The 220,964-nt window shown below is 65.4% G+C and carries 224 protein-coding genes, 1 pseudogene and 2 riboswitches (2 of these 227 only partly in view); of the genes and pseudogenes, 108 read left to right on the top strand and 117 right to left on the bottom strand.

The window, feature by feature from the left end:
* The 6 genes from ACSQ27_RS12585 to cynS form a co-directional block, all read left to right on the top strand.
* Window positions 1-390, top strand: partial view of a response regulator gene (locus ACSQ27_RS12585; protein WP_436155834.1) — the 3' portion only. 270 nt of this gene lie to the left of the window's left edge; the window shows 390 of its 660 coding nt (coding positions 271-660); its start codon lies beyond the left edge, outside the window; the stop codon is at window positions 388-390.
* Between the two features lie 135 nt (window positions 391-525).
* Entirely contained in the window at window positions 526-945 is a 420-nt protein-coding gene (locus ACSQ27_RS12580) for a CBS domain-containing protein (protein ID WP_436155833.1), read from the top strand.
* 309 nt (window positions 946-1,254) lie between these two features.
* Entirely contained in the window at window positions 1,255-2,658 is a 1,404-nt protein-coding gene (locus ACSQ27_RS12575; protein WP_436155832.1) for a CmpA/NrtA family ABC transporter substrate-binding protein, read from the top strand.
* A 36-nt stretch (window positions 2,659-2,694) separates the two neighbouring features.
* Complete coding sequence (ntrB, locus tag ACSQ27_RS12570; protein ID WP_436155831.1) at window positions 2,695-3,564, top strand: nitrate ABC transporter permease; 870 nt, start codon at window positions 2,695-2,697, stop codon at window positions 3,562-3,564.
* Between the two features lie 46 nt (window positions 3,565-3,610).
* On the top strand, window positions 3,611-4,405 hold the full coding sequence (locus tag ACSQ27_RS12565; RefSeq protein WP_436155830.1) for an ABC transporter ATP-binding protein: 795 nt from the start codon (window positions 3,611-3,613) through the stop codon (window positions 4,403-4,405).
* A 49-nt stretch (window positions 4,406-4,454) separates the two neighbouring features.
* Window positions 4,455-4,898 (top strand): cyanase, encoded by a 444-nt coding sequence (gene cynS, locus ACSQ27_RS12560; RefSeq protein ID WP_436155829.1) that lies wholly within the window; start codon window positions 4,455-4,457, stop codon window positions 4,896-4,898.
* A gap of 51 nt (window positions 4,899-4,949) precedes the next feature.
* Here the strand turns inward: cynS and ACSQ27_RS12555 are convergent, their stop codons facing one another.
* The 6 genes from ACSQ27_RS12555 to ACSQ27_RS12530 form a co-directional block, all read right to left on the bottom strand.
* Window positions 4,950-5,414, bottom strand: coding sequence for a hypothetical protein (locus ACSQ27_RS12555; RefSeq protein WP_436155828.1), 465 nt, complete (start codon window positions 5,412-5,414; stop codon window positions 4,950-4,952).
* 2 nt (window positions 5,415-5,416) lie between these two features.
* Entirely contained in the window at window positions 5,417-5,800 is a 384-nt protein-coding gene (locus ACSQ27_RS12550) for a DUF1801 domain-containing protein (protein ID WP_436155827.1), read from the bottom strand.
* A gap of 23 nt (window positions 5,801-5,823) precedes the next feature.
* Window positions 5,824-6,204, bottom strand: coding sequence for a hypothetical protein (locus tag ACSQ27_RS12545; protein ID WP_436155826.1), 381 nt, complete (start codon window positions 6,202-6,204; stop codon window positions 5,824-5,826).
* A 105-nt stretch (window positions 6,205-6,309) separates the two neighbouring features.
* Complete coding sequence (locus tag ACSQ27_RS12540; protein ID WP_436155825.1) at window positions 6,310-6,606, bottom strand: hypothetical protein; 297 nt, start codon at window positions 6,604-6,606, stop codon at window positions 6,310-6,312.
* A 102-nt stretch (window positions 6,607-6,708) separates the two neighbouring features.
* Complete coding sequence (locus ACSQ27_RS12535; RefSeq protein ID WP_436155824.1) at window positions 6,709-7,128, bottom strand: hypothetical protein; 420 nt, start codon at window positions 7,126-7,128, stop codon at window positions 6,709-6,711.
* 43 nt (window positions 7,129-7,171) lie between these two features.
* On the bottom strand, window positions 7,172-7,672 hold the full coding sequence (locus ACSQ27_RS12530) for a hypothetical protein (protein WP_436155823.1): 501 nt from the start codon (window positions 7,670-7,672) through the stop codon (window positions 7,172-7,174).
* A gap of 159 nt (window positions 7,673-7,831) precedes the next feature.
* Between ACSQ27_RS12530 and ACSQ27_RS12525 the strand changes: the two genes are divergently transcribed.
* The 7 genes from ACSQ27_RS12525 (at window position 7,832) to ACSQ27_RS12495 (ending at window position 13,424) form a co-directional block, all read left to right on the top strand.
* Window positions 7,832-9,064, top strand: a complete 1,233-nt coding sequence (locus tag ACSQ27_RS12525; protein WP_436155822.1) for a CaiB/BaiF CoA transferase family protein — start codon at window positions 7,832-7,834, stop codon at window positions 9,062-9,064.
* Window positions 9,065-9,120: 56 nt separating this feature from the next.
* Window positions 9,121-9,855 carry an alpha/beta fold hydrolase gene (locus ACSQ27_RS12520; protein ID WP_436155821.1) on the top strand — a complete coding sequence of 245 codons (735 nt, stop codon included), beginning with the start codon at window positions 9,121-9,123 and terminating at the stop codon, window positions 9,853-9,855.
* Window positions 9,852-10,349 (top strand): hypothetical protein, encoded by a 498-nt coding sequence (locus tag ACSQ27_RS12515; RefSeq protein WP_436155820.1) that lies wholly within the window; start codon window positions 9,852-9,854, stop codon window positions 10,347-10,349. Before ACSQ27_RS12520 ends, ACSQ27_RS12515 begins: the two co-directional genes overlap by 4 nt.
* 14 nt (window positions 10,350-10,363) lie before the next feature.
* A complete protein-coding gene (locus ACSQ27_RS12510) occupies window positions 10,364-10,897 on the top strand; it encodes a GrpB family protein (RefSeq protein WP_436155819.1) in 534 nt (177 codons plus the stop codon).
* Window positions 10,898-11,091: 194 nt separating this feature from the next.
* Window positions 11,092-11,200: riboswitch (glycine riboswitch) on the top strand.
* Between the two features lie 101 nt (window positions 11,201-11,301).
* The gene (locus ACSQ27_RS12505; protein ID WP_436156235.1) at window positions 11,302-12,621 is read left to right on the top strand and encodes a D-amino acid dehydrogenase; all 1,320 of its coding nucleotides are present in this window, start codon (window positions 11,302-11,304) and stop codon (window positions 12,619-12,621) included.
* Between the two features lie 69 nt (window positions 12,622-12,690).
* Window positions 12,691-12,900 carry a DUF1737 domain-containing protein gene (locus ACSQ27_RS12500; RefSeq protein WP_436155818.1) on the top strand — a complete coding sequence of 70 codons (210 nt, stop codon included), beginning with the start codon at window positions 12,691-12,693 and terminating at the stop codon, window positions 12,898-12,900.
* On the top strand, window positions 12,897-13,424 hold the full coding sequence (locus ACSQ27_RS12495; protein ID WP_436155817.1) for a DinB family protein: 528 nt from the start codon (window positions 12,897-12,899) through the stop codon (window positions 13,422-13,424). Before ACSQ27_RS12500 ends, ACSQ27_RS12495 begins: the two co-directional genes overlap by 4 nt.
* Before the next feature lie 38 nt (window positions 13,425-13,462).
* Here the strand turns inward: ACSQ27_RS12495 and ACSQ27_RS12490 are convergent, their stop codons facing one another.
* On the bottom strand, window positions 13,463-14,062 hold the full coding sequence (locus tag ACSQ27_RS12490; RefSeq protein WP_436155816.1) for an OmpW/AlkL family protein: 600 nt from the start codon (window positions 14,060-14,062) through the stop codon (window positions 13,463-13,465).
* A 419-nt stretch (window positions 14,063-14,481) separates the two neighbouring features.
* On the opposite strand from ACSQ27_RS12490, the gene phnD reads away from it, so the two are divergent.
* A complete protein-coding gene (gene phnD, locus ACSQ27_RS12485; RefSeq protein WP_436155815.1) occupies window positions 14,482-15,453 on the top strand; it encodes a phosphate/phosphite/phosphonate ABC transporter substrate-binding protein in 972 nt (323 codons plus the stop codon).
* Window positions 15,454-15,747: 294 nt separating this feature from the next.
* On the opposite strand, the gene ACSQ27_RS12480 is transcribed toward phnD, so the two are convergent.
* The 5 genes from ACSQ27_RS12480 to ACSQ27_RS12460 all read right to left on the bottom strand — a co-directional run bounded on the left by ACSQ27_RS12480 (window position 15,748) and on the right by ACSQ27_RS12460 (window position 24,771).
* Complete coding sequence (locus ACSQ27_RS12480) at window positions 15,748-18,513, bottom strand: DUF6493 family protein (RefSeq protein WP_436155814.1); 2,766 nt, start codon at window positions 18,511-18,513, stop codon at window positions 15,748-15,750.
* 4 nt (window positions 18,514-18,517) lie between these two features.
* A complete protein-coding gene (locus ACSQ27_RS12475) occupies window positions 18,518-19,879 on the bottom strand; it encodes an SWIM zinc finger family protein (RefSeq protein WP_436155813.1) in 1,362 nt (453 codons plus the stop codon).
* A gap of 121 nt (window positions 19,880-20,000) precedes the next feature.
* Window positions 20,001-22,832, bottom strand: a complete 2,832-nt coding sequence (locus ACSQ27_RS12470) for a DAHL domain-containing protein (RefSeq protein WP_436155812.1) — start codon at window positions 22,830-22,832, stop codon at window positions 20,001-20,003.
* Window positions 22,829-23,779, bottom strand: coding sequence for a cytochrome-c peroxidase (locus ACSQ27_RS12465; RefSeq protein WP_436155811.1), 951 nt, complete (start codon window positions 23,777-23,779; stop codon window positions 22,829-22,831). The genes ACSQ27_RS12470 and ACSQ27_RS12465 overlap by 4 nt, the downstream gene beginning before the upstream one ends.
* A gap of 278 nt (window positions 23,780-24,057) precedes the next feature.
* Window positions 24,058-24,771 (bottom strand): DUF4197 domain-containing protein, encoded by a 714-nt coding sequence (locus ACSQ27_RS12460; RefSeq protein ID WP_436155810.1) that lies wholly within the window; start codon window positions 24,769-24,771, stop codon window positions 24,058-24,060.
* A gap of 13 nt (window positions 24,772-24,784) precedes the next feature.
* Between ACSQ27_RS12460 and ACSQ27_RS12455 the strand changes: the two genes are divergently transcribed.
* The gene (locus ACSQ27_RS12455) at window positions 24,785-25,300 is read left to right on the top strand and encodes a TlpA disulfide reductase family protein (RefSeq protein ID WP_436155809.1); all 516 of its coding nucleotides are present in this window, start codon (window positions 24,785-24,787) and stop codon (window positions 25,298-25,300) included.
* A gap of 155 nt (window positions 25,301-25,455) precedes the next feature.
* Here the strand turns inward: ACSQ27_RS12455 and ACSQ27_RS12450 are convergent, their stop codons facing one another.
* The gene (locus ACSQ27_RS12450) at window positions 25,456-25,911 is read right to left on the bottom strand and encodes a c-type cytochrome (RefSeq protein ID WP_436155808.1); all 456 of its coding nucleotides are present in this window, start codon (window positions 25,909-25,911) and stop codon (window positions 25,456-25,458) included.
* A gap of 192 nt (window positions 25,912-26,103) precedes the next feature.
* Between ACSQ27_RS12450 and ACSQ27_RS12445 the strand changes: the two genes are divergently transcribed.
* Together ACSQ27_RS12445 and ACSQ27_RS12440 are read left to right on the top strand one after the other, a co-directional pair.
* A complete protein-coding gene (locus ACSQ27_RS12445; protein WP_436155807.1) occupies window positions 26,104-26,790 on the top strand; it encodes a cytochrome b/b6 domain-containing protein in 687 nt (228 codons plus the stop codon).
* 91 nt (window positions 26,791-26,881) lie between these two features.
* Entirely contained in the window at window positions 26,882-27,370 is a 489-nt protein-coding gene (locus ACSQ27_RS12440) for a GNAT family N-acetyltransferase (RefSeq protein WP_436155806.1), read from the top strand.
* Between the two features lie 81 nt (window positions 27,371-27,451).
* Here ACSQ27_RS12440 and ACSQ27_RS12435 read toward each other — a convergent pair whose 3' ends face one another.
* The 21 genes from ACSQ27_RS12435 to ACSQ27_RS12335 all read right to left on the bottom strand — a co-directional run bounded on the left by ACSQ27_RS12435 (window position 27,452) and on the right by ACSQ27_RS12335 (window position 42,648).
* Window positions 27,452-27,958 carry a peroxiredoxin gene (locus tag ACSQ27_RS12435; RefSeq protein ID WP_436155805.1) on the bottom strand — a complete coding sequence of 169 codons (507 nt, stop codon included), beginning with the start codon at window positions 27,956-27,958 and terminating at the stop codon, window positions 27,452-27,454.
* A gap of 217 nt (window positions 27,959-28,175) precedes the next feature.
* A complete protein-coding gene (gene rpsQ, locus ACSQ27_RS12430) occupies window positions 28,176-28,445 on the bottom strand; it encodes a 30S ribosomal protein S17 (RefSeq protein WP_092130381.1) in 270 nt (89 codons plus the stop codon).
* Entirely contained in the window at window positions 28,442-28,651 is a 210-nt protein-coding gene (gene rpmC / locus ACSQ27_RS12425) for a 50S ribosomal protein L29 (RefSeq protein ID WP_431098894.1), read from the bottom strand. Before rpmC ends, rpsQ begins: the two co-directional genes overlap by 4 nt.
* Window positions 28,652-28,663: 12 nt before the next feature.
* Window positions 28,664-29,080, bottom strand: coding sequence for a 50S ribosomal protein L16 (gene rplP, locus ACSQ27_RS12420; RefSeq protein WP_007866520.1), 417 nt, complete (start codon window positions 29,078-29,080; stop codon window positions 28,664-28,666).
* A 24-nt stretch (window positions 29,081-29,104) separates the two neighbouring features.
* Window positions 29,105-30,010: a 30S ribosomal protein S3 gene (gene rpsC / locus ACSQ27_RS12415; protein WP_007866518.1), complete on the bottom strand. Its 906-nt coding sequence runs from the start codon at window positions 30,008-30,010 to the stop codon at window positions 29,105-29,107.
* A 12-nt stretch (window positions 30,011-30,022) separates the two neighbouring features.
* Complete coding sequence (gene rplV / locus ACSQ27_RS12410) at window positions 30,023-30,352, bottom strand: 50S ribosomal protein L22 (RefSeq protein WP_007866508.1); 330 nt, start codon at window positions 30,350-30,352, stop codon at window positions 30,023-30,025.
* Window positions 30,353-30,361: 9 nt separating this feature from the next.
* Window positions 30,362-30,640 (bottom strand): 30S ribosomal protein S19, encoded by a 279-nt coding sequence (rpsS, locus tag ACSQ27_RS12405; protein ID WP_007866503.1) that lies wholly within the window; start codon window positions 30,638-30,640, stop codon window positions 30,362-30,364.
* Window positions 30,641-30,649: 9 nt separating this feature from the next.
* Window positions 30,650-31,474, bottom strand: a complete 825-nt coding sequence (gene rplB, locus ACSQ27_RS12400) for a 50S ribosomal protein L2 (protein WP_092130383.1) — start codon at window positions 31,472-31,474, stop codon at window positions 30,650-30,652.
* Complete coding sequence (rplW, locus tag ACSQ27_RS12395; RefSeq protein WP_411881975.1) at window positions 31,474-31,809, bottom strand: 50S ribosomal protein L23; 336 nt, start codon at window positions 31,807-31,809, stop codon at window positions 31,474-31,476. Before rplW ends, rplB begins: the two co-directional genes overlap by 1 nt.
* Entirely contained in the window at window positions 31,806-32,426 is a 621-nt protein-coding gene (rplD, locus tag ACSQ27_RS12390) for a 50S ribosomal protein L4 (RefSeq protein WP_436155804.1), read from the bottom strand. The genes rplW and rplD overlap by 4 nt, the downstream gene beginning before the upstream one ends.
* The gene (gene rplC / locus ACSQ27_RS12385) at window positions 32,426-33,109 is read right to left on the bottom strand and encodes a 50S ribosomal protein L3 (RefSeq protein ID WP_436155803.1); all 684 of its coding nucleotides are present in this window, start codon (window positions 33,107-33,109) and stop codon (window positions 32,426-32,428) included. The genes rplD and rplC overlap by 1 nt, the downstream gene beginning before the upstream one ends.
* 215 nt (window positions 33,110-33,324) lie before the next feature.
* The gene (gene rpsJ, locus ACSQ27_RS12380) at window positions 33,325-33,639 is read right to left on the bottom strand and encodes a 30S ribosomal protein S10 (protein WP_007838118.1); all 315 of its coding nucleotides are present in this window, start codon (window positions 33,637-33,639) and stop codon (window positions 33,325-33,327) included.
* Between the two features lie 25 nt (window positions 33,640-33,664).
* Window positions 33,665-34,855 (bottom strand): elongation factor Tu, encoded by a 1,191-nt coding sequence (gene tuf, locus ACSQ27_RS12375; RefSeq protein ID WP_436155802.1) that lies wholly within the window; start codon window positions 34,853-34,855, stop codon window positions 33,665-33,667.
* A gap of 145 nt (window positions 34,856-35,000) precedes the next feature.
* Window positions 35,001-37,103 (bottom strand): elongation factor G, encoded by a 2,103-nt coding sequence (gene fusA, locus ACSQ27_RS12370; RefSeq protein WP_436155801.1) that lies wholly within the window; start codon window positions 37,101-37,103, stop codon window positions 35,001-35,003.
* 221 nt (window positions 37,104-37,324) lie between these two features.
* Window positions 37,325-37,798, bottom strand: coding sequence for a 30S ribosomal protein S7 (rpsG, locus tag ACSQ27_RS12365; protein WP_011481226.1), 474 nt, complete (start codon window positions 37,796-37,798; stop codon window positions 37,325-37,327).
* A 225-nt stretch (window positions 37,799-38,023) separates the two neighbouring features.
* Entirely contained in the window at window positions 38,024-38,401 is a 378-nt protein-coding gene (rpsL, locus tag ACSQ27_RS12360) for a 30S ribosomal protein S12 (protein WP_092130055.1), read from the bottom strand.
* Window positions 38,402-38,658: 257 nt separating this feature from the next.
* A complete protein-coding gene (locus tag ACSQ27_RS12355) occupies window positions 38,659-39,876 on the bottom strand; it encodes a D-alanyl-D-alanine carboxypeptidase family protein (RefSeq protein ID WP_436155800.1) in 1,218 nt (405 codons plus the stop codon).
* Between the two features lie 51 nt (window positions 39,877-39,927).
* Window positions 39,928-40,569, bottom strand: a complete 642-nt coding sequence (locus ACSQ27_RS12350; RefSeq protein WP_436155799.1) for an alpha/beta hydrolase — start codon at window positions 40,567-40,569, stop codon at window positions 39,928-39,930.
* A gap of 28 nt (window positions 40,570-40,597) precedes the next feature.
* Window positions 40,598-40,936: a (2Fe-2S) ferredoxin domain-containing protein gene (locus ACSQ27_RS12345; protein WP_436155798.1), complete on the bottom strand. Its 339-nt coding sequence runs from the start codon at window positions 40,934-40,936 to the stop codon at window positions 40,598-40,600.
* A gap of 44 nt (window positions 40,937-40,980) precedes the next feature.
* A complete protein-coding gene (locus ACSQ27_RS12340) occupies window positions 40,981-42,075 on the bottom strand; it encodes a VanZ family protein (protein WP_436155797.1) in 1,095 nt (364 codons plus the stop codon).
* 144 nt (window positions 42,076-42,219) lie between these two features.
* Window positions 42,220-42,648 (bottom strand): CopD family protein, encoded by a 429-nt coding sequence (locus tag ACSQ27_RS12335; protein WP_436155796.1) that lies wholly within the window; start codon window positions 42,646-42,648, stop codon window positions 42,220-42,222.
* Window positions 42,649-43,167: 519 nt separating this feature from the next.
* Between ACSQ27_RS12335 and hemB the strand changes: the two genes are divergently transcribed.
* The 5 genes from hemB to ACSQ27_RS12310 are packed head-to-tail and all read left to right on the top strand — an operon-like array spanning window position 43,168 to window position 47,337.
* The gene (gene hemB, locus ACSQ27_RS12330) at window positions 43,168-44,184 is read left to right on the top strand and encodes a porphobilinogen synthase (protein WP_436155795.1); all 1,017 of its coding nucleotides are present in this window, start codon (window positions 43,168-43,170) and stop codon (window positions 44,182-44,184) included.
* A gap of 3 nt (window positions 44,185-44,187) precedes the next feature.
* The gene (locus ACSQ27_RS12325; protein ID WP_436155794.1) at window positions 44,188-45,306 is read left to right on the top strand and encodes a magnesium transporter CorA family protein; all 1,119 of its coding nucleotides are present in this window, start codon (window positions 44,188-44,190) and stop codon (window positions 45,304-45,306) included.
* A gap of 42 nt (window positions 45,307-45,348) precedes the next feature.
* Window positions 45,349-45,966: a DUF2799 domain-containing protein gene (locus tag ACSQ27_RS12320; protein ID WP_436155793.1), complete on the top strand. Its 618-nt coding sequence runs from the start codon at window positions 45,349-45,351 to the stop codon at window positions 45,964-45,966.
* 14 nt (window positions 45,967-45,980) lie between these two features.
* On the top strand, window positions 45,981-46,739 hold the full coding sequence (locus ACSQ27_RS12315) for a DUF72 domain-containing protein (protein WP_436155792.1): 759 nt from the start codon (window positions 45,981-45,983) through the stop codon (window positions 46,737-46,739).
* Between the two features lie 34 nt (window positions 46,740-46,773).
* A complete protein-coding gene (locus ACSQ27_RS12310; RefSeq protein ID WP_436155791.1) occupies window positions 46,774-47,337 on the top strand; it encodes a DUF1003 domain-containing protein in 564 nt (187 codons plus the stop codon).
* A 4-nt stretch (window positions 47,338-47,341) separates the two neighbouring features.
* On the opposite strand, the gene ACSQ27_RS12305 is transcribed toward ACSQ27_RS12310, so the two are convergent.
* The 4 genes from ACSQ27_RS12305 to ACSQ27_RS12290 all read right to left on the bottom strand — a co-directional run bounded on the left by ACSQ27_RS12305 (window position 47,342) and on the right by ACSQ27_RS12290 (window position 50,255).
* Window positions 47,342-48,004, bottom strand: a complete 663-nt coding sequence (locus ACSQ27_RS12305) for a glutathione S-transferase family protein (protein WP_436155790.1) — start codon at window positions 48,002-48,004, stop codon at window positions 47,342-47,344.
* 5 nt (window positions 48,005-48,009) lie between these two features.
* Window positions 48,010-48,891: an amidohydrolase family protein gene (locus ACSQ27_RS12300; RefSeq protein ID WP_436155789.1), complete on the bottom strand. Its 882-nt coding sequence runs from the start codon at window positions 48,889-48,891 to the stop codon at window positions 48,010-48,012.
* Window positions 48,892-48,893: 2 nt separating this feature from the next.
* Window positions 48,894-49,583, bottom strand: coding sequence for a dienelactone hydrolase family protein (locus ACSQ27_RS12295; RefSeq protein WP_436155788.1), 690 nt, complete (start codon window positions 49,581-49,583; stop codon window positions 48,894-48,896).
* Window positions 49,584-49,646: 63 nt separating this feature from the next.
* Window positions 49,647-50,255 (bottom strand): 2-hydroxychromene-2-carboxylate isomerase, encoded by a 609-nt coding sequence (locus ACSQ27_RS12290; protein WP_436155787.1) that lies wholly within the window; start codon window positions 50,253-50,255, stop codon window positions 49,647-49,649.
* A gap of 139 nt (window positions 50,256-50,394) precedes the next feature.
* Here ACSQ27_RS12290 and ACSQ27_RS12285 point away from each other — a divergent pair, with 139 nt between their 5' ends.
* From ACSQ27_RS12285 to creC, 4 genes are read left to right on the top strand one after another with little or no spacing between them, the layout of a single operon-like run.
* The gene (locus ACSQ27_RS12285) at window positions 50,395-51,141 is read left to right on the top strand and encodes an SDR family oxidoreductase (protein ID WP_436155786.1); all 747 of its coding nucleotides are present in this window, start codon (window positions 50,395-50,397) and stop codon (window positions 51,139-51,141) included.
* Complete coding sequence (locus ACSQ27_RS12280; protein ID WP_436155785.1) at window positions 51,142-51,774, top strand: MarC family protein; 633 nt, start codon at window positions 51,142-51,144, stop codon at window positions 51,772-51,774. It begins immediately after the preceding gene.
* A 13-nt stretch (window positions 51,775-51,787) separates the two neighbouring features.
* Entirely contained in the window at window positions 51,788-52,486 is a 699-nt protein-coding gene (gene creB, locus ACSQ27_RS12275; RefSeq protein ID WP_436155784.1) for a two-component system response regulator CreB, read from the top strand.
* Between the two features lies 1 nt (window position 52,487).
* On the top strand, window positions 52,488-53,882 hold the full coding sequence (creC, locus tag ACSQ27_RS12270; protein ID WP_436155783.1) for a two-component system sensor histidine kinase CreC: 1,395 nt from the start codon (window positions 52,488-52,490) through the stop codon (window positions 53,880-53,882).
* A gap of 14 nt (window positions 53,883-53,896) precedes the next feature.
* Here creC and creD read toward each other — a convergent pair whose 3' ends face one another.
* The 6 genes from creD to ACSQ27_RS12240 all read right to left on the bottom strand — a co-directional run bounded on the left by creD (window position 53,897) and on the right by ACSQ27_RS12240 (window position 59,558).
* Window positions 53,897-55,273 carry a cell envelope integrity protein CreD gene (creD, locus tag ACSQ27_RS12265; protein WP_436155782.1) on the bottom strand — a complete coding sequence of 459 codons (1,377 nt, stop codon included), beginning with the start codon at window positions 55,271-55,273 and terminating at the stop codon, window positions 53,897-53,899.
* Between the two features lie 107 nt (window positions 55,274-55,380).
* Window positions 55,381-56,001 carry a Crp/Fnr family transcriptional regulator gene (locus tag ACSQ27_RS12260; protein WP_436155781.1) on the bottom strand — a complete coding sequence of 207 codons (621 nt, stop codon included), beginning with the start codon at window positions 55,999-56,001 and terminating at the stop codon, window positions 55,381-55,383.
* A gap of 13 nt (window positions 56,002-56,014) precedes the next feature.
* Window positions 56,015-56,698, bottom strand: coding sequence for an ABC-type transport auxiliary lipoprotein family protein (locus ACSQ27_RS12255; protein ID WP_436156234.1), 684 nt, complete (start codon window positions 56,696-56,698; stop codon window positions 56,015-56,017).
* Window positions 56,698-57,630 (bottom strand): MlaD family protein, encoded by a 933-nt coding sequence (locus ACSQ27_RS12250; protein WP_436155780.1) that lies wholly within the window; start codon window positions 57,628-57,630, stop codon window positions 56,698-56,700. Before ACSQ27_RS12250 ends, ACSQ27_RS12255 begins: the two co-directional genes overlap by 1 nt.
* Before the next feature lie 12 nt (window positions 57,631-57,642).
* On the bottom strand, window positions 57,643-58,431 hold the full coding sequence (locus ACSQ27_RS12245) for an ABC transporter ATP-binding protein (RefSeq protein WP_436155779.1): 789 nt from the start codon (window positions 58,429-58,431) through the stop codon (window positions 57,643-57,645).
* Entirely contained in the window at window positions 58,428-59,558 is a 1,131-nt protein-coding gene (locus ACSQ27_RS12240) for an MlaE family ABC transporter permease (protein ID WP_436155778.1), read from the bottom strand. The genes ACSQ27_RS12245 and ACSQ27_RS12240 overlap by 4 nt, the downstream gene beginning before the upstream one ends.
* Window positions 59,559-59,898: 340 nt before the next feature.
* On the opposite strand from ACSQ27_RS12240, the gene ACSQ27_RS12235 reads away from it, so the two are divergent.
* Window positions 59,899-61,644: a GMC family oxidoreductase gene (locus tag ACSQ27_RS12235; RefSeq protein ID WP_436155777.1), complete on the top strand. Its 1,746-nt coding sequence runs from the start codon at window positions 59,899-59,901 to the stop codon at window positions 61,642-61,644.
* 27 nt (window positions 61,645-61,671) lie between these two features.
* Here ACSQ27_RS12235 and ACSQ27_RS12230 read toward each other — a convergent pair whose 3' ends face one another.
* The 8 genes from ACSQ27_RS12230 to ACSQ27_RS12195 all read right to left on the bottom strand — a co-directional run bounded on the left by ACSQ27_RS12230 (window position 61,672) and on the right by ACSQ27_RS12195 (window position 69,676).
* Window positions 61,672-62,130, bottom strand: a complete 459-nt coding sequence (locus ACSQ27_RS12230; RefSeq protein ID WP_436155776.1) for a MarR family winged helix-turn-helix transcriptional regulator — start codon at window positions 62,128-62,130, stop codon at window positions 61,672-61,674.
* 132 nt (window positions 62,131-62,262) lie between these two features.
* Entirely contained in the window at window positions 62,263-63,252 is a 990-nt protein-coding gene (locus ACSQ27_RS12225; protein WP_436155775.1) for a Bug family tripartite tricarboxylate transporter substrate binding protein, read from the bottom strand.
* Window positions 63,253-63,341: 89 nt separating this feature from the next.
* Window positions 63,342-63,761 (bottom strand): acyl-CoA thioesterase, encoded by a 420-nt coding sequence (locus ACSQ27_RS12220; protein ID WP_436155774.1) that lies wholly within the window; start codon window positions 63,759-63,761, stop codon window positions 63,342-63,344.
* 5 nt (window positions 63,762-63,766) lie between these two features.
* Complete coding sequence (locus tag ACSQ27_RS12215; RefSeq protein ID WP_436155773.1) at window positions 63,767-64,552, bottom strand: SDR family NAD(P)-dependent oxidoreductase; 786 nt, start codon at window positions 64,550-64,552, stop codon at window positions 63,767-63,769.
* Between the two features lie 30 nt (window positions 64,553-64,582).
* On the bottom strand, window positions 64,583-65,833 hold the full coding sequence (locus ACSQ27_RS12210) for a thiolase family protein (protein ID WP_436155772.1): 1,251 nt from the start codon (window positions 65,831-65,833) through the stop codon (window positions 64,583-64,585).
* Between the two features lie 50 nt (window positions 65,834-65,883).
* Window positions 65,884-67,743 carry a feruloyl-CoA synthase gene (locus ACSQ27_RS12205; protein ID WP_436155771.1) on the bottom strand — a complete coding sequence of 620 codons (1,860 nt, stop codon included), beginning with the start codon at window positions 67,741-67,743 and terminating at the stop codon, window positions 65,884-65,886.
* Window positions 67,744-67,836: 93 nt separating this feature from the next.
* Window positions 67,837-68,610, bottom strand: coding sequence for a crotonase/enoyl-CoA hydratase family protein (locus tag ACSQ27_RS12200; protein WP_436155770.1), 774 nt, complete (start codon window positions 68,608-68,610; stop codon window positions 67,837-67,839).
* A gap of 229 nt (window positions 68,611-68,839) precedes the next feature.
* Window positions 68,840-69,676 carry a phosphate/phosphite/phosphonate ABC transporter substrate-binding protein gene (locus tag ACSQ27_RS12195; protein ID WP_436155769.1) on the bottom strand — a complete coding sequence of 279 codons (837 nt, stop codon included), beginning with the start codon at window positions 69,674-69,676 and terminating at the stop codon, window positions 68,840-68,842.
* Window positions 69,677-69,821: 145 nt separating this feature from the next.
* Between ACSQ27_RS12195 and ACSQ27_RS12190 the strand changes: the two genes are divergently transcribed.
* Window positions 69,822-70,208 carry a hypothetical protein gene (locus tag ACSQ27_RS12190; RefSeq protein WP_436155768.1) on the top strand — a complete coding sequence of 129 codons (387 nt, stop codon included), beginning with the start codon at window positions 69,822-69,824 and terminating at the stop codon, window positions 70,206-70,208.
* Between the two features lie 10 nt (window positions 70,209-70,218).
* On the opposite strand, the gene ACSQ27_RS12185 is transcribed toward ACSQ27_RS12190, so the two are convergent.
* The 6 genes from ACSQ27_RS12185 to ACSQ27_RS12160 all read right to left on the bottom strand — a co-directional run bounded on the left by ACSQ27_RS12185 (window position 70,219) and on the right by ACSQ27_RS12160 (window position 77,430).
* Window positions 70,219-70,677 carry a hypothetical protein gene (locus ACSQ27_RS12185; protein ID WP_436155767.1) on the bottom strand — a complete coding sequence of 153 codons (459 nt, stop codon included), beginning with the start codon at window positions 70,675-70,677 and terminating at the stop codon, window positions 70,219-70,221.
* A gap of 32 nt (window positions 70,678-70,709) precedes the next feature.
* The gene (locus tag ACSQ27_RS12180; protein WP_436155766.1) at window positions 70,710-72,203 is read right to left on the bottom strand and encodes an ammonium transporter; all 1,494 of its coding nucleotides are present in this window, start codon (window positions 72,201-72,203) and stop codon (window positions 70,710-70,712) included.
* Window positions 72,204-72,620: 417 nt separating this feature from the next.
* Window positions 72,621-74,693 (bottom strand): penicillin-binding protein 2, encoded by a 2,073-nt coding sequence (mrdA, locus tag ACSQ27_RS12175; protein WP_436155765.1) that lies wholly within the window; start codon window positions 74,691-74,693, stop codon window positions 72,621-72,623.
* Between the two features lie 190 nt (window positions 74,694-74,883).
* Window positions 74,884-75,402, bottom strand: coding sequence for a rod shape-determining protein MreD (mreD, locus tag ACSQ27_RS12170; RefSeq protein WP_436155764.1), 519 nt, complete (start codon window positions 75,400-75,402; stop codon window positions 74,884-74,886).
* A complete protein-coding gene (mreC, locus tag ACSQ27_RS12165) occupies window positions 75,399-76,322 on the bottom strand; it encodes a rod shape-determining protein MreC (protein WP_436155763.1) in 924 nt (307 codons plus the stop codon). The genes mreD and mreC overlap by 4 nt, the downstream gene beginning before the upstream one ends.
* 64 nt (window positions 76,323-76,386) lie before the next feature.
* The gene (locus ACSQ27_RS12160) at window positions 76,387-77,430 is read right to left on the bottom strand and encodes a rod shape-determining protein (RefSeq protein ID WP_007872262.1); all 1,044 of its coding nucleotides are present in this window, start codon (window positions 77,428-77,430) and stop codon (window positions 76,387-76,389) included.
* Window positions 77,431-77,712: 282 nt separating this feature from the next.
* Between ACSQ27_RS12160 and gatC the strand changes: the two genes are divergently transcribed.
* From gatC to gatB, 3 genes are read left to right on the top strand one after another with little or no spacing between them, the layout of a single operon-like run.
* Window positions 77,713-78,012, top strand: a complete 300-nt coding sequence (gene gatC, locus ACSQ27_RS12155; RefSeq protein ID WP_436155762.1) for an Asp-tRNA(Asn)/Glu-tRNA(Gln) amidotransferase subunit GatC — start codon at window positions 77,713-77,715, stop codon at window positions 78,010-78,012.
* Window positions 78,009-79,520, top strand: a complete 1,512-nt coding sequence (gene gatA, locus ACSQ27_RS12150) for an Asp-tRNA(Asn)/Glu-tRNA(Gln) amidotransferase subunit GatA (protein WP_436155761.1) — start codon at window positions 78,009-78,011, stop codon at window positions 79,518-79,520. Before gatC ends, gatA begins: the two co-directional genes overlap by 4 nt.
* Before the next feature lie 49 nt (window positions 79,521-79,569).
* On the top strand, window positions 79,570-81,030 hold the full coding sequence (gene gatB / locus ACSQ27_RS12145; RefSeq protein ID WP_436156233.1) for an Asp-tRNA(Asn)/Glu-tRNA(Gln) amidotransferase subunit GatB: 1,461 nt from the start codon (window positions 79,570-79,572) through the stop codon (window positions 81,028-81,030).
* A gap of 36 nt (window positions 81,031-81,066) precedes the next feature.
* Here gatB and ACSQ27_RS12140 read toward each other — a convergent pair whose 3' ends face one another.
* The gene (locus ACSQ27_RS12140; protein ID WP_436155760.1) at window positions 81,067-81,723 is read right to left on the bottom strand and encodes a DUF4124 domain-containing protein; all 657 of its coding nucleotides are present in this window, start codon (window positions 81,721-81,723) and stop codon (window positions 81,067-81,069) included.
* A 9-nt stretch (window positions 81,724-81,732) separates the two neighbouring features.
* On the bottom strand, window positions 81,733-82,485 hold the full coding sequence (gene pyrE / locus ACSQ27_RS12135; protein ID WP_436155759.1) for an orotate phosphoribosyltransferase: 753 nt from the start codon (window positions 82,483-82,485) through the stop codon (window positions 81,733-81,735).
* Between the two features lie 10 nt (window positions 82,486-82,495).
* On the opposite strand from pyrE, the gene ACSQ27_RS12130 reads away from it, so the two are divergent.
* The gene (locus ACSQ27_RS12130; protein WP_436155758.1) at window positions 82,496-83,362 is read left to right on the top strand and encodes an exodeoxyribonuclease III; all 867 of its coding nucleotides are present in this window, start codon (window positions 82,496-82,498) and stop codon (window positions 83,360-83,362) included.
* Between the two features lie 285 nt (window positions 83,363-83,647).
* Here the strand turns inward: ACSQ27_RS12130 and ACSQ27_RS12125 are convergent, their stop codons facing one another.
* From ACSQ27_RS12125 to ACSQ27_RS12105, 5 genes are all read right to left on the bottom strand, one after another.
* Complete coding sequence (locus ACSQ27_RS12125; protein WP_436155757.1) at window positions 83,648-84,031, bottom strand: response regulator; 384 nt, start codon at window positions 84,029-84,031, stop codon at window positions 83,648-83,650.
* Window positions 84,032-84,037: 6 nt separating this feature from the next.
* The gene (locus ACSQ27_RS12120; RefSeq protein WP_436155756.1) at window positions 84,038-86,935 is read right to left on the bottom strand and encodes a PAS domain S-box protein; all 2,898 of its coding nucleotides are present in this window, start codon (window positions 86,933-86,935) and stop codon (window positions 84,038-84,040) included.
* Window positions 86,936-86,956: 21 nt separating this feature from the next.
* Complete coding sequence (locus ACSQ27_RS12115; RefSeq protein WP_436155755.1) at window positions 86,957-87,298, bottom strand: Hpt domain-containing protein; 342 nt, start codon at window positions 87,296-87,298, stop codon at window positions 86,957-86,959.
* Window positions 87,299-87,600: 302 nt separating this feature from the next.
* Complete coding sequence (locus ACSQ27_RS12110; protein WP_436155754.1) at window positions 87,601-88,758, bottom strand: HPP family protein; 1,158 nt, start codon at window positions 88,756-88,758, stop codon at window positions 87,601-87,603.
* Between the two features lie 27 nt (window positions 88,759-88,785).
* A complete protein-coding gene (locus tag ACSQ27_RS12105; protein ID WP_436155753.1) occupies window positions 88,786-89,628 on the bottom strand; it encodes a M48 family metallopeptidase in 843 nt (280 codons plus the stop codon).
* A gap of 31 nt (window positions 89,629-89,659) precedes the next feature.
* On the opposite strand from ACSQ27_RS12105, the gene ACSQ27_RS12100 reads away from it, so the two are divergent.
* The 4 genes from ACSQ27_RS12100 (at window position 89,660) to ACSQ27_RS12085 (ending at window position 94,085) form a co-directional block, all read left to right on the top strand.
* Window positions 89,660-91,006 carry an AmpG family muropeptide MFS transporter gene (locus ACSQ27_RS12100; protein ID WP_436155752.1) on the top strand — a complete coding sequence of 449 codons (1,347 nt, stop codon included), beginning with the start codon at window positions 89,660-89,662 and terminating at the stop codon, window positions 91,004-91,006.
* Window positions 91,007-91,203: 197 nt separating this feature from the next.
* A complete protein-coding gene (locus tag ACSQ27_RS12095) occupies window positions 91,204-91,920 on the top strand; it encodes a response regulator (protein ID WP_436155751.1) in 717 nt (238 codons plus the stop codon).
* Between the two features lie 6 nt (window positions 91,921-91,926).
* Window positions 91,927-93,168, top strand: coding sequence for an ATP-binding protein (locus tag ACSQ27_RS12090; protein ID WP_436155750.1), 1,242 nt, complete (start codon window positions 91,927-91,929; stop codon window positions 93,166-93,168).
* A gap of 299 nt (window positions 93,169-93,467) precedes the next feature.
* Window positions 93,468-94,085: a carboxymuconolactone decarboxylase family protein gene (locus ACSQ27_RS12085; RefSeq protein ID WP_436155749.1), complete on the top strand. Its 618-nt coding sequence runs from the start codon at window positions 93,468-93,470 to the stop codon at window positions 94,083-94,085.
* Here the strand turns inward: ACSQ27_RS12085 and waaF are convergent.
* From waaF to radA, 7 genes are all read right to left on the bottom strand, one after another.
* Window positions 94,082-95,092 carry a lipopolysaccharide heptosyltransferase II gene (waaF, locus tag ACSQ27_RS12080; RefSeq protein ID WP_436156232.1) on the bottom strand — a complete coding sequence of 337 codons (1,011 nt, stop codon included), beginning with the start codon at window positions 95,090-95,092 and terminating at the stop codon, window positions 94,082-94,084. The genes ACSQ27_RS12085 and waaF overlap by 4 nt on opposite strands.
* A gap of 91 nt (window positions 95,093-95,183) precedes the next feature.
* Window positions 95,184-95,393, bottom strand: a complete 210-nt coding sequence (locus ACSQ27_RS12075) for a zinc-finger domain-containing protein (RefSeq protein WP_436155748.1) — start codon at window positions 95,391-95,393, stop codon at window positions 95,184-95,186.
* A gap of 9 nt (window positions 95,394-95,402) precedes the next feature.
* Entirely contained in the window at window positions 95,403-96,341 is a 939-nt protein-coding gene (locus tag ACSQ27_RS12070; RefSeq protein WP_436155747.1) for a branched-chain amino acid transaminase, read from the bottom strand.
* An 82-nt stretch (window positions 96,342-96,423) separates the two neighbouring features.
* Window positions 96,424-96,837, bottom strand: a complete 414-nt coding sequence (locus ACSQ27_RS12065; RefSeq protein WP_436155746.1) for a glycerate kinase — start codon at window positions 96,835-96,837, stop codon at window positions 96,424-96,426.
* An 80-nt stretch (window positions 96,838-96,917) separates the two neighbouring features.
* Window positions 96,918-97,532: a YbhB/YbcL family Raf kinase inhibitor-like protein gene (locus ACSQ27_RS12060; RefSeq protein WP_436155745.1), complete on the bottom strand. Its 615-nt coding sequence runs from the start codon at window positions 97,530-97,532 to the stop codon at window positions 96,918-96,920.
* Between the two features lie 94 nt (window positions 97,533-97,626).
* Window positions 97,627-98,430, bottom strand: coding sequence for a metallophosphoesterase family protein (locus tag ACSQ27_RS12055; RefSeq protein WP_436155744.1), 804 nt, complete (start codon window positions 98,428-98,430; stop codon window positions 97,627-97,629).
* A 17-nt stretch (window positions 98,431-98,447) separates the two neighbouring features.
* Complete coding sequence (gene radA / locus ACSQ27_RS12050) at window positions 98,448-99,827, bottom strand: DNA repair protein RadA (protein WP_436155743.1); 1,380 nt, start codon at window positions 99,825-99,827, stop codon at window positions 98,448-98,450.
* A gap of 88 nt (window positions 99,828-99,915) precedes the next feature.
* Between radA and ACSQ27_RS12045 the strand changes: the two genes are divergently transcribed.
* The 4 genes from ACSQ27_RS12045 to ACSQ27_RS12030 all read left to right on the top strand — a co-directional run bounded on the left by ACSQ27_RS12045 (window position 99,916) and on the right by ACSQ27_RS12030 (window position 103,404).
* Entirely contained in the window at window positions 99,916-100,317 is a 402-nt protein-coding gene (locus ACSQ27_RS12045; protein ID WP_436155742.1) for a 5-carboxymethyl-2-hydroxymuconate isomerase, read from the top strand.
* A gap of 90 nt (window positions 100,318-100,407) precedes the next feature.
* On the top strand, window positions 100,408-101,394 hold the full coding sequence (locus ACSQ27_RS12040) for a Bug family tripartite tricarboxylate transporter substrate binding protein (RefSeq protein WP_436155741.1): 987 nt from the start codon (window positions 100,408-100,410) through the stop codon (window positions 101,392-101,394).
* 80 nt (window positions 101,395-101,474) lie between these two features.
* Complete coding sequence (locus ACSQ27_RS12035; protein WP_436156231.1) at window positions 101,475-102,449, top strand: 2-dehydropantoate 2-reductase; 975 nt, start codon at window positions 101,475-101,477, stop codon at window positions 102,447-102,449.
* A 61-nt stretch (window positions 102,450-102,510) separates the two neighbouring features.
* The gene (locus tag ACSQ27_RS12030) at window positions 102,511-103,404 is read left to right on the top strand and encodes an NAD(P)-dependent oxidoreductase (protein ID WP_436155740.1); all 894 of its coding nucleotides are present in this window, start codon (window positions 102,511-102,513) and stop codon (window positions 103,402-103,404) included.
* A gap of 6 nt (window positions 103,405-103,410) precedes the next feature.
* Here the strand turns inward: ACSQ27_RS12030 and ACSQ27_RS12025 are convergent, their stop codons facing one another.
* The 5 genes from ACSQ27_RS12025 to alr all read right to left on the bottom strand — a co-directional run bounded on the left by ACSQ27_RS12025 (window position 103,411) and on the right by alr (window position 106,892).
* Window positions 103,411-103,824 carry a hypothetical protein gene (locus ACSQ27_RS12025; protein ID WP_436155739.1) on the bottom strand — a complete coding sequence of 138 codons (414 nt, stop codon included), beginning with the start codon at window positions 103,822-103,824 and terminating at the stop codon, window positions 103,411-103,413.
* Between the two features lie 180 nt (window positions 103,825-104,004).
* A complete protein-coding gene (locus tag ACSQ27_RS12020) occupies window positions 104,005-104,472 on the bottom strand; it encodes an N-acetyltransferase family protein (protein WP_436155738.1) in 468 nt (155 codons plus the stop codon).
* Between the two features lie 12 nt (window positions 104,473-104,484).
* Window positions 104,485-104,946 (bottom strand): RDD family protein, encoded by a 462-nt coding sequence (locus ACSQ27_RS12015; protein WP_436155737.1) that lies wholly within the window; start codon window positions 104,944-104,946, stop codon window positions 104,485-104,487.
* A 45-nt stretch (window positions 104,947-104,991) separates the two neighbouring features.
* Window positions 104,992-105,801 (bottom strand): hypothetical protein, encoded by an 810-nt coding sequence (locus ACSQ27_RS12010; RefSeq protein ID WP_436155736.1) that lies wholly within the window; start codon window positions 105,799-105,801, stop codon window positions 104,992-104,994.
* On the bottom strand, window positions 105,798-106,892 hold the full coding sequence (gene alr, locus ACSQ27_RS12005) for an alanine racemase (RefSeq protein WP_436155735.1): 1,095 nt from the start codon (window positions 106,890-106,892) through the stop codon (window positions 105,798-105,800). The genes ACSQ27_RS12010 and alr overlap by 4 nt, the downstream gene beginning before the upstream one ends.
* Window positions 106,893-107,060: 168 nt before the next feature.
* On the opposite strand from alr, the gene lplT reads away from it, so the two are divergent.
* From lplT to ACSQ27_RS11990, 3 genes are read left to right on the top strand one after another with little or no spacing between them, the layout of a single operon-like run.
* Entirely contained in the window at window positions 107,061-108,341 is a 1,281-nt protein-coding gene (gene lplT / locus ACSQ27_RS12000) for a lysophospholipid transporter LplT (RefSeq protein ID WP_436155734.1), read from the top strand.
* Window positions 108,341-109,276, top strand: coding sequence for a DMT family transporter (locus ACSQ27_RS11995; protein ID WP_436155733.1), 936 nt, complete (start codon window positions 108,341-108,343; stop codon window positions 109,274-109,276). Before lplT ends, ACSQ27_RS11995 begins: the two co-directional genes overlap by 1 nt.
* Window positions 109,277-109,305: 29 nt before the next feature.
* A complete protein-coding gene (locus tag ACSQ27_RS11990) occupies window positions 109,306-109,800 on the top strand; it encodes a glutathione peroxidase (RefSeq protein WP_436155732.1) in 495 nt (164 codons plus the stop codon).
* Between the two features lie 121 nt (window positions 109,801-109,921).
* Here ACSQ27_RS11990 and ACSQ27_RS11985 read toward each other — a convergent pair whose 3' ends face one another.
* Entirely contained in the window at window positions 109,922-110,614 is a 693-nt protein-coding gene (locus tag ACSQ27_RS11985) for a helix-turn-helix transcriptional regulator (RefSeq protein ID WP_436155731.1), read from the bottom strand.
* A 110-nt stretch (window positions 110,615-110,724) separates the two neighbouring features.
* Here ACSQ27_RS11985 and ACSQ27_RS11980 point away from each other — a divergent pair, with 110 nt between their 5' ends.
* From ACSQ27_RS11980 to ACSQ27_RS11955, 6 genes are all read left to right on the top strand, one after another.
* Window positions 110,725-111,021, top strand: coding sequence for a hypothetical protein (locus ACSQ27_RS11980; protein ID WP_436155730.1), 297 nt, complete (start codon window positions 110,725-110,727; stop codon window positions 111,019-111,021).
* Between the two features lie 71 nt (window positions 111,022-111,092).
* On the top strand, window positions 111,093-111,776 hold the full coding sequence (locus tag ACSQ27_RS11975) for a penicillin-insensitive murein endopeptidase (protein ID WP_436155729.1): 684 nt from the start codon (window positions 111,093-111,095) through the stop codon (window positions 111,774-111,776).
* A 60-nt stretch (window positions 111,777-111,836) separates the two neighbouring features.
* Complete coding sequence (locus ACSQ27_RS11970) at window positions 111,837-112,415, top strand: GNAT family N-acetyltransferase (protein ID WP_436155728.1); 579 nt, start codon at window positions 111,837-111,839, stop codon at window positions 112,413-112,415.
* A gap of 7 nt (window positions 112,416-112,422) precedes the next feature.
* Window positions 112,423-112,773 carry a hypothetical protein gene (locus ACSQ27_RS11965; protein ID WP_436155727.1) on the top strand — a complete coding sequence of 117 codons (351 nt, stop codon included), beginning with the start codon at window positions 112,423-112,425 and terminating at the stop codon, window positions 112,771-112,773.
* Between the two features lie 51 nt (window positions 112,774-112,824).
* A complete protein-coding gene (locus tag ACSQ27_RS11960) occupies window positions 112,825-113,409 on the top strand; it encodes a helix-turn-helix domain-containing protein (protein WP_436155726.1) in 585 nt (194 codons plus the stop codon).
* Between the two features lie 6 nt (window positions 113,410-113,415).
* Window positions 113,416-113,946 carry an N-acetyltransferase family protein gene (locus ACSQ27_RS11955; RefSeq protein ID WP_436155725.1) on the top strand — a complete coding sequence of 177 codons (531 nt, stop codon included), beginning with the start codon at window positions 113,416-113,418 and terminating at the stop codon, window positions 113,944-113,946.
* Window positions 113,947-113,961: 15 nt separating this feature from the next.
* Here ACSQ27_RS11955 and ACSQ27_RS11950 read toward each other — a convergent pair whose 3' ends face one another.
* Window positions 113,962-114,201: a DUF6356 family protein gene (locus ACSQ27_RS11950; RefSeq protein ID WP_436155724.1), complete on the bottom strand. Its 240-nt coding sequence runs from the start codon at window positions 114,199-114,201 to the stop codon at window positions 113,962-113,964.
* Between the two features lie 146 nt (window positions 114,202-114,347).
* Here ACSQ27_RS11950 and ACSQ27_RS11945 point away from each other — a divergent pair, with 146 nt between their 5' ends.
* Window positions 114,348-114,815: an Lrp/AsnC family transcriptional regulator gene (locus ACSQ27_RS11945; protein ID WP_436155723.1), complete on the top strand. Its 468-nt coding sequence runs from the start codon at window positions 114,348-114,350 to the stop codon at window positions 114,813-114,815.
* Here the strand turns inward: ACSQ27_RS11945 and ACSQ27_RS11940 are convergent.
* Entirely contained in the window at window positions 114,812-115,312 is a 501-nt protein-coding gene (locus ACSQ27_RS11940) for an EVE domain-containing protein (protein WP_436155722.1), read from the bottom strand. The two genes, ACSQ27_RS11945 and ACSQ27_RS11940, sit on opposite strands and share 4 nt — an antisense overlap.
* A gap of 6 nt (window positions 115,313-115,318) precedes the next feature.
* Window positions 115,319-115,693: a VOC family protein gene (locus ACSQ27_RS11935; RefSeq protein WP_436155721.1), complete on the bottom strand. Its 375-nt coding sequence runs from the start codon at window positions 115,691-115,693 to the stop codon at window positions 115,319-115,321.
* Window positions 115,694-115,793: 100 nt separating this feature from the next.
* Between ACSQ27_RS11935 and ACSQ27_RS11930 the strand changes: the two genes are divergently transcribed.
* Window positions 115,794-116,123 carry a hypothetical protein gene (locus ACSQ27_RS11930; protein ID WP_436155720.1) on the top strand — a complete coding sequence of 110 codons (330 nt, stop codon included), beginning with the start codon at window positions 115,794-115,796 and terminating at the stop codon, window positions 116,121-116,123.
* Between the two features lie 27 nt (window positions 116,124-116,150).
* Here the strand turns inward: ACSQ27_RS11930 and glcF are convergent, their stop codons facing one another.
* The 6 genes from glcF to glnK form a co-directional block, all read right to left on the bottom strand.
* Window positions 116,151-117,392, bottom strand: coding sequence for a glycolate oxidase subunit GlcF (gene glcF, locus ACSQ27_RS11925; RefSeq protein WP_436155719.1), 1,242 nt, complete (start codon window positions 117,390-117,392; stop codon window positions 116,151-116,153).
* A gap of 4 nt (window positions 117,393-117,396) precedes the next feature.
* Window positions 117,397-118,173, bottom strand: a complete 777-nt coding sequence (locus ACSQ27_RS11920; protein ID WP_436155718.1) for a YoaK family protein — start codon at window positions 118,171-118,173, stop codon at window positions 117,397-117,399.
* An 8-nt stretch (window positions 118,174-118,181) separates the two neighbouring features.
* Window positions 118,182-119,267: a glycolate oxidase subunit GlcE gene (glcE, locus tag ACSQ27_RS11915; RefSeq protein WP_436155717.1), complete on the bottom strand. Its 1,086-nt coding sequence runs from the start codon at window positions 119,265-119,267 to the stop codon at window positions 118,182-118,184.
* A gap of 88 nt (window positions 119,268-119,355) precedes the next feature.
* Window positions 119,356-120,282: an SMP-30/gluconolactonase/LRE family protein gene (locus ACSQ27_RS11910; RefSeq protein ID WP_436155716.1), complete on the bottom strand. Its 927-nt coding sequence runs from the start codon at window positions 120,280-120,282 to the stop codon at window positions 119,356-119,358.
* 159 nt (window positions 120,283-120,441) lie between these two features.
* Window positions 120,442-121,992: an ammonium transporter gene (gene amt / locus ACSQ27_RS11905; RefSeq protein WP_436155715.1), complete on the bottom strand. Its 1,551-nt coding sequence runs from the start codon at window positions 121,990-121,992 to the stop codon at window positions 120,442-120,444.
* 30 nt (window positions 121,993-122,022) lie between these two features.
* Entirely contained in the window at window positions 122,023-122,361 is a 339-nt protein-coding gene (gene glnK, locus ACSQ27_RS11900; protein ID WP_007873831.1) for a P-II family nitrogen regulator, read from the bottom strand.
* Between the two features lie 307 nt (window positions 122,362-122,668).
* Here glnK and ACSQ27_RS11895 point away from each other — a divergent pair, with 307 nt between their 5' ends.
* From ACSQ27_RS11895 to ACSQ27_RS11845, 11 genes are all read left to right on the top strand, one after another.
* Complete coding sequence (locus ACSQ27_RS11895) at window positions 122,669-124,228, top strand: YifB family Mg chelatase-like AAA ATPase (protein WP_436155714.1); 1,560 nt, start codon at window positions 122,669-122,671, stop codon at window positions 124,226-124,228.
* A 340-nt stretch (window positions 124,229-124,568) separates the two neighbouring features.
* Window positions 124,569-125,552, top strand: coding sequence for a 3-oxoacyl-[acyl-carrier-protein] synthase III C-terminal domain-containing protein (locus tag ACSQ27_RS11890; protein ID WP_436155713.1), 984 nt, complete (start codon window positions 124,569-124,571; stop codon window positions 125,550-125,552).
* Window positions 125,549-126,562: an NAD-dependent epimerase/dehydratase family protein gene (locus ACSQ27_RS11885; RefSeq protein ID WP_436155712.1), complete on the top strand. Its 1,014-nt coding sequence runs from the start codon at window positions 125,549-125,551 to the stop codon at window positions 126,560-126,562. The genes ACSQ27_RS11890 and ACSQ27_RS11885 overlap by 4 nt, the downstream gene beginning before the upstream one ends.
* Complete coding sequence (locus ACSQ27_RS11880; RefSeq protein ID WP_436155711.1) at window positions 126,555-127,388, top strand: MBL fold metallo-hydrolase; 834 nt, start codon at window positions 126,555-126,557, stop codon at window positions 127,386-127,388. The genes ACSQ27_RS11885 and ACSQ27_RS11880 overlap by 8 nt, the downstream gene beginning before the upstream one ends.
* Window positions 127,385-128,692, top strand: coding sequence for a F390 synthetase-related protein (locus ACSQ27_RS11875; protein ID WP_436155710.1), 1,308 nt, complete (start codon window positions 127,385-127,387; stop codon window positions 128,690-128,692). Before ACSQ27_RS11880 ends, ACSQ27_RS11875 begins: the two co-directional genes overlap by 4 nt.
* Window positions 128,685-129,347 carry a phosphatase PAP2 family protein gene (locus ACSQ27_RS11870; RefSeq protein ID WP_436155709.1) on the top strand — a complete coding sequence of 221 codons (663 nt, stop codon included), beginning with the start codon at window positions 128,685-128,687 and terminating at the stop codon, window positions 129,345-129,347. Before ACSQ27_RS11875 ends, ACSQ27_RS11870 begins: the two co-directional genes overlap by 8 nt.
* A complete protein-coding gene (locus ACSQ27_RS11865; protein ID WP_436155708.1) occupies window positions 129,344-130,477 on the top strand; it encodes a sterol desaturase family protein in 1,134 nt (377 codons plus the stop codon). Before ACSQ27_RS11870 ends, ACSQ27_RS11865 begins: the two co-directional genes overlap by 4 nt.
* Entirely contained in the window at window positions 130,474-131,583 is a 1,110-nt protein-coding gene (locus tag ACSQ27_RS11860) for an acyl-CoA desaturase (RefSeq protein WP_436155707.1), read from the top strand. Before ACSQ27_RS11865 ends, ACSQ27_RS11860 begins: the two co-directional genes overlap by 4 nt.
* Before the next feature lie 15 nt (window positions 131,584-131,598).
* A complete protein-coding gene (locus ACSQ27_RS11855) occupies window positions 131,599-132,777 on the top strand; it encodes an ATP-grasp domain-containing protein (protein WP_436155706.1) in 1,179 nt (392 codons plus the stop codon).
* A complete protein-coding gene (locus ACSQ27_RS11850) occupies window positions 132,774-133,889 on the top strand; it encodes a hypothetical protein (RefSeq protein ID WP_436155705.1) in 1,116 nt (371 codons plus the stop codon). Before ACSQ27_RS11855 ends, ACSQ27_RS11850 begins: the two co-directional genes overlap by 4 nt.
* Window positions 133,890-133,906: 17 nt before the next feature.
* A complete protein-coding gene (locus ACSQ27_RS11845) occupies window positions 133,907-134,899 on the top strand; it encodes a Rieske 2Fe-2S domain-containing protein (protein ID WP_436155704.1) in 993 nt (330 codons plus the stop codon).
* Between the two features lie 219 nt (window positions 134,900-135,118).
* Here ACSQ27_RS11845 and ACSQ27_RS11840 read toward each other — a convergent pair whose 3' ends face one another.
* From ACSQ27_RS11840 to ACSQ27_RS11815, 6 genes are all read right to left on the bottom strand, one after another.
* Window positions 135,119-136,438 carry an HdeD family acid-resistance protein gene (locus tag ACSQ27_RS11840; RefSeq protein WP_436155703.1) on the bottom strand — a complete coding sequence of 440 codons (1,320 nt, stop codon included), beginning with the start codon at window positions 136,436-136,438 and terminating at the stop codon, window positions 135,119-135,121.
* A gap of 51 nt (window positions 136,439-136,489) precedes the next feature.
* Window positions 136,490-137,707, bottom strand: a complete 1,218-nt coding sequence (locus ACSQ27_RS11835; protein WP_436155702.1) for a M23 family metallopeptidase — start codon at window positions 137,705-137,707, stop codon at window positions 136,490-136,492.
* 131 nt (window positions 137,708-137,838) lie between these two features.
* A complete protein-coding gene (locus tag ACSQ27_RS11830; protein WP_436155701.1) occupies window positions 137,839-138,651 on the bottom strand; it encodes a glycine zipper 2TM domain-containing protein in 813 nt (270 codons plus the stop codon).
* Between the two features lie 286 nt (window positions 138,652-138,937).
* Entirely contained in the window at window positions 138,938-141,691 is a 2,754-nt protein-coding gene (gene metH / locus ACSQ27_RS11825; protein WP_436155700.1) for a methionine synthase, read from the bottom strand.
* Window positions 141,692-141,974: 283 nt separating this feature from the next.
* Window positions 141,975-142,069, bottom strand: a riboswitch (S-adenosyl-L-homocysteine riboswitch).
* A gap of 71 nt (window positions 142,070-142,140) precedes the next feature.
* Window positions 142,141-143,124 carry a Bug family tripartite tricarboxylate transporter substrate binding protein gene (locus ACSQ27_RS11820; protein WP_436155699.1) on the bottom strand — a complete coding sequence of 328 codons (984 nt, stop codon included), beginning with the start codon at window positions 143,122-143,124 and terminating at the stop codon, window positions 142,141-142,143.
* Window positions 143,125-143,325: 201 nt separating this feature from the next.
* Window positions 143,326-144,372 (bottom strand): homocysteine S-methyltransferase family protein, encoded by a 1,047-nt coding sequence (locus ACSQ27_RS11815; protein WP_436155698.1) that lies wholly within the window; start codon window positions 144,370-144,372, stop codon window positions 143,326-143,328.
* Window positions 144,373-144,440: 68 nt separating this feature from the next.
* Between ACSQ27_RS11815 and ACSQ27_RS11810 the strand changes: the two genes are divergently transcribed.
* Both ACSQ27_RS11810 and recQ read left to right on the top strand, forming a co-directional pair.
* On the top strand, window positions 144,441-144,833 hold the full coding sequence (locus ACSQ27_RS11810; RefSeq protein ID WP_436155697.1) for a rhodanese-like domain-containing protein: 393 nt from the start codon (window positions 144,441-144,443) through the stop codon (window positions 144,831-144,833).
* A 66-nt stretch (window positions 144,834-144,899) separates the two neighbouring features.
* Entirely contained in the window at window positions 144,900-146,783 is a 1,884-nt protein-coding gene (gene recQ, locus ACSQ27_RS11805; protein WP_436155696.1) for a DNA helicase RecQ, read from the top strand.
* 52 nt (window positions 146,784-146,835) lie between these two features.
* Here the strand turns inward: recQ and ACSQ27_RS11800 are convergent, their stop codons facing one another.
* Together ACSQ27_RS11800 and ACSQ27_RS11795 are read right to left on the bottom strand one after the other, a co-directional pair.
* Window positions 146,836-147,837 (bottom strand): glycosyltransferase family 2 protein, encoded by a 1,002-nt coding sequence (locus ACSQ27_RS11800; protein ID WP_436155695.1) that lies wholly within the window; start codon window positions 147,835-147,837, stop codon window positions 146,836-146,838.
* A 22-nt stretch (window positions 147,838-147,859) separates the two neighbouring features.
* Entirely contained in the window at window positions 147,860-148,375 is a 516-nt protein-coding gene (locus ACSQ27_RS11795) for a serine O-acetyltransferase (protein ID WP_436155694.1), read from the bottom strand.
* Between the two features lie 568 nt (window positions 148,376-148,943).
* Between ACSQ27_RS11795 and ACSQ27_RS11790 the strand changes: the two genes are divergently transcribed.
* The 5 genes and pseudogenes from ACSQ27_RS11790 to ACSQ27_RS11770 form a co-directional block, all read left to right on the top strand.
* Window positions 148,944-149,918, top strand: a complete 975-nt coding sequence (locus ACSQ27_RS11790; RefSeq protein ID WP_436156230.1) for an amino acid ABC transporter substrate-binding protein — start codon at window positions 148,944-148,946, stop codon at window positions 149,916-149,918.
* Window positions 149,919-150,005: 87 nt separating this feature from the next.
* Window positions 150,006-151,208 (top strand): amino acid ABC transporter permease, encoded by a 1,203-nt coding sequence (locus ACSQ27_RS11785; RefSeq protein WP_436155693.1) that lies wholly within the window; start codon window positions 150,006-150,008, stop codon window positions 151,206-151,208.
* A 3-nt stretch (window positions 151,209-151,211) separates the two neighbouring features.
* On the top strand, window positions 151,212-152,315 hold the full coding sequence (locus ACSQ27_RS11780; RefSeq protein WP_436155692.1) for an amino acid ABC transporter permease: 1,104 nt from the start codon (window positions 151,212-151,214) through the stop codon (window positions 152,313-152,315).
* Between the two features lie 15 nt (window positions 152,316-152,330).
* The gene (locus ACSQ27_RS11775; protein WP_436155691.1) at window positions 152,331-153,074 is read left to right on the top strand and encodes an amino acid ABC transporter ATP-binding protein; all 744 of its coding nucleotides are present in this window, start codon (window positions 152,331-152,333) and stop codon (window positions 153,072-153,074) included.
* A gap of 25 nt (window positions 153,075-153,099) precedes the next feature.
* Window positions 153,100-153,862 (top strand): annotated as a pseudogene (locus tag ACSQ27_RS11770) (class II glutamine amidotransferase); the annotation flags it as partial.
* 85 nt (window positions 153,863-153,947) lie between these two features.
* On the opposite strand, the gene ACSQ27_RS11765 reads toward ACSQ27_RS11770, so the two are convergent.
* Window positions 153,948-156,311 (bottom strand): ATP-binding protein, encoded by a 2,364-nt coding sequence (locus tag ACSQ27_RS11765; RefSeq protein ID WP_436155690.1) that lies wholly within the window; start codon window positions 156,309-156,311, stop codon window positions 153,948-153,950.
* 251 nt (window positions 156,312-156,562) lie between these two features.
* Between ACSQ27_RS11765 and ACSQ27_RS11760 the strand changes: the two genes are divergently transcribed.
* Window positions 156,563-157,765, top strand: coding sequence for a threonine ammonia-lyase (locus ACSQ27_RS11760; protein WP_436155689.1), 1,203 nt, complete (start codon window positions 156,563-156,565; stop codon window positions 157,763-157,765).
* A gap of 24 nt (window positions 157,766-157,789) precedes the next feature.
* Here the strand turns inward: ACSQ27_RS11760 and ACSQ27_RS11755 are convergent, their stop codons facing one another.
* Window positions 157,790-158,272 carry a glycine zipper family protein gene (locus ACSQ27_RS11755; RefSeq protein ID WP_436155688.1) on the bottom strand — a complete coding sequence of 161 codons (483 nt, stop codon included), beginning with the start codon at window positions 158,270-158,272 and terminating at the stop codon, window positions 157,790-157,792.
* A gap of 122 nt (window positions 158,273-158,394) precedes the next feature.
* On the opposite strand from ACSQ27_RS11755, the gene ACSQ27_RS11750 reads away from it, so the two are divergent.
* Together ACSQ27_RS11750 and ACSQ27_RS11745 are read left to right on the top strand one after the other, a co-directional pair.
* Window positions 158,395-158,562 carry a hypothetical protein gene (locus ACSQ27_RS11750; RefSeq protein ID WP_436155687.1) on the top strand — a complete coding sequence of 56 codons (168 nt, stop codon included), beginning with the start codon at window positions 158,395-158,397 and terminating at the stop codon, window positions 158,560-158,562.
* Between the two features lie 429 nt (window positions 158,563-158,991).
* A complete protein-coding gene (locus ACSQ27_RS11745; protein WP_436155686.1) occupies window positions 158,992-160,854 on the top strand; it encodes a phosphoenolpyruvate carboxykinase (GTP) in 1,863 nt (620 codons plus the stop codon).
* A gap of 148 nt (window positions 160,855-161,002) precedes the next feature.
* Here ACSQ27_RS11745 and ACSQ27_RS11740 read toward each other — a convergent pair whose 3' ends face one another.
* Entirely contained in the window at window positions 161,003-161,518 is a 516-nt protein-coding gene (locus ACSQ27_RS11740; RefSeq protein ID WP_436155685.1) for a hypothetical protein, read from the bottom strand.
* 154 nt (window positions 161,519-161,672) lie between these two features.
* Here ACSQ27_RS11740 and ACSQ27_RS11735 point away from each other — a divergent pair, with 154 nt between their 5' ends.
* The gene (locus ACSQ27_RS11735) at window positions 161,673-162,629 is read left to right on the top strand and encodes a LysR family transcriptional regulator (protein ID WP_436155684.1); all 957 of its coding nucleotides are present in this window, start codon (window positions 161,673-161,675) and stop codon (window positions 162,627-162,629) included.
* 23 nt (window positions 162,630-162,652) lie between these two features.
* Here the strand turns inward: ACSQ27_RS11735 and ACSQ27_RS11730 are convergent, their stop codons facing one another.
* Complete coding sequence (locus ACSQ27_RS11730) at window positions 162,653-163,288, bottom strand: response regulator transcription factor (RefSeq protein WP_436155683.1); 636 nt, start codon at window positions 163,286-163,288, stop codon at window positions 162,653-162,655.
* Window positions 163,289-163,399: 111 nt separating this feature from the next.
* On the opposite strand from ACSQ27_RS11730, the gene ACSQ27_RS11725 reads away from it, so the two are divergent.
* From ACSQ27_RS11725 to ACSQ27_RS11710, 4 genes are all read left to right on the top strand, one after another.
* The gene (locus ACSQ27_RS11725) at window positions 163,400-165,220 is read left to right on the top strand and encodes a hybrid sensor histidine kinase/response regulator (RefSeq protein ID WP_436155682.1); all 1,821 of its coding nucleotides are present in this window, start codon (window positions 163,400-163,402) and stop codon (window positions 165,218-165,220) included.
* 219 nt (window positions 165,221-165,439) lie between these two features.
* Window positions 165,440-165,883 (top strand): hypothetical protein, encoded by a 444-nt coding sequence (locus ACSQ27_RS11720; RefSeq protein ID WP_436155681.1) that lies wholly within the window; start codon window positions 165,440-165,442, stop codon window positions 165,881-165,883.
* A 115-nt stretch (window positions 165,884-165,998) separates the two neighbouring features.
* Window positions 165,999-169,916 (top strand): autotransporter domain-containing protein, encoded by a 3,918-nt coding sequence (locus tag ACSQ27_RS11715; RefSeq protein WP_436155680.1) that lies wholly within the window; start codon window positions 165,999-166,001, stop codon window positions 169,914-169,916.
* Window positions 169,917-169,992: 76 nt separating this feature from the next.
* Window positions 169,993-170,982 carry a Bug family tripartite tricarboxylate transporter substrate binding protein gene (locus ACSQ27_RS11710; RefSeq protein WP_436155679.1) on the top strand — a complete coding sequence of 330 codons (990 nt, stop codon included), beginning with the start codon at window positions 169,993-169,995 and terminating at the stop codon, window positions 170,980-170,982.
* Between the two features lie 42 nt (window positions 170,983-171,024).
* Here ACSQ27_RS11710 and ACSQ27_RS11705 read toward each other — a convergent pair whose 3' ends face one another.
* Window positions 171,025-171,213 carry a hypothetical protein gene (locus tag ACSQ27_RS11705; RefSeq protein WP_436155678.1) on the bottom strand — a complete coding sequence of 63 codons (189 nt, stop codon included), beginning with the start codon at window positions 171,211-171,213 and terminating at the stop codon, window positions 171,025-171,027.
* Between the two features lie 171 nt (window positions 171,214-171,384).
* Here ACSQ27_RS11705 and ACSQ27_RS11700 point away from each other — a divergent pair, with 171 nt between their 5' ends.
* Window positions 171,385-172,914 (top strand): PAS domain-containing sensor histidine kinase, encoded by a 1,530-nt coding sequence (locus ACSQ27_RS11700; protein ID WP_436155677.1) that lies wholly within the window; start codon window positions 171,385-171,387, stop codon window positions 172,912-172,914.
* 16 nt (window positions 172,915-172,930) lie between these two features.
* Here the strand turns inward: ACSQ27_RS11700 and ACSQ27_RS11695 are convergent, their stop codons facing one another.
* Entirely contained in the window at window positions 172,931-173,353 is a 423-nt protein-coding gene (locus tag ACSQ27_RS11695) for a VOC family protein (protein WP_436155676.1), read from the bottom strand.
* The gene (locus ACSQ27_RS11690; protein WP_436155675.1) at window positions 173,350-173,769 is read right to left on the bottom strand and encodes a DUF1801 domain-containing protein; all 420 of its coding nucleotides are present in this window, start codon (window positions 173,767-173,769) and stop codon (window positions 173,350-173,352) included. Before ACSQ27_RS11690 ends, ACSQ27_RS11695 begins: the two co-directional genes overlap by 4 nt.
* Window positions 173,770-173,894: 125 nt before the next feature.
* Here ACSQ27_RS11690 and ACSQ27_RS11685 point away from each other — a divergent pair, with 125 nt between their 5' ends.
* A complete protein-coding gene (locus ACSQ27_RS11685; RefSeq protein WP_436155674.1) occupies window positions 173,895-174,746 on the top strand; it encodes a metallophosphoesterase in 852 nt (283 codons plus the stop codon).
* Window positions 174,747-174,994: 248 nt separating this feature from the next.
* Window positions 174,995-175,540 carry a hypothetical protein gene (locus tag ACSQ27_RS11680; RefSeq protein WP_436155673.1) on the top strand — a complete coding sequence of 182 codons (546 nt, stop codon included), beginning with the start codon at window positions 174,995-174,997 and terminating at the stop codon, window positions 175,538-175,540.
* 116 nt (window positions 175,541-175,656) lie between these two features.
* Here the strand turns inward: ACSQ27_RS11680 and ACSQ27_RS11675 are convergent, their stop codons facing one another.
* Together ACSQ27_RS11675 and ACSQ27_RS11670 are read right to left on the bottom strand one after the other, a co-directional pair.
* Complete coding sequence (locus tag ACSQ27_RS11675) at window positions 175,657-179,721, bottom strand: PAS domain S-box protein (protein WP_436155672.1); 4,065 nt, start codon at window positions 179,719-179,721, stop codon at window positions 175,657-175,659.
* A gap of 222 nt (window positions 179,722-179,943) precedes the next feature.
* Window positions 179,944-180,888, bottom strand: a complete 945-nt coding sequence (locus ACSQ27_RS11670) for a LysR family transcriptional regulator ArgP (protein ID WP_436155671.1) — start codon at window positions 180,886-180,888, stop codon at window positions 179,944-179,946.
* Window positions 180,889-180,996: 108 nt separating this feature from the next.
* Here ACSQ27_RS11670 and ACSQ27_RS11665 point away from each other — a divergent pair, with 108 nt between their 5' ends.
* The gene (locus tag ACSQ27_RS11665) at window positions 180,997-182,346 is read left to right on the top strand and encodes a D-amino acid dehydrogenase (RefSeq protein ID WP_436155670.1); all 1,350 of its coding nucleotides are present in this window, start codon (window positions 180,997-180,999) and stop codon (window positions 182,344-182,346) included.
* 12 nt (window positions 182,347-182,358) lie between these two features.
* On the opposite strand, the gene ACSQ27_RS11660 is transcribed toward ACSQ27_RS11665, so the two are convergent.
* Entirely contained in the window at window positions 182,359-183,309 is a 951-nt protein-coding gene (locus ACSQ27_RS11660; RefSeq protein ID WP_436155669.1) for a helix-turn-helix transcriptional regulator, read from the bottom strand.
* A gap of 122 nt (window positions 183,310-183,431) precedes the next feature.
* Here ACSQ27_RS11660 and ACSQ27_RS11655 point away from each other — a divergent pair, with 122 nt between their 5' ends.
* Window positions 183,432-183,950: a hypothetical protein gene (locus ACSQ27_RS11655; protein ID WP_436155668.1), complete on the top strand. Its 519-nt coding sequence runs from the start codon at window positions 183,432-183,434 to the stop codon at window positions 183,948-183,950.
* Window positions 183,951-183,953: 3 nt separating this feature from the next.
* Window positions 183,954-184,589, top strand: a complete 636-nt coding sequence (locus ACSQ27_RS11650; RefSeq protein WP_436155667.1) for a LysE family translocator — start codon at window positions 183,954-183,956, stop codon at window positions 184,587-184,589.
* On the opposite strand, the gene ACSQ27_RS11645 is transcribed toward ACSQ27_RS11650, so the two are convergent.
* Window positions 184,586-185,011: a VOC family protein gene (locus ACSQ27_RS11645; RefSeq protein WP_436155666.1), complete on the bottom strand. Its 426-nt coding sequence runs from the start codon at window positions 185,009-185,011 to the stop codon at window positions 184,586-184,588. The genes ACSQ27_RS11650 and ACSQ27_RS11645 overlap by 4 nt on opposite strands.
* Window positions 185,012-185,097: 86 nt before the next feature.
* On the opposite strand from ACSQ27_RS11645, the gene ACSQ27_RS11640 reads away from it, so the two are divergent.
* The 10 genes from ACSQ27_RS11640 to ACSQ27_RS11595 all read left to right on the top strand — a co-directional run bounded on the left by ACSQ27_RS11640 (window position 185,098) and on the right by ACSQ27_RS11595 (window position 195,467).
* Window positions 185,098-185,664, top strand: coding sequence for a flavodoxin family protein (locus tag ACSQ27_RS11640; RefSeq protein ID WP_436155665.1), 567 nt, complete (start codon window positions 185,098-185,100; stop codon window positions 185,662-185,664).
* Between the two features lie 98 nt (window positions 185,665-185,762).
* The gene (locus tag ACSQ27_RS11635; protein ID WP_436155664.1) at window positions 185,763-186,065 is read left to right on the top strand and encodes a hypothetical protein; all 303 of its coding nucleotides are present in this window, start codon (window positions 185,763-185,765) and stop codon (window positions 186,063-186,065) included.
* Between the two features lie 157 nt (window positions 186,066-186,222).
* Window positions 186,223-187,182, top strand: a complete 960-nt coding sequence (locus tag ACSQ27_RS11630) for a MurR/RpiR family transcriptional regulator (protein WP_436155663.1) — start codon at window positions 186,223-186,225, stop codon at window positions 187,180-187,182.
* A gap of 44 nt (window positions 187,183-187,226) precedes the next feature.
* The gene (locus ACSQ27_RS11625) at window positions 187,227-188,192 is read left to right on the top strand and encodes an isoaspartyl peptidase/L-asparaginase family protein (protein ID WP_436156229.1); all 966 of its coding nucleotides are present in this window, start codon (window positions 187,227-187,229) and stop codon (window positions 188,190-188,192) included.
* Window positions 188,189-190,057 (top strand): dipeptide ABC transporter ATP-binding protein, encoded by a 1,869-nt coding sequence (locus ACSQ27_RS11620; protein ID WP_436155662.1) that lies wholly within the window; start codon window positions 188,189-188,191, stop codon window positions 190,055-190,057. The genes ACSQ27_RS11625 and ACSQ27_RS11620 overlap by 4 nt, the downstream gene beginning before the upstream one ends.
* Window positions 190,058-190,143: 86 nt before the next feature.
* Complete coding sequence (gene gsiB / locus ACSQ27_RS11615) at window positions 190,144-191,694, top strand: glutathione ABC transporter substrate-binding protein GsiB (protein ID WP_436155661.1); 1,551 nt, start codon at window positions 190,144-190,146, stop codon at window positions 191,692-191,694.
* Window positions 191,695-191,734: 40 nt separating this feature from the next.
* A complete protein-coding gene (gsiC, locus tag ACSQ27_RS11610; protein WP_436155660.1) occupies window positions 191,735-192,655 on the top strand; it encodes a glutathione ABC transporter permease GsiC in 921 nt (306 codons plus the stop codon).
* Entirely contained in the window at window positions 192,652-193,560 is a 909-nt protein-coding gene (gene gsiD / locus ACSQ27_RS11605) for a glutathione ABC transporter permease GsiD (RefSeq protein WP_436155659.1), read from the top strand. Before gsiC ends, gsiD begins: the two co-directional genes overlap by 4 nt.
* Window positions 193,561-193,575: 15 nt before the next feature.
* The gene (locus ACSQ27_RS11600; RefSeq protein ID WP_436155658.1) at window positions 193,576-194,652 is read left to right on the top strand and encodes a P1 family peptidase; all 1,077 of its coding nucleotides are present in this window, start codon (window positions 193,576-193,578) and stop codon (window positions 194,650-194,652) included.
* Window positions 194,649-195,467: a M55 family metallopeptidase gene (locus tag ACSQ27_RS11595; protein WP_436155657.1), complete on the top strand. Its 819-nt coding sequence runs from the start codon at window positions 194,649-194,651 to the stop codon at window positions 195,465-195,467. Before ACSQ27_RS11600 ends, ACSQ27_RS11595 begins: the two co-directional genes overlap by 4 nt.
* 27 nt (window positions 195,468-195,494) lie before the next feature.
* On the opposite strand, the gene ACSQ27_RS11590 is transcribed toward ACSQ27_RS11595, so the two are convergent.
* A complete protein-coding gene (locus tag ACSQ27_RS11590) occupies window positions 195,495-196,250 on the bottom strand; it encodes a M14 family zinc carboxypeptidase (RefSeq protein ID WP_436155656.1) in 756 nt (251 codons plus the stop codon).
* Between the two features lie 258 nt (window positions 196,251-196,508).
* Here ACSQ27_RS11590 and ACSQ27_RS11585 point away from each other — a divergent pair, with 258 nt between their 5' ends.
* The 3 genes from ACSQ27_RS11585 (at window position 196,509) to ACSQ27_RS11575 (ending at window position 199,292) form a co-directional block, all read left to right on the top strand.
* Window positions 196,509-196,952, top strand: coding sequence for a flavin reductase family protein (locus tag ACSQ27_RS11585; protein WP_436155655.1), 444 nt, complete (start codon window positions 196,509-196,511; stop codon window positions 196,950-196,952).
* 228 nt (window positions 196,953-197,180) lie between these two features.
* Entirely contained in the window at window positions 197,181-198,077 is an 897-nt protein-coding gene (locus ACSQ27_RS11580) for a DMT family transporter (protein WP_436155654.1), read from the top strand.
* 9 nt (window positions 198,078-198,086) lie between these two features.
* Window positions 198,087-199,292, top strand: coding sequence for a pyridoxal-phosphate-dependent aminotransferase family protein (locus ACSQ27_RS11575; protein WP_436155653.1), 1,206 nt, complete (start codon window positions 198,087-198,089; stop codon window positions 199,290-199,292).
* On the opposite strand, the gene ACSQ27_RS11570 is transcribed toward ACSQ27_RS11575, so the two are convergent.
* Genes ACSQ27_RS11570 through ACSQ27_RS11540 form a run of 7 tightly spaced genes read right to left on the bottom strand, consistent with a single transcriptional unit; the run spans window position 199,276 to window position 207,036 of the window.
* Window positions 199,276-200,088, bottom strand: a complete 813-nt coding sequence (locus tag ACSQ27_RS11570; protein ID WP_436155652.1) for an SDR family NAD(P)-dependent oxidoreductase — start codon at window positions 200,086-200,088, stop codon at window positions 199,276-199,278. The genes ACSQ27_RS11575 and ACSQ27_RS11570 overlap by 17 nt on opposite strands.
* A gap of 59 nt (window positions 200,089-200,147) precedes the next feature.
* On the bottom strand, window positions 200,148-200,891 hold the full coding sequence (locus ACSQ27_RS11565; RefSeq protein WP_436155651.1) for an SDR family NAD(P)-dependent oxidoreductase: 744 nt from the start codon (window positions 200,889-200,891) through the stop codon (window positions 200,148-200,150).
* Between the two features lie 28 nt (window positions 200,892-200,919).
* Window positions 200,920-201,849 carry a branched-chain amino acid ABC transporter permease gene (locus tag ACSQ27_RS11560; RefSeq protein WP_436155650.1) on the bottom strand — a complete coding sequence of 310 codons (930 nt, stop codon included), beginning with the start codon at window positions 201,847-201,849 and terminating at the stop codon, window positions 200,920-200,922.
* A gap of 36 nt (window positions 201,850-201,885) precedes the next feature.
* The gene (locus tag ACSQ27_RS11555) at window positions 201,886-203,238 is read right to left on the bottom strand and encodes an ABC transporter substrate-binding protein (protein ID WP_436155649.1); all 1,353 of its coding nucleotides are present in this window, start codon (window positions 203,236-203,238) and stop codon (window positions 201,886-201,888) included.
* 40 nt (window positions 203,239-203,278) lie between these two features.
* The gene (locus ACSQ27_RS11550; RefSeq protein ID WP_436155648.1) at window positions 203,279-204,181 is read right to left on the bottom strand and encodes an NAD(P)-dependent oxidoreductase; all 903 of its coding nucleotides are present in this window, start codon (window positions 204,179-204,181) and stop codon (window positions 203,279-203,281) included.
* 24 nt (window positions 204,182-204,205) lie between these two features.
* Window positions 204,206-206,149: a bifunctional 5-dehydro-2-deoxygluconokinase/5-dehydro-2-deoxyphosphogluconate aldolase gene (locus ACSQ27_RS11545; protein ID WP_436155647.1), complete on the bottom strand. Its 1,944-nt coding sequence runs from the start codon at window positions 206,147-206,149 to the stop codon at window positions 204,206-204,208.
* A complete protein-coding gene (locus ACSQ27_RS11540; protein ID WP_436155646.1) occupies window positions 206,146-207,036 on the bottom strand; it encodes a MurR/RpiR family transcriptional regulator in 891 nt (296 codons plus the stop codon). The genes ACSQ27_RS11545 and ACSQ27_RS11540 overlap by 4 nt, the downstream gene beginning before the upstream one ends.
* Before the next feature lie 194 nt (window positions 207,037-207,230).
* Between ACSQ27_RS11540 and ACSQ27_RS11535 the strand changes: the two genes are divergently transcribed.
* The 4 genes from ACSQ27_RS11535 to ACSQ27_RS11520 are packed head-to-tail and all read left to right on the top strand — an operon-like array spanning window position 207,231 to window position 210,354.
* Entirely contained in the window at window positions 207,231-208,244 is a 1,014-nt protein-coding gene (locus ACSQ27_RS11535) for a branched-chain amino acid ABC transporter permease (RefSeq protein WP_436155645.1), read from the top strand.
* On the top strand, window positions 208,241-208,984 hold the full coding sequence (locus tag ACSQ27_RS11530) for an ABC transporter ATP-binding protein (protein ID WP_436155644.1): 744 nt from the start codon (window positions 208,241-208,243) through the stop codon (window positions 208,982-208,984). Before ACSQ27_RS11535 ends, ACSQ27_RS11530 begins: the two co-directional genes overlap by 4 nt.
* A complete protein-coding gene (locus ACSQ27_RS11525) occupies window positions 208,981-209,727 on the top strand; it encodes an ABC transporter ATP-binding protein (protein ID WP_436155643.1) in 747 nt (248 codons plus the stop codon). The genes ACSQ27_RS11530 and ACSQ27_RS11525 overlap by 4 nt, the downstream gene beginning before the upstream one ends.
* A gap of 6 nt (window positions 209,728-209,733) precedes the next feature.
* Window positions 209,734-210,354 (top strand): ATP-binding cassette domain-containing protein, encoded by a 621-nt coding sequence (locus ACSQ27_RS11520; protein WP_436155642.1) that lies wholly within the window; start codon window positions 209,734-209,736, stop codon window positions 210,352-210,354.
* Here ACSQ27_RS11520 and ACSQ27_RS11515 read toward each other — a convergent pair.
* Window positions 210,324-212,336 (bottom strand): acetoacetate--CoA ligase, encoded by a 2,013-nt coding sequence (locus ACSQ27_RS11515; RefSeq protein ID WP_436155641.1) that lies wholly within the window; start codon window positions 212,334-212,336, stop codon window positions 210,324-210,326. The two genes, ACSQ27_RS11520 and ACSQ27_RS11515, sit on opposite strands and share 31 nt — an antisense overlap.
* 97 nt (window positions 212,337-212,433) lie before the next feature.
* Between ACSQ27_RS11515 and ACSQ27_RS11510 the strand changes: the two genes are divergently transcribed.
* Both ACSQ27_RS11510 and ACSQ27_RS11505 read left to right on the top strand, forming a co-directional pair.
* The gene (locus tag ACSQ27_RS11510) at window positions 212,434-213,132 is read left to right on the top strand and encodes a hypothetical protein (protein ID WP_436155640.1); all 699 of its coding nucleotides are present in this window, start codon (window positions 212,434-212,436) and stop codon (window positions 213,130-213,132) included.
* 10 nt (window positions 213,133-213,142) lie between these two features.
* A complete protein-coding gene (locus tag ACSQ27_RS11505) occupies window positions 213,143-214,033 on the top strand; it encodes a hypothetical protein (protein WP_436155639.1) in 891 nt (296 codons plus the stop codon).
* A gap of 24 nt (window positions 214,034-214,057) precedes the next feature.
* On the opposite strand, the gene ACSQ27_RS11500 is transcribed toward ACSQ27_RS11505, so the two are convergent.
* A complete protein-coding gene (locus ACSQ27_RS11500; RefSeq protein WP_436155638.1) occupies window positions 214,058-214,903 on the bottom strand; it encodes an NmrA family NAD(P)-binding protein in 846 nt (281 codons plus the stop codon).
* Window positions 214,904-215,013: 110 nt separating this feature from the next.
* On the opposite strand from ACSQ27_RS11500, the gene ACSQ27_RS11495 reads away from it, so the two are divergent.
* The 6 genes from ACSQ27_RS11495 to ACSQ27_RS11470 all read left to right on the top strand — a co-directional run bounded on the left by ACSQ27_RS11495 (window position 215,014) and on the right by ACSQ27_RS11470 (window position 220,171).
* Window positions 215,014-215,943 carry a LysR family transcriptional regulator gene (locus tag ACSQ27_RS11495; protein WP_436155637.1) on the top strand — a complete coding sequence of 310 codons (930 nt, stop codon included), beginning with the start codon at window positions 215,014-215,016 and terminating at the stop codon, window positions 215,941-215,943.
* Window positions 215,933-216,382, top strand: coding sequence for a ribonuclease HI family protein (locus tag ACSQ27_RS11490; protein ID WP_436155636.1), 450 nt, complete (start codon window positions 215,933-215,935; stop codon window positions 216,380-216,382). The genes ACSQ27_RS11495 and ACSQ27_RS11490 overlap by 11 nt, the downstream gene beginning before the upstream one ends.
* 93 nt (window positions 216,383-216,475) lie before the next feature.
* On the top strand, window positions 216,476-216,868 hold the full coding sequence (locus ACSQ27_RS11485; RefSeq protein ID WP_436155635.1) for a RidA family protein: 393 nt from the start codon (window positions 216,476-216,478) through the stop codon (window positions 216,866-216,868).
* Between the two features lie 76 nt (window positions 216,869-216,944).
* Window positions 216,945-217,565, top strand: a complete 621-nt coding sequence (locus ACSQ27_RS11480; RefSeq protein ID WP_436155634.1) for a TetR/AcrR family transcriptional regulator — start codon at window positions 216,945-216,947, stop codon at window positions 217,563-217,565.
* 239 nt (window positions 217,566-217,804) lie between these two features.
* Window positions 217,805-218,689, top strand: coding sequence for an alpha/beta hydrolase (locus tag ACSQ27_RS11475; RefSeq protein WP_436155633.1), 885 nt, complete (start codon window positions 217,805-217,807; stop codon window positions 218,687-218,689).
* Between the two features lie 195 nt (window positions 218,690-218,884).
* Window positions 218,885-220,171 carry a solute carrier family 23 protein gene (locus ACSQ27_RS11470; RefSeq protein ID WP_436155632.1) on the top strand — a complete coding sequence of 429 codons (1,287 nt, stop codon included), beginning with the start codon at window positions 218,885-218,887 and terminating at the stop codon, window positions 220,169-220,171.
* Between the two features lie 75 nt (window positions 220,172-220,246).
* Here ACSQ27_RS11470 and ACSQ27_RS11465 read toward each other — a convergent pair whose 3' ends face one another.
* Window positions 220,247-220,964, bottom strand: the 3' portion of a protein-coding gene (locus ACSQ27_RS11465) for an ABC transporter substrate-binding protein (RefSeq protein WP_436155631.1). 437 nt of this gene lie beyond the right edge of the window; only the last 718 of its 1,155 coding nucleotides appear in the window; its start codon lies beyond the right edge, outside the window — the gene reads right to left on this strand; it ends in the stop codon at window positions 220,247-220,249.

The following is a 220,964-nucleotide window of genomic DNA, read 5'->3' as shown; positions in this document are numbered from 1 at the left end:
CCTGAAAAACAATACGCCGTGCGCTGCATCAAGCTGGGCGCGGCCGGCTACCTGAACAAAAGCGCGAATCCCGACGACATGATCGCGGCGGTGCGCAAGGTGGCGGCCGGCGGCCTCTACGTTTCAGCCGCCACGGCCGAAGCGCTGGCCAGCGCGGTCGGCGGCAGCGGTGGGCGCAGCGGCGCTGAAGCCCTGTCGCACCGCGAACACCAGGTGTTCCGCCTGCTCACCGCCGGCAAGTCCGTCGGCGAGATCGGCACGCAGCTGGGCCTGGCGTCCAACACCGTCAGCACCTACCGGCTGCGCATCCTCGAAAAAACCGGCGCCAAAAACGACGTGGAGCTGGCGCTGTACGCCGAGCGTCACGGCAAGGCGCCGTCCGGCGCCTGAGGGCGGAACTTCGCACGGCCTTGTCCTACGGCCGCTTGGGCGCCCGTTGACTCACATAACACGCGCGCCCAGGTCATGCTGGCTGCAGACGGCGATGTCTCGCCCAAGCCCCAAACCCATCCAAGGAAGATTTTTATGACCACCGTGAACGACGTGATGACCCGCAATGTGCGCACCCTGGCCCCCGGCGCTACCGTGGCCGACGCCGCCAAAGCCATGCGCGAACTCAATGTGGGCGTGATCCCCGTGTGCGAGGGCGACAAGCTGCTCGGCGTGGTGACCGACCGCGACATCGTGCTTCGCGCCGTGGCAGAGGGACTGGACGGCGGCACGCCGCTGTCCACCGTGATGAGCAGCGACGTGCGAACCGCGCGCGAGACCGACGACCTCGACACCGTGCTCGCCGACATGGCGTCCCGCCAGATCCGCCGCCTGCCGGTGCTGGACGCGTCGCAGCGCCTGGCCGGCATCATTTCCATCGGCGACATCGCCGTCAAGGGCCAGGATGAAGAGGATGTGGGCCAGTCGCTGGCCGACATCTCCTCGCCGGCCTGAGCGCCGCGGCGGGGCCAAGGGCCGGGTACGGCCCGCAGCCTGCGCGAATTTGGTGCGGCGATGAAATCCCCGCGCCGCCGTGAGCCCGCGCGACGCCGCTGAAGGGTTCAGAAAAGCCCTCCAACGCCCGCGCCTGGGCACGCAAAGACGGCATGGCGCCTCCGCCGTGCCGTTTTTGTAGTGGGTGCCCTACACACTGTCATCGCACCCACGGCGAAATGCGGCGCATGCCGCCATTTCGCCGCCATCGACCCCAAAGTGGCCCGCTGCTTGCAAGACAGCCGCATCTTCCAACGAAAGGTGCGCGCCATGTCTGAATTCTTTTCTCCCTACGACGCCGACCAGCCCCTGATGCTCAAGTGCAGCTGCGGCAAGGACCACAGCGCGGCCGACCACCATGCCGCCGTGGCCGCCGATGCCGCCGCCGTCGAGTTGCGCAAGCGCAGCCTGACAAGCGAGTTCGAAGCCTATTCCAACGAATTCATTGAAGCGACGCTGGTCAAGGCGCTATTCCCGCAGGACGAGGTGCGCCGCCGCTTCCTGCGCGCCGTCGGCAAGGGCACGGCCATGGCCGCCATCGCCAGCGTGCTGCCCGTGGCCAGCATGCAGGCCATGGCCCAGGAAAAAGGCAAGCTCGAAAAAACCAACCTGAAGATCGGCTTCATCCCCATCACCTGCGCGACGCCGCTCATCATGGCCCACCCCCTTGGCTTCTACAAACAGCAGGGCCTGGAGGTGGAAGTCACCAAGACCGCCGGCTGGGCGCTGATACGCGACAAGATGATCAACAAGGAATACGACGCCACGCATTTCCTGTCGCCCATGCCGCTGGCGATTTCCATGGGCCTGGGCTCCACCGCCACGCCCATGAACGTGGCCACCATCCAGAACATCAACGGCCAGGCCATCACGCTGGCGCTCAAGCACAAAAACAACCGCGACCCGAAGAACTGGAAAGGCTTCAAGTTCGCCATCCCCTTCGAGTACTCGATGCACAACTTCCTGTTGCGCTACTACCTGGCCGAGGCCGGCCTGAACCCCGACACCGACGTGCAACTGCGCGTGGTGCCGCCGCCCGAGATGGTGGCCAACCTGCGCGCCGGCAACATCGACGGCTTCCTGGGCCCCGATCCCTTCAACCAGCGCGCGGTTTACGAAGAGATCGGCTTCATCCACCTGCTGACCAAGGACATCTGGAACGGCCACCCCTGCTGCGCCTTCGGCACCTCCACCGAATTCATCCAGAAGAACCCCAACACCTTTGCCGCGCTCTACCGCGCGGTGCTGACGGCGGCCGCCATGGCGCGCGACCCGAAGAACCGCGAGCTGATCGCCAAGGTCATCGCACCGCAGGCCTACCTGAACCAGCCCGAGGCGGTGCTGCAACAGGTGCTGACTGGCAAGTTCGCCGACGGCCTGGGCAACATCAAAACCGTGCCCGACCGCGCCGACTTCGACCCCATGCCCTGGCAGTCCATGGCGGTGTGGATGCTCACGCAGATGAAACGCTGGGGCTACGTCAAGGGCGAGGTCAATTACAAGCAGATCGCCGAGAAGGTTTTCCTGATCACCGACGCGAAGAAGTACATGAAGGAACTGGGCCAGAAGGTGCCGGAGGGGAGCTATCCCAAGTTCACCATCATGGGCAAGGAGTTTGATGCGGCCAAGGCGGACCAGTACGCAAAGGGTTTTGCCATCAACAAGATGTCCTGACATGGGCGCACCGTCTTTCCCCACTGACCCTTCGCCATGAATATCCTCAAAACCCTGGGCTTTCGCGCCGGCATTGTCTCGGCCTTGCTGCTGGTGGTCTTTGTCGCCGTCTGGTACGCCGCCACGGCCTCGTCGGCCGGCACGGGCGCCGGCAGCGCGGGCATGACGGCCGAGCAGGTCGAGTACCAGAAGATGATGGGCAAGGACCCGGGCGCGGCCAAGGCCTCGGGCTTTCCCACGCCCATGCAGATGGGCGAGACCTTCGTCAGGCAGCTGCGCGACCCGTTTTACGACCGCGGGCCCAACGACAAGGGCATCGCCATCCAGCTGGCGCATTCGCTGGGCCGTGTGGGCCTGGGATTTCTGCTGGCCAGCCTGGTGGCGATCCCGCTGGGTTTTGTGATCGGCATGTCGCCCCTGCTGCGCCGCGCATTTGACCCGTTCATCCAGGTGCTCAAGCCCATCTCGCCATTGGCCTGGATGCCGCTGGCGCTTTACACCATCAAGGACTCGTCGATCTCGGGGATCTTTGTGATCTTTATCTGCTCGGTCTGGCCCATGCTGATCAACACGGCCTTCGGTGTGGCCTCGGTCAAGCGCGAATGGCTCAACGTGGCCAGCACGCTGGAAGTCAGCCCCCTGCGCAAGGCCTTCCAGGTCATCCTGCCGGCGGCCGCGCCCACCATCCTGACCGGCATGCGCATCTCCATGGGCATCGCCTGGCTGGTCATCGTGGCGGCCGAGATGCTGGTGGGCGGCACCGGCATTGGCTACTTCGTCTGGAACGAGTGGAACAACCTCTCGCTCACCAACGTGATCTTCGCCATCCTGGTCATAGGCATCGTCGGCATGCTGCTGGACCTGGCGTTTGCGCAACTCCAAAAGGTAGTGACCTATGTGGAGTGAAACCGCCACCCGCGTCCAGACAAGCAGCCCGCCAAAGAAAGAATATATGCAGGGATTTCTGAAAATCGAAGGGCTCAGCAAGACCTTCACGCCCGGCAGGCCGGTGTTTGCCGATGTGTCCTTCAGCATCAGCAAGGGTGAGTTTGTCTGCATCATCGGCCACTCGGGCTGCGGCAAGACCACCATCCTCAATGTGCTGGCCGGCCTGGACAGCGCGAGCGCCGGCCACGTCTTTATGGACAACCGCGAGATAGGCGGCCCCAGCCTGGAGCGCGGCGTCGTCTTCCAGAGCCACGCCCTCATGCCCTGGCTCACGGTGCGCAAAAACATCGCCTTCGCCGTGGTCTCGCGCTGGCCCGACTGGACGACCGCACAGGTCAACGCCCACGTCGAGAAATTCGTCGCCATGGTCGGCCTCTCGGCCGCCATCGACAAAAAGCCGTCGCAGCTTTCGGGCGGCATGAAACAGCGCGTGGGCATCGCCCGCGCCTTCGCGATACAGCCCAAGATGTTGCTGTTAGACGAACCCTTCGGCGCCCTCGACGCGCTGACACGCGGCACCATCCAGGACGAACTGATGGCCATCGTGCACGAGACGCAGCAGACGGTCTTCATGATCACCCACGACGTCGACGAAGCCATCCTGCTGGCTGACCGCATCCTCTTGATGAGCAACGGCACAGACAACGAAGGTGTCTACGCGCCCGGCCGCATCGCCGAGGAAGTCGTCAACCCCCTGCCCCGCGAACGCACCCGCGCCGGCCTGCATCACCTGCCCGGTTATTACGAGCTGCGCAACCACATCGTCGATTTCCTGGTCACGCGCGCCAAGGCGCATTGACCACTTCATTTCTTTTTTCAACCACCTCAAACACAGGAGCCAAGAAACCATGAACCGCAACGACATCACCGAAAAAATCATCACCGTCAAAGTCAGCAAAGGCATCACCTGGGAATCCGTCGCCAAGAAAGTCGGCCTCAGCAAGGAATGGACAACCGCCGGCTGCCTGGGCCAGATGACCTTTGACGCAAAGCAGGCCAAAGTAATCGGCAAGATTTTTGGCCTCACGGCCGAAGAGCAGAAATGGCTGCAGGTTGTGCCTTACAAAGGCTCTTTGCCCACGCCCGTGCCGACTGACCCGCTGATTTACCGCTGGCATGAAATCGTCGGCGTCTACGGCACGACCATCAAAGAGCTGATCCACGAAGAATTCGGCGACGGCATCATGAGCGCGATCGACTTTTCAATGGACATCGTGCGCCAGCCGGATCCCAAGGGGGATCGAGTCAATGTGGTGTTGTCGGGGAAGTTTTTGCCTTACAAGACTTATTGACGCGATTGGCGAGAGCCGAGGGTCGCGGATGGGTTCGCGCCGATTGAAATGCTAGGACAGTGCGAAGTCATTCGAAACCCTGCGAAACAGGAACCGGCGGTTTCCGTTCGCCTGAACGCATGCGAATCCCTTGGGATGCAGATCCACCAGCTTGCAGGTGAAAAAAAGCGACTCTCGGGTACCCAGCTTCCTGCCATCGATCTCGTTGGTCTGAAGCTTGAGCAGCCCCTCAGTGACATACCAGGGCCCCGAGCTCTTCTCTTCCTTGGCTTCTCCCGTGATGAGCTCCCGGGCCGAAAAAGTGCCCGAAGCATCGAGTGTCACCACCATTTTGATCTCGCGCTCGCTGGAATCTTTGGTTTCGTTGTACCAACTCCCGACGAGAGTCTCTTTTGCCTTCGCATCTTCCGGCGAATCGAGGCCCTCACAGCCCACGATCACAGCCGAAACCAGGAGTAGTACAGCGACACACTTCATTTTGTATAGATTCATTTCCGGCCCCTCCCACTCGGGCATGGCTAAAGCTTCGTCGGATCGCCAAGCGCCTTGTTCAGCCGCACCGCTTCTTTGGCGAGGCGGCGCGACAAGGCCGCGTTGACTTCATCCCCCTCGTGAAATTCCCTCGTCGCCATTTCGTACTTGCCACCAGATTTTAGAAGCTGATCCATTTTGCAAAGGCGTTGCCCTCGCCAGAAGCCGAACAGCACACGGCTTTCTTCGGCGCGAATAAGCAGCACAGGGCCATTCGACAGATAGACCAGGTGGCCCCACTTGATGACTTCGTCCAGCGCGGTGCCGGTCAGGACGGCCGCCCGCACCTGCTCAATCGTGGCACGCTGCCAGCCGGAGAGGGCGACGACGTAAGCCTCAGGGCTGGCGGCGGGAACGCCTTTCTTCATCATGGCAACTCTTCTCGATTGAGGGGTTAGGCCTCTGCATCCAAGACGCCTGCTATGGGTGGCCCTACCCGAGGCGCCCTGTCCTTGCCGGTTTCTATTGCATTGAGGACTTGTTGCAGTGTCATTTCCAGATCGTCTTGATTGCACAAGTACTCTCCAATGCTCCCGTAGCTGGAGTACCTGGAGCGGTTGAAACCGTCTTCAATGTCGTTGTACCAAACAACCATGTTTCCGATGACTGCAACAACCCAAAAGCCATTGCCCGCCCTTCCATAGGACGCTTCTGACCACTTCGCAGGTTCAATTCGAATGACCTCCCATAGCCTTGCCTGCGTAATATCCATCCGACGCTCTGCGGCGTTGATTAAATTCCACAGAGACGCCTCCGAGACCGGTTCCCAGTCCATAAATGTGCTTTCCTCGCTGAGGTTTCCCTGCGCAACAGTTTTGAGTCCGGTTGAACGCCGTTAGGCGGGTAGATTTGGTCGACGCGTGAGCATGAACCAAGATCGCTATAGCCGCAACAGTTGTTGAATGAAATCGACGGATGAAAGAATCGTCATAAAAATGAGAAAAGGAGTGACGACCATAAACAGCGCAAGTCGTATGAGGGAAACTGGCCAAAACTCCAAGAATTTTGTGGCTTTCCCTTGCCGAGAGATAAAGAGCTGATGAACCCACACAAAGGTGAGCAGTGCCGTCGTTGCTGCAGCCTGCAGTGTTCCAGTCATCTCCTGAGCGGTGTTTGACAGGAAGAACACAGCGCCCAAGGATGCGAGCGCGGGCGTAAAGCAAATCAGAGAGATCATCCAAAAGTGCCTGGCTATCCAAATAGCCCATCGCTGAAACGTCGGAGGTGTGCGCATCTTCTAAGACTACTGTTTGACTTAAGCGGAACGAAAAATTAGGAGTCACGGCAACGGAGAAAAATATTCGCGAAACTCCCATCTGCCCACGTGCGTGTAGATCCGGCCACTTTCGCAAAACCATTGCTGATGCTGCTCGACTCCCAACGTATAGCTTCGCAAAGTGACCCGGTTCGTTCCGCGCTCCATGACGTCGAACTTCTCGAAGGAGATATCCGCGCGAGTCTGCTCCCCTTCAAGGTACCAACCGCCATAGCCAGGCCCAAAGACCAGGACCAAGCTCCCGAAGAACTTGTTCTCGAAGAGTGCCCTGGCCTTCTCGGTGACCTCGGGATGCTTTCGCAAGTCTTCAAGTGTCAATGCTTCGTCGGACTTCCACCGTCCAACAAAACATTCTGGAATGCCAGCCGAGAAAGCACGGATGGGTATCAAAATCAGAGCGGTGATGACAAAGAAATTCTTCACGACGCCTCTTGTCCCCGCTTCGTCGGCTAAAACCCGTCGGCCGTCAGAATTCACCGCCGGCCATGGCGATGACAAACGCCACGACAAAAACGATTGCAAATAAGGCAATCAGGCCCCCGACCGCCGCCAGCAAAGGCTTGGACCAGCCACGCCGCGGATAAGCCTTTCCGAATTTCCCCAGGACAAATGCCTGCTGCGACTTGCCCATGGCGTAGTACCAGGTGATCAGCAGCGCAAAGGCGCACGCCCGTCCAATGGCGTCCATGCCTTTGGATTCCGGCAATAACAATGGAACGATGATAAGAAGCAGGACAAAGATAAGGCTTCCAATCACCCAGTTCTTCGAGCTTGCGGCTTTTTCCGGCTGCCCGAGGGCCTCCCAGTTGCGCATGTGAAGGTAAGCCCCAAAGATAGGGGTAAAGAGCAGGCTCCAGCTGGCGGCGGCATTGGGGTTCCAGAGTGCAGGCGCATGCTCGCCGGTCACCAGCTCGTCGATATCGGCGACTTGCGCCTGGGGTGGGGCATAAGGGTTTTGTTCAGGCATAAGGATGATTGTGGTGAAGGTTTTGCCTCGGCGCTTTCGCCGGATCACAAACATCTTGCGGGCGTTTGTGAAGCCGAGCCTGGGATATTAGGCTATGGTCCCGGGCATCGCCTCCTTCAATCAGAGGAAGTTACCCAGCGCTGGAGGCAAAATGTCCCCATGAACTCCTTAGACGGCATCCGCATCCTCGACCTCTCCCGCGTGCTCGCGGGTCCCTGGTGCACCCAGACTTTGGCCGACCTGGGCGCCGACGTGATCAAGATTGAACGCCCGGGCACGGGCGATGACACCCGGACCTGGGGCCCGCCGTTTTTGAAAGACGCGCAGGGCACCGACACCGAGGCGGCTTATTACCTGGGCACCAATCGCAACAAGCGCTCGGTGACCTGCGACATTGCGCAGCCCGCCGGCCAGGCGCTGGTGCGGGAGCTGGCGGCGCACTGCGACGTGTTTGTCGAGAACTTTAAGGTCGGCGACATGGCGCGTTATGGGCTGGACTATGCCTCGCTCAAGGCCATCAACCCGCGCCTGGTGTACTGCTCTGTCACGGGCTTCGGGCAGACCGGGCCTTATGCGGACCGCGCGGGTTATGACTACGCGATCCAGGGCATGGGCGGGCTGATGAGTGTGACGGGCGAGCGCGACGACCTGGGCGGCGGGCCGCAAAAAGTGGGTGTGGCGGTGGCGGATTTGATGACGGGCATGTATGCGACGGTGGCGATTTTGGCTGCGCTGCGTCATGCCGAAAAAACCGGCGAGGGCCAGCAGGTGGACATGGCGCTGCTGGACACGCAGGTGGCCATGCTGGCCAACCTGGGCGCCAACTATTTGGTGAGCGGCAAGGCGCCGGGACGTGCCGGCAATGCGCACCAGAACATCGTGCCCTACCAGGTGTTTGAGGTTGCGCCGGCGGCCGATGGCAGCAAAGACCATTTGATTTTGGCGGTGGGCAACGACTCGCAGTATGCGAAGTTCTGCGCGGTGGCCAAAATTCCGGAGTTGGCGACCAACCCGCTGTTTGCCACCAACCGCAACCGCGTGCAGAACCGCGGCCAGCTGGTGCCGATGCTGGAAGCGGTGATGAAAACGCGCGGCAAGGCCGACTGGCTGGCGGCGCTGGAGGCGGCGAAAGTGCCTTGCGGCGCGATCAACAGCCTGGCGGAGGTGTTTGCCGACCCGCAGATTGAGGCACGCGGCATGGTGACCGAGTGGCGGCACCCGGTGAAGGACGACTTGAAGCTGGTCTCCAGCCCGATGCGCTTGAGCGCGACGCCGGTGCGCACCGATTTGCCGCCGCCGCTGCTGGGCCAGCACACGGATGAGGTGCTGCGCGAACTGATGAACTATTCCGACGCGAAGCTGTCGGAGTTAAAGGGCGGCAAAACGATTTGACGCGGCTGGCCCGCACAAAGACCTGATGCAAATACCTGATTCAAAGAGGTGACGCGATGAAACACAATTTTGTTCTGGTGCATGGCGCCTGGCATGGCGGCTGGTGCTGGCGGCGTGTGGCGCAGGTGCTGCAGCTGGACCACCACAAGGCTTTTGCCGTCACACTGACGGGCCTGGGCGAGCGTGCCCACCTGCTCTCGCCGGCCATCAACCTCGATACCCACATCAACGACGTGATCAACCTGATCGAGGCGGAAGAGCTGCACGAGGTGACGCTGGCCGTGCATTCCTACGCGGGCATGATAGGCACGGCCGTGGCCGACCGCATGGGCGAGCGCCTGAAGCACCTGGTGTATGTGGATGCCGTGGTGCCGCAGCCGGGCGAAAGCTGGAGCAGCACGCACGACGCGGCCACGCAACAAAAGCGTATGGCGGGTGCGCAGGCCACGGCCAATTTCAGCTTTGCGCCGCCCGACCCTGAGGTCTACGGCCTGCAGGGCGCCGACCACGACTGGGTGCAGCGCCGGCAGACGCCGCACCCGGGCAACACCTACCAGGCACCGCTGGATTTTGACGTGAAGCGTGTGGCGGCCGTGCCGCGCACTTTTGTGAACTGCACAGCACCGGCGCTGGCGACCATCACCCCCAGCCGGCTGCGCGCGCGCGACCCTGCCTTCTGGGGCGGCGCCTGGCTGCCGAATTCGCGGGTGGTGGACCTGGCCACCGGCCACGACCCCATGGTGACCGAGCCGGCGGCGCTGGCGCATATCCTGCTGGAGTGCGCTGAATGAAGGCGGTGGGCCGACGCGGCTTTACGGCCGCGCTGGCGGGCAGCCTGGCGCTGCCCGCACTGGCATGGCAGGCGCGGATACCGGTCAAAGTCGCCACCCTGCCTGTGCCGGCTTCACTGCCTCAAGCAGCCCGGTTGGCCGAGAAACAAGGCGGGCCGCTGGTGCTGCTGGTCAGCCTGCCCGGTTGCCCTTATTGCGAACTGGTGCGGCGCAACTACCTTCTGCCCGCGCGCAATGAATCCGGCCTCGAGGCCTGGCAGCTCAATATCAACGACAACAGCACGCCGCTGACCGGCTTCGACGGCAAGACCACCACGGCGGCGGCATGGACCAAAACCTGGAAGGTGAGCTTCACGCCGACGGTGCTGTTCCTGGGCCCCGAGGGCCAGAAGCTGGCCGAGCCCCTGGTGGGCGTGGCAGTCCCGGATTTTTACGGCGCCTACCTCGAGGAGCGGCTGGAGATGGCGCGCACGGCGCTTTTCGCGCTGCGTTAGGAGCTGCTGACGCCATGACGGAACAGGAGTCGCTGCAGGCCGCCATTCACGAGGAAGTGGCGCTGCGGGCTTACGACCCGCGCTGGCCCGGCCTGTTCGAGGCCGAGCGTGAACGGCTGCTGGCGCTGTTTCCCGATGATTTCATCGCCGTCGAACACATCGGCAGCACGGCCGTGCCGGGGCTGGCGGCCAAGCCGGTGATCGACATCCTGGCCGGTGTGGCCTCGATGGCGGCGGCCAGGGCGCTGGTGGCGCCGCTGTGCGCGCAGGGCTATACGGCATCGGCCGAATTTAACGCCTCGCTGGTGGACCGCCAATGGTTGATGCGCTGGGCCGGCGGGCATCGCACGCACCACCTGCACCTGGTGGTGCATGGCGGCGAGGTGTGGGTACAGCGCCTGCGTTTTTGTGATGCGCTGCGCGCGGATGCTGCGTTGGCGGCACGTTATGCGGCGCTCAAGGCGGACCTGGCGGCCCGGTACCCGAACGACCGTGAGGCCTATACCGAGGGCAAGGCCGCGTTTGTGCGCGCTGTGTGTGAAGGCTGAACGCCCATACTGCAGCCTACTATTAAGCCGCTGAATCAGCCCGCTGGACCTGTACTGGACGCCGGATTCGCGTTTCGCAAATGAAGCTTCGATGGTAAATTCAAACCGTTCAAGCAGGAGAGCGCTGCCCCCAAGGGGCGGCCACCGAAGGCGCAAACTTCCATAATCGCTCAGGTCCCGTACTGCCCGGAAACACACAGCCGTCTGGAGAGACGCCGCATGCAAGGTGCGGTGCACCGAAGGAGCAAAGCCGATGCGCGAGCAGCGGCTGAATCTCTCAGGTACCAAGGACAGTGGAAGCGGCCGCAAGCCTGCGATGGCTTGGCGGTTGCCATGATTCTTCTTTGATTCAAGCACCCCCAGGCATTGCGCTTGCGCAACGTCAGTTCTGCTTGAAAAAAGGAATCGCCATGAAAGTCATGGTTTTGGGTGCAGGTGTCACGGGGGTCACGACGGCCTGGTATCTGGCGCAGCGCGGGCACGAGGTCACGGTGATCGAGCGGCGCGGCGCGGCCGCGATGGAAACCAGTTTTGCCAACGGCGGGCAGATTTCCGTCAGCCACGCGGAGCCTTGGGCCAACCCGGGCGCACCACTCAAGGTGCTGCAGTGGCTGGCGCACGAAGACGCGCCGCTGCTGTTCCGGCTGCGCGCCGATGTGAACCAGTGGCTGTGGGGCCTGGAGTTTTTACGCAACTGCACGCCGGCGCGCACCGCGCAAAACATCCGGCAGATCGTGAACCTGGGCATGTACAGCCGCGGTGCGTTGCAAAAACTGCGTGCAGAGCTGGGCCTGCAGTACGACGCGCAGACCCGGGGCATCCTGCACTTCTATACCAGCCAGGCCGAGTACGACGCGGCGCAGGAGCCGGCGCGCATCATGCGCGAGCACGGCTGTGAGCTTGACATGAAAACCGCCGAGGAATGCGTGGCGATTGAACCCGCGCTGGCCCAGTGCCGCGCCAGCATCGCCGGTGGCAGCATGACGCCCAGCGACGAGTCGGGCGACGCCCAGGCCTTCACCGCCGCGCTGGCCGCGCGCTGCGAACAGGCGGGCGTGAAGTTTCTCTACAACACCACCATCCTGGACGTGCAGGCCGCCGGCGGCCGGCTGGACGGCGTGCAGGTGGCCAGGGGCAGCGGCGAAGCGGGCGGGCGCGTGGAGACGCTGAAGGCCGACGCCTATGTGATGTGCCTGGGCGCTTTCAGCGCGCCCTGGGCCAAGCGCCTGGGCCAAAGCCTGCGCATCTACCCGGCCAAGGGTTATTCGGTGACGCTGCCGGTGATCAACGAGGCGGCGTCTTACCAGGTGAGCCTGACCGACGACGAGTACAAGCTGGTGTTCTCGCGCTTCGGCAAGCGCCTGCGCATCGCCGGCACGGCGGAGCTCAACGGCTACAACACGGACTTGAACCTGGTGCGCTGCCAGGCCATCGTGCGCCGCGTGCAGCAGCTGTTCCCGGAGATGACGGACGGCGAAGGCGCGCAGTTCTGGACCGGCCTGCGGCCGGCAACGCCGAGCAACGTGCCTTACATCGGCAAAAGTAAAACCTCCAACCTGTTCCTCAACACGGGCCACGGCACGCTGGGCTGGACGCATGCCTGCGGCTCGGGTGCGGCGATTGCCGACATCGTGAGCGGGCGTGTGCCGGAAGTGGATTTTGCGTTCACCGGTATGCCGGCGCCAGGCCGCGCCATGGCCTTGCCGGGCATGGCCAAGGCCTGAGGGCGGCGCTCATGCAGCGTTTGAACGGACACGGTAATATCGCCCTCCGTTCATTCGCCGCTTGCCGCCATGACATCACCCGCCACCACGCCGCCCGACGGCCTTCCCGCCTATCGCCTCCTCACGGGTCCCGATGACGCGAGTTTCTGCCACCGGGTCAGCGAAGCGCTGGCGCTGGGCTATGCACTCTACGGCTCGCCGGCGGCGACCTTCAATGGCGAGCGGGTGATCGTGGCGCAAGCGCTGCTCTGGCCTTCGGTGCGGAGCGACAAGCCATGAGCGCCCCCTTGAATACCGCCACCCTGCAGGCCATGGCAGATTTCCCGAACCAGCTCGAGCAGTTCTACGCGGCCATTCCCGAAAGCCACAGCCACTGGACGCCGCCGTCATGGGACGGCATCCCGAGCGAGACTTTTTCGGCGCTGGGCCAGGTCTGCCACGTCAGGGACATCGAGATCGACGGCTATCACGTGCGGCTTCAACGCACGCTCACCGAGACAAATCCGGTGCTCGTGTCGCTGGATGGCTACGAGCTCGAGAAGGAGCGCAACTACGCAACAGCCGATGCGCGGGAAGCCCTGGCGGCGTTTCGTGCGGCGCGCCTGAAAACCATGGCGATGTTGTCGGCCGTTACGCCGCAGCAGCTGGACCGCAGGGCGGAATTCGAAGGCTACGGCGCCCTGAGCTTGCGCAGCCTGGTGCATTACCTGTGCAGCCACGACCAGCAGCACCTGGCCGGCCTGCAGTGGCTGCTCGGCAAGATTGACGCGTCCCGCGCGGCAGCCGCTGGGCCCAATTTGTAACGGCGCTTGTCAGGAAAGGCGCCCGACCCCTCGCCTGCTCAGAAGCGCCAGCCAAGCCCCACGCCAAACAGGGTCGGGTCGGCCTTGAACGTGCCGATGTTGACGCCGCCCGCGGACACGTCGGTGCGGATGTAGACCTTCTTGAGGTCGAAGTTCAGGGACAGCTGCTTGCTCAGGGGAATGTCCACGCCGACCTGCAGCGCCGGGCCCCAGCTGCTGCGTTTGATGTCAACGCCGGCCGGCAGGCTGACCGCGCTGAAGCGGGTGTAGTTGATGCCCGCGCCGACATAGGGCTTGAAGGCGCCCGAACCCACCGGGTCGAAGTGGTATTGCGCCGTCAGCGTGGGCGGCAGGTGCTTGAAGCTGCCGATGGCGGTGCCGCGGGACGACAGCGTGTGCTTTTGCGGAACCGTCAGCACCAGTTCGACCGCGACCTTCGGGGTGAAGAAGTAGCTGATGTCGAGCTCGGGCATCCACTTGTTGTTGATGGCCAGCCCGAGGCCGGTGCTGTCGCCGTTGACGCTGTCCAGGCGGACGGCACGGGCACGGACCAGCCAGGGGCTTTCAACGGTTTGGGCAAAAGCGGCGCCCGACAAAAGGCCGCTGAGGGCAGCGGCAACGATGATTTGTTTTTTCATGGATAGGCAGCAGAAGAAGCGGGAACATTCCCGCCATTGATTGGAGCCGAGGGGCCTTTTGGGCGGCTTGATCTGGCGCAAATGCGGTTCACCCGCACATGCCATCAGCGCAAGCCTTGCGATAGGTCAAGCAGCCTGATTTGCAATGACGGCCCGGCAAGATTGACGCGTCCCGCGCCGCGAGCGCCGGGCGGAATTTGTAACACCGGCCATATCAGGAAAGTGGCTTTGCGCGCTACCTTGGTGCGCCATTTTTCGGCAAAAAAACCACGAATCGCCCGGGGTATTCCCGCTTTATGTCCCTTTAGAGCCAGCTGACCTGTAAGTAAAAGTTAACTTGGGCGCACACTGCTTGAACGGCTTCGCGGCCGTGCTTTCCGCAGTTGCGGTTCAAGCAATAACTTTTTGGGATGTACGACATGACGGTTTATTGGCGTAATGCGGCGGTGCTGGCAGGCACGGCCCTGGCTCTGGGTTCCACCGTGGCGCAAACCGAGAACCCGCGTCCGCCTTCCAAGGCCAAAGCCTCTGCCGCTGCGGCGGCGGCGGCGGTCGAAAAATATTCAGGCCCGCGCGAAAAAATGGTGGTGGCCATGCCCAAGACCTACGGCAAGACCGAGACCATGGCCTTGTGGGGCGACTACTTCAGCCACCTGTCGCGCTGCGCCAATGTGGAACTGCAGAACGCCCAAGGCGACTCGCTGGAGCGCACCAGCAACGTGGACATCCTGGGCGAAAAAGAACTGGTCGAAGCCCTTTCGACCGGCAAAGCCCAGATCGGGCAAGTGAACCCCGGCCTGGCCGCGCAGATGGTGACCGCCGGGCAGGCCGCTCCATTCGGCGTGCCGGGCAACAAGGCCACCGGCCAGCGCAACTCCTACAAGCTGATCCTGATCACGCGTATCGACAGCCCCTACAAGGAGCCCAAGGACCTGATCGGCAAAAAGATCGCGCACACCACGCCGACCTCCAATTCGGGCAACCTGGCGCCCCGCGTGCTGTTCCCTGCCCTGGGCCTGACACCGGACAAGGACTACGAGGTGGTTTTTTCGAACGGGCATGAGCGCTCGGTGACGGGCGTGATGCACGGCTTCTTCCCCGCCGCGGCCGTGGCCAGCGACCTGTACCAGCGCATGGTCGTCAAGGGCGACGTCAAGGGCTCGAGCATACGCACGATCTGGGAAAGCCCGCCCTTCATGACGGAAACCTGGACCATGAACAAAGAGGTGTCGCCCGAGCTGCAGGCCAGGGTCAAGAAGTGCTCGTTCAACTACAGCTTCTCGCCCACACTGAAGAAGCAGCTGCCCGGCAACGACACCTTCCTGCCGATCAATTTCGACCGCGACTTCGCAACGGTGATGCAGGTCTACCGCGCCACGCAAAAGAAGTAGAGCCCCCACGCTGCCCCACTGCGTGTGGGTCGCTGCCCCCGAGGGGGCCGCCCGCCTGCGGTCTGGCAAAGCCAGTCCCGCGGCTCATGCTGGGTTGAAGATTCAGGGCGTATGCAGTGGGAATATTTCACCAGCGGGGGCCGAGGGTCCGGCTTCGCCGGCCCCAGGCGCCGCCCCCTGAGGGGGGAACGGGCTACACGTAGTGAGTCCCGGACAGGGGTGGATCTAGTTCACCGTCCCCTTGAGGGGAGAACAAGCTACACGCAGTGAGCTTGGACAGGGGGATCTATCTGTTTAGCTCAGGATTTCTTTTACGGCGAGTTTGCTTTTGCCGCTCAGGCGCATGGCCTGCAGTGCCGTACGCGTGGTGGCCGGCAAAGCCAGGCCTTGCGCCAGCTTAAGTTCCAGTAGCAGCTCCAGCAGGGGCGACAGGTCTTTGCGCGGTGCGCCTGGCTGCACCTCTGCCATGGCGCACAGCAGCGCGAACACGGCGGCGGGCATGGCGGCATGGGCCTGCGCGGCGGCTGTCAGGCTCTTTGCCAGGCGTGGGCCTTTGACCAGCGGCGTAGCCCACAGGCGCGCCAGTGTCTGACCCATGGCCGTCACGTCCAGACGCCCGTCTTGCACGCTGCGCGCCAACGCGTCTACCGCCAGCGCCGTCTGTCCCGGCTCTTTGCCGGCCAGGCCCACAGCCAGCAGCAGGCAAGCCATAGGCGTCATGGGCGTGGTGGGCTCCAGCAGTACGTCCAGGTAGGCACGGTTTTGCCACTCCGCTTCCCACCAATCCACATTGTTGCCCAAGGCACGTGCGCCTTCCGCAAAGAATGGTTCCAGGTTGGCGGGCTGCAGGCTGGCGGCAAAGCGAATGGTCGATGCGTCGAGTTCGGTTTGCCACTGCTCGTGCGTCAGGTGTTTGGCACACAGGGCAATACCGTAGTGGTGCGGCTCTGCCGGCCGCAGCTCGGGCATACAGGTGACATACAGGGTGCGGAATTCGTAGCCGGCTTCGCTGGGCTCACTGCTGCTGACATGCCAGTCCAGTTGCGCGGCGGCGGGGCCGTTGGGCCCCACGCTGCCGAACGCTGCGAGCGTGAGCGCATCGTCCGTGCCGGGCGAACGTGTGCGGGCGGCGGCCACAAACAACGTCTGCTCAGCGGCATCATGCGGCACGGTCACTGTGTCCCCCAGCGCATAGCGCAGCGCTTGCACCACAGGCTGATCCTTCAGCGAACGCGCCTGTTGCAACGCGTCGCGGGCGGCGTCCGAGTCCATGCTGGCGGGCACCAGGCGCATCAGTGCAAACACCGGCTCGGACAGAGGTAAGGCCGTGCCCGCCTGCTGGCAGGCCGCGAGGCGTGCCACCAGCTGCCTGGGGTCTATGAAGCCCCCACGGTGTGTGGGTGCGGAAAGAGGTGTCAGCCCCAGGCCGGCCGCCGCTTGCGCCATCAGGCTGAGCGTGCGCTGGGCAATGAAGCGATGTGTGCCGGCCTTGAGGCCGGCCTCGGCCGCCCCCGCCGAGGCCATTGGCTCTGTGGCAGTGGCTTCGCCGCCCAATGCGCAGGCCATGAGTTGGGCCAGCGCAAAGCCCAGTGGCTTGTTATCCCATTCCAGACGCCTGGCGCGCTTCTTCAAGGCCAGGAACGCAGCCTGGTCTGCTGCGGGTATCGGGGCCAGGCGCACCAACGCTTCAGCCACACGCTCCCACTCGTCCACATCGTCCGGGTTTTCCAACGCGTAGGCCAGGCGCTCGACCAGGTCGGCCACGTGTACCAGGGGTTGCAACGCGCGGCTGGCGTCAAGCGGCGAGAGCCTGGCAGGCGCCGAAGGCAATGAAGGGGCGGATAAACCGGCGCCTGCCGGTGCGCTCATGGTTGTCGTGACAACGGCTCCCGCACTGCCCACCAGCTTGCCCAGGGCGGCCTGGTTGACGGCCGCCACAAACGGCAGGTAGCCACGCGCCACCTCTTGGCCCGCAGCGTCCAGTCCCCAGCTTTGCAAACAAGCGATGGTCTTCTTCTGCACGTCCGGCGCCGTGTGAGCCAGGGCGTGCGCGGCCATGGCGCTGATGCTCGCGGCACGCGCGGGCGTGTTCTTCACCACCTGGCCCAACAGCTCCAGCCCCGACAGCACGCGGCCCTTGATTGCGGAGGTCACCACGGGCTGCATGGCCTCACAAACCTGCGCGTCATCTATATGGCCGTCCTTGTACAAGCGTGCGAGGGCATCCATGGCCAGGCCCACGGTGGGCGCAATGCGGCTATGGCACAGCGCCAGGTAGCGAGGGGCAAAGACGGCCATTTCATCCACGGTGGGGGCGAGGCTCTCGTGGAAGCGCGAGAACCAGCCGGACTTGAACTGCGGCCAGTCGCAGGCCAGGGCGCCCAAGGTTTTATCCAGTAACTGGGTCCGTGTATAGACGCCGCGTTCGCACAGGGTCAGGAAGGTCTGGGTCCAGGTCAACGCCGGGTCATGGCAATATTTTTCAACGGCTGCAAAGCTGCCATCCGATGTGCCCTCGTGGTCAAACAATTGCAGCAGATACGGGGCCAAGCCTGGGTCTGCGTCCACATGCTTGAGGACAATGTTGGACTCGGCCCGCAAGTCACCAAAAAAGAGCGCTTGCACGTACTCATCGGTTTGCGGCCGCTCGATCAACCCGGCGACGATGGCCCGGTGAATATGGCGCCGGTAATGCCAGTTGTGCTCGCCGCGCAGTTGCTTTTCAATGGGCTGGCTTGACGGCGCGGGCTGGTAGCGTTGCCTGAAGGCCGCAATGTCCTGCACGCCGATGTGCATCCAGTAGTCTGCCGGTGGATGCTCGGACGAGCACAGAAAACGGGCCAGGTCAATGGCGCGAAACAAGCGGTTGGCCTGGTGCTTGTCCAAGGCCTTGAGCATGCGCCAGCGCGCGTGCACCAGCCGCTCCACCACCCGCAGGTTGACGGCGCGTTCGGCGGAGTCCATGGCATCGACCAGGTCCATCACGCCGGTGATGTCGCCAGCCAATATGCGAACTTCGAGCGGCGAATCGCAGGCAGGCTGTGGATCAGTTTCTGGCATCGTTCTAGGGGGACTCGGAAGGGTTCAAGTTCAGCGCGGCCTGTGCGGCCAACACGTGTTTGCACGGGCCGCGTTCACCCTGGTGCTTGGCGAACCAGGGGCAGGTGCAACGCATCAGGCCGTCCACTTCTCGCACGCGGTAGCTCACGTCGGCGCTGCGCACAAGAGCTTCCAGTGGTGCGGCGGACACCAGATGCACCGCCCCCTCACGCAGGAGCGCGCGGGCGTCGGCCAAGCGGGGTGACATGTCTTCCAGGAGGCTCAAGTCAAAGGGCAACACGCGGTGGAAGTAGGCGCTGTGCATCAGATCAAATCCCACCAGGCCCGCCACGCCCAGCATCTGCAAAGCGTTGTCTACATCGGGCACTGGCCATTGCAACTGCGCGGCCAGTGCGTCGGCATGCAAGGCGGCTTGCCAGTTGAGTTGCGCGCGCACCGTGGAAAGAGGACGGCGGTCGTCCGCCAGCATGAGCGCATTCAACGCCTGGCCCTCACCCGAGAATCCTCGCCAGACCTCGGCGCTGAGCACCAGCGTCAGCCTCATGCTGCCAAAGTCAAGGCACCAGGCGCTGGCTTGCTGCTGGGCATCGGCATACAGGGTCAGGGTTTTCGCCTTGGGCAACAGGCTTTCCAGTACGCGCAAGCGGGTGCTATCGGTAAAGCGCACACCGGCGCCGTCGCCCTGCGTGGTGGTGCGCAGGCCCTGCGGACCGGCCATCACCCAGAGCGGTGTCTTGCTGGTGGAGGCTCTGGGCAGACTGCGCAAGAACCGCAAGGCAGGGATGGCGTCCACTTCAAACACCTTGCGCATGGCGGCCTGATAGGTCTGCACGGCCACCATGCTGCGCAACCAGCGCAGGGGCAGCTCCACTTTTTTCTCCACCACCGAGGTACCCGCCGTGCGCAGCGCGAACTCGGTGTTGCCGACCGACAGCGCCAGGCTATCGGCATCCCTTACCTTGGCTAGCGCGGCACGCATGGGAGCGTTGAAGTCGATATTGGTCGTTCCCTTGCCGACGACGTCTCCTGCATAGGCCTGCGGCTCCAGGTCCACCCGTATGTAAGTGCTGCAACAGGCCGAGAAACCTTCCAGGCGCAACATGCCGCCGCCGGATGTGACCACGGGATCGGCCAGCGCAATCGCCAGGCCCACGCTGTTCGCCGGCGTGAAAAAGCGTGAGCCCACCAGCAGGTGCACGGCGCTGAGCAACTGCGCGGCCAGTTGGGGCTGGTGCAGCACGCCGTCAAAGAAATGCGGGTGGGGGCTTGTGCCAGGGGACGAGGTGGCCAGCCTGATGTGCGCCCCGCTGGAAAAGTCCAGTGACGAAGGTTCGGCGTAGCGGTAGGTGTGGGCGAAGTGGGCCATAGGATGGAATGATGATGTCATATCCAGGTGGGGGCCGCGGGTCCGGCTTCGCCGGCCCCAGGCGCCGTCCCCTTGAGGGGGAACAGGCTACGTGCCAGTGAGCCTGGACGCGGTGGACATTCTAGACACTCAAAGGCGGGTGCACCGTCCCCCACAGGCTTTCGTCCAGCACCCGCTGCAAGGTGCGCAGCAGCTGGTCATTGGAGGTGTAGGCTTTCACGAGCACCGCTTCGACGCGCTGGGTTTCCGTGGCAACCGCATCGCTCGCAGAAAACACGACGATGGGCGGCGCGGGGTTCAGCGCCTCTATCGTGTCCAGCAGTTCCCAGCCCGAACCGTCTTTAAGCGTCAGGTCGAGCAGCACCAGGTCGTAGTGGTGTTTGCCTAGCTGTTCGCGCGCCTCCTGCAGGCTGCCGGCGAACTCAAAGGTCGCGAAGTCCTGGGCGATGGTCGCGGCGATGCGCTGGATGTCCAGGTCGTCCTCAACGTGCAGGATGCGCGGCCGGCCTTCGGCCATGTTGGCGATGGCGCGCTGCAGGCTGAGGATCAGCTTGTTTTCGTCGATGGGCTTTTCGAGCCAGGTCGACACCGCCAGCGGCTGGTTGTTGAATTCGAGTTCACCGGCCTCGGCATTGGCGGACACCACCACGATGGGGAGGTCGCGCGTGCGCTCCTCGTGACGCAGCGCGCGAATCAGGCTGATGCCGTCGAGGTCGGGCAGGCCCAGGTCGACCGTCATGGCGGCGTAGGGCCGTTTCACCACCTGCTCCATGGCCTGCGCGGCGCGGTAGACCATGTCCGAATCGAATCCGCCTTTGTCGAGCATCAGCTTGATCAGGTGGGCGATGTCGGGGTCGTCCTCGCACACCAGGATGAGGGGCCGCACCGGCCCGCCGTCCCTGATCCTGCTTGCGGCTACGCCGGCCTCTTCCACCGGCGGCGCCACCGCTTCGGGCAACTCAAAATAGAAAACCGTTCCCACGCCGGTTTGCGAAGTGAAGCCCACGCTGCCGTTCATGCGCTCGACAATGGCGCGCGAGATGTTCAGGCCCAGGCCGGTGCCGCCTTTTTGCCGGGTGTCCGAGGTGTCGGCCTGCGAGAACTTCTGGAAAATGCGTTTGCGGAATTCCTCGGGGATGCCTGGGCCGCTGTCGGCCACCTCGACCCTGACCCGCCTGGCGCTGCACAGAAGCCTGACGTACACCCAGGATTCCGCCGGTGAGAACTTCACGGCATTGGAGATCAGGTTGGTGAGGGCCTGGGTCAGCCGGTCGCTGTCGACGCTGACCATGACCCCTTCGGCCTGGACATCCAGCGCCAGTTTGACCTTGTGCTGGCCCGCAAAGCCCTCATTGGCCACCAGGACCTGGGCCAGCAGCGGCACCAGCTCTATGACCTGCATGTCAAAGCGCATCTTGCCGGACTCGATTTTTTCGCTGTCCAGGATGTCGTTGATCAGCCGGATGAGCCGCTCGCAGTTGCTGGTGGCGATGCTGACGAGGTTCTTGGCCATGGGCGGCAGGTCCCCGGCCACGCCGCCGACGATCAGGCCCAGCGAGCCACGTATGGAGGTCAGCGGCGTGCGCAACTCATGGCTGACGGTGGAGACGAACTCGCTCTTCATGCGGTCTATGCGCTTGAGTTCGGTCACGTCGGTGCCCAGCGAATAAAAGCCCAGTACCTTGCCCTCGTCCTCGCCTTCGCCATAGCGCGGGAAGTACTGCATGACGTAGTCGTGCATCTGGCCGTCGGCGGTTTCCTGGGTGCGGTCATACTGCGCCGCGTAGCCGGCCAGGGCTTCCTCGATCTTGCCGCGCTCTTTTTCATAGAGTTCGCGGCCCATCATCTCGCGCATGGTCTTGCCGTGGATCTGCTCGCGCTTGAGGCCGAAGCGTTCCTCGTAAGCGAGGTTGTAGAACTGGAAGCGCTGTTCGGCGTCGATGTAGGCGATCAGGGCCGGCACGGTGTCGGTGATCTGGTGCAGCTGCGTTTCACTGGCGTCCAGCGCCATGGTGCGCTCCCGCACGCGCTGCTCCAGAGTCTCATTGGCGCCCTGGAGTTCCTGGTTCACGCGCTGGATCATCGAGTGGCTGCCGATCAAGTCGACCGCCGCGTACAGCAGCAGCGCCACCAGCACCGTTGAAAAAATCAGCAGGTAGCGGCCGTAGCGCTCGCCTTCCGCCCCGGCCTGTTGCTGCTCGACCGTCAATGCATCGTGCGCGTCATCGAGCAGTTTTCCGGTCGGCGCCGCGGAAATGCCCACGAGGAGTTCGTTGACTGTTTTCTGCTCGCGCAGGATGGTCTGGATATGCGCGCGGAAAATGCCCAGCCTGTCCCTGACGCCCGGCGGCACAAGCTGCATGCCGCCTTCAAGCCGGCTCAGTTCGTCTTGAATCTCGGCCCCCTTGTCGCCGGTCGGGCTTTGGCTGTACAGCATGCTCGCGAGCAAGAGCCTGTTCACGCCGGCCGAGATCTGCCGGAACTCCGGCTGCGCGGCACCCCGGCCCGGCCCTAGCGACTGCTGGACGTCCTCCGCCGCGGTGGGAAGAAAGGCCAGCGAGTTCCGGAGCACCGAGTTGTTCGATTTGAATTGCTCGATCAGGGCGGCCTTGTCCTGGATGGCGCGCTGCAGTATCGGGAGCTTGCCCGCCTGCCCGGATGCCTCGTGTTTGTGGGCGTCCGTGTCCGACTGGAGCTGCTCCATGAGCCGAGCCATCTCGCCCTGGTTGTCGGCCAGCGCATCGTAGTGCGCGTTGACGCCTATCCTGGACTTCAGCACGTCCAGTTCCCATTGCGCGTCGAGCTGCTTCAGGTGGCGCAGCACGGCGATGTCCTCAAAAAAATGCGACTCGTCGAAGCTCTGGGTTTTGGCGTACAGGAACACCAGGATGGACAGCAGCACGGCGGTGACCGCCGCCATGGGCATCCAGGCCAGTCGATTCGGTTTTTTCACGGTTTGACGTCCAGTTCACCGGTGAGGGTGTTGAGGAAGCGGATGATGGACTCCTTGTCTTCCTTGGAGGCGACGCGGCCGAGCTGGTAGCGGAACATGACGTCGACGGCCTCGTCCAGGGTTTTCGCCGAGGCATCGTGGAAATAGGGCGCGGTGAGCGCGATGTTGCGCAGGCTGGGCACCTTGAAGACGTATTTGTCGCTTTCGACCTTGGTGACGAGGTAACGGCCGAGGTCTGCCTCCGTGGGACTACCGCGCTTGGCGAAGTAGTCGCCCATGACGCCGAACTTCTGGAACATATTGCCGCCCACGTTCACACCCTGGTGGCAAGCGACACAGCCGTACTGCTTGAACTTGGCATAACCGGTTTTCTCGGCGGCGGTAATGGCGTTGGCGTCGCCGCGCAGGTATTTGTCGAATCGCGAGTTGGGCGTGATCAGGGTCCGCTCGAAGGTGGCGATGGCGTTCTGGATATTGGTCTTGGTCACGCCGTCCTTGTAGGCGGCGGCGAATGCACTCTTGTACTTGGGATCCTGCGACACCTTCTGGACCACCTCTTCCCACTTCGAGCCCATCTCGACCGGGTTCTGCATGACGTGGTCGGCCTGGGCTTCCAGCGACTCGGCGCGGCCGTTCCAGAATTGCTTGAAGTTGAGCGCGGCATTGAGCACCGTGGGGGCGTTGACGCTGGTAAGCCCGCCGTTCAGTCCCACCGAACGGTCGCGGCCATCGCCGCCGCCCTTGCTGAGGTCGTGGCAGCTGGCGCAGGAGACGCGGCCATTGCCGGACAGGCGGACATCGCGAAACAGCTGCCGCCCGATGTCGGCGCGGGCCGGGTCCTGCTTCAGCGTCAGCGGGACCGGCTGTATGGGCTCATCGAGCAAAGGCGCGGCGGTGGCGGCGTGGGATGCGCAGAGCGCCGTAGCCGCCAGCAGAAGCCTCGGCAAGCCGCCAGCCTTTGCGGCGGCGTGCGCGCCGGCCTTGCGAGGCGGCGCCCATGGCCGGCATCTACCGAGGCCCGCCAACATCCCTGTTGTTGTTTTCACGGCTGCTGTCCTCCTGATCGTTACTGCAACCAGTCGCCATCAGATCACGTTTATCAGCCGCGCCTCTTAAGGCATTTCCCGTGTGGGCATATTTACCAACACTATGTAAGTAAATGCTTCGTTTCCGCACCAAGAAAAACCGCAGGCCTGCCGGTGGCCTGCGTTCAATTTAGAACTTTTTATTTCATTGAGCCAAAGACTTTTTTGAGGATCGCGCTGCCGGTGCCCACGGGGTCCTGGCGGATCTTCTTTTCTTCCTCGCCGATGATGAGGTAGAGGCCGTCCAGCGATTTGCCAGTGACGTATTGCTGGATGTTGGCGTCTTCTTTTTTGACCAGGCCGAAACCGGCGGCCTTGCCGGCGAATTCGTTGTATTTGTTGGCCAGCCCGACTTTTTCGGTGGCCTTGGTCACCACGGGCAAGAATTTCACGCCCAGCGGCGCGCGGGTTTTTTCAGCGAAGAAAGTGGTGACCGAGGTCTCGCCGCCGGTCAGGATGTTCTTGGCGTCGTTCACGTTCATGGTGCGCACCGCGTTGACGAGCAGGTCCTTGCCCATGGGCACGGCGGCCTCGGCGGCGCGGTTGATGGACGTGACCAGTTCGTCGATGCGTTTGCCCTGGCCGAAGTTTTTCAGCAGTTTCGACGCGTCTTCGAGGTAACCGGGCAAAGGAATGCGAACTTTTGGGTTTCCGAGGAATCCATCCGTCTTGCCCAGCAGGGCGACGGCCGCGATGGCGCCCTTTTCGAGGGCGGTTTTGAGGCCGGCGCTGGCATCGGCGTTGCTGATGCCGGACAGGTCACCCAGCGACAGCGCGTGGGCCTGGTGGTAAGTGGCCAATATCAGTGCGCCCAACGCGCTGACGCCGGCCTGGTTAAAATTGCGACGTTGCATGATGAGGTCTCCCATGAAATTGACATCCAGCCGGACAGTATGCCGCATGGCGCTGGCCGGCGTTTTAGCACTGGCGGCGCTCGCCAGCCTGCCCGGATGCACCGGCGCGCAAGCCGCGCCTGAATCGACCTTCGTGCTGCTGGACGGCAGCAAAAAGACCACGGCCGACCTGAAGGGCAAGGTCACCCTCGTCAACTTCTGGGCCACCAGCTGCGTGACCTGCGTGGCGGAGATGCCCAAGGTCATTTCCACCTACAACAAATACAAAAGCCAGGGCTACGACACCGTGGCCGTGGCCATGAGCTACGACCCGCCCAGCTACGTCGTCAATTACGCGCAAACGCGCCAGCTGCCGTTCAAGGTGGCCATCGACAACACCGGCGCGGTGGCCAAGGCCTGGGGCGACGTGCAGCTCACGCCCACGACCTACCTGGTCAACAAGCGCGGCGAGATCGTCAAGCAGTATGTGGGCGAGCCTGACTTCGCGGCCTTGCACCTGCTGATCGAGAGGCTGCTGGCGGAGACCTGAAGCGTTTCGCCTCCCCCAAAAGAAAAGCCGGTTCAGACGAACCGGCTTTTCTTTTACCCCTTCAAGCAGGTGCCGCGGGACTGGCTTTGCCAGACCGCAGGCGCCGCCCCCTTGAGGGGGGAACAGGCTACACGCAGCGAGCCTGGACGGGGGTGTTACTGATTCCTGAAGCTGTCGTGACAGGCTTTGCAGGTGCCGGCGGTTGCGGCAAAGGCGGTCTTCAGGGTGTCGAGGTTGCCGGTTTTGGCTGCGGCGGCCAGCTTGGCGGTTTCAGCGACCAGCTTTTCATGGCCTTCCTTGAACTTGGCCTGCTCGGCCCAGATCTCGGGCTTGGCCTTGGTGTTGCCACCCTTGTCGGTTCCAGGCGCGAAGCCGGCCCACGGGAGCTTGGCCATGTCCGCCACGATCTCGGCGTTCTCGGCGGCGACTTTGGCGTCAAAGGGAACACGGCCGTTGGCCATGGCGCCGACGCGGCCGAAGTGCTGGCCCATGACAAACAGCGCGCTCTGGCGGTATTTGATGGCGTCTTCGGGTTTGGCAAACTGCGCGGAGGCCGGAGCGGCGATGGCCACCAGGGTGGCGGCCGCTGCGATGCTGGCGAAAAGTTTCATGGTTTTCCTCGTGAGGTTTGTTCTTAAGATGGGGACAATGGCAACGCGTTTTGCCTGTTGCCACGTGGCTGAGTTTAGCGGCGGGCCATAAGTTCCGCAGGAACTTATGAACTACGGGAAAGCACCAAGAGCTGAGCGGGGTGGCCGCGCACAATGCCTTGAGAGAACAACCCACATGAACGAGGAGTGAGCATGTACACCAACAAGAATCTGCACAAGGTGCGTGTGTGGGACCTGCCCACGCGGTTTTTCCATTGGGCGCTGGTGGCCTGCGTGATCGGCCTGGCCATCACCGGCACCGTGGGCGGCAACGCCATGGTCTGGCACTTCCGTTTCGGCTACACGGTGCTGGCCTTGCTGCTGTTTCGCATCGTCTGGGGCCTGGTGGGCGGGCGGTGGTCGCGCTTCGGCGCCTTCATCTACGCGCCGCAGAGCGTCATCAACTACCTCAAGGGCCAGGGCAAACCGGAGCACGGCGTGGGCCACAGCCCGATAGGCGCCGGATCGGTGTTCGCCATGCTGGGCTTCCTGGTGGCGCAGGTCGGCACGGGGCTGCTCAGCGACGACGAGATTGCGTTCGCCGGCCCGCTGACACGCTTTGTCTCGAATGCCACTGTCAGCCTGACAACCAACTACCACAAGAACATCGGCAAATGGGTGCTGCTGGCACTGGTGCTGCTGCACATTGCGGCCATCATCTATTACCTGAGCCGCAAGCACAACCTCGTGGGCGCGATGCTTCACGGCGACAAGGAACTGGTGGTGCAAGCGCCACCGTCGCGGGACGACACGGTGTCGCGCGTGGCCGCGGTGCTGATCCTGGCGATTTGCGGCGGCGTGGCCTACTGGGTTTCCACCCTGGCGGCGCCGGCGTTCTGACGCCCTCCGCCCACAGCGGCGGACCGGACGCCACAGCCAATGGTGCCGGCAAACCGCGTTAAACTGGTTGCCGACTTTTCATCGCCGATCCGTGCAACGCCCTTCCATCCAGTTCATCACGCCCGACACGCCGGAGCAACTGGCCGCGACGCGGCTGATCTTTCGCGAGTATGCGGAGCAGCTGGGCGTGGACCTGTGCTTCCAGAACTTCGAGGCTGAACTGGCCGAGCTGCCCGGTGAATACGATGAGCCCGAGGGCACGCTTCTGCTGGCGCTGGTGGACGGCGAGGTCGCCGGCTGCTGCGCATTGCGCGCGCTGGACTCGGTCGACTATCCCAATGCCGGTGAGATGAAGCGCCTCTATGTGCGCAAGCCCTTTCGCCGCTTCGGCCTGGGCCGCCAGCTCGCGGAGGCCATCCTGGACGCGGCACGTGTGGCGGGCTACCACTCGGTGCTGCTGGACACGCTGGACGACATGGAATCGGCGCGCGCGCTGTACGCCGAACTGGGCTTTGCCGAGATCCCGCCCTACTATCACAACCCCATCGCGGGAGCGCACTACCTCAAGGTGGATCTGTAGGAGTCTGGGCCTCCCGAAAGCGGAGACGAAAAAGCCACCGGGCTCGCGCGCGGTGGCTTTTTTCTGGCGAAGAATCCGTCCTCAGCCCTTGGCTTGCGCCAGCAGCGTGGCCGCATCGCTGACTTCAAACTTTCCGGGGCCTTCCACATTGAGGCTGGCGACTTTGCCGTCCTTGACCAGCATGGAATAACGGTTGCTGCGCAGGCCCATGCCGCGCGCCGCCAGGTCCAGCGTCAGGCCGGTGGCTTTCGCGAAATCCGCGCTGCCATCGGCCAGCATGCGCACCTTGTCGCCGGTCTTCTGGTCACGTGCCCAGGCGCCCATGACAAAGGCGTCGTTGACGCTGAGGCACCAGATCTCGTCGACACCCGCGGCCTTGAATTCGGCGAATTTCTCGACATAACCAGGCACATGTTTGGCCGAGCAGGTGGGCGTGAACGCACCGGGCAGCGCAAACAGGGCGATGGTCTTGCCGGCAGCGGCCTTGGCCACATCGACCGGGTTCGGGCCAATGCTGCAGCCGTTGCCTTCGACTTCGGAAAATTCCATCAGGGTGGTGGCCGGAAGGGTGTCGCCTACTTTGATCATGGTGTGCTCCTCAAAAATAATGGGTGGGTTGAAAATCAACCTCCGCAGTGTAGTGCGGAGGCGGCAAGCGTGCGCTCACTGTGCAAAAACCGACAGAGGCATGAAGGTCATGCCCGGCCGGCGCGAATCAGCCGGGCGCCGGCGCAAACAAAAACGGCCCACCGAGGTGAGCCGTTTTGAACGAGTGACTTGACGCCAGCCCCAGGTGAACCGGGACTTAAACGATCACAGCCTTTTCGACCAGACGGGTCACAACCCAGTTCTTGGTCTTGGAGATCGGGCGGCTTTCGGTGATCTCGATCACGTCGCCCGTGTGGTACTCGCCCTTTTCGTCATGGGCGTGGTACTTGCTGGACAGGGACACGATCTTGCCGTAGAGCTCGTGTTTCACACGGCGCTCGACCAGAACCGTCACGGTCTTGGCGCGCTTGTCGCTCACCACCTTGCCGATCAAGGTGCGCTTGAGGGATTTTTTAGCTTCCGTCATTTTTTGGCTCCTTGCTTGACGATGGTTTCGGCCAGGATAGTCTTGGCGCGAGCGATGCTGCGACGCGTGGAACGCAGCGTGGAAAGGTTGGTCAGTTGCTGCGTGGCTTTTTGCATGCGCAGGCCAAAGTGGGCTTTTTGCAGCTCTTTGACTTCGGTTTTCAGGCCGGCAACGTCTTTTTGGCGCAGTTCAGTAGATTTGGTCATTGTCATTTCCCCTTACTGGCCAATCATGCGGCTGACGAAGGTGGTGCGCAGCGGCAGCTTGGCGGAGGCCAGGCGGAACGCTTCGCGGGCCAGCTCTTCAGGCACGCCAACGATTTCAAACACGATCTTGCCGGGCTGGATTTCAGCCACGTAGTACTCTGGATTACCTTTACCGTTACCCATACGCACTTCAGCGGGCTTTTGGGAAATCGGCTTGTCCGGGAAGACACGGATCCAGATACGGCCGCCACGTTTGACGTGACGGGAAATCGCACGGCGTGCGGCTTCAATTTGACGAGCAGTCAGGCGACCACGGTCGGTGCATTTGAGACCGAAGTCACCGAACGCAACCGAGGAACCCCGGGTTGCGACGCCGGTGTTGCGGCCTTTTTGCTCTTTGCGGTATTTTCTGCGAGCGGGTTGCAGCATTTTGATTCTCCGTTAATAGACCGATTACTCGGTCTTGGCACCGTCAGCTGCTGCAGCTGGCGCGGCTTTACGGACGCGCTTAACGGTGGTTTTCGGGGCTTCGCTACCAGGGGTAGCTTCAGCCGGCTTGTCGCTTCCATCCGCAGGTGCGGTGTTGGTCGCGCCGCGCGGTGCGCGAGCACCACGTGGAGCGGGACGGTCGCTGCCTGGACGATCACCAGGACGGGCATCACGGCGTGGGCCGCGCGGCTTGCGTTCTTCGTCAGGCACTTCCACCATCTTGGCGCCGGGCGCATCGTTGCGGCCCAGCGTGTCGCCCTTGTAGACCCAGACCTTGACGCCGATCACACCATAGGTGGTCTTGGCTTCGGAGGTGCCGTAGTCGATGTCGGCGCGCAGGGTGTGGAGGGGCACGCGGCCTTCGCGGTACCACTCGCAGCGAGCGATTTCAATGCCGTTGAGGCGGCCGGACGACATGATCTTGATGCCCAGGGCACCCAGACGCATGGCGTTTTGCATGGCGCGCTTCATCGCACGGCGGAACATGATGCGTTTTTCAAGCTGCTGCGTGATGCTGTCGGCGATAAGCTTGGCATCAATTTCAGGCTTGCGAACTTCTTCGATGTTCACGGCGACCGGCACGCCCAGCTGGCGGCTCAGTTCTTTCTTGAGGTTCTCGATGTCCTCGCCCTTTTTGCCGATCACGACGCCCGGACGTGCCGAGAAAATCGTGATGCGGGCGTTCTTGGCGGGGCGCTCGATCAGAACGCGCGAAACCGCGGCGTTCTTGAGCTTGGCCTTGAGGTACTCGCGAACCTTGATGTCTTCGGCCAGCATGCCGGCGAAATCACGGTTGCTTGCGTACCAGCGGCTGGCCCAGTTGCGGCTAACTGCAAGGCGAAACCCGGTTGGGTTGATTTTTTGTCCCATATCCTGCTGCCTTTAGTTGCCAACCACCACGTACACATGGCACGTAGGTTTGCTGATGCTGTTGCCGCGGCCTTTTGCGCGCGCGGAGAAACGCTTGAGCGTGGCGCCTTGTTCGACGTAGATGGTTTTCACCTTCAGTTCGTCGATGTCGGCACCATCGTTGTGTTCAGCGTTGGCGATGGCGGACTCCACAACCTTCTTGATGATTCCAGCAGCTTTTTTCTGCGTGAAATTCAGGATGTTGAGGGCTTGATCCACTTTCTTGCCGCGGATCAGGTCAGCGACCAGACGGCCCTTGTCGACCGACAGACGAACGCCCCGGAGGGTTGCACGTGTTTCCATGGTCTTTCCTTACTTTCTCACAACTTTTTTATCAGCCGGATGACCTTTGAAAGTCCGGGTGAGTGCGAACTCGCCCAGCTTGTGGCCAACCATTTGATCGGTGATGTAGACAGGTACGTGCTGCTTGCCGTTGTGGACGGCGATGGTCAGGCCGATGAACTCGGGCAGGATCATGGAGCGACGCGACCAGGTCTTGATCGGCTTTTTGTCCTTGTTGGTAACGGCCTTGTCGGCTTTAGCTACCAAATGATGGTCGACAAACGGACCTTTTTTGAGTGAACGTGTCATGGGTTAGCCTTACTTCTTGCGACGCGAAACAATCATCACTTGCGTGCGCTTGTTGTTGCGGGTGCGGTAGCCCTTGGTCAGGTTACCCCATGGGTCGACAGGATGGCGGCCTTCGCCGGTCTTGCCTTCACCACCGCCGTGCGGGTGGTCAACCGGGTTCATCACCACACCGCGAACGGTCGGGCGAATACCCATCCAGCGCTTCACACCGGCCTTGCCGAGACGGCGCAGGCTGTGTTCTTCGTTGGCGACTTCACCAATGGTGGCGCGGCACTCGATGTGGATCTTGCGAACCTCACCGGAGCGCATACGCACCTGGGCGTAGGTACCTTCGCGGGCCAGCAGCGTTGCCGAGGTGCCGGCGGAGCGGGCGATTTGCGCGCCCTTGCCGATTTGCATCTCGATGCAATGGATGGTGGAACCCACGGGGATGTTGCGGATAGGCAGCGTGTTGCCGACGCGAATCGGCGCTTCCGAACCGCTCACCAGCGTGGCGCCGACTTCAAGGCCGCGAGGGGCGATGATGTAGGTGCGCTCGCCGTCGGCGTAGCAAAGCAGGGCAATGTGGGCCGTGCGGTTGGGGTCGTACTCGATGCGTTCGACCTTGGCCGGAATGGCGTCCTTGTTGCGCTTGAAGTCCACCACACGGTAGTGGTGCTTGTGACCGCCGCCTTTGTGGCGCGTCGTGATGTGCCCGTTGTTGTTACGGCCGGCCTTCTGGAATTGTGGCTCCAGCAGCGGCGCGTAAGGCTCACCCTTGTGCAGGTGATCCCGGGAGATCTTCACCATCCCGCGCATGCCGGGGGAGGTGGGTTTCATTTTAATGACAGCCATTACGCAGACTCCCCACCGAGGTTGAGTTCCTGACCGGGCTTGAGCGTCACATAAGCCTTGCGAATGTTGTCGCGGCGGCCGATGGACTTGCCAAAGCGCTTGGTCTTGCCTTTGATGTTCAGGACGGCGACCGACTGGACGTCCACCTTGAACATCAACTGCACGGCGGCCTTGATTTCAAATTTGGTGGCATCCTGCAGCACCTTGAAGGTCACGGCATTGGTCTTGTCCGCGATCATGGTGGCCTTTTCGGACACGATGGGCGCGACCAGGACCTGCATCAGGCGGCCTTCGTCGAATTTCAGTTTTGGAGAAGATGGGTTACGGGCGCTCATGCGAACATCTCCTTGAGTTGGTCCATGGCGGCCTTGGTGACCAGAACCTTCTTGTAGTGGACCAGCGACACCGGATCGGCGTAACGGGGCTCAACCACGAGGATGTTCACCAGGTTGCGGGAAGCCAGGTACAGGTTTTCATCAACTTCATCAGCGATGACCAGCACCGAGTTGAGGTTCATGGCCTTGAACTTGTCGGCCAGGACCTTGGTCTTGGGCGAGTCCACGGTCAGGGAATCAACCACAGCCAGGCGGCCTTCACGGGCCAGCTGCGAGAAGATGGCGGCCATGCCGGCGCGATACATCTTCTTGTTGATTTTCTGCGTGAAGTTTTCGTCAGGCATGTTCGGGAAGATACGACCGCCGCCGCGCCACAGGGGCGAAGACGTCATACCAGCACGAGCGCGACCGGTGCCCTTTTGTTTAAAAGGCTTCTTGGTCGAGTGACGGACCTGCTCACGGTCTTTCTGGGCGCGGGTGCCTTGGCGGGCGTTGGCCTGGAAGGCCACGACCACCTGGTGCACCAGGCTTTCGTTGTATTCGCGACCAAACACGGTATCAGGCACGTCCACTTTGGACGAAGCCAGACCTTGGTCATTCAGGAGTTCGACCTGCATCAGTTCGCTCCTTTAGCAGCGTTGGCGGGCTTGGCCTTGATCGCGGCGCGAACCGTGACAAAACCACCTTTGGAACCAGGCACAGCGCCGCGGATCATGAGCAGCTGACGGGCTTCGTCGATGCGCACGATGTTCAGGTTTTGCGTGGTCACGGTGACATCACCCAGATGACCCGTCATGCGTTTACCGGGAAACACACGGCCGGGATCCTGCGCCATACCGATGGAGCCGGGAACGTTGTGCGAACGGCTGTTACCGTGCGACGCGCGTTGCGAGCTCATGTTGTGGCGCTTGATGGTGCCGGCGTAGCCTTTACCGATGGAGGTGCCCTGCACGTCCACCAGCTGGCCCACGGCAAACACGTCGGCTGCGGGCACAACGGTGCCGGCGGCGTACTTGCCTGCGACGTCAGCCGTCACGCGGAATTCTTTCAGGATTTCACCAGCTTCAACGCCTGCTTTCGCAAGGTGGCCGGCGGCCGGCTTGGTGACACGCGATGCTTTGCGTGCGCCAAATGCCACTTGAAGGGCATCGTAGCCGTCATTTGCTTCGGTTTTAACCTGGGTCACGCGGTTGTTCGATACATCCACCACGGTGACAGGAACTGTGTCCCCATCATCCGTGAACAGACGCATCATGCCAACTTTGCGGCCCAGCAACCCGAGGGAGTTGCTCAGACTCATGATGTGTTCTTTCGTAACTTTCACCGCTGCGACTTCAATTGGCCACAGACGTTTTGATGTGAAAGACAGTTAATAAAACCGCCCAATCCATGAAGGCAAGAAGCCAACATGCAATGGACAGCCCAAGAGTATAGCCCAGGTCGCCAAAAATGGCAAACCCGGGCTAAAACCTGTCGATTTGGGGCCCGGCTTGTGGCCGAAACCCCGTTTTTTGCTTACTGCAGCTTGATTTCGACGTCCACGCCGGCCGGCAGGTCGAGCTTCATCAGGGCGTCCACGGTTTTATCCGTAGGGTCCACGATGTCCATCAGACGCTGGTGCGTGCGGATTTCCAGCTGGTCGCGGCTCGTCTTGTTGACGTGGGGCGAACGCAGGATGTCGAAACGCTTCATGCGGGTTGGCAGGGGCACGGGGCCCTTGACAATCGCGCCGGTGCGCTTGGCGGTGTCAACGATTTCAGCTGCCGACTGGTCGATCAGCTTGTAATCAAATGCCTTCAGGCGGATGCGGATTTTTTGCTTGGTGGCCATGGTAATTCCTTAGTGTTTGCGGAAATTACGCAATGATCTTGGCAACGACGCCGGCGCCGACGGTCTTGCCGCCTTCGCGGATGGCGAAACGCAGGCCTTCTTCCATGGCGATCGGGTTGATCAGCTTGACGGTGATCGACACGTTATCGCCTGGCATGACCATTTCCTTGCCTTCTGGCAACTCGATCGCGCCCGTCACGTCCGTCGTGCGGAAGTAGAACTGGGGGCGGTAGTTGTTGAAGAAAGGCGTGTGGCGGCCGCCTTCGTCCTTGCTCAGGACGTAGATCTCGCCGGTGAAGTGCGTGTGCGGCTTGATGGAGCCGGGCTTGCACAGCACCTGGCCGCGCTGCACGTCTTCGCGCTTGGTGCCGCGCAGCAGGATACCGACGTTGTCGCCAGCCTGGCCCTGGTCCAGCAGCTTGCGGAACATTTCCACGCCGGTGCAGGTGGTCTTTTGCGTGTCGGCAATACCGACAATCTCGATTTCCTCGCCGACCTTGATCACACCGCGCTCGACACGGCCGGTCACGACGGTGCCGCGGCCGGAGATGGAGAACACGTCTTCCACGGGCATCAGGAAGGCGCCGTCAACCGCGCGCTCTGGCAGGGGAATGTAGGTGTCCAGCGCTTCGGCCAGCTTCATGATGGCCTCTTCGCCCAGGGGACCCTTGTCGCCTTCCATGGCGAGCTTGGCCGAGCCGTGGATGATGGGGGTCTTGTCGCCGGGGAAGTCGTACTTGTCGAGCAGCTCGCGCACTTCCATTTCAACGAGTTCGAGCAGCTCGGCGTCGTCGACCATGTCGCACTTGTTCAGGAACACGATGATGTAAGGCACGCCCACCTGGCGGGCCAGCAGGATGTGCTCGCGGGTCTGGGGCATGGGGCCGTCAGCGGCCGAGCACACCAGGATCGCGCCGTCCATCTGGGCGGCGCCGGTGATCATGTTCTTCACATAGTCGGCGTGGCCTGGGCAGTCCACGTGGGCGTAGTGGCGGTTCGCGGTTTCGTACTCGACGTGGGCGGTATTAATCGTAATGCCGCGCGCTTTTTCTTCGGGTGCCGCGTCAATTTGGTCGTAGCCCTTGGCTTCGCCGCCGAACTTGGACGCCAGAACGGTCGTGATCGCCGCCGTCAGCGTCGTCTTGCCATGGTCCACGTGGCCAATCGTGCCTACGTTGACGTGCGGCTTGGTCCGCTCAAATTTGCCTTTTGCCATTTTTCTCTCCAGATAAAGAACATGCCCGTGTACGGTTTAACGTCTGCACTGTATTGCTGGTTCCCTCACCACGGGCAGTGAGGGGCACACAATCGCAGACAAGAAAGGATGGTGCCGGACCCTTGCGGAACCGGCACCGTTTTTTTTACTTGGCGCGCGAAGCCATGATGGCTTCCGACACATTGCGGGGAGCTTCAGAGTAGTGCTTGAACTCCATGGAGTACGTTGCACGGCCCTGCGACATCGAACGCAACGTGGTCGAATAACCGAACATTTCGGACAGGGGCACTTCTGCCTTGATGGCCTTGCCGCCACCGACCATGTCTTCCATGCCCTGCACCATGCCGCGGCGTGAGGACAGATCGCCCATCACGTTGCCGGCGTAGTCTTCAGGCGTTTCCACTTCCACGGCCATCATGGGCTCCAGAATCACGGGGCCGGCCTTGCGGCAGCCTTCCTTGAAACCGAAGATGGCGGCCATCTTGAAGGCCAGTTCGTTCGAGTCAACGTCGTGGTACGAACCGAAGTGCAGCGTGACCTTGACGTCAACCACCGGGTAGCCGGCCAGCACGCCGGACGTGACGGCTTCGTTGATGCCCTTTTCCACCGCGGGGATGTATTCGCGAGGAACCACACCGCCCTTGATGGCGTCGATGAACTCGATGCCCTTGCCGGCTTCGTTGGGTTCAATCTTCAGCACGACGTGACCGTATTGGCCCTTACCGCCGGACTGGCGCACGAACTTGCCTTCAGCGTCTTCCACGGTCTTGCGAATGGTTTCGCGGTAAGCCACCTGCGGCTTGCCCACGTTGGCTTCCACGCCGAATTCACGCTTCATGCGGTCGACAATAATTTCCAGATGCAGCTCGCCCATACCGGCGATCAGGGTCTGGCCGGACTCTTCGTCGGTCTTGACGCGGAAGGAAGGATCTTCCTGCGCGAGGCGCTGCAGCGCGATGCCCATTTTTTCCTGGTCGGCCTTGGTCTTGGGTTCCACGGCCTGGGTAATCACAGGCTCAGGGAACACCATGCGCTCAAGCATGACGATGGCATCGGGATCGCACAGGGTTTCGCCGGTGGTCACGTCTTTGAGGCCCACGCAGGCGGCGATGTCGCCGGCGCGGATTTCGCTGACTTCTTCACGGTTGTTGGCGTGCATCTGCACGATACGGCCGATACGTTCTTTCTTGCCCTTGATCGGGTTGTAGACGCTGTCGCCCTTTTTCAGGACGCCGGAGTAAACGCGCACGAAGGTCAGCTGACCCACAAACGGGTCGGTCATCAGCTTGAATGCGAGCGCGGAGAACTTCTCTTCGTCATCAGCCTTGCGGGTGACGGGCGCTTCGTCTTCGTCCATGCCCTTGACGGGTGGAATGTCGATCGGCGACGGCATGAATTCGATCACGGCGTCCAGCATGCGCTGCACGCCCTTGTTCTTGAATGCGGAACCGCAGTACATCGGCTGGATTTCGCTGGCGATGGTACGCGTGCGGATGCCCAGCTTGATTTCGGCTTCGGTCAGGTCGCCTTCTTCAAGGTACTTGTTCATGAGTTCTTCGGACGACTCCGCGGCGGCTTCGACCATCTTCTCGCGCCACTCCTTGGCCAGCTCGACGAGATCGGCGGGGATGTCGCTGTAGGTGAACTTCATGCCTTGCGAAGCTTCGTCCCAGATGATGGCCTTCATTTTCAGCAGGTCGACCACGCCGGTGAAGCTTTCTTCGGCGCCGATGGGGATCACCATGGGCACGGGACTGGCCTTCAGGCGCAGCTTCATCTGCTCAACGACCTTGAAGAAGTTCGCGCCGGTGCGGTCCATCTTGTTGACGAACGCGAGGCGGGGAACCTTGTACTTGTTGGCCTGGCGCCAGACGGTTTCGGACTGGGGTTGAACGCCGCCCACGGCGCAGTACACCATGCAGGCGCCGTCAAGCACGCGCATGGAACGCTCCACCTCGATGGTGAAGTCCACGTGGCCCGGGGTGTCGATGATGTTGATGCGGTGCTCGGGCAGGGACGTGTCCATGCCTTTCCAGAAGCAGGTGGTGGCGGCGGAGGTGATCGTAATGCCGCGCTCCTGCTCTTGCTCCATCCAGTCCATGGTGGCCGCGCCGTCGTGAACTTCACCAATCTTGTGGTTCACGCCGGTGTAAAAGAGGATCCGCTCGGTCGTGGTGGTCTTGCCGGCATCAATGTGCGCGGAAATGCCGATGTTGCGGTATTGTGAAATGGGGGTAGCGCGGGACATAAATTACTTTCAGTTCGGGGTTACGAACAAAGACTCGTTGAAAGACTGCCCGCAATCCGGGCATCCTTCATTTCTTCTACGCGTCTGCCGGCCGGAAGTGATGTTGTGCACGACACCCGGCTGGCAGAAATTGGGGTTGAACCGCCGGCAATCAAGGTGACATCACCCTGAAACCGCCCGGCAACCCGTCAATTCAGCGCAGCAAATATTGCAATCGGAAATTAGAAGCGGAAGTGGCTGAACGCCTTGTTGGCTTCGGCCATGCGGTGAACTTCGTCACGCTTTTTCATGGCGCCGCCACGGCCTTCGGTTGCTTCCATCAGCTCATTGGCCAGACGCAGGGACATGGACTTCTCGCCACGCTTCTTGGCAGCTTCCTTCAACCAGCGCATGGCGAGAGCCATACGGCGGACGGGACGCACTTCAACCGGCACCTGGTAGTTGGCGCCGCCGACGCGGCGGGACTTCACTTCAACCATGGGCTTGATGTTGCCGATGGCCATGTGGAAGGCCTCGAGCGGATCTTTGCCGGGGTTCTTTTTCTCGATAAAGTCGAGCGCGCCATAAATGATGCGCTCTGCGACGGCCTTTTTGCCGCCTTGCATGATCACGTTCATGAACTTGGCGAGATCAACATCACCAAATTTCGGATCAGGAAGAATTTCACGTTTAGGGACTTCGCGACGACGTGGCATTTTTTCACCTCTTTGCTTCAGTTGGCATTGCCTTTGGCAACACCGCGAGAGTTATCAAAACTCTCACTTACTCGACCGGCACAACTATTTGCGCTTGGGTCACTTCGTTTCAAACACCTGCCAGGGCGAGTGAAACACCTTGTTTTGAAGAATCATCACAGGCTTCTGTGACAACTACTTCTGGCGCGAGCTCTCAGTAAAGAGAAAAACCCGAGCCGGCTTGGCTTATTTGGCCTTTGGCTTCTTCGCGCCGTACTTGGAGCGCGACTGCTTGCGGTCTTTCACGCCTTGCAAGTCGAGCGAGCCACGGACGATGTGGTAACGCACACCGGGCAAGTCCTTGACACGACCGCCGCGAACCAGCACCACGCTGTGTTCCTGCAGGTTGTGACCTTCGCCGCCGATGTAGGAGATGATTTCAAAACCGTTGGTCAGGCGCACCTTGGCGACCTTACGCAGAGCGGAATTGGGCTTTTTAGGCGTCGTGGTGTACACACGGGTGCACACACCGCGGCGCTGCGGAGAATTCTCCATCGCAGGGCTCTTGGACTTGATCTTTTCGACCTCGCGCCCCTGACGGACTAACTGATTAATGGTTGGCATTGATAACGTCCCTAAACGTCTGAAAACTGATTTACCGTGTTGATACGGCCACAAATATTTCCCGCCGTGAAAGCGGAAAAGCCTTCTAGTATAAACCGGATAGGGGAAACGCTCAAGCAAAAGGCTACAGGCGCTGCGTATCGCCCGTAGCGGACCAATGTGGACCGGCGCCTCTTCCAGCTCCCGCAGCCCCGCAATGGCTCAAACCCCAAGAGTGTTAGCGCACACTCTCGAAAAATCACTTCAAAATCAAGTTTTTACTTAATCCAGAGTCGAATTGCATCCCAGGCGCGGCCCAGGATACCGGCTTCTTCCACCGTTTCCAGTGCGACCAGCGGCACTTCGGCCACCGGCGCCGGGTTGTCGCCCAGCATCACTTTGAGCGTGCCGAGCGCCTGCCCTTTGGTGAATGGAGCGACCAACGGGTCGGGCCGGGCCACCTGGGTTTTGACCTTGGGCGCGCTGCCGGCGGCGACGGCCACCACGATGGCCTGGGGGCGGCCCAGCTTCACGGTGGACGACTTGCCCTTCCAGACAGACGGTGTCACCACGGCCTGGCCGGCGTCAAACAGCTTCACGGCTTCGTAGGCGGTGTAGCCCCAGTTGAGTAGCTTCTGCGACTCGTTGGCGCGGGCGCTGTCGCTGGACGTGCCCAGCACAATGGCCAGCAGGCGCCGGCCGCCCGGCGCGCCGGCCGCGCCCAGGTTGGGAAAGTCGCGCTTGGCCGTGGCGATCATGCAATAGCCGGCGGCATCGGTATGGCCGGTTTTGAGGCCGTCCACGGTCGGGTCGCGGAACAGCAGGGTATTGCGGTTGGTGTCATTGGCTGCCGGCGTGCCGGGATAGCGGTATTTCTTGATGGCCGAGTAGCCGATGTAGTCGGGGAAATCCGTCATCAGGCGCGTGGCCAGGATGCTCAGGTCGCGCGCCGTGGTGGTGTGGCCGGGTTCGGTCAGGCCTTCGGGGTTTTTGTATGACGTCGATTTCATGCCGAGGGCCTTGGCCTGCTCGTTCATGAGTTGCACGAAATGCTCGGCCGTGCCGCCCACGCCTTCGGCCAGCGCCATGGTGGCATCGTTGCCCGACTGCACCACCATGCCCTTGATGAGGTCTTCGACGGGCACCTGCATTTTCGGGTCGATGAACATGCGCGAGCCTGGCATTTTCCACGCGCGTTCGCTGACGCCGAAGGTCTGCTTGAGGTCGATCTTCTTGGACTTGAGCGCATCGAACACCAGGTATTCAGTCATCAGCTTGGTCAGCGAAGCCGGCTCGACCGGGGAATCGATGTCCTTGGCGGCCAGGATCTGGTTGGCGGTCACGTCCAGCAGCAAATAGGAGCGCGCGGCGATCTCAGGCGCTTGCGGCACCTGGGCGTGCGCCAGCGGCAGCACCGCGGAAAAGGCCAGGAAGAGAACTGCGGTGAAGGCGCGCAGGCCCTGGACGGGGCGGAGAGCCTTGAAGGATGCTTGCATGGGGTATCGCTGAGAAGTAAGAATTAAACGAAAAGGCCTTGGCGGCGCAATTCAGGCTGAGGGCGAAGACAGGTGGCGAACCACGAGATTTTTCAACAGGGGCAATTGTCCATGAAAGAAATGGCCGCCCCCGGGGACAACCGTAACAGGCAGTGCCTGCGGGCGCGCCCAGTCGAGCACGGCGGACAGCAGCACAGTGTCATCCTGTTCGCCATGCACGACCAGGGTCTTGAGATGCGCGGCTTCGTCGATCGGCGCGGCCGGCGCACGGGTCACGCTGGTGCCGACCAGCACCAGCTTTTCGATGTCGCGGCTGGCGGCCAGGCGCTGGAATGCATGCGTGGTGACGAAAGCGCCAAAGGAAAACCCCGCAAGCGCCAGCGGCTGCGCGGCGCTGGCCGGCGCGGCGTGCTCCACCACCGCCAGCAGGTCCTCAAGCTCACCCCGCCCTTCGTCGTGGCTTCCGGCGCTGCCGCCTACGCCGCGAAAGTTAAAGCGCACCGCCGTCCAACCGCAGTGCACAAAGGCCCGCGCCAGGGTCTGCACCACCTTGTTGTCCATGGTGCCGGCAAACAGCGGATGCGGATGCGCGATGACCGCCACGCCGCGCGAATCGCCGGCGGGAAGGTCCAGTGCAACCTCAAGCGCGCCCGCCGGGCCTTCGATGATGGATTTTTGGGTTTGGGAATTCACGGAAACACTTTCAACGTGGGCCAGGCGCCTAGCGCCCGAGGTGCGCGGGTGTGAGCAGGCGTTCAACCACCTTGCCGTTCTTGAGGTGCGACTCGACGATCTCATCGATGTCACTGGCGTCCACATAGGTGTACCAGACCGCTTCCGGGTAGACCACGGCCACCGGCCCACCAGCGCAGCGGTCCAGGCAGCCGGCCTTGTTGACCCGCACCTTGCCGGGCCCAGCCAGTCCGGCGGCCTTGACCTGCGACTTGCAGCGGTCAAAGCCTTCCTGCGCGCGATGGTCGGCGCAGCAGTCTTCACCATTGGCGCGCTGGTTCAGGCAAAAAAAGATATGGCGTTCGTAATAGGAATTTTGTTCAGGCATGCCGTGACTTTAGAGGATTGCGGAGTGCCCCACGCACTGGCGGGTCAAGGCCGCGGTTCGCGGCCCGACAGCCGCACCAGCACGTACAGCAAGGCGGCATACGGCCAGAGCCAGCCCAGCCACTGCACCACCCCGTGAAAGCGAATGAAGCGGCCCTGCTCCCAGGTCTGCAGCGTCTGCGCGAAGTAAGGATCGGCTGGCGCCTGGTTGAGCAACCCCAGGTGAATCGCCAGCGCCAGCAGGGCGAGCGCCGCCGCGGCGCGGCGCGGCACGGCCAGCAGCAAGAGGGCCAGCACAGCCGCCAGGCCTATGCCCGCCTGCACCGGCATGTCCAGCCAGGCCCAGGCGTGGTCGGGCCCGTAACTCAGGGCTGCGGACAATGCAGAAGCGGCAATGCCCACCGCGATCGCCGCCGTCGAAAACGCCGCCCGTTGCCACACCGTGCGAATAACGCAATAGCCGAGCAGGCAGGGAATCAACGCGCCCAGCGCCACACAGATCAGCTCCGCGATGGGCACCAGGGGCTGCAGTTCCACGTCGCGCACCGGCATCCATTGCAGGAATGGCGTGTCGGTCAGCACGTCGGCCAGGGCCGCCTCCAGCCGCTCGAACACCTGCCCCAACCCCATGGGCACGGACGCCGGAAACAGCAGGGCCAGCGGCCAGAGCAGCAGCAGCACCAGCGCGCCTCGCGCGTCCTGGGCAAACCAGCGCGCCCGGAAGCGGCCCCAGCGGTCCACCACACCGGTTTTTTCCAGGGCCCAGGCAAAACACGCGCCCAGCCAAGCGCCCAGTGTGTTGAGCAGCAGGTCGACATTGGAGGGAATGCGCGATGGCAGGTAGCTTTGCAGCGTCTCCATCGCCAGCGACAGCAGGCCGCAGGCCAGCACCGCCACCGTCACGGCCCAGGACACACGCCGGCTGCGCAAGGCTGACAGCGCCAGTAAAAACCCCAGAGGCGCGTACCCCAGCAGGTTGGCGCCCACGTCAAAACCCGTCCAATACTGCGGCAGTGGCGCCGTCAGGAAGCGAAAGGGAGAAATGCCCTGGTCGCGCCAGTCGGAGAAAGGGTACAGGCTGGCGTAAACAATCAGGCAGATGGCGGCCAGCGCGAGCGGCCAGGCAGCTGTTTTGTGCACACCCCCGCCGTTCTCACTTCGCTTCGCTGCGTGTAGTGCCTCCCCCCCTTGCAGGGGACGACGCGAGGCGCCCGGCGAAGCCGGTTCGCCCGCGTCTGCTGGTTTGGGAGGGGCCTTCTTCACTGTTTTGCCCGCTTGGCGGTCCTAGAAAGGCTTGACCACGACCAGGATGACTGCCGCTAATAACAACAGCACCGGCACTTCATTGAACCAGCGAAACCACTTGTGGCTGCGCGTGTTGCGGTTGGCGACGAACTTTGCCAGCAGGCGGCCGCAGGCGTGGTGATAACCGATCACCAGCACCACCACGGCCAGCTTGGCGTGCATCCAGCCGTTGCCCGGTCCGCGGCCTATGCCGTAACCCAGGTACAGCCACAGGCCGAAAACCAGCGCCGGCACGGCCAGGATGGTCGTGAAACGCATCAGCTTGCGCGCCATCAGGATCAAGCGCTCACGCTCAGCCACACTTTCCGGCGGCACCATCGCCAGGTTCACAAAAATGCGCGGCAGGTAAAACAGCCCGGCAAACCAGCTGGCGATAAAAACGATGTGGAGTGATTTGACCCAGAGCATCCGGGTAGTTTAGTGCGCAGCTTTAAAAACCCGTTACCCAGATAGAGGCGCTGCGGCCGCGCATTCAGAAATTCGCTGGCCGGGATGAAGCGCAAGGCGCCCGGAGCGCAGGACACCGGAATGCACTCCAGTGCATGAGGATTCCGAGCACCGCGCAACGCAGCGATTCGCCCGGCCAGCGGATTTATGAATGCGCGGGGGCAAAAAAATGCCCGGGGCGTAACGCCACCGGGCTGGTAAGCCTTTTTGCTGTCACACGCAAAGGCCCCGCTCAGGGAGGAAAAGCGGGATGTAGCTGCCAAATTGGTAACCACACGTATTAATTCTAACCACCGTCGTCGGCCCTTGGCAATGATTTAATAAGTAAACTAAGAAACTTTCATGTAAAGCCCGATGAGCGCCGCCAGCAGGGCAGGCAGCGAGCCAGTTACTTCGCGCCCGTTCTGGAGCCCCTTCATCGTTTGAACGGGACCGCGTTTAAACCGTGAACAGCTTCCCAAAGCTTGGCACAATTTGCGCATGACCTTCCACGCCTCCAACTTCGCCCCCTTTCCGGCGGGCCGCCCGCGTCGCCTGCGCCGCGATGCCTTTACCCGCAATCTGGTACGCGAGTACACACTTACCGCCAACGACCTGATTTATCCGGTGTTTGTGGTGGACGGCAAGCAGCAGCGCCAGCCGGTAGCCTCCATGCCCGGCGTCGAACGCTTAAGCCTGGACTTGTTGCTGCCGGTGGCCGAAGAGTGCGTGAAGCTGGGCATCCCGGTGATGGCGCTGTTCCCGGTGGTGGATGCCTCGCTCAAGACCTACGACGGCAAGGAAGCCACCAACCCGGACGGCCTGATTCCGCGCGTGGTGCGCGAACTCAAGAAGAACTTCCCCGGCCTGGGCGTGATGACCGACGTCGCGCTGGACCCTTTCACCACACACGGCCAGGACGGCCTGCCGGACGAAAACGGTTACATCCTGAATGAAGAGACGGTGGAGATGCTGGTCAGGCAGGCGATGTGCCAGGCCGAGGCCGGCGTCGACATGGTCGCGCCCAGCGACATGATGGACGGCCGCATAGGCGCCATCCGCCAGGCGCTGGAAGCGAAAAAGCTGATCCACACCCGCATCATGGCCTACAGCGCCAAATACGCGAGTGCCTTCTACGGCCCCTTCCGCGATGCAGTCGGCTCGGCCGGCAACCTCGGCAAGGCCGACAAAAAGGTCTACCAGATGGACCCGGGCAACAGCGACGAAGCCTTGCGCGAAGTGGCCATGGACATCGCCGAAGGCGCCGACATGGTGATGGTCAAGCCCGGCATGCCCTACCTGGACATCGTGCGCCGCGTGAAGGACGAGTTCAAGGTGCCCACCTTCGCCTACCAGGTCAGCGGCGAGTACGCCATGATGAAAGCCGCCGCGCAAAACGGCTGGCTGGACCACGACGCCGTCATGATGGAAAGCCTGTTGGCCTTCAAGCGCGCCGGCGCCGACGGCGTGCTGACCTATTTCGCCATCGACGCCGCCCGCAAGCTGCGGCAAGCCTGAGCGGTGCGCGTTTTCACCATCACCGCCGCCGGTAGCCCAGGGGTCACCGAGACCGACACCCTGCCGACCCAACTGCCCGGCCAGGGCTTTGTCTGGATCGCCTGCGCCCGCCGCGAGTTCGAGGTGCTCCAGGCCCAGATCCAGGCCAGCCTGCAACTGCTTTGCGGCACCCAGCTGGTGGACCTGCACATCTCCGACCTGCTGAACAACCAGCTGCCTTCGCACTACGACTACACCTCGCAGTACGACGTCCTGGTATTCCGCCGCCTGGCCACCGGCCAGACCGAGACCGACCCCGGCCGGCCCGGCGAGCCGCTGCAGGAACGCATGAAACGCGGCGGCCCGCCGGTGCTCAAGCGCATAGACACCAGTCCGGTAGGTTTCGCCGTGTTCGACAAGTTGCTGCTGACCGTGCATCCCACCGACTGCGTGGTGCGCGATGCCTACGCGTCACGGCTGCTGAACGCCACCACCGCCGAGTCACGCTCCAGCGGCGTCAAGCTGCCCGCCAGCCCCGCCGACATGATGCTGCGCATCGTCAACCAGATCGTCGACGGCTACCTGGAGCTCCGGCGCGAACTCACGCGCCAGCTCGACCACTGGCAATCCGAACTGCTCCGGCCCGGCACGCGCTTTACCAACTGGAGCTCGGTGCTCGACGCGCGGCTGGCCATGCACCAACTGGACGAAATCTGCGAGGACCAGCGCTCGGCCGTGCAGGACTGGATCGACTCCGTGGAAACCTGGCCCGAAGGCGGCACGCCCGCCGCGTTGCGCGAACGCGAACTGCTCAAGGTGCGCTCGCGCGACGTGCTGGAGCACATCGAACGCGTGGTCCACCACGTGCGCCGCATGGAGCAAAGCGCCGAGACCGCCGTGCAGATGCATTTTTCGGCGCAAAGCAATCGCACCAACGACATCATGCGCACGCTCACGGCGCTGACCGCCATCTTCCTGCCGCTGAACCTGATCACCGGCTTCTTCGGCATGAATTTCGAGTTCATGCCTTTTCTTCACACCAGCAACGGCTTTTGGTGGACCGCCGGTTTCATGATCCTGATCGTCGTCGTGGTCGGGACAGTGTTCTGGCGCAAACAATACCTGGCCAGAACCCGACGCTAGGCGCGCCGCACATTCCTGGTCTATTCGAAGGAGACACAGCCCATGTCCTCAGACCTGCCTCGCTTGTTCTTCACCGGCCGCCCCGTTCTGCGTCCACCCCTGATGCTGCTGATGGTCCTGCTGGCGGTGTCGGCCCTGCTGGCCGGCTGCGAGAGCCTGAGCCCCGCCGAGTGCGCCACCGCCGACTGGCGCCAGCTGGGTGTGCAGGACGGCAGCCGCGGCCGTACCGACCGCGCCGCCGACTACTACGAATCCTGCGCCAAGGCCGGCGTGCCCGTGAATGTAGCCGTCTACCGCGCGGGCCGCACCCAGGGCCTGCAAAGCTATTGCCAGCCGGCCAACGCCCTCAACGAAGGCCTGGCCGGCAACAGCTATGAAGGTGTGTGCCCCGCGCCCATGGACCAGAACTTCCGCAACATCCACGGCATTGCCTGGCGCGACCAGGACGCCCGCAAGACACTGGCACGGCTGCAGCGCGAGCAGGACCAGATGCAGGCGGAACTGCGCGATGCCAAAACCACCGAAGACCGCAAGCGCACGCTGCGCGAGCAGCTCTCACGCTCGGACCGCCGCATCGAAGAAGCCCGCTACGCGGTGCGCGACGCCGGCTACCAGCTCGACCGCCTGCGCAGCGACATGCGCCAACGCGGCCAGTACTGACGCAAGAGGCCACCATGCAGCCCGCCACCCTGTCCAGCGACACCGCGGGCGTGCGGGTGGGCTGCGCGGGCTGGAGCCTGCCGCGCGAGAGCTGGCCGGAGTTTCCCGAAGGCGGCAGCCACCTGCAGCGCTATGCCGCCCGCTTTAACGCGGTGGAAATCAACTCCTCCTTTTACCGCCCGCACCAGCCGGCCACCTATACGCGCTGGGCCGGCAGCGTTCCCGCGGATTTCCGCTTTTCCGTCAAGCTGCCCAAAACCCTCACCCACGAGAAACGCCTGCGCGGCGGCGAAGACCTGCTGGATACCTTTCTCGAGCAGGTCAATTGCCTTGGCGAAAAGCTCGGCTGCCTGCTGGTGCAACTGCCGCCCAGCCTGGCTTTCGACGCGGCCTCGGCCGGCGGTTTTCTGGCCGGGCTGCGACGTCGCCATGCCGGCGGCGTCGCGCTGGAGCCGCGCCATGCGAGCTGGTTCACGGCGCCTGTCGACGGCCTGCTGAAAGAACTGAAGATCGGCCGCGTGCTGGCCGACCCGGTGCTGTTCGACGCGGGCCGCGCGCCCGGCGGCGACCCGGCCCTGGTCTATGTGCGCCTGCACGGCTCACCGCGCATGTATTACTCGGCCTATGCGCCGGAGGTGCTGGATGCGCTGCTTGTCCGGCTCAAAAGCGCGGCGGCGTCTGACGCCTCGGTCTGGTGCGTCTTCGACAATACAGCCAGCGGCGCCGCGGTGCCTGACGCGCTGTACCTAGCGCGGGGCCTGGCCCGGCGCTGATCCCGTCGCTCCGCGCTTGCGGAAAGGATGAGCCATGAAAAACCGCCTCAGCGGGAAAGCCCCGCCCAAGGTCTGCGCGGACGACATCACGCGCGAGAACGTTCAGTCCATGCGGCGCGTGGAAGAAATGGCACTGGCCAACCGCAGCCGCGCCGACCGCATGGCCGCCTTCATCGCCGGCTTCTGCGGTTCCATGCCTTTTGTCTGGCTGCATGTGGCCGCATTCGCATGCTGGATTGCCTTCAACACATGGCCGGGTCTGGCGCACTGGGACCCCTACCCCTTCACCTTCCTCACGCTGGTGGTGTCGCTCGAAGCGATTTTCCTGTCGTCCTTCATCCTGATCAGCCAGAACTACGAGCTGCGCATCAGCGACAGGCGCAACCAGCTCGACCTGCAGATCAACCTGCTGACCGAGCAGGAAAACACCAAGATGATCCAGATGCTGGAGCGCATCGCCAAAAAAGTGGGCGCCGACATCTCCGACCCGGACGTGCGCATCTTCGAGGAAGACACCGACCCGGAAAAGCTGGTGGCCCAGATCGAGCAGGCGCAGCGCGAGAACCCAACGGCCGCAGAGGCCGCAAAAAAAAGTTAGCGCCTCAGACCCAAGGCTGAGCCAGCCCTTCGGCCTCGAAGGCCTTGATCACCGCGGGGCGAGCCAGCGCACGCTTCAAATAAGCGCCCAGGTGCGCGCGGTCACGCGCCGGTTTGGACGCGAAGTTGCGCGTCCAGCGGCACAGCGTCAGCGTGTAGATGTCCACCGCCGAATAGTTCGCACCCAGCAGCCAGGGTTGCGCATGCGTTTTTTCCAGCCGTGCGAGCTCCGCGTCCAGCTGGTCCAGCATCAGGCCGACCTTGGCCTCGGCATGCGACTTCAGTTCGGCCACGCCCGCGCTGTTGCCGGCGTCCATCCATCGGTCGGTGTAGAAATAAATGATCAAGGTGGACTGCACGGTATTGGTCAGCCAGACCAGCCACTTGTAGAAATGCGCGCGCTCGGCGGTGCCCAGCGCCGGGGCAAGGCCGGCCTCGGGATGCCTGTCGCACAGGTGCATGCAGATCGCCGCGGTTTCATAGAGCACCAGATCGCCATCCACCAGCGTTGGGATCAGCCCATTGGGGTTGAGCTTGCGGTAAGCCTCCGAGCGGTGGGCACCCGTGCTGGTATCGACCAGGATTTTTTCAAAGGGAACCCCCAGCTCCTGGAGCAGGATGTGGGGGGCCATAGCCGCTGAACTTGGAGAGAAGTGAAGTTGGTACATGGCCCCTATTGTGTCGCCACTCCATAGATACCGGCAGCATTGCCCCAGGCGATTTTTCGCGCCACGTCGGGCGGCAAATCGCCCAGCCAGGCTCGGTAACCCTTCATGAGTTCGTCGTAATACAGCCAGCGCTGGTTGACCCAGGTGTCCGAACCGACCATGAAGCGGCCCGGGTACTTGAGCAGCAACGCACGCCATTCGGGACACAGCTTGCCGGCGTCGCAGGTCAGGCCCGGCCGGTAAGACAGCTCGCCCATGAGCTGCGGAAATTTCGCCAGCAGCGCATCGACCCGCGCCACGGGCGCACCGCCTATGCCCGTGTGCGCCCACACCAGCCGCGCATCGGGCGCATGGGCCATCAGCAGGTCGATCGCGGTGTCGTCCACATGGGCCAGCACCGCCAGTTTGTTCTTCGCGGCAAACTGCATCAGCTTGCGCGCCACCGGGCCGTTGGCATTGGCGCTGTCGTAGAGGTGGAATTCGCCTATGCCTTTGTACGGCCCGGCCTGGTCGCCGGCCACGCCGCGCGCGAACTCGGCCTGCACCATCTCGTAGATGGACTCGTCGCGAAACCAGTTGTCGTAGTCGGCGCGGTTGCGGTACAGGCGGATAAATGGGACCACGGTGACGCCGGCCTTGCGCGTCTCGGGCATGGCGGCCAGAGACTTGGTGCCGTCGTTGGGCCGCGAATTGGCGACGATGGCTTTCACGCCGTTGCGCTGCATGCGCGCCAGCACGTCAGCCGGCGAATGGGGGCCGCTGTTACCGTTCCACGCCTCCTCGTTGTAATGCAGGTGCGTGTCAAACAGCGGCCCGGCATAGTCGGCCGCGAAGCCCGGCGCGGCGCAGGCCGCCGCCAGCGTGAACACGGCCCAGGCGGCGCGCATGTTTACGCTAGCTTGGTGGTGAAGAAGGCCAGCGAGCGCTCGCGTGCCAGCTTGGCGGCCGCTTCGTTATAGGAGCCGCGCTGGTCGCAGTTAAAGCCGTGGTTGGCCGGGTAGACATGCACCTCGACCTCGGGGTGCGCCTTGGTGAAAGCCTCAATACCTTCCATGGGAATCCAGTGGTCCTGGTCGCCGAAGTGGGCCATGACCGGGCACTTGGGCTGTCGCTCGATTTCCTCCTCGGCGGTGATGCCGCCGCCGTAATAGGGGATGGCCGCCGAGAGCCCGTCCAGCAGGCAGGCCGCGCGCCAGGTCAGCAGGCCGCCCCAGCAAAACCCGATGATGCCGACCTTGCCGCCGCTGGCCTTGGCCGCATGGTTTATCGCCGCCTGCAGGTCCTGCAGCACGCCGGCGCCGGGCAAGGCGCTGACGGCGGTTTTGAGTTCGAAACCGGCTTTCATGTCTTCTTCGCTGTAGCCCATGTCGACGCCGGGCTTGACGCGCTCAAAGGTGGCGGGCGCCACCGCCAGGTAGCCCTGCTCCGCGAAACGGTCGGTGACGGCGCGGATGTGCGAATTGACGCCGAAGATTTCCTGCACCACCACAACACCGCCGCGCGGCTTGCCTTCGGGTTTGGCGACATAGGCCGGCACGGAAAAACCGTCGGCCGCGGTGAGTTGGATGAATTGGCCCATGGTGTGATGCTCCTTCAGGAATGGATATGCGATAGATGGATGAATGAATCGGCCGGCGAGCCGCTACGCGCCCGCCATCAGTTTGCGTTCGACGAAATCAAGGCGGTCCTGGCCCCAGAACAGTTCGCCGTCCACGACATAGCTGGGCGCGCCGAACACGCCGGCGTCAATCGCCTGCTGGGTGTTGGCCTCATAGCGCTCCTGCACTGCCTGGCTGAAGGACTGTTCCAGCCGCTCGGCGGGCATGCCGCATTCGGCCAGCAGCTCGGCCAGCACCTTTTCGTCGGCGATGTGGCGTTCACGCACCCACACGGCGCTGAAGATCGCGCCGCCGATTTTCATCGCGGCCTCGCTGCCGTCGTGCATGTCCACCGCGATGATGAGGCGCGACGCGTCGTCGCCGGAGACCGGGAAGTACTTGGGCTTGAGGTTCAGCGGCGCATGCAGGTGGTCCGAATAGCGCTGCAGCTCCAGCAACCGGTAGGCCTGGCGCTGCGGCGCGCGCTGGCCCAGCGGCAGCCCGCCGGAGATCGGGAACACCTTGCCGCCCAGGTCTATGGGCAAAACCCGTACGGTGGCGCCCGCCGCGCGGGCGATCTGCGCAAAGCGTTCGTGTCCCAGGTAGGTCCAGGGGCTTTGCGGGGTGAAATAGTAGTCAATGGTGGTGCTCAAGTTTGTCTCCGTCAGGGTCTCTGGAAGGGGCTCCGCGCCGCCGGGCGGCCGGGCATTGCGCATGGTACGGCTTAGGGTACATTGATCCGCCAAGTCCCTGTTTTTACCCGGGATTGCCATTTTTTGCTGGAGGTGCGGTTTGTCAAAAGTTCTTCTGATCACGGGCGGCTCGCGCGGCATAGGCGCGGCGTCGGCCCTGCTGGCGGCGCGCCAGGGCTGGGCGGTGGCCGTCAACTACGCCAGCAACTCGCTGGCGGCCGACGAAGTGGTGCGGCAGATCCGCCAGTCCGGCGGCCAGGCTATCACGGTCCAGGCCGACGTCGCCGATGAGGCGCAGGTGCTGGCCATGTTCGAGAAAGTGGATGCCAAGCTGGGCCGGCTGGACGGCCTGATCAACAATGCCGGCGTGGTGGACCGCACCACCCGCGTCGACGCCATGACCCTGGCGCGGCTGCGGCGCATGTTCGAGATCAATGTGTTCGGCTCCTTCCTCTGCGCGCGCGAAGCCGTCAAGCGCATGAGCACCCTTCACGGCGGCGCGGGCGGCGCCATTGTCAATGTGTCCAGCGTGGCGGCCAGGCTGGGCGGGCCGGGCCAGTATGTGGACTACGCGGCCGCCAAGGGTGCCATCGATACCTTCACCGTCGGGCTGGCCAAGGAAGTCGCCACCGAAGGCATACGCGTGAACGCCGTGCGCCCCGGCATCATAGACACCGATATCCACGCTTCGGGCGGCCTGCCCGACCGCGCCCGCGACCTGGCGCCCCAGGTGCCCATGCAGCGCCCGGGCACCGCCGAAGAGGTAGCAGAGTCCATTGTCTGGTTGCTCGGCGACAATGCAAGCTATACAACAGGCGCGTTCCTCGACGTCGCGGGAGGTAGATAAATGGATTTCAAACCGCTCGTCACGCTGCTGGCCATCGTCAACCCGCTGGCCATCGTGCCCTTTTTCATCCACTACACGCAGGATTTTTCCGACGAGCAGCGCCGCCGCACCGTACTGGTGGCCTCTTTCACGGCCTTTGTCGTGATTGCGATCAGCGCGCTGCTGGGCTTGCAGATCCTGGACTTCTTCAGCATCTCGCTGGCGAGCTTCCAGGTGGGCGGCGGCATGCTGCTGCTGATCAGCTCCATGAACATGCTGAATGCCCAGCCGGCCGAAGCCAAGCCCCAGACCAACGAAATGGAAGACGGCGCGGCCAAGGCGGCGCGCGGCGCCAGCATCGCCGTGGTGCCGCTGACGATCCCGCTGCTGACCGGGCCGGCCACCATGTCCACGGTCGTGATCTATGCCGAAAAAGCCAAGACCGCCCTGCAGCTGTCCATGCTGGTCGGTTACGGCATCGTGATCGCCCTGGCCACCGCCATCTGCTTTTCACTGGCCGAGCCGATTGCCCGCGTTCTGGGCAAAACCGGCATCAACGTGATGACGCGTTTGATGGGCCTGATCCTGGCCGCACTGTCCGTCGAGGTGATGGCCGACGGCCTCGGGAAGTTATTCCCCATTCTGCGTTCCTGAACGGCTCGCACAGATGGCTGGCGCGCGCATCCTGCTGGTGGAAGACGACCCGGCGATTGCCCGCTCCATCATTTACACGCTGGAACGCGACGGCCTCAGCGTGACCCACAGCCTGCTGCTCGGCGACGCCCGCGCCCAGATCAGCCGGCAGCCGCCCGACGCCGTGATCCTCGACGTGGGCCTGCCCGACGGCAGCGGCCTGGACCTGTGCCGCGAACTGCGCGCCGCCGGCAGCCTGCCGGTGCTGATGCTCAGCGCCCAGGGCGAGGAGATCGACCGCGTGCTGGGGCTGGAGCTGGGCGCCGACGACTACGTGAGCAAGCCCTTCAGCCCGCGCGAATTGCTGGCACGCGTGCGCAGCCTGTTGCGGCGCGCGCGCATGCCGCCCCCCGCGCCGGCGCTTGCGGGCAATCCTTTCGAGATCGACACCGCGGGCCAGCGGGTGAGCCTGCACGGCCGACCGCTCAACCTGACGCGCCGCGAATTCGGCTTGCTGGCCGACCTGCTGCGGCATCGCGGCCGCATCCGCTCGCGCGATGACTTGCTGGGCGCGGTCTGGGGCGCCGACTCCGACAGCACGGACCGCACGGTGGACACCCACATCAAGACCTTGCGCGCCAAGCTGCAGGAAATTGCGCCAGGGCATGACTGCATTACGACACACCGCGGCATGGGCTATTCCCTCGACATAGACCGCGTCAAGGGCGACTGAGATGCGCCTGGGCATACGCCTGCTGTTCGGTTTTTTCCTGGTCACCGGGCTGGCGGCGGTTTTCACGCTGCGCGTCTTTGTGGCCGAAGTCAAACCCAGCGTGCGCGAGGTCATGGAAGACATGATGGTGGACACCGCCAACATCCTGGCCGAGCTGGCCGGCGATGACCTGGCGGCCGGCACCATCGCCGAAGGCCGCTTTGCCGGCCATGTGCGCAACTACGCCAGGCGGCCGATCGACGCGCAGATCTGGGGCCTGGCCAAGCAGTCGCTGGATTTTCGCGTCTACATCACCGACGCCGGCGGCAAGGTGGTGTTCGACTCCGAGAACGTGGCGACCGGCCAGGACTATTCGCGCTGGCGCGACGTGGCCCTGACCCTGCGCGGCGAATACGGCGCGCGCGCCACCCGCGAGGTGCAGCAGGACGACCGTACGTCAGTGATGTACGTGGCCGCGCCGGTGCAGCGGGACGGAAAAATCATCGGTGTGCTGACCGTCGCCAAGCCGATGTCCACCATCCAGGCCTTCATCGACCGGGCCGAACGGAAAATCCTGCTAAGCGGCGCGCTGCTGCTGGTGCTGTCGCTGGCCATCGGTGTGGCGGTGACACTGTGGGTGGTGTGGAGCATTCGCAAGCTGCGCCGCTATGCCAACGCCGTCGGCCAGGGCGGCAAACCCGCGGTTCCGCAGATACCGGGCGAGCTTGGCGAGCTGGCCATGGCAGTCGATGCCATGCGCCTGAAGCTCGAGGGCCACGAGTACATAGAAGACTACGTGCGCGCGCTGACGCACGAGCTCAAGAGCCCGATCGCCGCGATCCGCGGCGCGGGCGAGCTGCTGCAGGACGAGCTTCCCGAAGACGCGCGCCGCGAGTTTTCGGGGCAGGTACTGGCCCAGTCCGCCCGCATGCAGGCGCTGGTGGACCGCATGCTCGAGCTGACGAAGCTGGAGCAGCGCCATGCACAGGTAGAGCGCGAGCGCCTTTTGTGGACCGGCGTCCTCACGCCCTTTGAGGCGGCGGCCGGCGGCCGGGCCCAGCATGTCGTCAAAATCGTAATCAGCCCGGAACATGCCGGCGTGCATGCGGAGCCCGGCCTGCTGGGCCTGGCGCTGAGCAACCTGCTCGAAAATGCGCGCTCGTTCGCGCCCCAGGGCTCGACCATCACGCTGGAGGCCGGGCCCGACCGCATCGCCGTGCAGGACAGCGGCCCCGGCGTGGCCGACTACGCCCTGCCCCGGCTGGGCGAACGCTTCTTCTCGACGGTACGCCCCGACGGCCACACCAAAGGTTCGGGCCTGGGGCTGGCCATCGTGCGGCAGATCATGCTGCTGCATGGCGGCCGCATGGTGGTGCGCAACACCCGGCCCGGCCTGCGGGTCGAACTGTACTTCTAGCCTGGCCGCGCCCATCACACTGCCACCCTCGCAGGCTCGGGTTTGGCCGGGTCGGCCTGCTTGAAGCGCGCATACCAGTCCACACGGCGCGTCAGCATCATGATGGCGGCGAGCACGGCGAACAGCGCCACGGCGCCCAGCAGCAGGGCCGTCTGCTCCATGCGCAGCAGCACGAACAGCATGCCGTACAAGGTGGCGATGCCCAGGCCGAAAGGCAGGCCGCGCGACCAGCGGCCCAGCATGTGGCTGGCGTAAAAGGTGAGCAGCAGCACGCAGGCGCTTGACGCAATGGCATAGGCGGTTTCAAAGGGCATGTGCTCCGACAGGCTCACGAGCAGCAGGAAGAACATGCTCATTGCGGCGCCGACCAGCAGATACTGGATGGGGTGCACGCGCAGCGATTTCATGAACTCAAACAGCCCCACCGCTAAAAACGTGAGGCCGATGAACAACAGGCCGTACTTGGTGGCGCGGTCGCTGAGCGCATAGGTGTTGGAAGGGTCGACAAAGGTCACGTTGAAAGCCTCGACGCAACCGTTGGTGGCTGAGCCGTCGCTGTAGGATGGGCAAACGGCCTTGCGCTTGCCCGCATCCACTTGCGTTACATCCTGCTGCGCGGTGCTGGCCAGGGAGCTGACGCGCCAACTGGCCTCAAAGCCGTCATCCGTGACCTTGCGGTCCACCGGCAAAAACTGCCCGCCGAAACTCGGGTGCGGCCAGTTGGAGGTGAGCTGTACCCGGGTGTCGCCGCCCAGCGGCACGACTGAAATGCTTTCGGTGCCCACCAACTCCAGCGTCAGCTGTGCCTGCAGCGGCGCCGCGCCCACCATGGTGATGGGCAATGGCGCGTGCACGCCGCGGGGGTAGCTGCCGTAGAAGGTGCCGGGCTTGAGCGCCAGCACCTGGTCGCCGATTTTCACGCTGGCATGCCGGATGCCGCGCGAGTCGGAAACAGCCATCATCAACAGAGGCTGGCCGCAATTCATGCGCGAGCCGGCATGCTCGGACACGGGCTTGAGCGCTTCGGTGTCGGTCCATTCGGCCACGATGTCGGCTTTGAGGTTAAACACCTGCGTCGCATGCAGGCCGCGGGCGCGCGCCTCGAGCTTGCTGCCGCCCTTGAGCGTGAGTGAGGCCGGCGCGGCCACCAGCAAGAACTCACGGCGCTCGGTCTGAACCTTCTTGCCTTCATACTTGACGTCCCACTCTTCGGTACAGGCCCGATGGATCAGCGGGCCCGTCAAGGTCTGCGGGCCGGCCAGACTCTGGGCCACGCTCTGGATGGCGATCTGCCGGTAGGTCTGGCGGTCGTGCACCACTCCGCTGATCTGGAACAAGGCGAGGACCAGCAAGACCAGCACCAGAGCCAGCGCGAGGAGTTTTTGTTTCATGACTTCCTTTCGTTTGAACAACGAGAAGAAGTGTGCAAACTCCGTGTGAGGCCAGAATGAGTTCTGGCCCTCTTATGTGAAGCGAGGGTGAAGAAACCGGGAATGCGTCAGTGCGAGCGTACCTGCCCCGGCGCCTGGCCGGCCGCCTCCGCAGCGGCAGCCGCTTGACGGCGTATTAATTTAACCAGCTGGTTGCTGGTGTTGCGCAGGCGCTGCGCCATCATCTGCGTAATTTTGACCAGCAGCTTGGCGCCCACGCCGGGATGGTCGCGGATCAGCAGGGCGATTTCGTGGCGGCCCCAGACGCCGGCCTCGACCGCCTCGATGGCGGTGCAGGTGGCGTAGCGCGGTTCGCTGTCGAGCATGGACATGTCGCCGATCGCCGCACCGCCGCGCACCACCGCGACGCGCGACACCGCCGCTTCGGCGCCGCCATCGGCCTCGGCCTGGGCGGCATCGGCCGCTGACTCCAGGCGCTTGGTGACGTCGACCGTGCCCTTGAGGATCAGCATCATCCAGTCGCCGGCTTCGCCCTCGCGGATCATCACCTGGCCCGGCTCGGCGCGCACCAGCAGCATGGACGCGCCCAGGATGTCGGCCTCCGCCGGCGTGAAGTCCTGCAGCAGCTGCGAGGTCTGCAGCAGGTCCGGGCCATAGGCGCTCAGGCGTTCGCAGCAGCCGAAGACCTTCAGCCCGGCGGCGTCCAGCTGTTCTTCCAGCGTTTTCATCGCAGGGCGCGCCTCAGCGCGCGGGGCTTTGCTGCAGCCACTGGTCTATCTCCTCGATGGCCGCGTCGGTGGCGGCCGTCAGGGCCTGGACGCCGCCGGGCGCGTCGCTGCTGGGCGCGGGCCGCTGTACGATGACGTTGCGCTGGCCGATCAGCTTGTCGCCGGCCGGCGTGACTTCCACCAGCGTGGCGCGCAGGCGGATCAGGCCGACGCTGGTATTGGGCGCGGTGAACAGGTGGCTGAATTCCTCCAGGTCCAGGCGCAGCAGCAGCGGCAGCACCGCATTCTGGCTGCGGTTCAGCGCCACGCTGGCCCCGGCTTCGAACACGGCGCGGCGCTGGCCCAGTTGCAGGCGCACCCGCTGGCGCACCAGCTGCGCGGGCGGCATGCTCCAGCGCGCCTGCGAATAGGGGCGCAGCTGCTGCGCGTCGGCATAGCCCAGGCGGTACAGCACGGCCATGTTGTCCAGCACGCCGCCCGGGGTCGAGATGTCATCCAGGGCCAGGGCGGGCAGCGGCGCCTGGCGCGTTGTGGGCGGGGTCGCAAGCGGGCCCGGCCCGAAGTCGTACATGGTGGCGCGCGTGGGTTTGTCGGGCAGGCCCGAGCAGGCGCCCAGCGCCAGGGCGGCCAGCAGCGCACACACCAGGCCGGCGACCCGGGAAGATGGTTGGGAAGAGGGTTGGGAAAAAGCGCTCATCATTTTTTCACTCCAGAGGCGGAAAAGCCGGGTTCGCCCGGCCCGGGCACCGGCGGGCCGTTGCCGAAGATCAGCGACTGCGGGTTGTCGTCGACCGCGCTCACGGTGCGGCGCAGCTGGCGCATGGCGCGCGCGGTTTCGTCGGCGACCTCGCCAAGCTTGGGCAGCGTGCCGGCGCTGAAGGTTTCCACGCCCGCGGCCAGCGCGGTTCCGCCTTCAGACAGCTTGTCGAGCGGCCCACCCTTTTCATTGAGGCGCGTGGCGGTCACGCTGATGTCGTCCGCGGCGGTTTTGACGGACTTCAGCGTGGCCGTGGTGTCGCGGGACAAAGCCGGCAAGGACGCGACCGTGGGCTCCAGGCCTTTGGCGACACGGTCTATGCTGCCGGCAGCGTCGCCGAGCTGCTTGACGGCCGCGGTCAGGGACTGCTGGTTTTCGTCGGACAGCAGCTTGTTCAGCCGGGTGCTGGCTTCCTCGACCTGGTTGAAGATCACCTCGCTTTGCTTGAGCAGCTTGTCCAGGCCGCCGGGCTTGAGCGGGATGCGCGGCGGGTCGTCGTCGTTGACGGCCAGCCGCTCGGCCGACTTGCCGTCGTCGTCGAGCTGGATGAAGCCCAGCCCGGTGACGCCCTGCGAAGCCACGGTGGCGAAGGTGGACTTGGTGACGGGCGCGCCGCGGTCTATGGAAACGCGGATCAGCACATTGCCTTTGACCTTGGTGTCGAAGCCTATGAGCTCGACCTTGCCCACCGGCACGCCGCGAAAGCGCACCGCCGCCTGCGGCTGCAGGCCGGAGACGGTTTCGCCGGTGCTCATGTCGTAGAGGTCGCGCTGGGTGTTGTCGCGCGTGAGCCAGATCGCCAGCAAGGCCAGCAGGGCTGTGACCACCAGTACAAACGCACCGGCGGCCATGGCATGGGCTTTGTTTTCCATAGTGATGCCTTTCTAGACGGTAAACGGGTATTCGCGCAACAACTCCATCGCGCGCTGACCTCGTTCACCAAGGAAAAATTCGTGGATGAAGGGGTGGGGAAAGGCCACCACCTCCTTGGGCACGTCGTTGACGATGACCTTCTGCTCGGCCAGCACCGCGATGCGGGTGCTGAGCTCGAACAGCGTGTCCAGGTCGTGCGTCACCATCACCACCGTGAGTTCCATGTCGCGGTGCAGCGAGCGCAGCAGCGAGACGAAGCTGTCGGAGCTTTCCGGGTCCAGGCCGGCGGTGGGCTCGTCGAGCAGCAGTAGCGGCGGGTCCATGATGAGGGCGCGCGCCAGCGCCACGCGCTTGACCATGCCGCCCGAGAGGTCGCTGGGCATCTTGTCGGCCGCATCGGGACCCAGGCCCACCATCTGCAGCTTGACCATGGCCGCCTCGTAGACCAGCGCGCGCGGCAAAGTCTTGAGTTCGCGCAGCGGGAAGGCGATGTTCTCCAGCACGGTGAAAGCCGAAAACAGTGCCCCTTGCTGGAACAGCATGCCGACGCGGCTGGCCGCGCCCTGCTTGCCGAGCTCGGCCGCCGGCCGGCCCAGCACGGTGATCTCGCCCTGGGTGGGCTTTTCCAGCCCCAGCATCTGGCGCAGCAGCACCGTCTTGCCGGTGCCCGAACCGCCGACCAGGGACAGCACCTCGCCGCGCTCGACGGTGAGGTCCAGGTCCTTGTGCACCACAGCCTTTTTCTCGCCGTTGGGGAACACGGTCCAGAGTTTTTTGATGTCGACGATGGCTTCACTCATATGCCGACACTCTTGAACAGGACAGCAAACAATGCGTCAACGAGAATCACAACCGTGATCGACGTCACCACCGACGCCGTCGTGCCCTGCCCCAGGCTTTCGGTGTTGGGTTTCACGCGCAGGCCGTAGTGGCAGCCGATCAGCGCGATCAGCACGCCGAACACCACCGACTTGGCCGTGGCCAGCGTGAGGTTGGCCACGTCGACCGCGGCCGGCAGCGAATTGATGAAGTAGGCCGGCGTGACGTCCATGGAGATGTCGGCGGCCAGCATGCCGCCCAGCAAGGCGGCAATGGTGGTCCAGACGCTGATCAGCGGCATCACCACGGCCAGTGCCAGCGCGCGCGGCATGACCAGGCGAAAACCGCGCGGGATGCCCATGACGCGCATGGCGTCGAGTTCCTCGGTGACGCGCATCACGCCGATCTGCGCGGTGATGGCCGAGCCGCTGCGCCCGGCGATCAGGATGGCCGCCAGCACCGGCCCGAGTTCGCGGATCAGCGAGATGCCCAGGATGTTGACGATGAAGGCGTCGGCGCCGAACTGGCGCAGCTGCTGCGAGATCAGGTAGGCCAGCACCACGCCGATCAGGAAACCGACCAGCGCGGTGATCGGCAGCGCGGTGGCGCCGATATGGAACAAATGGCCCGACAGATCGCGCCAGGGACCGTCCTGCGGACGCCGCACCAGGTGGATCACGTCCAGCAGCAGCTGCCCGATCAGGCGCACCAGGCCCTTGAGGTGGTCCAGCAGCCGCAGCACTCGGGTGCCCAGCAGGATGAAGGGCTCGCTCCAGTCGGTTTTCCGGCGTTTGGGCGGGTCGGTGCTGAATTTGGCGACGGTCTCCAGCACCGCGCGCTGGCTGGGCTCGGCCTGCAATTGCGCCGGCCAGCTGCGGCCCCAGTGGTTCCACAGCACCTGCGCGCCGAGGTGGTCGAGTTTGCCGATCTTTTCCAGGTTCCAGCCGGCCGGCGAAGAGGCCGCATCGCCGAGCCCCTGGAGCTGCGCGGTCAGCGCCTCCCAGACCTCCCCGCCGGTGAGGCCGGCGGCCGTCCACGCACCTTGCACGACAAACAGCCGGCCTTGCGGCGTGTCCTGCTGTTCGATGCGGGGCGTGGAGTCTTCCATAAGCATTCAGTCAAGCCAGGCGCGAACCGGCAGTTTGCAATGTACGAAACACAAAGTTGCATGGTAACTGCTGAAAACACCATTGCCGACCGCACGCATCGCGCTGTCGCTCTGGTCCTACACCGGGACTGGAAGGCAGCCAGCCCCCCCGGCGGCACGCCCCCCAACGGGTAATCCCCGCCGCACCGGCGCCCGGCTTTTGCCACAATCGGCCATGCTGCGGCGGTCAACCCCGCGTCAGGCTGGGCTGGCAGGATGGGGCCACGCAGCGCGTTTCGGCCGCTGCCGCCAACCCGGCTTCCGCGAAAAACACCGCCCAGAACAAAGAGACAAGACATCCATGCAAGACGAAAGCCAGGTTTTTGACTACATCATCATCGGCGCCGGCACGGCGGGCTGCCTGCTGGCCAACCGCCTGAGCGCCGACGCGTCCAAGCGCGTGCTGCTGATCGAGGCGGGCCGCAAGGACGACTACCACTGGATCCACATCCCCGTGGGCTACCTGTACTGCATCGGCAACCCGCGCACCGACTGGCTTTACAACACCGAGCCCGACGCCGGCCTGAACGGCCGGGCGCTGCGCTACCCGCGCGGCAAGACCCTGGGCGGCTGCTCCAGCATCAACGGCATGATCTACATGCGCGGCCAGGCGCGCGACTACGACCAGTGGGCGCAGCTGACCGGCGACATGGCCTGGCGCTGGGAAAACTCGCTGCCGCATTTCAAGCTGCACGAAGACCACCACAAGGGCGCCGACGCGATGCACGGTGCGCGCGGCACGGCGCCCGAGCTGATGCAGGACAAGAGCCAGCCCTACCAGAAGCTGCTGCGCCACCACAATTCCGGCGGCGAATGGCGCGTGGAAAAGCAGCGCCTGCGCTGGGACATCCTGGACGCCTTCGCCGAAGCCGCGCAGCAGGCCGGCATACCGGCCAGCAGCGACTTCAACCGCGGCGACAACGAGGGCGTGGGCTACTTCGAGGTCAACCAGAAAAACGGCTGGCGCTGGAACACCGCCAAGGCCTTCCTGCGGCCCGCCTGCTATGCCCGCCCGAATTTCGAGCTGTGGAACAACGCCCAGGTCTGCAAGCTGGTGATAGAGCCGCAGGCGGACGGCGGCCAGCGCTGCGTCGGTGTGGAGGTGTGGGCCGGCGACGAGCGCGTCACGGCGCGCGCCACGCGCGACTCCGGCCACATGGGCGAAGTCATCCTCTGCGCGGGCAGCATAGGCTCGCCGCAAATCCTGCAGCTCTCGGGCATAGGCCCGGCCGCCCTGCTGCAGCAGCACGGCATCCCGGTGCTGCAAGACCTGCCCGGCGTGGGCGCCAACCTGCAGGACCACCTGCAGATCCGCTCGGTCTACAAGGTGCAGGGCGACAAACGCTGGGGCCTGTCGCTCAACACCATGGCTAATTCGCTCTGGGGCAAGGCTCGCATCGGGCTGGAGTACGCGCTGCGCCAGACCGGTCCCATGAGCATGGCGCCCTCGCAGCTGGGCGCGTTCACGCGCAGCTCACCCGACCAGCCTTATCCCAACATCGAGTACCACGTGCAGCCGCTGTCGCTGGAAGCTTTTGGCGAGCCGCTGCACGGTTTCAACGCCTTTACCGCCAGCGTCTGCAACCTCAATCCGACCAGCCGCGGCACGGTGCACATCAAGAGCGGCCGTTTCGAGGACGCGCCGGCGATTTCCCCCAACTACCTGAGCACGGCGGAAGACCGCAAGGTGGCGGCCGATTCGCTGCGCGTGACGCGCAAGATCGTGGGCCAGAGCGCGCTGGCCAAATACCAGCCCGAGGAGTACAAGCCTGGCGTGCAATTCCAGACTGATGAAGAACTCACGCGGCTGGCCGGCGACATCGCCACCACCATCTTCCACCCGGTGGGTACAACGAAGATGGGCCGCACGGAAGGCCCGGACAGCGACCCGATGGCCGTGGTGGATTCGCACCTCAGGGTGCGCGGCATTCGCGGCCTGCGCGTGGTCGATGCCGGTGTGATGCCGCTGATCACCAGCGGCAACACCAACTCGCCGACGCTGATGATCGCGGAGAAGGCGGCGGCCTGGATCCAGGCCGGAATCTGAGCAAGAGCCGCCGGGGCCCGATGCGGCTCAGCGGTAGATTTTTTGCAGAAGGCGCATCAGCGTCTTCTTTTCCGCCGGGCTCAGCCGCTGGGTCGCCTCTGTTTCAAGGCTGACGGCGGTGCCTTCCGCCTCGCGCATCAAGGCCTGGCCCGCATCGGTCAGGTAAAGCCCCACGGCGCGGCCGTCCTGCGGATGCGGCCTGCGGTGCACCAGATCGCGCTTTTCCAGTGTCACGATTTTTCCGACCAGATTGGGCGGCAGGATGTTCAGCGCGCCGCACAGCTGGCGCGAGGTAATGCCGGGGTTGTGCGTGATCAGGGAAAGGATCGAGAAATCCACGTGCCTGAGGTCATAGACCGCCATGCGCTTGCTGAACAACTCAATCACCTTGAGGGAGGCGCGCGTGGCGTTGTAGCCCACCAAGGTTTCAAGATAGGAGGTATCAACCTCCTCTACCGCAGGAGCGGGTTTGGGCGACGCAGGCATAAGGAATCAGGGCACTTTCGTTATCTGGCAACGCAGCTGGCACTGGCATGCAGCCAGTCGAGGCCCGATTATGCCAATGCCGACCGCACGCCGCCCAGCCCGGCCCCGGCGGGCCGGCCTTCCGCCGGGACGTCAGGACTCCGCGGTGAAGCCGACTTTTTTGATCAGCGGACCCCAGCGATCAAACTCACGCTTCTGGCTGAATGCCATGTCGTCCGCGGTGCCGCCGTAGGGAATCAGCCCGACCACCGTGAGCGAGTCGATCACGGATTTGTCCTTGATGGCGGCGTTGATGGCGGCGTTGGCCGCAGCCACCATGTCGGCGGGTGTTTTCGCGGGTGCGTAGAAACCAAACCACTCTTCCACCGTCAGGTCGGCGAAACCCTGCTCGGCGAAGGTCGGCACTTCAGGCACGAAGGGCGAGCGCTGCTTTCCCGAGGTGGCGAGGATGCGCAGCTTGCCGGCCTTGTGGTTGGGAATGAAATCGCCGTGCGGTGTGACCATCGCGGCGAGCTGGCCGCCGACCACGTCGGTCACGCCGGGCACCGAGCCGCGGTAGGGCACATGCTTGAGCTCCACCTGGTTGTTCAGACCCAGCAAGGCGCCGATGAAGTGCGGGGTCGACCCTGCTGCGGGCGAGCCGTAGCTGGCGTCCTTCGGATTGGCCCTGGCCCAGCCGAGAAAGTCATGCACGGTCTTGACCGAGGCCGGCACCAGCGGGCCGACGGCCAGCCCATGGTGGATCATGGAGGCGGTCCCGACCGCGACGAAATCCGCGACGGGGTCGTAGGACAGCTTTTTGTAGATGTGCGGGTACAGCGACAGGCAGGAAAACGGCGACATCGCCAGCACGGATCCATCGGCCGGGGCGGTCTTAAGCACCTCCAGCGCGATACGCCCGCCGGCGCCGGTCTTGGTGTCCACGATGCCGTTGTTCTTCGAATAGGCGGTGCCGCCGAAGCGGTCGCCCACGCGGCGCGCGCAGATGTCGCCCGCGCTGCCGGCCGGAAAGCCGTAGAGGATCTTGACCTGCTCGAGCGCCCGCGCCAGGGCCGGGAAAGGCGCGAGGGCGGCCGCCGAGAGCGCCGCGGCGGTCTGCACGAAATGACGACGTGTTTGCATGAAATGTCTCCTTGTAGTTAAGTCCACGGGTCGAAAAGCAAAATCCGCGAAAAAGCGCCGGGCAGCCCGGGCGCGTCAGCTGCGCCCGCTCAACTGCATTGGCTGCGGATGTCGGGGGGCACGGCAATGGCCTTCATGCGTTCGGGTTTGTCGGGGTGGCGTATGCAGAAGGCGCGGGTTTCCAGGCCCTCGCAGATCAGGTCCTCACCGCGCCGGATCACGTGTTTCTGCAAAAAGACCTTGTCCCGCCACTCCTGCACGCTGGTGTGGATGCTCAGGGTTTCGCCGTAGGTGGCGGGCAGGCTGAAGCGGGTGTTGATCTCCAGCAGCGGCGTGCCGATGATGCCGGTGGTCTTGACCAGTTCCCGCCAGGGTGGCACGCCGCAGGCGGCAAAAAAATTCAGCGAGGCGGCATCCATCCAGCGCGAGAAATTGGGGAAAAACACGATCCCCGCGGGATCGCAGTCGCCGAACGCGACCTTCACTTCGTAGACCACGGTTTTTTCCATGAGGCTCACCTCGGCGCCATGCGCAGTGCACCGTCCAGGCGAATCACTTCGCCGTTCAGGTGGTCGTTGTTCACGATGTGCGCGGCCAGCTGCGCGAACTCTTCGGGCTTGCCCAGGCGCGGCGGAAAGGGAATGCTGGCGGCCAGCGAAGCCTGGACGGCTTCGGGCAGCTGCGCCATCAAGGGCGTAGCGAACAGGCCGGGCGCCACCGTGCAGACGCGGATGCCGTGCTGCGCGAGATCGCGCGCCATGGGCAGCGTCATGCCGGCCAGCCCGGCCTTGGAGGCGCTGTAGGCCTGCTGCCCGACCTGGCCGTCGAAAGCGGCGACCGAGGCGGTGAACATCATCACGCCGCGCTGGCCGTCCTCCAGCGGGGGCAGTTTGGCGCAAGCGGCTGCAAACAGGCGGCTCGCGTTGTAGGTGCCGACCAGGTTGATGGTGATGACTTTGACAAAGTCTTCGAGCGGCGCAGGGCTGCCGTCTTTGACCACCACACGTTTTGCCGAACCAATGCCGGCGATGTTCATCAGGATGCGCGCCGGGCCGTGCGCGGCAGCGGCCTTGTCCAGCGCCGCCTGCATGCTGGCGCTGTCGGTGATGTCGCAGTGGCAGGCCAGCGCGGCGTCGGGGCCATGGGCCGCGCGTATGCTGTCGGCGACTTTCTCGGCATTGGCCAGGTTGATGTCCAGCACGGCGACCTTGCCACCCAGGCGCGCCAGTTCCCGGGCCGTGGCTTCGCCCAGCCCCGAGCCGCCGCCTGTCACCAATGCCGCGAGTCCTTGAATGTTCATGTCAGTGTTCCAGAATCTGTCGGGGCGGGCTCATGCCGCCTCGGGGTTTTCAAGCAGCAGGGCAATGCCCTGGCCGCCGCCCACACAGGCGGAGGCAATGCCGTGGCGCAGGCCCGCTCGCCGGATTTCCCGCGCGACGGTGATGGTGAGGCGCACACCGGTGACCGCCAGCGGATGGCCCATGGCGATCGCGCCGCCGTTGACGTTGAGCTTGCCCAGGTCCAGTTCCAGCTCGCGGGCCACCGCCAGCGTCTGCGCGCCCTGGGCTTCGTTGATTTCAAAGCGGCCGATCTGGTCCAGCGTCAGGCCGCAGCGCTCCAGCAGCAGGCGGATCGCGGGGGCCGGGCCTATGCCCATGATCTCGGGCGGCACACCCACCACAGCGGCAGCCACCACACGCGCGAGCGGTTTGCCGCCCCGGGCTTTCACATAGGCGCCGGAGGCCACCACGGCCGCCGCGGCCGCGTCCACCAGCGCCGCGCTGTTGCCGCCGGTCTGCACCCCGCCGGCATGGACCGCCCTGAGTTTGGCCAGCACCTCGACGGGGGACAGCCGCGCATGGGTGTCCTGCGCGACTTCCGCGACCTTGCCCTGCAGGCGTATGCCGCGACTCGCGTAGCCGGGAAGCTCGAACGCCTCGGTGACCACCGGCACGATTTCACCGGCGTGAAATCCCGCCTCGCGTGCCGCCACCGCTTTCGCAAACGAGCTGGAGGCAAATTCGTCGACCGCTTCTCGCGTGATGCCGTATTTTTTGGCGAGGTTTTCCGCGGTCTGGATCATGTCGATGCCGGCGGCCGAGTCCTTGAGGGCCTCCCACATGAAGTCCTTGAAGCCGACCGGCGCGCCCAGCTTGAAGCCGGTGCGGTGCTCGAAGGCGGCGATCGGGTTGCGCGTCATGCTTTCGGCGCCGACGACCAGCGCCACGCTGGCCGCGCCGCTCTGGATCTGCTCGCCGGCCTGCCGGAACAGCTCGAAGCCGGTGCCGCAGATGCGCTGCACCATGATGGCCGGCACTTCCACCGGCACCCCGGCATACAGGCCGATGTGGCGCGGCAGCATGAATTGCTCGAAGTCTCCCGGCGCCATGTTGCCGGCAATCACCGAGTCGATATCGCCGGCGCTGACACCCGAGCGCTGCAGCACGGCGCGCGCGGCCTTGATGCCGAGGTCGGTGGGCGACACGTGGCCGATGGCGCCACAGTAGTCGACCATGGGCGTTCTGACGCCGTCAAGCATCCAGACGTCCTGGAAGGCGGAGAAAAATCCTTTGTGCTGCATGCAAATCCTGCTGTGTCTATATATGTATGGGGTGTCGGCGGGCCGGGGTGTCAGCGCGCACGCGGTTTCAGGACCGGATGGGCCGCATCGCCGTGCAGGGCCTCCACCAGTGCCGCGCGCTGCGTGAGCACCGCCCGCTGGTTGATGGAGCCCTTGTCGGTGACCTCGCCCTTGTCGAAGGACGGCGGCTCATGCATCAGGTGCAGGCGCGCGATGCAGCTGGCGCTGCCGGTGGCGCAGAGCGCGAGCTGGTCCAGCACCTCCTGAAAATGCGCCAGCACCGGCGCGCTGTCGAGTACCTCGCGCCAGGGCACGTCGGGCGGCAGCCCGGCCAGGGCGCGCACGGCCGGTGTCGGGAATACCAGCGCGCCCACCTCCTTGAGGTTGATGCCGGTGAGCACCGCATCCTGCACATAGGGCGCGCCGGCCGCGACAATCTTCGCGCGCAGCGGCCCGACGCTGACGAAGGTGCCGGTGGCGAGCTTGAAGTCCTCGGCGATGCGGCCGTCGAACTGGAGGCCCCGGTGGATGTCCGCGTCATCTATCCATTTCACGGCGTCGCCGGTGCAGAAGAAACCTTCTTCATCGAAGGCCTGCACCGTGTCCTGCGGCGCGCGCCAGTAGCCGGGGGAGACGTTGGGGCCCTTGTAGCGCACCTCGGTTTTGCCCTGCATGTCGACCAGCTTGAGCTCCATGCCGGGCGTGGGCACGCCCAGGTCGCCGGACTTCACCTCGGGGCTGGTCACAAAGATGGCAAAGGGCGCGGACTCGGTCATGCCCAGGCCGGTCACCATGACGATGCGCTCCCCGATTTCTTTTTCCTGCGACTCGTAGAGACTGTCCCAGACTGGCTGGGCCAAGGCGGCGCCCGCGTAAAAAAACATCTTCACGCGCGACAGCAGCTGGCGCCGCAGTTGCGCGTCCGTCTTCATGGCCAGGGCGATCGCCTCGAAGCCGGTCGGCACGTTGAAGTACACCGTGGGGGCGATCTCGCGCAGGTTGCGCAGGGTCTCGTGCATCAGCGCAGGCGTGGGCTTTCCGTCGTCGATGTAAAGCGTGCCTCCGTGGAACAGCACCATGCCGAAGTTGTGGTTGCCGCCGAAGGTGTGGTTCCACGGCAGCCAGTCGACCAGCACCAGCGGTTCCTCCTGCAGCACCGGCATGGACTGCGCCATCTGCTGCTGGTTTGCGCACCACATGCGCTGGGTGTTGATCACCGCCTTGGGCATCTTGGTCGAGCCGCTGGTGAACAGGAACTTCACGATGGTGTCCGGCCCGGTGGCCTGCATGGCGCGGTCCACCGCGCTCGTCGCCGGCGTGGCGGCCAGGTCCGCGAACCGTGTGCTGGCGCGCCCCTCCATCTGCCCGGCGGCCAGCACCACCTCGGTCCCGGGCTCCACCGTGGCCTGGATGGCCTTGGCATAACGTTCGGCGTCGGCGGCAAACACCAGGCCCGGCGTCACGGTCTTGAGCACATGGCGCAGCTTGTCGTAGTCCTGGCTGACCAGCGAGTACGGCGGCGACACCGGCACGTAGGGCACGCCGGCCACGAGGCAACCCAGGGCCAGCTGCGCATGCTCCAGGCCGTTTTCGGAAAGTATCACCACCGGCCGCTCGGCGCTCAGGCCGCGGTCCAGCAATCCCTGGGCAATGCTGCGCGCCGCCGCCCAGGCCTGGGCATAGCTGAGGTGGCGCCATTCGCCCGTCGTGCCGTCCGGGCGTTTTTCGCGCCGCGCCATGAAGCTGCGTTCGGGCGCGGCCTGCGCCCAGTGCTGCAGCCGGTCGGTGATACGGGCGGGGTAGTCTTTCAGGTCCTGGTCGGCACGCAGGTAGCCGACGCCGGGTGCGCCTTCGCGCAGGACGGCACGCGTCACGCCAAAGCGCAGGGGGCGGAATTTGAGGGCGCTCATGATGGTGTTGTCTCTTCTGTCTCTTTGTCTTTTCGGCTCTTTGGCTTTTGTCTCTTTCCCACCGGGACCTCACGCAGGGCCCGCCGGCACCGCTCAGCTTTTTTGCACCTTGGCGGCCTTGCCGTCCAGGAAGTCCCTCACGCGGCCCTTGGCCTCGGGCGCGCTTTGCGCGATCGCCGCCATCAACGCTTCGGTAAAGAAGCCTTGGTCCGCCGGCTGCTCCGCAATGCGCGGCAAAGCATGCATCAGGGCATAGTTGGTCAGGGGCGCATTGGTCGCCACGCGGGTCGCCAGTTCGAGCGCCTTGTCGAACGCCTGCCCCTGCGGCACCAGGTACTGCGCCAGCCCTATGCGCTCACCGTCCTGGGCGTTGTAGACACGGCCGGTCAGCATCATGTCGGTCATGCGCGCCGCGCCTATCAGCCGGGGAATGCGCACCGCGCCGCCGCCGCCGACAAAGATGCCGCGCGAGCCTTCGGGCAGCGCGTAAAACGTGCTGTCGTCGGCCACCCGGATGTGGCAGGCGCTCGCCAGTTCCAAGCCGCCGCCGACCACTGCCCCGTGCAGGGCGGCAATCACGGGTACGGGCCCGTACTGCAGGCGGTCCAGCGCCGCGTGCCACATGCGCGAATGGTGCAGGCCCTGGCTGGCGTCGCGCTCCTGGAGTTCACCCAGGTCCAGCCCCGCGCAGAAGTGGTCTCCCTCGCCGTGCAGCACGGCGGCGCGGGCGCCGGAGGGCAGGTTTTCAAACATGTCGCGCAGCGCCAGCACCTGGGCGTCGCCCAGCGCATTGCGTTTGGCGGGGCGCGCCAGGCGGATCACGGCAACGTCGCCGCGCATTTCGAGTTGGAGGTGTTTTTGGGTCATTTGGAGGTTTTCAGTGAGGTCGATTATGGTTATGAATAATAACTAAAGCAACGAAGCAGCGCAGCTTTTTTTCAGTGAAAACCCTAGGGCTTGGGCGGGCTCGCCCAGCCGCGCGCCCGGCGCCGGCGCGCGGCGCAGGGTATTGACGGGGGAAAGGCGGCGGCCCGTAGCAGGCCGGGAAGACAGCCGCGGCAGCTGCGTGCCGGGCTGGAAACTGAGCCGGGCTAGGCTAGATGTTCAGCCACTTGAGCAGCTCGCGCATGCGGGCCTCCGACGTGGTGTCGAATTGTTCGATGCCTATGCGCTTGAGCACGTCCTTGCCGGCGTCGCTGCCGGGCAGGGCCAGCAACTCTTCCTGGATGGCCTTGAGCTGCTCGGCCTTGATGCGCTTGTGCGCCACCATCGGGAAGTAAGGCTGCGCCACGCTCTTGTGCAGGATGCGGCCACCGTCTTTTTCCCATTTCTTGGCGATGCCCGAATAAGAGGCCACGCCGCCCACATCGGCGAACTTGTTGTCCAGGTAGAAACCGACGGCGGCCTGTTCGCGCACGAACTGCACATTTTCCTTGTCCACCAGGATGCCCTTGTCGCGCAGCTCGGCGGCGCAGAAGCGCGACATATAGGCGATCTGCTCGGGCAGGGCGATGCGCTTGCCCTTGACGTCGTTGATCGTTTTCAGCTCGGAGCCCTTGGGGGCGATGATGAAACACTGCCCGTCGGGCTTGGTGCTGGCGATGTAGCTGTAGCCGTAGTCGCGCATGCCGCGCGCCGGGTAGTCGCTGGGGCGGGCCATCACCAGGTCGAAGCGGCCGGTTTGCATGCCTTCTTCAAGCTGCTTGAATTCGCGCGCGAACACCACGCTGACCTTGGCCTTCATGGCCCGGCCTATCACCTCGGCCAGCCCCTGGTACTTGGCGATCACCTGGGCATGGTCGAGTCCGCCCGAAGTGCCTTCGCTGATGCCCAGCACCAGTTGCTGGGCCGGGGCCTGGGCGTGGCTGGATCCCGGCAGGCTTGCCGCCAAGGCCAAGGTCAACACCACGGATGTCATTGCAATGCGCGCCATAAGCTCCCCCCTTAGTTATTGAGTTGCATGCTAAGGCCTGCGTTTACAGCAGGCCAGCTGTGCTTACCCTTAATCGATTTTCCTTACATCCCTGCCGCACAGTACCCGCCGCCCGGGTTCACGCGCCGATGACACAATGCGGCGCATGAAACATCTGCCCTTCCTCCTGGTCGTCGCCCTGCTCCTGGCCCTGCCCGCCTGCGGCTCATCGCCCCGGGCCAGCCATGACCCGCTGTCGATTGCCCGCGCGCCGGTGGCGGCCGCCATCAACGACTACCAGCGCTGCGCGGACAAGGCCCTGTTGCCGCTGAAAAACGATGCGGCCCAGTCCGTCTTTGTGCTCGCCGACACGGCCCTGGCCGCCTGCGATGCCGGCCTGGCGCAGGTGCGGCGCAGCATCCTGGCGGACAACGCGGGCCACCCCTATGTGGCGGCCTTTGCCGACGAGGCCAGCGCCAACATTCGCGCGCGCACCCGCAACATGCTGGCGCACAGCCTGAACCGCGCACGGGAAGCGCAGCCGGCGCAATAGGCCTGCAGTTTCAGCGCAAGCCCTTCACATAGCGCGGCGCGTTCGGGTCGCGGTGCCTGCGCTCACGCTGGCCCTCCTCGCCGAAGATCGCACCGAAGGTGGATTCGATAAAACCGGATTCCGGGTAGACCTCTTCCTCGGTGTCTATCGATCGCGCGCTCTGGCGGTCCGGCTGGGGCGGCGGCGCCACCACGGGTGCGGCGCGCTCCTTCACCGCCTCCGACACCATCTGGACCAGCGGCACGCGCGGCCTGGGGTCGGGCACGGCCATGATCTCCTCGAGCCTGTCGGCCCAGACGGCCAGGTCGGGGTGTCCCTCCTCGGCCGCTTTCTCGCGCGCAAAACGCGCGATCTCGGCCGCGTACTCATGGTTGCCGGCCATCCACTCGGTGTCGGTCACCCGGCCGGTCTTGCGGCGCAGCAACACGTGAAGATGGGCGGCGATGGCGATTTTTTCGCTGGAAGGCATGGTGTGTGTCCTTCAAAGTGAATGCCGGCACATCAGGTGCCCAGGCGTTCGGCATGCTGGGTGATGTCCAGGCCGTCGCTCTCCGAGGCCTCGCTGACGCGCAGGCTGACAAGCAGCGAGGTGACCCACAAGGCCAGCGCCGTCATGAACAGGCTGTACAGCATGACCGCGCCCGCGCCTATCGCCTGCGTGAGCACGCTGCCTTCCACACCCGAAATGGCCTTGCTGGCGAACACGCCCGTGAGCAGCGAGCCGACGATGCCGCCTACCCCGTGCACGCCGAACACGTCCAGCGAGTCGTCGGCGTTGAGCAGGCGCTTGAGGCCCGTGGCGCCCCAATAGCAGGCCAGCCCCGCGGCCACGCCGAACACCAGCGCCGCGCGCGGCGAGACAAAACCGGCCGCCGGCGTGATCGCGACCAGGCCGGCCACCAGGCCCGAGCACAGGCCCAGCAGCGAAGGCCGGCCGCGCACCGCCCACTCGGCCGCCATCCACGACAGCGCGCCGGCCGCGGCCGCGATGTGCGTGACCGCCATGGCCAGGCCCGCCCGGCCGTCGGAGGCCACCGCGGAGCCGGCGTTGAAGCCGAACCAGCCCACCCACAGCATGCCGGCGCCGGCCATGGTCAGGCCCAGGTTGAAGGGCGTGAAGGGCTCGCGGCCGTAGCCGTGGCGCGGGCCGAGCACGTAGGCGCAGACCAGCCCGGCCATGCCGGCATTGATGTGCACCACCGAGCCGCCGGCGAAGTCCAGCGCGCCCATGCGGGCCAGCCAGCCGTTGGGCTCCCAGACCCAGTGGGCGATCGGCGCATACACCACGACCGTCCACAGCGACATGAAGATCAGCATCGCGGAAAAGCGCATGCGTTCGACGAAAGAGCCGACCACCAGCGCCGCCGTGATGATGGCGAAAGTCAGCTGGAACATCGCGTAGACCGACTCCGGGATGTTGGGCGCGACATGGCTGACCGCGACCTTTTGCGCGTCCTTCACGTAATCCAGCCCGGTGAACCAGAAGCGCTCGGCGCCACCCACGTAATGGCCCCAGGCACTGCTGCCGGGGGTAAAGGCGATCGAATAGCCCACGGCGAACCACAGGAGGCTCACCACCGCGCAGATGGCGACAACGCAGGCCATGACGTTGAGCACACTCTTCTTGCGCACCATGCCGCCGTAAAAAAGGGCGATGCCCGGCAGCGTCATGAGCAGCACCAGCGCGGTGGAGGTCATCATCCAGGCGGTGTCGGCGCCGTTGAGGGTCTCCGCCCCCACCAGGCCCGGGCGGGTCAGGGGTGCGGGCGGCGGGGCGGATGCGGGTACTGCGGGGGCCGAAACCGCGGCTGCGGCCGCCGGGGCCGCTGGCGGTGGCGCGGGGGCGACGACGGGCGCCGCAGCCTCAGGAGCAGCGCCGGAAGCCGCTACCGAGGGAACGGAAGCCGGCGCGGCAGGCGCCTGCGCCATGGCCTGCTGGCAGGCCATGCCCATCCAGATCGACAAGCCCCACGCCGTAACGCTCTTCAGGTGCATACATGCCCGCCTTTCTTGCAGTCAGCCAACAATTCGTAACAACCGCAAGGCAGCAGGCATAAGTCATGCCAGCGCTTTATAGGGACGATTTGGGCGGTTTTCGGTGCAAATGCGTACACGCGGTGCACGCCGGGCGCCATGGTGTGGCACGCCGCACCAGGGACTGCAGCCGCCCCTCCGCAGAATCCCGGGGGCGGGAAACCCCCAATGCACTATGTCAGTGCGCGGGCTACATTGGACGACTTGCTGACGAGCCTTGCTGCTCGCAACGCGAGGAGCCGAGGAGACACGAGAGAGCCACTAGAAGTACATATCAGCAGCAAGGCATTCCACAAGATGCCCTGCTGCAAAAAGCGCTGGTAACCCCAGCGCTTTTTTTATGCCCGCCGTTTTCCGGGGGCGCCGGGCAGCCGGCGCTCAGTCGGGGTTGATGCCGGCTGCGGCCATGGGCGGAGTCAGCTTGCTGAGGGCTTCGGCAATCGCCGCCGCCTTGGCCTTGCCGGCCGCTGTTGCCGCGGCGGCGGTGGGCCCGGAGGCTGGGGCGGACAGCAGGCCGGCCACCTCGGCCGCCTGGCGCGGCTTGCCGATGGGCGCGGCGGCCAGGCCTTTTTGCACCGCCACCATGTCTTCCTCGCTCGGATACTGGCCCAGCAGCACGTAGTCAAACACCCGGCGCGCAATCGGGGCCGCCACGCCGGCGCCCCAACCGGCGTTTTCGACGATCACGGCCAGCGCGATCTTGGGGTCTTCGGCGGGCGCGAAGGCCATATAGACGGCGTGGTCGCGCTGGTACTCCTCCATCTTGGCGCTGTTGTATTTGTCTTTCTGGCCGATGGTGACGGCCTGCGCCGTACCGGTCTTGCCGCCGCTCAGGTAGCCGGCGCCGGCAAACACCCGCGCCGAAGTGCCTTCCTGCGTCACGCCCACCAGGGCCTTGCGCACGATGGCCACGTTTTCGGGCTTGTAGCGCAGGTCTTCGCCGGGTTCGGCCGGCAAGGGGTGCATCACGCGCGTCACCGGGTCTTGCGTGCCGATCACCAGGCGCGGCCGGCGCTTGACGCCGTTGTTGGCCAGCGCCGCCGTGGCCTGCGCCAGCTGCAGCATGGTGAAGGTGTTGTAGCCCTGGCCTATGCCCAGCGAAATGGTTTCACCGGGGTACCACTTTTGCTGCGCCGCGCCTCTCTTTTTGTAGGCCTCGCGCTTCCACTCCTGGCTGGGCAGCACGCCGGCCAGTTCACCGGCGATGTCGATGCCGGTGATTTGCCCGAAGCCCAAGGGCTTCATGAAGTCGTGCATGGCGTCCACACCGAGCTCATTGGCCAGCGAGTAGTAATACACATTGCTGGACTTGACGATGGAGCGGTACATGTCGACCGCGCCCAGCGCGATGTCGCCGTGGCTGCGGAACACGTGGCCGCCGAAAGCCCAGGAGGCGTTGTCGTTGACGATGAAACTGGCCGAGCGCTTTCCGGTTTCCAGCGCCGCCATCGCCATGAAGGGCTTGTAGGTCGACCCCGGCGGGTAAGTGCCGCGCAATGCGCGGTTGAGCAGGGGTTTGTCGAGCGAGTCCCGCAGGTACTGCCAGCTTTCCGTGTCGATGCCGTCCACGAACAGGTTGGGGTCAAAGGTCGGCTTGCTGACGAAGGCCAGCACGTCGCCGGTCTTCGGGTCCAGCGCCACCAGCGCGCCGCGCCGGTCGCCGAACATGTCTTCGACCAGCTTCTGCAGGCGTATGTCGAGCGACAGCCGCACGGTGTTGCCGGGCGTCGCCGGACTGCTGGCCAGCTTGCGCATCGCGCGGCCGCCCGCCGAGGTCTCGACCTGCTCGACACCGGTGATGCCGTGCAGCTGCTGCTCAAAGCTTTGCTCTACGCCCAGCTTGCCGATGTAGTCGGTGCCGCGGTAATTGCCTTCGTTCTCGCTGCCCTCAATGATTTCCTTCTCGGCCTGGTTGATGCGGCCTATGTAGCCCACCACATGGCTGCCGAGTTCGCCGTAGGGATAGCTGCGGAACAGCCGGGCCTTGATGTCGACGCCGGGAAAGCGAAAGCGCTGCGCCGCGAAACGCGCCACTTCCTCGTCCGTCAGGCGCGTGCGGATCGGCAGCGACTCGAAACTCTTGGACTCCTCGCGCAGGCGCTTGAAGCGCCGCTTGTCGCGCAACTGGATGTCGACCACCTTTTCCAGCGCGGCGATGGTTTCCTCGAGGTTCTCGACCTTGGACGGCGTGATCTCGAGTGTGTAGGCCGAGTAGTTGGTCGCCAGCACGACGCCGTTGCGGTCCAGGATCAGGCCGCGGTTCGGCACGATGGGCACGATGGCCGTGCGGTTGCTTTCGGCCTGCTCGTTCAGGTCGGCATGGCGGTACACCTGCAGGTACACCAGCCGCGCCGCCAGCAAGGCAAATGCGCACAGCACGATCAAACTCGCCACTAGCACCCGCGCGCGAAAGCGCGACAGGTCGGCTTCAACGTTGCGTAACTCAGTCATCGTGGTGCGACTCTACTGCCGCCAGAAAGTGCCCGCAAGACGCGCGATTAACCCCGGAACCGCAAAGGCGATGCGAAGCGAGCCGCACAGGCCAGCAGGGGCCGCGGGACTGGCTTTGCCAGACCGCAGGCGCAGCGGCCCCCTTGGGGGGCAGCGTATTACACGAAGTGAAAAGCGTGGGGGCCCACATCTAGAGTGGTCGGTTTTGGTCGGGGTCCGGCGCCCGCCGCTGCGGCACCAGCAGCAGCACGCTCACGACGGGCCACAGCAAGGCCTCGATCAGGGGCGCCAGCAGCATGACCCATCCGGGGAAAATGCCGCCGCCTATCATGCGGATCACAAGTTCCACGCCGTGCGCCATGGCGAACAGCGGCAGCACCTGCAGGGCCTGCGAGGGCACGGTGAACCAGAGCAGGCGGCGGTGGATCATGGTGGCGAAAAAGCTCAGCGCCGTGTATGACAGCGCGTGCTGGCCCAGCAGCGAGGACTGGTGCACGTCCATGCCCAGGCCGAACATGAAGGCCACGCCTATGCCCACGCGCAGCGGTTGGTGCACGTTCCAGAACACCAGCACCAGCGCCAGGAAGTCGGGCATCCAGGGCACGCGCCCCAGGGGCAGCATGTCCAGCAGCAGCGCCGCGATGAGGCTGCACCAGATGAACACCGGGTTGGCGGGCAGCAGCAGCTGCTGGCCGGAGCGCATGATCATTTCGCGGCCCCTTTCTTCTTGGGCGCCGGTTCAGGCGCGTCGGGCTCGGGCCTGGGCGGAATCTGGCCGGTGCCGGGCTTGACCACCATGACGTGGCGCGCGCCGGTCACCAGCGCCTGTGGCGTGCAGAAAATCTTGGCGAAAGCCGACTCGGCGCGCCGCTCGATGCGGCTGATCTTGGCCACCGGCAGGCCGGCCGGGTAGACGCCGTCCACGCCGCTGGTGGTCAGCAGGTCGCCCTGCTGCACGTCCGAATTGCTGCCCATGAAACGCAGCTCCAGCCCGCTGCCGGACACCGTGGGGTCGCCAAACGCCACGCTGCGCGCGCCGGTGCGCACATTGAGCACGGGAATGGCCAGGTCGCGGTCCACCAGCAGGGTGACCTCGCTGACCAGCGGGTGCACGCGCGTGACCTGCCCCAGCACGCCGGACTCGTCCAGCACCGGCGAGCCCAGGTCCACGCCCTGCGCCATGCCCTTGTCGATGATCACCTTGCGGGTGTAGGGGTCGGCCGCGTCATACAGCACCTCGGCGGCCATGACCGGCGTGTTGAGCTGCTCGCGCAGGCCCAGCAGCTTGCGCAGGCGGTTGTTTTCCTGGGTCAGCTGCTCAACCTGGCCGGCGCGCAGCGACTGCAGCGCCAGCTTGCGGCCGGCCTCCTCGCTGGCCAGCTTGGCCTGGCTCAGGGTGGTGAAGTATTCGCCGCTGCCGCGGACGGCGCGCACCGGCTGCAGCGCCAGCCATTGCACCGGGTACAGCGCGGTGGCCAGCACGGCGCGCACCGGCTGGGTGATGCGAAAACGGGTGTCCGCGACCATCAGGAACAGCGACAAGGCGCTGAAGAACATCAGCTTGGACAGCGCCGACGGCCCCTGCTTGAAAAAGGGCGGCGGGGATCTGTCAAGGGTTCCTAAGGGCATGGTTCGCTGTCAAGCTGGCCCCGCTTCATGCCAGGCTTGCGGCATGAAGTACGGCATGTAGCGCTTATTCCGAAGTGAAGATGGAACCCAGGCGATCCATGCGCTCCAGCGCGATGCCGCAACCACGCACGACGCAGGTCAGCGGGTCTTCGGCCACCAGCACCGGCAGGCCGGTTTCCTCGGCCAGCAGGCGGTCCAGGTCGCGCAGCAAGGCGCCGCCGCCGGTCAGCATCATGCCGCGCTCGGCGATGTCGGCGCCCAGCTCGGGGGGGGTCTGCTCGAGCGCGTTCTTCACGGCGCTCACGATGTTGTTGAGCGGGTCGGTCAGGGCCTCGAGGATTTCGTTGCTGGAGATCGTGAAGCTGCGCGGCACGCCTTCGGAGAGGTTGCGGCCCTTGACTTCCATTTCCTTGACTTCGGAGCCGGGGAAGGCCGAGCCTATGCTCTTCTTGATGGCCTCGGCCGTGGGCTCGCCGATCAGCATGCCGTAGTTGCGGCGGATGTAGTTGATGATGGCTTCGTCGAAGCGGTCGCCGCCCACGCGCACACTGCCCTTGTAGACCATGCCGCCCAGCGAGATCACGCCGACCTCGGTGGTGCCGCCGCCGATGTCGACGACCATGGAGCCGCTGGCTTCCGACACCGGCAAGCCGGCGCCGATCGCGGCAGCCATCGGCTCTTCAATCAAGTAGACGTCACTGGCGCCGGCGCCCAGGGCGCTTTCACGAATCGCGCGGCGCTCGACCTGGGTGGAGCCGCAGGGCACGCAGATGATGATGCGCGGGCTGGGCTTGAGCAGGCTGCGCGGATGCACCATCTTGATGAACTGCTTGAGCATCTGCTCGGTCACGGTGAAGTCGGCGATCACGCCGTCCTTCATCGGGCGGATGGCCTCGATGTTGCCGGGCACCTTGCCGAGCATGGCCTTGGCTTCGTGGCCGACGGCCTGGATGGTCTTCTTGCCTTGGGGGCCGCCTTCGTGGCGGATGGCGACGACGGAGGGCTCATCGAGCACAATGCCGCGGTCGCGTACGAAAATCAGGGTGTTGGCGGTGCCAAGGTCAATGGCCAGGTCGGTGGAAAAATACCGACGGAATGCTTCAAACATATGCAGGGGTCCAGTTGGGGCATGAGCGAACTTCGTTGCTCCATCGCCTTTTTATTGATCAGCAATTATGGGGAAGTTGGGCCAGAGGCGCTCTGAAATCTGCTTCTGGCACCTAAAAAGCACCTAAAGCCCGCATCCAACCTTGATTTCACACCAAAGGCGGGATAATAACGCATCCCCTATAGATCAATAGCTTTAGCAAGCCCGTTTTTTCAGCTTTACACCTCGTTTCAGCCCCTGTTTTCTGGTTTATTTTCTCCCGTATTCCTTCATCCCTACCCCATGGCATTGACACCTCAAGACATCGCCCGCGTCGCCAACCTGGCGCGGCTGGAATTGCGTCCCGACGAAACCGAGCACACCCTGGCCCAACTTAACGGCTTTTTTGCCCTGGTGGAGCAGATGGAAGCCGTCAACACCGAAGGGGTGGAGCCATTGGCCCATCCGGCCGCCGTGATCGGCGAAGTCGCCCTGCGCCTGCGCGAGGACGTCGCCAGCGAACCCAACCAGCGCGAAGCCAGCCAGGTCAGCGCGCCGGCCGTGGAAAACGGACTGTTCCTCGTACCCAAGGTGATCGAATGAGCACGGCCATCAACAACACCGCGCTGCACGACCTGGGCGTCGCGCAGCTGGCCGCGAAACTGGCCGCGCGCGAAGTCTCCAGCGTGGAGGCCACGCAGCATTTCCTGACCCGCATCCAGAATGAAAACCTGGGCGCCTTCCTGGCCACCGACACGGACGTCTCGCTGGCCCAGGCCAGGGCCGCCGACGCGCGCCTGGCCGCCGGCGAACGCACGCCGCTGCTGGGCGTGCCGCTGGCGCACAAGGACGTCTTCGTCACACGCGACTTCCCGACGACGGCCGGCTCGAAGATCCTGGAAAACTACCGCAGCCCGTTCGACGCCACGGTGGTGGGCAATCTGGGACCGCAGGGCGCCGGCATGGTCACGCTGGGCAAGCTCAACTGCGATGAATTCGCCATGGGCTCGGGCAACGACAACAGCGCCTACAAACCCGTGAAAAACCCCTGGGACACGAGCCGCATTCCCGGCGGTTCCTCGGGCGGCTCGGCCGCCGCTGTCGCCGCGCGCCTGGTGCCCGCCGCCACCGGCACCGACACCGGCGGCTCGATACGCCAGCCGGCCTCGCTGACCGGCATCACCGGCATCAAGCCCACCTACGGCCGCTGCTCGCGCTACGGCATGGTGGCCTTCGCCTCCAGCCTGGACCAGGCCGGCCCGATGGCTCGCAGCGCGCTCGATTGCGCCCTGCTGCTGTCGGCCATGGCCGGGCCCGACCCGGACCGCGATTCAACCTCGCTGGACCTGCCCGCGGCCGACTACGCGGCGGACCTGTTCGCCGCGCGCCCCGCCGCTGCCGGCGACAAGCCGCTCAAGGGCTTGCGCATAGGCCTGCCCACGCAGTTCTTCGGTGCCGGCTGCGCGCCCGACGTGCTGGCCGCCGTGCGAGGCGCGCTGGCCGAGTATGAAAAGCTGGGCGCCACGCTGGTGGACGTGAGCCTGCCGCTGACCGAGCTGTCGATCCCCGTGTATTACGTCATCGCGCCGGCCGAAGCCAGCAGCAACCTGAGCCGCTTCGACGGTGTGCGATACGGCCACCGCGCGGCGCACTACACCGACCTCAACGACATGTACAAGAAGTCGCGCAGTGAAGGCTTCGGCGACGAGGCCACGCGCCGCATCATGATAGGCACCTATGTGCTGTCGCACGGCTACTACGACGCCTACTACCTCAAGGCGCAAAAAATCCGCCGCCTGATCGCGCAGGATTTCCAGACCGCCTTCACGCAGTGCGACATCATCGCCGGCCCGGTATCCCCCACCGTCGCCTGGAAGATCGGCGAAAAATCCGACGACCCGGTGGCCAACTACCTGGCCGACATCTACACCCTGTCGTCCAGCCTCGCCGGCCTGCCCGGCATGAGCGTGCCGGCGGGATTCGGCGCCGGCGGCCTGCCCGTGGGCCTGCAGCTGATCGGCAACTACTTCAAGGAAGCGCAACTGCTGGGCGCAGCCCACCAGTTCCAGCTCGCGACCGACTGGCACCTGCGCCAACCCCCAAGCCTTTGAGTGATTTGACATGAGCCAGACCCAACCCACCGTCAACCCCTTCGCCGAAATGCAGGCCGGCCGCCCCACCGGGCCGCTGGTGCAGGGTTACGAAGTCATCATCGGCTTTGAAACCCACACGCAGCTCACCACGCAGTCGAAAATCTTCAGCCGCGCTTCCACCGCCTTCGGCGCCGAGCCGAACACGCAGGCCTCCGCCGTGGACTTCGCCCTGCCCGGCGCGCTGCCGGTGATGAACAAGGGCGCGGTGCAGCGCGCCATCGAGTTCGGCCTGGCCGTCAATGCGCACATCGCCGAACACAGCGTGTTCGCGCGCAAGAACTACTTCTACCCCGACCTGCCCAAGGGCTACCAGATCAGCCAGTTCGAAATCCCCGTGGTGCAAGGCGGCTGCGTCGAGTTTTTCCTCGATGGCGAAAAGCGCTCGGTGCGCCTGGTGCGCGCCCACCTCGAGGAAGACGCCGGCAAGTCGCTGCACGAGGATTTCATCGGCATGAGCGGCATAGACCTGAACCGCGCCGGCACGCCGCTGCTGGAGATCGTGACCGAGCCCGACATGCGCTCCACAGCCGAGGCCGTGGCCTATGCCAAAGAGCTGCACAAGATCGTCACCTGGATCGGCATCTGCGACGGCAACATGCAGGAAGGCAGCTTCCGCTGCGACGCCAACGTCTCGGTGCGCAAGCCGGGCGAGCCGCTGGGCACGCGACGCGAGATCAAGAACCTGAACAGCTTTCGTTTCATGCAGCAGGCCATCGACTACGAGGTGCGCTGGCAGATCGCGCAGCTCGAAGACGGCCACGCCATCCAGCAGGCCACCGTGCTGTTCGATCCGGACACGGGCGAAACGCGCAGCATGCGCACCAAGGAAGACGCGGCCGACTACCGCTACTTTCCCGACCCCGATTTGCCGCCGCTGGTGATCGCGCGCGACTGGGTGGAAAAAACCCGCTCGGAAATGTCAGAACTGCCGCGCGTGATGGCGGCGCGTTTCGTCAAGGACTACGGCCTGCCCGAATACGACGCCGGCCAGCTCACGCAAAGCAAGGCAATCGCCGCGTTTTTTGAAGCCGTGGCCGCGGCCAGCCAGCAAGCCAAGCTGGCCAGCAACTGGGTCATGGGCGAACTCTCGCGGCGCCTGAACAGCGAAGAAAAATCAATTGAGGCGTCGACCGTCAGCGCTGGTCAGTTGGCCGCACTGATAGGCCGCATCGCCGACGGCACGATTTCCAACAACGCCGCGAAGCAGGTGTTCGATGCGCTGTGGACCGGCGAAGGCTCGAACGTCGACGCCGTCATCGAGGCCAAGGGCCTCAAGCAGATGAGCGACACCGGCGAGCTGGAAAAGATCATCGACGACGTGCTGGCCGCCAACGCCAAGAATGTGGAAGAGGTCAAAGCCGGCAACGCCAAGGCCATGAACGCGCTGGTCGGCCAGGCCATGAAAGCCACCAAGGGCAAGGCCAACCCGGCGCAGGTCAACGAGTTGCTGAAGAAAAAACTGGGCTAATGGGCCGAGGCAAGGCCGGGCGGCACGCCCGGCCGCTCAGTTTTTGGCCGTGGGCGCCGAGCCCGCGGGCCCCTCTCTCATGGCCCACAGCTGCTTGAGCTTGACCTGCTCTTCGTCAAAGCGCAGATTCACGCGCTTCTTCTCCTGCTCCTGGTCCTGGATGAACTTCTTCTGCACCGCCGAGCTGTGGTCGTTTTCCTCGAGCTTGCGCTTGAGCGAAGGCGGCACCTTGCTGGGGTCTTTCGCGTAGAACTCGAATTCGGCCTGGATGGCTTTGCGCTGCTCGGCCAGTTCGAAGGTCCGTTTGTTGGAGGCCTTGATGACCTCATCGACCTGGGCCAGCGCGGTGACGCGCTCCTGGTCGTGCACGGCACGCGTGGGGTAACGCTGCAGCAGGGCGCGGTCGCGGCGCTTGTCTTCGGCTTCACGCGCGCGTACTTCGGCGGCCGCCTTGTCTTTTTCTTCCTGCGCAGCGCGTTCTTGTGCGGTCATTGAAGGACCCACCACGCGCTTGACCGTGCCGGAACGGTTCAGTTCCTGCTGGGTGCGATCCGTGCACTCGGCGATGGGACGGTCGGCCGTGATCTTGCGACCTTTGCCGTCGACGCAGGTATAGATGTTCTGGGCCGCCGCAGGGCCCGCCACGAAGGCAGCCGACACCGCAATGACCGTAAGTGCTGTTCGCAAGAGCAAGTCGACTCCTTAATCCACGCCGTAGCGGTCCCGATAGGCCAGCACGGCTTGGTAGTGCGTTTTCAGGGACATCGCATCGGCCCCGTGGGGCCCCGGCGTGTCGCCTTGTGTGGAGAGATATTGCAGCAAGTCGGTCAGCCGCGCAATCGCGCAAACCTGCAAGCCCAGATGTTTCGTTACATATTGCACGGCACTATGGCTCACATCTACGCCGTTTTCCGTGGCCTTCTCCTGGCGGTCCAGCGCCAGCGCCATCGCGTGGGGAACAGCGCCCGCGGCCTGGATGATGGCGATGGACTCGCGCGCCGCCGTGCCGGCGGACATCACGTCGTCAATGATGAGCACACGTCCCTTGACGGGCGCACCGACCAGCGTGCCGCCCTCGCCGTGGTCCTTGGCTTCCTTGCGGTTGTAGGCAAAGGGGTAGTTCCGGCCCAGCCGCGCGAGCTCGATGGCCACCGCCGCCGCCAGCGGAATGCCCTTGTAGGCCGGCCCGAAAATCATGTCGAATTCAAGCCCGCTGCGCTTTTCCTCGGCCAGCAGGTGGCGCGCATAGAATTGCGCCAGCCGTCCCAGCTTGGCCCCGTCGTCGAACAGGCCGGCGTTGAAAAAATACGGGCTCATGCGCCCGGCCTTGGTCTTGAATTGCCCGAAGCGCAGCACCCCCGCCTCCACGGCGAACTGCACGAATTCCTGTGCCAGCGCGCCGTCCGCGGAAGTTGCCCCGTCCCTGTTGTCCTGTTGTTGCCCTGCCGTGCTCATTGGAAGTCCCATGTTTAAATTGACCAGCCTCAACCTCAACGGTATCCGCTCCGCGGCCAGCAAAGGCCTGCAGGACTGGGTTTTGCAGTCCATGCCGGATTGTATTTGCGTGCAGGAACTCAAGGCCCAGGCAGCCGACATGAGCGGCCGCTTCGAGGAAATCGCCGGCCTCAAAGGCCATTTTCATTTCGCCGAGAAAAAAGGCTACTCCGGCGTGGGTGTCTACACGCGCCATGAGCCCAGCGACGTGATCGTGGGCTACGGCTCGACCGAATTCGACGCCGAAGGACGCTACGTGGAGCTGCGCTTCGACAGGCCCGGGCGCAAGCAAAGCCCCAAGCTCTCCATCATCAGCTGCTACTTTCCCAGCGGCTCCTCGGGCGAGGAGCGCCAGGCCGCCAAGTTCCGCTTCCTGGCAGAGTTCTACCCGCGCCTGCTGGCCCTGAAGGAGACGCGCGACTTCGTGCTGTGCGGCGACGTCAACATCGCGCACCAGGAAATCGACCTGAAGAATTTCAAGGGCAACCGGAAGAACAGCGGCTTCCTGCCCGAGGAACGCGCCTGGATGACCGAGTTACTGCGCGACGCGGAACTCGCCAATGAAGCGGCAGATGAGCTGACGGAACGCACCGGCCCCTCGGTCAGAGGCGGCGGCATGGTCGACGTCTACCGCAAGCTGCAGCCCACGGCGACCGACGCGGCCTACACCTGGTGGAGCAACCGCGGCCAGGCCTATGCAAAGAACGTGGGCTGGCGCCTGGACTACCACCTGGCCACGCCGGCCTTCGCGGCACTGGCCCGCAGCGAGCACATCTACAAGGACCAGCGCTTCTCAGACCACGCACCCATGAGCGTGGACTACGAGTTCGAGATCTGACAACCACCCCCGTCCGGGCTCACTTCGTGTAGCCCGTTCCCCCCTCTAGGGGGCGGCGCCTTAGGCCGGCAAAGCCGGACCCTCGGCTCCTGCTGGTGAAATCCCCCCCACTGCATACACCCTGAATCTTCAACCCAGCATGAGCCCCGGAACCGGCTTTGCCGGGCCGGAGGGCGGGCGGCCCCTCGGGGGCAGGGAGTTACGCGAAGCGAACGACCGTGGGGCTCAAGTTCTGCGGCCCCCTCGGGGGGCAGGGAGCGACACGAAGTGCGCGACCGTGGGGGCCTACCTCTGTGCCCAGATGCGTTGGATTTGTGTGGACAGCTCCATCGGGTCGAAAGGCTTGGGAATCACTTCCAGCGCGCCCAGCCCCTTGTAAACCGCCACCTCGGCGGCCTGCACCTTCGCGGTCATGAAGATCACCGGGGTGTCGGCCGTGGCCGGCAGCTGGCGCAGGCCCTTGAGGGTGGTCGGCCCGTCCATGCCGGGCATCATGACGTCCAGCAGCAGCAGGTCGGCTGCGGCGCCGGGCGCGGCGTCCAGCGCCTCCTGGCCGGAGGCGCAGGCGATGACCGTGAAGCCGCCCACGGCTTGCAGCGCCATCTGCGCCACCATGCGGATATCGGGCTCGTCTTCAACGTAGAGGATGCGGGTCAGTGGTGTGGTCATGATGGTTCAGTTCAAGGTTTGAGGACGGGTGGGGCCCGGGTCGCCGGGAATCTGCAGGACTCGCTGGATTGTATTGAGCAGTTCGGTGTTTGAGGTATGGGCTTTGACCAGGACCGCGTCGGCCTGCCGGCCGTCCGCCGGGTCCACGTCGCCGGCCGAGAACACGATCACCGGCGGGCGCGGGTCCAGCGCGTCGATGTCTTCGAACAGGTCCCAGCCCGAATGGCTGCCCAACGCCAGGTCCAGCAGGATCAGGTCAAAGGGATGCTCGCGCAGGCGCTCGCGGGCTTCGTCCAGCGTGGCGGCGAATTCAAAACTTGCGAAGTCCTGGGCGATGGCGGCGGTGATGCGCTGGATGTCCAGGTCGTCCTCCACATGCAGGATGCGCGGCTTGCCGGAGTCCAGGCTGGCGACGGCGCGGCGCAGGCTGTGCACCAGCAGGTTTTCGTCGATGGGCTTTTTGAGCCAGTCCGACACCGTGTGCGGCTTGCGGTTGAACTGCAGCTGGCCCTGCTCGGCCATGGCCGAGATGACCACGACGGGCAGGTTGCGAGTTCCCTCGTCCTCGCGCAGCTGGCCGATGAAGGATACGCCGTTCTGGCCGGGGAGCTTGAGGTCCACCGTCACCGCGTCATAGGTATTCGAGGCCAGGCAGGCCAGCGCCTGCTCGGCGCTGAAGGTCATGTCGGAATCAAAACCGGCCTTGCCCAGCATCATGCTGATCAGCTTGGCCACGTCGGGGTCGCCCTCGCAGATCAGGATGCGCGGGCGCGAGGACACCACGGGCGGCCGCAGCGGCTTGAGCAGCGGCACCGGGTTGGTCCATTCGGGCATTTCAAAAAAGAAGGTCGTGCCTACGCCGGGCTTGCTGGAAAAGCCGATGGTGCCGCCCATTTTTTCGACCAGGGCGCGGGAAATGTTCAGGCCCAGGCCGGTTCCGCCTTTCTGCCGGGTATCGGAGGAGTCGGCCTGCGAGAATTTCTGGAAGATGCGGGCACTGAACTCTTCCGGGATGCCGGGGCCGACGTCGACCACCTCGGCCCGCACCTTCTGCGCCGTGCGCGAGAGCCGCACCTCCACCGGGCTGCCCTTGGGCGAAAACTTCACCGCGTTGGACAGCAGATTGGTCAGCACCTGGGTCATGCGGTCGCTGTCGATGCGCACATGCAGCGCGGCGTCGGGCGCCCGCATCACCAGGCTCACGCCGTGCTGGCTGGCAAAACCCTCGTTGGCGATCAGCGCCTGCTCCACCAGCTGCTTGAGGTCCACCACCTGAAGGTCCAGGCGCAGCTTGCCGGACTCGATTTTTTCGCTGTCCAGGATGTCGTTGATCAGGCGGATCAGGCGCTCGCAGTTGTTTTTCGCGATGCCCACCAGGCTCTTGACGGCTTCGGGCAGTTCGCCGGCCACGCCGCCCGAGATCAGGCCCAGGGAACCGCGTATCGACGTCAGCGGCGTGCGCAGCTCGTGGCTGACGGTGGAGACGAACTCGGTTTTCATGCGGTCTATGCGCTTGAGCTCGGTGATGTCGGTGCCCAGCGAGAAAAAGCCGATCACCTTGTCCGCATTGGCGCCCTCATCGTAGCGCGGGAAATACTGCATCGCGTAGTGCCTGCGCTGGCCCTGGGGCGTGACCTGTGTCCGCTCATAGCGCACCGTATGCCCGCTCAGGACCTCGTCCACTTTTTCCCGCACCGTTTCGTAGACATCCGGGCCCAGCACATCGGCCAGCGGCTTCCCGTCGATCTGCTCGTAGCTCAGGCCGAAGTTGTCTTCATAGGCCCGGTTGTGGAAGCGAAAGCGCTGGTCGGTGTCCAGGTAGGCGATCAGGGCCGGCACCGTGTCGGTGACCTGGCGCAGCTGCGACTCGCTGGCCCGCAAGGCTTCCGTGGTGCGTTTGCTTTCGGTGATGTCATACATCACGGCGGTGAACAGGCGCCGGCCGCCCACGTGCACGTCGCCGAAGGACACACTGACCAGGAATTCGCTGCCGTCCCTGCGCAGGGCGCGCACCTCGCGCCCGGCAATCCGGAAGGCTTCGGGCCGCGCGCGCATCATGCCGGTGAATTCCTTGTACTGGTGTCGCAGGCGCTCCGGCACCAGCTCCGAAACATCACGCCCCACCAGTTCGCTGCGCGCATAGCCAAAGAGCTGCAAGGCGGCGGCATTGGCCTCCAGGACGATGTCGTCGGAGCTGGTGGTGATCACGGCCTCCACCATGCCTTCGGTGATGCTGCGGCTCATGGCCTCGCTGTCGCGCAGCTGGGCCTCGCCGCGTTTTCGCACCTCCTCGTAATGCTTGACCACATAGCCCACCCAGCCCAGCATGGCAAAAAACAGCAGGCTGCCGGCGACGATGAAGACCTGCGCCCACTGGGCGCTGCGTTCGGCCACGGCTTGCGCGTCGCGCCACCTGTAGACCTCGCGGTTGCGCGCGTTTTCCAGCAACCCGTCGGTGCGCAGCCGCAATTGCCGGCTGGCGTCGCTGCCGAGCACGGCCGCCGCCGCTTCCGGGCCGCCTGCCTTGCGCGCCGCGATGGACTGGTTGGCGATCAAGGCACGGTGGTTGATCAGTTCGTCAAACTCCGCCGACTCCTGCAGCACGTTGGCACTGCGCGTGCGGGCGCGGATGCCGCGCAGCTCGACCCGGGCGGCCTGGAAGGCTTCCAGATCGTCGGCGTTGCCGCTCAACAGGTACTGCCGCAGCGTCGATTCGGCCGACCGCAGGCTGGAATCCACGCGCTCCAGCATCACCAACGTGTCTTCGGTGCGCACCCGGGACTGGGCTGTTTCAAGCAGGCGGCTGATGGTCAGGTAGGACGCCGCGCCCACCACCGCCATCAGCACCACGCCGGCCGCCACCGCGAGTTTGATCTTGGACAGGAAGGCGGCGGAGGCAGGCATGGGCAATCCGTTCGGGCGGCGTCAACTTGCGCCGTGAAAGCGCTGCTGCAGTTCTTCGACGGCCCGGCCGAGCTCGGCGCGGGCCTCAGGCGCCAGCGCCTGGTCCTTGCCGACATGGGGTTCCAGCGCCAGTTCCAGCGCCTGCGCGGCCAGCCCGAGTTCCGCCCAGCCGAAGGTGGCCGCGGAACCCGCCAGGCTGTGCGCGTGGCGCTCCAGGGTCGGCAGGGCCTGGGCCAGGTCCTCGCCCCTCAGGATCTGCTGCCAGAGCAAGCCGACCTGTTCCAGGCGGCGCGGCAGGGAACGCGTGTAATCGGCGCGCTGCTCCTCCAGGAATGCGAGCAGGGCCGGGTCGGTGCTCTTCATGGCTTAGTGATGGAGGGCACCCGCCCTGGACCCCTACCCCGCGGCCGCGAGGAAAAGGCAGCTTGTCCTGGAGGATAGGGAAGGCTCATGCGGCCCATCTTAAGGCGCAAGTATCAAAAAACAGCGTAGGACAAGTACGAGTAGTCGCCACACGCCACGCTGATTCGGCATGCGCCGCCAGGTGGGAAATCCGCCTTTGTCTTGCGCGCTAAGCCTTATGGCTTTATTCGAAACCAGGAATGCGAAAAATCATCTCGCATATGAATACATTTGACCTCATGCCTGATGCATGACGCCGCCTGTCAAGCGGCCGGGTCGGCGGCGCGACCCAGTGCGGCGACCAGATCCGACTGGGTAATAATTCCGACCAGCCGCTCGCCCTCCCCGATGATGGGAATGTGGTGGTGGCCCGTGCTGCCGAACAGCGGCACCAGTTCCACCAGCCGGCGTTGCCGGCCCGCCACGCGCACGTTGCGGGTCATGATTTGCCCCACGACCTCCGGCTTCTCCGAATACACGCTGCGCGTGCTGCGCACCAGCTGCCTGAGCTTGGCGTCAAAACCGTCGTAAAGGTCCAGGTCGGCGGCCCGCATGAAATCCGCCACCGTGATGATGCCGGCGATACGAAAGGCGCGGTCCACCACCGGCAGCGCCTTGATGCGGCGCTCCCTCAGCAGGGCCCAGGCGTCCTCCAGCGGCGTGCCGAACTCCACCGTCACCAGGTCGCGCGACATGATGTCTTCGCAGCGCACCTCGGCCAGCTTGCGGTCGTAGGCGCGCAGCCGGGTTTCGGCCAGCAGCGCCTTGAGGTCGTCGCGGCTCACGTCCAGCACCTGGTTGTAGCGCGCAAGCACGGCGTCCAGGTCGGCGTCGAGCTGCCGGTCCTCGGCCGAGGGCGCCGCGCCCGGAGGCGGCAGCTGCGTGTGCGGGTAGGCCCGGCGCGTCGCGTTGTTGTAGAGGATGCCGACAGCCACCAGCAGCACCGAGTTGAGCATCACGGGATAGAAGGCGAACACCGGGCTGGAGATGCCGCCCAGCACCATCATGAGCGCCGTGGCGCCGCCCGGCGGGTGCAGGCAGCGCAGCGCCAGCATCAGCGCGATGGCGGTGGCCACCGCCAGGGCCGCGGCCAGCTCAGGCGAGCCCAGCAGGTGCGCGCCGTGCACCCCGGCGATGCCGGCCAGCGCCGACAGCGTGTTGCCGCCCACCACCGGCCAGGGCTGCGCCATCGGGCTGGCCGGCACGGCAAAGATCAGCACCGCGCTGGCCCCCAGCGGCGCCACCAGCCAGGGCAGGCCGGGCACCACCCAGCCGGCCAGGTGGCACAACAAACCTGTCAAGAAAATGCCCAGCAGCGAACCCGCCACCAGGCGCAGGCGTTCGCGCGTGTCGATGCGGGTGCGCGCGGGGCGAAAGGCACGCCACCAGGCGCGCGAGAAGAATGCGGCGCGCTGCGTCAAACCAGGTACCAGAGGCAGCCAGCCAGCTTAGCCGCGGGCGCGCTGGTATAAGCCCTGGACCTTGGGCACGTTGGCCTGCAACTGCTGAATACGCTCCGGCCCTGAAGGGTGGGTAGACAGAAAGTTGGGGCCGCCGGCGCCTCCGCCGGCCTGTCCCATTTTTTCCCAGAGGCTGACGGCTGCCTGCGGGTTGTAGCCGCCGCGCGCGGCCAGTTCCAGGCCCACCAGGTCGGCATCGGTTTCGTCTTCGCGGCTGAAGCGCAGCGTCAGCAGCTGCGTGCCTATGCTGGCGGCCAGGTCGCCCATCTGGCCCCAGCCCAGCAGCTGCGCGCCCAGCGACAGCAGGGTGCCGGTGCCCTGGCTTTTGGCGATGCGCGCGCGGGCGTGTTCGCGCAGCGCGTGGGCCATTTCGTGGCCCATGATCATGGCCGCCTCGTCGTCGGTCAGCTTGAGCTGCTCGAGGATGCCGGTATAGAAGGCGATCTTGCCGCCCGGCATGCAAAACGCGTTGATCTCCTTGCTGCCCAGCAGGTTGACTTCCCAGCGCCACTGCTTGGCGCGGTCGTTCCATTGGGCGGTCTGCGGCACCAGCTTGGCGGCGATGGTGCGCAGCCGCTGCAGCTGCGGATGGCCTTGCGGCGCCAGCGCGCCCTTGGCGCGGGCCTCGGCCAACAGCTTGCTGTATTCCTGGGTGGCGGCGCTTTCAATCTCGTCGGCGGGCACGAGGTTGCGCAGCTGGGATGAGGGCCCGACGTCGACCTGCGCACGCAGCGGCAGGGAGGCAGCCGTCGCTGCGGTGCCGGCGGCAGCCAGCAGGAATGCCCGGCGGCCGGGCCAGGCGGAATGTTTGGCGTCGCATAAAAAGCACATGGGTGAATAATAGTCACAAATCGAAATAGCCATGTCAGACAAAACCCCCTCCGCAGAGCTTCCCCTTCCCACCCCGAAAACCTCCTGGCGCGATGTCTGGCATGTGTATGCCGAAGCGGCCACGCTGCGCATGCTGTTCCTGGGTTTTTCCGCCGGGCTGCCGTTGCTGCTGGTGTTCGGCACGCTGAGCTTCTGGCTGCGCGAAGCAGGCATAGACCGCACCACCATCGGCTACCTGAGCTGGGTCGGGCTGGCCTACGGCTTCAAATGGGTCTGGGCCCCCCTGGTAGACCGCCTGCCGATCCCGCTACTGACGCGCCTGCTCGGGCGCCGGCGCAGCTGGCTGCTGCTATCGCAGCTGGTCATCATGGCGGCGCTGGTGGGCATGGCCCTGACCGACCCCAAGCTGGCGTTGCAGCCCGTGGTGTGGTGCGCATTGGCCGTGGCCTTCGGCTCGGCCACCCAGGACATCGCGCTGGACGCCTTTCGCATCGAATCGGCCGACACGCAGCGCCAGGCGGCGCTGGCGGCCGCCTATCAGACCGGCTACCGCATCGCGATGATCTGGGCCGGCGCCGGGGCGCTGTGGATCGCCGCGCGCGCGGAGATCGGCGACGCCGCCACCTACCAGCACGGCGCCTGGCAGGTCGCCTACCTGGCGATGGCCGCCTCTATGCTGCTGGGCATGGCGACCGTGCTCCTGTCGCCCGAGCCGGCGGCCCGCGTGCTGCCGCCCTCGCGCAACGCCGCCGAATGGCTCAAGACCGCGCTGGTCGACCCCTTCGCCGATTTCCTGCGCCGCTACGGCAAGCAGGCGCTGCTGATCCTCGCGCTGATCGCCGTTTACCGCATCAGCGACGTCGTCATGGGCATCATGGCCAACCCGTTTTACGTGGACATGGGCTACACCAAGGACGAGGTGGCGGCGGTCACCAAGATCTACGGCGTGGTGATGACGCTGGTCGGCGCCTTCGTGGGCGGCGCGCTGGCCATGCGCTTCGGCGTGATGCGCGTGCTGATGCTGGGCGCCGTGCTGAGCGCCGGCAGCAACCTGCTGTTCGCCTGGCTGGGCACGCGCGGCCATGACGTCAATGCGCTGATCTTCGTGATCTCGGCCGACAACCTCTCCAGCGGCATCGCCTCGGCGGCCTTCATCGCCTACCTGTCCAGCCTGACCAACGTCAACTACTCGGCCACCCAATACGCGCTTTTCAGCTCCATGATGCTGCTGCTGCCCAAGTTCCTGGCCGGCTATTCGGGCAAATACGTCGATGCCTTCGGTTACAGCCATTTCTTCACCGCGACCGCCCTGCTGGGCCTGCCGGTGCTGCTGCTGGTGGCCCTGGCCTCGCGGATGCAGGCCCCGAAATCCCAATAGGGGCAGGAAGCTGACGCTATCAAATCGATAGCTCTAAAACAGCTACCGGAGGTACGCGCGGCGGAGTATGCTGGTGGGCTGCCGCTCCGGTTTACCGTAACTTTACGATGGCTTCAAGCGCGATTGTTGCGTGCGGCGCACCATGACTTCATTGTGATCCACCCCGGGGGACACACCCTGCAACCGAGGACCCATCCATGACCCAACAACTCCTGATGATCGAAGACGACGCCCGCCTGGCCAACATGGTGGGCGAGTACCTGCGCCAGTCGGGCTATGGCTTCACCCACGCGGCCGACGGCGCAAGCGGGCTGGCCGCGCTGGAAGGCAACACGCCCGACCTGGTCATCCTGGACCTGATGCTGCCTGACATGGACGGCCTGGAAGTGTGCCGGCGCATCAAGGGCCAGGGCAGCGAAACCGCCAACACCGCCGTGCTGATGCTCACCGCCAAGGGCGACCCCATGGACCGCATCGTCGGCCTGGAAATCGGCGCCGACGACTACCTGCCCAAGCCCTTCGAGCCGCGTGAGCTGCTGGCGCGCATACGCGCCGTGCTGCGCCGCGGCGGCGAGACCGGCAATGCCGCGGCCAACGGCGGCCACAAGGTCATGCGCTTCGGCTCGCTGGAAATCGACCGCGATGCGCGCACCGTCTCGGTGTCGGGCACCCCCTGCGAACTCACCTCCTACCAGTTCGACCTGCTGGTGGCGCTGGCCGAGCGCGCCGGCCGCGTGCTGAGCCGCGACCAGATCATGGAAGCCGTGCGCGGCCGCGAACTCGAGGCCTTCGACCGCTCCATCGACGTGCACATGGGCCGCATCCGCAGCGCCATCGAGGCCGACGCCAAGGACCCCAAACGCATACTCACCGTGCGTGGCGTGGGCTACGTGTTCGCCAAGCAGCAGGACTGAGTTTTTATGTGGACCAGGTTTACCTCGCACTTGTATGTGCGCATCTGGCTGGCCGTTGTCGCCACCGTCGTCGTGCTGACCTTCCTGGTCGGCGCGGCCTGGCGCCTGAGTGCCGACCCGCCGCAGCTGCCGATACGCGAAGTGCTGGTGCACAACGACAAGGGCGAAGTCATAGGCACGGCGCAGACCCGGCCCGACCGCAAGCTCGGCGACGACCTGGAGTTTGACGTCACGACCAAAGACGGCCAGACCTTGAACCTGCTGCTGCCCCGGCCCAAGCGCCCTCCCGGCAACCCCTGGATGCGCCCACCTTTCGGTTTCGGCTTTGGCTGGATGCTGGGCCTGGTCGGCCTGGCCGTAGCGCTGGGTGCCTACCCTGTCATGCGCCGGCTGACGCAGCGGCTCGAAGCACTGCAGCGCGGCGTGGAACGCTGGGGTGCCGGCGATCTGTCGGCACGCGTCAATGCCGAAGGCACCGACGAAGTGGCTTTCCTGGCCCGGCGCTTCAACCACGCGGCCGAGCGCATCGAGACCTTGATGGAATCGCACAAGTCGCTGCTGGCCAATGCCTCGCATGAACTGCGCTCGCCGCTGGCGCGCATCCGCATGGGGCTGGAATTGATGGGCACCGACGCCGCCTCGCCGCAGCGCAAGGAGATCTCGCGCAGCATCACCGAACTCGACCAGCTGATCGACGAAATCCTGCTGGCCAGCCGCCTGGACGCCAAGCAGGCCGATGCCGAGCCCTTTGAAACCCTGGACCTCACGGGCCTGGCGGCCGAGGAATGCGCGCGCGTCAATGCCGAGCTGAGCGCCGAACTGGACAAAGCGCCCAATGCCGGGCTGGGACTGGACGCCACCAGCCACAGCCTGACCGTGCAGGGTTCGCCGCGCTTGTTGCGCCGTCTTATCCGCAACCTGCTGGAAAACGCGCGGCGTTACAGCACCGGCGACATCAACCTCGAACTCGCCCAGACCCGTGTCGGCGCCAGGCAGCTGGCCGTGGTCAAGGTGCATGACCGCGGCCCGGGCGTTCCGGCCGGCCAGCGCGAGCGCATTTTTGAGCCTTTTTACCGCCTACCCGGCGCCAGCGAGCGCGAGGGCGGCGTGGGCCTCGGCCTAGCGCTGGTCAAGTCCATCAGCCAGCGCCATGGCGGCAGCGTGCGCTGCGAGGCACGCCCCGGCGGCGGCGCCTCCTTCATCGTGGAATTGCCCGTGGCCCACGCGATGGCCCAGCCGGCAGTGTGAAATAAGTCACGAAATCCCGGCCGATTCAGCCAAAAACCCGCGTCCTCCTCTATTTGGAGAATGGTCAAAGCGCGCGCAATCGGCGAAAGTTTCCGGCGTTGCTGTCACAACACCCGCAATTGAGGGAAACAGGGAAATAAAACTGACGTCGGTGAAGCATTTATTGATCTCCCAACGACGTTCTCCCACCCAGGAGAACCTTCAACAGGCCACCGCGAGGTGGCCTTTTTTTGTCCCGGCACCGGGCAGCGCGGGCTTTGATACCCTAGGGAATCTCTCCCACCACAGGACGCCAAGCCATGAGCACTTCCCCCCAGCCCGCCGGCATTCCCCAGGGCTTTTTCCCCTCGACTGCGGACCGCATGCCGCTGATGCCACGCGAGGCCATGTCGCCGGCGCAGCGCGAAGCCGCCGATGCCATCATCGCCGGGCCGCGCAAGGCCGTGTTTGGCCCCTTCATTCCCTTGCTGCGCAGTCCGCAGCTCATGGGCCGTGTCGGCGACGTGGGGGCTTACCTGCGCTTTGAGAGCACGCTGGACGCGCGCATCCGCGAACTCGCGACCTGCGTCGCGGCGCGCCACACCGCCAACCAGTTCGAGTGGCTGATGCACGCGCCGCTGGCGGTGGCCGCGGGCGTGGCCCAGGCCACCGTGGACGCCATCGCCGACGGCAGGCAGCCCACGGGCATGGCCGCCGACGAAGCGGTTGCGCTGGACCTGGTGTTTGAGGTGCTCCGGCAGCACGGCTGCTGCGACGCCACCTATGCCGCGGCCGTCAAGACCTTTGGCGAACAGGGCGTGGTCGAGCTTGTGAGCCTGGTCGGTTATTTCGTGATGGTGTGCTGGGTCATGAACGTGGCGCGCACGCCGGCACAGGGCAAGCCGGGCGTGGAGCCCTTGTCACCCTTCCCCGCTTAAGGCCTTGGCGCCAGCGCCGCCAGCACGCGGTCGGCGCCGATGTCGTTCAGGCAGCGCGTATGGCCCAGCGGGCATTCGCGTTCAAAACACGGCGCGCAGTCCAGCGGCGGCTGGTAGGCCGCGTCGGCTTTCAGCCAAAGCACGGTCGCCTTGTCGCTCAAGGGCGGCGTGTGCAGCGGGCTCGACGAACCAAAAATCGCGACCTGCGGCACGCCGAAGGCCGCGGCCACGTGCATCAGGCCCGAGTCGTTGCTGATGGTGGATTTGCAGGCGGCGATCAGGCACAGCGCCTGCACCAGCGAAGTCTTGCCCGCGAAGTTCAGGCATTTGCCGGGCTGCGCCGCGTTCACCGGCACGGCGATCTCCTCGCACAGCGCCGCCTCCTTGCCCGAACCCAACAGCACCACCGGCAAGTCCAGCCGGGCCGCCAGTTCCGAGAAACGGCGGGCCGGCCAGCGCTTGGCGGGCCCGTATTCGGCGCCGGGCGCGAACACGTGGAAGCCGCCGCGCTGCAAGCCGAGTTCCGCCAGCGCCTGGTCGATGTCCGCCGCCGCCATCTGCAGCTGCGGCCGGTCTTTCTCCAGGTCGGTCCCGCCGCTCAAGGCCGAATAAAACGCCACCATCGGGGGCTTGTTCTTGGGGTTCTTGAGCCGGTGCGTGAGCAGGCCTACGCGCGCTTCGCCGAAATAGCCGATGCGCTCGGGGATGCTGGCCAGGAAGGGCAGCAGCGCGCTTTTCAGCGAATTCGGCAGCACATAGGCCTTGTCGAAACGGCCTTCAATGCGTTTGGCGATCGCGCGGCGTTCGCGGAACTGCAGGCCGCCATGCGCAAACGGGAATTCGATGACCTCGGCCACCTGCGGCATGGCGCGGTAGACCGGCGCCACCCAGGGCAAAGCCCCGACCGTGAGGCGCTCACCGCGCGCCTGCAAGCGGCGCAACAAAGGCTCCGTCATCACCGCGTCGCCTATCCATTGAGGTGCAATGATGAGTGACTCCCCCCCGATGCGGCCTTCGGCCGCCTCCCCCTCAAGGGGGCGCCGCTTGCGGCCCGGCAAAGCCGGTTCCGCGGCGGCCGCTGGAGGGGGACGAGACACGCTAGTGGCCGGCGCCGAAATGCTCGCCGGCTTTCAGTGTGTACACCGTGCCGCAATACGGGCACTTGGCGTTACCGGTGCGCGCCACGTCCAGGTAGACCTTGGGGTGGCTGTTCCAGATTTTCATGTCGACCTTGGGGCTGGGGCAGTAGACACCGCCTTGCGCGTTCAGGTCGGAGGCCAGCAATTCAACGTTGGAGGATGTGGTCATGGTGCGAGCTCAGACTTTGGCAAGCCAGTGGGCATATTTCGGATTGCGGCCGTTGACGATGTCAAAGAAGGCGCTCTGGATTTTTTCGGTGATGGGGCCGCGCGAGCCGGCGCCGATTTCGATGCGATCGAGTTCGCGGATAGGCGTGACTTCGGCGGCCGTGCCGGTGAAGAAAGCCTCGTCGGAGATATACACCTCGTCGCGCGTGATGCGTTTTTGCACGAGTTCCAGGCCCAGGTCCTTGCAGATGTGCAGGATGGTGTTGCGCGTGATGCCGTTGAGCGCGCCGGCCGACAGGTCGGGCGTGTAGACCACACCGCCCTTGACCACAAAAATGTTCTCGCCCGCGCCTTCGCTGACGAAGCCCGAGGCGTCCAGCAGCAGTGCCTCGTCGTAGCCGTCGTCCAGCGCTTCCATATTGGCCAGGATGGAGTTGGTGTAGTTGCTGACCGCCTTGGCCTGCGTCATCGTGATGTTGACGTGGTGGCGCGTGTAGCTGGAGGTCTTGACGCGGATGCCGCGCTTCATGCCCTCTTCACCGAGGTAGGCGCCCCAGGGCCAAGCCGCGACCATCAGGTGGATCTGGTTGCCCTTGGGGCTGACGCCGAGTTTTTGTGAACCTATCCAGGTCAGCGGGCGGATGTAGCAGGACTCCAGCTTGTTCTCGCGCACGACGGCTTTGGTGGCCTCGTTGACTTCAGCCTGGGTAAAGGGAATCTTCATGCGCAGGATCTTGGCGCTGTTGAAGAGGCGCTCGGTGTGCTCTTCGAGCCGGAAAATCGCCGTGCCGCCGGTAGCGTTGTAGGCGCGCACGCCCTCGAAGGCGCCGCAGCCGTAGTGCAAGGTGTGGCTCAGCACGTGGATCTTGGCGTCGCGCCAATCGACCATCTGGCCGTCCATCCAGATTTTGCCGTCGCGGTCTGCCATGGAGGGTGCTACTGGGGACATGATGGGATCCTTGTTTTAGGTGGGGTGATGCGGGGCCCCGGGTGCACCGCGGGGTGCACCCGGAAAACCTGAATTACGGATTTTACGGGGCGGGCGGCGCCGCGTCCTGTGCGGGCCTGAAAAGCTCGTGGTGCGCCAGTTTGCCGCCCACGAAGGTACAGGTGACCTTGGATTCGCCGGCATCGGCCCAGCGGAAGATCTCGGGCTGCTCGTCCTTGGCGGACATCCGCTCGCCCAGGGCCCGCGTCATGGCCACCACATGCAGCAGCGTCATGCCGGGCTTGAGCTTGGCATTGAGCATGACCGCGCTGTCGACGTAGCCGATGGGGCGGTTGGCCGCGCGCTTGAGGACCTGCATCATGCGCGTGAAATGCAGCAGCACCCACATGACCGCACCGCCGGCAACCGCGGCCACACCGGCCCAGCCGAAGGCACGGTAGCCCAGCACAACGGCCGCGACACCGGCCACGGGAATCAGGATTTTCTGGAAGTTCATGGCGCCATTTTCGCAGGCCGGCGGCCCGCGCCCCTGCGGACAACGCGTAGCACCGGCCGCTTGGCCCGCCCGCCGGCTCTTTATCCGACCGCCGCGCGGCCTTGCGCGATCGGGATCGAGGCGTCCGGCCGCTCATAAATGCCTATCAGGCAGCCGCTGGCCAGCCCCCGTTCGCGTACCGCCTCCATGACCGCGTCCCGGCCCGGCTTGCCGCTGAAGGCCTCGCCGGGCAGCAGCGCAAACACCTGGAAGGCGTAACGATGCGGACCGTGCCCCGGCGGCGGGTCGGGCGGCAGCCAGCCGGACATCAGGTAAGAATTGCGCCCCACATGGACCTGGCCGTCGGCGCCCGTGCTGTTGAGCGCGCCTTCGGCCAGGGCGCCCATGGAAGACGGCAGGTCCACCGCGATGGCGTGCACCAGCGGGCGCGGCGTCGGCGCATCGGCATCTTCCACGATGAGCACCAGCGAAGCGGCCGCCGCGGGCACGCCCCGCCATTGCATAGGCGGAGACAGGCCCTCTCCATCCGCCGTGTAGCGAGCCGGCAGGGGCGCGTGGTCGGCAAAGGCGATGCTGCTGACCTCGATGGCGGCCATGCCGGTGCGCAGGCCGGACAGGTTGGAGGCGAGCTTGTCGAGCCCGGCGCGCCGGTCGCGCAGCGCGTGGCCCACGGCATCAGGTAATTTTTCGAGCATGGAAAGCGGCCCTGGTAAATGGGAAAACCCCAAGTTAAACCGCCGCCAGCGGCCGCTGTGTAGGAAAAGTCCGCCAGCCAGACCCGGGCAACTATCAGCCGGGACTGCCCCGCCATGCCCAGCCCGTGGCCAGCGCATGCGCCCAGTCGGCACGTCCGCGGCCCGCCGCCACCCGCGATTGCGCCTCGTGGCCGTAGGACACGGCGCGCAAATCGACCCGCCAGCCTGCGGCGTTTTTTTCTGCGATGGCATAGCGCGCATGCGGCGCGCCGTTTTCCACCACATGCGGGTGCGGATGTTCGTCGTCATAGGCCGGCAGGCCGACACTGCCGGGGTTCACGACCAGCACCTTGCCGCACTGCACCAGGCGCGGCACATGGGTGTGGCCGCAGAGGACCAGCGAATGCCCGCCCTGCGCCGCGCCGCCCAGGCGCTCCCGCACTTCCTCTTCCGTGGCCGGCCGTATGCCGGTGGGATGGCCCGCGCCGTCTCGGTCAAACCCCGGAACCGTGGTTTCCAGCCAATAGACCAGGTCGCTGCCCGGCGTGCCGTGGCACAGCAGGATGTCGCCGCCGGCCAGTTCCAGGCTTTCGGGCAGCCCGCGTATCCAGGCCACATGCGCCGCCGTCAGCTGAGCGGCGGTGTAGCCGTCGGTAGCCAGCGGGTCGAGGTACTGGCCCTGGTCTATCAGCTCCAGCACCTGCCGTTCGTGGTTGCCGCGAATCGTGGTGAAGCCGCGCGCCATCAGCAGGTCGGCGGTTTCAGCCGGCTGCAGCGGCCCGCTCAGGATGTCGCCGAGGTTCACGGTCTGGTCCACGCCCTGCCGTTCGATGTCGGCCAGCACGGCCTCAAGCGCCGGCAGGTTGCCGTGGATGTCGGAGATGGCGGCGAGTTTCATGTCATTTCTCCTTGCAGTCAGTCCAGGCCGCGCACGACGTTCATGGCCTCTTCGACCCGTTCCACGGCATGGATGGTCAGGCCTTCAATCGGTTTTTTGGGCGCGTTGGCCTTGGGGACCACGGCCACGCTGAAGCCCAGCTTGGCGGCTTCCTTGAGGCGCTCCTGGCCGCGCGGCGCCGGACGTACCTCGCCGGCCAGGCCGACTTCGCCAAAGGCGATAAAGCCTTTGGGCAACGGCTTTCCGCGCAGCGATGAGGTGATGGCCAGCATCACGGCCAGGTCGGCGGCCGGCTCGCTGATGCGCACCCCGCCCACGGCGTTGACGAACACATCCTGGTCCATGCAGGCCACGCCCGCATGGCGGTGCAGCACGGCCAGCAGCATGGCCAGGCGGTCGCGGTCCAGGCCCACCGAGAGGCGCCGCGGGCTGGGCCCGCCGTTGTCGACCAGCGCCTGGATTTCGACCAGCATGGGGCGCGTGCCTTCCAGCGTCACCAGCACGCAGCTGCCGGGCACCGGCTCGCTGTGCTGGCTCAGGAAGATCGCGCTCGGGTTCGCCACGCCTTTGAGGCCTTTTTCCGTCATGGCGAACACGCCGATCTCGTTGACCGCGCCGAAGCGGTTCTTGATGGCGCGCACCAGGCGAAAGCTCGAATGCGTGTCGCCTTCGAAATAAAGCACGGTGTCCACCATGTGCTCCAGCACGCGCGGGCCGGCCAGCGCGCCCTCTTTGGTCACATGGCCCACCAGCACGATGCACACGCCGCTGGACTTGGCCGCGCGCGTGAGGTGCGCGGCGCATTCACGCACCTGCGCGACCGAGCCGGGCGCCGAGGTCAGCTGGTCGGAATACACGGTCTGGATCGAGTCGATCACCGCAATCGCCGGCTGCGTGGCTTCGAGTGTTGCAAGGATTTTTTCAAGCTGGATTTCCGCCAGCACCTTGACCTGCGAGCCGTCCAGTCCGAGGCGGCGCGAGCGCAGCGCGACCTGGGCGCCGCTTTCCTCGCCTGTGACATACAAGGTGTTGAGCCCGGCGCGCTGCAGCGAATCCAGCGCCTGCAGCAGCAGCGTCGATTTACCGATGCCGGGGTCGCCGCCTATCAACACCACGCCGCCCTCGACGATGCCGCCGCCCAGCACGCGGTCCAGTTCCTCATGGCCGGTGGGCGTGCGTTCCATGTCGGTGGCTTCGATGTCGGACAGCGCGGTCACGTCCGAAGCCTTGGCCAGCGACTGGAACTGGCTGCTGTAGCGGTTCTTGGCCGGCGCGTTGCTCTCGGCGGCCGATTCGATCAGCGTGTTCCAGGCATTGCAGTGCGGGCACTTGCCCAGCCACTTGGGGCTGTTGCCGCCGCATTCGGTGCAGGTGTAAATCGTTTTGTCTTTGGCCATGCGTGATGTTACTGTACAAATAACCAGGCTTTGGGTTTTGGTCATGATGCGGGGATTCCGCCACCCCCCTGCATTCCCACACCTTGCCATGCCGCACCTGAACATTCAATACACCGCCAACCTCGACGCCCTCACCGACATGGGCCAGCTCTGCAACACCCTGGCCGCCAGCCTTGTGGCGTTGCGCGGGGAAGACGGCGTGGCGCCGCTGTTCCCGGTCGCCGGCACGCGGGTCATGGCCTGGCCGGCGCCGCATTTCGCGGTGGCCGACGGAAAACACGACCGGGCCTTTATCTATATGAACTTACTGATCACGCCGGGCCGCAGCGAAGCGCTCAAAAAGCGCGCCGGCGATGCCCTGCTGGCCGCCGCCAGTGCGCACCTGGACCCGGTGTTCGCCCAGCACGCCGTCGGCCTGACCTTGCACATCGACGAGGCCGCGCCCGCCTACGAAGGCAAGCGCAACAACCTGGCCGCGCACCTGAACTGAATCCCTTCCAGCCTGCACGACCACGCGCTTTTACAGACAATAGCTTTTCGCGCTCCCATTCGACTCCCCCAGCCTTCCCGAGGACACACCATGAACATTTCGCGCCGCCAGCTCATCCAGTCTTCCAGCGCCGCCGCCCTGCTGGCCGGCATAGGCCAACAAGCCTGGGCCCAGGCCCTGGAGAGCACCAAGGTCATCGCCGGCTTCGCGCCCGGCGGCACCGCCGACATCGTCTCGCGCCGCGTGGCCGACAAGCTGCACCCCGGCTATGCCAAAAGCGCGGTGGTCGAGAACAGGACCGGCGCGGGCGGGCAGATCGCCGTGCAGTTCGTCAAGACGGCCGCGCCCGACGGCGCAACCGTGCTGCTCACGCCCATGTCCATGCTGGGCATCTATCCCCACACCTACAAAAAGCTGCCCTACGACCCGGTGGCCGACCTGACCCCGGTGTCGGCCGCGGCGATTTTTGACTACGGCTTCGCCGTCGGCCCCATGGTGCCGGCCGGCGTGAAGAACGTGCCCGACTTCCTCGCCTGGTGCAAGGCCAATCCCGGCCAGGCCAACTTCGGCTCGCCGGCGGCCGGCTCCTCGCCGCACTTCATAGGTGCGCTGCTGGGCCGCGCCGGCAACGTGGACCTGCGCCACGTCGCCTTCCGCGGCACCCAGCCCGCGGTGCTGGACATGGTGGGCGGCCAGATCGCCGCCGTGTCCGGCCCCACCGGCGAATTCACCCAGCACGTGGCGGCCGGCAAATGCCGTTTGCTGTCCACCAGCGGCCCCAAACGCAGCCGCTTCACGCCCAACACGCCCACCCTTGTGGAGCAGGGTTTCAAGGACATGGCGTTTACCGAATGGTTCGGCTTCTTCCTGCCCGCCAAAGCGCCGCAGGACGTGGTGCAGCGCCTGAACGCCGGCATACGCTCCGCGCTGGCCTCGCAGGAGGTCATCGACGGGTTGGCAGTTTCCTTCCTGGAGCCGGCGCCCACCTCGCCGGCCCAGCTGGCCGCCATGCTCAAGGCTGATACAGAGCTCTGGGGCCCGCTGGTCAAAGCCGTCGGCTTCACACCGGAAGGCTAGCCCGCCACTACCAGTGAGCAGGCGCCGCTCTCCTCCCCCGGGCGGCCGGTGTTGTGATCAAGAAACCCATGGGCAACAGCATGAAGGTATGTATTTACGGCGCAGGCGCCATAGGCGGCTGGATAGGCATGGGGCTGGCGCGTGCCGGTTGCAGCGTTAGCGTGGTGGCGCGCGGCGCCACGCTGCAGGCGCTGCAGCTGCACGGCCTCAGGTTGAACCAGGCCGGGCAGATCACCTCGCAGGCCGTGGCCTCCAGTGCCGTGCCGGCTGAACTCGGCGCACAGGACCTCGTGGTGCTGGCCGTCAAGGCGCCTTCGCTGCCCGAGGTCGCGCGCCACATCGCGCCGCTGCTGGGCCCCGATACGCTTGTGCTGACCGCCATGAACGGCGTGCCCTGGTGGTTTTTGCAGGGTTTTGGCGGTGCGCTCTCGGGCCAGCGCCTGAGCTCAGTCGACCCAACGGGCGAGATCACCCAGGCCATCCCGGCCCGACACATCGTCGGCTGCGTGGTGCATGCGAGCTGCTCGCTCGACGAGCCAGGCCAGGTGCATCATCATTTCGGCAACAAGCTCATCATCGGCGAACCCTCGGGCGACAAGACGGCCCGCGTATTGCAGCTTGCCGCGCTGCTCGAAAAAGCCGGCTTCGAGGCCCCAGTGTCCGACCAGATCCAGAAAGACATCTGGTTCAAGCTCTGGGGCAATATGACCGCCAACCCGATCAGCGCGCTGACCGGCGCGACCATGGACCGCGTCCTCGACGATGAATTGGTGACCGCCTTTACCCACAGCATCATGCTGGAGGCCAAGGAAATCGGCGCGCGTATCGGCATCCCCATCCACCAGACGCCCGAAGAGCGCCACGTCATCACGCGCAAGCTGGGTGCCTTCAAGACCTCCATGCTGCAAGACGTGGAGGCAGGCAAACCGGTTGAGCTCGACGCGCTGGTGACGGCCGTGCGCGAACTGGGCCAGCTGACAGGTGTGCCCACGCCCTCTACCGACGCCTTGCTGGGCCTGGCGCGGTTGCAGGCGCGGGTCAAGGGCCTGTACTGAATCCCTGCCTCTCTATTCCTTTCTACTCAATTCTTCACCACCACCTCTTCCAGGAGACAACATGAAACACATAGGCGTCATAGGCGCATCCGGCCTGATGGGCCACGGCATTGCGCGCAACCTGCTGGCCAAGGGCTTTGCGCTCAGCCTCACCGTTCACCGCAACACCGAGCGTGTGACCGACCTGCTGGCCGCCGGCGCGAAACAGGCCGCCAGCCCCGCCGAACTCGGTAGCTGCGACGCCGTGGTGATCTGCGTGACCGGCTCGCCGCAGGTCGAGGAAACCCTGCTGGGCCCCAAAGGCGTGCTCTCCCAAGCCAAGGCCGGCCTCATCGTGATCGACACCTCGACCAGCGAGCCCGAATCCACGCGCCGCCTGGCCGCCTTGTGCGCCGAGCGCGGTGCCACGCTGGTCGACGCGCCGCTGGCGCGTACGCCGGTGGAGGCCGAGCTCGGCAAGCTCAACACCATGGTGGGCGCCGAGCAGGCGGTGTTCGACAAGATCCGCCCGGTGCTGGCGGCCTACTGCGAAAACATCTTCCACGTCGGCGGCCCCAGCGCCGGCCACGTCGTCAAGCTGCTCAACAACTTCATAGGCCAGGCCATCTGCACGGCCACGGCAGAAGCCTTCGCCGTGGGCGCGCTGGCCGGCATTGAACCGCAAAAGCTGGTCGACGTGGTGTCCGCCGGCGCGGTGAACTCGGGCCTGTTCCAGGCCATGGCCAAGACGCTGGGCGGCGACTTCACAGGCCTGAAGTTCGAACTCGACAACGCGCGCAAGGACTTGCGCTACTACACCCACCTGGCCGAGATGGTCAAAGTGCCGTCGCTGGTCGGTGAGGCCGTGCACCAGAGCCTGGTGACGGCCAGCGCGCTGGGCCACGGCAAGGAGTTTGTCCCGGCGCTTGTGAAGGCGCAGGAAAAGCTGACCGGCGCAAAGATTGCACCGCAGTAAATCCGCTCAGCCTTTTTTGAATCCCATCATGACGACGACATTGATCCTCGGCCGGCCGTCGTCGCCGATGCGCATGACATAGGTCGAGGCCTCCGACTCCGGCCGCGCCTGGCCCTTGGCGTCGAGGTAAGGCCAGCGCACGTGGACCGAGGCCAGCTTGTCCGTCAGCCAGGTGACGGACTGGACTTCAGGCCGCGTGTCGGTGATGCCCATGTCGTTGTACTGTTTGGCGGCACCGCCGTAGAAGTCTTCCACCTCTCGCAGCGTGGCGACGGCCTTGGTGCCCTGGTCCGCGACGATCAGCGCGGGGACTTCCCAGCAAGTCGCGGCGGTCTTGCCGTCGCCGCGGGTAAAAGCTTTGGCGAATGTTTCGAGCATGGACTGCAGGTCCTGCTCTTTTTTGGTCACAGACTGGCTCATGGACACTCCTTGACGCCGGCATCCCGAACGGCTGCAAGGCTTCACCGGCATGGCATCACAGCGGGCGGCGCGTGAGTTTCGAACGGCCCTGCTTAAAAATTAGCCGTTCGCGGCAAGGGCTGCCGTCCGCCAAAACCTACACAGCGTGTGGGCCGGCACGAAGGCTCGAAAGCCGGTGGGTTACAGCGCCTTGGCGTAAACCACAAAACCGGATTTCTCCGCCACCTGGTCGTACAAGCGCATGGCCGTGGCATTGGTTTCGTGGGTTTGCCAGTACACCCGGTCGCATCCCGCCGCCCGGGCTTGGTCATAGACAGCCTCGATCAGCGCCTTGCCGACGCCGCGGCCGCGCACCGACTCAGCCGTGAACAAATCCTGCAGGTAGCAAACCGGAACGATGCGGGTCGTGCTGCGATGGAACAGGTAATGCGTAAGCCCGACCAATTCGCCGCCGGCTTCGGCAACCAGCGCGTGCACCGGCTCATAGGCATCAAAAAAGCGCGACCAGGTCATGGCGGTGACCTCGCCCGCCAATGCCGTGGGGCCGGAGCGACCGTAGAAGCGGTTGTAGCCGTCCCAAAGCGGGAGCCAGGCGGCGAAGTCCGATTTCTCGATGGGGCGGACGGTGAGGTAAGAAGTATTCGTCATGAAGATGAGATCTCAGGCAGTAAATTCCACCGGCCGGGTGGTGCCGGATTTTTTGCGCACCACCACCGTACCGGCCATCTTGTCGTGCCAGCCCTGCTTGCGTGAATCAAAAGCCACCCAGAAGAGGCCCAGGCCGAAAGGGATGGAGGAAACAAAATAGCCGAGGTAGCGGATCAGCAGCTGGCCGGTGCTGGGGTGGTTTCCGGTTTTGGCATCCACGATGCGGGCGGCGATCGCCATCTTGCCGGGCGTGGCCTGCCGCGCCAACCAGAACAGCAGCACCACGATAGCGGGCAGCACCCAGGAGATCAAAAAATCCAGGGGACCGCGGACAAAACTCGTGCCGTCCCAATAGGCGTTGCCGTAAATCGCCGTGAGCAGCGGGTACAGCACGACGCCGAGAAGAAGGGTGTCAATGATGGACGCCCAGACGCGAATCCAGAAGCCTGCGTATTCCAGTTCTTGCGATGCCATGGAAAGCTCCTCGTGCGTAAAAGAAGAAAGAACTTGCCGGCCCCTTCAGCGCGCGCCCTGCTGGCCGATCAGCTTGATCGCCTGCGGCAGCGAGTTGGCCGCGGGGATGAAGTGGTCTATCGTAGCGCCCAGCAGTACGCCACACGCCAGGGCACCCAGCATGGGTTTCCAGGTCAGGCGCACGGCAGCCGAAACCCAGCCTTCCCGCACTACGCGCACCGCCGCGCGCGCGGACACATAAGAGAAAGCCAGCTCGACGGCCACCGTCAGCAGTACTTCCCAGCCGAAGAACAGCAGCAGCATGGCCCCAGCCCCGAAGAAGACGGCGGCGCCGACCAGGAAAATCGCCACGACCGGAATGACCACCACAGCGCCTTCGTCCGCGCTGCCCAGGGCATCCAGCGCCCCGCCGGCCGCATCGCCCAGCCCGCTGGCCGCGTCGGGCACGCCGCCGAAATCGCCACTCGCGCCGCCGCCGCCGAAGTCGCCGCCACCGCCCGATTGCATGGGCAACCTGGCACCGCCGCCCGAAGGCAGATTGCCGGGCACATCAAGCAGGTCGCCCCAGTTGCCGCCGGCCTTGCCCGATTCGGACCGCCGGTTCACCAGCAAGGAGGCCCAGCCGCGCAAAACCATCAGGTAGGCTAGGTAGCCGGCGCCCAGGGTGATCAGGTAGCGCAGCGCCAGCGAGTCCACGCCCATCACCATCTGCAGGTGGGACACCGCCCACATCATGCCCAGGGTCAACAAACCGATGCATAGGCCGTGCAGCCTGAGGCTGTGGCGCTGGCGCAGTTCGCGCTCCAGCCGGCCCTCGAGCACGCGGACCGAGCGCCAGTTGGAGAGGTTTTTCATTCGACCTGCACGGGCACGCGCTGCGCGATCGCGCACATCAGTTCATAACCCACAGTGCCGCCGGCCTGCGCCACTTCGTCGATCGGCAGCTCCGCGCCCTTGGCGGCGCGGCCCCACAAGGTCACCTCGCTGCCCATGCCGGCGCCGGGCACGGGCGTGAGGTCGACCGTGATCATGTCCATGCTGACACGGCCCACCATGCGGGTGCGCACGCCGTCCACCAGCATGGGCGTGCCGGTGCTGCAGTGGCGCGGGTAGCCGTCGGCATAACCGCAGGCGACGATGCCTATGCGCAGCGGGCCGTCGGCCGTGAAGCTGGAGCCGTAGCCCACGGTGTCGCCGGCCTTGAGCTCCTGCACGCCGATGATTTTGGACGCCAGCGTCATCGTAGGCTGCAGGCCCCAGCCGGCCGCCGTGTGCTCGGGAAAGTCGGGCGCGCTGCCGTAGACCAGGATGCCCGGGCGCACCCAGTCGGAACGACCGGCCAGCGCATCGCCGTGGCGCAGCGTGGCGGCGCTGTTGCTCAAGGTACGCTCGCCGGGCAGGTCGTGCGTGACGGCGTCGAAGGCCTGCAGCGCCGCGGCGATGCCCTTGGGGCCGTCGGCGTCGGAGAAGTGCGTCATCAGCGTGATCTCCTCGACCTGCGGCAGCGCGTTCAGGCGCGTCCAGGCGGCGCGAAAGCGCTCGGGCGGAAAGCCCAGGCGGTTCATGCCCGAATTCATCTTGAGGAACACGCGGTGCGGCAGCTGCGTCTTGTGCGCGGCCAGCATGTCGATCTGCTCGTTGCAGTGGATGGCATGCCACAGGCCCAGGCGCGAGCACAGCTCCAGGTCGCGCGCGTCAAAACAGCCTTCGAGCAGCAGGATGGGGCCGCGCCAGTCGAGCGCGCGCAGGCGCTGCGCCTCGGCCAAATCCAGCAGCGCAAAGCCGTCGGCGCTGCGCAGCGCGTCAAACACACGCTCGATGCCGTGGCCGTAGGCATTGGCCTTGACGATGGCCCAGACCTTGGCATCGGGCGCGGCCTCGCGCGCGCGGCCCAGGTTGTGGGCCAATGCGGCGGTGTGGATGGTGGCAAGAATGGGACGTGGCATGGCGAGTGAGGGAGTTGGTGTGGCGGCGGGCCCGGACGGCATTCCGAGGGTCTTTCTGAATTCTGACACCTGCCCCCATGCTATAAACCGGAATCGTCTGGAGACATTCACCCTTATCTTGCAGCATCAGATCGGCTGATGCAGTGCCGCAATGACCACAACAGTTTAATGAAGCGCGGTTTTTACACCATCATGGCGGCCCAGTTTTTCAGCTCGCTGGCTGATAACGCGCTGTTTGTGGCCGCCGTGGAATTGCTCAAGACCAGCGGGGCGCCCAAGTGGCAGCCGGCGGCGCTGGTCCCCATGTTTGCGCTGTTTTACGTCGTGTTGGCCCCTTTTGTGGGTGCTTTTGCCGACGCGCGGCCCAAGGGCAACGTCATGTTCGTGAGCAACGCGATCAAGGTGATCGGCTGCCTCATGATGCTGTTCGGCTCGCACCCGCTGCTGGCCTACGCCATCGTCGGCCTGGGCGCCGCGGCTTATTCGCCCGCCAAATACGGCATCCTGACCGAACTGCTGCCGGCCTCGCAGCTGGTCAAGGCCAACGGCTGGATCGAAGGGCTGACGATTTCCTCCATCATCCTGGGCGTGCTGCTGGGCGGCCAGCTGGTCGGCCACACGGTGTCCAACCTGCTGCTGTCCTTTGACTTCCCGATTTTCAACACCGGCATAGACACCGCGCCTGAAGCGGCGATCTCCGTGCTGATCCTGCTGTACATCATCGCGGCCTGGTTCAACACGCGCATCCCCGACACCGGCGTCGAGATGCGGCCCATGCCGCGCAACAAGCTCGAGCTGCTGCCGGACTTCTGGAACTGCAACTCGGCGCTGTGGCGCGACAAGCTGGGCCAGATCTCCCTGTCCACCACCACCCTGTTCTGGGGCGTGTCGGGCAACCTGCGCTACATCGTGCTGGCCTGGAGCGCCGCGGCCCTGGGCTACAGCACCTCGCAGGCCTCCTCGCTGGTCGGCGTGGTGGCCATAGGCACGGCCGTGGGCGCCGTGCTGGCCTCCATGCGCATGCGCCTGGACCAGGCCACCAGCGTGATGCCGCTGGGCATCGCCATGGGCCTGCTGGTCATCCTGATGAACTTCATCGGCAATGTCTGGGTGGCCGCGCCCTTCCTGATCCTGCTGGGCGGCCTGGGCGGCTTCCTGGTGGTGCCCATGAACGCGTTGCTGCAGCACCGCGGCCACAACCTCATGGGCGCGGGACGCTCCATCGCGGTGCAGAACTTCAACGAACAGGCCTGCATCCTGAGCCTGGGCGCTTTCTACAGCCTGTCCACCGGCCTGGGCCTGTCGGCCTTCGGTGCCATCACCGCCTTCGGCGTCGTAGTGGCCGGCTTCATGTGGCTGATCCAGCGCTGGCACAAAAGCAACACCGTCAAATACAAAGAGCAGGTCGACCACCTGCTGAGCATCGCCCGCAGCGATAAATCGCACTGATGCAAGTTGACGCAACACGCGCCGCCGCGCCTGGCGGCACGTCCAAAGCCGTTCTTGCCTTGACCCTGAACGCCTTTATCTGGGGCGTGTCCTGGTGGCCGCTGCGCCAGCTGCAGGGCCACGGCCTGCACCCGCTGTGGACCACGGCACTGGTCTACGCGGTCGTGGTCGCCGGCCTGCTGGCCCTGCGCCCGCGAGCCTGGCGCGGCTTCCTGGCCCATCCCCAGCTGTGGTTCCTGGCGGCGGCCTCCGGCCTGACCAATGTCGGCTTCAACTGGGCCGTGACCGTGGGCGACGTGGTACGCGTGGTGCTGCTGTTCTACCTGATGCCCGCCTGGTCGGTGTTGGTGGCCTGGGCGATGCTGGGCGAAAAACCCACGCCGGCCTCGCTGCTGCGCCTGCTGCTGGCCATGGCCGGCGTGCTCATCGTGCTCAAGACGCCCGAATCTCCCTGGCCCGTGCCGCAAAGCGGCGCCGACTGGCTGGCCATCATGGGCGGCTTCAGCTTCGCGGTGACCAATGCCGTGCTGCGCAAATACAAACACACACCCAGCGAATCGCGCATGCTGGCGATGTTCGGCGGCAGCGGGCTGATGGCGGCCTGCGCCGCGCTGCTGGGCCTGTCGCAGGCCCTGGTGCCCGTGCCGGCGCTGGCGCTGGCCGGCATCCCGGTGGTGCTGGGACTGGCGCTGGCCTTCATGGCGAGCAACGCCGGCCTGCAATACGGCGCGGCGCGCCTGGCCGCCGGCACCACGGCCATCGTGATGCTGACCGAAATCCTGTTCGCCAGCCTGTCCTCGGCCGCGCTGGGCGCCGCCGAACTCACGCCGCGCGTGCTGCTGGGCGGCAGCCTGATCGTGCTGGCCGCCGTGCTGGCGGCCATGGCACCCTCGGCGACACCCCAAACCGCGCCAGGCGGTGCAGAATCGCACTGAAACAAAGCCGATTCAACCAGGAGACACCCATGAGCACAGCAAAAACGGTTTACGACTTCCAGGCCAAGGACATCACCGGCAAAGACGTCCCGCTGGAGGCCTTCAGGGGCAAGGTCATGCTCATCGTCAACACCGCCAGCAAATGCGGCTTCACGCCGCAGTTCGCGGGGCTGGAAGAGCTGTACAAACAATATGCTGGCAAAGGCCTGGCGGTCCTGGGTTTTCCCAGCAACCAGTTTCTCTCGCAAGACCCCGGCAGCGATGACCAGATCGCCGAGTTCTGCCAGGTCAACTACGGCGTGAGTTTCCCGATGATGTCCAAGATCGACGTCAACGGCCCCGGCGCCCACCCGCTGTACCAGTGGCTGTCGGCCGAAGCGCCCGGCCTGCTGGGCGTCAAATTCATCAAGTGGAACTTCACCAAGTTCCTGGTCGGCAAGGACGGGAAAGTCATACGGCGTTATGCGCCGAGTGACAAACCCGCCGATCTGGGTAAAGACATTGAAGCAGCACTAGCGGCCTGAAACAGAGCCGCGCACAAAACCCAGCGAAGCGGTCCTGGCTAGGCGCGTCGCCGCAGACAGTGCTCCAGCACGGCAAGGCGGCGCAACAACGCCAGGAGGGTTTTGTGAGTGGCTCTGAGCATCAGGGCGACTTGGGGCCGGCTTTAACGGCGCGCAAATAATCCGCCAGCGTGCGGCCGGCCTCGTGGCCCACGCGCTCGTCCAGCACGTCGATCGCGGCCATGCGGTCCACGCGAAAGTTGCGGAAGTCCTGCCGGGCTTCGCACCAGGCGCCCAGCGTCCAGACGCTGCCCCAGTAAAAACAGCCCAGCGGCCAGAGCACGCGCCGGCTCTCGCGCCCGGCGGCGTCACGGTAGCGCACCTCCACCTTGAGGCGAGCATGCACCGCCTCGCGCAGGCGCTGCAGCCTGCCCTGCGTGGCTTCATCGGGGTTGATCACCACCGCATACAGCGGCACGCCTTCGGCCGCCGTGCGCGCCGCGGGCGGCAGCACCGAAAAAATCTTGCCCCAGGCGGCTTCCGCATCACCCGCCATGGCCGGGTCCAGCCAGGCCTGGGCCAGGCGCACCGACGCGGCCAGCGCATTGGCCTCTTTTTGCGTGAACATCAGCGGCGGCAAATCAAAGCCCGCGCCCAACCGGTAACCCACGCCGGCCTCACCCTCGATCGGCACACCCTGGTGCTGCAGGTCGGCCACGTCGCGGTAAATCGTGCGCTCGGAAACCTCCAGCCGCTTGGCCAGGAATTCCGCGGTGCTCAGGCGCCGGCCGCGGATCAGCTGGACTAAATGGAAAAGGCGGTCGGCGCGGCGCATGGTGGGTGAATCATAGGGGGAGCGCCGGATGGTGAAGGCGCAAGCAGAGGAGTCATGCCGTCCGGATGCCCGGCTATAGTGCAAGCAGTAATTTGTGATGGAGAGTTTCGATGGAGCGCTATCTGATGATTTCGGGCGGAGTCCTCGCTATCGCAGCGTTCGTGCCCGCCATCTTTTTCATTCTTCGCGGCACGTACCACTTCGTTGCCATGCTTCGCCACTACAAGAGTGAACGCCACGAGTTCGCCGCGAATTTTGTCGCTTTCCTGGTGCCGTTCGCGCCGCAGTTCTTCACCGAACAAGGCAACGTCCATCGAAGGCTTTTTGTATCGAGCTTCTTCTGGGCGCTGTGCTCCACTCTGTTCATCGCGGTCATGTACACGGTATTGGGAATTGGCAATCCGTAGCGCAGCGCTTTTCGCCTCCGTGCCCAAAAGATAAGCCGCGTGCCTCAAGCCACAGTCTCACACTGCAATTGATGAAAACTCCTGTTTTGGTGATCGCCGCTATCCTGTCCACCCAAGCCTTCGCCGCCGACAGCCAGTGCTTCGGCACGGTCAGCAAAGGGCGCATCGAAGGCAGCGTCAAGCTGCCGACCAGCGGGCCCAACTTCTCGGCCTACAGCACGATGGCCGCCACGGCAGGCCGCACCTATGTGCATGCCAAGGTCGCGAACATCATCACCGCGTCCTATGCGGCGCTGCAAACCTCCAGCCCTTCCACCACCTATGTCTATGGCGAGACAGGCTGGCCTTCGGGCGGGCGCTTCCGGCCGCACCGTACGCACCAGAACGGCCTGTCCGTGGACTTCTTTGTGCCGGTCCGCAATGCGCAGGGAAAGTCCGTGCCGCTGCCAGGCAGCATCGGCAATCGCTTCGGCTACGACCTTGAATTTAATGCGGACGCCCAATACGGCGAGTACAGCATCGACTTCCCCGCGATCGCCGAGCACCTGTACCAATTGGACCTGGCCGCGAAAGCGCGCGGCGCCGGCATTGCCCTGGTCATTCTTGATGCGCCGTTTTTGCCCCGGCTATTTACCACGCCGCGCGGTGCCTACTTGAAGCAGAACCTGAACTTCATGAAAGGCAAGCCCTGGGTTCGCCACGACGAGCACTACCACGTGGACTTCGCCATCCTGTGCAAAGCCAACGCAGGCTAGGGCTCGCTGCCGGCGGGCGCTTTGGCTATAGTGCCAACATCGGATCGACCTCACAGCCCCATGAAGCTCACCGTCCGCCCCCTCACGCCCGAGCGCTGGCCCGATCTTGAAGCGCTGTTTTTGGCCAAAGGCTGTTCGGTCGCGCGTGGCTGCTGGTGCATGTATTACCGGCGCAGCGGCCCACGCGAACCGCTGCCTGCGGGCACCACCGCCGCCCAGGCCAATCGCGCCGACCTCAAAAAACTCAGCCGCGGCGACACCCCGCCCGGCCTGATCGGCTACCGTGGCAAGGTGCCGGTCGGCTGGGTGTCGCTGGGGCCGCGCGAGCACTATGCCAAGCTGCAGCGCTCACCGGTGATGAAGCCGGTCGACGAGCAACCCGTCTGGTCGGTCATCTGTTTTGTCGTGCCATCTGAATATCGCGGCCAGGGTGTCGCGCGGGCGCTGCTGGACGGAGCCATCGCCTACGCCAAAAAGCAGGGCGCCACGCTGCTCGAGGCCTACCCCGTGGACAAACCCGGCCGCTCGCATGACGACTTTATGTGGTTCGGCGCCAAGTCCATGTACGACGACGCCGGCTTCCAGGAGGTGGCGCGCCGCAAGCCGCAGCGGCCTGTCGTGCGGCTCAAACCCGGCTGAGTCCTGTATGGCCTATAGCTACCTCTTCTTCGAGCCCGCGCGGTTGCCGCTGACCCCGGATGAACTCGACGACAACACGGTTCGCCCGCTGGACGACGCCGACGCGGTGCGGACCGCACTCTCGCGCATGCTTCCCGCTATCGCCTGGGATGACGACGACCAGACCGGCCGCATGCAGGCCGACGAAGGCTGGATCGAATTTCAGTTGCCGGCCTCGGAGGACACCTTGAGCATGCGCTGCTCGCTGCGGGCCGACTATTCGGCCCTGGTCCAAAGCCTGTGCGACCAGTCAGGCTGGCTGGCGTTTGACGAGCGGCCGATGTGCTTCCAACCCGGCCAGGCGCCCATGCCTGCCTAGCGCTTCATGCGCTGGACATAAATTCCAATATGGTGGAGAATAAATTCCACCATGACAGAACCCCCATCCGACCTGAACCAGCGCATCGCCGAGCGCGTGCGTGAACTGCGCGCCGCCAAAAGCCTGTCGCTTGAGGCGCTGGCCGCCAAAAGCGGCGTGAGCCGTTCCATGATTTCATTGATAGAGCGCGGCGAAAGCAGCCCCACCGCCGTGGTGCTGGAGCGGCTGGCCACCGGCCTGGGCGTGATGCTGGCCTCGCTGTTCGACGCACCCGCCGCCCAGGTGCCCGCCAGCCCGGTGGCGCGCCACGCGGACCAGCTGCAGTGGCAGGACCCGGCTTCGGGTTACCTGCGGCGCAACATCTCGCCGCCCGGCGTGCCGCAGCCCATGCAGATCGTCGAAGTGCATTTCCCGCCGGGCGGGCGGGTGGCCTTTGAAACCGGCGCGCGCGATACGCGTGTGCACCAGCAGGTGTGGGTGCTCGAAGGCGCGATCGACATCACGCTGGGCGACGCACGCCACGCGCTGCGCGAAGGCGACTGCCTGGCCATGCAGCTGGACCGGCCCACGATGTTCCACAACCCCACGCGAAAGCCCGCGCGCTATGCAGTGGTGATCGCCACCGAGGCGGCTTGAACAACCATGATGAACACCACCTCCTGGTCGCTGCGGCGCCTTTCCGCCGTCACTGACGAACAGATTGCCGGGCTCGCCGATGTACTGATCGACTGCGTCGAAGGCGACGCCTCGGTGAGTTTTATGCACCCGCTGTCGCGCGAACGCGCAGTGGCCTTTTGGCGCGGTGTGGCGCAGGGTGTGGCCGCGGGCGAACGTGCACTGCTGGTCGCCGAGGATGCGCAGGGTATCTGCGGCACGGTGCAGCTGGTGCTGGCCCAGGCCGAGAACCAGCCGCACCGCGCCGACCTGGCCAAGATGCTGGTGCACCGCCGCTGCCGGCGCCAGGGCCTGGGCGAGGCCTTGATGCGCGCCGCCGAAAACATGGCGCGTGACTGCGGCAAGACCTTGCTGGTGCTGGACACCGTGACCGGCGACAAGGGCGAACGCCTGTACCAGCGCCTGGGCTGGCAACGCGTGGGCGTGATTCCCGGCTATGCGCTGCTGCCGCGCGGCGGCCTGGTAGGCACGACGGTGTTTTACCGCGAGCTGGCCTGACGGAAGCGTCCGCCGCTATTGTTGGGCTTGTTGGGCCGGCTTGTCGGCGCGATGAACGACCATGCGCTCATGCAGGCGTGTGACGATGCGGCTTCCCGTCCTGACGAAGAAGAAGGGGAAAAGGCCATGGATAAACGCGGCGATGGCGGCTGACAGCAGCGGCACGGCAAATGAAAAGGAAGCGGACATGTGCTGGAAATAGCTCTCCCCCACGGATTCAGGGTGATCCTTGAAGAGTTGGAGAATTTTTTCCATGGCCGTATCCCTAGGTTTTCGGGGTTTGTGCCCCCTGCTTGCATCAATGTCTGGCAAGAATCATAGGCCTGTGGATCGGAAAATAAGTTGCAAATTTAGCTACGAATCTCCTCATAATTAGAATTAATTTCTAATAGTATGGCCATATGGACAAGAAAGACATTCGAATTCTGGAGCTGCTGCAAGACGATGCTTCCATCGGCCTGAATGAGCTGGCGCAGTCGGTCAGCCTTTCACCGACACCCTGCTGGCGGCGAATCCAGAAGCTGCGCGACGAAGGCGTCATCAAACAACAGGTCACCTTGTGCGACCCGGTCAAGCTCAATTTGGGCCTGACCGCTTTCGTGAGCATCCGCGCGAGCCTGCACAACGATGCATGGACCCAGCGTTTCGTCAAAGGAATCGTCGCCATCCGCGAGGTCGTGGAGGTCTACCGGATGTCGGGAGACATCGACTACCTGCTCAAGGTCGTTGTGCCCGACATTGCCGGTTACGACAGTGTGTACAAGCGCCTGATCAAAGTGGCCGAACTACAAGACGTGAGTTCTGGCTTCGTGATGGAGGTGGTCAAGCACACCACCGCGCTCCCCACGGATTACGCGCTTCCAGCTTAAGCGTCCACTCGGGAGCCGGTATCGCCCGGGGCCGGGATGCTGGATGCGTCAAAACCCAGCATCGCGCCATCGGCCCGCATCGCCCGCGCGACCAGCCGCATGTCGTGCTCGCTGACCTCGAACAGGCCGAAGCGGAATTTGTAGCCCCAGTGCTGGCGGTTTTCCACAAACTCGAACTCGTCCAGCCAGGGCAGTATGGACACCTCGCGGGTGGCCACGTAAGCCACGTCGCGGCGAAAGGGCACGAAGCCGCCGCCCATGTCAAAGGCATAGGGCTCGCCGGCCTGCACCACGCCTATGGAAACAAAGCGCTGGAATTTGTCTTTGCCGCCCATGGTCAGCGAGGGCGAGTAATAGGCCACGCGGTCCCCTGCTGATACACGCTTGAGCGGCCCGCATTTGCCGTGGCACACCTGCATGAATCCCTTGTGCGGATCCGCGCAGCCATGCCGCGCATGCTCGGCGCTCGCGACGGCGATCCAGTTCTTGCGGCCCATCGCGGTTCAGGCCAGCGCGTGCAGGCCGACGCGGTTGCCGTCCAGGTCGGTGATGTGCGCAAAAAACCCCAGGCCGGGCGGCAGTGCCTGGCGCGGCAAGGCGACCTTGCCGCCGGCCTTGACGGCGCGTGCCAAGGCGGCATCGAGCGACGGTGAAGCGTCGAGGTAGATCAGGGTGCCGGCGGACGCCGGCGCGGGCGCTGTGGGACCGGACAGGATTGCGCCACCCACGCCCGTTTCTGCTTCATAGGGAAACACCGCGCCTTCCGACGGGCCCATGGGCTCGCGGCGCAGTTTGCACTCGAGCACGGCTTCGTAAAAGGCCTGGGCTTTGTTCAGTTCAGTGCTGGGAATTTCAAACCAGGTAATGGCGTTTTTCATTGGAGACTCCTTGTGTTGAAGAAGCCTCCATGATGCGGAGGTGCTACTGACAACGTGGTGTCAGTAGCACTTCCTCCATCGATCGGGATAATGGCGCGTCATGCCTGATCAACCCGCTGAAAACCCCTCGTTCATTTCGCGCTGCCTTGGCCCCCTGCTGCCCTTGGGCTTCGCGGGCGTCGGGGTGTGGATCCTGATGTCCGGGCGCTACGTTTACCGCCCCGGACGTTCGGGAGGGGTTCTGGTTCTGCTTCCACCCGATTCGCTGTTCGCGGCCCTGTTTTTTATCTCGCTTTCCTGCGTGATCGCCGCTTTTGGCTTCTCGGGGCCCAGGGAACGCTGGCTGTTCTGGGGTGGGCTTGCCGGCTGCGTCTGTGCCTTGCTGGTTGAGGGCACGCGCCAGTTATTGGGTCTGGCTGTTTACGGCTGAGGGCAAAACCAGGCCCAAAGCGGGAATTCAGGGTGCCGGCACCTGAATGATCGCGTCGTCCAGCACTTCCACCCAATGCCGCACCGGCGTCGCCGTGCCGCTTTGCAGGTGCGTGATGCAGCCGATATTGGCCGAGATGATGGTGTCGGGCGCCGAGGCCTGCAGGTTGCCGAGCTTGCGGTCGCGCAGCGGGTAGGCGATGTCCGGGTTGAGTACCGAGTAGGTGCCGGCCGAGCCGCAGCACAGGTGCGATTCGGCGGCGGCCAGCGTCACCTGGAAACCCAGCGCGCCCATCAGCGTCTCGACCCCGCCGCGCAATTGCTGGCCGTGCTGCAGGGTGCAGGGCGGATGGAACACCAGCGCGCCGGCCCGGGCCTTGACCTTGCCTTGCAGCTCACCGACCAGTTCGGGCATCAGTTCGCTGAGGTCGCGCGTGAGTTCGCTGATGCGCGCGGCCTTGGCGGCGTAGGCCGGGTCGTCCTTGAGCATGTGGCCGTAGTCCTTGACGGTGACGCCGCAGCCGGATGCGTTCATGACGATGGCTTCCACGCCGCCACCTTCCGAGACATGCGGCCACCAGGCGTCGATGTTGCGCCGCATCTGGTCCTTGCCGCCTTCGTGGTCGTTGAGGTGAAACTTCACCGCGCCGCAGCAGCCGGCCTTGGGCGCCAGCACGGTTTCTATGCCGGCCGCGTCCAGCACGCGCGCAGTCGCGGCATTGATGTTGGGCATCATGGCTGGCTGCACGCAGCCTTCGAGCATCAGCATCTTGCGCGCATGCGTGCGCCGCGGCCAGGCGCCGGCGTCCTGCCTGGGCGGCACCTTGTTTTTGAGGGCTGCGGGCAGCAGGCCGCGCACGGCCTGGCCAGCCTTCATCGCGGGCGCGAACAGCGGCGACGGCAAGCCTTCCTTGAGCGCCCAGCGCAAGGCCTTCTCGCCGGCCGGGCGCGGCACGCGCTCGTCGACCAGCTTGCGGCCTATGTCAACCAGGTGGCCGTATTCGACGCCGCTGGGGCAGGTGGATTCGCAGTTGCGGCAGGTCAGGCAGCGGTCCAGGTGCAGCTGGGTCTTGCGTGTGGGCGCCTCGCCTTCGAGCACCTGCTTGATCAGGTAGATGCGGCCGCGCGGGCCGTCGAGTTCGTCGCCCAGCAACTGGTAGGTCGGGCAGGTCGCGGTGCAAAAGCCGCAGTGCACGCATTTGCGCAGAATCGCTTCGGCCTCGCGGCCTTCAGCGCTGTTCTTGAATTCGGGGGCGAGATGGGTTTGCATAAGGTCAGGGCGCGTCTTTCAGGGCCACGGCAAGGGCCTTGCGCCTGGCGGCGCGCCGGAAGTCCGCATACAGAGGCGGCAGGGACAAGGCCAGCAACATGAGCGCCAGCGGCACAACCCAGACAAAACCGATGTATTTGAAGCCGGCCGCACCCACCACACCGCCGGCGATGAACATCGCCAGCAAGGTACCGAAGAGCCGCAGCTTGATGCGGTTGGCGCGCACACGCGACTCGGGCGGGCCGCTGGTACGGTTCCAGTAAAACATCTTGCCGAGCTCAATGCCCAGGTCGGTGATCACGCCGGTCATGTGGGTGGTGCGAATCTGTGAGGACGAGATTTTGCTGACCAGGGCGTTCTGCAGGCCCATGGTGAAAGCCAGCACCAGCACGGTCAGCGGCACGGCAAACGGGGTCTGGCGGTTCAGCGTCGCGCCCAGCAGCCCGAACAGCAGCATCAGCACGGCCTCCAGCAGCAGGGGCAGGGCGTATTCGCTGCGCAGGCGGTGCTGGCGAGCCCAGTTCACCAGCACGGCCGTCACGGCGGCGCCGGTGATGAAAGCCAGCAGTGCGCCGACGGCGCCCAGCACCAGCGCCATCTGGCCCAGGACAAGGTTGTCGGCCAGCAGCGAGGCGAACCCCGTCATGTGCGAGGTGTACATGCCGACCACCAGGAAACCGCCCGCATTGATGGCGCCGGCGTTAAAGGCCAGCAAACCGCCCAACAGGCGGTTGATGGAGGGTGTCCGGTGCTGCCCGGTCAGGTGGCGAAGGCGTCGCATGTCCTGCCCTACCAGTCCGCGTAGAGGCGGCCGGGGTTGAACACGCCCGCCGGGTCGAACTGTTTTTTGAGTTCGCGGTGTATGCGGTCCAGCGGTGGTTTGAGCGCGGAGAACACCGGCACGGATTTGCCGGCCGAGCGGAACAGGGTGGCATGGCCATTGGCCTGGGCCGCCGCCTGGCGCACCAGCGCCGCATCGCCGTCGGGCCGCTTGAGCCAGCGCTGCGCGCCGCCCCACTCCACCAGCGTCTCCCCCAGCTTGAGTGGCGGCGCTGGGTCAGGCAGGCTGAGCCGCCACAGCGACTCATCACCTTGCAGAGCAAAGAAGGGCTGGGCCTGGTCGCGCAATGCAGTCCAATGGCGGGCCGCATCGCTGTCCAGGATCTCCCCGCCCATGAATTTCTGTGCCGCGGCGACCGCCGCCTTCGCGCCGCGCAAGCGCACCCACAAACGGCCTTGCCGCCAGCAGGAAGCGTTGACGGGCAAAGGCATGGCGCCCCAGCGGTTGAGTTGTTGCAAGGCGGCGGCTTCATCCATGTCGAAGACCAGTGTGGCTTCCGTGGGCGCAACAGGCAATACCTTGAGAGACACCTCGAGCAGAACGCCCAGCGTACCCAGCGAGCCGGCCATCAGGCGCGAGACGTCGTAGCCGGCCACGTTCTTCATGACCTGGCCGCCGAAGACCAGGCGTTCGCCCTTGCCGTTGAGCAGCACCACGCCCAGCATGTAGTCGCGCACGGCACCCACGCTGGCACGGGCCGGGCCGCTGAGGCCGCTGGCGACCATGCCGCCCACGGTGGCCTGAGTACTCGCATCGCCGAAATGAGGCGGCTCAAAGGGCAGGCACTGCCCTTGCGCGGCCAACAGTGCCTCGAGTTCGGCCAGCGGCGTACCGGCGCGCGCGGTGACCACCAGCTCGCTGGGCTCATAGCTGGTGACACCGCTGTGCGGCCGGATGTCGAGGATATCGCCCGCCAGGGCCTGGCCGTAAAAATCCTTGCTGCCGCCGCCGCGCAGGCGCAGCGGCGTGCCGGTGGCCGCCGCGGCGCGCACGCGCTCGGCCAGCGCGGCGCTGATGTCGGTATCTGGAAGCATGGCCACGATGGTAAGCGGCGGCCGCGGTTGGCGGTTTGATTTTTTTGAACGCGGCCTGTTCGGTTTTTTCCGGCAGCCGGCAGAGACCTCAGTCCTGGAAGAAATTCACCGGCAAGCCGGGAACCTCGACCTGCATGGAAAACACGCAGCCCGAATCGGGAAAGTCCTGCAATTCCTGCGCGGGCCGGTTGTAGCGCGCGGTCGTGAGGTACAGGGTCTTGAGGTCGTCGCCGCCGAAGCAGGGCATGGTGGGGCAGCGCGCCGGCACGGCGATCTCGGCCAGCAAGGCCCCGCTGGGCGAGAGCTTGAGCAGCCGCCCGCCTTCAAACATCGCGACGTAGTAATTGCCCTCGGCGTCGACCGCCGCGCCGTCAGGCCGGCCGCCGTAGCCGGCCATGCCGGGCTGCCAGCCGTCGGGCTTGCCGGGCCACTGCGCGAACACGCGGGCTTGCGTCATCGCGTTGCTGGCGCTGTCCCAGTTCCAGGCGCGGATGACGTGGCGCGGCGTATCGGACCAGTAGACCGTTCCCGCATCGGGCGACCAGGCCAGGCCGTTGGCGATGATGGCGTCGCCGGCCTTGCGCTCGAGCACGGGCGGGCGGCCGCCGCGGCAGTCGAGCGAGAACAGCGCGGCCGTGGCCTTGTCGCGCGGCTCGTACATGGTGCCGGCCCAGAAACGGCCCAGCGGGTCGGCCTTGCCGTCGTTGAAGCGCGTGGTCGCGGTGTCGTGGTCGGCCCGCATAAGCTGCCGCAGCTCGCCGCCCCATTCCCTGGCGCGGTAGATGCCGTCACGCAGTGCAATCACGAGGCCGCTGTTATCGCCGTTGGTGCGCGCCGGCGCGATGCTGCCGGGCTCCGAGGGCATGGCCCAGCTCTCGACCGTGCCCATGAAGACGTTGCAGCGGTGCAGCTGCCTGCCGGGGATGTCGATCCAGTAAAGCATCTGCTCGTCGGGATGCCAGAACGGCGACTCGCCGAGCCCGCTGGGCGGTGCAGCAAGGGGTTGCCAGGTCATGAAGGTGCCTCCGCGTTGGTGTGAACAGCCGCCACTTTAACGCCCCGCAAAAAAAACAGCCCACCGGCTTGCACCGGCGGGCTGAACATCCAAAGGAGACTCTCAGTAAATATCAAAAGGGAAGAGCCGCCTCTGAGGGCAGCCCTGCCCGCCGCTTCATCAGCGGTTGTAAGCCGTTTCGCCGTGGGACGTGATGTCCAGGCCTTCGCGCTCGTCCTCTTCGCTGACACGCAGGCCGATGGTCAGGTCGACCACCTTGTAGGCGATGAAGGAAACCACACCGGACCAGACGATGGTAATCAGCACGGCCTTGGCCTGGATCCAGACCTGGCCTGCGATGGAGTACGCATCGGGTGCCACCATGGCGACGGTGGTCCAGTCGGCGACGGCGCTGGGGCCGCCCAGGCTTGGCGAGTTGAAGACACCGGTCAGCAGCGCGCCGATGATGCCGCCCACGCCGTGCACGCCGAACACGTCCAGCGAGTCGTCGGCGCCCAGCAGCTTCTTCAGGCCGTTCACGCCCCAGAGGCAGGCGAAGCCGGCGACCAGGCCGATGATCAGGCCGCCGCCGATGCCGACGTTGCCGGCCGCGGGGGTGATGGCCACCAGGCCGGCGACGGCGCCGGACGCGGCGCCCAGCATGGAAGCCTTGCCGCGCATCAGTGCTTCACCGACGCACCAGGCCAGCACGGCGGCTGCCGTAGCACCCAGGGTGTTGATGAAGGCCAGGGCGGCGAAGCCGTTGGCTTCCAGGGCGGAGCCGGCGTTGAAACCGAACCAGCCCACCCACAGCAGTGCGGCGCCGACCATGGTCAGGGTCAGGCTGTGAGGCGCCATGGCTTCCTTGCCGTAGCCGATGCGCTTGCCGATACAGAAGGCGCCGACCAGGCCCGCGACAGCGGCGTTGATGTGCACCACGGTGCCGCCCGCGAAGTCCAGGGCGCCCATCTGCCAGATGTAGCCGGCCTTGCCGTTCATCGCGTCGACCACTTCCTTGCCGGTGTAGGCGTCAGGACCCATCCAGAACCAGACCATGTGGGCCATAGGCGCATAGCTGAAGGTGAACCAGATGGCCATGAACAGCAGCACGGCGGAGAACTTGATGCGTTCGGCGAAGGCGCCGACGATCAGTGCGCAGGTGATGCCGGCGAAGGTGGCCTGGAAGGCGGCGAACACAATCTCGGGGATCACGACACCCTTGCTGAAGGTCGCGCCGTTGGCGAAGGTGCCCGCGACGTTGTCCCAGATGCCCTTCATGAACAGCCGGTCGAAGCCGCCGAAGAAGGCATTGCCCTCGGTGAAGGCCAGGCTGTAGCCGTAGATGAACCACAGCACGACGATCATCGAGAAAGTCACCATGACCTGCATCAGCACCGACAGCATGTTCTTGCTGCGGACCAGGCCGCCGTAGAACAGCGCCAGGCCGGGCACGGTCATCATGATGACCAGCAGCGTGGACAGCATCATCCAGGCGGTGTCGCCTTTGTTGGGGACGGGTGCGGGCGCCGCGGCGGCCGCGGGTGCGGAGGCCGCTGCAGCAGCTGCCGGGGCGGCCGCGGCTGAGGCGGCAGGTGCGGCGGACGCGGCGGCTTCAGCCGGTTTGGCTTCCGCGGCCGAAGCGGCGGGCGCGGCGGCCGGGGCTTGCGCCATCACGGCGCCGCTTGTGAGCAGGCTCAGTCCCAATACAAGGGAGGCAAGTAGTTTTTTCATGTCGATGTTCTCTTTATTAGGGGTTGAGCCTTACAGCGCTTCCTTGCCGGTTTCACCGGTGCGGATGCGCACGACCTGCTCGAGGTTGTAGACAAAGACCTTGCCGTCGCCGATCTTGCCGGTACGGGCAGCGCCCTCCACCGCTTCGATCACGCGGTCGACCAGGTCGTCGGACACAGCCGCCTCGATCTTGACCTTGGGCAGGAAGTCGACGACGTATTCCGCGCCGCGGTACAGCTCGGTGTGCCCTTTCTGGCGCCCGAAGCCCTTGACTTCAGTCACGGTGATGCCTTGCACGCCAATACCGGACAGCGCTTCGCGCACTTCGTCCAGCTTGAACGGTTTGATGATGGCCGTTACGAGTTTCATTTCAGGTTTCCTCCAAGGATGAATAAGGAAGCGGCCCCTCGGTGCACCGCCCCGGCTGCTCTACAGTTTCTGGGCGCATGAAGATCAGAGCGCTCCGGTTCAGGGATTCCGAGGGTTGCCACAACAGGTCTTCAGATTCCGCAGGGTTCAATAGCACGTACCGTGCCAAAGCAGCCGGGCTTATGGGCCGCAAGTCCGCCTGTTTCCCGCCCCGGGCCTGGGGCGTTCTAGAATCTGGAAAAACAACTAGCACCAGATTGGGGCGCAAATCGCGCACAACTTTGGGGCAAAACAGGGGAGTTGCTTCATGAGCTTATCTTTAGTGCACAGCCGCGCCTTGTTGGGGCTGGAGGCGCGGCCCGTCTGCGTCGAAGTGCATCTGGCCAACGGCCTGCCCAGTTTCACGCTGGTGGGCCTGGCCGAAACCGAGGTCAAGGAGGCCCGGGAGCGCGTGCGCTCCGCCATCCAGAACACCGGCCTGGAGTTCCCGGCCAACAAAAGAATCACCGTCAACCTCGCGCCGGCAGACCTGCCCAAGGATTCCGGCCGCTTCGACCTGGCGATCGCGCTGGGCATACTCGCGGCCAGCGGCCAGGTCGACGCCCGCAAGCTTGAAGGTTATGAATTCGCCGGCGAGCTCTCGCTGGGCGGCGACCTGCGGCCGGTGCGCGGCGCGCTCGCCATGAGCCTGGCGCTGGCGCGCACCGAGCGCGCCGCCGCGGGCACGCTGCCCAAGCTTGTGCTGCCCGACGCCAGCGCCCAGGAGGCCGCCCTGGTTCCAGGCGCGGAGATCTTCCGGGCGCAGCACCTGCTCGACGTCGTCAGGCAGTTTTTGCCGGGCGACGCGCCGGTTGAGGCGCTGGACGGCTGGTCGCAGGTGAAACCGGAGGCGCTGCCCGCGCCATCGGCCTACCTGGACCTGGCCGACGTGAAAGGCCAGGCCGCGGCCCGGCGCGCGCTCGAAATCGCGGCGGCCGGCGGGCACAGCGTGCTGATGATGGGCGCGCCCGGCTCCGGCAAATCCATGCTGGCCCAGCGCTTTGCCGGCCTGCTGCCGGCCATGACCACAGAAGAAGCGCTGGAAAGCGCGGCCGTGGCCTCGCTGGGCGGCCGTTTCTCTTTGGATAAGTGGGCGCAGCGCCCGACCTGCGCGCCGCACCATACCGCCAGCGCCGTGGCCTTGGTCGGCGGCGGTTCGCCGCCGCGGCCCGGCGAGATCTCGCTGGCGCACCGCGGTGTGCTCTTCCTCGACGAACTGCCCGAGTTCCCGCGCGCGGCACTCGAGGCACTGCGCGAGCCGCTGGAGTCCGGCTGCATCACCATCTCGCGCGCCGCGCAGCGCGCCGAATTCCCGGCGCGCTTCCAGCTGGTCGCGGCCATGAACCCCTGCCCTTGCGGCTACCTGGGCTCCAGCCTGCGGGCCTGCCGCTGCTCGCCCGAACAGGTCTCGCGTTACCAGGGCAAACTCAGCGGCCCGCTACTGGATCGTATAGACCTGCATGTGGAAGTCGGCGCCCTCGCGGCCGACGAACTGGTGAACGCCCCGCCCGGCGAGGCCACGGCCGACATCCGGCTTCGCGTCGTCGCGGCGCGCGACCGGGCCCTCGCCCGGCAGGGCGGCAGCAACCAGGCACTCGAAGGCCGCGCCATCGATGCGCAATGCCAGCTGGACGACGCAGCCGCGAAATTCCTCAACACGACCGCCGCCCGTCTGGGCTGGTCGGGGCGCAGCATCCACCGCTGCCTCAAAGTGGCAAGAACCATCGCCGACCTGGCCGGCGCGCAGGCCGTGCAGACGGTGCATGTGGCGGAGGCGGTGCAGTACCGCAGAGCGCTGAAGGCGGGATACGGTGACGGCGGACGTTGAAATCGGGTTGGCGCGGTCACGGCGGCATTTTTGGGATTTTTACAAGTGAGCGCATCTGAAGTGTCCTGGCGCTATCTATTGAGTACCTTGGAACGATACTTCTATACTTCCAAGCAATCAAAGTCTCATTCAGTGCCACTGTGCGTGTTCTTGTCGGTATCAAGCACACTAGCTTGATGCGGATTTTGTTACGCCCGGCCCGGAAAAGCCCCGCAAAGCTTCAGTTTGCCGGGTTATCTCCGGCCTCACCAGGGAACTGAATGTCAGGAAGCACAAAGATTTCATCGCAGGATCGCGCTTCGCCAGCGCGCTACGGGTGCCCATCACACCCCGTGGGCGAATGAGAATTCCTGTTCGCGTGATTGCCACCGGTAAGGCGCTGCCATCGCTGCGCGTAAGTTCTGAAAGCCTGGACAAAAGCCGCGGCTGGCCGGCCGGCCATACCTTTGCCCAAAGCGGTGTCCGCGTCAGGCACTTTGCGGCCGAAGGCGAAAGCCAGAGCCAGCTTGGCGCTTCGGCGCTGGCGGACGCGCTGCAGCGGGCCGCCTTGCCCGTGTCCAGCATTGATTTACTGATTTCCGCTTGCGGCGTGCCTGAACAGGCCCTGCCGTCCACCGCCTGCTTTATTGCCGGGCATGCCGGCCTGCCGCGCGGCACCCCGGCCTTTGACGTCAACGCCAGCTGCCTGGGTTTCATGGCCGCGCTCCGTGTCGCCGCGGGCCTGCTGGCGAGCGGCGGCTACGAACGCATCGCGGTCGTCGCGTCCGACATGGCTTCGCGCGGCCTGGACTGGGACGAGCCCGAGGCCTCGCTGATCTTTGGCGACGGCGCGGCCGCCGTCATCCTGGAAAAAGGCGACGGCGCCCAGGGCATTGCGGCTTACCGCATGGAAACCTTTCCCGAAGGCAAACGCTTCTGCGAGATTCGTGGCGGCGGCTCGCAGCGCAATCCGCCCAACGCCACGGTGCCGAAAGATTTTCTGTTCCGCATGGACGGCCGCGCCGTCTTCAAGCTGGCCGCCAAGGTCATGCCGCCGTTTCTGGAGGCACTGATGGCGCAAACCGACGGCGGCAAGGCGTCCATCGACCTCGTGGTGCCGCACCAGGCCAGCCACCTCGGCATGGCGCATGCGGCGCGCAATCTGGGCTTGCCGGCGTCGCAGATCGTCAATATTTATGAAACCCACGGCAACCAGGTCGCCGCCTCCTTGCCGACGGCGCTGCACGAAGCGGTCGTCACGAACCGGGCCAAAGCCGGCGACCGCCTGTTGCTGATCGGCACGGCGGCGGGGTTGACGATCGGCGGACTGGTGCTGGACCTGTGAAACGCGTGCTCGTCACCGGAGCAACGGGCGGGCTGGGCCGCAACGCGGTGGAAGCGCTGCTGAGCCGCGGCATCGAGGTGCGTGCCACCGGCCGCAACCTGGCGGCCGGTGCGACGCTGTCCGCGATGGGCGCGGAGTTTGTGCCGCTGGACCTGGCGGCGACCGGCGACACCGCTTCCACGGGCCTGGCTGCGCTGGTGCGGCATGTCGATGCGGTCTGGCATTGCGCAGCGCTGTCGTCGCCGTGGGGCAAAGCGGCCGACTTCACCGCGGCCAACGTCACCGCCACGCGGCAGCTGTTGCAGGCCGCCGGCCATGCCGGGGTGCCCCGCTTTGTCCATATTTCCACGCCCGCGCTTTACTTCAATTACCGCGCCCAGCTGGGCATCCAGGAAAGCTTTCGGCCGGCCGCGTATGTCAATGACTACGCACGCACCAAGGCCGAAGCCGAAGCCTGCGTGCAGGACGCGGTGCCGGCTTTTCGCCACATGCACTGCAGCATCCTGCGCCCCCGCGCCATCTTCGGCCCGTACGACCAGGTGCTGCTGCCGCGCATCGCCCGCGTGCTGCGGCAACGCGACGGCCGGCTGCCGCTGCCGCATGGCGGGCGGGTCACCCTGGACCTGACCTATGCCGGCAACGTGGTGCAGGCGATGTGGCTGGCCACGACCGCCGAAGCTGTGCCCAGTGGCAGCGTCTTCAACATCACCAACCAGGAACCGGTGCTTTTGCGGGATGTCCTGGTCGCGCTGTTTGCGCAGCGGCTGCAACGGCCGTTTCGCATCGCCAGCGTACCTTACCCGGTGATGGCGGCGGCTGCGCGCGGCATGGAAGCGCTGGCGCGCATCACGCAAAAAGAACCCGTGCTCACGGCCTATGGCGTCGGCGCGCTGGCCTTCGACATGACGCTGGACAACAGCCGTGCCCGGCAACTTCTGGGGTATGCGCCGGCGGTCAACCTTTCGGATGCGCTGGACCGCACCGCCATCTGGATGGGCACCCATGGCTAAGCTCACCACCTTTCGCGTCGGGCATTGCACGCACCCCTCCTGCATGGTGCTCAAGGGCAGCGGTTTTGCCAGCCGGTGTTTCCCGTCCCGCGCCTACCTGGTCGAAACACGCGCCGGGCTGGTGCTGTGGGACACGGGTTATGCCGACCGCTTTCGCGAAGCCACATCGCAAGGTATTTACCGTTTGTATTCGATGGTCACGCCGGTGCACTTCGAAGCGCGCGATTCGCTGCTGGGCCAGTTGAAAGAACGGGGCATCGCCGCGTCGGACATCGCCATGCTGGTGATCTCGCACTTCCACGCGGACCATATGGCCGGCCTGCGCGACTTTCCTTCGGCGCGCCTGCTGGCATCGGCTGCCGGCTGGCAGTCGGTGCAGGGGCTGTCGGCCTTTGCGTCGGTGCGCCAGGCTTTCGTGCCGGCCTTGATGCCGGACGATGTCGGCGCGCGCCTTGAATTTGCCGAATCGTTTGCCGAGGTCGCGCTTCCGGCCGCGCTGGCGCCTTTTACGACGGGCCGCGACATCACCGGCACGGGCGAGCTGTTCATTGTCGAGCTGCCGGGCCATGCGGCCGGCCACCTCGGAGCGTTTGTGCTGGGCGACGAAGGCTGGACGCTGCTGGCGTCGGATGCCGGCTGGGCGGCTGAAAGTTACCAGCAGCTGCGCGGCCCGTCGGAGCTGACCTTCCTGATCCAGCACCAGCGGGCGGCCTACTACGACACGCTGCGCAAACTGCATGCGCTGCATCGCGGCGGCGGCGCCTCCATCCGCCTGACCCATGAAAGCGCCGAAGATTACCTGCCGCCGGGCAAGGCCGCGCCATGAAGCGCCTGTTCTGGTTGTTGCTCGCCTACTGCCAGGCCCGCCGGCTGCGGTTCGCCGACCGTGCGGCACTGCAGGCTCACCAGAGGCGGCAACTTCAAAAGTTCACGCGCACGCTCTGCCGTCGCAGCGCTTATTTCGCGCCCTACCGCCGCTTGCCCCTGGACCAGTGGCCGTCCATGGACAAGGCGGCTATGCTGGCGAATTTCAACGCCATGAACACGGCCGGGCTGACGCTGGAAAATGTGATGGCCGAGGCGCAGGCCGCCGAACGCAGCCGGGACTTCACGCCCACTGTCGGGGGCATCACCGTCGGACTGTCGTCTGGTACCTCGGCCCAGCGCGGGGCCTTCGCGGTCAGCGGCCGGGAAAAGGCGCGCTGGGCGGGCATTCTGCTGGCAAAAGTCTTGCCCGATGGTTTGCTGGCCGGTGAACGCGCGGCGCTTTTTCTGCGGGCCAACAGCAACCTCTACACCGCCGTACGCAACCGCTGGCTGAGCCTGCGTTTTTTTGACCTGTTCCAGCCTTTTGAAACCCACCTTGCCGCGCTGCAGGCCTACCGTCCGACGATCATCGTCGCGCCCGCGCAGGTGCTGCGCGAACTGGCCATTGCGGTGCTGGCAGGCGAGCTGGCCGTACGCCCCAAGCGCGTCATTTCGGTCGCCGAAGTGCTGGAGCCGCAGGACCGGGCCCTGATCGAGCGTGCCTTCGGCCCCCTGCACCAGGTTTACCAGGCCACGGAAGGATTCCTGGCCAGCACCTGCGAACACGGCGTGCTGCACCTCAACGAGGAGTTTGTGCACATCGAGCCCGAATGGCTGGACGATGAACAGCGCCGCTTCGTGCCGGTCATCACCGACTTCAGCCGCCTGACGCAGCCCATCGTGCGCTACCGGCTGGGCGACGTGCTGACCGTGCGCGCCACGCCGTGCGCGTGTGGCCGCGCCACCCGTGCCATTGACCATATCGAGGGCCGCTGCGACGACATGCTGCAGCTGCCCGGTGCCGACGGCAAGGCGATCTCCGTGTTCGCCGATGTCTTGTCGCGCGCGCTTGCGCAGTCTTTGCCGGCCGACGCCGACTACCGTTTGCTGCAGACCGGCGAGTCGTCGCTGACGCTGCATGCGCAGCTTGCGCCGCCTGTCCTGCAAGCTGTGCATGCCCACCTCAATGCAGCACTTGCCCAGCTTGGCGTTGCCACCCCCGTGCTCTCGTGGACGCTGTCACAGGACGTGCCGGCTTTCGATCCGACACAGAAGCGCCGCCGCATCCGCAAGCTGGCGTTTGAAGGGAGCGGCCATGCATGAACGCACCGACGCCAACCTGGGCTTCTTCCTGCGCGTGCGCGACATGCTGATCGGCTGGGGTAGCGTCGGCCTTGTTTACGGGCTCAGCAGCGCCTGGCAGGGTGAAGGGAGGGTACTGCCCGAAACCGCGCTCGACCGCCTGATTGCCTTCAATCCGGCCGGCTTGTGGCTTTACCTGTCTTTCTTTGTGTTCATTCCCTACACCTTCCTCACGGCTGACACGGCCAGGCTGCGCTGGCTGCGCATGTCCATGCAGGCATGCGCACTGCTGTGCGGCGCCGTCTTCCTGCTGTGGCCGACGACACTGGTCTATCCTGACTACGCGGCCCACCTGGCAGCCGCGGGCACCGGCCTGGAGGCTTCGCTGCTGCGCCTGCTGCTGTGGGGCGATTCGGCCCAGAACTGCCTGCCGTCGCTGCATGCCGCGCTGACGCTGCTCTGCGTCTGGGCGCTGTTGGACGCCAAGCGCCCGCTGCGTTCGGCCCTGGCGATGGTCGCAGCCCTGTGCATCTGTTTTTCCGTCATCCAGTTGCGCCGCCATCTCAGCCTGGACGTGGCTGCCGGGCTGGCAGCGGGCGTGGCGAGCGGCGCGCTGTGCCGCCTGGCCCTGCATCGCCGCGACCCGGTTGCCGCGGCAAAGGAGTCCCTCACATGAATGTCTTTGCACTGACCTTTATCCTCATGCTCGCACTGGTGCTGCTGGAGCTGGCCGTCCTGAAATTTTCACGCGGCCAGGCTGTTCCCTGGAAAGAGATCGTCTTCAACCTCAATTCCGGCCACATCCTGGTCTGGGTGTTCCGGGGGGTCGAGGTGCTGGCCTTCAGCCTGGTGCTCCGGCATCTGAACCTTCATTGGATCGACCAATGGCCGGTGGCCTGGCAATGGCTGTTCGCCTTCATCGCCTGGGACTTTTGTTTTTACTGGATGCACCGCCTGCACCACAAAGTGCCGCTGTTCTGGGCGGTACATGTGGTGCACCACCAGGGAGAACATTTCGGCCTGTCGCTGGGCATACGCAATTCCTGGTACTCATCGCTGACCAACTTCCCCTTCATCGCGGGACTGGCGGTGCTCGGCATGCCGCTGGAGATTTTTGTCGCGGTTTCGTCGATTCACTACGGCGTGCAGTTCTACAACCACAACGCGCTGGTCGGCAAGTCGGGCTTTCTTGACCGCATTCTGGTCACCCCCTCCAACCACCGGGTGCACCACGGCACCGATCCCGCCTACATCGACCGCAACTTCGGCGGCACCTTCCTGGTCTGGGACAAGCTCTTCGGCAGCTACCAGGCCGAGCGCGACGACATTCCCATGCGCTACGGCGTCACCGCGGGCGCCGGCGGCGCAGCCAGCCACAACCCGCTATGGGCCAGCAATCCCGGTATTTTTCATTGGCTGAACGCGCGTTTTCCCGGGCTGGCGCGGCGCAAGGCCCTCGCGGTATCGGGGCCCTACATCGGTATCGCCGGCGTGCTGCTGTTCGGCTGCACCATCTACTACGTCGACCAAGCGCAAAGCTGGACGGCGGCGCCGCGCATCGCGCTTTTTGCCGGTATTTTTTCCGGCATGCTGGCGATCGGCGGCATGTCCGACGACAAGCAATGGGGGCTGGCCGGCTGGGTGCTGGTCGCGCTGGGCATGCCCGCGCTGTTTGCCCTGCATGGCGGCCTCGGCGGCCCGTGGGCCATCGCGCTCCTGTTGCCGCTGGGGCTGCACGGCCTGGACGGCGCACGACGGCTGGCGCTTGCCACATCGCCCGGCCGCCAGCCCCGGAGATCCGCATGAGCACCCTGCCGCCGCTGCGTTTTCAAGCTGCCGCTGGATCCGCCTTCCGGCGCGAGCTGATGCTCGAAGCCGATGCCTACCTGAAGTCACGCGCGACCGACCGCTTTGGCGACGGCTGGCTGGCACTGAAAGCGGCCGGCCTGGCGGCCGCGCTGGTGCTGGCGTATGTGTTGGCGTTGACGGCCGGCACCCGCTGGCATTTCGTGCCGGCCTACGTCGCCTTCCTGTTCCTGGCGATGGCGCTGGCCATGAACACCCTGCACGATGCCGCGCATGGCGCGCTGTTCCGGTCGCCTCGCCTGAACCGCTGGTGGAAGCGGCTGGCCAGCATTCCGGTCGGCATTGACGCCGGCTACTGGACGCTGCGCCACGTGCACTTTCATCACACCTATGCCAACGTCGAAGGCTACGACCTCGACACCGAGCCGAATCCGTTTTTGCGGCAGACGCCTTTTCAGGCCTGGGCGCCACAGTACCGCTACCAGCACCTCTACTGGCCCCTGGTCGCCGCGCTGTCGCTGCCCTACCTCTGCTGGTATTCGGACTGGGCCGACCGCTTCGGCGCAACCAAGGTAGCCGGCAGCAGCGGCACCTCGGGCTGGCGCGAATGGGCGGTGTTTCTGCTGTCCAAGGCTGCGCACATCGCCATCGTGGGGGTGTTGCCCGCCATCGCCTTGCGGCAGGCCGGCATCGGCTGGTGGGAACTGGCAGGCTGGTACCTGTTGGGGCAGATGCTTGCGTCCTGCCTGCTGGTGGCGATGATCCTCGGCACCCACTGGGCGGAGGTCGAATTCTTCCAGCCCGGTGCCGACGGCCGCATGCCGCACACCTGGCACGAGCACAGCTTCCTGACCACCTGCGACTGGATGCCGGAGCCGGCGTGGGTCGGCTACTGGCTGGGCGGGCTCAATGCCCACCTGACACACCACCTGTTCCCGACCTACAGCCATCGCCACTACCCGGCCCTCGCCGCAATCGTCTCCCGCGTAGCCTCGCGCCACGGCCTGGTGTACCGCGAGCTGAACTACAGCCAGCTGATCACATCGCAGCAAACCTTCTTGCGGGCCATGGGGCGACGGCCTGAAACCCCGGCCCCATCTCTCTGAACGGAACCTCCCACCATGCCCAACGTTCTTATCCTCAGCGGCCGCGCACCTGTCGCCCTCGACCACGCACGGCGGTTTGCGCAGCAGGGCTGGACGGCCTATATCGGCGACAGCATCGCATGCCGGCTGTCCGGCTGGTCGCGCGCCGTGGCCGGCAAGGTGGCACTGGCGTCGCCGCGTGCGGACCCCGCCGGTTTTGTCGCGGGTTTGAGGCAGGCCATCACACGCCTGGGCATAGACCTTGTGGTGCCGACCTGCGAAGAAGTGTTTTACCTGTCCCGCTACCGCGCCGCGCTGCCGGCTTCGTGCCGGCTGGCGGTCGACGATTTCGACAAGCTTCGGCTGCTGCACAGCAAATGGGACTTCCAGGCCTTGGCGCAAAGCTGCGGCGGCAACCCGCCGCCCAGCGCCGTGGTGCAGACGCTGGACGAGGCCCGCGACTGGATTCGCGCGACGGGTGGTGGCAGCGGTGAAACCGGCGCCGTGCTGAAGCCGGAGTTTTCGCGCTTCGGCGTGCATGTGCGCCTGTACCCGCAGGGCATACCCGACGATGCGCCGCCGCTGGCCGCGCAGGGTCGCTGGGTCGTGCAGCACCATCGCGCCGGGACCGAGCTGTGCTCGTACAGCATTGCGGATCGCGGCCGTTTGCTGGCCCATGCCGTGTACCGGCCGGCTTACCGTTTGCGGCGCAGTTCAAGCTACTACTTTGACCAGCACAGCTCACCCGCCATCCATGCCTTCGTCAGCCGCCTGGTGGCGCACATCGGTTTCACGGGCCAGATCTCCTTCGACTGGATCGACGGCGGCGGCGACACACCCTCCGTCATCGAATGCAACCCGCGCGCCATCAGCGGTTTGCATCTCTTTGACTTCGCGGACGCCGTGCCCGCCGCCTTGACCGGCGAAGCGGCCGACTGTGCAATACCCACCGCCACACGCGCCCGCATGATCGCGCCGCTCATGCTCAGCGCGGGGCTGCTGCAAGCCGCCAACAGCGGTGCCTTGTCCCGGTGGCGCGCCGACTGGCGCCGGGCCGACGACGTGCTGGTGCGCGGCAACGACTTCTTGCCCGGCGTTGGCGGCTTGGCCGACATCGGCTCTTACACACGGCTGGCAATCCAGGGCGGCCACACCCTGCGCGAAGCCACCTCGCGCGACATCGAGTGGGACGGCGAGGAACTGGCTGCGGTATGAGTGCGCGCGACTTTTCCGGCGCCGGCGACGCTGCCAGCAATGCAGCCACGTGGTTAGCGATGCTTCGCGACGTGCCAGCGCATGAGTTTGCGCCCAACCTGCGCACCCATGTCGAATTGCTGCAGGGCGGCACTTATGCTTTGCCGACAACCGTCACCCACGGCGAGTCCGGCAACGCGTGGATCTGCTCGCCGTTGACGACTTACTGCGATTACGCGGCCGACGAAGCGCTGCGGCATTTTCCCGCATGGCTGGCCGCACCGTTGTGGGCCGCCTGCCGCCTGATGGGCAAGGTACTGCGCTGGGCCCGCATCGACCATACGGTAGCCGCCAACAACTGGCTGGTCAGCACCAACCTTTACCCGCCGCTGGACGCAGCCGCACTCGACGAGGTGATTGCCACGGCGCTGCACCGCTGGCCCCGTCACGCAGTGTGGTTCCGGTCGCTTAATGCCATGCAGAATCCGGACTGGCTGGCGGCTCTGCGGCAACGGGGTTTTCTGTTGATCCCCAGCCGTCAGGTCTATCTTTTTGAAGCGCTTTCAAGCACCCAACGGCAGCCGTCGGATTTGCGGCGCGACCTGAAGTTGCTGCACGGCACACCGTTGCAACGCGTGGCCTCGGCATCCTTCAGCCAATGCGACTACGCACGGGTTGCCGAGCTTTACGCCGCGCTCTACCTTGAAAAATACTCGCGCTTCAACCCGCAGTACACCGCCGCCTTTATGCAACGCTGGCACCAAGCCGGCCTCTTGGCGCTTCACGGATTTCGGGATGCAGCCGGCGAGTTGCAGGCGGTCGTTGGACTGTTCAGTCAAGGCGGAACCTTGACTGCGCCGATCGTTGGCTACAACACCGCGTTGCCGCAATCGTTGGGACTTTACCGCTTGCTGATGGCTACGGTGTTTGATGAGGCCATGCGCACCAACCTCGTCGTGAACCTCAGCGCTGGCGCCTCGCAGTTCAAGCGCCAGCGCGGCGGTCGCGCCGAAATTGAATACAGCGCTGTACTGGCGCGACATCTCCACTTCAAAACCCGTATCGCGCTGGCGGGGTTGCGCTGGCTTGCCGCCTACGCCGGTGTGCCCTTGATGAAACGCTACCGCCTGTGAGCCATTGGCATGCCTCTTTGCAACGCCGCTGGTTTGCAGCGGCACGCGTCCAGCAGCTCGGCGCCAAGCCGCTGGCCGTTACGGTGATGGATACGCCGCTGGTACTTGCCCGCCTGGGAACGGGCGAACTGCTGGCGCTGCAAGACCGCTGCCCGCACAGGCAGGTGCCGCTGTCAGCGGGGCAGGTGACGCCCGACGGCTTGCGCTGTCCGTACCACGGCTGGACTTTTTCGGCCGGTGGTCGCTGCTCGGTGATGCCAGGGCTGGCACCCGGCACAACGCCGCCCGATATTGCGGCTCGAGCCGTCAGCGTGTGCGAACTCGACGGCTTGGTATGGGTGCGTCTCGGGCCTGAAGGCGATGGTGCACCGCCCGAGATGATTTCTTCGCTACCCGCAGGTTCGCGCCGTTTCCTGTGGCAGACGTCATGGGGCGCGCATGTCGTGGATGCCATCGAGAACTTCCTTGACCCCCTGCACACACATCTGGTACATCCGGGACTGGTGCGCCGGAACAGTGTGCGCCACACGGTCGATGTCATGCTGAGCGATACGCCGGCAGGCTTTCGTGTGGACTATCACGGGCAACCGCAACAGTCAGGCCTGTTGTACCGGCTGTTTGAATCGCCACGTGAATCCGAATGCGCTTTATTTGAAGGCGCCGGTTCGGCGCAGCTGGTCTACCGTTATCGCACCGGCGCAGTGGTGCGCATTACGCTCCATTTCACGCCCGAATCGGCAACACGCACGCACGTGTTCACCACGCTGCACGTGGAGAACCGTTGGGCACCCGCATGGGCCGTGCGTTTGTTTGTCTGGCCCTTTCTGAAACGCGTGGCGCTGCAGGACCAGAAAATCCTGGAGATGCAATCCGCAAACCTCGCACGCTTTGGCGGCGGGCGCGGCGTTTCGACACCGATGGATTTGGTGCGGGAAAGGCTCGAAAACATCTGGCACACGGGCGAAACTGCAGCACCACGATCGGCGAGTCGGATCACGCTTTATCTTTAGTGTTCGACCCGTTTGCGTCCCAGATCATTTTGTTGGAGACCATCGAAACCGGCCCCAAACTCTTGCTGGTGCGGCTGCTGCAGATGCTGGTGGGCCTGGACCACGTGCGGCGCGCCCCCAGCGTCGGCTGCTGTTTGCTGACCTCGAAAGTCCGGATGCCGGCCCGCGGACTACCGATAGAGCCGGCGTTTCAGGCTGCAGGCAGGCTCTTCGCGACGCTCAGCCGACGCGCGGCTTGCGCGTCCTGCGCGTCTTCCACCAGCGAGAAAGATGCACTTTCAGGTCGTGGCGCGGGTGGGTGATGCGCCTGACGGCGCCCACGTAATCGAGCGCCAGCCCCGGTGTCCAGGCTATGGCCTCGGCACGCACGCGCGCGCTGCCGGCCATCCAGACGTCGGGGTGCAGCGCCAGCCGCAGCAGGGTGCGCCAGAAGGGCCTGTCGGCGAAGACGCCTTCCACGGCCGCGTCCACAGCCTGCGTCACCACGACGGAGCAATTGCGGCTGGTGAGGTTGTAGGTGTCGTCCTGCCGGTAGGCCTCCCAGAAGGCCTGCAGGTAGGCGCGGTTGTACGCGCGGAAATGCAGCTTGTGGGTGGAAGGCCGGGTCGCCGCGGCTTCTTCGGCATAGGCCGGCAGCCAGACGCCGGGATGGTCGTTGCCGGAGGTGGCGCGCAGGTGGCCGACCAGGTTGGCCTGCGTGATGGCCAGCCGGACCCGCGGGTGGTGGCTGATGTACAGGCCGTCTTCGCATTCCAGCGCGATGTGGCCGGTTGAGACACGGCCCTTCCTGGTCATGGAAGCGATGTAGCGCTCGATCAGCGGAAGGCGTATGCGGTCCTGGTCGCCGTCGACCGCCGTCCAGACATGCACGATCATGTGCCCGGCGGCGGCGTTCGCGGCCAGCGCCTCGGGCGTGGCCGGCGCCGCATCGGGCGACAGCACCCGGGTGCCGCTGTAAAGCTCGATGGCCGCCAGCCGGGAGCCGCGCGGCAGGCGCCTGAGCCGCCAGGCGCCGCGCATCAGGATGTAGCCGCCCACGCCCAGCGCCAGGCCGGTGCACAGGGACACGTTCATGCTGGAGGGCACCGGCCAGTCGGTGAACAGCAGCAGCGCCAGCAGCAGGTAAGCCCAGCCCATCAGGTTGGACTTGCGCCAGCTGGGGTAACGGATCAGCCAGCTGGAGGCGATGCGGATCAGCCCGTTGAAGGTGAAGGCGGCGCCGAACAGGATGCCGGCGGCGATCGCGTTGTCCCAGGGGAAGTCCAGCACCAGGCAGGCACACACCACCATGGCCGCGCCGCGCAGCAGCTCGAAACGGCGCCGCACCCGCGCGTGGGTTGCGCCCACCACCATCTCGACCAGCCCCTGGACCAGCAGCACCGCGCCCAGCACCCAGGTGGCGACGTCGGCCACGCCGTCCACCAGGTCGGCCAGCAGCACGGCGCCGGTGAGGGCTGTCAGCACGCCGGCCGCCATGAAAATTTTCCAGCGCCTGCCCAGCGCGTCGCCGCCAAAAAGAATCAACGCAAGTCTGAACATGTTTCTGCTGTTTTGCCGCCGCGAGGCGGCCGGCGGGGGCCTGGCCTGGTTTCAGTTCAATGACGGGAAATCCACCACATAGGCATCCAGGGGCAAGGACGCGCGCTGCGGGCCCTGCAAGGGCAACGGCTTCACCAGCACCTTGCCCTGCTCCGTCACGTCGGCGGCGACGCCCTTGACGACAAAGGAATCAATCACATAAGGCAGGCCCTGGGACGACAAGGGGCCCATGCCGTCCGACACGTGGAAGTGCAGGTGCGGCGCGGTGGTGTTGCCCGAGTTGCCCAACAGCGCGAGCACCTGGCCGCGCTTGACGCGGTCGCCGGTGCGCACCTTGAGCGAGCCTGGCTGCAGGTGCGCATAAAACGCGTAGTAGCCGCGCCCCAGGTCCAGGACCACGTGGTTGCCGGTGACGTTCTGCATGGTGGTGTCGGAGGGCAAGGCATTGGGCACGCGCTCGGGCAGGCCGTCGAGCACGGACACCACCCTGGCGTCGGCCACGGCAATGGCTTTTTGCCCGTAGGTCGGCCAGTTCTGGTTCTGGTTGCTGTCGCCGTTGCTTTGCTGCGAATTCGCGTCCAGCTTGATCCAGTCGATGGCGAAGCGCTGGCTCACATACAGCACGCCGTTCACCGGGATGCCGGCGCGGCGGTGCGGCACCTCCTTGCAGCAGCCGTTGAAAGCCACCCAGCCGGTGCCCTCCAGCGGCGGGCCTATCAGCGGCGCCGGCCGGGTGCTGACGGCCACGTTGCCGCCGGTCTGCGTGGTCTGGACCACGCCTTCACTGGCAGGTTTGACGGCGGCCGTGAGTTTGACTTCCGCGCCGGCCGTCACCACGCGGTGCGACAGGGTTTTGGGCAGGGCCTGGCCGGGCTCAAGCACCACGTCTATCCAGAAGAAGCCGGCCTGCGCCGCGTCCAGGCTGTCGGCGGCGGCGCCACCCAGCACGGAAAACGTGCGGGCGACCTCGGCGCCGGATACGCTGGCCAGCACCTTGCCGGAGGCGGCGTCCAGCACCTCCAGCGACACCAGCTTGGCGGGCACGGCACGCGCGTTGATCACCTGCAGCTCGTAGTCGAGGTGCACGCGCCCGTCGGCGCCGCGAAACGGGACGGGGCGCGAGGCGGCGCTCAGCAGCACGGGGGTGTTCTGGTCGTGCGCGCCCGCGAATTCCAGTTTGTCCAGGCCGGCTTTGGGGCCGGCCGCAAGGGCTTGAAAAATGCCGGCAAACATGAGCGGGGCCAGCAGGAGCATGAAAAAGCGCCGCATGCGATCCTCCTTGTAATGAGCCGGGCCATCATAGCGCCAAGCCCCCCGGGCGGCTGACGTAAAAAAGCCCCGCAACACGGGGTTGCGGGGCGCTTGGGGCCTTGCCGGCCGGAACGGCTTCTGAGGACCGGTCAGCGGCTGTAATAGGGAGGCGGCTCTGCGGCGGGCTGTGCGGCCACAGGCGCAGGCGCCGGCTTGGGGCCGTAGGTGGCGCCGTCGCCGGTGCGCAGCACATTGCCTTCCACCGTCACGCGGCTGCCCACGCTGGGGGCGCGCGCCACTTCGACCATACGCTGCGAGCCATCTTCCATGCGCACGCCGACCTGGTAGACGGTTTCCTTGCGCATATGGCCTTCAATTGCGTTGCCGGCAAAACCGCCGCCCACCGCGCCCAGGATGGTGGCCGCAGTGCGGCCGCCGCCATGGCCGACCTGGTTGCCGAGCACGGCACCCAGCACGCCGCCGGCCACGGTGCCTATGCCGACACCGGGCGCTTTGGTGGAGCGCTCAATCGGCGTGACCGACTCGACAGCGCCGCACACATGGCAGACCTGCGCGACGGCGACCGGTGCGGGATAGGGGCCTGGCGCCGGTGATACGCCGGCGTAGCTGGGCGCGGGCGCCGGTTTGGGTGTGGGCTTGGCCACCTTCTTGGCGGGCACGGGTGCGGGTTTGGCGGGCGCCGCGGCCGGTTTCTCGGCCAGGTCGTCGGCTGCGCTGGCGCTGCTGCTGGCCGCGGCCAGGGGCGCGGCCACTTGCGGCGCCGCCTGCGGGGTGGCCAGCGCCACCGGCGGCGTGGCGCCCACCGGGTTGCGCATCTGGTAAATCATGGTGCCGCCCATGGCCAGGACGGCGACGCCCAGGATGCCGACGGCGGCCCACAGGGGCTTGCTGGCCGACGAGGCCTGCTGGCCGGGCTGGAGAGTTTCGGTGGATGTGTTCATGGCAATTCCCTCAGGTGAAATCAAATCGCTTGCTCGGCGTTGGCTGAATCAACAGGTGTTCAACGTTTCCCATGCCGCGAAGGTAAACACGCTTTGGCAAGCAGCCGTGTATTTATGTAAACGCAGCTTATTCTCCGGCAAAGCCGCCGTAAACACGAATGACCACGGTACCTCTAGAGCCGCTCACAAAACCCAGCGAAGCGGTCCTGGCTAGGCGCGTCGCCGCAGACAGTGCTACAGCACGGCAAGGTGACGCAACAACGCCAGGAGGGTTTTGTGAGTGGCTCTAAAGATTGGGTGCGAGCAGGCGCTGCAGCTCGGCCGCCTTCAGCCCTCGCCGCTGGGCCAGGTCCTGCAGCTGGTCGTCGCCTATCTTGCCGACGTTGAAGTATGTGCTTTGCGGGTGGCTCAGGTAAAAACCGCTGACGCTGGCCGCCGGTGTCATGGCCAGGCTTTCGGTCAGGGCCATGCCGATCTCGTCGGCCTTGAGCAACTCGAACATTTCTTTCTTGACACTGTGGTCGGGGCAGGCCGGGTAGCCGGGCGCGGGGCGTATGCCCTGGTATTTTTCGGCAATCAATGCTTCGCCGTCCAGCGACTCGGCCGGCGCATAGCCCCACAGGTCCTTGCGCACGCGCAGGTGCAGGCTTTCGGCAAAGGCCTCGGCCAGGCGGTCGGCCAGGGCCTTGAGCATGATGGACGAATAGTCGTCGTGGTCGTCGAGGAAGTACTTTTCCTTCTTCTCGGCGCCTATGCCGGCGGTCACGGCGAAGACGCCGATGTAGTCGGCAACGCCCTTGGGCGCGACGAAGTCGGCCAGGCAGCGGCTGGGCCGCATCACGCCCTCAATCGCGGTTTTTTCGGTCTGCTGGCGCAGGCCGTACCAGGTCATGGCGACTTCGCTGCGCGTCTCGTCGGTGTAGATCTCGATGTCGTCGCCCACGCTGTTGGCCGGGTACAGCGCCATCACGCCGTTGGCGGTCAGCCAGCGGCCTTCGATCAGGCGCTTGAGCATGCGCTGCGCGTCGGCATACACGCGCACGGCTTCCGTACCCACCACTTCGTCTTTCAGGATGGCCGGAAACGGACCGGCCAGGTCCCAGGTCTGGAAGAAGGGGCCCCAGTCGATGTACTGCGCGAGCTCGGCCAGGTCGAAGTTCTTGAACACGCGCCGGCCGGTGAACTTGGGCACGGGCGGCGTGTAGCCGGCCCAGTCCATGGGCGTGGCATTGGCGCGCGCCTTGGCCAGCGGCCACATCGGCACCTGCTTTTTGTTGGCGTGCTGGGTGCGCACCTTGTCGTAGTCGGTATACAGATCTTCGATGTACTTGGCGGCCTGGTCGGACAGCAGGCTTTGCGCCACGCTGACGCTGCGGGATGCGTCGGGCACATACACCACTGGGCCTTCGTAGTGCGGCGAAATCTTGACGGCCGTGTGCACCCGGCTGGTGGTGGCGCCGCCTATCAGCAGCGGGATTTTTTTGATGCGGAAATGCTCGTCCTTCTGCATTTCGGCGGCCACGTACTGCATCTCTTCCAGGCTGGGCGTGATCAGGCCCGACAGCCCGACGATGTCGGCGCCTTCGACCTTGGCGCGCGCCAGGATCTCGTGGCAGGGCACCATCACGCCCATGTTGACGACCTCGAAGTTGTTGCATTGCAGGACCACGGTCACGATGTTCTTGCCGATGTCGTGCACGTCGCCCTTGACCGTGGCGATGATGATCTTGCCCTTGGTCTTGACGTCGCCGCCCGCCGCTTCGAGCAGCAGCTTCTCAGCCTCGATGTAGGGCAGCAGGTGCGCCACGGCCTGCTTCATCACGCGGGCGCTTTTGACCACCTGGGGCAGGAACATCTTGCCCTGGCCGAACAGGTCGCCGACGACGTTCATGCCGTCCATCAGCGGGCCCTCGATGACGTGCAGCGGCCGGCCGCCTTCGGCGAGGATCTCCCGGTACACCTCTTCGGTGTCGGTCACGATGTGCTCGTTCATGCCGTGGACCAGCGCGTGCGACAGGCGCTGGCGCACCGGCAGGGCGCGCCATTCGTTTTTCTTGCTGTCGTCCTTGGCGCCGCTTTTCGCGGTTTCGGCGACTTCGATCAGGCGCTCGCTGGGCGTGAGTTCGGGCTCGCCCGGCTTGTAGACGGGCGTGCGATTGAGCACCACGTCCTCGACGCGCTCACGCAGCACCGGGTCCAGGTCGTCATACACGCCGACCATGCCGGCGTTGACGATGCCCATGTCCATGCCGGCCTGGATCGCGTGGTAGAGGAACACGGTGTGGATGGCTTCGCGCACCGGGTCGTTGCCGCGGAAGCTGAAGGACACGTTGGACACGCCGCCCGAGACCTTGGCGCCCGGCAGGTTCTGCTTGATCCAGCGCGTGGCGTTGATGAAGTCGACCGCGTAGTTGTTGTGCTCCTCGATGCCGGTGGCAATCGCGAAGATGTTGGGGTCGAAGATGATGTCCTCGGGCGGGAAGCCGAGCTCGTCGACCAGCACGCGGTAAGCGCGCTCGCAGATCTCGACCTTGCGCTCATAGGTGTCGGCCTGGCCTTTTTCGTCGAAAGCCATGACCACGGCCGCCGCACCGTAGCGCTTGAGCAGCTTGGCCTGCTGCTTGAAGGGCTCCAGGCCCTCCTTCATCGAGATCGAGTTGACGATACCCTTGCCCTGGATGCAGCGCAGGCCGGCTTCGATGACGCTCCACTTGGAGCTGTCGATCATGATGGGCACACGGGCAATGTCGGGTTCGCTGGCGATCAGGTTCAGGAAACGCACCATGGCGGCCTGGCTGTCCAGCATGGCCTCGTCCATGTTGATGTCGATGATCTGTGCGCCGTTTTCCACCTGCTGGCGGGCGACCGCCAGGGCCTGCTCGTATTCGCCGTTCAGGATCATGCGGGCGAAGGCCTTGGAGCCGGTGACGTTGGTGCGCTCGCCGATGTTGACGAACAGGGTGCCCGCGCCGATGTTGACCGGCTCCAGGCCGGACAGCTTCATGGGGGGGACAAAGACGGAATTTTCGGTTTCAGACACGGACTCACCTTGGGTAAGAACCTGTTCACGGTCTAAACGGGGCCGCGCAAGCACCTTCTCGGGATGGGATGCAAGGCGCGGTGCGACGCCCATAGTTCACCTATGGGCTAGCGCCGCAACGCCGCAGACCGCCCGAAAAGGTACTTGCCCTCCGGGTTGGGGTGAAATCGGGCGATTGAGCCACCCGAGCCCTTGCATGGGCATTAGCCCATGCGGCGTTCCCGGTCGGCCCACTCATCCCGATTGCACCCCAACGCGGTCCCGTTTAGACCGTGAACAGGTTCCAGGGTGAGCGTCGTTGCCGCAGGCCGCGCCGGGAGGCCGCCTGTAACCCAAGCCTGACGGACGCTGGGGTCCGCTGCAACGCTCCTTGGATTGCCGGTATTTTACCGGTTGAACGCCCGATTGCGCCATTCCCAGGTACGAAGACCCGGGAATGGGATGTCCGCTTAATCCAGCTTGATCTTTGCGACTTTGATGAGGCGGCCGTAATCGGCGTGCTCTTTCATGACCATGTAGGCGAAATCCGCCGAGGTCATGGGGCTGGGCGTGGCGCTCATGCGGGCGAACTTTTCGGCCGTGTCGGGCGTGTTGAGCGCGGCGGCGAAGGCTTTTTGCAGCTGGTCGGTCGTGGCTTTGGGCAGGTTGGCCGGGCCGAAGATGCCGAACCAGGTGCTGATGTGGAAGCCGGGCAGCACGTCGTTGATGGTGGGGATCTCGGTGAAGCTGCTGGAGCGGTTGATGGTGGTCACGCCGAAGGCCACCAGCTTGCCCGACTTGATGTTGGCGCTGGCCGAGGCCAGGTTGTCGAACATCAGGTCGGTCTGGCCGGACAGCAGGCCGGCCTGCGCCTGGGCCGAGCCGCTGGAAGGCAGGTGCACCACGCTGATCTTGGCCAGGCTTTTGAACAGCTCGCCCGCGAGGTGGCCGGCGCTGCCGTTGCCACCGGAGGCGTAGTTCAGCCGGCCGGGATTCTTGCGCGCATAGGCGATCAGGTCCTTGGTGTCCTTGATGTTCAGGCGTTTCGCCGTCTCGGCGTTCATGACCAGCACATTGGGCACACGGGCCACCAGCGTGATGGGCGTGAAATCCTTGAGCGCGTCATAAGGCATGTTGGGATACAGCCAGGGATTGATGGCGTGGGTGGCCACCGCCCCCATCACCAGGGTATGGCCGTCGGCCGGCGCCTTGGCGACCAGGGCGGCGCCCACGTTGCCGCCGGAACCGGGCCGGTTGTCGACCGTCACTTCGGTCTTGAGCAGGGGGCGCAGTTTCTCGGCCAGGATGCGCGCGGCATTGTCCAGCGGGCCGCCGGCCGGGTACGGGACGATGATGGTGACCGGTTTTTGCGGGGCCAGCTGCGCATGGGCGCCCAGGGCGGCCGTGGCCACGGCGAATGCCGCGGCGATCTTGATGAATGAACGCACGTTCATGATTTCCTTAGTTGTGATGTTGTGTTGTGTCCGGCCAAGGGCAAGCTGCAGGGCGCAGCGCCGGATGGTGAAAACCAGGCCTGACAAACGGGCCTGACTATAGCCGCTAAATGTGACCCACCGGGGCAGGTCCCGCCTGGATACTTTGTAACCGCCGCGGCTTGAAGAAGGAGGCGACGCGGCCGGAAAGGCCCCTCAGCCTCAGGCGGCTTCCTTGTAGAAGCCGCCGCGCTGCAGCGAGCGCGCGGCCACGGGGGCCACGGCGTGCGCAATCGCGCCGATGTGGTCCGGCGTGGTGCCGCAGCAGCCGCCCACGATGTTGACCAGGCCCTCGTCGGCGAACTCGCGCAGCAGGCGCGAGGTGACGTCGGGGGTCTCGTCGAAGCCGGTGTCGCTCATGGGATTGGGCAGGCCGGCATTCGGGTAGCAGCTGATGAAGGTGTCGCCGGCGACGCGGGCCAGCTCCTGGATGTAGGGGCGCATCAGGGTGGCGCCCAGCGCGCAGTTGAGGCCCACGGCCAGCGGCGCGGCATGGCGCACGCTGTGCCAGAAAGCCGTCACGGTCTGCCCGCTCAGGATGCGGCCCGAGGCGTCGGTCACGGTGCCGCTGATGATCAGGGGCAGGCGCTCGCCGGAGTTGTCGAAGTACTCGTCGATGGCGAACAGCGCCGCCTTGGCGTTGAGCGTGTCGAAGATGGTCTCGACCAGCAGCACGTCGCTGCCGCCCTTGACCAGGGCCTCGGTCTGTTCGTAATAGGCCTTGCGCAGCTCCTCGAAGCTGGTGTTGCGCGCGCCGGGGTCGTTCACGTCGGGGCTGATGCTGGCCGTCTTGGGCGTGGGGCCCAGGGCGCCGACCACAAAGCGCGGCTTGTCGGGCGTGGAGAACTTGTCGCAGGCGGCGCGCGCAATGCGGGCCGACTCGTAATTCATCTCGACGGCCAGTTCGGCCATGTCGTAGTCGGCCTGCGCCACCGTGGTCGCGCCGAAGGTGTTGGTCTCAATCATGTCCGCGCCCGCGGCCAGGTAGCCTTCATGGATGTCCTGGATCACGTCGGGGCGCGTGAGGCTCAGCAATTCGTTGTTGCCCTTGACGTCCTTGTGGAAGTCCTTGAAGCGCTCGCCGCGGTACTGGGCCTCGTTGAGCTTGAAGCGCTGGATCATGGTGCCCATGGCCCCGTCGAGGATGGCGATGCGTTGTTCCAGGATGGCCGGCAGTTGTTGGCCGCGGGTGTAGGGGATTGGCTTCATGGCGCCATTTTAAGAGGGGCTCCGTTTTGCGGCGGACTTTCCTCGACAATAGGGGTATTGGCTCCATCATGAAAAATTTTCAACCCAAAGAAGCCTGGTCCTGGCTGCAGGCGCATCCCGATGCGCTGTTTGTGGACGTGCGCATGGAAATCGAGTCCCTGTATGTCGGCCGCCCGCCGGGCGTGGTCAACGTGCCGTGGTACGAATACCCCGACCTGCAGCCCGATGCGCAGAAGTTCGCCGAGGCCGTGGCGCGCGAAGCGGCCGGCAAGGCGCAGCCGGTGCTGCTGATCTGCCGCTCCGGCAAGCGCACACTGGACGCGGGCAAGGCGCTGGAGGCGGCCGGCTTCACCGATGTGCAGCATGTGGTGCACGGCTTCGAGGGCGAGCTCGACGAGCAGTTCCAGCGTTCCACGCTCTCGGGCTGGCGTTTTGACGGCCTGCCCTGGGAGCAGATGTAGCCGCCGCTTCGCTGGCGTCCGCGCAGCAGGCTTCACCGCACCACTTTCCCTTTTCCCCTTCCAACCTTGTCCTCACTCCCCGTCTCCCCCCTTCCCACCCCCTTGCACGTGCTGGCCGAGGTGTTCGGCTACGACAGCTTCCGGGGCCCGCAGGAGGCCATCGTGGACCACGTGGTGCGCGGCGGCGACGCGCTGGTGCTGATGCCCACGGGCGGCGGCAAGTCGCTGTGCTACCAGATCCCGGCCATCGTGCGGCAACAGGCCGGCCACGGCGTGACGGTGGTGATCTCGCCACTGATCGCGCTGATGCACGACCAGGTCGGCGCATTGCACGAAGCCGGTGTGTCGGCGGCCTTCCTCAATTCCACGCAAAGTTTTGACGAAAGCAGCCAGCTCGAGAAGCAGCTGCTGCGCAACGAACTCACGCTGCTCTATGCCGCGCCCGAGCGCATCAACACGCCGCGCATGAAGGGCCTGCTGGCCTCGCTGCACGAGCGCGGGCTGCTGAGCCTGTTCGCGATCGACGAGGCGCACTGCGTGAGCCAGTGGGGCCACGATTTCCGTCCCGAGTACCGCTCGCTGAGCCTGCTGCACGAAACCTTCCCCGACGTGCCGCGCATGGCGCTGACGGCCACGGCCGACGCGCTGACGCGCCAGGACATGATAGAGCGCCTCAAGCTGGAGGACGCGCGCCAGTTCGTCAGCAGCTTCGACCGGCCCAACATCCGCTACACCATCGTCGAGAAGACCGACCCGACGCGCCAGCTGCTGCGTTTCATCGAGACCGAGCACGAGGGCGAAGCCGGCATCGTCTACTGCCAGTCACGCAAGCGCGTCGAAGAAATCGCCGGCATGCTGCAGGATGCCGGCCTGAAGGCGCTGGCCTACCACGCAGGCCTCGACTCAAGCCTGCGCCAGCAGCGGCAGGACCGTTTCCTGCGCGAGGACGGCATCGTCATGGTGGCCACCATCGCCTTCGGCATGGGCATCGACAAGCCTGACGTGCGCTTCGTCGCCCACCTGGACATGCCCAAGAACATCGAGGGCTACTACCAGGAAACCGGCCGCGCCGGCCGCGACGGCCAGAGCGCCGACGCCTGGATGGTCTACGGCCTGCAGGACGTGGTGAACCAGCGCCGCATGATTGACACCAGTGAGGCCGCCAGCGAGGAGTTCAAGCAGGTGATGCGCGGCAAGCTCGACGCGCTGCTGACCTTGGCCGAGGACACGCGCTGCCGCCGCGTCAGCCTGCTGGGTTACTTCGGCGAGGACAGCCAGCCCTGCGGCAACTGCGACAACTGCCTGAACCCCCCGGCGGTGTGGGACGCCACCGAGGCGGCGCGCAAGATGCTCAGCTGCATCTACCGTGTACAGCAGGCCAGCGGCATCAGCTTCGGCGCCGGCCACATCATGGACATCCTGCGCGGCAAGGCCACCGAAAAAGTGGCCCAGCACGGGCACGACAAGCTCAGCACCTTCGGCATAGGCGCGGACCTGTCCGAGGCGCAGTGGCGCGGCGTGCTGCGCCAGCTGATCGCGCGCAACATGGTGCGTGTGGACGCCGAGGCTTTCAGCACCCTGCAGCTGATGCCGGACGCGCGCCAGGTGCTCAAGGGCGAGGTCAGCGTGGTGCTGCGCGAGCAGGCGGCGGGCGCCAAGGCCGGCGGCCGCGGCAAGCGCGTGACCAAGACCTCGGTCAAGGGCCTGGCCGAAGCCGCGCTCAATGCCGGCGCGCTCGAGCGCCTGGCGCGCCTGAAGGCCTGGCGCGCCGAAGTCGCGCGCGAGCACAACCTGCCGGCCTTCGTGATCTTCCACGACGCCACGCTGCGCGCCATCGCCGAACGGGCGCCGCAAAGCCTGGACGACCTGGACGGCATCAGCGGCATAGGCGTGAAAAAGCGCGAAGCCTACGGCGCCGAAGTGCTGCGCGTCTGCGCGGCAACGGCTTAGGCCTTCGCAAGCCAGCGGCCGAATCCCGCGCGCTACCGTAGGCCTTGGCCGCTTAAACCGCGCCAGGCGTATTCCGGATCTCGACGCTGTCTATGGCCGCGCGCGCAGGGCGCTGCGGCGTCAACAGCCCGCGAACCAGGCCGGCAGCGTTAAAACACCACGACACGACCGAAAACACGGCTTTTGTGGCGCTGCGTTTTCGCCATGCCATCAGCAGGATGGGTAGCGCCGCAATGCAGGAGAAGGCCGCGATGCGCGCTGCCCACGGCAGGGGGGCCACCAGAACGGCGAGCAACACGGCCCACCATCCCAGCACGGCGGCATACAGCCGCAACTCGCGCACCCGCGTCAGCACCAGCCCCAGGTGCGACTCGCCCCAGGCCGCGCGCAGCACTTCGCCCAGGCCGCAGATGTAGCGGCTGCGCCAGCGGCGCACCAGCAACTGGTAGGGAGGCGCATCGTGGCCATGGTGCCGCACGGAATCGGTGCCCAGGCGCCACAACTTCCAGCCCCGGGCATGCAGGCGCATGGCCAGGTCAAACTCCTCATAGCTGTGCAGGTTGCGGTCTGAAAAATACCCGGCTTGCTGCACTGCGGCCCTGCGGTACAGGCCGCCCATGTCCAGCCGGTCCACCATGCCCGCCCGCATGTGGCCCAAACCCCGCTCCACGCGCGCCACATATTCCAGGCTGCTGGTATTCATTTCAACGACTTGCCCTCCCACGCCGGCCACGTCGGGGTGTGCCTGCATGAAGGCCAGCGCCTCCGGCAAAAAACCGGGCAGCATTTCCATATCGCCGTCCAGGATGTAAACAAATTCGCCCACCGAATGCTGGTAACCCAGCTGGGGGCCGACGCCGCAGCAGCGTTCATCGGCGCGTGCCAGTTGCACGATACGGATGGGATAGGCAGACGCCAGTGCCACGGTGCGGTCGCTGGAGCAGGAATCGGCGAGCACCACCTCGCCACCGACCATCCGGACGGCGGTCAGCGCGCTCTCCACTGCGGCGACGATGCGCTTTTCTTCGTTCAGCGCCTTGATGACGATGCTCACCCGGCATGGGGCACCTGCGGCTTCAGAGGGCTGCATCATGTTTACCTCGCAAAATAATGCGGGCCGGCACACCCACGGCAAGGGCGCCGGCGGGAACGTCCGTGAGCACCACCGCATTGGCGCCAATGTCAACGTCGTCCCCAATCCGTATGGCCCCAAGGATCTTCGCGCCGGCGCCGATGTTCACGCGGTTGCCGATGTGCGGCGCTTCCAGCGGCCTGTCCATGCGCTGGTTGCCGATGGTGACGCCCTGGCGGATGATGCAGTCGTCCCCGATGACGGCCTTGCCGTGCACCACAATCGCGCCGGAATGTTCTATGACGAGGCGCCTCCCGATCTGGGCCGAGACCCCGATCGTGACGCCGCAAAACATTTCAGCCAGCTTGGCCAGTACCAGATGCAGGGCGCCAAGCGGGTAACGCACCAGCCTGGACTGAAACCGGTAGCGCAGATGCCCCAGCCTGTAGACCTGCAGCGCCCAGAAGCCCAGGGACAGAACGCCTTCCTGCGCTGCACGCAAGTCCTCAAGAAAAGCCATCGCATTGACCTTCCATAACGCACATTGAGACGTGACAAGCACTCGCGCGGTCGCAGGCGCCAACGGGAGCTGTTCGGAGTTCCGGGAAGAAGTCCGCGGCAAGTGCCCCGGAACCCGACAAAGCCAGGGCGATAAATTCCAGCTCTCGCATCGGAAAAACGCAAGATTCGTACCAATGGACTTGCCAGAGACTGAGCTGGCAGCGGCTGTATCACCAGCGCAGGCGGGCGGGCCGTCAAGAGGACCGTTGTGCCCGGTTTTGGGGCGGCCGGGCCAGCGCAAGGCGGCGGCCGGGGCGGGGGAAATCTTCCGCTTTGTGTCCCTGCGCCATGCCTGGCGTGCATATCAACCCCTCGTTAAGCTCATGACGCATTTTTCGCAAGGGTTTATCCCGAGCGAATAGGCCTTTGCACCCGCATGGCGCACGCGGTGCTTGGGTTAGCATTTCGGCGCTGGCACGCATCGTGCTGGACTACAAAAGTTTCACTGACTGGAGAATCCCGTGATCAAAATCGCCAAAAAACATGGACTTGCCACGCTGGCTGCCGCCGGCCTCACCCTTGCCGCGATGGCGCCCGCCCACGCCGGCAAGACACTGGATGCCATCAAGGCGCGCGGCCAGGTCATCTGCGGCGTGAACGTCGGCCTGGCGGGCTTTTCCGCCGCCGACAGCAACGGCGCCTGGACCGGCCTTGACGTGGACGTCTGCAAGGCGGTCGCCGCCAGCGTGCTGGGCGACGCCAGCAAGGTCAAATGGGTTCCCCTGAACGCCCAGCAGCGCTTCACCGCGCTGCAGTCCGGCGAAGTCGACGTGCTCTCGCGCAACACCACCTTCTCGCTGACCCGCGACGCATCACTGGGCCTGCACATGACCGCCGTGACCTATTACGACGGCCAGGGTTTCATGGTTCCCGTGAAGAGCAAGATCAAAAGCGCCAAGTCGCTGAAGAACGCCACGGTCTGCGTGCAGTCCGGCACCACGACCGAGAAAAACCTGACCGACTTCTCCAAGGCCAACAACCTGAACATGAAGCCCGTGGTGTTTGAAAAGCAGGAAGCCGTCAACGCCGCCTACTTCTCGGGCCGCTGCCAGGCTTACACGACCGACGCCTCGGGCCTGGCCTCGGTGCGCAACAAGGAAGCCAAGGTTCCCGCCGACCACCTGATCCTGCCCGAGCTGATCTCCAAGGAGCCGCTGGGCCCCATGGTGCGCCGCGGTGACGACGAGTGGTTCGCCATCGTCAAGTGGGTGGTGTACGGCCTGGTCGAAGCCGAAGAGTACGGCGTGACCCAGGCCAATGTCGACGCCATGACCAAGGAAAGCAAGGACCCCGTGGTCATGCGCCTGACCGGCAGCGGCGAGGACACCGGCAAGCTGCTGGGCCTGGACAAGGAATGGCTGGTGCGCGCCGTCAAGGCCGTCGGCAACTACGGCGAGATCTTCGAGCGCAATGTCGGCCCCAAGACGCCGCTGGCGCTGCCGCGCGGCCAGAACAACCAGTGGAACAAGGGCGGCCAGATGTACGCCATGCCGGTGCGCTGACCTGATCACCTGATTCCGATGCGCTAACGCAACGGGCCGCTCACAACCACACGTTGTCGAGCGGCCCGCTTTTTTGGGTACCCCGTTATGTCCGAGCACTCCCTGATTCCCCCGCGCCCGGCTCCGGCCACGCGGCGCAAGGTTTTTTCCTGGCGCAGCAAGCAGGCGCGCGCCATCGTCTACCAGGTGCTGGCCGTCAGCCTGATCGTCTTCCTGATCTGGCTGCTGGTGAGCAACACCATGGCCAACATGAAGACCCGCGGCATCCAGAGCGGCTTCGACTTCCTGACGCAGCCGGCCGGCTTCGACATCGGTGAAGGCTGGCTCCCCTACGACTCCATAGACCCCTACTGGAAAGCCTTCCTGGTCGGGCTGGTCAACACGCTGCGCGTGGCGGTGGTCGGCATCGTGCTGACCTCCATCCTGGGCACCCTGCTGGGCGTGGGCCGCTTCTCGCGCAACGCCCTGGTGCGCGCGCTGTGCTACGGCTATGTGGAAACCTTCCGCAATATCCCGGTGCTGCTGCAGCTGCTGATGTGGTACCTGCTGTTCACCGAATACCTGCCGGCCATCGACCAGGCCCTGCACATCGGCCAATGGGTTTACGTCAGCAAGAACGGCATCTCCTACCCTTCGCCGGTATGGAAGCTGGGCCAGACGCTGGCGCTTGTGGGCGCACTGGTGGGCGTAGCGGCCAGCGTGTTCTATGCACGCAGCGCGCGCAAGCAGTTCGACCTGACCGGCAAACCGCGGCCGGTGTTCTGGGTGTCGCTGGCGCTGGTCGTAGGCGGTGCGGTACTTGGCTGGCTCGCGGGCGGTGCGCCCAACGAATGGAACATGCCGCTGCTGACCGAGTCGCAGGTCGAAGGCGGTGGGGCGCTGTCGCCGGAGTACCTCGCGGTGCTGCTGGGCCTGGTGCTCTACACCTCCGCCTTTGTGGCCGAAGTGGTGCGCGCCGGCATCGCCTCGGTATCGCTGGGCCAGCACGAGGCCAGCGCCTCGCTGGGCCTGTCGCGCGGCCACTCGATGCGGCTGGTGGTGCTGCCGCAGGCGCTGCGGGTCATCATCCCGCCGCTGACCAACCAGTACCTCAACCTCACGAAGAACTCCTCGCTGGCCGTCGCCGTGGGTTACCCCGACCTGGTCTCCATCGCCAACACTTCGCTGAACCAGACCGGCCGGGCCGTGGAGTGCATCGCCATCATCATGCTGATCTACCTGAGCACCTCGCTGGCGACGTCCGGCCTGATGAACTGGTTCAACAGCCGTGCCGCCATCAAGGAGCGTTGAGCGATGAGCAAAACCTTTGTCCCCATCGCAGCCCGCCCCGCCCCCATCAAGATGGAGGGCGTCGGCCCCTGGCTGCGCAACAACCTGTTCTCCAGCATCGGCAATACGGTGATTTCCCTTGCCGTGCTCGCGCTGCTGGCGTGGGCCGCCACGGGCATCGCGCAGTGGGGCATCTTCCATGCCGTCACCGCGGCCGACCCGGACGCCTGCCAGGCCGCGCGCGGCGTGGGCGCCTGCTGGGGCGTGATCCGCGAAAAAGGCCGCATCATCCTGCTGGGCCGCTACCCGCAGCCCGAACACTGGCGCGCCGAACTCGCGACGCTGCTGCTGCTGGGCCTGGTGGTGGCCAGCTGCATACGCTGGTTCTGGAAGCCCTGGCTGGCGCTGCTGTGGGTCGTGGTGCTGGCGGCCTTCTTCACGCTGATGAGCGGCGGCGTCCTGGGCCTGGCCAAGGTGACGACCGACCAGTGGGGCGGCCTGCCGCTGACGGTGATGCTCACGGTGATTTCGATGACCATCGCCTTCCCGATCGCCGTGGTGGTGGCCCTGGGGCGCCGCGCCAACATGCCGGCGATACGCACCTTATGCGTCATCTACGTCGAGCTGATACGCGGCGTGCCGCTGATCTCGGTGTTGTTCATGGCCAGCTTCATGTTCCCGCTGTTCATGCCCATTGGCCAGTCGCCCGACGTGCTGGTGCGCGTCATCGTCGGTATCACGCTGTTCGCGGCGGCCTACATGGCCGAGATCGTGCGCGGCGGCCTGCAGTCGCTCTCCAAGGGCCAGACCGAGGCGGCCGCCAGCCTGGGGCTGGGCTACTGGCAGACGCAGGGCAAGATCGTGTTGCCGCAGGCCCTGGGCACGGTGGTGCCCAGCATCATGAACAACTTCATCTCGCTCTTCAAGGACACCTCGCTGGTGACCATCGTGTCGCTGTACGAACTCACGGGCGCGCTGTCGTTGGCCGTGGGCTCGGACCCGAACTGGCGCCCTTTCAAGATCGAAGCCTATATTTTCATCGCCGCGATTTATTTCACCTGCTGCTTCGCCATGTCGCGCTACAGCCTGTGGATTGAACGCCGGCTCGCCGTGGGCAAAGCCCGTTGAACAGGAAATAGCAAAATGAGTGAACCCACCATCCACTTCGACAAGGTCAACAAATGGTACGGCAACAACTTCCACGTGTTGCGCGACATCGACCTTCAAGTCAAGCCGGGCGAGCGCCTGGTGATCTGCGGGCCCTCGGGCTCGGGCAAGTCCACCATGATCCGCTGCATCAACGCGCTGGAGGACTACCAGGAAGGCAAGCTCACCGTCGCGGGCTCCCTGCTGGGCGACGACGTCAAGGCGATTGACGCGGTGCGCCGCCAGGTCGGCATGGTGTTCCAGCAGTTCAACCTGTTCCCGCACCTGACGGTGCTGGAAAACCTCACGCTGTCGCCGACCTGGGTGGCGGGCCTGTCGAAAAAGGACGCGATCGAGCGCGCCATGGCGCAGCTCGAGCGCGTACGCATCGCCGAACAGGCGCAGAAGTACCCGCTGCAGCTCTCGGGCGGCCAGCAGCAGCGCGTGGCGATTGCCCGGGCGCTGTGCCTGACGCCCAAGATCATGCTGTTCGACGAGCCCACCTCGGCGCTGGACCCGGAAATGATCAAGGAAGTGCTGGACGTGATGATGGAGCTGGCCAACCAGGGCATGACCATGCTGTGCGTGACGCACGAGATGGGCTTTGCCAAGGCAGTGGCCGACCGCGTGATCTTCATGGACCAGGGCCAGATCGTCGAAGAGAACACGCCCACCGAGTTCTTCAACCATCCGCAAACCGACCGGGCACAGGATTTCCTGTCCAAGATTCTGGGGCATTAGATCCGGGGGCATTAGACTAGCGTCCATGTGCCAGTTATTGGGAATGAATTCAGCCAAGCCGGCGGACCTTCGGTTTTCGCTGACCGGCTTCGCCGCGCGCGGCGGCCTGACCGACCACCATGCGGACGGTTTCGGCATCGGTTTTTTTGAAGACAAGGCCTGCCGCCTTTTTGTCGACGCCCAGCCGGCGGCGACCTCGCCGGTCGCCGAAATGCTCAAGCACTACGCGATCAAGTCGCGCAACGTGGTCTCGCACATCCGCAAGGCCACGCAGGGCGACCCGATGCGGCTGGAGAACTGCCATCCCTTCACCCGTGAACTGTGGGGCCGGCACTGGCTGTTCGCCCACAACGGCGACCTGATCGACTACCAGCCGGACTCCGCCGGCAACTACCAGCCCGTGGGCACCACCGACAGCGAGCGGGCCTTCTGCGCGCTGATGGAAGAACTCAAGCGCATCAGCCCGCGCGAGCCCTGCTCGGCCGACATCGTGTTCGACACGCTGTGCGCCATGAGCGAGCGCACCGCCGAATTCGGGGTTTTTAACTACCTGCTGTCCAACGGCCAGTCGCTGTATGCGCATTGCTCGACGCGGCTGTGGTACCTGGTGCGCGAATGGCCGTTTTCCAACGCCAGCCTGGTGGATGCCGACCTCAGCATGGACTTTGCCCAGACCAACAACCCGGAAGACCGCCTCTGCGTGGTCGCCACCCAGCCGCTCACGCGCAACGAAAACTGGCAGCAGATGCAGCCCGGGCAGTTGCTGTGGATGGAGGACGGCCGCATCGTGCGGCAGGCGCAGCTGGAAGTCAGCGAGGCCATTCGAAAGAAACACGAGGCCAGCCTGGCCTGCGTTTAAGCCTCGGGAAGGGGCTACTGCAGGAACCCCATGTTGCGGCCTTCGCGCACCTCGGGCTTGATGCGGTGCTCGGCCTCCAGTTGCGCGAGGAACTCCTCGGCCGAGAACTCGGCGGCGAGGATATCAACTTGGCGCTTGACCGCCGCGAAATCGCCAGGACACAGCTGGGTGAGCTTGCCCAGGCGCTCGCGCAGGGCGCCGCCCAGCAGGGCCGCGTCGCCGGCCAAGGCCTCGACCACAAACATGGCCTCACGCTGCTCGCGGGTCAGCGGCATGAATTTGATCTTGAAGGTGAAGCGGCGCAGGGCCGCCTGGTCCAGGCTGTCGAACAGGTTGGTGGTGCAGATGAAGATGCCGTTGTGGCGTTCCATGCCCTGCAGCATTTCGTTGACCTCGGTCACCTCGTAGGTGCGCTGGGCGCCGCGCCTGTCCTGCAGAAAGCTGTCGGCTTCGTCGAGCAGCAGCACGGCTTTTTCGGACTCGGCCTCGCGGAACATGGCGGCCATGTTCTGTTCGGTCTCGCCGACGTACTTGCTCATGAGGTCGCTGGCCTGCTTGATGATCAGGGGCAGGTCCAGCGCCTTGGCGATGTGCTCCGCCAGCGCGGTCTTGCCGGTGCCGGGCGGGCCGTAAAAGCACAGGCTGCCGTGGCCGCGGCTCTTGAGCGCCTCGACGATGCGCGGCACTTCAAAGCGCGACTCGACGTTGAGCATGGACAGGTCGTAGGTGGTGACGCTGCGCCGGCCTGCGGTTTCGGATTTGTTGCCGAGCGCGACGTCGGCATTCTTGAGCTGCCGCTCGATCAGCGACTCCATCAGTAGCGGCCGGCCGCCGGCCAGGATGGCCTGCATGGCTTCGCCGTCGACCTGCGCGTCGATTTTTTCCTCGGGCGCGCTGGCCAGCCGGGCAAAGCGCACCGCCGTGCGTATCTGTGCGGGCGTGAGGCCCTTGCGCGCCGTGAGTTTGGCCACGAAGGCGTCGCTGACCTGCACGCCTTCCAGCGTCTTGCGCACCACACCTTCGCGCGCGCCGGGCGGCGGCGAGCGCAGTTCGAGGTGGTAAGCGAAACGACGGCGGAAGGCCGGGTCGATTTGTTCGATGCGGTTGGTGACCCACAGCGTGGGCACGGTGTTGGATTCGAGGATCTGGTTGACCCAGGCCTTGCCGCTGACCGAGCCGCTGGCCGGCACCGGCAGCTGTTCGGAGCGCGCCATCAGCTGCGCGGCTTCGTTGGAGATGGGCGGGAACACGTCCTCCACTTCGTCGAACAGCAGGGCCGAGTGCGTGCTGCCTTTGAGGAAAACCTGCGCGATCTGCAAGGAGCGGTAGCGGTCGCGCCCGCTCAGCGAGTTGCCGTCGCGGTCGGCGTATTCGACTTCGAACAGGTCCAGCCCCGCGGCCTGCGTGACGACCTTGGCCAGCTCGGTCTTGCCGGTGCCGGGCGGGCCGTAGAGCAGCACGTTGACACCCTGCTCCTTGGCGGCCACGGCATTGCGCAACAGGGACACCAGCACCTGCGCGTCTTCCTGCACAAAAGCGAAATCGGCCAGGCCCAGGCTGCTGTGCGCGGCAGGCCGCGTGAAGACGGCCATCAGTTCGTTCTGGTCGCGGTATTCGCGCATCAAGACGGGCGGCAGTTTTTCGCTGACCTTCATGAGGTCGGCGAGGTCGGTGATGTTGTGCTCGGAGATCAGGTTCTCGACCATGCCTATGCGTTCGAGGCGCGAGCCGGCGCGCAGCGCCTCGGCGACTTCGGGCGCCTTGACGCCGGCCACGTCGGCGATGGCGGCATAGGCTTCCGGGGCGTTGTTGACCTTGAACTCCACCAGCAGGGAGCGCAGGTCGCGCTGGTAGCGCGCCAGCGTGCCGTAAAGCAGCAGCGCGCGCTCGGCGCGGTTCAGTTGCAGCAGGTTGGCCAGCGCATCGATGTTTTTTTCGACCAGGGTCGATTGTTTCTTGAGCGCGTGCGTGAGCCACTCGCCGGTGGCGGCCAGCACCGAGAGCAAATCCTTGGGCTGGTCTTTCGCATGTTCGTCGAGGTAGAAAAACAGCGTGCCCTCTTCGTAGGGGCCGCGCCAGGCGCCGTGGCGCGCCATGAATTCGGCGTCGGTCAGGCTTTCATGGCCGCGCCAGAATTCGTTGTCCTTGCAGCGGCGGACCAGGAACTCGCGCAGGCGCTGCAGCGCGGGCAAGGGCCAGACCAGGTGCCGGCCGGAGAGGGAGAGCAGGCTGTTGAGGTCGCGCCTGACGTTGAACTTGGCGCCCTGGCGGGCGGCCAGCGTCAGCACGAAATGCGAGCACATCAGGTCCAGCACCGGGGCCTCCTTGAGCCCGGGGGACAGCAGCCATTGCTGCTCGCTAACGGAACGCTTGCTCATGGACAAACCTCCCTGTTGCAACTACACCGCTGGTTGACATTGCCTGTGCACCTTGCCTCATTGCGTGACCTATCACATCCGCCATGAACGCCTGGGCGCCATGGGTCTCAACGAGACTCCACCATAACGCAGCTTGAAGCATCATGGAAGACGCTACTTGAACCCTTCCGTGTGAAATGCGCCACAGAATCGCCACCGTTACACGCGGACAATCACCCGGCACAATCCCGTACATCGCCACAGAGGAAATCATGCTCAGCCTTACCGACATCGAAGAAGCCGCCCAGCGGCTGCAGGGCCATTTGCTGGACACACCGTGCGTGGAATCCAGGACGCTGTCGCAGCTGACGGGCGCGCAGATTTTCCTGAAGTTCGAGAACCTCCAGTACACCGCATCCTTCAAGGAGCGTGGCGCTTGTAACAAGCTCGCGCAACTGTCGGCCGACGAACGGCGCCGCGGCGTGATCGCCATGAGCGCGGGTAACCATGCCCAGGGTGTGGCCTACCATGCGCAGCGCCTGGGCCTGCGGGCGGTGATCGTGATGCCGCGCTTCACGCCGGGGGTGAAGATAGAGCGCACCCGCGGCTTTGGCGCCGAGGTGGTGCTGCACGGCGACTCGCTGGACGAGTCGCGCGCCCACGCCCTGCTGCTGGCCGAGCGCGAGGGCCTGGTTTTTGTGCACCCTTATGACGACGAGGCCATCGTCGCGGGCCAGGGCACGACCGGCCTGGAAATGCTGCGTGCCGTGCCCGAACTGGACACCCTGGTCATCGCCGTGGGCGGCGGCGGCCTGATCGCGGGCATGGCCACGGCGGCCAAGGCCCTCAAACCCGGCATTGAAATCATCGGCGTGCAGACCTCCCGCTTCCCGGGCATGGTCAACGCCATCAAGGGCACCCAACACCCCCAAGGCACCAGCACGATTGCTGAAGGCATCGCCGTCGGAACGCCCGGCGTGATCCCGCGGGCCATCATCGCCAAACTGGTGGACGACCTGGTGCTGGTGGACGAGGGCGACATCGAGCAGGCCATGGTCATGCTGCTCGAGATCGAAAAAACCCTGGTCGAGGGCGCGGGCGCGGCCGGACTCGCGGCGCTGCTCAAATACCCGGCGCGTTTTGCCGGCAAAAAAGTCGGCCTGGTGCTGTGCGGCGGCAATATCGACCCGCTGCTGCTGGCCGCCATCATCGAGCGCGGCATGGTGCGCGCCGGGCGCCTGGCGCGCATCAAGGTCAGCGTGCGCGACATTCCCGGCTCACTGGCGAAAATCACCGCCACCGTGGCCGACGCCGGCGCCAACATCGATGAAGTGCATCACCAGCGTGCCTTCACCATGCTGTCGGCCCAGAACGTGGAGATCGAGCTGGTGATCCAGACGCGCGGGCGCGACCACATCCAGCAGGTACTGGCCGCCGTCAACGCGGCCGGCTTCGAAGCCTCGGAGCAGCACTGAGCGCGGCGGGAGTTCCGCCCCTGCTCAGTTCCAGCCGATCACCTCAAAGCCGCGTTCGCTGAGGCAGCGCTGCACAAAGCTGCGGTAGGTGCTGTTGGGCTTGTCGTTGTGGAAAGCGCCCGACACGGCACCCGCCGAGCCGCCCACAGCGGCACCCGCGGCGCCGGCGCGCAGCACGCCTTCCCCGCCGCGCCCCGTGATCAAGGCCCCCACGGCCGAAGCCACGCCGCCCACGGCCGCGCCTTCGCCGGCACGGCGGCCGACTTCATTGCCGCTTTGCGAAGGACTGAGCCCGGCGGCCGAGGCCCGCGACATGCAGGCATTGGCTTCGGCCTGGCCCTGGGCCTCGCCCACGCGGTTCAGCGTGGCGTTGGGATAGAGCACCGGCCTGGCCGAGGCGCTGTTGGGGCCGCCGGTGGCGCAGGCCGACAACAGGGCCAACGCGGACAAAGCTGCGCCGGCTGAAACGACGCGCAAGCGGGATTGAAATGGGGCTGGGGATTTCATGCTTTCCTTCCACAAACAGGCATGGCTAAAGGGTAACGCAAAGGCGGCGGCCGGCCTCTTTGCGGCCCATCGCGGCATGCGGGTAAAATCTGCCCAGACTTTCAAGCAATTCAGGAACCCCCATGTCCAGTCCAGCCAGCCACACCACCAATGCCGCCCACGACAGCGCCACGCCCGCCCAGGAGCAGGATGCCGTTGACGCCATCATCCCCGTGATCCCCATTGTTCTGCCCGTGGTCGGCGGCGTGCTGATGTTCCTGCTGGCCTTTATCGCCATCTACATGGCCTGAAGCCCTCCCCGCTTACCCCCAAAAGTCCGCACCCTGCGGACTTTTTTGTTTCCGGCCCCAGCGCGCCCTGACTCTTTTCCGGCCCTTTTCCGCAGAGAAAAGCTCGGCCCGACCGTCCCTGACGGCATTCCATACCCGCATGTCATGACTGCCTGAACCCCCGCACCGCATATGCATAACCTCATGCAAGTTCTGCATAACTTTTGGCGGTAACCGCAAGGTAACCCGGGCCGATGTTCTTAAAATGAATTCTCCGGCCGACCCGTGGAGGGCGGAAAAGCGCTTCTTCCGGCCGCTTTTTTGCCTCGCGCCGCAGCGGCCCGAAAAGCCCTCGAGCCTTATTTCGACAAACGTCTTGACGTCACCACCCCCCGGGATTGCCGGGCGACGTTTCCCGAAATAACGCTTTTTAACTTTGGAGTTTTTTCGATGAACCAACCCGTGATGCAGGGCCTCAAGCTCAACACACCCAGCTACGTCAAAAACGCAAAACTGATCGCCTGGGTCGCCGACATGGTGGCCCTGTGCAAGCCCGACGACGTGTACTGGTGCGACGGCAGCGACGCCGAATACCAGCGCCTGTGCCAGCAGCTGGTCGACGCCGGCACCTTCAAAAAGCTCAACGAAGCCAAGCGCCCCAACAGCTTCCTGGCCCAGAGCGACCCGAGCGACGTCGCCCGCGTGGAAGACCGCACCTACATCTGCTCGGCCAAAAAGGAAGACGCCGGCCCGACCAACAACTGGATGGCGCCCGCCGAGATGCGCCAGACGCTGCAACCCCTGTTTGACGGCTGCATGAAGGGCCGCACCATGTACGTGGTGCCTTTCAGCATGGGCCCGCTGGGCTCGCCGATCGCGCACATTGGCATCGAACTCTCCGACAGCCCCTACGTGGCCGTCAACATGAAGATCATGACGCGCATGGGCCAGGCGGTGTTCGGCGTGCTGGGCGTGGACGGCGACTTCGTGCCCTGCGTGCACACCGTGGGCGCGCCGCTGGCCGAAGGCCAGAAGGACGTGAAATGGCCTTGCAACAAGACCAAGTACATCGTGCACTACCCCGAGACGCGCGAGATCTGGTCTTACGGCTCCGGCTACGGCGGCAACGCGCTGCTGGGCAAGAAGTGCTTCGCGCTGCGCATCGCCTCCAACATGGGCCGCGACGAAGGCTGGCTGGCCGAACACATGCTGATCCTCGGCGTGACGAATCCCCAGGGCAAGAAATACCACGTGGCGGCGGCCTTCCCGAGCGCCTGCGGCAAAACCAACTTCTCCATGCTCGTGCCGCCGGCCGGCTTTGACGGCTGGAAGGTCACCACCATCGGCGACGACATCGCCTGGATCAAGCCCAGCGCCGACGGCAAGCTCTACGCCATCAACCCCGAAGCCGGTTACTTCGGCGTGGCACCGGGCACCAACTTCCACACCAACCCGAACTGCATGGCGAGCCTGGACAAGAACGTCATCTTCACCAACGTGGCCCTGACCGACGACGGCGACGTGTGGTGGGAAGGCATGGAAAAGGACACCGGCGGCCAGCCCGCCCACCTGATCGACTGGCAAGGCAAGGACTGGACGCCGCAAATCGCCAAGGAAACCGGCGCCAAGGCCGCCCACCCCAACGCCCGCTTCACCGTGGCCGCCACCAACAACCCGGCCCTGGACAGTGCCTGGGACGACCCGAAAGGTGTGGCGATTGACGCCTTCATCTTCGGCGGCCGCCGCTCCACCACCGTGCCGCTGGTCACCGAAGCGCGTAACTGGGTCGAAGGCGTGTACATGGCCGCGACCATGGGCTCTGAAACCACGGCTGCCGCCACCGGCCAGGCCGGCGTGGTGCGCCGCGACCCGTTTGCCATGCTGCCTTTCATGGGCTACAACATGAGCGACTACTTCCAGCACTGGCTCAACGTCGGCAAGAAGCTGGAAGCCACCGGCGCCAGGATTCCCAAGATCTACACCACCAACTGGTTCCGCAAGGGCGAAGACGGCAAGTTCGTCTGGCCCGGCTACGGCGAGAACATGCGCGTGCTCAAGTGGATGATCGACCGCATCGAAGGCACGGGCAAGGGTTCCGAGCACATCACCGGCATCAGCCCCGCCTACGAAGACCTGAACTGGACCGGCCTGAACTTCAGCGCCGAGCAGTTCAACACCGTGACCAGCATCGACAAGGCCGCCTGGCTGAAAGAGCTGGAACTGCACGCCGAACTGTTCAAGCAACTCGAACATCACCTGCCGAAAGAGCTGGGGGAGACCAAAGCCGCGATCGAGCGCCGCCTGGCTGCCTGACCGGCACACCCAGGCGGGGGCGGCGCATGATCTGTGCGCCGCGCCTCTCGCCCTGCGCCACCCGGCGACAGGGCAAAGAAAAAGCCACCTGACAAGGTGGCTTTTTTGTGGGCCGCCGCGGCGGGCGGCCCGGCATCCGGCGGGACGCTTAGATGTAGTAGCGATGGTAAGGCCGCACCATTCCAGCGGCGTTGACCAGCTCTGCAGCCTCAGCCTTGACGGCGGGAGCCGCAGCGACCTCTTCAACATCGGCTGCGCGTTGCAGGGCCATTTGCAGGTCGGCCATCACGCGCGGGTCGTTCCGGGCGGCTTGCCACAGGCGCTGGTCGGCGCGGGCTTCGGCCAGGCCGCGCGACCAGCCGTCCAGGCCGGCCTTGACGCGGGCGGCGGCGTTGCGTGCGCTGCCGGCAAAAAGCGCCAGCGTGGCAAAGGCGATGGCCCAGAGCGCGATCCACATCACCAGCAGATGGCCTTCGGTGACGCTGTCCATCACCTGGTAGGCCACCACCATGACGGCGGCCGCGACGGCGGACAAGAGCAGCGTGGCGAGGCCGCGGGTGCCGGAGAACGCATGGCCCAGCTGGCGTACGGCACCAAAGGCCGACTCAGCGCGGACAACGCCGGGGTGCTGTGTGGAATGTTTGATATTGACGAAGCTGGTCATGAGGAACTCCCGATTGGTTTATCCCCGCCGGGACACAGATATCTCAACGGGTACAGGGATATTAGGGTTATCACTGATGTTACTCAACTTTATCTTTATGATGTGATTCATTCACGTCAGTGATAATCTAGACCGAACTCCCTCCCTTTACCCCTTGAATCCCCTTAATTTCCGCACGCTGGACCTGAACCTGCTCCGCGTTTTCGACGAAGTGATGGCCGAGCGCAGCCTGACGCGGGCGGCGCGCAACCTGTCGCTGACCCAGCCCGCCGTCAGCAATGCGCTGCGCCGGCTGCGGGAAACCCTGGGCGACGAGCTGGTGCAGCGCAGCGGCCAAGGCATGGCGCCCACCTCGCGCGCCCTGGCCATCTGGCCCGCCGTGCGCGAGGCGCTGCGGCAACTGCAGGAGTCGCTGGTTCCCAACGAATTTGTGCCCGGCACGGCCACCACCACCTTTGTGCTGGCCATGGCCGACGCAACGGCGGCCGAGGTAATGCCCGGCCTGGTCGAAACACTGGACCAGCAAGCCCCGGGCGTGTCCATCCGCGTGGTGCCGCTCACCACGCGCGACCCGCGGCGCCTGCTCGACGAAGAGACCTGCGACCTGGCCGTCGGCTACTTTCCCTCGCTGGTGGCCGACCTGACGGCGAGCGAACAAAGCGGCGAACCACTGCCGTTTTCCAACCAGCGGCTCTATGACGGCGAATACGTCTGCGCAATGCGCAGGGATCACCCGCTGGCCACCGGCCCCTTCACGCTCAACAAGTTTTGCGCGGCGCGCCACATGCTGGTGAGTTTTTCGGGCCGGCCCTACGGCTTTATCGACGAATCCCTGGCCTCGCTGGGGCGCAAGCGGCACGTCGTGCTGACCGTTAACCAGTTCTTCACCGCTGGCCGGGTGGTGGCCAATTCCAACCTGCTGACCGTGCTGCCGCGCCACTTCGTGCGCGTGACCGGCATCGCCGAACAACTCGTGCTGCGCCCCCTGCCCTTCGACGTGGCACCGGTCCACGTGGACGCCGTGTGGCACCGCCGCTCGCAGCAGCGCAGCGCCCATGTGTGGCTGCGGCAGGCGGTGCTGCGCGCCGCTGAAAAGGCGTTTTCCGTCTGAGCGCCTGCCGGCCGGCGCGCAGCCTAGATCAGACCGGCGCGGATCGCGAAGGCCGTCAGCTGGGCGCTGTTGTGCATGCCCAGCTTCAGCATCAGGTTGCGCCTGTGCGTGCGCACGGTTTCACGCTGCAGCAGCAGGCTGGCGGCAATCAGTTTGCTGGACGCGCCCTCCGCCACCGAGCACAGCACCTGCTTTTCGCGTTCGGTCAGCTTGCGCAGCTCGGCCAGCGCGTCAATGCCCGGCGGCCGGCGCAGTGCGGCGATGGATTCTGAAAAGTGCAGGTCGCCTTCGGCCAGCGCGCGTATGGCGGCAAGCAGCTCGCCCGCCCCGCCGCTTTTGTGCAATGCACCCTGCGCCGGGCTGGCAAAAATGCGTTCGATGTCGGCGCGCTCCTGGCTGCCGGTGATCAGGAGCACGCGTGTCGGGCTCTGCGCGGCCTGCAGGGCCATGGCCACGGCCACGCCGTCCTCGGGCGGCAGCTGGAAGTCGACCACCGCCACGTCGGGCGCCAACGCCAGCGCTTCGGCGATGGCGCTGTCGCTGCCGGCGACCGACGCCACCACCTCGATGTCCTCACAGGAGGCCATCAACGCTGCGAGGCCTTCGCGAACCAGGTCATGGTCGTCGGCCAGCAGCAGGCGTATGGGTGTTTGCGTCATATGGTCCAGGCAGGGGAATCAACTACGATCAGCAGGGGCCGGTGAAGCGGGGGCAGCGCGGGCTGTGCATCACCGGCACCGCCACGCCAACCCTGACGGATTCTACGCACCATGACCCCTGCCCATCCTGTGTTGTTCGAGCAGGTCCAGACGCTGTACAAGCAGTCCACCAGCACCTTCCTCGGCACGCTGCTGGCGGGCACCGTCGCGGCCGTGGTGTTGCAGCCGTCCGGCCACGCCGACCCACTGGCCGGCCAGCTGCTCTGGGGCTGGCTGGGCGCGGTGGTGCTGCTCACAGCCAGCCGTTTTGCCTTGGTGCGGCGCTTCTTCAGGCGGGTGCGAACGGCACCCGCCCAGCAACTGGACCTCCACAGCACGCGCCGCGCGGCACGTGCCTTTGCCACCGGCTCCTTCATGTCGGGTTGCCTCTGGGGCCTCCTGGGCCTGATGGCGTTTGACCCGCAGGCCTACGTGCCCACGCTGTTCCTGGGCTTTTTGCTGGGCGGCATGGTCAGCGGCGCACTCGGTTCGCTCTCGGTGTACTACCCGGCCTTCATGGCCTATTCGATTCCCTCGGTGCTGCCGTTTGCGCTGCGCTGCATGACCGAAGGCCAGCGCGAGTTTGCCGGCTTCGGCCTGCTGACGCTGGTCTTCATGCTGGTATGCCTGGGTTATGGCCGCGGCCTGAACCGCAGCCTGCTCAATTCCATCGAACTGCGTTTTGAGAACGCCCAGCTGGTGCGTGACCTCGCGGCCGCGCGCGACCGGGCCGAGCTGGCCAGCGCCGACAAGACCGCGCTGCTGGCCGCCGCCACGCATGACCTGCGCCAGCCCGCCTACGCCGCCGGCCTGTTCGCGTCAGGCCTCAAAACCACGCTGGCCAAGGCCTTTATGGGCAGCAGCCAGCCCCTGGCCGTGCAGGCCCAGCGCATGGCCGGCCAGCTGGAAACCAGCGTCATGGCGTTCAACGGCCTGCTCGAAGGCCTGCTCGACCTGGCGCAGCTCGATGCCGGCGCCACGCCGCTGGCCGCCTCAGCGCTGCCCGTCGGTGCACTGCTGGAATCCGTCGCCGGCACGCTGGCCGCCACCGCCGCGCAGCGCAACATCCGGCTGCGCGTGCGCGCCCGCCCCGAGCTGTGGGTCAATGCCCCGCCCGATGCGCTGCAGCGCATCGTGCTGAATCTCACCAGCAACGCCATCAAGTTCACCAGCGGCAGCGCGGTGCTGCTGTTTGCGCGGTTGCAGGCCGGCCAGGTGCACATCGGCGTCGTCGACACCGGCCCCGGCATTTCGGCAGCCAACCAGCAGCGCCTCTTCGACGCCTTCGTGCGGCTGCCGCAAGACAAGGAACAGGCGGGGCTCGGCCTGGGCCTGGCCATCGTCAAGCGTCTGGCGGCGCAGATGTATGCCGACGTGGCGCTGAAGTCAGCAACCGGCCGCGGCAGTCTCTTCAGCATCGCCCTTCCTTTGCATGCAAGCGGCGCGCCCCGCATCGGCTTGCCGCAGACAGCAAACGATGCATCGACCAGTGGCTTCCTCGGCTGGCAAGCCCTGGTGCTCGACGACGATCCGCTGGCGCTGGCCGCCACCACGCAGGTCGTGGGCGAGCTGGGCCTGCCGGTGCAGTCGTTTGACAGCGCTGAAGCCGCCCTCGCCTGGCTCTCCCAAACAAGTAATGAAGCAAGCCAGCGCCCGCACCTGCTGGTGACCGACCTGCACCTGGGCGACGCCGAAGGCCGCGACGGCCTGACGGTGCTTGCCGCCTTTCGTGCTCAGCTGCCCGGCCTGCGTGCCCTGGTTGTCACCGGTGAAACCGCACCGACCCAGCTGCAGCGCATCGCCCACAGCGGCGTGCCCGTGGTGCGCAAGCCCTGCCAGCCGCAGGCACTGCAATCGGCGCTGCGCGAAATGCTGGCAACGCAGGCTGCGTAAATAGTTCCCGACCGCCTGCGGCTACCCGGCACTGGTTTTACGAACCAGGCAGTGTCGCAACCCAATCGTTGTCTGCGTCATTAGCTATCAATAGCATAGCAATTCCTACCTGGCCGTTGTTGCCCCAAAGCGCCATCTAACCCCTTTGCGGTATTTACCGCGGTGGCGGCGGGCGCTTTTAATCGCGTGCACACAACAACACCGAGGGGAAGCGCTTCCGTGAAAACACGCCTGAATTGCCGGCTGCGTCCGCTGAGTGCGGCCCTTGCACTGGCCGGTCTGGCCATGGTGCCCGGCATCGGCATCGCCCAAAGCACCGACTGGAATGCCGGCGCCGGCGGGAACTGGTCTATCGACGCCAACTGGACCGCCAACTTGAGTTTCGCGACGGGGTCGATCTACCGTGTTGAAGTGGATGCCGCAGGTGCAAACGATCGCATCAATGCCACTGGCGCGGCCACTCTCAACGGCGGCACGGTCGATGTGCAGGCCAGTGCCGGCACCTACCAGGCCAGTACGCAGTACACCATCCTCAATGCCGCCGCCGGGCGCACCGGCAACAGCATCGGCAAAGGAGTGGACCTGTTTGCCGATGTGCAGACCGAGCACAACAGCCGCCAAAACAACCTGGCCATGCTGGCCGGCTTGCGGGCGCGCTGGTAGGCCCGAAGAGTCTGCAGAGACCGGTCCACAAGAGAACTCGACCTCTAGCCCTTGCTGCACAAGCGAAAGCAGCTATCAATTTAGCAGCAATAACCCGCCACCTGATGACTCCACCATGAACACCACACACCGCAGCATCTGGAACGCATCTCTTGGGGCCTGGGTCGCCGTTTCTGAAATCACACGTGCCTGCGGCAAACGCGGCAGCACCGCTGTGGCACTGGTCCTGATCGGCTCTTCAGTTTGCTCTTCGGTCGGGGCACAGGACGTCTCCATCGACGCTGGCGCCAGCGTGACCGTGCCTGTCCCCCAGGCCAGCCCCTGGAACATCGGTGGCACCCTCTTGGTTGGCAACACCGGCACCGGCACACTGACCGTGTCGAACGGTGGCACGGTCAGCAATGTCATTGGGTACCTCGGCTTCGACGCCGGCTCCACCGGTAATGCCACAGTGACCGGTGCGAACTCCACCTGGACGAACAGCGGCCCGCTCACTGTCGGCAACCTCGGCCAAGGCACACTGACTGTGTCGGGCGGCGGCGCGGTCAGCAGTTCCGGTGGGTTCGTCGGCCGGGCCTCCGGCTCCACCGGTAATGCCACGGTGACTGGCGCGGGCGCGACCTGGGCCAACAGCAGTACCCTCAGTGTCGGCTTTAGCGGCACCGGCACACTGACCGTGTCGAACGGCGGCACGGTCAGCAATACCAATGGGCTCATCGGTTGGAACCAAGGATCCACCGGCAGCGCCACGGTGACCGGCGCGGGCTCCACCTGGACCAACGCCGGCGTCCTCAACGTCGGCCGCGACGGCACCGGCACACTGGCCGTGTCGGACGGCGGCAGAGTCAGCAATACCGATGGGGCGATCGGCGATGTTGCCGGCTCCATCGGCAATGCCATGGTGACCGGCGCAAACTCCATTTGGGCCAACAGCGGCGCACTGTATGTTGGCGCCCAGGGCACCGGCACACTCACCGTGCAGGACGGCGGCACGGTCAGCAATACCGTCGGGAGCCTCGGCCTTTCCAGCGCCGCCATCGGCAATGCAACGGTGACCGGCGCGAACTCCACTTGGGCCAATAGCGGCACCCTCCAGGTCGGCCGTAGCGGCACCGGCACACTGACCGTGCAGGACGGCGGCACGGCCAGCAATACCGATGGGCTCCTCGGCCTTTTCTCGGGTGCCAGCGGCCATGCAACGGTGACCGGCGCGGGCTCCACCTGGACCAGCAGCGGCGGCCTCTACGTCGGCGTGAGCGGCGCCGGCACACTGACCGTCGCGAACGGTGGACAGGTGTCCGTCAACAGTGGCGTCGGTGTGCTTCATGTCGCTGAGCTCTCAGGCTCAACCGGCGTGCTGAACATCGGTGCTGTGGTGGGCAACGCAGCGGAGGCAGCAGGCACCGTGGCGGCGGGCGAGCTCCGCTTCGCCGCGGGCACCGGCAGCCTGAACTTCAACCATACCGACGCGGCTTATGTGTTTGGCACCCGGATCACCGGTGCCGGCATGCTGAACCAGGTCGCTGGCACGACTATCCTCACCGGCGCCAATAGCTACAGCGGCGCCACCACCATCGGCGGCGGCACGTTGCGTGCGGGTGCGGTGAATACTCTGTCCGTCAGCAGCGCTGTGACGCTCACCAATACGGCGGGTGCAACGCTGGACCTGAATGACTTTAATCAGGCCATCGGTTCGTTGGCGGGCGGTGGTGCAACGGGCGGGGACGTCATCGTCGGCTCGGGCACGCTCACCACCGGCGGCAACAACACCTCGACCAGTTTCGGCGCAGTGATCAGCGGTAGCGGGGGACTGACCAAGCAGGGTTCGGGCACACAGACTTTGACGGGGAGCAACACGTTTAGCGGCAGCCTCACCATCAGCGCAGGCACGCTGGCACTTGGCACGGGCGGCGGTCTGGCATCGACGGTTGCGGTGAATGTGAACGGAGCCGGCGCGCGTTTTGACATCTCCGCCGCGGGCAATCAAACCATAGGCAGCCTGTCGGGCGTCACGGGGGGCAGCGTTGCCCTGGGCGCAAACACGTTGACCCTGGGCGATGCCAGCAACCGGACGTTCAGCGGCACCATCAGCGGCATCAATGGGGGGCTGATCAAGCAGGGCAGCGGGAATCTGGTCCTCACCGGCGCCAATACCTACAGCGGCGGAACCACCGTGACAGCCGGCACGCTGCAAGGCGACACCACCAGCTTGCAGGGCAACATCACCAACAACGCCGCGCTCAACTTTGACCAGGCAGCCACCGGCAGCTATACCGGCGCGATCAGCGGCACGGGCACGTTCACCAAGCTCGGCGCCGGCAACCTGATCCTGGCAGGCGTCAATACCTACAACGGTGCGACAACCGTCAACGCAGGAACGCTCTCGGTCAACGGCTCCATTGCCAACTCTGCCGTCACCATCAACAACGGCGGAACCTTGGGCGGCAGCGGCACTCTGGGCAATACAACGATTGCATCCGGCGGCATTCTGGCACCGGGCAACTCCATCGGCACGTTGACGGTCAATGGCAACCTGAGTTTCGCGGCGGGCTCGATCTACCGCGTCGAAGTCGATGCCGCCGGCGCGAACGACCGCATCAACGCCACGGGCACGGCAACGATCAACGGCGGCACGGTTGATGTGCAAACCGGCGCAGGCACCTACGCTGCCAACACGCAATACACCATCCTCAACGCCGCTGGCGGACGCACCGGCAACTTCGCCGGTGTCACCTCCAACCTGGCTTTCCTCACGCCGACGCTGGGTTACGACGCCAACAACGTCTTCCTGACATTGGCGCGCAACGACATCAGCTTCAGCGCCGTGGCGATCACCCCCAACCAGATCGCCACCTCCACCGCCCTGCAAAATGCCGTGACAGGCGTCAGCGGCGACATGAGCACGGTGATGAATGTGATGACAGGTCTTTCAGCCGCGCAAGCGCGTGCCGCCTATGACTCCGCCAGTGGCGCTGGCCTGGTGGCCCTGCGCAACGCGGGTGCCAGCTTTGCGGCTGGCTTTGGCAGCCAGTTGCAGGCCCGGCTGGCGGCAGTTGGCGGCGCAAACACGCGAGTGGGCGCATTTGCAGGCGGCCCCATCCTGCTGGCCGCCAACGACCATGTGTCCGATTTGATGGCACCTGTTTCGGACTCGCCGCAGAAGTTCTCTCTGGGCGCGGCGGCTTCTTCATCTGCTTCTCCCGCTTCATCACCGGGCCGCGGCTTCTGGCTGCGCGGCGCGGGCGGCTACCAGAACACCAAAAGCGACAGCAATGCTGCCGCCAGCGAGTTGCGCAAGAGCAGCATCAGCGCCGGCTTTGATGCCGAGTTGCGTGAAGGGTTGGTGGTGGGTGCGGCGCTGAGCAGCGGTACATCCCGACTGGGCTTTGACAACACCGACACCGGCAAGTCACGCGGCAGCGCCGTCGCGCTGTACGGCAGCTATGTCAGCGGCCTCTGGACCTTCAAGGGTTCGGCCAGCGCCGCCTGGCACAACAACCACATGAACCGCGCTGTCGTCGTAGGGGCGATCCAGCGCACGGCAGCGGCCGACTTTGACAGCAACACGCTGTCGGCCCACGGCGAGGCCAGCTATTCACTTCCAATGAATGGCTGGACGCTTCAGCCGCTGGCAGGGCTTTCGTTCAGCAGAAACAAGGCCGATGGTTTCACCGAGACAGGCGCGGGCGCGCTGAATTTGCAAGTTGCGGGGCAGACGGTCAACTCCGCCAAGTCGACCTTGGGGGCCAAGGCATCTTTTGACGCCGGCCGCATTCGCATTGAACCCCGTGTGGCTTGGGCACATGAGTTCGGCGACCTGAACACGCCGATGACGGCGCAATTCCAGGGCGCGGCTGCCGCTTCGCCGTTTCTGGTCTCTGGCGCCGCCCTGAAGCGGGACACACTGATCCTCGGGCTGGGCGCCAGCGGCAGCATCGGCAAGGGCATGGACCTCTTCGCCGACGTGCAGGCCGAACACAATTCGGCCCAGCGCACGCTGGCCGTGCTGGTGGGCTTGCGCAGCCGCTGGTAAGCCCCGCAAGGCATCCGGCCATGAAGGCATGGTTTTTGCACACAATTCCGCACACCACTGTCCGCAGGAACGCTCCATGCCCCACTTTGAACTTCGCCGGCCCCTTGCGCGCCGCAGCGCGCTGAAACTTCTCGCCGGCGGCGCGGCGTCCCTGGCCCTGCCGGCTTTTGCGGCCTGGCCCGACAAACCCATCAAGATCGTCGTGACCTTCCCGGCCGGCGGCGCCAGCGACATCGTCGCGCGCGTCATGGCCGAGCAACTGGCCAAAAAGCTGGGCCAGGCGGTGGTGGTGGACAACCGCCCCGGCGCGGGCGGCAGCGTGGGCGGGCTGGTGGTGGCGCAGGCGCCGGCCGACGGCTACACGCTGATGCTGAGCAATTCCACGCCGGTGTCCATAGGCCCTTTCGCACTGGAAAAGCAGCCTTACGACCCGGTGGAAGGTTTCACCCACATCGCGCTGATCGGCAATGCGCCCTGCGTGGTCATGGCCAACCCGCATGCGCCCATCAAGACCATGACCGACGTGGAGGCGCAGGCCCGCAAGCTGGGCCGGCTCGATTTCGGCTCGGGCGGGCCGGCCTCCATAGGCCACATCTACGGTGAGCTCATGAAAAAAGCCATGGGCGTGAACCTGCAGCACATCCCTTATCGCGGCGGCGCGCCCATGACGACCGACCTGATCGCCGGTGTGATTCCGGTGGGGATTGATGTGCTGACGGCGTTTGTGCCTTACTTCAAGAGCGGGCAGTTGGTGCCGCTGGCGGTGACTTCGGCGGCGCGCTCACCACTGGTGCCGGACGTGCCCAGCGTGCTCGAGTTCGGCTACCGCAAGCTGGTGCTGGACAACTTCTTCGGCCTGAGCGGGCCGGCGCACATGCCGGCCGACGTGGTGGCGCGGCTCAACGCCGCGTGCAACGAGATTCTCGCCACGGCGGAAGTCAAAAAGAAGATGCTGGAGTTGGGCATCACCACCCAGGCCATGAGCCCGACCGCGTTTAGCGGCTTCGTCAGGGAACAGGTGGCGGTGCTGGCGCCCGCGGTGAAGGGCGCGGGCGTGAAGCTCTGAAAGAGCTTGGTGAGGGTGCTCCGCCTTCAGGCGGAGCGGGCCTCAGCGAACGACGCTGAGGTAGGCGCGGGCGGCGTCGCGCAGTTCCTGGGCTTGCTGGGGGTTGCGGCCGGCACGGGCTTCGGCGCGTTCCATCAGGTTGTGGGCCACGCCATTGACGGGGGCCACGCCGGCGGCGGAAGGCAGGAAACGGGCGATCTGGGCAAACAGGCTGTACATGTCGAAAGTCACCCGGCAGGGGGTGAAAAGTTGGCGATGGATCAAGAATAAGGGTTTTCCCTAGGGTTTCAAGCCTAAGACGGGCCCAAACCCATGCAAAACGCGCATAGTTTGATCCACAGGCCCCTCCAGCCGGGGTTTAACGGGAGGAAATCACGCTTCCCGAACGGCTATGCTCCCTGCATGTCCGCCCCCTCCCCCGCATCGACGACGGCTGTGACGCCTGCTTCGCTGCCGGGCGAGGAATTGCTGCGGCAGGTCGCCGCCAGCATCGACGCCATGCTCTGGTCCTGGGACCCGGCCAGCGGCCGCATCAGCTACACCAACCCGGCTTTTGAGATCTTCTGGGGCCTGTCGGCCGAAAAACTGGCGGGCGACCCCTGGCAATGGCTGGAGCAGGTCGACCCCACGGACCGCGACCGGGTGCGGCAACTGCAGCAGGCCGCCGTCAAGCGCAGCGAGGAGTACCGGGTGCGCAGGCCCAATGGCGACGTCGCCCGGCTGAGCCAGCGCGCGCTGCCCATCCACAGCCCTTCGGGGCAGCTGCTGCGCGTCATCCACCTGGCCACCAACATCACCTGGCAGCTCGACACCTCCAAACAGCTGCGCGTGGAGATAGGCCGGCGCACCGATTCGGAAGCCAAATACCGCGCGGTGGTCGAAAACGTCAGCGAGGGCATCCTGGTCACGGCCGGCGGACGCATCCTGTATGCCAACCCCAAGGCACTGAAACTCACCGCGCTGGACGAGGAAACGGCCAAGTCCCGGCCCTTCATCGAATTCATCCATCCCGACGACCGCGAGCGGGTGCTGGGCAACCACCGCAAGCGCCTGCGCGGCGAAAGCGTCGAGAACCACTACCAGTTCCGCGTGCAGCACAGCCAGAGCATCACGCGCTGGCTCGAGATCAGCGCGGTGATGTTCGAGTGGGAGGGCACGGCCGCCACGCTCAACTTCCTGACCGACGTGACACTCAAGCGCCAGGCGGAGGAAGACATGCTCAAGGCGCTGGCGCATGAGCGCGAGCTGTCCGAGCTCAAGTCGCGCTTCGTGGCGGTCACCTCGCACGAGTTCCGCACGCCGCTGGCCGCCATCCTGTCGTCAGTGGAACTGCTGGACGCCTACGGCGCGAGCTTTCCGGCCGACGAGCGCCGCGAGCTGCTGGGCCAGATCAAGACCGCCGTCGCGCGCATGAACAACATGGTCGAGCAGGTCCTGCTGACCAGCCGCCTGGAGCTGGGCAAGTTCAAGTTCGAGGCGGCCCCGCTGGTGGTGCCCGACTGGCTGGTGCAGGTGATGGCCGAGTTGGAGCGCGGCAACCCGCAGGCCGCGCGCGTGTCCCTCACCTGCGACGGGCTGGACGCGCCGCGCACGGCGGACCAACAGCTGCTGCGCCACATGGTAATCAACCTGCTGGGCAACGCGCTCAAGTATTCAGACCCCGACACGCCGGTGAGGTTCGCGGTCAGCGGCATCGGCGAACAGATGCAGCTGCGCATCAGCGACCAGGGCATAGGCATTCCCGAAGCCGACCTGCCGCGCCTGTTCGGCAGCTTCCACCGCGGCACCAACGTGGGCAACATCTCCGGCACCGGCATAGGCCTGCACATCGTCAAGGAGTGCGTGGACCTGCACAAGGGCCAGATCGAGGTCAGCAGCCTCCCGGGCCAGGGCACGACCTTTACCGTGCGCTTGCCGGCGCCGCTGGCCTGACTATCACGTCCGCGCTCTAATCTGCCAACTCAAACTGCGGGTTCCACGCCACTTCCCAGAGGTGGCCGTCCGGGTCCTGGAAGTAGCCGGCATAGCCGCCGTAGAAGGTCTCGCCTGCCGGTTTGGTGATCGCGGCGCCGGCTTTCGCGGCCTGGGCCATCACGGCGTCCACTTCCTGCTGCGAGGCCACGTTGTGCGCCAGTGAAAAGCCCGGCGCCCCGCGCTGCGACACCGGCAGGCCGGTGTCGTGCGCCAGGCTGCCGCGCGGCCACAGCGCCAGCTTGAGGCCGGGCTGCAGGTCAATAAAAACGACGGCCCCGTGCTCGAACTCCTTGCCAACGATGCCGGGCGTCTTCAGCCCCAGGCCGTCGCGGTAAAAAACCAGCGCGCTCTCAAGGTCGTCAACACCGAGGGTGACCAGGGTAATGCGGGGTTTCATGAGGATTTCCTCCGGTGGTAGGTCAAGGCCGCCTGGATGCAGAACGCCAGCGCATCACGCGGCAGCGTGTCGGCGGCGTCCAGCACGATGGCCCGGTTGCCGTCATAACGGAGCTCCCGCGGGAACAGCGTGCGGAAGGTGTCCACCAGCGTGGTCTTGCAGTTGAAGTAGAGGGCGTACTGGGAGGGGCTGGATTTGACCGGCCCCAGGCGCAGGGTGCTGCCGCTTTTGCTGGCCGAGGTAAGGTAGGCCGGCTCGCCCCATTTAAGCGTTTCCTCGATCTCGCCGACGCCGGGGGTGGCGGCCGCGGTGTCCAGGATCAGCCCGCGCAGCAGCATCAACCGGCGCCGCAAGTCCGGCGGATAGGCCGCGAAGGTCTGCGCCACGGCGGTGTTCCTGATCTCGATCTGCGTCACAAGCGGCTCCCGTTCCATAGCTTCATGCCATGCCCTATGGAATCTAGCGCAGCGCAGGGGCTTGCGGCGGCGCAGGCGAAAAGCCCTCGCCGGGGACAGGGCCGGTCTTCCCGCACAATTGGCGGGTGAACATCCAGCTCCTGTCCGACCTGCATCTCGAAAGCAACCCCGATTTCACGGCCAGGCCGGTGCCCGGCGCCGACCTGCTGGTGCTGGCCGGCGACATCGGCTCCTACCAGCAGGGCTCACTGCTGGGCGAACGCGGTGTCGCCGATTTCGGCCTGGCGCGGTTCTCGCCCCTGCCCGCGGCCCAGGGCGGCGCGGGCTGGCCGACGCCGGTGTTCTTCCTGCCGGGCAACCACGAGTACGACGGCCTGGACTTTGACGCCACCCATGCGCGGCTGCGCGAGACCTGCGAGCGCCTGGGCATGGTCTGGCTGGAGCAGGAAAGCGTGGTGCTGCAAGGCGTGCGTTTTGTGGGCAGCACGCTGTGGACCGATTTCGACGCGCTGAGCGGGGGCCAGGCCCAGGCGGCGGACATCACATTGGGTGAACAGCTGAAGGCGCGCGAGAAAGCCTTTCGCGCGGCCAACTTCTACCTGAGCAAAAATCATTCGTTCAGAGGCGGCCAACCCCTGCTGGCGGCTGACGTGCGCGAGCAGGGCCTGAAAAGCCAGGCCTGGCTGCGGCAAGCCCTGGCCCAGCCCTTTGACGGCCCCACGGTGGTTGTCACCCACTTCGCGCCCAGCCTGCTGAGCGCCGACCCGCGCTACGGCCTGGCGCCGGGCACGGCGGGGTTTTGCAACGCCCTCGATGAACTGCTGCCCCTGGCCGAGCTGTGGCTGCACGGGCATTTGCACTGCGCAATCAACTACACCAGCCGCGGCTGCCGCGTCGTGGCCAACCCACTGGGCTATGCGCGCAAGGGTGAGCAGGACGGCTATTTGCCCGAGCTGCTGATCAGCATCGGCGAATAACAGGCCAATAGCATTCTTATCCGTGCGCGCTTCGGGCGCCGCTGCTGACTAAAGTCATAGCGCCACTTTTTTGAACTTCCCGCGCGCCGCATGACCCAACCGGGACCTGCGAGCAGAGGCAAAATGCCATCACAAGGTGATAACACTTTGTTCCAATTGTGGGTTTGCGCGCCGTTCGGCTTGCATGTATCTTGCATGAAGGGTTCATGCAGGACTTCCTGCACCGCACCCTCCTCGGGGAGAGCACCATGAAAAGCAATGTGTCCTATCTTGGCGCCTGGCTTGCCGCCGCCGGCCTGGCCTTTGCACTTGCGTTTGCGGCGCCCAATGACTCCAGCGTGATGGGCCGCCTGCCGGCCTTCATGGCGCAAACCCTGCTGCGACAGCCGGTCGCCGTGCCCGAGGGCCTGCCCTCTGACCGCACCCTCGCATTGATCACATTCCAGCGCGGCCAACACGTGCAGGTCGAGAGCTGGATCCAGGGCATGAATCTGCGCAACGACCCTTCGATCACCTGGATGCGCATGCCGGTGGTCAACGACCCCGGCACCATGGTGGGCCGCAGCGCGGTTGAAAACCGCTTGCTCCAGCACTACCCGGCCGACACCGAGCGGGCCAAACTGGTGCCGGTGTTCACCGACCGCGCCAGCTTCGTGCGCTCCGCCGGCCTGGGCAGCACCGACCAGGTCTACGCCGTGGTGGTCAACCGCCAGGGCGAAGTGCTGGCACGGGTTGAGGGGCAGTTTGACGCCGACAAGGCGCAGACCCTACGCGAAACTCTAAAAAACTTTTAGCCCCCACGCTCCCCCCGGCCCGGCAAAGCCGGTTCCACGGCCCCTGCTTGCGAAGCGAGCCCGACCTTCGTCCTCAGTTGGGGCGCATCACCGTCTACTCCACCTACGCTTCACGTTCATTCGGTTTCCACGCCAAGCGTGAAATAAAACGTGGCGCCCTGCCCCGGCTGGGACTGGGCCCACACCTTGCCGCCGTGGCGCGCGATGATGCGCTGCACCGTGGCCAGGCCGACACCGGTACCGGCGTATTCCGACAGCGAATGCAGGCGCTGGAAGGCGCCGAACAGTTTTTCGACGTAGGCCATGTCAAAGCCCGCACCCTGGTCGCGCACGAAAAACACCGTCTCGCCGTCCGCGCCGGTTTCCTTGCCGAAGCTGATCTCTGTGCATTCCTGCCTGGCGCTGAACTTCCAGGCGTTGCCGAGCAGGTTGTCGAGCACCTGCTTGAGCAGCCGCGGGTCGCCCTGCCCCGTCACGCCGGGCTCGACCTGCAGGCGCACGGCACGGCCGGGCTCGCGCTCGCGGTAGCCGGCCAGCAGGGCTTCGGCCACCGCGCTGAGGTCGACCCGCTCCCAGCGCAGGCTGGAGCGCGACACCTGGGCCAGCGTCAGCATCGCGTCGATCAGCTCACCCATTTGTGAAACCCCCGCGCGTATGCGCGCCAGGTAGTGCCGGCTGCGTTCGGTCAGGGGGCTGGTTTCGGCCTTGGCCATGGACCGCTCGAGCAGGTCGCTGAAGCCGTCCACGGCGCTCAGCGGGCTGCGCAGGTCGTGCGACACCGAATAGGAGAAAGCCTCCAGCTCCTTGTTGGCGAATTCGAGCTGGGCGGTGCGCTGCTGCACCCGCTCCTCCAGGCTGGCATTGAGGCGCAGGATTTCCTCGCGCGCGCGCTTGCGTTCGTGGATGTCGGTGTTGATGCCCAGCACCCCGTTGACCTGGCCGCGCTCGTCGCGCACCACCGTCCAGCGCGCTTCGATGCACACCACCGAGCCGTCGCGCGCGCGCTGCTCGAGCTCGCCGCTCCAGTCGCCGTCGTTGGCCACCGTGCGGGCCATGCTGTCCGCCAGCACCTGGGGGTCGGGGTACATGAGCGTTTCCATGCTCTTGCCGAGCACCTCTTCGGCCGTCCAGCCATACAGGCGCTCGGCGCCCTTGTTCCAGAAGCGTATGGTCCGGTCCAGGTTGCGGACCATGATGGCGTCCTGCGCGCGGTCCAGCAGCGAGGCCTGCTCGCGTATCTTGATGACGGCCTGCCGCTCGGCCTCCTGGCTGCGCCGGCGCTCCAGCCGGGCGCGCAGGCTGACGATGCCGAAGGCCAGGTTGTCGGCAAGCTCCTGCAGCAGCTTGACTTCATCGGTGCTGAAGTTTTGCGCCTCGCCTGAATACAGGCACAGCACGCCAAAGTTGCGCGGGCCGTCACGCAGCGGCAGGCAGATGGCACTGAGGAAACCGCGTTTCAGGGCATGCGCATGCCAGTAGAACCGGTTCTCAGCCCGGGCAATATCGCCGGACTGCTGGGCTTGCCCGCTGCGCACAGCCTGGCCCGCCGGGCCCTGGCCGGTGGCGTCGTCGTCGCGCCAGCTCAGGCGGATTTCCGCGAGGTAGCCGTTTTCTTCGCCGGCATGGGCCACGGGCAGGATGCTGCGCTCCGCATCGTCCTGGGCATAGCCCACCCAGGCCATGCGGTAGCCCCCCACGTCGACGGCCACGCGGCACACCTCGGCCAGCAAGCCGGCTTCCTCGTCCACACGGTTGATGGCGACACTGGAGCGGCTGAGCATCTGCAAGGCCCGGTTTGTGCTGGCCAGCGTCAGGTCGGCGAGCTTGCGGTCGGTGATGTCGCGCGCCGTGCCCACCACGCGCTCCAGCTCGCCCGAAGCGCTCATCACCGGGTAGGAGTGGTCGCGTATCCACAGGATCTTGCCATCCGTGGACAGGATGCGGTATTCGATGTCGGAAGCCTGTCCGGTGCGGTTGCGCTTCCTGGCGTCCTTGAGCAAGTGCCTGTCTTCCGGCAGCGCGGCATCGGCGTACGAAAGGGGGTCGGCGAAAAGGCTCTCGCGGCTGCGGCCCCAGACCCTTTCGTAGCCGGGGCTGATGTACAGGAGGCGGCCCGTGCGCGGGTCCACGTTGTAGAAAACGTCGTGGATGTTTTCCGCCAGTTCGCGAAAGCGCGCCTCACTGCTGACCAGGGCCGCCTCCGCGCGCACGCGCGCCAGCGCGATGCCGGCCAGCCGCGACGCGATGGCGATCAGCTCGATCTCCGCGGCCTGGGGCCGGCACGGGTAGGCGCGGTAGATCGCGAATGTCGCGAGCACCTCGCCGTCGGTCGACACCACCGGCATGGACCAGCAGGCCCGCAGGCCGTGCTCCCGCATCAGTTCGCGGTAGTCCTGCATCAGCGGGTCGCTCTGCGTGTCTTCCACCACCACCAGCTGGTTGCGGAAGGCGGCGGTGCCGCAGGCGCCCACGCCGTCGCCGGCAGGCAGGCCCTCGATGGCCTGGTTGTAGCGGTCGGGCAGGCTGGGCGCGGCACCCAGGTGCAGCTTGCCTTCCTCCAGCAACAGGATGGAGCACAGGCTGTCCGGCGAGCTGTCTTCGATCAGGCGGACGATGGCGTCCAGCGACTGCGCCAGGGGCGCCCCGCCGGCGATCAGGGCCAGCACCTGCTCCTGCGCCCGCGCGAAGTTTTCCGTCGCCTTCTGGACGGTGATGTCGTTGAACACGACCAGGCCGCCCATCAGTGTGCCGGCGGCGTCGCGCAGCGGCCGGGTGCTGATGCGCAGCACGCTGTCCTCCGCGCCGGGCCGGCGAAACACCAGGTCCCAGTTGTCGATGCGGATGCCGCGCGCGGCCTGCGTCAGCGGGCGTTCGGACGTGGGGTAAGGCGTCTTGCCGTCCAGCATCAGCAGCTCGTGGCCGCGGCGCCAGTCCTCGATGCGCATGCCGGGGTCGGGTGCCGCTTTGAACAGCACACGCGCCGTGGCATTGAACAGCAGGAAGCGGCCTTCGGTGTCCGTGGCGATCACGCCCTCGTTCATGCTGTTGAGGATCAGGTCCAGCAGGGTGCGCTCCTTGTCGACGCGGTCCAGCATGGTATCGAGCTCCCGCTGCCGGGCCTGCAGCGACTCGGCCATGCGGTTGAAGGTGCGCCCGATCTCGCCGAGCTCGCCCTGGTACAGCGGGCCCAGGCTGACGCGCGCGCCCAGGTTGCCCTGGGCCACCTCGTTGGCCTCCTTCAGGATGGCCTTGGCGGGGTTGACGATCAGCCGGTTGCCCATCCAGCGTGCGCAGGCCACGCCGAGCAGCGCCACGGCCGCCAGCGCCAGCAGCTCAAGAACCAGGTCCTCGCGGCTGGACGCCGCGATTACCGTCTCCGGCACGCTGATCACCACAAACAGGCCGTCGCGCCCGCCACCCGGCACGGGCGCGGCGGCATAGACCCGCTGCGCGCCCTGCACATCCGCCGCCTGCTGCACCCCTTGCCGGCGCTCCCGCAACGCCTGCTGCACGACGGGATCCGGATGCGGCTGGCCCAGCCAGGACGGCGCCGGCGGGGACACGGCCAGCACCGTGCCGTCCCGGTCCAGCACGGACAAGCGGGCGCCCGGCATGCTGGGCACCTCCACCAGCGATTCCGCCAGTGCGGGCAACCCCAGCACCGCGAAGGCCACGCCGCTGATGTTCCCGGCCTCGTTGCGCACGGGAACCGCGAAGCCGATGCCGGGACGACCGCTGGCGCGGCCCGTGGCAAAACGGCCCACCGCGAAACGCTGGCCCGCCATGACCTGCTTGAAATAAGGCCGGTCATCGACACGCAGGCCGTTGGCCATACCCAACGCGTCGCACAGCAAGGTGCCGTCGGACGCGGCCAGGCCCATGTTGGTGAACTCGGGATGCTCCGCGTGGAGGTTTTTCAGGTGCTGGCCGCACAGGCCGGGCACGGGGTTTTTGATGTGCGGCCCGCTGGCGATGCCGTTGAGCAGTTCGTGGACCATGTCCACCGTGCGCTGCTGGCGGGTCGACAGCAGCAGGACATCCGACAGCAGGTCGGACTGCGCCAGCCGCAGCGCGGTGCGGCGGCTTTGCTCCGCGGAATAGACAAGCAGGCCGAAGACGGGGAGCAGCGCGAGCAGCACCAGCAGAACCAGACGGGTACGTAGCCCGAGCCATCCCAGCATTCCTGTTACCTTGTGCCTTTCCCTGCCATGCTGCGGCGCGCCCAGCATCGTTTCTGCAGTGTGCGCACCCGCCTGGCTTTTGTAAATGGGATTAGTCCCCGAATTGAGGCCTTTAGTCGCAGTCTCCGGCGCTGTCCTACAGGGTCAGGCGGGGCCGTGCGGCGGCAAATTGAATACCAAGGGCCCTTTCGGCCCCAAGCGCCGCCGTGCCGCAGCGCTGCGTTACGGCACCAGCGACTGGGCCGCCGACTGCTTGAGCGCCGCCGTCAGCGCGTCCAGAACCTCGGACTCCAGGTTCCAGCAATGCCAGTAAAGCTGGATGGGCAGCGTGTAGTGGGGCGCCACGTTGATGAGCTGGCCCTGGTCTATCAGGCCCTGCGCCAGCAGGCGGGGCACCACGCTGACGCCCCAGCCCGCCAGCACCGCCCTGACCATGCCTTCCGACGAGGGCACAAACAGCTGGTTCAGGGTGACGCGCTTGAGCCCGAAAGCCTTGCTGACAAAGTCGCCCGGCAGCTCGTCCTTGCGGTTGAAGGCAATGAAGGGCACCTCGCGGAAGTTGTATTGCGTCAGCCCGGGCGTGGCCTGCCTCTCGCCGGCGGCGTCACGCAGGCCCAGGCGGTTTTGCGCAAAGGCCGGCGTGGCCACCGCGATGTACTGCATCGCGCCCAGCGGCTCCACCTTGCAGCCGCGCAGCGCCTGCTTGAGTGTGGTCACGCAGCCCAGCACCTGGCCTTCGCGCAGCCATTCATGGGTGAAATTCTGGTCGTCGTGGATGATCTCCATGGGCAGGCCTTGCTGCGCCAGGTCGGTCAGCGCCGGCAAGGCCCAGGTGGCGATGCTGTCGGCGTTGATGGCGATCGAGATGCGCTCTTCCTCGCGCGCGCCGCCCAGCGAACTGGGCGCCAGTTCTTTCAGGTCGCGCTCCAGGTCGGCGCGCAGCAGGCGCAGCATTTTGGTGTGTTTGAGCAACAGCTGGCCGGCCGAGGTGGGCTTGAGCGGGCGGCTGCGCACGATCAGCACCGTGCCGACCTGGGCCTCCAGTGCGCGCAGGCGCTGCGAAACCGCCGACTGGGTGATGGACAAACGCTGGGCCGCGCGCTCAAAACCGCCCTCCTCGACAATCGCCGCCAGGCATTCAAGTGCGTCCGGATCAAAAGTACTCATTTGGTCTCCCCTTTATATTAGTTGTACTGATGTTTTCACTGACAGTTTAATTTTTCTATTAATTGAAAGCAATATCCTTCACACTCGAATGCAGCAAAGGGGTTTGGGATGAAAGTAGTCGTTTTAGGGGCCGGCATCATTGGCGTGAGCACCGCCTGGCATCTGCTTGAGCGCGGCCATGAAGTCACGGTGGTGGACCGCCAGCCCGACGCCGCGCTGGAAACCAGCTTCGGCAACGCGGCGCAGATTTCCGTCAGCTATTGCGAGCCCTGGGCCAACAAGGACGCGCCGCTGAAAGCGCTGAAATGGATGTTCCGGGACGACGCGCCGCTGCTGTTTCGCCCGCAACTACCCTTCGGCGAAGGCTGGCAGCAGTGGCGCTGGGGCCTGCAATTTCTGGCGCAATGCAATGACGCCGCCTTCGAGCGCAACGTGCAGCAGCTGGTGGCGTTGGGCGCTTACAGCCACACGGCGCTCAAGGACGTGGTGGCCGCCACCGGCATAGCCTACAACCGGCTTGAGCGCGGCATCGCGCATTACTACACCGACCAGAAAACCTTTGACACGGCCGGCGAGGCCGCGGCCCTGATGCGCAAATACGGCGTGGCGCGCCGCGTGGTGAGCACGGCCGAACTGCTGGCCATCGAGCCGGCTTTCAAGTCCTTCGCGCACCGCATCGTGGGCGGCACCTACACCGCCAGCGACGAAAGCGGCGACGCCCGGGTCTTCACCCAGGCGCTGGCACAGCGCTGCGCCGACCGGGGCGCGCGGTTCCTCTACGGCCACGACATAGCGCGGCTCGAAAAAGCCGGCGGCGCGATCGAGTCCGTCGCGGTGCGCCCGCGCACCTTGCGGGGAACGAATGAAGACCTGGTCCGGCTCAAGGCCGACGAAATCGTCGTGGCCTGCGGCTCCTACACGGCGCCGCTGCTGCGCACAGTGGGCGTCGACCTGCCTATCTATCCCGGCAAAGGCTACAGCGCCACCTTCAAGCTGCTCAAGCCGGAACTCGCGCCCTTTGTCAGCAGCATCGACGACGAAGTCAAATGCGCCATGAGCCGGCTCGGCGGCCACCTGCGCGTGGCCGGCACCATCGAGGTCGGCGGCTATGACCTCTCGCTGGACACACCGCTGGCCAAGGCCCGCTGCAAGATGCTGGCCGAGCGCATCGAGGAAGTGCTGCCGGGCGTCTGCGACACCCGGCTTGAGGAGCAGGGCGGCACGCCGCAGTTCTGGACCGGCCTGCGCCCCGCCACACCCACCAACATCCCCTACATCGGCAAGACCAAGGTCGGCAGGTTGTGGGTCAACGCCGGGCACGGCACGCTGGGCTGGACGCACGGCGCGGGCTCGGGCAAGGCCATTGCCGAGCTGATCAGCGGTGAAGTCCCGGCCATGAATTTCGGCTTCTACGGCCAGGACCGCAGCGGCGGCCGCTTGCAGGCCAAGACCGCCTGATCCCCAATCGCTTTACGCGGCGTGCTGCGTCAGCGTGCGTTCGGCATGCTCGCGCAGCGCGACCCGCAACTCGGCGGGCTCCTGCACGTCGAACGGAAAAGACAGGCGCATCAACTGCCGCGCGAACCAGCCCAGGTGGTCGGTCTGGCTGTGCAGCAGCACGCCCTCTTCGCTGGGCTGGAACACACCGACGCTGTCGGGCAGCTCCATCTGCGCGGTCTGCAAATCGGTGCGCAGCAACAGCCGCACGGTGTTGCTGCGCGGCATGGTGGCCAGCCCCAGCGCCAGGTGCTGCACCGCATCGAAGTCGGCCGGCGGCGTAAACACCACATTGAGGGCCCGCACCTCGCGCACCCGGTCCAGCCTGAATGAGCGCAGCGCGCCGCGCAGGTGACACCAGCCCGCCGCATACCAGCGGCCGCGGCGGAACACCAGGCCGTAGGCGTCGAAGTCGCGCTCCGTGACCTCGCCCTCGGCCGACTGGTAAGCCATGTGCACGCGCTGCCAGCCGTGGGCGGCGGCGCTCAGGGCCAGCAAGGCGGTGTTGTCGCCGGGCGCGTCGGCGGGGCGCAGGTCCAGGGTCACCGTCTCGCCCAGGCCGCGTATGCGGTTTTTCAGGTTGTGCGGCATCACGCGCTCAAGCTTGGCCTGCGCGCTCTGCGCGGCCGGCGCGGCCTCGGCCAGCCCCAGGCTGCGCGCAGCCAGCAGGCCTATCGACAGCGCCAGGGCCTCGTCGTCGGTGAACATCATGGGCGGCAGCTTGAAGCCGGCGATCAGGCTGTAGCAGCCGTAGCGGCCGCGCTCGGCCACCACCGGGATGCCCAGGTCTTCCAGCTTGGCGATGTAGCGGCGCAGCGTGCGGCCATCGACTTCCAGCCGCCGCGCCAGTTCGGCGCCGCTCATGCGCCCATGGGACTGCAGCAGTTCCAGCACGGTCAATACACGGGTGGTCGGGGAATACATGGCGAAAAGTCTAGCGCTTTATTAGGGCCGAAATAGCCCTATTACATCCATAGACTGGGTTTTTACACAGTCACCCAGCACCTCCACGCACCACGGGGCGCCACAAGCGCTTGATCCACACCATGAACAGCACCCTGACCAAACCCCTGGACCCACCGCAGCTGACCGACGGGCGGCACGACTTCAACTTCATCACCGGGCGCTGGCTGGTCAGCAACAAGCGGCTCAAAAAACGCCTGGCGGGCTGCACCGACTGGGAGCGATTCGAGGCCGTGCAGGACGGCGCGCTGCTGCTGGGTGGGCTGGGCAATATGAACGACCTGGTCGCCGAGGGCAACCGGACCATCGGCATGGCGCTGCGTTTTTTCAGCCCGCAGACGCGGCTCTGGAGCATTTACTGGGTCAGCCACAGCGACGGCCTGATGCAGCCGCCCGTGGTGGGCGCATTTGCCGACGGCACAGGCCGGTTCGAGGGCAGCGACCACCATGAAGGCAGACCGGTGCGCGTGCGTTTTACCTGGTCAGGGATCACACCCGTCAGCGCGCGCTGGGAGCAGGCCTTTTCCGAAGACGGCGGCCGCCACTGGGAAACCAACTGGGTGATGGAACTTGCCCGGCCCGCCTATTCCGCGCTGCGTTAGGCCATGGACCAGTTCGCCCACCTCTGGCTGTTTTTCCTGATGGTGCTGGGCATCATCATCCTGCCCGGCATGGACATGGCCTTTGTCATGGCCAGCTCGCTGACCGGCGGGCGCCGCGCCGGCCTCTTCGCGGTCGGCGGCATCGTGGCCGGCGGTGTCTGCCACGTGGTGGCCGGCGCGCTGGGGCTGGGCCTTGTGCTGCAACTTGTGCCCGGCATGGTCAATGTGATGCTCGTCGCCGGCAGTCTTTATATCGCCTGGATAGGCTGGTCGCTGATGCGCAGCACCTCGGTGTTCGGCAGCTTGCCGACGCTCGATGAAACCCCGCCGTGGCGCACCTTCCGCCAGGCCGCGCTGACCTGCCTGCTCAACCCCAAAGCCTATTTGTTCATGCTGGCGATTTTTCCGCAATTCCTGCGGCTGGAATACGGCTCGCTGTGGATACAGGCGGTGGCGCTGGGCCTCATCATCGCCGTGACCCAGACCGGTATCTACGGTTCGCTGGCGTTGGCCGCCGCCGGCGCGCGCCAGTGGCTGGCCGACCGGCCGGGCGCCAGCGTGGTGATGGCGCGGGTAGTGGGCGCCGTGCTGATCGTCTGCGCGGCCTTCACGGCCTGGCAGGGCTGGGCGCGCTTTTAGGGCCGGGCACCGCCCGCGGGCCAGGGCGGGCCCTTCAGTTCCACGGTATTGCCTTCGGGATCCTTGAGGTAGATCGAAGGCCCTTCGCCCTCGGCGCCGTAGCGCGACTCCACCGGGCCCGCCTCCACGCCGTGGGCCGCCAGGTGACGGCGTATGGCCTCGCCGTCGAAGGGCTCCACACGAAAGCAGACATGGTCGAGGTTGTGGCCGTCCTTGCCCGGCGCCGCGCCGCCGGCACGGCCCAGCGTTCCGTCCACCGGCACCAGGTCCACCAGCGAACGCCCGGCCCGCAGTTGCACCAGGCCGATCGCATCCTGCCGGCGCTCCAGGCTGCAGCCCAGCACCTGCTGGTAAAAGCGCAGCATGCCCATCAGGTCCGAGACCCGCAGGACGATGTGGTCGATGTCGCGAATACGGATCATGGCGAGGCGGCTCAGGTGAAATGGGGCTTTATTCTGGCACGCAGCCCCCGACCCCGCGCAAGCACGGGCCCGCAGCTGCCGCTACCATGGCCGCCATGAATGCCAAGCCCCAATTCCTTTTCCTGACCACTTCCACGCGCGAACCCGGCGCACTGGGCAACACCGAATGGCTTGCGCAGCAGGCCGCCGCGGCACTGCCAGCCGGCACGCCCCAGGCCTGGCAGCATTTATCGCGCATGCGGATGCCGCTGTTCGTCGACCAGCGCCACACCACCGGCCAGTACCCCATGCCCGAAGGCGACATGAAAACCCTGCTGGACGCGACCCTGGCAGCGACCGACATCGTGTTCGTGGCCCCGGTTTACTGGTACAGCATCCCCGCGCCGCTCAAAATTTACCTGGACCACTGGAGCGCCTGGATGCGCGTGCCCGGCCTGCCGTTCAAGGAAGAAATGGCGAAAAAGACGCTGTGGCTGGTCACCACCAGCGGCGACCGCGCCAAGGCGCAGCCCATGGTCGACTCGATACGGCTGTGCGCGCAGTTCATGGCCATGAACTACGGCGGCGAGCTGTGGGGTAAGGGCGGCCCGCCCGATGCCGTCAAGGCCGACGCGGCGGCGGTGGCGCAGGCCGCCACCTTCCTGGCGGCCTGAAGCTTCGCTGCGCCTGCGCGCGGCAGGTGGCCTTTTCCTACAGGGCCTGGCTTGCCGGGCTGACAGCCCGGCGTGGGCGGCTGTTGCACAGTCGGTGCATGAACTCCTCCCAACGCGGCAAGCCCGGCCCGGGCACGCCCGCCACCCCTCCTTCCGGCAAAGGCATGCCGGCCAAGGATCCGCGTGCGCAACGCTCGCGCCCCGGCAAACAGGACACCCTGAAAGACGGCGCCGTCGAGTCCAGCCTGGAACTGCCGCACGAGCGCGATCAGGCGGTGGACATGACGAACGCCAAGCCCAACCCCGTCGTCGAGCAGGCGGGGCGCGACCTCAAGCGCGGCGTCAAGGACACCAGCAAAAGCGTGGAGATGGACCGCGCCTATAAAAAGCTCGGGTCCTAGCGCATCCCTGCCCGCCGGACGGCGGGCACCATCACCCCGCGACAGAAACCGAAACCGCAAATGCGTCGGTGCCCTGAATTCGATTGGAAATGATCAAATATTTCGCTATGATGAATTAGTTTGTAAATTTATATACATTTAATTCAGCTCCGACCTGATGGCGACATTCCCCGGCAACCCTTCGATGGCACAGCGCATTGGGCGCTTGCTGCCGACGCTGACGCGCTCCCACCGGCAGATGGCCGACTATGTGCTGGCCCACCCCTTGCAGGCGGCCACCATGCCCATCGACGAGCTGGCCGCCACGCTGGGGGTTTCCGTGGCCACCGCCAACCGCTTCGCCCGGGCGCTGGAATTTGACGGCTACCCGCAGTTCCGCGCCGCGCTGGTGCTGGGCTTCGAAGCCACGCTGGCCCCGGTCGAGAAGCTGCGCAACAAGCTGGAGCACTCCGCCACGGTGGCCGACGTGTTTGCGTCCGCCCTGGCGCAAACCCAGCGCAACATCGAGCTGACACGCCAATCGCTGGACGCCCAGAGCTGCGAGCAGGCGGTGGCGGCGATCCTGAAGGCGCGGCGCATCTACATTGCCGGCTTTGGCAGCAGCAGCTGGCTGGGCGGGCTGCTGCAGCGCTCACTGGATCCTTACTGCGACAACGTCCAGCTGCTGGCCAGCGTGGAAAGCTCTTCGTACGGCGCACGCGTGCTGTCCCGCCTCAAGCCCGAAGACCTGCTGATCGCCATCGCCTACCCGCGCTATTTCGGCGACACCATCCTGCTGGCGCGCCGCGCGCGCGATGCCGGCGTGCCGGTGCTGGCGCTGACCGACCGCGTGACGTCGCCGCTGGCGCCCCTGGCCACCGTCGCGCTGTATGCCCACACCGAAAGCCAGTATTTCGCAAACTCCGAAGCCACCGTGCTGGCCCTGATCGAAGCCTTGTGCAGCGCCGTCGCCCACAGCGGCAAAGGCTCGCTCATGGCGGCGACACAACTCGCCGAGTCGGTGCTGCCCTGGCTGCACGGCAACCATGCCGGCCGGCTGCGCGCCGATGCCGACACCGCAACACCGGCTCCCCGCAAAGCCCGTACCCCACCCAAATCGCCAAAGGTTTCCAAGTGACTCGGCCCCTTCCCCTTATCGCCATCCACGGCGGCGCCGGCACCATGAGCCGCAGCCACATCAGCGCGGAACAAAACGCGGCCTACCACGCCGCCCTGCAAAGCATCCTGCGGCCCGCGCAGCAGTTGCTGGCCGATGGCGGCAGCGCCCTGGATGCGGTCAGCCTGGCGGTGGAGCTGCTCGAGGACTGCCCGCTCTTCAATGCCGGGCATGGCGCCGTCTTCACCCACGACGAAACCCATGAACTCGACGCGGCCGTGATGGACGGCGCGACCTTGCGCGCCGGCGCGGTGGCCTGCGTGAACCGCGTGCGCCGCCCCGTGCGCGCGGCACGCGCCGTGATGGAACACAGCGAGCATGTGCTGCTGGTGGCCGCCGGCGCCGAAGCCTTCGCCGAGGAACAGGGACTGGAAATGGTCTCGCCCGATTATTTTTCGACCGAGGCCCGCCGTGAGCAATTGCGGCGCGCACTCGCGACCGACGCTGCCGTGCTGGACCACGACGGCGCGGCCCTGGTGTTCCGCTCAAGCGCGGCCGGCGCGCCGCCCCTGGACGAAGGCCGCAAGCTTGGCACCGTGGGCGCCGTGGCCCTGGATGCGCAGGGCAACCTGGCCGCCGCCACCTCTACCGGCGGCATGACCAACAAGCGTGCCGGCCGGGTCGGCGACACGCCCCTCATAGGCGCCGGCACCTATGCCGACAACCGCACGGCCGCGATTTCCTGCACCGGCACCGGCGAAATGTTCATACGCACCGCGGCGGCCTACGACATCTGCGCGCGCATGGCCTACGCCGGCATGCCGCTGGATGCGGCCGCCCGGGAAGTGGTCATGAACGTACTGCCCGCCATCGGCGGGCGCGGCGGCCTGATCGCCGTCGATGCGCAGGGCAACTTGAGCCTTCCTTTCAACACCGAGGGCATGTACCGCGGCTGGGCCCGCGTAGGCGAGGCGCCGGTGAGCGCAATTTACGCCGACGAAGCCAAAGACACCGACGGAAGCGCCGCATGAGCTCCTTGCCCGGCCGCCAGCGCGTGATCGAGGTCCAGGACCTCAGTGTGAGTTTTGCCAATGAGCAGCGCACCGTGCACGCGGTGCGCAATCTCGGCTTTCACGTCGATGCCGGCGAGACGCTCGCCATCGTGGGCGAATCCGGCTCCGGCAAATCGGTGTCTTCGCTGGCCCTCATGCGCCTGGTGGAGCAAGGCGGCGGACGCCTCGACAGCGGCAGCATGTGGCTGACGCGCCGCAACGGCGAACACCTGGACCTGGCGCGGGCTTCGCAATCGCAGATGCGCAGCCTGCGCGGCGCCGACCTCGCCATGGTGTTCCAGGAGCCCATGACCTCGCTCAACCCGGTGTTCACGGTTGGGGAGCAGATCGCCGAATCGATACGCCTGCACCAGGGGCTTTCGCGCAAGGCGGCGCTGGCCGAAGCGCTGCGCATGCTCGACCTGGTCCGCATCCCGGAAGCAAAAAATGTGCTGGGACGCCATCCGCACCAGCTGTCGGGGGGCATGCGCCAGCGCGTGGTGATCGCGATGGCGCTGGCCTGCAAGCCCACGCTGCTGATCGCCGACGAACCCACCACGGCGCTGGACGTGACCATCCAGGCGCAGATCCTCGCGCTGATCCAGCAGCTGCAACGCGAACTGGCCATGGCGGTGATCTTCATCACCCACGACATGGGCGTGGTGGCCGAAATTGCCGACCGCGTGCTGGTGATGTACCGCGGTGACAAGGTCGAGGAGGGCGACTGCGCCAGCCTCTTTGCCAACCCGCAACAACCCTACACCCAGGCCTTGCTGGCGGCGGTGCCCCGGCTCGGGGCCATGCACGGGCAGGACCTGCCGGCGCGCTTTGCGGTGCCGGGCGCGCCGCAGGGCAAAGATGGCGAATGCGGCCAGCCCCTCAGCGCCGCCAACACCGTGCGCCACGACCTGCCGCCGGTCCTCAAGGTGCAGGACCTGGTCACGCGCTTTCCGCTGGCGGGCGGCCTGTTCGGGCGCGCGCAACGGCAGGTGTATGCGGTGGAGCAGCTCAGCTTCGAACTCAAGGCCGGCGAAACCCTGTCCCTGGTGGGCGAATCGGGTTGCGGAAAATCCACCACGGGCCGTTCGCTGGCCCGTCTGTTGGAGTTCAACAGCGGGCAGGTCGAAGTAGCCGGGCGCGACATCTCGGCACTCAAGGGCCGGGCCCTGCAGGCCTTGCGCCGCGATATCCAGTTCGTGTTCCAGGACCCCTTTGCCTCGCTCGATCCGCGGCTGACGGTCGGCTATTCGGTCATGGAGCCCATGCTGATCCACAAGCTCGCGTCGCCCCAGGAGGCGCAGGAACGCGTGCGCTGGCTGCTGGGCAAGGTGGGCTTGCCGGCCGAAGCGGCCCATCGCTACCCGCACGAATTCTCCGGCGGGCAACGCCAGCGCGTGGCGATCGCGCGGGCGCTGGCGCTCAACCCCAAGGTGGTGATCGCCGACGAGGCGGTGTCGGCGCTGGACGTGTCGATCCGCGCGCAGATCATCAACCTGATGCTGGACCTGCAGCAGGAATTCGGCGTCGCCTTCCTGTTCATCTCGCACGACATGGCGGTGGTCGAGCGCATCAGCCACCGCGTGGCCGTGATGTACCTGGGCCAGATCGTGGAGATCGGCCCGCGCCGGGCAGTGTTCGAAAACCCGCAGCACGCCTACACCCGGCGCCTGCTGGCGGCCGTGCCGGTCGCCGACCCGGCGCGCCGCGGCGGTGTGCGCGAACTCATGGCCGACGAGATTCCCAGCCCCATCCGCGCCATGGGCGACGCGCCGCAAGTGGCGCCGCTGCACCAGGTGGCGCCCGGGCATTTCGTGGCTCGGCATTCGGTGGGAGGTCCCTATTGACCAGCCTCATTGACCACTACCCGTCTTTCGCATTGCCTTTTTTGTCTCCCGTGTTTGCCCCTCGTTTCGCCTCAAGGAGTTTTTTCATGAAGAACCGTCTCTCTCCCCTCACAGCCGCGCTGGCCGGCCTGATCGGCCTGGCATGCCTTGCCGCCGCGCCGGCCCATGCCGCCAAAGACGTGGTCGTGGCCGTGCAGTCCAATTTCACCAGCACCGATCCGTATGACGCCAACGACACGCTGTCGCAGGCCATGGCCAAATCCTTCTACCAGGGCCTCTACGGTTTCGACAAGGACATGAAGATGGTGCCGGTGCTGGCCGAGAGCCACACCGTCAGCAAGGACGGCCTGGTCTACACCTTCAAGCTCAAGTCCGGCATCAAGTTCCATGACGGCACGCCCTTCAACGCCGAGGCCGTGAAAGTCAATTTCGACCGCGTCACCAACCCCGAGAACAAGCTCAAACGCTACAACCTCTACAAGAACATCGCCAAGACCGAGGCGGTGGACGCCACCACCGTGCGCGTGACGCTCAAGGAGCCCTTCTCGCCTTTCATCAACACACTGGCCCATCCCTCGGGCGTGATGATCTCGCCCGCGGCACTGGCCAAGTACGGCAGCAAGGGCATCGCGCAAAACCCCGTGGGCACGGGGCCCTTCAAGTTCGTCGAGTGGAAGGCCACCGACTACCTGAAAGTCGCCAAGTGGGACGGCTACTGGAAGAAGGGCTACCCCAAGGTCGACAGCATCACCTGGCGCCCGGTGGTGGACAACAACACGCGCGCGGCCATGATGCAGACCAACGAGGCGCACTTCGCCTTCCCGATGCCGCCCGAAACGGTGGACAGCCTGTCGAAGAAGCCCAGCCTGGAGGTGACCAGCGCGCCGTCCATCATCCATCGCTACCTTTCGATGAACACGCTGCAAAAGCCTTTCGACAACCCGAAGGTGCGTGAGGCCATCAACTACGCAATCAACAAGGAAGCCCTGGTCAAGGTGGCCTTCTCGGGCTACGCAATCCCCGCCGAAGGCGTGGTACCCCATGGCGTGGAATACGCCGCCAAGCTGGGGCCCTGGCCTTACAACCCGGCCAAGGCGCGCGAGCTGCTGAAGGAAGCCGGTTATCCCAACGGCTTTGAAAGCACCCTGTGGTCGGCCTATAACTACACCACGGCGCAGAAGGTGATCCAGTTCGTACAGCAGCAGCTGGCCCAGGTCGGCATCAAGGTGCAGGTGCAGGCGCTGGAAGCCGGCCAGCGTGTGGAGCGCGTGGAAAGCGCGCAGGACCCCGCCACGGCTCCGGTGCGCATGTACTACGTGGGCTGGTCCTCGTCCACCGGTGAAGCCGACTGGGCCCTGCGCCCGCTGCTGGCCTCCGAGTCCCTGCCGCCCAAGATGTTCAACACCGCCTACTACAAGAACCCCGAAGTGGACGCCGACATCGCCAAGGCGCTGGTCACCACCAGCGGCGCGGAGAAGGCCAAGCTGTACACCGACGCACAGCAGCGCATCTGGAAAGACGCACCCTGGGCTTTCCTGGTGACCGAACGGCTGCTCTCGGTGCGTGCGCGCAACCTGGCCGGCTTTTACGTGATCCCGGACGGCAGCTTCAACTTCGACGAAGTCGAACTGAAGTAATCCCGGCCACCACAGCCTCCTGACAAAACGCGCTCACCGCATGACCTATTACCTTCTCAAGCGCCTGCTGGGCCTGCTGCCGACGCTGCTGATCGTGGCCGTGCTGGTGTTCCTGTTCGTGCACCTGCTGCCCGGCGATCCGGCACGCCTGGCCGCCGGGCCCGATGCGGGACCTGAAACCGTGGAGCTGGTGCGCCGCGACCTGGGGCTGGACCTGCCGATTCCGCAGCAGTTCGTGCGCTTTTTCAGCCATGCGCTGCAGGGCGACTTCGGCCTGTCCATCCGCACCAAGCGGCCCGTGGCCACGGAGATCTCGGAGCGCTTTGCCCCCACCTTCTGGCTCACCATCGCGGCCATGGGGTGGTCGGTGCTCCTGGGGCTGGTGCTGGGCATGGTGTCGGCGGTGTGGCGCAACCGCTGGCCCGACCGGCTGGGCATGTCGCTGGCGGTCTCCGGCATCTCGTTTCCTTCGTTCGCGCTGGGCATGCTGCTGATGCAGTTTTTCTCGGTGCACCTGGGCTGGCTGCCCACCGTCGGGGCCGATTCCTGGCGGCACTACATCCTGCCCTCCCTCACGCTGGGCGCGGGTGTGGCGGCCGTGATGGCACGCTTCACGCGCAGCTCCTTCATCGACATCCTCAAGGAAGACTACGTGCGCACGGCGCGCGCCAAGGGCCTGTCCGAAACCGTGGTGGTCGTGAAGCACGCGCTGCGCAACGCGCTGATCCCGGTCGTCACCATGATGGGCCTGCAGTTCGGCTTCCTGCTGGGCGGCTCCATCGTCGTCGAGGTCGTCTTCAACTGGCCCGGCATGGGCCGGCTGCTGGTTGACGCGGTGGAGATGCGGGACTACCCCGTGATCCAGGCGCTGGTGCTGCTGTTCTCGCTCGAATTCATCCTGATCAACCTGGTGGTGGACATGCTCTACGCCATCATCAACCCGACCATCCGCTTCAAGTGAACACCACCGAAACTCCAAGCCCCGCCGCCGCGGACGGACCGCCGGCCGCCCTCGCCGTGCGCACGCCCGCCGCCGAGTTCTGGCGGAAATTCAAGAAGCAGCGCGTGGCCCTCGTCGCCGGCGGGTTTGTGCTGCTGCTGGTGCTGGTCGCGGTGCTCGCGCCCTGGCTGAGCCCTTTCGACGCCGAGAACTTCTTCGACTACGACGCACTGAACGCGCCGCCCTCGGCCAAGCACTGGTTCGGCGTGGACGCCCTGGGGCGCGACATCTTCAGCCGCATCCTGATGGGCGCGCGCATCTCGCTGGCCGCGGGCCTGGTCTCGGTGGCCGTGGGCGCCGTGATCGGCACGCTGCTGGGCTTGCTGGCGGGCTACTACGAAGGCTGGTGGGACCGCATCGTCATGCGCATGTCCGACGTGCTGTTTGCCTTTCCCGGCATCTTGCTGGCCATCGGCATCGTCGCGATCCTGGGCAATGGCATGATCAACGTGATCATGGCCGTGGCCGTCTTCAGCGTGCCGGCGTTTGCGCGCCTGGTGCGCGGCAACGTGCTGTCGCTCAAGCACCAGACCTACATCGAGGCGGTGCGCTCCATAGGCGCGCCCGACTCGGTCATCATGCTGCGGCACCTGCTGCCGGGCACGGTGTCGTCGGTGGTGGTGTACCTGACCATGCGCATAGGCACCTCCATCATCACGGCCGCCAGCCTTTCCTTCCTCGGCCTGGGCGCGCAGCCGCCCACGCCGGAATGGGGCGCCATGCTCAACGAGGCACGCGCCGACATGCTCAATGCGCCGCACATCGCGCTGTTCCCCAGCCTGGCCATCTTCCTGACCGTGCTGGCCTTCAACCTGCTGGGCGACGGCCTGCGCGATGCGCTGGACCCCAAGATCGACCGCCAATAAGCGGGGCAAGGCTTGGTGACACCGCGCGACCTGCTGCCTCACATCGGCAACCTGCCGCAGGGGCCGCGCAACGCCATCACCGACGTCGCCGGTGTGACCGTGGGCCATTGCACGCTGGACGCCAACGAGGTGCAGACGGGCGTGACGGTGGTGCATCCCCATGCCGGCGACCTGTTCCGCGACCGGGTCCCGGCCGCGGCCGTCGTGCTCAACGGCTTCGGCAAGAGCGTAGGCCTGCTTCAGGTCGAAGAGCTCGGCGTGCTGGAGACGCCGATTGCACTCACCAACACCTTTTCGGTCGCCACCGTGGCCACCGCGCAAATCCGGCAGTGCATGGCCGCCAACCCCGAGACCGGGCGCGGCCTGCCCACCGTCAACCCGCTGGTGTTTGAGTGCAACGACGGCTTTCTCAACGACATCCAGCGCATGGCCGTCACGGAGCAGCACTACCTGCAGGCCTGCGCGCAGGCCGGCACGGACGTCGAGGAAGGCTCGGTCGGCGCGGGCCGCGGCATGTCGAGCTTCGGGCTCAAAGGCGGCGTCGGCACGGCCTCGCGCCGCGTGGCGATCCCGGCGGGCGGTGAGCACACCGTCGGCGCGCTGGTGTTGGCCAACTACGGCCAGCTGCCGCAACTGGTCCTGGCCGGCCAGGTCCTTGGCGCCCGGCTGGTGGCACATCAGGCACAAACGGCAGAGCCCGAAAAAGGCTCCATCATCCTGCTGATTGCCACCGATGCCCCCCTTGACGCGCGCCAGCTGCGCCGGCTGGCATTGCGCGCCGGCGCCGGGCTGGCCCGCACCGGGTCGGTGTTCGGCCACGGCAGCGGCGACATCGCCCTGGCGTTTTCCACCGCCTACACCGTGCCGCAGCAAACCGCCAGGCCCATGCCGGCCGTGACGATGCTGCACGACGGCTTGATCGACCCGCTGTTCCAGGCCGTTGCCGACAGCACCGAGCAGGCCATCCTCCATGCCCTGTGGCAGGCCTGCGCCGTCACCGGCCGCGACGGCCACCATCGCAACGCGCTACACGACCTGCTGCCCGGCTGGCCTTCTTCATCCTCAATTTCACCTTCACCGGATTCCCCATGAAAGTCCTGATCTCCACCGACATCGAAGGCGTTGCCGGCGTCTTTCACCTCGAACAGGTGCGCGCCGGCAATCCCGAGTACGAACGCGCCCGCCTGCTGATGACGCACGAGGCCAACGCCGCCATCGCCGGCGCCTTCGATGCGGGCGCCACCGAGGTGCTGGTCAACGACTCACACGGCAGTTTTCGCAACATGCCGGCCGAGCTGCTGGACGCGCGCGCCCAGGCCGTCATGGGCAAGCCGCGCTACCTGAGCATGATGGCCGGCGTCGACGACGGCGTGGGCGCGGTCTGCATGATCGGTTACCACTCGCGCGCGCAAGGCCGCGGCATCCTCGCGCACACCATCAACAGCTTTGCCTTTGCCCGCGTGTACTTCAACGGCATTGAGCTGGGCGAAGCCGGCATTTATGGCGCGCTGGCCGGCGAGTATGGCGTGCCGGTGGTGATGGCCAGCGGCGACGATGTGTTCATCGAGGAGCACCGCCCGCTGTTTCCGCATGCCACCTTTGTGCAAACCAAGCGGGCCACCGGCCAGACCAGCGGCATCAGCCTGTCCCCGGCCCAGGCCTGCGCCGCCATCCGCGCCGGCGTGGCCGCCGCGCTGGTGCAGCAGGGTGCAGCCCGCCCCTATGTGTTGGCAGGCCCCATCGCCGTGCGCATCCAGACCCAGTCACCTGCGCTGGCCGACCTGTTTTGCCAATGGCCGGCCCTGCGCCGGCTGGATGGGGATGAAGTCCGCTTTGATGCGCCTTCGGTGGAGGCTGCTGTGCGCATGGTCAACAGCCTGTCGGCCATGTCCAGCATGCTGCGCTAGAAATCTTTTCGAGGAGTAAGAGCCGCTCTAAGGCACGCGCGGCGTGTGTTCCGCGCCCTGCCCAATCCCCCGCTCGCTCATCCAGCGCAGCAGGTCCAGCCACATCTGGCGCATCTCGGCGTCCAGCGGGGTGCGTGTGGAGTTGGGCAGCTCTATGGTCACGACCGGCACGCCTTTGTGGATGCCGCCGTAATTGCCCAGCGAACCCGGAAAGATACCGACCTGGTCCAGGTACAACCGCCCCAGGCGCGAGGGCGGCACCGACGGCCCGTCGAAGTCGAGCACGCCATAAGGCGCATGGATGCTGACGATGAGCTGGGGCTTGAAACTCTGCATCTGCTCGTGCAGAAAGCGCGACTCGGGTTCGGACAGCGGCTTGGGACCGGGCCAGCGGCGCGGGTCCTTGCCCGTGCGTTTTTCCCAGTAGACCTTGGCGTCGCGTTCCCAGTTGGGGGTCGGGAAATTGCGGTTCAGGTCCACGCCATGCGCGTTGATGCGGCGCGGCGGCCTGGACAGCACACCGTCGGGATTGAGCACCGGCACAAAGCGCCAATGGACCACCTGGGGCGCGTCCTGCGGCGGCTGCGCGGCCAGCCTGATCCAGTGCAGGGCCACCGCGCCCGAGGACAACTCGTCGCCGTGAATGGCGCCCACCACCAGCACGCGCAGGCCGGCGTTGTCCGGCTTGATGTCGCGCACCCAGAGCGCCTGCCCGTTGACCGAGCGCGCGCCCGAGGGCTGCAGCTGCGCCGCGTCGCAAAGTTCGCGCTTGACGTTCGGCATTTTGGCTGCGTATTCAGCGCAAGGCGAAACAGTCTGGGCATGAGCCGCTATTAAATGAGTAGCAAGCAGGCAAAGGGCAAAGCGGCGAAACGGCATGCCCGGGAGTTTAACCGGCGCAGCAACACGGCCCGCCTAGACCCTGGCGCAAACAGGCCCTGCCGGCATCAGTTAAATTAGCCGTCTATGCCGACCCCTGCCACCCCTCGCCAAGCGAGCAGTCCCAGTTTTTCACAGCGGGAGTTCCGGGCGTCGCTGGCGATGTTCGCCACCGGGGTCACCATCGTCACCGCGCGCACGCCGGCCGGCGTGCTGGTGGGACTGACCGCCAACTCCTTCAACTCGGTGTCGCTGCAGCCGCCGCTGGTGCTCTGGAGCCTGGCGCGCGCGGCGGGCTCCATGTCCGCGCTCAGCACCGGCTCGCACTACGCGATCAACATCCTCGCGGCCGACCAGAAAGCGCTGGCCGAGCGTTTCGCCAGCGGGCGCGCCGACCGCTGGGACGGCGTGGCCTATACCGAAGGCGTCAGCGGGGCTCCGCTGCTGGACGGCGCGGCCGCCCACTTCGAATGTTTCAACCGCAGCCGCTATGAAGAAGGCGACCACGTGATCTTCGTGGGCGAGGTCGAACGCTGCGGCCACCGCGCGGGCGCATCGCCGCTGCTGTTCCACGGCGGCAAGTTTTATACAGAGCACCCGTTGTAGGAAGCGCCAGGGCGCCGGCGTTGGCTGCTTCCCTTCCGCAGAGCCCCCATCCCAACCTTCCCCCAGTGGGGGAAGGAGCAATAAACGGAATGACCTGATGAATCGAATTCCCGTTGCGTCACTCACCAGCTCTTGCTCCCTCCCCCACTGGGGGAGGGCTGGGGTGGGGGCCAGCGGCGCTCGATCACTTCAAGGCATCCACACCCCGAGTTTCCAGGTCCTTCACCGATGACACGCAAGACGCATCTCGACACCCTCGCCATGTCCCTGCTGCTGGGCTGCTGCCTGTTCTGGGGCCTGCAACAGGTCCTGATCAAGGCCACGATCAGCGAAATCCCGCCCATGTTCCAGGCCTCGCTGCGCCTGGTGGGCGCCACGGCGCTGCTGTGGCTGTGGTGCCTGTGGCGCAAGATCCCGCTGTTCAGCCGCGACGGCTCGCTCAAAGCCGGCCTGCTGGCGGGCGGCCTGTTCGGCGCGGAGTTCGCCTGCATCTATGTGGGCCTGCAGTACACCAGCGCCTCCCGCCTTACGGTGTTTTTGTACACCTCGCCCTTCTGGGTCGCGGCGCTGGTGCCGCTGTGGGTCAAGTCCGAACGGCTGCGCGGCCTGCAGTGGGTGGGCCTGCTGTGCGCGTTTGCCGCCGTGGTGTTCGCGCTGCGCGAAGGCTTTACCGGCGACCATGCCTCGACAGCGCGCGGTGACCTGCTGGCGCTGGCCGCCGGCATGCTGTGGGGCCTGACCACGGTGGTGATACGCGCCACCAAACTGGTCAGCATCTCCGCTGAAAAGCTGCTGTTCTACCAGCTGGCCGTGAGCGCCGCCGTGTTTCCTTTCCTGTCGCTCTACCTCGGCGAGCTGTGGTCCTGGCACTTCAGCCCGTTTGCCATCACCTCCCTGCTGCTGCAGACGGTGATAGGCGCCTTCGCGAGCTACCTGGCCTGGATGTGGATGCTGGGGCGCTACCCGGCCACCAAAATTTCGGTGTTTGTGTTTTTCACGCCGCTGTTCGCGCTGCTGTTCGGCGCGCTGTGGCTGAAAGAAAGCGTGACCACCGGCCTGCTGGTGGCACTGGCCACCGTGGCGGCCGGCATCGTGCTGGTCAACCGCAAGCCCTCAGGCGCATAATTTTTCGCCATGACGCCCCACCCACGCATCCCCGGCCACCGATTCCTTCACTCCCCCGGTCCCACGCGGGTGCCGGACGAGGTCATGGACGCGATGCGGCGCCAGCCCATGGATCTGGCGGACCCGCGGCTTGATCGTGTGATCCAGGCCTGCGAGGCCGGGCTCAAGGCGCTGCTGCAAACCACTACGGCCGACGTCTTCATGTATGCCTGCAACGGCCACGGCGCCTGGGAGGCAGTGATCGCCAACCTGCTCGCGCCCGGGCAGCAGGTGCTGATCGCCGGCACCGGGCATTTTTCCGAATCCTGGGCCGTGCAGGCCGAGGCCATGGGTGCGAAAGTGCTGCGCACGCCTTGGCGCGAGGGCTACCCGATCGACGTGCCGGCGATGGAAGCCGCCCTGCGCGCCGACACCGCGCACGCCATCGTGGCCGTGTTTGTGGTGCACACCGACACCGCCAGCGGCATGACCAGCGACCTCGCCAGCATCCGGCAGGCACTGGACGCCGCGGCGCACCCCGCGCTGCTGGTGGTGGACGTGGTCGCCTCGCTGGGTGCCGCGCCCTTTGCCATGGATACGCTGGGCGCCAATGTCGTGCTGGGCGCCTCGCAAAAAGGCCTGATGGTGCCGCCCGGCCTGGCCTTTGTCGCCGCGGACAGCGCCGCGATGAAAGTGGCCGCGGCCAACCCTTCACCGCGCTTTTACTGGGACTGGGCGCGGCGGCAAAGCCCGCTCAGCTACCGCAAGTTCTGCGGCACGCCGCCGCAAAGCCTGCTCTTCGGCCTGGAGGCCGCGCTGGGCTTGATTTTTCATGAGGGCCTTGAGCACGTCATCGCCCGCCACCAGATGATCGCCGGCGCCGTGCACGCCGCCGTCGAGGCCTGGAGCGAAGGCGGCGCACTCAGCCTGTTTGTGCGCGAACCGGCCGCGCGCTCGGTCTCCGTCACCACGGTGTCCGTGGCCGCCGGCATTGACCCCGAAGCCTTGCGCTCAGTCGCGCGCGAGCAGTTCCAGGTTGCCATCGCGGGCGGCCTGGGCCCACTCGCGGGGCGCACGTTTCGCATAGGCCACCTGGGCGACATGAACCCGGCGATGATCCTCGGCTGCCTGGCCGGCGTGGAAGCCGCCCTGCGGGTGCAGGGCATTCCGATCGGCAGCGGCGGCGTGCAACATGCCGTCGCGGCGCTGGCGGGCGAAGTTACTGGGAAGCGGTGATGCCGCCGTCCAGGTAGAGCACCTGGCCCGTCACAAAACGCGATGCGGGCGCCGCAAAAAACACCGCCGCACCGGCCACGTCCTGCGGATCGGCCACGCGGCCCAGCGGAATACGCTCCAGCACCTGTTTTCGCGTCTCGGGATTTTCCAGCCAGTGGCGCGCCATCTCGGTCTGCACCACCGTGGGCGCGATGCCGTTAACGGTGATGCCGTGCGGCGCGAGTTCGCTGGCGTGCTGGCGTATCAGCATGACCAGGCCGCCCTTGCTGCTGCTGTAGGCCGAATAACCGCGGCCGCGCAAACCGAGCTGGGCGCGCACCGAGAGCAAATGCACCTGCGCGCCGCCCTTGCCGCCCGCAATCTGGTGTTTGGCCGCCGCCTGTGCCAGAAACATCGCGGCCTTGAGGTTGACCTGCAGCACCTCGTCAAAGGCTTCTTCGGTGACCTCGAGCAAGGCCTGCTCGCGCTGCATGCCCACGCAGTTCACCAGGATGTCGAGGCCGCCCCACTGCGCGGCCACCGCGTCGACGGAAGCCTGCATCTGCGGCACCGAATGCGCGTCCATGGCCAGGCCGATGGCCTCGTGCCCGGCCGCCTGCAAGGCCGCAGCCACGGCTTCGGCCTTGACCTGGTCGCGGCCCGACACCGCGACGCACGCCCCGGCCATCGCCAGGCCCCAGGCAATCGCCTCGCCTATGCCGCCGTAGCCGCCCGGCACATAAGCGGTTTTGCCGCGCAGGTCGAACAGGCCTGTGAGCGCGGTGCTGAAATCGACGGAGGGTGTGATGCTGCTCATGGATGGCGAAATTGTGGGCGTAAAGCGCGGCGGCGGCGAAAGGGCTTTCCCTGCCTTTCTCAATCCATCAGCAGACCGCCGTTCAGGTCAATGATCTCGCCGGTGATAAAGCCCGACAGCGGCGAGGCCAGGAAGCGCACCACGTGGGCGAACTCCTCGGGCTCGCAGAAGCGGCCAACCGGGATGTCCTTGAGCAGCTTCTGGCGCTGCTCTTCATTGAGCTGTTCGGTGATCATGGGCGTCTTGACATACGCCGGCGCGACAGCATTGGCCGTGACGCCAAAGGGCGCGAGCTCGCGCGCCAGTGAAAAGGTCAGCGAACTCATCGCGCCCTTGGACACAGAGTACGCCGTGCCCGCCGTCAGCCCGCCGGTCTTGGCCGCCAGGGAGCTGGTGTTGATGATGCGGCCGAAACGCCGCGCCTTCATCGCCGGCACCACCTGCTGCGCGAGGTAAAACGCACCGTCGAGGTTGGCGCCCAGCACACGCCGCCACTCGCCGGCTTCGGTGGCTTCGACCTTGTTGTTGGACAGGATGCCGGCGTTGTTGACCAGGATGTCGACCGGCCCGAAGGCCTTGACGATAAGCGCATGGCCGTCGCTCACGGCGGCGGCATCGCTGATGTCAAACGAGAAGGGCAAGGCACGTGAACCCAGCTCATCGGCCAGCGCGCGGTTGCGCTCCTGGTTCACATCGACCATCGCGACCTTGCAGCCGTCTTCGAGCAAGGCCTTGACGACGGCCAGGCCCATGGTCCCTGCCGCGCCCGTGACCAGTGCGACTTTGTCTTGAAGCGGTTTCATTCAGATAGCTTTCCGTAGAGACGAGTGATCAAGCGTCGAGGACACTCTTTTTGCCGAACAAACCGCGCGAACGGAAAGTCACCACGGCAATGAACAGCAAATACATGGACATCAATGACCACTCGGATGCATAGGACCCCGTAAGCCCCACCACCATGCCGACCATCAACCCCGCAATCACCGCGCCCCACAGCGAACCGACCCCGCCCAGCACGATGATCAGGAAGGCCGGCACCACCGCGTCCACACCCACATGCGGGCGTATGCCCCAGATGGGCGCCATGACCACGCCCGCGATGGCGGCCAGCGCCACGCCCAGGCCGAAGACGAAGAGGCGCAGGCGCGAGAGGTTGATGCCCAGGGCGCGCACCATTTCGCTGTCGTGCGCGCCGGCCTTGATGATGGCGCCGTAGGGCGTCTTCTGCAGAAACACCCAGAGCAGCACAATCATCAGGACGGCAAAGCCGCTGGCAAAGAAACGGTATTTTGAATAGACCAGGTCACCCATCAGGAAAGCGCCGGAGATCACCTCGGGCAGCATCAGCTGCTTTTCCGACGAGCCCCAGACCAGGCGAATGCCCTCTTCAATCACCAATGCTGCGCCGAAGGTCAGCAGCAAGCCATACAGCGGGTCGCGGCCATAGGTGCGCCGCATGCACAGCTCCAGCAGCATGCCGAAGATGCCGACAAAAATCGGCGCAAAAATGAGCGCCACGCCGTAGCGCGTGCCCAACGGCAAAGTCATGTACCAGGCCTGCAGGTTGGGAAACATGCCCAGCTGCGGCGCGATCAGGAAGAGCGCGAAGTACATGCCCAGCGCGAACAGCGAGCCGTGCGCGAGGTTGATGGTCTCCATCACCCCCACGATCAGCATGAAGCCCAGCGCGATGAGCGCGAACAGCAGCCCCAGCGAGATGCCGTTGACAAGGTGCGGAATAAGCTGGAGCAGGAAATCCATGTCGGTCTTTGAAGGGCTTTGAAGGTCAGGGGCCGGTCAGGCCTCGTAGCTGGGCGTCGCGTCGTAGCTCTCGAGCTTGCAGGCGCCTGTGGAGTCTTTGTCCATCACATCCTTGGGATCGGCTTGCGTGAGGATCTTGAAGATGTCGTCCTTCTCGGCCGGCTGGTCGTTGTAGCTGGCCATGTAAATCGTCTGCTGGCACTGGTGGGTAACCGGGTCCATCCACGCGTCGTAGTGCTGCAGGCGGTCGGCCGCGCTCATCTTGCGGCCCTCGAGTTTCTTGATGACGGCGATGTTGTTGGTGGTGCCGGCTTCTTCCACGCAGCGCAGCAGCTCGCGTGTGGCCATGTAGCCGTTGTGATAAACATTGCCCGGCACGCGTATCGCCATGCCCGGGAACTGCTTCTGGTAGGCCGCGACGAATTCCTTCACACCGGGAAGGTTCAGGCGCCAGTACCAGGTGGTGCCGAAGACGCCGAAGATCGCCTCGGGGCCCAGGCCGTAGACATCGGGCCAGTCCTGCTGGTTGTTGATCCAGGCCATGGTCTGGTTCATCTTGAGCTGCACCACTTGCTGGCGCAGCGCCTTGATGTCGTCGCCGCCCACGGCCGTGGCCACCACGTTGGGCTTGAGCTGCTGCAGCTTGAGCAGGTAGGACGAGAAGTCGCGCGTGTTCTGCGGCACCAGCAACTCTTCCACGATCTTTCCGCCGTTGGCTTCCACGATGGCGCGCGTCGCCTTGGAGGTGGTGTGGCCCCACACATAGTCGTTGGTCAGCAGCACCCAGTTCTTGCCGCTGGCCTTGATGGCGTTCTTGACGATGGCGTTGGAGAAATTGGTGCCGTTGCCGTCCCAGACGAATTTGGTGCGGTGGCAGTCCTTGCCGGCTTCGGTCGGGCTGCTCGAGTTGGTGTTGAGGAAGATGGTGCCGTATTTCTGCGCGACCTGCGAGATGGCGTTGGACACGCCAGAGTGCACCGCGCCTATCAGGAAGGCCGCCTCGTTGCGCGTGATCATGCGCTCGGCCACACGCGAGCCGGTGGCCGGCGTGGTTTCGGTGTCGATGTGGATGGCCTCGATACGCCGGCCCAGCACGCCGCCTTTGTCGTTGAATTCCTTGATCGCCATCATGGCACCCAGGCGCTCTTCGGCGCCCGAGGCCGCGTACAGGCCCGACGCGTCCATGGTCAGGCCAATCGTCAGCGGCTTCTTTTGCCCGCTCTGTGCCCAGGCGTGGTTGTGCTTCCAGGGGCCCATGAAGGGCGCCGCGCCGTACAGACCCGCGCCCACCAGCGCCAGGCTGGAGTGCTTGAGCAGCGTGCGGCGCGAGGTGGCCTTGCTGTCGGGTGTGGATTCAGGTGTTGCGTCGTTGTTCTTGATGTCGCTCATGATTTTGTCTCCTGCGTGTGAAGGGGTCGAACGGGTTGGCTTACCGGGGAACGATCTTGACGTCGTTGAGTTTTTCCTGTGCTTCGAAAAGGGAGGCGATCAGCTTGTCGCCGAAACCGGCATTGCTGGCCTGGATCAGGCTCTGGTGCGTGGCCTCGCCCATAAAGCTGGTGACCGGCAGCATCTCGGCCATGTGGGTGTAGTAGCGCAGGTCTTTCTGCGCGTTGGCGATGCCGAACTTGAAGCCGGTGACGTCGCCTTCTTTCAGCGTCTTGGTCGCCATCATCTGGAAGATGCCGCAGTTCACGCCGCCGGCCGAGATCACGTCGTACAGGCGATTCAGGTCCAGCCCGCTTTTGGCCGCGACCGCGAAGGCTTCGGCGATCGAGGCCGCGAAGCTCATGGCCATCATGTTGTTGACCAGCTTGAGCACGTGGCCGTGGCCGGGCGGGCCGACGTGGAAAATGTTTTCGCAGAAGGCCTTGAGCACCGGCTCCAGCGTCTTGAAGTCCTCGGGCTCGGCACCGACCATGGTGTTGAGCCTGCCTTCCTCGGCCTCCTTGGGCGTGCGTGCCAGCGGCGCATCGACCAGCTTGATGCCCTTGGCCGCGAGGTCCTTGCGGATGCGGGTGCTGGAGGCCGGCTCGGCGGTGGAGGTGTCGACCACGATCAGGCCTTTGCGTCCGCCGTCCAGCAGGCCGTCCTTGCCGTAAACAATCTCTTCGACCTGGGGCGAGCCCGTCACGCAGATGAACACGATGTCCGAGGCCTGCGCGCATTCGGCATTGGTTTTGGCTTCCTTCGCGCCGGCGGCGATGAGGTCGGCCAGGTTGGCGCGGTTGCGGTTGACCTTGAAGGTCAGGCCGAAGCCTTTGGCCAGCAGGTTTTTGGCCATGCCGTGGCCCATCATGCCGATGCCGATAAATCCGATTTTCGGTGTCATGTTGTCTCCGTTCTTTTTTTGTTTTCAGTTCACGGCTTCAGCCGCACCGGCTGAAGCACCGCTTCGTTTGCCCGCCCGCGCCTGGTCCCACAGCACGATCAGCCGCGCATAACGCTCGGCAATGTCCTTCACGACCGCCGCGTCGTCCATGGCGCCTGAGAACCAGCCGTTCGCGGCATCGGCGAATATCGAACGCCCCACGGCGAAGCCGCGGCAGATGGCGTGCGGCGCCGCGATGCGAAAGCTCTGGGCTAGTTTTTCCTCGCTGGCTTCCAGGCCCAGCACCAGCACGCCGCGGCAGTGGGTGTCATGCTGGTGGATGACCGTGGCGATCTTTTCCCAGGCCGCCGCGCTGGCAGCGGGCGGCAGCTTCCACCAGTCGGGGAAGATGCCGGCCTGGTAGATCTGCTCCAGCGCCAGCGGCACGGTGTCGTCGTCGGCCGGCATGTCCTTGGGCGGAATCACCTCGATCAGGAATTCATGAAAACTGTCCACGCTGGCGCGTTGCAGGTCGGCCAGTCTGGCGAGCTGGCTTTCGCGCAGGGCCGGCGTGTCGTGCGGGTGGTAATACACCAGGCACTTGGCGACGTGCTCGCCGGGCCAGGTCCGCATCGCCGCGCCCAGGCCGGCGCCGGCTTCAAACTGCAAGGGGCGCGAGCCCGGCAGCTCGACCGGCCGTGCCACCCACCAGCCCTTGCCGGTGACGGAAGGCAGCACGTCTTCGCCGAAGCGGCCGTCGACGATCACGCCCACACCGGCGCGCTGGCCGGCGCCGCGGCGCGCGCCCTCGGCGATCAGCGATTTAAAAGCCGGAATGCGTTCCTTGCCCGCGCCGTGGCGTGCGGCCATCTCTTCAAGCTGCATGCGGTGGTCAAAAGCCAGGATGACCAGCTCTTCCCAACGGCGCGTGCGCGTGCTGGTGCGGTGCAGGTGTTCGAGTCGCGCGTCTTCGCGCAGGCGGCGCGTGGCCGAGCCGTGTGCCAGGAAAAACTGCAGTTCTTCCCAGCTCGCCATGGCCGGCGCGCAGCCGTGGCGCGAGACGACCAGCGCCCCGCAGGCATTGGCATAAGCGCAGCAGCGCGTGAGCGGCTCATCGCGTATCCAGCCGCGCAGAAAGCCCGACATAAAGGCATCACCCGCGCCCAGCACGTTGTAGACGTCGACCGGAAAGCCGGGGCCCTGCAAACCCTTCTCGATCGAGTCCGGAATCGCGCCGTCAAACACCACGCAGCCCATGGGACCGCGCTTGACGACCAATGTGCCGGCCGTCAGTTCGCGCAGGCGGCGCAAGGCGGCCAGCGTGTCGGTGCTGCCGCCGGCGATGTGGATTTCTTCCTCGGTGCCCACCACCAAGTCGCACTGGCCGATGATGGTCTGCAGGTGGGTGCTGACCTCGCCCGAGGGTACAAAACGCTGCTCGCCCATGCCTGGGCTGGTCAGGCCCCACAACACGGGGCGGTAGTCTATGTCCAGCACCACGCGTGTGCCCGCGGCCTTGGCCAGCGCCATGGCGCGGGTGCAGCTTTCATAGGTGAGCGGCTGCGATAGATGGGTACCGGAAATCAGCAAGGCCTTGGACGAGGCGATAAAGGCCGCGTCGAAATCGTCCGGGCTGATCGCCATGTCGGCGCAGTTGTCGCGGTAAAAAACCAGCGGGAAGGTGTCGCGGTCCTGGATGCCCAGGAAGACCAGCGCGGTCAGGCGCTTGGGGTCGGTGGCCACGTGGCTCACGTCCACGCCCTCGGCCGCCAGGGTTTCACGCACAAAGCGGCCGTTGTGCTCGTCGCCCACGCGCGTCAGCATGGCCGGCTTGAGGCCCAGGCGCGCCACGCCCACGGCGGTGTTGGCGGGCGAGCCGCCCAGGTATTTGCTGAAGCTCTGCATGTCTTCCAGCCGGCCGCCGATCTGCTCGCCGTACAGGTCGACGGCGGCGCGGCCCATGCAGATCAGATCCAGCGGACGGCTCATGCGGCCCCCTTGCGTGCGGCCTTGGCTACTACCGGCTTGGCCTTGGCTTTGGTTTTTGCCGTGCCCTGCTCGGCCAGCTGGTGGCCGGTGCTGACCACCAGCGCCTGCGCCAGGCACAGCGGCGCAACCAGCGAGCGGAAGGGCTTGGACGAATCGTCGGCCAGCTCCAGGCAGACCTTGGCGTGCGCCTTGAGCGGCGAAATCGGGCCGTCGGTGATGGCGATCACCGAGGCGCCCAGCCTGGCGGCGATGGCCGCGGCCTCGATCACTTCGGGGGAGTAGTTGCGAAAGCTCGCGGCGATCAGCACGTCGCCGGGCGCGATGGAACGCAGGCTTTCGCGCAGCATGCCGCCCGTGCCGTCGAGCAGATGGGTGCGCAGTTCAAGCTGGCTCAAGGCATAAGCGAGGTAGCCCGCCACCGGAAAAGCGCGGCGCTGGGCCAGCACATGGATGCGCGGCGCCGAAGCCATGAGCTTGACGGCCGCTTTCAGGTCGGCCTGGGCGATGGTTTCTTCGAGATGGCCGAGCTCGGCCACCGATTCGCCCACCAGCTGGTGCAGCACGCCGGCCGGCGCGCGCTCGCCGTTGAGCTGCTTGCGGCGCATCTGGTCTATGCGTTCGCGGTAGCTGTCGGAACGCTCCAGCAGGTGGCCGCGAAACACCTGCTGCATTTCGGAAAACCCGCCGTAGCCCAGCGCATTGGCGAAGCGGATCATGGCCGAAGGCTGCACCTCGGTGGCCTCGGCCACCGTCGCCACTGTGCCCAGCGCCAGGTCGTTGGGCTGCTCGAGCGCGAAGCGCGCGATGCGCTGCAGCTGCTTGGACATGTCCGGGTAAGTCCGGCCTATCAGCGCCTTCAGTTCTTCGTAAGTCGTTGCAGAGTCCATGTGTCGTTGCCGCCTCGGGGGATGTGATGGGCCGGGTTGGCCTGCATCGCGTTAATTTAGAATAAATGTTCTTGCTTATTTAAATAATAGAACGTATATTCTGTTTTGTCCAGCCCTTTTTCCGTCGCTGTTTTCAGCAGCTGTTTTTCAAGCCCGACTCCCTCACCCATAAAAACTGAAGAGACAAGGTCCCCATGCAACTCGCCTCCGGCCGCGCGCCGCTGATTCCCCTGCCGATGCTCGCCACCCTGCTGGTGCTGCTGTCCACACCGCTGTGGGTTGGCCGCGTCGGGCTGTACCAATACCTGGCCCTGGAAATCATGATCTGGGTGCTGTTCGCGCTGGGCTACAACCTGCTGCTGGGCTTCACCGGCCTGCCCTCCTTCGGGCACGGTGCCTTCTTCGGCACGGGCGCCTACGCCTTCGGCCTGCTGCAGCTCAAGGTCTGGCCCAACCTGTGGTTCGACCTGGCCGGCGCGGTGCTGGTGACGGCGGCGCTGGGCGCGCTGGTGGCGCTGTTCATCTCGCACCGGCGCGGCATTTATTACGCGCTGCTCACCATCGCTTTCGGCCAGGTGTTCTGGTTCATCGCCAATAAATGGCATACCGTCACGGGCGGTGAAGACGGGCTGCTCAACATCAAGCGCCTGCCGGCCGATTTCGGTTTTGTGTCCTTCAACCTTTCGGGCAACAACGCCCTCTTTTTCTTTTGCCTGGCGCTGTTCGCGGGGGTGCTGCTGGGCCTGTGGCGGCTGATTCATTCGCCGCTGGGCCGCATCTTCAGCGCCATCAAGCAGAACGAAATGCGCGCGGCCTTTGTAGGCTACAACGTCTGGCTCTACAAGTGGCTGGCCTTCACGATCTCCACCGCCGTCGCAGGCTTGGCCGGCGCGCTGTTCGCCATGGCGCAGCAGTCGGCCTACCCCAACGTCATGAGCCTGCACAACTCGGGTTTTGTCGTGATGATGGTGCTGATAGGCGGCGGGCTGGTGAGTTTTTGGGGCCCCGTCATAGGCGCGACCTTTTTTATCCTGGCGCGCGACCTGCTGGGCGCCTACACCGAGACCTGGCTGCTCTGGTACGGGCTGATCTTCATGGCCATGGTCTTGTTCAAGCCCGAAGGCGTCGCCGGCGCATGGCAGGCGTGGAGGGCCAGGCCGCGGCGCAACGCGCCGGCCAAGCCGGTGCACGCGGGAGGTGCGCTGTGAAACTCTTCGAGGCCAGCGGCCTTTCCAAACGTTTTGGCGCCCAGGTGGTGCTGCAAGACATCACGCTCAGTTTCGAGGAGGGCCAGCTCAACGGCATCATGGGCCCCAACGGCGCGGGCAAGACCACCTGCTTCAACGTGCTGACGGGCCGCTACAAGCCCGACCGCGGCCGCGTGACCTTCGCCGGCGAGGACATCACCGGCCTGTCGCCGCGCGAGATTGCGCGCAAGGGCGTGTCGCGTTCCTTCCAGATCATGAATTTGTTCGACAGCTACACCGCGCTCGACAACGTGCTGGTGGCCACCCCGCATGTGCGCAAACAGGGCTTCAACCCCTGGCGCGACCTGGGCGCCGACAGCACGGCGCAGCAACTGGCCGCCGCCATCCTTGAACGCGTGGGCCTCAAGGGCAAGGAGCGCACGCCGGCCAGCAGCCTGTCTTACGGCGAGCGCCGCGCGCTGGAGATCGGCGTGGCGCTGGCGGCCGAGCCGCGCATGCTCTTCCTCGACGAACCCACCGCCGGCCTGGGTGCCGAGGGTACGGCGCGCCTGATGGATCTGGTGAAAGAACTCAAGCGCCAGCTCACGATAGTGATCATCGAACACGACATGAACTTTCTTTTCAAGCTCGCCGACCAGATCTCCGTCATCCACTGGGGCCAGGTCATCAGCCAGGGCACGCCCGACCAGCTGCGGCAAAACGAATGGGTGCGCCGCTCCAACCTGGGAGCGCTGGCATGAGCGCGGTGCTGAAATCCGTCATCCAGACCGTGTCTCAGCCGGCCGACATGCTGGCCGTGGAACGCATAGACACGTTTTACGGCGAAACGCAGGTGCTGTTCGACGTGTCGCTCAAGGTCGGCGCCGGTGAAGTGGTGGCGCTGCTGGGCCCCAACGGCGCGGGTAAAACCACGCTGCTGCGCTCCGTGCTGGGCCTGACGCCGCCGCGCAAGGGAAACATCGCCTTCGACGCGCGCGACATCACACGCTTGCCCACGCACGAGATCGCCAAAGCCGGCATGGGCTGGGTGCCCGACGACAGGCGCATCTTCCCGACGCTGACGGTGGCGCGCAACCTGGCGATAGCGCGCAAGGCCACACGTTTCCGGTCCTGGCACGAGAAAGAATGTTTTGAAATCTTCAGCGCGCTCGAATACCTGATGCACCGCGAGTGCGAAAACCTCTCGGGCGGCGAGATGCAAATGGTGGCGATCTCGCGCGCGCTGCTGGGCTCGCCCGGTCTGGTGCTCTTTGACGAACCCAGCCAGGGCCTGGCGCCCAAGGTGGTGCAGGACGTGATGAAAACCATCAGCCGGCTCAAGGCCGAAGGCATCGCGGTGCTGGTGGTCGAGCAGAACGTGCAAAGCGCGCTGCAGGTGGCCGACCGCGCCTATGTGATGAACCAGGGCGTGATCGTCCACGAGGGCCCCGCGGCCGACCTGCGCAACGACGCCGCCTTGTGCCGGCAGCTTTTGGGAGTCTGAGCCAGCATGAGCCATCCACTTTTACGTGTCGAGAACGTCGCCAAGCAATACCAGCGCGGCCTCTTCCGCAAGACCACGACCTTTTCATTGAACGCCGATTTCGAGGTGCACAAACCCTGCGTGGTCGGTGTCATGGGGCCCAACGGCTCCGGCAAGACCACGCTGTTCGAGCTGATCACCGGCAGCAACCTGCCCAGCGCGGGCCGTGTGCTGGTCAACGGCCAGGACATCCACCAGGTGCGCACGCGCGAGCGCGACCGGCTGGCGATCCACTACCACCAGTCCTACCAGGTGCGCTCGTTTCAAAAGACCAAACCCGACTTCATGCTGGCGCACGCGCAAAGCGATTCGCCGCTGGTGCACCTGTTCGACGAGCCGCAGTTCAACACGCAGGACGGCTACATCGGCTTCATGCTGGATTTCTTCGCCAAGCTCAAGGCCAACGGCCGGCTGGTGTTTTTATGCCTGCACCCGAACGAGCCTTATCACGTCGACATCCTGCGGCAATGCTGTGAGCGTTTTATCTTTGTGCAGAAGGGCGCGATCAGTGAAGCGCCGGATTTCGACACGCTGGCGCAGGATGAGAAGGTGCGCACCTACCTGGGGGCGTTGGCGCCCGCACGCTGATTCGCGAAGGCCACATACCAGTCCAGGCAAGCGGGGTTGGCCATCGCGTCGCGGTTCACCACCTTCTCCAGCGGCTGGCCCAGCAGCAGCTTCTTGATCGGCAGTTCCTGCTTCTTGCCCGAGAGCGTGCGCGGAATCTCGGGCACGGCAAAGATTTCGTTGGGCACAAAACGCGGCGACAGCGCGGTCTTGACGGCCTGGTTGAGTTTGGCCTTCATCGCCTCGTCCAGTGCCTGACCGGGCCGCAGCACGACAAAGAGCGGCATATAACTTTCACGGCCCAGGTATTCGAGGTCGACCACCATGGAGTCCAGCACTTCGGGCAGGGCCTCGATGGCGCTGTAGAGCTCGCTGGTGCCCATGCGCAGGCCGTGGCGGTTGATGGTGGCGTCGCTGCGGCCGTAGATGATGCAGCTGCCAGAAGGCGTGACCTTGAGCCAGTCGCCGTGCCGCCAGACACCGGGGTAGGTGTCGAAGTAGCTGGCGAGATAACGCTGGTTGTCTTGATCGCCGACGAAGTAGAGCGGCATGGACGGCAGCGGTTGCGTGCAGACCAGTTCGCCGACCTCGTCGACGACGGACTCGCCCTTGTCGTTCCAGGCCTCGACGGCGCAGCCCAGGATGCGGCATTGCATTTCGCCGGGGACCACGGGCAACTCGCGGTTGCCGCCGATAAACGCACCGGCAAAGTCGGTGCCGCCAGAAATATTGCACCACCAGATATTCGATATTCCGATCTTTTCGAATTGCGCGGTTCCCCATCGCTGCGTGTCTTCGCTCAGCGGTGAGCCCGTGGTTCCCAGTGTGCGCAGCCGGCTCAGGTCCCCGCATTGCTCAAGGTCAATGCCAGCCTTCATGCAGTTGGCAAAAAAAGCCGCGCCCGCGCCGAAGAAGGTGGCGCGGGTGTTCGCGACAAAGCGCCACAAGGTGGTCCAGTCGGGCTTGTCCTTGTTGGTGCCGGCCGGGTTGCCGTCGTAGATGCAGCAAGTGGTGCCGTTGAGCAGGCTGGCGGCCTGCACGTTCCACATGATCCAGCCGGTGGAGCTGTACCAGTGAAAGCGCTCGGGATTGGCGGGGTCGGCATGGCTGGGCGCCAGGTCGTTGTGCAGGCGCAGCAGCGCCAGCCCCACCAAGGCCACGCCACCATGGCCGTGGACGATGGGTTTGGGCAGGCCGGTGGTGCCGCTGGAATAAACGATCCACAGCGGATGGTCGAAAGGCAGCCAGAGCGGCTCGAAGGCCTTGGTCTGGGCATCGTCGCGCGCGACGGCTTGCGCGAAGCTCGCGCTGCCTGCCGGCACATCGGAGGCCGGAAGAATCTCGTGGATCAGCACATGCGTGACGCTGGGCAGGGCCGCGAACAGTTCGGCCACCGCCTCGCCGCGCGCCATGTCGCGCCCGCCGTAGTGCACGCCGTTGCAGGCGATCAGCACCTTGGGCGCGATCTGGCGAAAACGGTCCAGCACGGCGGGCGTGCCCATGTCGGGCGCGCAGACGCTCCAGACGGCGCCCAGGCTGACCGTCGCGAGAAAGGCGACCATGGTTTCAGGCGTGTTGGGCAGGTAGGCCGCCACGCGGTCGCCGGGCTGTACACCTTGCGCTTTGAGGTGCAGGGCCAGCGAGGCCGCCTGCCGGCGCATCTCGGCCCAGCCGAGTTCGCGCGCCGCCTCGCCTTTCGCGAGGCTGGCTTCGCCATGGCTCAGGATGGCGGGCACGCCGGCCGCTTCGGCGGCTACCGCGTGGCGGAACACCTGCTGCGCGTAGTTGCCCTGCGCGCCGGGAAACCATTCAGCCCCGGGCATGCTGCGCCGGCCCAGCACGGCCGTGTGCGGCGTGGGCGACTGGACCTCAAAAAAATCCCAAATGCTTTGCCAGAAGGCGTCCAGGTCGCTGACCGACCAGCGCCACAAGGCATCGTAGTTGTCGAAGGACAGACCGCGTGTGGCCTGTAGCCAGTTCTGGTAATGGCGTATCTGGAACATGGGCACAACCATAAACCAAGTCGGCCAGGGCCGGCCGGGAATGGGCAAGCAGGCCGTCGCTTATATTCCCAGTGTCTGTCACTCCTGGATACGCTCCATGTCTTTTCGCTCTTCAGCCCTTCTGGCGGCTGCGGCTGCCCTGTTCCTTGCGGGTTGCGCCACCAACAAGGCCCAGTCGCCGGTGAGTTTTTCGCCGGCCGCGCTGAAGTCAAGCAACCAGCGAGTCGGCGTGGCCATGACCGCCTTGCCCAAGGCGGAAGTGCATGTGAACGGGAACATCTGCCTGCTGTGCATCATCACGGCCAACGCGGCCAATTCCACCCTGAACAAACATGCGGCCACCCTGACTCTGGAAGACTTTCCCAGCCTGAAGGACAAGGCCGTCGCCGCGCTGCGCCAGAAGGGCGTGAACGCCATCGTCATCGAGGAGCCGCTGGACATCAAGTCCCTGCAGGACACCAGCCCAGGCACCCGCAATGCCGCGACCAAGGACTTCGCGCCGCTCAAACAGAAGTACGGCGTCGACAGCCTGCTGGTGCTTGAGGTCCACTCCGTGGGCTTTGTCAGGAATTATTCGGGCTACATCGCCACCAACGACCCCAAGGCGCTGGTGCGCGGCACGGGCTATATGGTCAACCTCACGACCAACACCTATGAGTGGTACCTGCCGGTCTACGTGGCCAAAAGCGCCGAGGGCAAATGGGACGAGCCCACGGCGTTTCCCGGCCTGACCAACGCCTATTACCAGGCGCTGGAGATCGGCAAGGACAACTTCCTCCGGCCGCTGGCCAATTGAAACAGCGCCCATGAAGCACCGGCAGGCAGCTTTCCTCGGCGCGGCCATCGTGGCCCTCGCGGGCCTGGGCTTGTCGCCGGCCCACGCCGTACCGGCCGACGCCCCATGGACGCTGTTCCCGCCCACGGAAGAGGCCGTGGTCTTCCGGGGCCGGGCCAGCATGGATATGTCCGCAGGCCGGGATAACCTCACGCTGTATCCCGGACCCAACGCGGGCATATTCGCGGCGGCGATCATCACGCACGGTTTGCTGGCGGACTCCCAGATCGATCGCGCGAAGCAGGCGCTGCAGGATAAGGCGGACATGGTGCTGCGGCCTTACCGGCCGATGCTGAACGACTACAAACACACCGAGTTGATGCAGGCCGCGCTGGACAAGACGCCGTGGGGCGGTTCCAAGGCGCTGGCCGGCCCGGCGCAGGCACGCGGCACGGGCTGGGTGGTGGAAAGCCTGCCCGTCTTCTCGATGACGCAGGACCAGCGGGCCCTGGTGCTGGACCACCTCGTGTCGGTGTACCCGCCCGGTGAAACCAACAAGCCGCTTTACCAGTTCACCGTACGCGTGGTGTCCCAGGCCCGGATGGCGCCTGACATGGAGCGCTACTGGAAGGACAACGCGGGCGCGGCGCTCAAGGCTGAAAGCGCAAGCCTGCTGGCGCATTCACTGGCCCTGGCGTTGCGCGAGACGGCTCAGCCCGCCGCCGGCGATGCGCACGCCTTTCGCACGGTGCGCTACCCCGAAGGCGAGGCCGAGAAGATGGAGCGGGCACAGGTCCTCAGCCAGGCCTGCGATCGCCGGGTGATCAGGACGCTGCGCGGATGGCTGATGTCGGTTCCCTCACCGGCCGTGGCCGACCCATCCGCGGCCTCCTGCGAACCGGCACTGCCGGGCTGGAAATAGCACCCTTCCCGGCTTTGCGCCCGCCTACACCAGGGCGCGCAACACCGTATCGAGTTCCACGGCGCCCTTGCGCGGCGTGTGCTCGAAATCCAGCCAGCCTTCGTTGAAGCCGTCGAGCATGCGCATGCGCGGCTCCGGGTTCTTCATGCCCTGCGCGCTGAAACTGGCCTGCCAGGTCTCGCGCGGCACCGCTTCGGCCCGCACGTCGGTGCGCAGCAGGCGGGCCAGGCCGGCGGCGATGTCGTTCGGCGAATAGCGCGCGGGCCCCTCAAGCTCGACGACGCGGTGGCTATCCCAGGACTCCTGCAAAAGCCCCGCTGCCGTGCGCCCCACGTCGGCGGTAGCGACCATGGGAATCGTGCGGTCCAGCGGCTGCAGGAAGCTGGGGATGATGCCGCTCGCACGCGCGGGGGCTACGTCCCACGCGGCGTTTTCCATAAACCAGGCCGGGCGTAAAAAAGTGATCGGCATGGGCAGTTCGCCCAGACCTTGCTCCAGCAGGCCCAGCTGGCTCAACAGGTTGGGCTGTATCGCCTGCGCGCCCACCGTCGAGATGCAGACCACGCGCGCCGGCCGCGCGGCCGCCAGGGCGCCGTGCAGCGCGGCGACGATGCGGCGCGTTTCGGTGAAGCCGGGTGTAGGGTCGAAATGCGGCGGCAGCAGCACAAACACCGCCTCGGCCCCCATAAAGGCCTGTGTGAGCGACGCCTCGTCGTTCATGTCGGCGAGGGCTGCATCGCAACCCTGTTCAGCCCACGCCTGGCGCCTGGCCGGGTCGCGCACGACGGCCCGCACCGGCTTGCCTGCCGCCAGCAAAGTCCGCGCGACGACGCCACCCACCTTGCCGGTAATTCCCGTGATCACATACATGTCCATTCCTTGGTTGCTGCGGCACACGCCGCGATGGGACGAATTCTGGGCACAGGCGATTCATTTGGCGATAACATGAATGGCATTTGATTCATGACTGACAGGCATGTATGACGGGATTTGACGAACGCGTGCTCAACGGCATGGGCGTGTTTGCGGCCATCGTCGACGCCGGCACCTTTGCCGCCGCGGGCGAGCAGCTCGAGATGTCGCAGCCCGGCGTGAGCCGCGCCGTGGCGCGCCTGGAGGCGCGATTGGGCATACGCCTGTTCGACCGGACCACTCGCGCCATTTCCCTGACCGACGAGGGCCGCCGTTTTTACGAGCAGGTCATGCCGCTGATGGCGGGCCTGGAAGAGGCCGCAGCCAACGCCGCGGGCGGCGCGACGGCGGTGCGCGGGCGCCTGCGCGTGAATGTGGACCCTTTCTTTTCGCGGCTGGTGCTGGGGCCGCGGCTCGGGTCTTTCATGGCCCGCTACCCGGAGCTGCAGCTGGACCTGGTGACCAGAGACCAGCTCGGCGACATGGTGGCGGACGGTTTTGACCTGGCGGTGCGCTTCGGCAACCCCGCATCCTCCAGCCTGGTGTATCGCCGCCTGCTCGATTCGCGCATGGCGACCGTCGCGAGCCCCGCTTACCTCAAGAAATACGGCCGCCCGATGACGCCGCAGGAACTGGACCACGGCTCCTCGCATGTCTGCATCGACTTCCGGAATCCCGAAACCGGCAAACCCTTTAGTTGGGAATTCCATCGCAAGCGCAAAAAGATTGAGATCTGGCCCGGCGGGCGCCTGACCGTCAACGATGCGGGGACGCTGCTGAGCGCCTGCCTGGCGGGTTACGGCATCGCGCAGATCATGACGCTGGGCTCGGAGGCCTTGCTGGCGAGCGGCAGGCTCGTGGAACTGTTTCCCGATTGGCCCGATGAGCACTTCCCGCTCTACGCACTGCATCCGTCGCGCCACCACCCGCCGGCCAAGACCCGGGCCTTCCTGGAGTTTGTGGTGTCACTGGTGCAAGAGGCCCGCGATGCGGCCTGAGGACGCGCCGTGGACGATCCACTGCGACGGCAGCGCCGTGCCCAACCCCGGCCGCATGGGTTTGGGCGCGGTGCTCACGGCGCCTGACGGCAGGCGGCATTCGCTGTCTACCCAAGCGGAGGGCCGGGGCTGCAATAACGAGGCGGAGCTGCGCGCATTGATGGCGGCGCTGCAGGAAGCCAGACGGCGTGGAGCCACCGAGCTGGTCGTTCACTGCGACAACAGCGTGGTCGTGGAGCAGCTGTCCGGGACCGCTCTCGAACCCTTTTTGCGCCTGGTCCCGCTGTTTGACGAGGTGCGCGCCGAGTTGCGGTCTTTCGCGTCAGCGCGGCTGGTGTGGATCCCACGCCACCGCAACCGCGAAGCCGATACCCTGGCCAGGGCGGCTGTGGGGCTGCTGCCCAAAAAGCAGGCGACGCCTGCCAGGCGCCGCCGTTAGCGGCACCCATGCTTCGTCCTGGCGCGAAGCATGGCCATGCCGCTGCGGGGTACAAAGACAACCGTACCCCGCCACTCCACCCGGAACACCGCCATGGCCAAAGAAATCATTCGCGTCGAACCCCTTTCCACCTGGCTGGAGCGCTGGAAGGCGCCCACCTCGGTCGTCACGCGCCATGACGACACCGTTTACGTATCGGGCCTGCCGCCGTTTGACCCGGCCACGGGCGAGGTCATCCATGCCTCTCTCGAACGCCAGACCGAGCTGGTGCTGGAGCAGCTGAAACTCTGCCTGGAAACGGCGGGCTCCTCGCTGGGCCAGGTGCTTAAATGCAACGTGTATTGCACCTCAGTGGAGAAGTTCGCTGCGGTGAATACCATTTACGCCCGCTACTTCCCCCAGGATCCGCCAGCCCGGATTTTTGTCTGCGTGCCTGCCTGGCCGGGCCAGTTTGACATTGAGATCGATTGCGTGGCCGCCTGTTAAAAAACGCCCAAGCGCGTCAAAAACCGGGTTTTCAGGAGGGGATTACTCTTTCGCACAATCGTGCTATATTCGCGCCATGGACGCCAAAACCCAGAAAAGCGAAATGACCCGCGCCGCCATCATTGGCGCGGGCATAGACCTGGCCGCCGCGGAGGGCCTGGAGGCCATCACGCTTCAGGCGGTGGCGGACCGCATCGGTATTTCCAAGAGCGGCGTGTTCTCGCGCATAGGCTCGCGCGAGGCCTTGCAGAAAGCCGTGATCGAGGAATTCGGCCGGCGCTTCATCGCGGACGTGTTCGTGCCCGCCATGCAGCAGCCCAAGGGCCTGCCGCGCCTGGACGCCATCGTGCAGCGCTGGATCGTGCGCATGCGCGACGTGGAAATCCAGTCGGGCTGTATTTACACCGCGGGCGCCTTCGAGCTGGACGACCGCGAAGGCGAGTTGCGCGACACGCTGCTGGGTGAGATCACGCGCTGGCGTGCCGCCTTGCGGCGCACCGTGCTGCAGGCCGTCGAGGCCGGCCACCTGCAGGCCGACACCGACGCCGAGCAGCTGGTGGCCGAGATTTACGCCCTGTCCATGGGCTTGTTGCACGATGCCCGTTTCCTGCGCGACAGCCGCGCCGCCGACCGGGCCCAGGCATCCTGGAAGCGCCTGCTGCGAAGCTACCAGACCGAGGCGAGCACCCCACAATAAAGAGACAGAAAAGCGCGGAGAGAGGGCAGCCACGCCATCTCCTGATGTGTCGGTAAATTCTAATTTCGCACGACTGTGCGTAGAAATGAGGAAATCATGTTGATCCTGATCATTGCCCTAGGTGTGTTTTTCGGCGCTCGCGCCGTGACGGCGGCCCTGGCTTCGCTGCGCGGCTTGCCGCGCAGCAACGAAGACTGGGTCTGGTACTGAAAAACCGCAACCGCGAAAGAGCCCATGCCATGACTCGCACTTCCCTGCAGGCCACCTCGGCCTTCTATAACGCCAGCCCCCTGACGCGCATCTTCCGCTGGGGCCTGGGCGCCTCGCAGCAGCTGTGGCCGTCGCTGGCCGTACGCGCGGCCTACCGGCTGTTCGGCACGCCGCTGCCGCCCAAATGGATCAGCCGCCGCCGCGGCTGGAGCCCCGACTGGCACATCGAGCAATGGCCGTTTGAAGACGCCAGCCTCACGCTGTATTCGCGCCCCGTCGCGCCGCACGGCCCGGTGGTGCTGCTGGTGCACGGCTGGGGCGGCCATGCCGGGCAGATGCTGGCACTGGCCGACCAGCTCAGCGCGCAAGGCCTGCGCCCCGTGATCGTCGAGATGCCGGCGCACGGCCGCAGCCGCGGCTCGGTCAGCAACCTGCCGCAGTTCGCGCGCGTGCTGGAGTACGTGACGGCGCGGCTGCAGCAGCAGGGCCACACCCTGCGCGCGGTGGTGGCACATTCGCTGTCGGCCAATGCCGGCGCGTACGCGGCCAGCCGCGGGCTGGCGGCCGGCCGCCTGGTGCTGCTGGCGCCGCCGGCCTCACCGCTCGAATACACGCGGCTGTTTGCCCACGTGTTCGGCCTCAGCGAGGCGACGCGCGCGGCCATGCAGCGGCGCATCGAGGCGCGCGAAGGCATTTTGATGCCGCAGTTCGAGCCCGCGGCCGTCGGGCCGCGCATCAGCCTGCCCACACTGGTGGTGCATGACCGGCAAGACAGCATCAACCGCTTCGCCGACGGCGTGGCCTACACCGAAGCGATTGCCGGCGCGCGCCTGCTGGCCACCGAAGGCCTGGGCCACCGCAAGATCCTCAAGGACGACGAGGTGCTGAAGCAGGTGGCCGCCTTCCTGGCCTGACCGGGGTTGCTCCTTCTCCCTCTGGGAGAAGGTTGGGATGAGGGCTCGCGGCGTTAGTGTTTCGCCTTGCTTGGTTGGAGGCCGCCGGCCCTCACCCTAACCCTCTCCCAAGGGGAGAGGAAATAAGAGGGGCAGTCTTGTGCACAAGCGCCATTCCCCCTAGCATTGCCTCACTTTTACAAAGAGGAGCGAGCAATGGGAATGCTGGACTGGACCGAAAAAAGCAGCGCGATCCTGCAACAGGGCGGGGTCATAGGCCCCGATGAGCGCCTGCCCTGGCCGCAGACCGCGGTCATGGGCGTGCAGCACGTGATCGCGATGTTCGGTGCCACGGTGCTGGCGCCCATCCTGATGGGTTTCGATCCCAACATTGCCATTTTGATGAGCGGCATCGGCACGCTGATCTTCTTCCTGGTCACCGGCGGCAAGGTGCCCAGCTACCTGGGCTCCAGCTTTGCTTTCATCGGCGTGGTGATCGCCGCCACGGCCTATGCCGGCAAGGGGCCCAACGCCAACCTGGGCGTGGCCCTGGGCGGCATCATCGCCTGCGGGGCGCTGTACACGCTGATCGGCGTGGTCGTGCAATCGATAGGCACCGGCTGGATAGAGCGTTTCATGCCGCCCGTGGTCACCGGCGCGGTGGTGGCGGTGATAGGCCTGAACCTGGCAAGCATTCCCGTCAAGAACATGGCGGCCGGCAATTTTGATGCGTGGATGCAACTGGTGACCTTTGTCAGCGTGGCCCTGGTGGCGGTGATGACGCGCGGCATCGTGCAGCGCCTGCTGATCCTGGTCGGGCTGATCGTTGCCAGCATGATCTACGCGGTGCTGACCAACGGCCTGGGCCTGGGCAAGCCGATGGACCTCTCGGGCATCGCCAGCGCGGCCTGGGTCGGCCTGCCGGGCTTCACGGCGCCGGTGTTCGAACTCAATGCCATGCTGCTGATTGCGCCGGTGGCCATCATCCTGGTGGCGGAAAACCTGGGCCACATCAAGGCGGTGACGGCCATGACCGGCAAAAACCTGGACGTCTACATGGGCCGGGCCTTTATCGGCGACGGTGTGGCCACCATGGTCTCGGGCACGGCGGGCGGCACGGGCGTGACGACCTACGCGGAAAACATCGGCGTGATGGCCGCGACCAAGATCTACTCGACCGCCGTCTTCGTGGTGGCGGCACTGATCGCCGTGGTGCTGGGCTTCAGCCCCAAGTTCGGCGCGCTGATCCAGGCGATCCCGCTGCCGGTGATGGGCGGCGTGAGCATCGTGGTGTTCGGCCTGATTGCCGTGGCCGGCGCCAAGATCTGGGTCGACAACAAGGTGGATTTTTCGGACAACAAAAACCTCCTCGTCGCGGCCATCACGCTGGTGCTGGGCACGGGCGACTTCACGCTGCGCTTCGGCCAGTTTGCTTTGGGTGGCATCGGCACGGCCACCTTCGGCGCGATCCTGCTGTACGCGCTGCTCAATCGCAAGCGCTAAAGCCGGCCCCCATCAAAAAAGCCCCGGCTGGTCTATGACCAGCCGGGGCTTTTTCGTAAAACGCAGCCGCGGGAATCAGCCCAGGAAGCGCCCGGCGGCGCCGAGCACGCCGAGGTCCACGAATTTGGAACCGACAAAAGGCGACGCAGCAGCGTAGTCCACACTGAAACCGCCCAGGTCGAACTTCTGCACGCTGCCCAGCGCGGTGCGCAGCTTGGCGCGCGTGACGTCGCGGCCGGCGCGCTCCAGGCCTTCGGCCAGCACGCGGGTGTTGACGTAGCTCTCCAGGCTGCCCAGCGAGAACTCCTGCTGGCCGATGGCACGCATCGCAGCCTGGTAGTCGCGCACCACCTGGGACTTGGCGCGGTAGGGATCGGGGAACACCATGGTCAGCGCCAGGCCCGAAGCCGCGGCGCCCAGCCCCTTCAGGCCGTCGGCGGTCAGCGTGACGCTCAGGCCCGCCACCGGCAGCATGGGCGAGGATTTCTTGAGCGCGGCGATCAGGCCCACCGAGGCGGCGCCCGCCGTGCCCAGCAGTACGGCGCCGGGCCTGGCGGCGCTGACCTGGCTCACGACCTCATTGAGGTTCTTGCCGTCGGTGGCCAGCGCGACCTGCGCGGCCGCCTTGGCGCCCTGGGCCTGCAACGCCAGCAGGGCGTCGGCCAGCACCTCCTTGCCGAAGCCGTTGTCCAGGTAGACGATGGCCAGGTCCTTGATGCCCATGCCCACAAGCTTTTGCACCAGGCGCTGGGTTTCGTCGGTGTAGCTGGCGCGCACGTGGAACACATTGCGC

The organism is Polaromonas sp. LjRoot131 (assembly GCF_964252805.1).
In the GTDB taxonomy this organism is placed as follows: Bacteria; Pseudomonadota; Gammaproteobacteria; order Burkholderiales; family Burkholderiaceae_C; genus Polaromonas.
This window is presented reverse-complemented; position numbering and strand designations above follow the sequence as displayed.

Coding starts and splice junctions, on each gene's coding strand:
- ACSQ27_RS12580 (WP_436155833.1), top strand. CDS start 526: ATGACCACCGTGAACGACGTGATGACCCGCAATGTGCGCACCCTGGCC.
- ACSQ27_RS12575 (WP_436155832.1), top strand. CDS start 1,255: ATGTCTGAATTCTTTTCTCCCTACGACGCCGACCAGCCCCTGATGCTC.
- ntrB (WP_436155831.1), top strand. CDS start 2,695: ATGAATATCCTCAAAACCCTGGGCTTTCGCGCCGGCATTGTCTCGGCC.
- ACSQ27_RS12565 (WP_436155830.1), top strand. CDS start 3,611: ATGCAGGGATTTCTGAAAATCGAAGGGCTCAGCAAGACCTTCACGCCC.
- cynS (WP_436155829.1), top strand. CDS start 4,455: ATGAACCGCAACGACATCACCGAAAAAATCATCACCGTCAAAGTCAGC.
- ACSQ27_RS12555 (WP_436155828.1), bottom strand. CDS start 5,414: ATGCCCGAGTGGGAGGGGCCGGAAATGAATCTATACAAAATGAAGTGT.
- ACSQ27_RS12550 (WP_436155827.1), bottom strand. CDS start 5,800: ATGATGAAGAAAGGCGTTCCCGCCGCCAGCCCTGAGGCTTACGTCGTC.
- ACSQ27_RS12545 (WP_436155826.1), bottom strand. CDS start 6,204: ATGGACTGGGAACCGGTCTCGGAGGCGTCTCTGTGGAATTTAATCAAC.
- ACSQ27_RS12540 (WP_436155825.1), bottom strand. CDS start 6,606: ATGATCTCTCTGATTTGCTTTACGCCCGCGCTCGCATCCTTGGGCGCT.
- ACSQ27_RS12530 (WP_436155823.1), bottom strand. CDS start 7,672: ATGCCTGAACAAAACCCTTATGCCCCACCCCAGGCGCAAGTCGCCGAT.
- ACSQ27_RS12525 (WP_436155822.1), top strand. CDS start 7,832: ATGAACTCCTTAGACGGCATCCGCATCCTCGACCTCTCCCGCGTGCTC.
- ACSQ27_RS12520 (WP_436155821.1), top strand. CDS start 9,121: ATGAAACACAATTTTGTTCTGGTGCATGGCGCCTGGCATGGCGGCTGG.
- ACSQ27_RS12515 (WP_436155820.1), top strand. CDS start 9,852: ATGAAGGCGGTGGGCCGACGCGGCTTTACGGCCGCGCTGGCGGGCAGC.
- ACSQ27_RS12510 (WP_436155819.1), top strand. CDS start 10,364: ATGACGGAACAGGAGTCGCTGCAGGCCGCCATTCACGAGGAAGTGGCG.
- ACSQ27_RS12500 (WP_436155818.1), top strand. CDS start 12,691: ATGACATCACCCGCCACCACGCCGCCCGACGGCCTTCCCGCCTATCGC.
- ACSQ27_RS12495 (WP_436155817.1), top strand. CDS start 12,897: ATGAGCGCCCCCTTGAATACCGCCACCCTGCAGGCCATGGCAGATTTC.
- ACSQ27_RS12490 (WP_436155816.1), bottom strand. CDS start 14,062: ATGAAAAAACAAATCATCGTTGCCGCTGCCCTCAGCGGCCTTTTGTCG.
- phnD (WP_436155815.1), top strand. CDS start 14,482: ATGACGGTTTATTGGCGTAATGCGGCGGTGCTGGCAGGCACGGCCCTG.
- ACSQ27_RS12480 (WP_436155814.1), bottom strand. CDS start 18,513: ATGCCAGAAACTGATCCACAGCCTGCCTGCGATTCGCCGCTCGAAGTT.
- ACSQ27_RS12475 (WP_436155813.1), bottom strand. CDS start 19,879: ATGGCCCACTTCGCCCACACCTACCGCTACGCCGAACCTTCGTCACTG.
- ACSQ27_RS12460 (WP_436155810.1), bottom strand. CDS start 24,771: ATGCAACGTCGCAATTTTAACCAGGCCGGCGTCAGCGCGTTGGGCGCA.
- ACSQ27_RS12455 (WP_436155809.1), top strand. CDS start 24,785: ATGAAATTGACATCCAGCCGGACAGTATGCCGCATGGCGCTGGCCGGC.
- ACSQ27_RS12450 (WP_436155808.1), bottom strand. CDS start 25,911: ATGAAACTTTTCGCCAGCATCGCAGCGGCCGCCACCCTGGTGGCCATC.
- ACSQ27_RS12445 (WP_436155807.1), top strand. CDS start 26,104: ATGTACACCAACAAGAATCTGCACAAGGTGCGTGTGTGGGACCTGCCC.
- ACSQ27_RS12435 (WP_436155805.1), bottom strand. CDS start 27,958: ATGATCAAAGTAGGCGACACCCTTCCGGCCACCACCCTGATGGAATTT.
- rpsQ (WP_092130381.1), bottom strand. CDS start 28,445: ATGACGGAAGCTAAAAAATCCCTCAAGCGCACCTTGATCGGCAAGGTG.
- rpmC (WP_431098894.1), bottom strand. CDS start 28,651: ATGACCAAATCTACTGAACTGCGCCAAAAAGACGTTGCCGGCCTGAAA.
- rplP (WP_007866520.1), bottom strand. CDS start 29,080: ATGCTGCAACCCGCTCGCAGAAAATACCGCAAAGAGCAAAAAGGCCGC.
- rpsC (WP_007866518.1), bottom strand. CDS start 30,010: ATGGGACAAAAAATCAACCCAACCGGGTTTCGCCTTGCAGTTAGCCGC.
- rplV (WP_007866508.1), bottom strand. CDS start 30,352: ATGGAAACACGTGCAACCCTCCGGGGCGTTCGTCTGTCGGTCGACAAG.
- rpsS (WP_007866503.1), bottom strand. CDS start 30,640: ATGACACGTTCACTCAAAAAAGGTCCGTTTGTCGACCATCATTTGGTA.
- rplB (WP_092130383.1), bottom strand. CDS start 31,474: ATGGCTGTCATTAAAATGAAACCCACCTCCCCCGGCATGCGCGGGATG.
- rplW (WP_411881975.1), bottom strand. CDS start 31,809: ATGAGCGCCCGTAACCCATCTTCTCCAAAACTGAAATTCGACGAAGGC.
- rplD (WP_436155804.1), bottom strand. CDS start 32,426: ATGCAGGTCGAACTCCTGAATGACCAAGGTCTGGCTTCGTCCAAAGTG.
- rplC (WP_436155803.1), bottom strand. CDS start 33,109: ATGAGTCTGAGCAACTCCCTCGGGTTGCTGGGCCGCAAAGTTGGCATG.
- rpsJ (WP_007838118.1), bottom strand. CDS start 33,639: ATGGCCACCAAGCAAAAAATCCGCATCCGCCTGAAGGCATTTGATTAC.
- tuf (WP_436155802.1), bottom strand. CDS start 34,855: ATGGCAAAAGGCAAATTTGAGCGGACCAAGCCGCACGTCAACGTAGGC.
- fusA (WP_436155801.1), bottom strand. CDS start 37,103: ATGTCCCGCGCTACCCCCATTTCACAATACCGCAACATCGGCATTTCC.
- rpsG (WP_011481226.1), bottom strand. CDS start 37,798: ATGCCACGTCGTCGCGAAGTCCCTAAACGTGAAATTCTTCCTGATCCG.
- rpsL (WP_092130055.1), bottom strand. CDS start 38,401: ATGCCAACCATTAATCAGTTAGTCCGTCAGGGGCGCGAGGTCGAAAAG.
- ACSQ27_RS12355 (WP_436155800.1), bottom strand. CDS start 39,876: ATGCAAGCATCCTTCAAGGCTCTCCGCCCCGTCCAGGGCCTGCGCGCC.
- ACSQ27_RS12345 (WP_436155798.1), bottom strand. CDS start 40,936: ATGCCTGAACAAAATTCCTATTACGAACGCCATATCTTTTTTTGCCTG.
- ACSQ27_RS12335 (WP_436155796.1), bottom strand. CDS start 42,648: ATGCTCTGGGTCAAATCACTCCACATCGTTTTTATCGCCAGCTGGTTT.
- hemB (WP_436155795.1), top strand. CDS start 43,168: ATGACCTTCCACGCCTCCAACTTCGCCCCCTTTCCGGCGGGCCGCCCG.
- ACSQ27_RS12320 (WP_436155793.1), top strand. CDS start 45,349: ATGTCCTCAGACCTGCCTCGCTTGTTCTTCACCGGCCGCCCCGTTCTG.
- ACSQ27_RS12315 (WP_436155792.1), top strand. CDS start 45,981: ATGCAGCCCGCCACCCTGTCCAGCGACACCGCGGGCGTGCGGGTGGGC.
- ACSQ27_RS12310 (WP_436155791.1), top strand. CDS start 46,774: ATGAAAAACCGCCTCAGCGGGAAAGCCCCGCCCAAGGTCTGCGCGGAC.
- ACSQ27_RS12305 (WP_436155790.1), bottom strand. CDS start 48,004: ATGTACCAACTTCACTTCTCTCCAAGTTCAGCGGCTATGGCCCCCCAC.
- ACSQ27_RS12300 (WP_436155789.1), bottom strand. CDS start 48,891: ATGCGCGCCGCCTGGGCCGTGTTCACGCTGGCGGCGGCCTGCGCCGCG.
- ACSQ27_RS12295 (WP_436155788.1), bottom strand. CDS start 49,583: ATGGGCCAATTCATCCAACTCACCGCGGCCGACGGTTTTTCCGTGCCG.
- ACSQ27_RS12280 (WP_436155785.1), top strand. CDS start 51,142: ATGGATTTCAAACCGCTCGTCACGCTGCTGGCCATCGTCAACCCGCTG.
- creB (WP_436155784.1), top strand. CDS start 51,788: ATGGCTGGCGCGCGCATCCTGCTGGTGGAAGACGACCCGGCGATTGCC.
- creC (WP_436155783.1), top strand. CDS start 52,488: ATGCGCCTGGGCATACGCCTGCTGTTCGGTTTTTTCCTGGTCACCGGG.
- creD (WP_436155782.1), bottom strand. CDS start 55,273: ATGAAACAAAAACTCCTCGCGCTGGCTCTGGTGCTGGTCTTGCTGGTC.
- ACSQ27_RS12260 (WP_436155781.1), bottom strand. CDS start 56,001: ATGAAAACGCTGGAAGAACAGCTGGACGCCGCCGGGCTGAAGGTCTTC.
- ACSQ27_RS12255 (WP_436156234.1), bottom strand. CDS start 56,698: ATGAGCGCTTTTTCCCAACCCTCTTCCCAACCATCTTCCCGGGTCGCC.
- ACSQ27_RS12250 (WP_436155780.1), bottom strand. CDS start 57,630: ATGGAAAACAAAGCCCATGCCATGGCCGCCGGTGCGTTTGTACTGGTG.
- ACSQ27_RS12245 (WP_436155779.1), bottom strand. CDS start 58,431: ATGAGTGAAGCCATCGTCGACATCAAAAAACTCTGGACCGTGTTCCCC.
- ACSQ27_RS12240 (WP_436155778.1), bottom strand. CDS start 59,558: ATGGAAGACTCCACGCCCCGCATCGAACAGCAGGACACGCCGCAAGGC.
- ACSQ27_RS12235 (WP_436155777.1), top strand. CDS start 59,899: ATGCAAGACGAAAGCCAGGTTTTTGACTACATCATCATCGGCGCCGGC.
- ACSQ27_RS12230 (WP_436155776.1), bottom strand. CDS start 62,130: ATGCCTGCGTCGCCCAAACCCGCTCCTGCGGTAGAGGAGGTTGATACC.
- ACSQ27_RS12225 (WP_436155775.1), bottom strand. CDS start 63,252: ATGCAAACACGTCGTCATTTCGTGCAGACCGCCGCGGCGCTCTCGGCG.
- ACSQ27_RS12220 (WP_436155774.1), bottom strand. CDS start 63,761: ATGGAAAAAACCGTGGTCTACGAAGTGAAGGTCGCGTTCGGCGACTGC.
- ACSQ27_RS12215 (WP_436155773.1), bottom strand. CDS start 64,552: ATGAACATTCAAGGACTCGCGGCATTGGTGACAGGCGGCGGCTCGGGG.
- ACSQ27_RS12210 (WP_436155772.1), bottom strand. CDS start 65,833: ATGCAGCACAAAGGATTTTTCTCCGCCTTCCAGGACGTCTGGATGCTT.
- ACSQ27_RS12205 (WP_436155771.1), bottom strand. CDS start 67,743: ATGAGCGCCCTCAAATTCCGCCCCCTGCGCTTTGGCGTGACGCGTGCC.
- ACSQ27_RS12200 (WP_436155770.1), bottom strand. CDS start 68,610: ATGACCCAAAAACACCTCCAACTCGAAATGCGCGGCGACGTTGCCGTG.
- ACSQ27_RS12195 (WP_436155769.1), bottom strand. CDS start 69,676: ATGGCGCGCATTGCAATGACATCCGTGGTGTTGACCTTGGCCTTGGCG.
- ACSQ27_RS12190 (WP_436155768.1), top strand. CDS start 69,822: ATGAAACATCTGCCCTTCCTCCTGGTCGTCGCCCTGCTCCTGGCCCTG.
- ACSQ27_RS12185 (WP_436155767.1), bottom strand. CDS start 70,677: ATGCCTTCCAGCGAAAAAATCGCCATCGCCGCCCATCTTCACGTGTTG.
- ACSQ27_RS12180 (WP_436155766.1), bottom strand. CDS start 72,203: ATGCACCTGAAGAGCGTTACGGCGTGGGGCTTGTCGATCTGGATGGGC.
- mrdA (WP_436155765.1), bottom strand. CDS start 74,693: ATGACTGAGTTACGCAACGTTGAAGCCGACCTGTCGCGCTTTCGCGCG.
- mreD (WP_436155764.1), bottom strand. CDS start 75,402: ATGATCATGCGCTCCGGCCAGCAGCTGCTGCTGCCCGCCAACCCGGTG.
- mreC (WP_436155763.1), bottom strand. CDS start 76,322: ATGCCCTTAGGAACCCTTGACAGATCCCCGCCGCCCTTTTTCAAGCAG.
- ACSQ27_RS12160 (WP_007872262.1), bottom strand. CDS start 77,430: ATGTTTGAAGCATTCCGTCGGTATTTTTCCACCGACCTGGCCATTGAC.
- gatC (WP_436155762.1), top strand. CDS start 77,713: ATGGCATTGACACCTCAAGACATCGCCCGCGTCGCCAACCTGGCGCGG.
- gatA (WP_436155761.1), top strand. CDS start 78,009: ATGAGCACGGCCATCAACAACACCGCGCTGCACGACCTGGGCGTCGCG.
- gatB (WP_436156233.1), top strand. CDS start 79,570: ATGCAGGCCGGCCGCCCCACCGGGCCGCTGGTGCAGGGTTACGAAGTC.
- pyrE (WP_436155759.1), bottom strand. CDS start 82,485: ATGAGCACGGCAGGGCAACAACAGGACAACAGGGACGGGGCAACTTCC.
- ACSQ27_RS12130 (WP_436155758.1), top strand. CDS start 82,496: ATGTTTAAATTGACCAGCCTCAACCTCAACGGTATCCGCTCCGCGGCC.
- ACSQ27_RS12125 (WP_436155757.1), bottom strand. CDS start 84,031: ATGACCACACCACTGACCCGCATCCTCTACGTTGAAGACGAGCCCGAT.
- ACSQ27_RS12120 (WP_436155756.1), bottom strand. CDS start 86,935: ATGCCTGCCTCCGCCGCCTTCCTGTCCAAGATCAAACTCGCGGTGGCG.
- ACSQ27_RS12115 (WP_436155755.1), bottom strand. CDS start 87,298: ATGAAGAGCACCGACCCGGCCCTGCTCGCATTCCTGGAGGAGCAGCGC.
- ACSQ27_RS12105 (WP_436155753.1), bottom strand. CDS start 89,628: ATGTGCTTTTTATGCGACGCCAAACATTCCGCCTGGCCCGGCCGCCGG.
- ACSQ27_RS12100 (WP_436155752.1), top strand. CDS start 89,660: ATGTCAGACAAAACCCCCTCCGCAGAGCTTCCCCTTCCCACCCCGAAA.
- ACSQ27_RS12095 (WP_436155751.1), top strand. CDS start 91,204: ATGACCCAACAACTCCTGATGATCGAAGACGACGCCCGCCTGGCCAAC.
- ACSQ27_RS12090 (WP_436155750.1), top strand. CDS start 91,927: ATGTGGACCAGGTTTACCTCGCACTTGTATGTGCGCATCTGGCTGGCC.
- ACSQ27_RS12085 (WP_436155749.1), top strand. CDS start 93,468: ATGAGCACTTCCCCCCAGCCCGCCGGCATTCCCCAGGGCTTTTTCCCC.
- ACSQ27_RS12075 (WP_436155748.1), bottom strand. CDS start 95,393: ATGACCACATCCTCCAACGTTGAATTGCTGGCCTCCGACCTGAACGCG.
- ACSQ27_RS12070 (WP_436155747.1), bottom strand. CDS start 96,341: ATGTCCCCAGTAGCACCCTCCATGGCAGACCGCGACGGCAAAATCTGG.
- ACSQ27_RS12065 (WP_436155746.1), bottom strand. CDS start 96,837: ATGAACTTCCAGAAAATCCTGATTCCCGTGGCCGGTGTCGCGGCCGTT.
- ACSQ27_RS12060 (WP_436155745.1), bottom strand. CDS start 97,532: ATGCTCGAAAAATTACCTGATGCCGTGGGCCACGCGCTGCGCGACCGG.
- ACSQ27_RS12055 (WP_436155744.1), bottom strand. CDS start 98,430: ATGAAACTCGCCGCCATCTCCGACATCCACGGCAACCTGCCGGCGCTT.
- radA (WP_436155743.1), bottom strand. CDS start 99,827: ATGGCCAAAGACAAAACGATTTACACCTGCACCGAATGCGGCGGCAAC.
- ACSQ27_RS12045 (WP_436155742.1), top strand. CDS start 99,916: ATGCCGCACCTGAACATTCAATACACCGCCAACCTCGACGCCCTCACC.
- ACSQ27_RS12040 (WP_436155741.1), top strand. CDS start 100,408: ATGAACATTTCGCGCCGCCAGCTCATCCAGTCTTCCAGCGCCGCCGCC.
- ACSQ27_RS12035 (WP_436156231.1), top strand. CDS start 101,475: ATGAAGGTATGTATTTACGGCGCAGGCGCCATAGGCGGCTGGATAGGC.
- ACSQ27_RS12030 (WP_436155740.1), top strand. CDS start 102,511: ATGAAACACATAGGCGTCATAGGCGCATCCGGCCTGATGGGCCACGGC.
- ACSQ27_RS12025 (WP_436155739.1), bottom strand. CDS start 103,824: ATGAGCCAGTCTGTGACCAAAAAAGAGCAGGACCTGCAGTCCATGCTC.
- ACSQ27_RS12020 (WP_436155738.1), bottom strand. CDS start 104,472: ATGACGAATACTTCTTACCTCACCGTCCGCCCCATCGAGAAATCGGAC.
- ACSQ27_RS12015 (WP_436155737.1), bottom strand. CDS start 104,946: ATGGCATCGCAAGAACTGGAATACGCAGGCTTCTGGATTCGCGTCTGG.
- ACSQ27_RS12010 (WP_436155736.1), bottom strand. CDS start 105,801: ATGAAAAACCTCTCCAACTGGCGCTCGGTCCGCGTGCTCGAGGGCCGG.
- alr (WP_436155735.1), bottom strand. CDS start 106,892: ATGCCACGTCCCATTCTTGCCACCATCCACACCGCCGCATTGGCCCAC.
- lplT (WP_436155734.1), top strand. CDS start 107,061: ATGAAGCGCGGTTTTTACACCATCATGGCGGCCCAGTTTTTCAGCTCG.
- ACSQ27_RS11995 (WP_436155733.1), top strand. CDS start 108,341: ATGCAAGTTGACGCAACACGCGCCGCCGCGCCTGGCGGCACGTCCAAA.
- ACSQ27_RS11990 (WP_436155732.1), top strand. CDS start 109,306: ATGAGCACAGCAAAAACGGTTTACGACTTCCAGGCCAAGGACATCACC.
- ACSQ27_RS11985 (WP_436155731.1), bottom strand. CDS start 110,614: ATGCGCCGCGCCGACCGCCTTTTCCATTTAGTCCAGCTGATCCGCGGC.
- ACSQ27_RS11980 (WP_436155730.1), top strand. CDS start 110,725: ATGGAGCGCTATCTGATGATTTCGGGCGGAGTCCTCGCTATCGCAGCG.
- ACSQ27_RS11975 (WP_436155729.1), top strand. CDS start 111,093: ATGAAAACTCCTGTTTTGGTGATCGCCGCTATCCTGTCCACCCAAGCC.
- ACSQ27_RS11970 (WP_436155728.1), top strand. CDS start 111,837: ATGAAGCTCACCGTCCGCCCCCTCACGCCCGAGCGCTGGCCCGATCTT.
- ACSQ27_RS11965 (WP_436155727.1), top strand. CDS start 112,423: ATGGCCTATAGCTACCTCTTCTTCGAGCCCGCGCGGTTGCCGCTGACC.
- ACSQ27_RS11960 (WP_436155726.1), top strand. CDS start 112,825: ATGACAGAACCCCCATCCGACCTGAACCAGCGCATCGCCGAGCGCGTG.
- ACSQ27_RS11955 (WP_436155725.1), top strand. CDS start 113,416: ATGATGAACACCACCTCCTGGTCGCTGCGGCGCCTTTCCGCCGTCACT.
- ACSQ27_RS11950 (WP_436155724.1), bottom strand. CDS start 114,201: ATGGAAAAAATTCTCCAACTCTTCAAGGATCACCCTGAATCCGTGGGG.
- ACSQ27_RS11945 (WP_436155723.1), top strand. CDS start 114,348: ATGGACAAGAAAGACATTCGAATTCTGGAGCTGCTGCAAGACGATGCT.
- ACSQ27_RS11940 (WP_436155722.1), bottom strand. CDS start 115,312: ATGGGCCGCAAGAACTGGATCGCCGTCGCGAGCGCCGAGCATGCGCGG.
- ACSQ27_RS11935 (WP_436155721.1), bottom strand. CDS start 115,693: ATGAAAAACGCCATTACCTGGTTTGAAATTCCCAGCACTGAACTGAAC.
- ACSQ27_RS11930 (WP_436155720.1), top strand. CDS start 115,794: ATGCCTGATCAACCCGCTGAAAACCCCTCGTTCATTTCGCGCTGCCTT.
- glcF (WP_436155719.1), bottom strand. CDS start 117,392: ATGCAAACCCATCTCGCCCCCGAATTCAAGAACAGCGCTGAAGGCCGC.
- ACSQ27_RS11920 (WP_436155718.1), bottom strand. CDS start 118,173: ATGCGACGCCTTCGCCACCTGACCGGGCAGCACCGGACACCCTCCATC.
- glcE (WP_436155717.1), bottom strand. CDS start 119,267: ATGCTTCCAGATACCGACATCAGCGCCGCGCTGGCCGAGCGCGTGCGC.
- ACSQ27_RS11910 (WP_436155716.1), bottom strand. CDS start 120,282: ATGACCTGGCAACCCCTTGCTGCACCGCCCAGCGGGCTCGGCGAGTCG.
- amt (WP_436155715.1), bottom strand. CDS start 121,992: ATGAAAAAACTACTTGCCTCCCTTGTATTGGGACTGAGCCTGCTCACA.
- glnK (WP_007873831.1), bottom strand. CDS start 122,361: ATGAAACTCGTAACGGCCATCATCAAACCGTTCAAGCTGGACGAAGTG.
- ACSQ27_RS11895 (WP_436155714.1), top strand. CDS start 122,669: ATGAGCTTATCTTTAGTGCACAGCCGCGCCTTGTTGGGGCTGGAGGCG.
- ACSQ27_RS11890 (WP_436155713.1), top strand. CDS start 124,569: ATGAGAATTCCTGTTCGCGTGATTGCCACCGGTAAGGCGCTGCCATCG.
- ACSQ27_RS11880 (WP_436155711.1), top strand. CDS start 126,555: ATGGCTAAGCTCACCACCTTTCGCGTCGGGCATTGCACGCACCCCTCC.
- ACSQ27_RS11875 (WP_436155710.1), top strand. CDS start 127,385: ATGAAGCGCCTGTTCTGGTTGTTGCTCGCCTACTGCCAGGCCCGCCGG.
- ACSQ27_RS11870 (WP_436155709.1), top strand. CDS start 128,685: ATGCATGAACGCACCGACGCCAACCTGGGCTTCTTCCTGCGCGTGCGC.
- ACSQ27_RS11865 (WP_436155708.1), top strand. CDS start 129,344: ATGAATGTCTTTGCACTGACCTTTATCCTCATGCTCGCACTGGTGCTG.
- ACSQ27_RS11860 (WP_436155707.1), top strand. CDS start 130,474: ATGAGCACCCTGCCGCCGCTGCGTTTTCAAGCTGCCGCTGGATCCGCC.
- ACSQ27_RS11855 (WP_436155706.1), top strand. CDS start 131,599: ATGCCCAACGTTCTTATCCTCAGCGGCCGCGCACCTGTCGCCCTCGAC.
- ACSQ27_RS11850 (WP_436155705.1), top strand. CDS start 132,774: ATGAGTGCGCGCGACTTTTCCGGCGCCGGCGACGCTGCCAGCAATGCA.
- ACSQ27_RS11840 (WP_436155703.1), bottom strand. CDS start 136,438: ATGTTCAGACTTGCGTTGATTCTTTTTGGCGGCGACGCGCTGGGCAGG.
- ACSQ27_RS11835 (WP_436155702.1), bottom strand. CDS start 137,707: ATGCGGCGCTTTTTCATGCTCCTGCTGGCCCCGCTCATGTTTGCCGGC.
- ACSQ27_RS11830 (WP_436155701.1), bottom strand. CDS start 138,651: ATGAACACATCCACCGAAACTCTCCAGCCCGGCCAGCAGGCCTCGTCG.
- ACSQ27_RS11820 (WP_436155699.1), bottom strand. CDS start 143,124: ATGAACGTGCGTTCATTCATCAAGATCGCCGCGGCATTCGCCGTGGCC.
- ACSQ27_RS11815 (WP_436155698.1), bottom strand. CDS start 144,372: ATGAAGCCAATCCCCTACACCCGCGGCCAACAACTGCCGGCCATCCTG.
- ACSQ27_RS11810 (WP_436155697.1), top strand. CDS start 144,441: ATGAAAAATTTTCAACCCAAAGAAGCCTGGTCCTGGCTGCAGGCGCAT.
- ACSQ27_RS11795 (WP_436155694.1), bottom strand. CDS start 148,375: ATGGCTTTTCTTGAGGACTTGCGTGCAGCGCAGGAAGGCGTTCTGTCC.
- ACSQ27_RS11790 (WP_436156230.1), top strand. CDS start 148,944: ATGGCGCCCGCCCACGCCGGCAAGACACTGGATGCCATCAAGGCGCGC.
- ACSQ27_RS11785 (WP_436155693.1), top strand. CDS start 150,006: ATGTCCGAGCACTCCCTGATTCCCCCGCGCCCGGCTCCGGCCACGCGG.
- ACSQ27_RS11780 (WP_436155692.1), top strand. CDS start 151,212: ATGAGCAAAACCTTTGTCCCCATCGCAGCCCGCCCCGCCCCCATCAAG.
- ACSQ27_RS11775 (WP_436155691.1), top strand. CDS start 152,331: ATGAGTGAACCCACCATCCACTTCGACAAGGTCAACAAATGGTACGGC.
- ACSQ27_RS11765 (WP_436155690.1), bottom strand. CDS start 156,311: ATGAGCAAGCGTTCCGTTAGCGAGCAGCAATGGCTGCTGTCCCCCGGG.
- ACSQ27_RS11760 (WP_436155689.1), top strand. CDS start 156,563: ATGCTCAGCCTTACCGACATCGAAGAAGCCGCCCAGCGGCTGCAGGGC.
- ACSQ27_RS11755 (WP_436155688.1), bottom strand. CDS start 158,272: ATGAAATCCCCAGCCCCATTTCAATCCCGCTTGCGCGTCGTTTCAGCC.
- ACSQ27_RS11750 (WP_436155687.1), top strand. CDS start 158,395: ATGTCCAGTCCAGCCAGCCACACCACCAATGCCGCCCACGACAGCGCC.
- ACSQ27_RS11745 (WP_436155686.1), top strand. CDS start 158,992: ATGAACCAACCCGTGATGCAGGGCCTCAAGCTCAACACACCCAGCTAC.
- ACSQ27_RS11740 (WP_436155685.1), bottom strand. CDS start 161,518: ATGACCAGCTTCGTCAATATCAAACATTCCACACAGCACCCCGGCGTT.
- ACSQ27_RS11730 (WP_436155683.1), bottom strand. CDS start 163,288: ATGACGCAAACACCCATACGCCTGCTGCTGGCCGACGACCATGACCTG.
- ACSQ27_RS11725 (WP_436155682.1), top strand. CDS start 163,400: ATGACCCCTGCCCATCCTGTGTTGTTCGAGCAGGTCCAGACGCTGTAC.
- ACSQ27_RS11715 (WP_436155680.1), top strand. CDS start 165,999: ATGAACACCACACACCGCAGCATCTGGAACGCATCTCTTGGGGCCTGG.
- ACSQ27_RS11710 (WP_436155679.1), top strand. CDS start 169,993: ATGCCCCACTTTGAACTTCGCCGGCCCCTTGCGCGCCGCAGCGCGCTG.
- ACSQ27_RS11700 (WP_436155677.1), top strand. CDS start 171,385: ATGTCCGCCCCCTCCCCCGCATCGACGACGGCTGTGACGCCTGCTTCG.
- ACSQ27_RS11695 (WP_436155676.1), bottom strand. CDS start 173,353: ATGAAACCCCGCATTACCCTGGTCACCCTCGGTGTTGACGACCTTGAG.
- ACSQ27_RS11680 (WP_436155673.1), top strand. CDS start 174,995: ATGAAAAGCAATGTGTCCTATCTTGGCGCCTGGCTTGCCGCCGCCGGC.
- ACSQ27_RS11675 (WP_436155672.1), bottom strand. CDS start 179,721: ATGCTGGGATGGCTCGGGCTACGTACCCGTCTGGTTCTGCTGGTGCTG.
- ACSQ27_RS11670 (WP_436155671.1), bottom strand. CDS start 180,888: ATGAGTACTTTTGATCCGGACGCACTTGAATGCCTGGCGGCGATTGTC.
- ACSQ27_RS11665 (WP_436155670.1), top strand. CDS start 180,997: ATGAAAGTAGTCGTTTTAGGGGCCGGCATCATTGGCGTGAGCACCGCC.
- ACSQ27_RS11660 (WP_436155669.1), bottom strand. CDS start 183,309: ATGTATTCCCCGACCACCCGTGTATTGACCGTGCTGGAACTGCTGCAG.
- ACSQ27_RS11655 (WP_436155668.1), top strand. CDS start 183,432: ATGAACAGCACCCTGACCAAACCCCTGGACCCACCGCAGCTGACCGAC.
- ACSQ27_RS11650 (WP_436155667.1), top strand. CDS start 183,954: ATGGACCAGTTCGCCCACCTCTGGCTGTTTTTCCTGATGGTGCTGGGC.
- ACSQ27_RS11645 (WP_436155666.1), bottom strand. CDS start 185,011: ATGATCCGTATTCGCGACATCGACCACATCGTCCTGCGGGTCTCGGAC.
- ACSQ27_RS11640 (WP_436155665.1), top strand. CDS start 185,098: ATGGCCGCCATGAATGCCAAGCCCCAATTCCTTTTCCTGACCACTTCC.
- ACSQ27_RS11635 (WP_436155664.1), top strand. CDS start 185,763: ATGAACTCCTCCCAACGCGGCAAGCCCGGCCCGGGCACGCCCGCCACC.
- ACSQ27_RS11630 (WP_436155663.1), top strand. CDS start 186,223: ATGGCGACATTCCCCGGCAACCCTTCGATGGCACAGCGCATTGGGCGC.
- ACSQ27_RS11625 (WP_436156229.1), top strand. CDS start 187,227: ATGAGCCGCAGCCACATCAGCGCGGAACAAAACGCGGCCTACCACGCC.
- ACSQ27_RS11620 (WP_436155662.1), top strand. CDS start 188,189: ATGAGCTCCTTGCCCGGCCGCCAGCGCGTGATCGAGGTCCAGGACCTC.
- gsiB (WP_436155661.1), top strand. CDS start 190,144: ATGAAGAACCGTCTCTCTCCCCTCACAGCCGCGCTGGCCGGCCTGATC.
- gsiC (WP_436155660.1), top strand. CDS start 191,735: ATGACCTATTACCTTCTCAAGCGCCTGCTGGGCCTGCTGCCGACGCTG.
- ACSQ27_RS11595 (WP_436155657.1), top strand. CDS start 194,649: ATGAAAGTCCTGATCTCCACCGACATCGAAGGCGTTGCCGGCGTCTTT.
- ACSQ27_RS11590 (WP_436155656.1), bottom strand. CDS start 196,250: ATGCCGAACGTCAAGCGCGAACTTTGCGACGCGGCGCAGCTGCAGCCC.
- ACSQ27_RS11585 (WP_436155655.1), top strand. CDS start 196,509: ATGTTCGCCACCGGGGTCACCATCGTCACCGCGCGCACGCCGGCCGGC.
- ACSQ27_RS11580 (WP_436155654.1), top strand. CDS start 197,181: ATGACACGCAAGACGCATCTCGACACCCTCGCCATGTCCCTGCTGCTG.
- ACSQ27_RS11575 (WP_436155653.1), top strand. CDS start 198,087: ATGACGCCCCACCCACGCATCCCCGGCCACCGATTCCTTCACTCCCCC.
- ACSQ27_RS11570 (WP_436155652.1), bottom strand. CDS start 200,088: ATGAGCAGCATCACACCCTCCGTCGATTTCAGCACCGCGCTCACAGGC.
- ACSQ27_RS11565 (WP_436155651.1), bottom strand. CDS start 200,891: ATGAAACCGCTTCAAGACAAAGTCGCACTGGTCACGGGCGCGGCAGGG.
- ACSQ27_RS11560 (WP_436155650.1), bottom strand. CDS start 201,849: ATGGATTTCCTGCTCCAGCTTATTCCGCACCTTGTCAACGGCATCTCG.
- ACSQ27_RS11555 (WP_436155649.1), bottom strand. CDS start 203,238: ATGAGCGACATCAAGAACAACGACGCAACACCTGAATCCACACCCGAC.
- ACSQ27_RS11550 (WP_436155648.1), bottom strand. CDS start 204,181: ATGACACCGAAAATCGGATTTATCGGCATCGGCATGATGGGCCACGGC.
- ACSQ27_RS11545 (WP_436155647.1), bottom strand. CDS start 206,149: ATGAGCCGTCCGCTGGATCTGATCTGCATGGGCCGCGCCGCCGTCGAC.
- ACSQ27_RS11540 (WP_436155646.1), bottom strand. CDS start 207,036: ATGGACTCTGCAACGACTTACGAAGAACTGAAGGCGCTGATAGGCCGG.
- ACSQ27_RS11535 (WP_436155645.1), top strand. CDS start 207,231: ATGCAACTCGCCTCCGGCCGCGCGCCGCTGATTCCCCTGCCGATGCTC.
- ACSQ27_RS11525 (WP_436155643.1), top strand. CDS start 208,981: ATGAGCGCGGTGCTGAAATCCGTCATCCAGACCGTGTCTCAGCCGGCC.
- ACSQ27_RS11520 (WP_436155642.1), top strand. CDS start 209,734: ATGAGCCATCCACTTTTACGTGTCGAGAACGTCGCCAAGCAATACCAG.
- ACSQ27_RS11515 (WP_436155641.1), bottom strand. CDS start 212,336: ATGTTCCAGATACGCCATTACCAGAACTGGCTACAGGCCACACGCGGT.
- ACSQ27_RS11510 (WP_436155640.1), top strand. CDS start 212,434: ATGTCTTTTCGCTCTTCAGCCCTTCTGGCGGCTGCGGCTGCCCTGTTC.
- ACSQ27_RS11505 (WP_436155639.1), top strand. CDS start 213,143: ATGAAGCACCGGCAGGCAGCTTTCCTCGGCGCGGCCATCGTGGCCCTC.
- ACSQ27_RS11500 (WP_436155638.1), bottom strand. CDS start 214,903: ATGTATGTGATCACGGGAATTACCGGCAAGGTGGGTGGCGTCGTCGCG.
- ACSQ27_RS11495 (WP_436155637.1), top strand. CDS start 215,014: ATGACGGGATTTGACGAACGCGTGCTCAACGGCATGGGCGTGTTTGCG.
- ACSQ27_RS11490 (WP_436155636.1), top strand. CDS start 215,933: ATGCGGCCTGAGGACGCGCCGTGGACGATCCACTGCGACGGCAGCGCC.
- ACSQ27_RS11485 (WP_436155635.1), top strand. CDS start 216,476: ATGGCCAAAGAAATCATTCGCGTCGAACCCCTTTCCACCTGGCTGGAG.
- ACSQ27_RS11480 (WP_436155634.1), top strand. CDS start 216,945: ATGGACGCCAAAACCCAGAAAAGCGAAATGACCCGCGCCGCCATCATT.
- ACSQ27_RS11475 (WP_436155633.1), top strand. CDS start 217,805: ATGACTCGCACTTCCCTGCAGGCCACCTCGGCCTTCTATAACGCCAGC.
- ACSQ27_RS11470 (WP_436155632.1), top strand. CDS start 218,885: ATGGGAATGCTGGACTGGACCGAAAAAAGCAGCGCGATCCTGCAACAG.